General features: G+C 66.8%; 198 protein-coding genes, 2 tRNA genes and 2 pseudogenes (2 of these 202 cut by a window edge). 91 read left to right on the forward strand and 111 right to left on the reverse strand.

The features are described 5' to 3' along the window. From C7R54_RS05455 to C7R54_RS05485, 7 genes are all read left to right on the forward strand, one after another. A protein-coding gene (locus C7R54_RS05455) for a leucyl aminopeptidase (RefSeq protein ID WP_129149111.1) crosses the window boundary here: on the forward strand, positions 1-593 show its end. The gene continues 925 nt to the left of window position 1, outside the view; only the last 593 of its 1,518 coding nucleotides appear in the window; the start codon falls outside the window, past its left edge; it ends in the stop codon at positions 591-593. 13 nt (positions 594-606) lie between these two features. Then, entirely contained in the window at positions 607-1,071 is a 465-nt protein-coding gene (locus C7R54_RS05460; protein ID WP_129149112.1) for a DNA polymerase III subunit chi, read from the forward strand. Positions 1,072-1,105: 34 nt separating this feature from the next. After that, the gene (locus C7R54_RS05465; protein WP_129149113.1) at positions 1,106-1,393 is read left to right on the forward strand and encodes a hypothetical protein; all 288 of its coding nucleotides are present in this window, start codon (positions 1,106-1,108) and stop codon (positions 1,391-1,393) included. Between the two features lie 215 nt (positions 1,394-1,608). Continuing rightward, entirely contained in the window at positions 1,609-2,325 is a 717-nt protein-coding gene (locus tag C7R54_RS05470; protein WP_129149114.1) for a Bax inhibitor-1/YccA family protein, read from the forward strand. Positions 2,326-2,604: 279 nt separating this feature from the next. After that, positions 2,605-3,531 (forward strand): aldo/keto reductase, encoded by a 927-nt coding sequence (locus tag C7R54_RS05475; RefSeq protein WP_158021155.1) that lies wholly within the window; start codon positions 2,605-2,607, stop codon positions 3,529-3,531. A 4-nt stretch (positions 3,532-3,535) separates the two neighbouring features. After that, positions 3,536-4,879 carry an NTP/NDP exchange transporter gene (locus C7R54_RS05480; protein WP_129149116.1) on the forward strand — a complete coding sequence of 448 codons (1,344 nt, stop codon included), beginning with the start codon at positions 3,536-3,538 and terminating at the stop codon, positions 4,877-4,879. Between the two features lie 30 nt (positions 4,880-4,909). Beyond that, positions 4,910-6,190: an NTP/NDP exchange transporter gene (locus C7R54_RS05485; protein ID WP_158021156.1), complete on the forward strand. Its 1,281-nt coding sequence runs from the start codon at positions 4,910-4,912 to the stop codon at positions 6,188-6,190. Here the strand turns inward: C7R54_RS05485 and C7R54_RS05490 are convergent. The 19 genes from C7R54_RS05490 to C7R54_RS05580 all read right to left on the reverse strand — a co-directional run bounded on the left by C7R54_RS05490 (position 6,173) and on the right by C7R54_RS05580 (position 23,000). Next, complete coding sequence (locus tag C7R54_RS05490; protein WP_204524286.1) at positions 6,173-6,892, reverse strand: NADPH-dependent F420 reductase; 720 nt, start codon at positions 6,890-6,892, stop codon at positions 6,173-6,175. The two genes, C7R54_RS05485 and C7R54_RS05490, sit on opposite strands and share 18 nt — an antisense overlap. A gap of 100 nt (positions 6,893-6,992) precedes the next feature. Then, positions 6,993-7,583, reverse strand: a complete 591-nt coding sequence (gene recO, locus C7R54_RS05495; RefSeq protein WP_129149118.1) for a DNA repair protein RecO — start codon at positions 7,581-7,583, stop codon at positions 6,993-6,995. Between the two features lie 12 nt (positions 7,584-7,595). Then, the gene (era, locus tag C7R54_RS05500; RefSeq protein WP_129149119.1) at positions 7,596-8,486 is read right to left on the reverse strand and encodes a GTPase Era; all 891 of its coding nucleotides are present in this window, start codon (positions 8,484-8,486) and stop codon (positions 7,596-7,598) included. After that, the gene (rnc, locus tag C7R54_RS05505) at positions 8,483-9,241 is read right to left on the reverse strand and encodes a ribonuclease III (RefSeq protein WP_129149120.1); all 759 of its coding nucleotides are present in this window, start codon (positions 9,239-9,241) and stop codon (positions 8,483-8,485) included. The genes era and rnc overlap by 4 nt, the downstream gene beginning before the upstream one ends. A gap of 1 nt (position 9,242) precedes the next feature. Then, positions 9,243-10,127, reverse strand: a complete 885-nt coding sequence (lepB, locus tag C7R54_RS05510) for a signal peptidase I (RefSeq protein ID WP_129149121.1) — start codon at positions 10,125-10,127, stop codon at positions 9,243-9,245. A gap of 20 nt (positions 10,128-10,147) precedes the next feature. Further along, entirely contained in the window at positions 10,148-11,941 is a 1,794-nt protein-coding gene (gene lepA / locus C7R54_RS05515; RefSeq protein WP_129149122.1) for a translation elongation factor 4, read from the reverse strand. A gap of 96 nt (positions 11,942-12,037) precedes the next feature. Beyond that, positions 12,038-13,546 (reverse strand): DegQ family serine endoprotease, encoded by a 1,509-nt coding sequence (locus tag C7R54_RS05520; RefSeq protein ID WP_129149123.1) that lies wholly within the window; start codon positions 13,544-13,546, stop codon positions 12,038-12,040. Positions 13,547-13,654: 108 nt separating this feature from the next. After that, complete coding sequence (locus C7R54_RS05525; protein ID WP_129149124.1) at positions 13,655-14,713, reverse strand: MucB/RseB C-terminal domain-containing protein; 1,059 nt, start codon at positions 14,711-14,713, stop codon at positions 13,655-13,657. After that, positions 14,713-15,240: a sigma-E factor negative regulatory protein gene (locus C7R54_RS05530; RefSeq protein WP_240039378.1), complete on the reverse strand. Its 528-nt coding sequence runs from the start codon at positions 15,238-15,240 to the stop codon at positions 14,713-14,715. The genes C7R54_RS05525 and C7R54_RS05530 overlap by 1 nt, the downstream gene beginning before the upstream one ends. Positions 15,241-15,253: 13 nt before the next feature. Next, positions 15,254-15,853, reverse strand: coding sequence for an RNA polymerase sigma factor RpoE (gene rpoE, locus C7R54_RS05535; protein ID WP_129149125.1), 600 nt, complete (start codon positions 15,851-15,853; stop codon positions 15,254-15,256). Beyond that, entirely contained in the window at positions 15,850-16,380 is a 531-nt protein-coding gene (locus C7R54_RS05540; RefSeq protein ID WP_129149126.1) for a hypothetical protein, read from the reverse strand. The genes rpoE and C7R54_RS05540 overlap by 4 nt, the downstream gene beginning before the upstream one ends. Position 16,381: 1 nt before the next feature. Beyond that, positions 16,382-17,611 carry a beta-ketoacyl-ACP synthase II gene (fabF, locus tag C7R54_RS05545; RefSeq protein WP_129149127.1) on the reverse strand — a complete coding sequence of 410 codons (1,230 nt, stop codon included), beginning with the start codon at positions 17,609-17,611 and terminating at the stop codon, positions 16,382-16,384. Between the two features lie 218 nt (positions 17,612-17,829). Beyond that, positions 17,830-18,069, reverse strand: coding sequence for an acyl carrier protein (gene acpP, locus C7R54_RS05550; protein ID WP_003813816.1), 240 nt, complete (start codon positions 18,067-18,069; stop codon positions 17,830-17,832). A gap of 210 nt (positions 18,070-18,279) precedes the next feature. After that, positions 18,280-19,023, reverse strand: coding sequence for a 3-oxoacyl-ACP reductase FabG (gene fabG / locus C7R54_RS05555; RefSeq protein WP_129149128.1), 744 nt, complete (start codon positions 19,021-19,023; stop codon positions 18,280-18,282). 1 nt (position 19,024) lies between these two features. Further along, complete coding sequence (gene fabD / locus C7R54_RS05560; protein ID WP_129149129.1) at positions 19,025-19,960, reverse strand: ACP S-malonyltransferase; 936 nt, start codon at positions 19,958-19,960, stop codon at positions 19,025-19,027. 13 nt (positions 19,961-19,973) lie between these two features. Further along, positions 19,974-20,963, reverse strand: a complete 990-nt coding sequence (locus tag C7R54_RS05565) for a beta-ketoacyl-ACP synthase III (protein WP_377813620.1) — start codon at positions 20,961-20,963, stop codon at positions 19,974-19,976. Between the two features lie 11 nt (positions 20,964-20,974). Continuing rightward, on the reverse strand, positions 20,975-22,039 hold the full coding sequence (plsX, locus tag C7R54_RS05570; RefSeq protein ID WP_129149131.1) for a phosphate acyltransferase PlsX: 1,065 nt from the start codon (positions 22,037-22,039) through the stop codon (positions 20,975-20,977). A 62-nt stretch (positions 22,040-22,101) separates the two neighbouring features. Next, positions 22,102-22,284 (reverse strand): 50S ribosomal protein L32, encoded by a 183-nt coding sequence (gene rpmF, locus C7R54_RS05575; RefSeq protein ID WP_088598458.1) that lies wholly within the window; start codon positions 22,282-22,284, stop codon positions 22,102-22,104. A 53-nt stretch (positions 22,285-22,337) separates the two neighbouring features. Next, positions 22,338-23,000: a YceD family protein gene (locus C7R54_RS05580; RefSeq protein ID WP_129149132.1), complete on the reverse strand. Its 663-nt coding sequence runs from the start codon at positions 22,998-23,000 to the stop codon at positions 22,338-22,340. A 395-nt stretch (positions 23,001-23,395) separates the two neighbouring features. Here C7R54_RS05580 and C7R54_RS05585 point away from each other — a divergent pair, with 395 nt between their 5' ends. The 3 genes from C7R54_RS05585 to C7R54_RS05595 are packed head-to-tail and all read left to right on the forward strand — an operon-like array spanning position 23,396 to position 25,841. Then, on the forward strand, positions 23,396-24,007 hold the full coding sequence (locus tag C7R54_RS05585; RefSeq protein WP_129149133.1) for a Maf family nucleotide pyrophosphatase: 612 nt from the start codon (positions 23,396-23,398) through the stop codon (positions 24,005-24,007). A gap of 20 nt (positions 24,008-24,027) precedes the next feature. After that, positions 24,028-24,825: an SAM-dependent methyltransferase gene (locus C7R54_RS05590; RefSeq protein WP_129149469.1), complete on the forward strand. Its 798-nt coding sequence runs from the start codon at positions 24,028-24,030 to the stop codon at positions 24,823-24,825. Next, positions 24,822-25,841: an N-acetylmuramoyl-L-alanine amidase gene (locus tag C7R54_RS05595; RefSeq protein ID WP_158021157.1), complete on the forward strand. Its 1,020-nt coding sequence runs from the start codon at positions 24,822-24,824 to the stop codon at positions 25,839-25,841. Before C7R54_RS05590 ends, C7R54_RS05595 begins: the two co-directional genes overlap by 4 nt. 193 nt (positions 25,842-26,034) lie before the next feature. Here C7R54_RS05595 and msrQ read toward each other — a convergent pair whose 3' ends face one another. The 4 genes from msrQ to C7R54_RS05615 all read right to left on the reverse strand — a co-directional run bounded on the left by msrQ (position 26,035) and on the right by C7R54_RS05615 (position 29,537). Beyond that, positions 26,035-26,685, reverse strand: coding sequence for a protein-methionine-sulfoxide reductase heme-binding subunit MsrQ (msrQ, locus tag C7R54_RS05600; RefSeq protein ID WP_129149135.1), 651 nt, complete (start codon positions 26,683-26,685; stop codon positions 26,035-26,037). Between the two features lie 79 nt (positions 26,686-26,764). Next, positions 26,765-27,724, reverse strand: coding sequence for a protein-methionine-sulfoxide reductase catalytic subunit MsrP (gene msrP, locus C7R54_RS05605; protein WP_129149136.1), 960 nt, complete (start codon positions 27,722-27,724; stop codon positions 26,765-26,767). Between the two features lie 185 nt (positions 27,725-27,909). Then, positions 27,910-28,560, reverse strand: a complete 651-nt coding sequence (locus C7R54_RS05610; RefSeq protein WP_129149137.1) for an HAD-IA family hydrolase — start codon at positions 28,558-28,560, stop codon at positions 27,910-27,912. A 2-nt stretch (positions 28,561-28,562) separates the two neighbouring features. Further along, positions 28,563-29,537 (reverse strand): RluA family pseudouridine synthase, encoded by a 975-nt coding sequence (locus tag C7R54_RS05615; RefSeq protein WP_129149138.1) that lies wholly within the window; start codon positions 29,535-29,537, stop codon positions 28,563-28,565. Positions 29,538-30,084: 547 nt separating this feature from the next. Here C7R54_RS05615 and C7R54_RS05620 point away from each other — a divergent pair. Further along, positions 30,085-33,330, forward strand: a complete 3,246-nt coding sequence (locus tag C7R54_RS05620; RefSeq protein ID WP_129149139.1) for an Rne/Rng family ribonuclease — start codon at positions 30,085-30,087, stop codon at positions 33,328-33,330. 195 nt (positions 33,331-33,525) lie between these two features. Here C7R54_RS05620 and C7R54_RS05625 read toward each other — a convergent pair whose 3' ends face one another. From C7R54_RS05625 to C7R54_RS05650, 6 genes are all read right to left on the reverse strand, one after another. Next, the gene (locus tag C7R54_RS05625) at positions 33,526-34,065 is read right to left on the reverse strand and encodes an acyloxyacyl hydrolase (RefSeq protein WP_129149140.1); all 540 of its coding nucleotides are present in this window, start codon (positions 34,063-34,065) and stop codon (positions 33,526-33,528) included. A 246-nt stretch (positions 34,066-34,311) separates the two neighbouring features. Beyond that, a complete protein-coding gene (gene accD, locus C7R54_RS05630) occupies positions 34,312-35,187 on the reverse strand; it encodes an acetyl-CoA carboxylase, carboxyltransferase subunit beta (protein ID WP_129149141.1) in 876 nt (291 codons plus the stop codon). A 34-nt stretch (positions 35,188-35,221) separates the two neighbouring features. Then, positions 35,222-36,079, reverse strand: coding sequence for a tryptophan synthase subunit alpha (gene trpA, locus C7R54_RS05635; RefSeq protein ID WP_129149142.1), 858 nt, complete (start codon positions 36,077-36,079; stop codon positions 35,222-35,224). Between the two features lie 21 nt (positions 36,080-36,100). Further along, the gene (trpB, locus tag C7R54_RS05640; RefSeq protein WP_129149143.1) at positions 36,101-37,300 is read right to left on the reverse strand and encodes a tryptophan synthase subunit beta; all 1,200 of its coding nucleotides are present in this window, start codon (positions 37,298-37,300) and stop codon (positions 36,101-36,103) included. A gap of 121 nt (positions 37,301-37,421) precedes the next feature. Beyond that, complete coding sequence (gene argE, locus C7R54_RS05645; RefSeq protein WP_129149144.1) at positions 37,422-38,609, reverse strand: acetylornithine deacetylase; 1,188 nt, start codon at positions 38,607-38,609, stop codon at positions 37,422-37,424. A gap of 120 nt (positions 38,610-38,729) precedes the next feature. Further along, positions 38,730-41,087, reverse strand: coding sequence for a RelA/SpoT family protein (locus tag C7R54_RS05650; RefSeq protein WP_129149145.1), 2,358 nt, complete (start codon positions 41,085-41,087; stop codon positions 38,730-38,732). Between the two features lie 142 nt (positions 41,088-41,229). Here C7R54_RS05650 and C7R54_RS05655 point away from each other — a divergent pair, with 142 nt between their 5' ends. Together C7R54_RS05655 and C7R54_RS05660 are read left to right on the forward strand one after the other, a co-directional pair. Next, the gene (locus tag C7R54_RS05655) at positions 41,230-42,087 is read left to right on the forward strand and encodes a M90 family metallopeptidase (RefSeq protein ID WP_129149146.1); all 858 of its coding nucleotides are present in this window, start codon (positions 41,230-41,232) and stop codon (positions 42,085-42,087) included. Positions 42,088-42,239: 152 nt separating this feature from the next. Further along, on the forward strand, positions 42,240-42,737 hold the full coding sequence (locus C7R54_RS05660; RefSeq protein ID WP_240039415.1) for an NAD(P)H-dependent oxidoreductase: 498 nt from the start codon (positions 42,240-42,242) through the stop codon (positions 42,735-42,737). Between the two features lie 131 nt (positions 42,738-42,868). On the opposite strand, the gene C7R54_RS05665 is transcribed toward C7R54_RS05660, so the two are convergent. Beyond that, positions 42,869-43,222 carry a RidA family protein gene (locus C7R54_RS05665; protein WP_129149148.1) on the reverse strand — a complete coding sequence of 118 codons (354 nt, stop codon included), beginning with the start codon at positions 43,220-43,222 and terminating at the stop codon, positions 42,869-42,871. Positions 43,223-43,355: 133 nt separating this feature from the next. Next, positions 43,356-44,543, reverse strand: coding sequence for a nicotinate phosphoribosyltransferase (gene pncB / locus C7R54_RS05670; RefSeq protein WP_129149149.1), 1,188 nt, complete (start codon positions 44,541-44,543; stop codon positions 43,356-43,358). 184 nt (positions 44,544-44,727) lie between these two features. Between pncB and fdxA the strand changes: the two genes are divergently transcribed. From fdxA to C7R54_RS05735, 12 genes and pseudogenes are all read left to right on the forward strand, one after another. Then, complete coding sequence (gene fdxA / locus C7R54_RS05675; protein WP_057652818.1) at positions 44,728-45,051, forward strand: ferredoxin FdxA; 324 nt, start codon at positions 44,728-44,730, stop codon at positions 45,049-45,051. Between the two features lie 27 nt (positions 45,052-45,078). After that, entirely contained in the window at positions 45,079-45,972 is an 894-nt protein-coding gene (locus C7R54_RS05680) for a ferredoxin--NADP reductase (RefSeq protein WP_129149150.1), read from the forward strand. A 329-nt stretch (positions 45,973-46,301) separates the two neighbouring features. Beyond that, a complete protein-coding gene (locus tag C7R54_RS05685; RefSeq protein WP_129149151.1) occupies positions 46,302-47,531 on the forward strand; it encodes a polyhydroxyalkanoate depolymerase in 1,230 nt (409 codons plus the stop codon). Positions 47,532-47,604: 73 nt separating this feature from the next. Next, a pseudogene (rsxB, locus tag C7R54_RS29380) lies at positions 47,605-48,399 on the forward strand (electron transport complex subunit RsxB); the annotation flags it as partial. 299 nt (positions 48,400-48,698) lie between these two features. Then, positions 48,699-49,334, forward strand: coding sequence for an endonuclease III (gene nth, locus C7R54_RS05700; protein WP_129149154.1), 636 nt, complete (start codon positions 48,699-48,701; stop codon positions 49,332-49,334). A 356-nt stretch (positions 49,335-49,690) separates the two neighbouring features. After that, positions 49,691-50,464: an ABC transporter ATP-binding protein gene (locus C7R54_RS05705; protein WP_129149155.1), complete on the forward strand. Its 774-nt coding sequence runs from the start codon at positions 49,691-49,693 to the stop codon at positions 50,462-50,464. Beyond that, positions 50,461-51,174, forward strand: coding sequence for an ABC transporter ATP-binding protein (locus tag C7R54_RS05710; protein ID WP_129149156.1), 714 nt, complete (start codon positions 50,461-50,463; stop codon positions 51,172-51,174). Before C7R54_RS05705 ends, C7R54_RS05710 begins: the two co-directional genes overlap by 4 nt. A gap of 71 nt (positions 51,175-51,245) precedes the next feature. After that, positions 51,246-52,460 carry an ABC transporter substrate-binding protein gene (locus C7R54_RS05715; RefSeq protein ID WP_129149157.1) on the forward strand — a complete coding sequence of 405 codons (1,215 nt, stop codon included), beginning with the start codon at positions 51,246-51,248 and terminating at the stop codon, positions 52,458-52,460. Between the two features lie 99 nt (positions 52,461-52,559). After that, a complete protein-coding gene (locus tag C7R54_RS05720) occupies positions 52,560-53,447 on the forward strand; it encodes a branched-chain amino acid ABC transporter permease (protein WP_129149158.1) in 888 nt (295 codons plus the stop codon). After that, complete coding sequence (locus C7R54_RS05725) at positions 53,444-54,445, forward strand: branched-chain amino acid ABC transporter permease (RefSeq protein ID WP_129149159.1); 1,002 nt, start codon at positions 53,444-53,446, stop codon at positions 54,443-54,445. Before C7R54_RS05720 ends, C7R54_RS05725 begins: the two co-directional genes overlap by 4 nt. Positions 54,446-54,842: 397 nt before the next feature. Continuing rightward, a complete protein-coding gene (gene acnA, locus C7R54_RS05730) occupies positions 54,843-57,566 on the forward strand; it encodes an aconitate hydratase AcnA (protein ID WP_129149160.1) in 2,724 nt (907 codons plus the stop codon). Positions 57,567-57,855: 289 nt separating this feature from the next. After that, positions 57,856-60,183, forward strand: coding sequence for a hypothetical protein (locus C7R54_RS05735; RefSeq protein WP_129149161.1), 2,328 nt, complete (start codon positions 57,856-57,858; stop codon positions 60,181-60,183). 89 nt (positions 60,184-60,272) lie between these two features. On the opposite strand, the gene C7R54_RS05740 is transcribed toward C7R54_RS05735, so the two are convergent. Next, positions 60,273-61,247 carry a Bug family tripartite tricarboxylate transporter substrate binding protein gene (locus C7R54_RS05740; RefSeq protein WP_129149162.1) on the reverse strand — a complete coding sequence of 325 codons (975 nt, stop codon included), beginning with the start codon at positions 61,245-61,247 and terminating at the stop codon, positions 60,273-60,275. A 342-nt stretch (positions 61,248-61,589) separates the two neighbouring features. On the opposite strand from C7R54_RS05740, the gene C7R54_RS05745 reads away from it, so the two are divergent. Continuing rightward, entirely contained in the window at positions 61,590-62,138 is a 549-nt protein-coding gene (locus tag C7R54_RS05745; RefSeq protein ID WP_129149163.1) for a GNAT family N-acetyltransferase, read from the forward strand. An 86-nt stretch (positions 62,139-62,224) separates the two neighbouring features. Here C7R54_RS05745 and C7R54_RS05750 read toward each other — a convergent pair whose 3' ends face one another. After that, positions 62,225-63,046, reverse strand: a complete 822-nt coding sequence (locus C7R54_RS05750) for a DODA-type extradiol aromatic ring-opening family dioxygenase (RefSeq protein WP_129149164.1) — start codon at positions 63,044-63,046, stop codon at positions 62,225-62,227. 397 nt (positions 63,047-63,443) lie between these two features. On the opposite strand from C7R54_RS05750, the gene C7R54_RS05755 reads away from it, so the two are divergent. From C7R54_RS05755 to efp, 3 genes are all read left to right on the forward strand, one after another. After that, the gene (locus tag C7R54_RS05755) at positions 63,444-64,643 is read left to right on the forward strand and encodes a DUF2863 family protein (protein WP_129149165.1); all 1,200 of its coding nucleotides are present in this window, start codon (positions 63,444-63,446) and stop codon (positions 64,641-64,643) included. A gap of 19 nt (positions 64,644-64,662) precedes the next feature. Beyond that, the gene (earP, locus tag C7R54_RS05760; RefSeq protein WP_129149166.1) at positions 64,663-65,844 is read left to right on the forward strand and encodes an elongation factor P maturation arginine rhamnosyltransferase EarP; all 1,182 of its coding nucleotides are present in this window, start codon (positions 64,663-64,665) and stop codon (positions 65,842-65,844) included. A 306-nt stretch (positions 65,845-66,150) separates the two neighbouring features. Continuing rightward, positions 66,151-66,708 (forward strand): elongation factor P, encoded by a 558-nt coding sequence (gene efp, locus C7R54_RS05765; protein WP_129149167.1) that lies wholly within the window; start codon positions 66,151-66,153, stop codon positions 66,706-66,708. Positions 66,709-66,870: 162 nt separating this feature from the next. Here efp and C7R54_RS05770 read toward each other — a convergent pair whose 3' ends face one another. From C7R54_RS05770 to C7R54_RS05845, 17 genes are all read right to left on the reverse strand, one after another. Next, positions 66,871-67,347 carry a DUF1178 family protein gene (locus tag C7R54_RS05770; RefSeq protein ID WP_129149168.1) on the reverse strand — a complete coding sequence of 159 codons (477 nt, stop codon included), beginning with the start codon at positions 67,345-67,347 and terminating at the stop codon, positions 66,871-66,873. Positions 67,348-67,349: 2 nt separating this feature from the next. Further along, positions 67,350-68,096, reverse strand: a complete 747-nt coding sequence (locus tag C7R54_RS05775; RefSeq protein WP_192903591.1) for a DUF2968 domain-containing protein — start codon at positions 68,094-68,096, stop codon at positions 67,350-67,352. 194 nt (positions 68,097-68,290) lie between these two features. Continuing rightward, positions 68,291-69,724, reverse strand: a complete 1,434-nt coding sequence (locus tag C7R54_RS05780) for a sigma 54-interacting transcriptional regulator (protein WP_240039379.1) — start codon at positions 69,722-69,724, stop codon at positions 68,291-68,293. Then, entirely contained in the window at positions 69,714-71,885 is a 2,172-nt protein-coding gene (locus C7R54_RS05785) for a pilus assembly protein TadG-related protein (protein ID WP_129149169.1), read from the reverse strand. The genes C7R54_RS05780 and C7R54_RS05785 overlap by 11 nt, the downstream gene beginning before the upstream one ends. A gap of 13 nt (positions 71,886-71,898) precedes the next feature. Then, positions 71,899-72,510, reverse strand: a complete 612-nt coding sequence (locus C7R54_RS05790; protein WP_240039380.1) for a DUF3613 domain-containing protein — start codon at positions 72,508-72,510, stop codon at positions 71,899-71,901. Between the two features lie 13 nt (positions 72,511-72,523). Next, positions 72,524-73,717, reverse strand: a complete 1,194-nt coding sequence (locus tag C7R54_RS28830) for a tetratricopeptide repeat protein (RefSeq protein ID WP_158021158.1) — start codon at positions 73,715-73,717, stop codon at positions 72,524-72,526. A gap of 4 nt (positions 73,718-73,721) precedes the next feature. Then, a complete protein-coding gene (locus tag C7R54_RS05795; protein WP_129149170.1) occupies positions 73,722-74,723 on the reverse strand; it encodes a type II secretion system F family protein in 1,002 nt (333 codons plus the stop codon). Positions 74,724-74,762: 39 nt separating this feature from the next. After that, positions 74,763-75,704 carry a type II secretion system F family protein gene (locus C7R54_RS05800; RefSeq protein WP_129149171.1) on the reverse strand — a complete coding sequence of 314 codons (942 nt, stop codon included), beginning with the start codon at positions 75,702-75,704 and terminating at the stop codon, positions 74,763-74,765. Further along, positions 75,704-77,059, reverse strand: a complete 1,356-nt coding sequence (locus tag C7R54_RS05805) for a TadA family conjugal transfer-associated ATPase (protein ID WP_129149172.1) — start codon at positions 77,057-77,059, stop codon at positions 75,704-75,706. The genes C7R54_RS05800 and C7R54_RS05805 overlap by 1 nt, the downstream gene beginning before the upstream one ends. A gap of 33 nt (positions 77,060-77,092) precedes the next feature. Next, positions 77,093-78,436 (reverse strand): P-loop NTPase family protein, encoded by a 1,344-nt coding sequence (locus C7R54_RS05810; protein ID WP_129149173.1) that lies wholly within the window; start codon positions 78,434-78,436, stop codon positions 77,093-77,095. After that, positions 78,433-79,704, reverse strand: a complete 1,272-nt coding sequence (locus C7R54_RS05815) for a type II and III secretion system protein family protein (protein WP_129149473.1) — start codon at positions 79,702-79,704, stop codon at positions 78,433-78,435. The genes C7R54_RS05810 and C7R54_RS05815 overlap by 4 nt, the downstream gene beginning before the upstream one ends. A gap of 215 nt (positions 79,705-79,919) precedes the next feature. Next, positions 79,920-80,867 (reverse strand): Flp pilus assembly protein CpaB, encoded by a 948-nt coding sequence (gene cpaB / locus C7R54_RS05820; protein WP_129149174.1) that lies wholly within the window; start codon positions 80,865-80,867, stop codon positions 79,920-79,922. Beyond that, positions 80,864-81,373, reverse strand: a complete 510-nt coding sequence (locus C7R54_RS05825; protein WP_129149175.1) for a TadE/TadG family type IV pilus assembly protein — start codon at positions 81,371-81,373, stop codon at positions 80,864-80,866. Before C7R54_RS05825 ends, cpaB begins: the two co-directional genes overlap by 4 nt. A gap of 1 nt (position 81,374) precedes the next feature. Beyond that, positions 81,375-81,821, reverse strand: a complete 447-nt coding sequence (locus tag C7R54_RS05830) for a TadE/TadG family type IV pilus assembly protein (RefSeq protein ID WP_192903592.1) — start codon at positions 81,819-81,821, stop codon at positions 81,375-81,377. Continuing rightward, positions 81,782-82,297: an A24 family peptidase gene (locus tag C7R54_RS05835; RefSeq protein WP_192903593.1), complete on the reverse strand. Its 516-nt coding sequence runs from the start codon at positions 82,295-82,297 to the stop codon at positions 81,782-81,784. Before C7R54_RS05835 ends, C7R54_RS05830 begins: the two co-directional genes overlap by 40 nt. A 41-nt stretch (positions 82,298-82,338) precedes the next feature. Further along, a complete protein-coding gene (locus C7R54_RS05840) occupies positions 82,339-82,554 on the reverse strand; it encodes a Flp family type IVb pilin (protein WP_129149177.1) in 216 nt (71 codons plus the stop codon). 120 nt (positions 82,555-82,674) lie between these two features. Continuing rightward, on the reverse strand, positions 82,675-83,496 hold the full coding sequence (locus C7R54_RS05845) for an MHYT domain-containing protein (RefSeq protein ID WP_129149178.1): 822 nt from the start codon (positions 83,494-83,496) through the stop codon (positions 82,675-82,677). A gap of 673 nt (positions 83,497-84,169) precedes the next feature. Here C7R54_RS05845 and C7R54_RS05850 point away from each other — a divergent pair. The 3 genes from C7R54_RS05850 (at position 84,170) to C7R54_RS05860 (ending at position 88,770) form a co-directional block, all read left to right on the forward strand. Further along, positions 84,170-85,885 carry a ShlB/FhaC/HecB family hemolysin secretion/activation protein gene (locus tag C7R54_RS05850; protein ID WP_377813488.1) on the forward strand — a complete coding sequence of 572 codons (1,716 nt, stop codon included), beginning with the start codon at positions 84,170-84,172 and terminating at the stop codon, positions 85,883-85,885. A 368-nt stretch (positions 85,886-86,253) separates the two neighbouring features. Next, complete coding sequence (locus C7R54_RS05855) at positions 86,254-87,978, forward strand: collagen-like triple helix repeat-containing protein (RefSeq protein ID WP_129149179.1); 1,725 nt, start codon at positions 86,254-86,256, stop codon at positions 87,976-87,978. Between the two features lie 288 nt (positions 87,979-88,266). Further along, positions 88,267-88,770, forward strand: coding sequence for a MarR family winged helix-turn-helix transcriptional regulator (locus C7R54_RS05860; protein WP_129149475.1), 504 nt, complete (start codon positions 88,267-88,269; stop codon positions 88,768-88,770). Between the two features lie 221 nt (positions 88,771-88,991). Here the strand turns inward: C7R54_RS05860 and C7R54_RS05865 are convergent, their stop codons facing one another. The 7 genes from C7R54_RS05865 to C7R54_RS05895 all read right to left on the reverse strand — a co-directional run bounded on the left by C7R54_RS05865 (position 88,992) and on the right by C7R54_RS05895 (position 99,816). Continuing rightward, positions 88,992-90,695: an ABC transporter ATP-binding protein gene (locus C7R54_RS05865; RefSeq protein ID WP_240039417.1), complete on the reverse strand. Its 1,704-nt coding sequence runs from the start codon at positions 90,693-90,695 to the stop codon at positions 88,992-88,994. Between the two features lie 124 nt (positions 90,696-90,819). Further along, a complete protein-coding gene (locus tag C7R54_RS05870; protein ID WP_129149181.1) occupies positions 90,820-92,397 on the reverse strand; it encodes an ABC transporter permease in 1,578 nt (525 codons plus the stop codon). A gap of 5 nt (positions 92,398-92,402) precedes the next feature. After that, positions 92,403-93,380, reverse strand: coding sequence for an ABC transporter permease (locus C7R54_RS05875; protein WP_129149182.1), 978 nt, complete (start codon positions 93,378-93,380; stop codon positions 92,403-92,405). Next, complete coding sequence (locus C7R54_RS05880) at positions 93,377-95,674, reverse strand: ABC transporter substrate-binding protein (RefSeq protein WP_129149183.1); 2,298 nt, start codon at positions 95,672-95,674, stop codon at positions 93,377-93,379. The genes C7R54_RS05875 and C7R54_RS05880 overlap by 4 nt, the downstream gene beginning before the upstream one ends. A 183-nt stretch (positions 95,675-95,857) precedes the next feature. Continuing rightward, positions 95,858-97,687, reverse strand: a complete 1,830-nt coding sequence (locus tag C7R54_RS05885; RefSeq protein ID WP_129149184.1) for a hypothetical protein — start codon at positions 97,685-97,687, stop codon at positions 95,858-95,860. 118 nt (positions 97,688-97,805) lie between these two features. Continuing rightward, a complete protein-coding gene (locus C7R54_RS05890) occupies positions 97,806-98,459 on the reverse strand; it encodes a thermonuclease family protein (RefSeq protein ID WP_129149185.1) in 654 nt (217 codons plus the stop codon). A gap of 295 nt (positions 98,460-98,754) precedes the next feature. Then, positions 98,755-99,816: a magnesium and cobalt transport protein CorA gene (locus tag C7R54_RS05895; RefSeq protein ID WP_129149186.1), complete on the reverse strand. Its 1,062-nt coding sequence runs from the start codon at positions 99,814-99,816 to the stop codon at positions 98,755-98,757. Positions 99,817-99,917: 101 nt separating this feature from the next. Between C7R54_RS05895 and C7R54_RS05900 the strand changes: the two genes are divergently transcribed. Then, positions 99,918-100,841 (forward strand): DUF72 domain-containing protein, encoded by a 924-nt coding sequence (locus tag C7R54_RS05900; RefSeq protein ID WP_129149187.1) that lies wholly within the window; start codon positions 99,918-99,920, stop codon positions 100,839-100,841. A gap of 110 nt (positions 100,842-100,951) precedes the next feature. Continuing rightward, positions 100,952-101,197, forward strand: coding sequence for a hypothetical protein (locus C7R54_RS05905; RefSeq protein WP_129149188.1), 246 nt, complete (start codon positions 100,952-100,954; stop codon positions 101,195-101,197). A 114-nt stretch (positions 101,198-101,311) separates the two neighbouring features. Here the strand turns inward: C7R54_RS05905 and C7R54_RS05910 are convergent, their stop codons facing one another. Further along, positions 101,312-103,399 carry an ATP-dependent helicase gene (locus tag C7R54_RS05910; protein WP_129149189.1) on the reverse strand — a complete coding sequence of 696 codons (2,088 nt, stop codon included), beginning with the start codon at positions 103,397-103,399 and terminating at the stop codon, positions 101,312-101,314. Positions 103,400-103,622: 223 nt separating this feature from the next. Here C7R54_RS05910 and C7R54_RS05915 point away from each other — a divergent pair, with 223 nt between their 5' ends. Both C7R54_RS05915 and C7R54_RS05920 read left to right on the forward strand, forming a co-directional pair. Further along, entirely contained in the window at positions 103,623-104,072 is a 450-nt protein-coding gene (locus C7R54_RS05915) for a PA2169 family four-helix-bundle protein (RefSeq protein ID WP_129149190.1), read from the forward strand. Positions 104,073-104,106: 34 nt separating this feature from the next. After that, positions 104,107-105,015 (forward strand): DUF72 domain-containing protein, encoded by a 909-nt coding sequence (locus C7R54_RS05920; RefSeq protein ID WP_129149191.1) that lies wholly within the window; start codon positions 104,107-104,109, stop codon positions 105,013-105,015. 51 nt (positions 105,016-105,066) lie between these two features. On the opposite strand, the gene C7R54_RS05925 is transcribed toward C7R54_RS05920, so the two are convergent. The 3 genes from C7R54_RS05925 to C7R54_RS05935 all read right to left on the reverse strand — a co-directional run bounded on the left by C7R54_RS05925 (position 105,067) and on the right by C7R54_RS05935 (position 109,375). Next, on the reverse strand, positions 105,067-106,239 hold the full coding sequence (locus C7R54_RS05925; protein ID WP_129149192.1) for a glycosyltransferase: 1,173 nt from the start codon (positions 106,237-106,239) through the stop codon (positions 105,067-105,069). Positions 106,240-106,466: 227 nt separating this feature from the next. After that, positions 106,467-108,362 carry a TRAP transporter large permease gene (locus C7R54_RS05930; RefSeq protein WP_192903595.1) on the reverse strand — a complete coding sequence of 632 codons (1,896 nt, stop codon included), beginning with the start codon at positions 108,360-108,362 and terminating at the stop codon, positions 106,467-106,469. Further along, a complete protein-coding gene (locus tag C7R54_RS05935; protein WP_129149193.1) occupies positions 108,359-109,375 on the reverse strand; it encodes a TRAP transporter substrate-binding protein in 1,017 nt (338 codons plus the stop codon). Before C7R54_RS05935 ends, C7R54_RS05930 begins: the two co-directional genes overlap by 4 nt. Positions 109,376-109,744: 369 nt before the next feature. Here C7R54_RS05935 and C7R54_RS05940 point away from each other — a divergent pair, with 369 nt between their 5' ends. The 4 genes from C7R54_RS05940 to C7R54_RS05955 all read left to right on the forward strand — a co-directional run bounded on the left by C7R54_RS05940 (position 109,745) and on the right by C7R54_RS05955 (position 113,589). Beyond that, entirely contained in the window at positions 109,745-110,512 is a 768-nt protein-coding gene (locus tag C7R54_RS05940; RefSeq protein ID WP_129149194.1) for an SDR family NAD(P)-dependent oxidoreductase, read from the forward strand. Between the two features lie 258 nt (positions 110,513-110,770). Next, entirely contained in the window at positions 110,771-111,619 is an 849-nt protein-coding gene (locus C7R54_RS05945) for an inositol monophosphatase family protein (RefSeq protein WP_129149195.1), read from the forward strand. Positions 111,620-111,810: 191 nt separating this feature from the next. Continuing rightward, on the forward strand, positions 111,811-112,761 hold the full coding sequence (gene epsC / locus C7R54_RS05950; protein ID WP_129149196.1) for a serine O-acetyltransferase EpsC: 951 nt from the start codon (positions 111,811-111,813) through the stop codon (positions 112,759-112,761). Positions 112,762-112,764: 3 nt separating this feature from the next. Then, on the forward strand, positions 112,765-113,589 hold the full coding sequence (locus C7R54_RS05955) for an NAD-dependent protein deacetylase (protein WP_129149197.1): 825 nt from the start codon (positions 112,765-112,767) through the stop codon (positions 113,587-113,589). Here the strand turns inward: C7R54_RS05955 and C7R54_RS05960 are convergent. The 5 genes from C7R54_RS05960 to C7R54_RS05980 all read right to left on the reverse strand — a co-directional run bounded on the left by C7R54_RS05960 (position 113,560) and on the right by C7R54_RS05980 (position 118,331). Next, a complete protein-coding gene (locus C7R54_RS05960) occupies positions 113,560-113,985 on the reverse strand; it encodes a PCC domain-containing protein (protein ID WP_129149198.1) in 426 nt (141 codons plus the stop codon). The two genes, C7R54_RS05955 and C7R54_RS05960, sit on opposite strands and share 30 nt — an antisense overlap. After that, the gene (locus tag C7R54_RS05965) at positions 113,972-114,553 is read right to left on the reverse strand and encodes a PPC domain-containing DNA-binding protein (protein ID WP_129149199.1); all 582 of its coding nucleotides are present in this window, start codon (positions 114,551-114,553) and stop codon (positions 113,972-113,974) included. The genes C7R54_RS05960 and C7R54_RS05965 overlap by 14 nt, the downstream gene beginning before the upstream one ends. Then, the gene (locus C7R54_RS05970; RefSeq protein WP_275669684.1) at positions 114,550-116,229 is read right to left on the reverse strand and encodes an acyl-CoA synthetase; all 1,680 of its coding nucleotides are present in this window, start codon (positions 116,227-116,229) and stop codon (positions 114,550-114,552) included. The genes C7R54_RS05965 and C7R54_RS05970 overlap by 4 nt, the downstream gene beginning before the upstream one ends. After that, complete coding sequence (locus C7R54_RS05975) at positions 116,226-117,398, reverse strand: acetyl-CoA acetyltransferase (protein ID WP_129149200.1); 1,173 nt, start codon at positions 117,396-117,398, stop codon at positions 116,226-116,228. The genes C7R54_RS05970 and C7R54_RS05975 overlap by 4 nt, the downstream gene beginning before the upstream one ends. Positions 117,399-117,506: 108 nt before the next feature. After that, on the reverse strand, positions 117,507-118,331 hold the full coding sequence (locus C7R54_RS05980) for an IclR family transcriptional regulator (protein WP_240039381.1): 825 nt from the start codon (positions 118,329-118,331) through the stop codon (positions 117,507-117,509). A 233-nt stretch (positions 118,332-118,564) separates the two neighbouring features. On the opposite strand from C7R54_RS05980, the gene C7R54_RS05985 reads away from it, so the two are divergent. Further along, on the forward strand, positions 118,565-119,578 hold the full coding sequence (locus C7R54_RS05985) for a TRAP transporter substrate-binding protein (RefSeq protein WP_129149202.1): 1,014 nt from the start codon (positions 118,565-118,567) through the stop codon (positions 119,576-119,578). Beyond that, a complete protein-coding gene (locus C7R54_RS05990) occupies positions 119,575-121,473 on the forward strand; it encodes a TRAP transporter large permease (protein WP_129149203.1) in 1,899 nt (632 codons plus the stop codon). Before C7R54_RS05985 ends, C7R54_RS05990 begins: the two co-directional genes overlap by 4 nt. A gap of 37 nt (positions 121,474-121,510) precedes the next feature. On the opposite strand, the gene C7R54_RS05995 is transcribed toward C7R54_RS05990, so the two are convergent. The 5 genes from C7R54_RS05995 to C7R54_RS06015 all read right to left on the reverse strand — a co-directional run bounded on the left by C7R54_RS05995 (position 121,511) and on the right by C7R54_RS06015 (position 129,009). Then, the gene (locus C7R54_RS05995; protein ID WP_129149204.1) at positions 121,511-122,743 is read right to left on the reverse strand and encodes an AI-2E family transporter; all 1,233 of its coding nucleotides are present in this window, start codon (positions 122,741-122,743) and stop codon (positions 121,511-121,513) included. 198 nt (positions 122,744-122,941) lie between these two features. Then, on the reverse strand, positions 122,942-123,997 hold the full coding sequence (gene galE, locus C7R54_RS06000; protein ID WP_129149205.1) for a UDP-glucose 4-epimerase GalE: 1,056 nt from the start codon (positions 123,995-123,997) through the stop codon (positions 122,942-122,944). Between the two features lie 64 nt (positions 123,998-124,061). Next, the gene (locus C7R54_RS06005; RefSeq protein WP_192903596.1) at positions 124,062-125,522 is read right to left on the reverse strand and encodes a phosphomannomutase/phosphoglucomutase; all 1,461 of its coding nucleotides are present in this window, start codon (positions 125,520-125,522) and stop codon (positions 124,062-124,064) included. A gap of 19 nt (positions 125,523-125,541) precedes the next feature. Further along, positions 125,542-127,734, reverse strand: coding sequence for a polysaccharide biosynthesis tyrosine autokinase (locus tag C7R54_RS06010; RefSeq protein WP_240039382.1), 2,193 nt, complete (start codon positions 127,732-127,734; stop codon positions 125,542-125,544). Positions 127,735-127,869: 135 nt separating this feature from the next. Further along, positions 127,870-129,009 (reverse strand): polysaccharide biosynthesis/export family protein, encoded by a 1,140-nt coding sequence (locus C7R54_RS06015; protein WP_129149208.1) that lies wholly within the window; start codon positions 129,007-129,009, stop codon positions 127,870-127,872. A gap of 267 nt (positions 129,010-129,276) precedes the next feature. Between C7R54_RS06015 and C7R54_RS06020 the strand changes: the two genes are divergently transcribed. The 12 genes from C7R54_RS06020 to C7R54_RS06075 all read left to right on the forward strand — a co-directional run bounded on the left by C7R54_RS06020 (position 129,277) and on the right by C7R54_RS06075 (position 142,694). Beyond that, the gene (locus tag C7R54_RS06020; protein WP_129149209.1) at positions 129,277-130,686 is read left to right on the forward strand and encodes an undecaprenyl-phosphate glucose phosphotransferase; all 1,410 of its coding nucleotides are present in this window, start codon (positions 129,277-129,279) and stop codon (positions 130,684-130,686) included. Positions 130,687-130,723: 37 nt separating this feature from the next. Further along, the gene (locus C7R54_RS06025; protein ID WP_129149478.1) at positions 130,724-131,269 is read left to right on the forward strand and encodes a GDP-mannose mannosyl hydrolase; all 546 of its coding nucleotides are present in this window, start codon (positions 130,724-130,726) and stop codon (positions 131,267-131,269) included. Next, positions 131,266-132,705: a mannose-1-phosphate guanylyltransferase/mannose-6-phosphate isomerase gene (locus tag C7R54_RS06030; protein ID WP_129149210.1), complete on the forward strand. Its 1,440-nt coding sequence runs from the start codon at positions 131,266-131,268 to the stop codon at positions 132,703-132,705. The genes C7R54_RS06025 and C7R54_RS06030 overlap by 4 nt, the downstream gene beginning before the upstream one ends. Positions 132,706-132,911: 206 nt before the next feature. Continuing rightward, the gene (gene gmd / locus C7R54_RS06035) at positions 132,912-134,024 is read left to right on the forward strand and encodes a GDP-mannose 4,6-dehydratase (protein ID WP_129149211.1); all 1,113 of its coding nucleotides are present in this window, start codon (positions 132,912-132,914) and stop codon (positions 134,022-134,024) included. A 7-nt stretch (positions 134,025-134,031) separates the two neighbouring features. Then, the gene (gene fcl, locus C7R54_RS06040; RefSeq protein WP_129149212.1) at positions 134,032-134,985 is read left to right on the forward strand and encodes a GDP-L-fucose synthase; all 954 of its coding nucleotides are present in this window, start codon (positions 134,032-134,034) and stop codon (positions 134,983-134,985) included. A 32-nt stretch (positions 134,986-135,017) separates the two neighbouring features. After that, positions 135,018-136,334: a lipopolysaccharide biosynthesis protein gene (locus tag C7R54_RS06045; RefSeq protein WP_129149213.1), complete on the forward strand. Its 1,317-nt coding sequence runs from the start codon at positions 135,018-135,020 to the stop codon at positions 136,332-136,334. Positions 136,335-136,374: 40 nt separating this feature from the next. Then, entirely contained in the window at positions 136,375-137,313 is a 939-nt protein-coding gene (locus C7R54_RS06050; protein WP_240039383.1) for a glycosyltransferase family 2 protein, read from the forward strand. Between the two features lie 43 nt (positions 137,314-137,356). Continuing rightward, positions 137,357-138,748, forward strand: a complete 1,392-nt coding sequence (locus C7R54_RS06055; protein ID WP_129149214.1) for an O-antigen ligase family protein — start codon at positions 137,357-137,359, stop codon at positions 138,746-138,748. Continuing rightward, positions 138,741-139,865, forward strand: coding sequence for a glycosyltransferase (locus C7R54_RS06060; protein WP_129149215.1), 1,125 nt, complete (start codon positions 138,741-138,743; stop codon positions 139,863-139,865). Before C7R54_RS06055 ends, C7R54_RS06060 begins: the two co-directional genes overlap by 8 nt. A gap of 26 nt (positions 139,866-139,891) precedes the next feature. Then, complete coding sequence (locus C7R54_RS06065; RefSeq protein ID WP_129149216.1) at positions 139,892-140,788, forward strand: glycosyltransferase family 2 protein; 897 nt, start codon at positions 139,892-139,894, stop codon at positions 140,786-140,788. A 38-nt stretch (positions 140,789-140,826) separates the two neighbouring features. Continuing rightward, positions 140,827-141,420 carry a putative colanic acid biosynthesis acetyltransferase gene (locus tag C7R54_RS06070; RefSeq protein ID WP_129149217.1) on the forward strand — a complete coding sequence of 198 codons (594 nt, stop codon included), beginning with the start codon at positions 140,827-140,829 and terminating at the stop codon, positions 141,418-141,420. Then, positions 141,417-142,694: a glycosyltransferase WbuB gene (locus tag C7R54_RS06075; RefSeq protein WP_129149218.1), complete on the forward strand. Its 1,278-nt coding sequence runs from the start codon at positions 141,417-141,419 to the stop codon at positions 142,692-142,694. The genes C7R54_RS06070 and C7R54_RS06075 overlap by 4 nt, the downstream gene beginning before the upstream one ends. Before the next feature lie 253 nt (positions 142,695-142,947). Here C7R54_RS06075 and C7R54_RS06080 read toward each other — a convergent pair whose 3' ends face one another. The 5 genes from C7R54_RS06080 to C7R54_RS06100 form a co-directional block, all read right to left on the reverse strand. Beyond that, positions 142,948-143,613, reverse strand: coding sequence for a helix-turn-helix transcriptional regulator (locus C7R54_RS06080; protein WP_129149219.1), 666 nt, complete (start codon positions 143,611-143,613; stop codon positions 142,948-142,950). Positions 143,614-143,897: 284 nt separating this feature from the next. Next, positions 143,898-144,671 (reverse strand): response regulator transcription factor, encoded by a 774-nt coding sequence (locus C7R54_RS06085; RefSeq protein WP_129149220.1) that lies wholly within the window; start codon positions 144,669-144,671, stop codon positions 143,898-143,900. 553 nt (positions 144,672-145,224) lie between these two features. Next, positions 145,225-146,868: a glucosamine inositolphosphorylceramide transferase family protein gene (locus C7R54_RS06090; protein WP_129149221.1), complete on the reverse strand. Its 1,644-nt coding sequence runs from the start codon at positions 146,866-146,868 to the stop codon at positions 145,225-145,227. A gap of 231 nt (positions 146,869-147,099) precedes the next feature. Further along, complete coding sequence (locus tag C7R54_RS06095; RefSeq protein WP_129149222.1) at positions 147,100-148,656, reverse strand: sensor histidine kinase; 1,557 nt, start codon at positions 148,654-148,656, stop codon at positions 147,100-147,102. After that, complete coding sequence (locus C7R54_RS06100) at positions 148,653-149,369, reverse strand: response regulator transcription factor (RefSeq protein ID WP_129149223.1); 717 nt, start codon at positions 149,367-149,369, stop codon at positions 148,653-148,655. Before C7R54_RS06100 ends, C7R54_RS06095 begins: the two co-directional genes overlap by 4 nt. A gap of 151 nt (positions 149,370-149,520) precedes the next feature. On the opposite strand from C7R54_RS06100, the gene msrB reads away from it, so the two are divergent. Both msrB and msrA read left to right on the forward strand, forming a co-directional pair. Further along, on the forward strand, positions 149,521-150,054 hold the full coding sequence (msrB, locus tag C7R54_RS06105; RefSeq protein WP_129149224.1) for a peptide-methionine (R)-S-oxide reductase MsrB: 534 nt from the start codon (positions 149,521-149,523) through the stop codon (positions 150,052-150,054). After that, complete coding sequence (gene msrA, locus C7R54_RS06110; protein ID WP_129149225.1) at positions 150,051-150,788, forward strand: peptide-methionine (S)-S-oxide reductase MsrA; 738 nt, start codon at positions 150,051-150,053, stop codon at positions 150,786-150,788. The genes msrB and msrA overlap by 4 nt, the downstream gene beginning before the upstream one ends. A gap of 4 nt (positions 150,789-150,792) precedes the next feature. Here the strand turns inward: msrA and C7R54_RS06115 are convergent, their stop codons facing one another. Genes C7R54_RS06115 through C7R54_RS06125 form a run of 3 tightly spaced genes read right to left on the reverse strand, consistent with a single transcriptional unit; the run spans position 150,793 to position 154,822 of the window. Continuing rightward, positions 150,793-151,803, reverse strand: coding sequence for a tripartite tricarboxylate transporter substrate binding protein (locus C7R54_RS06115; protein WP_240039384.1), 1,011 nt, complete (start codon positions 151,801-151,803; stop codon positions 150,793-150,795). Between the two features lie 57 nt (positions 151,804-151,860). Continuing rightward, complete coding sequence (tcuA, locus tag C7R54_RS06120) at positions 151,861-153,357, reverse strand: FAD-dependent tricarballylate dehydrogenase TcuA (protein WP_129149226.1); 1,497 nt, start codon at positions 153,355-153,357, stop codon at positions 151,861-151,863. 1 nt (position 153,358) lies between these two features. Further along, positions 153,359-154,822, reverse strand: coding sequence for an MmgE/PrpD family protein (locus C7R54_RS06125; RefSeq protein ID WP_158021159.1), 1,464 nt, complete (start codon positions 154,820-154,822; stop codon positions 153,359-153,361). A gap of 156 nt (positions 154,823-154,978) precedes the next feature. Between C7R54_RS06125 and C7R54_RS06130 the strand changes: the two genes are divergently transcribed. Together C7R54_RS06130 and C7R54_RS06135 are read left to right on the forward strand one after the other, a co-directional pair. Next, on the forward strand, positions 154,979-156,382 hold the full coding sequence (locus C7R54_RS06130; protein WP_129149228.1) for an MmgE/PrpD family protein: 1,404 nt from the start codon (positions 154,979-154,981) through the stop codon (positions 156,380-156,382). Positions 156,383-156,393: 11 nt separating this feature from the next. Beyond that, entirely contained in the window at positions 156,394-157,746 is a 1,353-nt protein-coding gene (locus tag C7R54_RS06135; protein WP_129149229.1) for an MmgE/PrpD family protein, read from the forward strand. A 9-nt stretch (positions 157,747-157,755) separates the two neighbouring features. Here the strand turns inward: C7R54_RS06135 and C7R54_RS06140 are convergent, their stop codons facing one another. Beyond that, complete coding sequence (locus tag C7R54_RS06140) at positions 157,756-158,499, reverse strand: GntR family transcriptional regulator (protein ID WP_129149230.1); 744 nt, start codon at positions 158,497-158,499, stop codon at positions 157,756-157,758. A gap of 144 nt (positions 158,500-158,643) precedes the next feature. After that, positions 158,644-159,537: a LysR substrate-binding domain-containing protein gene (locus C7R54_RS06145; protein WP_129149231.1), complete on the reverse strand. Its 894-nt coding sequence runs from the start codon at positions 159,535-159,537 to the stop codon at positions 158,644-158,646. 179 nt (positions 159,538-159,716) lie between these two features. Here C7R54_RS06145 and C7R54_RS06150 point away from each other — a divergent pair, with 179 nt between their 5' ends. The 10 genes from C7R54_RS06150 to C7R54_RS06195 all read left to right on the forward strand — a co-directional run bounded on the left by C7R54_RS06150 (position 159,717) and on the right by C7R54_RS06195 (position 173,324). Beyond that, positions 159,717-160,304: a cysteine dioxygenase family protein gene (locus C7R54_RS06150; RefSeq protein ID WP_129149232.1), complete on the forward strand. Its 588-nt coding sequence runs from the start codon at positions 159,717-159,719 to the stop codon at positions 160,302-160,304. A 22-nt stretch (positions 160,305-160,326) separates the two neighbouring features. Then, positions 160,327-161,508, forward strand: a complete 1,182-nt coding sequence (metC, locus tag C7R54_RS06155; protein WP_129149233.1) for a cystathionine beta-lyase — start codon at positions 160,327-160,329, stop codon at positions 161,506-161,508. A 240-nt stretch (positions 161,509-161,748) separates the two neighbouring features. Next, positions 161,749-163,398 (forward strand): rhodanese-like domain-containing protein, encoded by a 1,650-nt coding sequence (locus tag C7R54_RS06160; protein WP_129149234.1) that lies wholly within the window; start codon positions 161,749-161,751, stop codon positions 163,396-163,398. Positions 163,399-163,526: 128 nt separating this feature from the next. Then, positions 163,527-164,558 carry a Bug family tripartite tricarboxylate transporter substrate binding protein gene (locus C7R54_RS06165; RefSeq protein ID WP_129149235.1) on the forward strand — a complete coding sequence of 344 codons (1,032 nt, stop codon included), beginning with the start codon at positions 163,527-163,529 and terminating at the stop codon, positions 164,556-164,558. Between the two features lie 31 nt (positions 164,559-164,589). After that, positions 164,590-166,920, forward strand: a complete 2,331-nt coding sequence (locus C7R54_RS06170; RefSeq protein ID WP_129149236.1) for a molybdopterin guanine dinucleotide-containing S/N-oxide reductase — start codon at positions 164,590-164,592, stop codon at positions 166,918-166,920. A 97-nt stretch (positions 166,921-167,017) separates the two neighbouring features. Beyond that, entirely contained in the window at positions 167,018-167,992 is a 975-nt protein-coding gene (locus C7R54_RS06175; protein WP_129149237.1) for a Bug family tripartite tricarboxylate transporter substrate binding protein, read from the forward strand. Between the two features lie 91 nt (positions 167,993-168,083). Next, positions 168,084-169,097 carry a M14 family metallopeptidase gene (locus C7R54_RS06180; protein WP_129149238.1) on the forward strand — a complete coding sequence of 338 codons (1,014 nt, stop codon included), beginning with the start codon at positions 168,084-168,086 and terminating at the stop codon, positions 169,095-169,097. A gap of 171 nt (positions 169,098-169,268) precedes the next feature. Further along, positions 169,269-171,536: a catalase/peroxidase HPI gene (gene katG, locus C7R54_RS06185; RefSeq protein ID WP_129149239.1), complete on the forward strand. Its 2,268-nt coding sequence runs from the start codon at positions 169,269-169,271 to the stop codon at positions 171,534-171,536. A gap of 128 nt (positions 171,537-171,664) precedes the next feature. Further along, the gene (locus C7R54_RS06190; RefSeq protein WP_129149240.1) at positions 171,665-172,156 is read left to right on the forward strand and encodes a hypothetical protein; all 492 of its coding nucleotides are present in this window, start codon (positions 171,665-171,667) and stop codon (positions 172,154-172,156) included. 130 nt (positions 172,157-172,286) lie between these two features. Beyond that, positions 172,287-173,324, forward strand: coding sequence for an acyltransferase family protein (locus tag C7R54_RS06195; RefSeq protein WP_275669685.1), 1,038 nt, complete (start codon positions 172,287-172,289; stop codon positions 173,322-173,324). Positions 173,325-173,397: 73 nt separating this feature from the next. Here the strand turns inward: C7R54_RS06195 and C7R54_RS06200 are convergent, their stop codons facing one another. Continuing rightward, positions 173,398-175,425 (reverse strand): hypothetical protein, encoded by a 2,028-nt coding sequence (locus C7R54_RS06200; RefSeq protein ID WP_129149242.1) that lies wholly within the window; start codon positions 175,423-175,425, stop codon positions 173,398-173,400. A gap of 136 nt (positions 175,426-175,561) precedes the next feature. Here C7R54_RS06200 and C7R54_RS06205 point away from each other — a divergent pair, with 136 nt between their 5' ends. After that, entirely contained in the window at positions 175,562-176,629 is a 1,068-nt protein-coding gene (locus tag C7R54_RS06205; protein ID WP_158021160.1) for an acyltransferase family protein, read from the forward strand. Between the two features lie 208 nt (positions 176,630-176,837). On the opposite strand, the gene C7R54_RS06210 is transcribed toward C7R54_RS06205, so the two are convergent. After that, positions 176,838-176,914 (reverse strand) — tRNA-Arg (locus C7R54_RS06210). A gap of 300 nt (positions 176,915-177,214) precedes the next feature. Between C7R54_RS06210 and C7R54_RS06215 the strand changes: the two genes are divergently transcribed. Then, a complete protein-coding gene (locus C7R54_RS06215) occupies positions 177,215-179,047 on the forward strand; it encodes a DUF4153 domain-containing protein (protein ID WP_129149244.1) in 1,833 nt (610 codons plus the stop codon). Between the two features lie 113 nt (positions 179,048-179,160). Continuing rightward, on the forward strand, positions 179,161-180,789 hold the full coding sequence (locus tag C7R54_RS06220; RefSeq protein ID WP_129149245.1) for a thiamine pyrophosphate-binding protein: 1,629 nt from the start codon (positions 179,161-179,163) through the stop codon (positions 180,787-180,789). Positions 180,790-180,821: 32 nt separating this feature from the next. Here C7R54_RS06220 and aspT (C7R54_RS06225) read toward each other — a convergent pair whose 3' ends face one another. The 3 genes from aspT (C7R54_RS06225) to aspT (C7R54_RS06235) all read right to left on the reverse strand — a co-directional run bounded on the left by aspT (C7R54_RS06225) (position 180,822) and on the right by aspT (C7R54_RS06235) (position 186,390). Beyond that, a complete protein-coding gene (gene aspT, locus C7R54_RS06225; RefSeq protein ID WP_129149246.1) occupies positions 180,822-182,528 on the reverse strand; it encodes an aspartate-alanine antiporter in 1,707 nt (568 codons plus the stop codon). Between the two features lie 74 nt (positions 182,529-182,602). After that, positions 182,603-184,630, reverse strand: coding sequence for a bifunctional aspartate transaminase/aspartate 4-decarboxylase (locus C7R54_RS06230; RefSeq protein WP_129149247.1), 2,028 nt, complete (start codon positions 184,628-184,630; stop codon positions 182,603-182,605). Positions 184,631-184,698: 68 nt separating this feature from the next. Continuing rightward, positions 184,699-186,390, reverse strand: a complete 1,692-nt coding sequence (aspT, locus tag C7R54_RS06235) for an aspartate-alanine antiporter (protein WP_129149248.1) — start codon at positions 186,388-186,390, stop codon at positions 184,699-184,701. A 359-nt stretch (positions 186,391-186,749) separates the two neighbouring features. On the opposite strand from aspT (C7R54_RS06235), the gene C7R54_RS06240 reads away from it, so the two are divergent. Next, a complete protein-coding gene (locus tag C7R54_RS06240; protein WP_129149249.1) occupies positions 186,750-187,121 on the forward strand; it encodes a class I SAM-dependent methyltransferase in 372 nt (123 codons plus the stop codon). 63 nt (positions 187,122-187,184) lie between these two features. Further along, positions 187,185-188,828 (forward strand): Na+/H+ antiporter, encoded by a 1,644-nt coding sequence (locus C7R54_RS06245; protein WP_129149250.1) that lies wholly within the window; start codon positions 187,185-187,187, stop codon positions 188,826-188,828. A 48-nt stretch (positions 188,829-188,876) separates the two neighbouring features. On the opposite strand, the gene C7R54_RS06250 is transcribed toward C7R54_RS06245, so the two are convergent. From C7R54_RS06250 to C7R54_RS06260, 3 genes are all read right to left on the reverse strand, one after another. Further along, positions 188,877-189,851, reverse strand: coding sequence for a Bug family tripartite tricarboxylate transporter substrate binding protein (locus tag C7R54_RS06250; protein ID WP_129149251.1), 975 nt, complete (start codon positions 189,849-189,851; stop codon positions 188,877-188,879). Between the two features lie 170 nt (positions 189,852-190,021). Further along, on the reverse strand, positions 190,022-190,723 hold the full coding sequence (locus C7R54_RS06255; protein WP_129149252.1) for an RraA family protein: 702 nt from the start codon (positions 190,721-190,723) through the stop codon (positions 190,022-190,024). A 64-nt stretch (positions 190,724-190,787) separates the two neighbouring features. After that, on the reverse strand, positions 190,788-191,783 hold the full coding sequence (locus tag C7R54_RS06260; RefSeq protein ID WP_129149253.1) for a hydroxyacid dehydrogenase: 996 nt from the start codon (positions 191,781-191,783) through the stop codon (positions 190,788-190,790). Positions 191,784-192,075: 292 nt separating this feature from the next. Here C7R54_RS06260 and C7R54_RS06265 point away from each other — a divergent pair, with 292 nt between their 5' ends. Continuing rightward, entirely contained in the window at positions 192,076-192,984 is a 909-nt protein-coding gene (locus C7R54_RS06265; protein WP_129149254.1) for a LysR family transcriptional regulator, read from the forward strand. A 32-nt stretch (positions 192,985-193,016) separates the two neighbouring features. Further along, a pseudogene (locus tag C7R54_RS06270) lies at positions 193,017-193,388 on the forward strand (hypothetical protein); the annotation flags it as partial. Between the two features lie 176 nt (positions 193,389-193,564). On the opposite strand, the gene C7R54_RS06275 reads toward C7R54_RS06270, so the two are convergent. Together C7R54_RS06275 and C7R54_RS06280 are read right to left on the reverse strand one after the other, a co-directional pair. Further along, on the reverse strand, positions 193,565-194,029 hold the full coding sequence (locus tag C7R54_RS06275; RefSeq protein WP_129149255.1) for a YaiI/YqxD family protein: 465 nt from the start codon (positions 194,027-194,029) through the stop codon (positions 193,565-193,567). 96 nt (positions 194,030-194,125) lie between these two features. Next, on the reverse strand, positions 194,126-195,244 hold the full coding sequence (locus tag C7R54_RS06280) for an extracellular catalytic domain type 1 short-chain-length polyhydroxyalkanoate depolymerase (protein ID WP_129149256.1): 1,119 nt from the start codon (positions 195,242-195,244) through the stop codon (positions 194,126-194,128). Between the two features lie 249 nt (positions 195,245-195,493). On the opposite strand from C7R54_RS06280, the gene C7R54_RS06285 reads away from it, so the two are divergent. From C7R54_RS06285 to nadE, 3 genes are read left to right on the forward strand one after another with little or no spacing between them, the layout of a single operon-like run. Next, complete coding sequence (locus tag C7R54_RS06285) at positions 195,494-196,423, forward strand: DMT family transporter (RefSeq protein ID WP_204524288.1); 930 nt, start codon at positions 195,494-195,496, stop codon at positions 196,421-196,423. Between the two features lie 16 nt (positions 196,424-196,439). Further along, positions 196,440-196,712, forward strand: a complete 273-nt coding sequence (locus tag C7R54_RS06290; protein WP_129149258.1) for a YunC family protein — start codon at positions 196,440-196,442, stop codon at positions 196,710-196,712. A 49-nt stretch (positions 196,713-196,761) separates the two neighbouring features. After that, the gene (gene nadE / locus C7R54_RS06295) at positions 196,762-197,625 is read left to right on the forward strand and encodes an ammonia-dependent NAD(+) synthetase (RefSeq protein WP_129149259.1); all 864 of its coding nucleotides are present in this window, start codon (positions 196,762-196,764) and stop codon (positions 197,623-197,625) included. Here the strand turns inward: nadE and C7R54_RS06300 are convergent. Further along, entirely contained in the window at positions 197,609-199,060 is a 1,452-nt protein-coding gene (locus tag C7R54_RS06300) for an aminotransferase-like domain-containing protein (RefSeq protein WP_129149260.1), read from the reverse strand. The genes nadE and C7R54_RS06300 overlap by 17 nt on opposite strands. A 128-nt stretch (positions 199,061-199,188) precedes the next feature. On the opposite strand from C7R54_RS06300, the gene C7R54_RS06305 reads away from it, so the two are divergent. The 3 genes from C7R54_RS06305 (at position 199,189) to C7R54_RS06315 (ending at position 202,491) form a co-directional block, all read left to right on the forward strand. Beyond that, positions 199,189-200,478 (forward strand): hydroxymethylglutaryl-CoA reductase, degradative, encoded by a 1,290-nt coding sequence (locus tag C7R54_RS06305; protein WP_129149481.1) that lies wholly within the window; start codon positions 199,189-199,191, stop codon positions 200,476-200,478. 133 nt (positions 200,479-200,611) lie between these two features. Then, positions 200,612-201,106, forward strand: coding sequence for a hypothetical protein (locus tag C7R54_RS06310; RefSeq protein ID WP_192903597.1), 495 nt, complete (start codon positions 200,612-200,614; stop codon positions 201,104-201,106). Then, the gene (locus C7R54_RS06315) at positions 201,103-202,491 is read left to right on the forward strand and encodes a tripartite tricarboxylate transporter permease (RefSeq protein ID WP_129149261.1); all 1,389 of its coding nucleotides are present in this window, start codon (positions 201,103-201,105) and stop codon (positions 202,489-202,491) included. Before C7R54_RS06310 ends, C7R54_RS06315 begins: the two co-directional genes overlap by 4 nt. A 158-nt stretch (positions 202,492-202,649) precedes the next feature. On the opposite strand, the gene C7R54_RS06320 is transcribed toward C7R54_RS06315, so the two are convergent. Next, positions 202,650-203,249, reverse strand: a complete 600-nt coding sequence (locus C7R54_RS06320; protein WP_129149262.1) for an ATP-dependent Clp protease proteolytic subunit — start codon at positions 203,247-203,249, stop codon at positions 202,650-202,652. 59 nt (positions 203,250-203,308) lie between these two features. On the opposite strand from C7R54_RS06320, the gene C7R54_RS06325 reads away from it, so the two are divergent. Further along, on the forward strand, positions 203,309-204,064 hold the full coding sequence (locus C7R54_RS06325) for an RNA polymerase sigma factor (RefSeq protein ID WP_129149263.1): 756 nt from the start codon (positions 203,309-203,311) through the stop codon (positions 204,062-204,064). On the opposite strand, the gene C7R54_RS06330 is transcribed toward C7R54_RS06325, so the two are convergent. Beyond that, complete coding sequence (locus C7R54_RS06330; RefSeq protein ID WP_129149264.1) at positions 204,030-205,430, reverse strand: MFS transporter; 1,401 nt, start codon at positions 205,428-205,430, stop codon at positions 204,030-204,032. The two genes, C7R54_RS06325 and C7R54_RS06330, sit on opposite strands and share 35 nt — an antisense overlap. Before the next feature lie 244 nt (positions 205,431-205,674). Here C7R54_RS06330 and C7R54_RS29185 point away from each other — a divergent pair, with 244 nt between their 5' ends. After that, entirely contained in the window at positions 205,675-205,830 is a 156-nt protein-coding gene (locus C7R54_RS29185; RefSeq protein WP_240039385.1) for a hypothetical protein, read from the forward strand. 76 nt (positions 205,831-205,906) lie between these two features. Here the strand turns inward: C7R54_RS29185 and C7R54_RS06340 are convergent, their stop codons facing one another. Continuing rightward, positions 205,907-206,773, reverse strand: a complete 867-nt coding sequence (locus C7R54_RS06340; protein ID WP_129149265.1) for a GntR family transcriptional regulator — start codon at positions 206,771-206,773, stop codon at positions 205,907-205,909. Positions 206,774-206,996: 223 nt separating this feature from the next. Between C7R54_RS06340 and C7R54_RS06345 the strand changes: the two genes are divergently transcribed. Next, a complete protein-coding gene (locus tag C7R54_RS06345; RefSeq protein ID WP_129149266.1) occupies positions 206,997-207,974 on the forward strand; it encodes a Bug family tripartite tricarboxylate transporter substrate binding protein in 978 nt (325 codons plus the stop codon). A 26-nt stretch (positions 207,975-208,000) separates the two neighbouring features. Here C7R54_RS06345 and C7R54_RS06350 read toward each other — a convergent pair whose 3' ends face one another. From C7R54_RS06350 to C7R54_RS06365, 4 genes are read right to left on the reverse strand one after another with little or no spacing between them, the layout of a single operon-like run. After that, positions 208,001-209,224 (reverse strand): amidase, encoded by a 1,224-nt coding sequence (locus tag C7R54_RS06350; protein WP_192903598.1) that lies wholly within the window; start codon positions 209,222-209,224, stop codon positions 208,001-208,003. An 11-nt stretch (positions 209,225-209,235) separates the two neighbouring features. Then, positions 209,236-210,162, reverse strand: coding sequence for an allantoinase PuuE (locus C7R54_RS06355; RefSeq protein ID WP_129149268.1), 927 nt, complete (start codon positions 210,160-210,162; stop codon positions 209,236-209,238). Continuing rightward, positions 210,155-210,646: an ureidoglycolate lyase gene (locus C7R54_RS06360; RefSeq protein ID WP_158021161.1), complete on the reverse strand. Its 492-nt coding sequence runs from the start codon at positions 210,644-210,646 to the stop codon at positions 210,155-210,157. The genes C7R54_RS06355 and C7R54_RS06360 overlap by 8 nt, the downstream gene beginning before the upstream one ends. Then, on the reverse strand, positions 210,612-211,994 hold the full coding sequence (locus C7R54_RS06365) for an MFS transporter (protein WP_129149270.1): 1,383 nt from the start codon (positions 211,992-211,994) through the stop codon (positions 210,612-210,614). The genes C7R54_RS06360 and C7R54_RS06365 overlap by 35 nt, the downstream gene beginning before the upstream one ends. 151 nt (positions 211,995-212,145) lie before the next feature. On the opposite strand from C7R54_RS06365, the gene C7R54_RS06370 reads away from it, so the two are divergent. Then, positions 212,146-213,057, forward strand: a complete 912-nt coding sequence (locus C7R54_RS06370; RefSeq protein ID WP_129149271.1) for a LysR family transcriptional regulator — start codon at positions 212,146-212,148, stop codon at positions 213,055-213,057. Between the two features lie 66 nt (positions 213,058-213,123). Here the strand turns inward: C7R54_RS06370 and C7R54_RS06375 are convergent. From C7R54_RS06375 to cysS, 6 genes are all read right to left on the reverse strand, one after another. After that, a tRNA-Ser gene (locus C7R54_RS06375) sits at positions 213,124-213,216 on the reverse strand. Positions 213,217-213,320: 104 nt separating this feature from the next. Further along, on the reverse strand, positions 213,321-214,586 hold the full coding sequence (locus tag C7R54_RS06380; protein WP_129149272.1) for an aspartate kinase: 1,266 nt from the start codon (positions 214,584-214,586) through the stop codon (positions 213,321-213,323). A 160-nt stretch (positions 214,587-214,746) separates the two neighbouring features. Next, positions 214,747-215,742 (reverse strand): tRNA lysidine(34) synthetase TilS, encoded by a 996-nt coding sequence (gene tilS / locus C7R54_RS06385; protein ID WP_377813626.1) that lies wholly within the window; start codon positions 215,740-215,742, stop codon positions 214,747-214,749. Positions 215,743-215,990: 248 nt separating this feature from the next. Next, positions 215,991-216,956, reverse strand: a complete 966-nt coding sequence (locus tag C7R54_RS06390; RefSeq protein WP_129149274.1) for an acetyl-CoA carboxylase carboxyltransferase subunit alpha — start codon at positions 216,954-216,956, stop codon at positions 215,991-215,993. A gap of 41 nt (positions 216,957-216,997) precedes the next feature. Beyond that, on the reverse strand, positions 216,998-217,642 hold the full coding sequence (locus C7R54_RS06395; RefSeq protein WP_129149275.1) for a DNA-3-methyladenine glycosylase family protein: 645 nt from the start codon (positions 217,640-217,642) through the stop codon (positions 216,998-217,000). Positions 217,643-217,665: 23 nt separating this feature from the next. After that, positions 217,666-219,120, reverse strand: coding sequence for a cysteine--tRNA ligase (gene cysS, locus C7R54_RS06400; protein WP_129149276.1), 1,455 nt, complete (start codon positions 219,118-219,120; stop codon positions 217,666-217,668). Positions 219,121-219,361: 241 nt separating this feature from the next. Here cysS and C7R54_RS06405 point away from each other — a divergent pair, with 241 nt between their 5' ends. The 3 genes from C7R54_RS06405 to C7R54_RS06415 are packed head-to-tail and all read left to right on the forward strand — an operon-like array spanning position 219,362 to position 221,473. Further along, positions 219,362-220,057 carry a tetratricopeptide repeat protein gene (locus C7R54_RS06405; RefSeq protein ID WP_129149277.1) on the forward strand — a complete coding sequence of 232 codons (696 nt, stop codon included), beginning with the start codon at positions 219,362-219,364 and terminating at the stop codon, positions 220,055-220,057. Further along, positions 220,054-220,704, forward strand: a complete 651-nt coding sequence (locus C7R54_RS06410) for a peptidylprolyl isomerase (protein WP_240039386.1) — start codon at positions 220,054-220,056, stop codon at positions 220,702-220,704. The genes C7R54_RS06405 and C7R54_RS06410 overlap by 4 nt, the downstream gene beginning before the upstream one ends. Beyond that, positions 220,697-221,473 carry a UDP-2,3-diacylglucosamine diphosphatase gene (locus C7R54_RS06415; protein WP_129149278.1) on the forward strand — a complete coding sequence of 259 codons (777 nt, stop codon included), beginning with the start codon at positions 220,697-220,699 and terminating at the stop codon, positions 221,471-221,473. The genes C7R54_RS06410 and C7R54_RS06415 overlap by 8 nt, the downstream gene beginning before the upstream one ends. A 96-nt stretch (positions 221,474-221,569) precedes the next feature. Here the strand turns inward: C7R54_RS06415 and C7R54_RS06420 are convergent, their stop codons facing one another. From C7R54_RS06420 to C7R54_RS06430, 3 genes are all read right to left on the reverse strand, one after another. Beyond that, positions 221,570-222,433 carry an undecaprenyl-diphosphate phosphatase gene (locus C7R54_RS06420; RefSeq protein ID WP_129149279.1) on the reverse strand — a complete coding sequence of 288 codons (864 nt, stop codon included), beginning with the start codon at positions 222,431-222,433 and terminating at the stop codon, positions 221,570-221,572. 21 nt (positions 222,434-222,454) lie between these two features. Further along, a complete protein-coding gene (locus C7R54_RS06425; protein WP_129149280.1) occupies positions 222,455-224,044 on the reverse strand; it encodes a TerC family protein in 1,590 nt (529 codons plus the stop codon). A 480-nt stretch (positions 224,045-224,524) separates the two neighbouring features. Next, the gene (locus tag C7R54_RS06430; protein WP_129149281.1) at positions 224,525-225,313 is read right to left on the reverse strand and encodes an inositol monophosphatase family protein; all 789 of its coding nucleotides are present in this window, start codon (positions 225,311-225,313) and stop codon (positions 224,525-224,527) included. 171 nt (positions 225,314-225,484) lie between these two features. Between C7R54_RS06430 and C7R54_RS06435 the strand changes: the two genes are divergently transcribed. After that, positions 225,485-226,318: an RNA methyltransferase gene (locus tag C7R54_RS06435; RefSeq protein WP_129149282.1), complete on the forward strand. Its 834-nt coding sequence runs from the start codon at positions 225,485-225,487 to the stop codon at positions 226,316-226,318. A gap of 57 nt (positions 226,319-226,375) precedes the next feature. Here the strand turns inward: C7R54_RS06435 and C7R54_RS06440 are convergent, their stop codons facing one another. After that, the gene (locus C7R54_RS06440; protein WP_129149283.1) at positions 226,376-227,365 is read right to left on the reverse strand and encodes a Bug family tripartite tricarboxylate transporter substrate binding protein; all 990 of its coding nucleotides are present in this window, start codon (positions 227,363-227,365) and stop codon (positions 226,376-226,378) included. Between the two features lie 283 nt (positions 227,366-227,648). On the opposite strand from C7R54_RS06440, the gene C7R54_RS06445 reads away from it, so the two are divergent. Continuing rightward, positions 227,649-228,407: an IclR family transcriptional regulator gene (locus tag C7R54_RS06445; RefSeq protein ID WP_129149284.1), complete on the forward strand. Its 759-nt coding sequence runs from the start codon at positions 227,649-227,651 to the stop codon at positions 228,405-228,407. 21 nt (positions 228,408-228,428) lie between these two features. Here C7R54_RS06445 and C7R54_RS06450 read toward each other — a convergent pair whose 3' ends face one another. Both C7R54_RS06450 and C7R54_RS06455 read right to left on the reverse strand, forming a co-directional pair. Continuing rightward, complete coding sequence (locus C7R54_RS06450; protein ID WP_129149285.1) at positions 228,429-229,307, reverse strand: mechanosensitive ion channel family protein; 879 nt, start codon at positions 229,305-229,307, stop codon at positions 228,429-228,431. A 224-nt stretch (positions 229,308-229,531) separates the two neighbouring features. Then, positions 229,532-230,149, reverse strand: a complete 618-nt coding sequence (locus tag C7R54_RS06455; RefSeq protein WP_240039387.1) for an antibiotic biosynthesis monooxygenase — start codon at positions 230,147-230,149, stop codon at positions 229,532-229,534. A 278-nt stretch (positions 230,150-230,427) separates the two neighbouring features. Between C7R54_RS06455 and C7R54_RS06460 the strand changes: the two genes are divergently transcribed. Further along, positions 230,428-230,686 carry the start of an NADPH-dependent FMN reductase gene (locus C7R54_RS06460; protein ID WP_129149286.1) on the forward strand. The gene runs 293 nt beyond the window's last position, so only the first 259 of its 552 coding nucleotides appear in the window; the start codon lies at positions 230,428-230,430; the stop codon falls past the right edge of the window.

Genomic DNA, 230,686 nt, shown 5'->3' on the forward strand with positions numbered 1-230,686 from the left:
TGGGCACCTTCCGCGCCCTGGCCGAGCTGGAGCTGCCCTTCGAGGTCGTCGGGCTGGTCGCCAGCTGCGAGAACATGCCCAGCGGCAAGGCCAACAAGCCGGGCGACGTGGTCACCACGATGTCGGGCCAGACCGTCGAAATCCTCAACACGGACGCCGAAGGCCGCTTGATCCTGTGCGACGCGCTGACCTACGCGGAACGCTTCAAGCCTTCCGCCGTCATCGATATCGCCACGCTCACCGGCGCCTGCGTGGTGGCCCTGGGCAACGTCAACAGCGGCCTGTTCTCCAAGGACGACGCCCTGGCCGACGCCTTGCTGAAGGCCGGCCGCGAGTCGCTCGACACCGCCTGGCGCATGCCCCTGGACGATGCCTACCAGGACCAGTTGAAGTCGAACTTCGCCGACATCGCGAATATCGGCGGTCCGCCGGCCGGCGCGGTGACCGCGGCCTGCTTCCTGTCGCGCTTCACCAAGGCCTACCGCTGGGCCCACCTGGACATCGCCGGCACGGCGTGGCGGGGCGGCAAGGACAAGGGCTCGACCGGCCGTCCGGTTCCCCTGCTCATGCAGTACCTGCTGAACCAGGCCTGACCGGCGCCGTCGCATGCCGCGCATCGACTTTGCCTTCGGCGCCTCCGACCGCGTGCGCACGGCCTGCCAGGTGGCGCGCAAGCAGTACCTGGCAGGCCAGCGGCTGGTGGTGTATTGCACCGACCCCAGCCGCCTGGCCGCCTTCGACCGCATGCTGTGGGCGCTGGACGATATCTCCTTCGTTCCGCATGTCCTGGCCACCGACCCGCTGGCCGGGGTAACGCCCGTATTGTTGACGGCGTCGGACCCGGCGCGCGCGGCCGCGGCCGCCGGCCCCGATGGCACGCCGCCCTGGCTGCTGAATTTGGACGATGACTGCCCGCCCGGCTACGATGGCTATGAGCGGGTCCTGGAAATCGTCTCGCAGGACGACGCCGACCGGCAGGCCGCGCGGCAGCGCTGGCGCGCCTACGTCGCCGCCGGCCATGAACCGCAAAGCCACGCTATCGGCGCGGGCCAGCGCGGCCAGGAAGGCTGAGCCGGCCAGCCAGGAATACAGAGAGGTTTTACGCATGCCTGACGTTCGGGACGAAGATCCCGCCATACCTACCCTCACGATCCCCGCCAGCCCGGAAGCGCCGGTTGCGCCGGCGCAGCTTCCGCCGCTGCTCACCGAGGTCGTGGCGCGCGGCGAGGCGCATCTGCCCCCCGACCCGGTACTGCGCGCCGCCTTGCAGGCGGAGCTGGAACACATGCTGGCGCAGGCGCTGGAGCGAGCGATGACGCATGTGCGCGAAGAAATGGAAGCGGAATTGCCGGCGGCGGTGACTCGCGTGGTATCGCGCTTGCGCCCCGGCTGAGGCGCCGCCGCGACGGACGCAAGAACAGCCCATGGCGCGGGAATGGCCTAATCCTTCGGATGGGTCCCGGGCCAGGCCTTGCGATGCCGGGATTTGCCCCTATGTTCTGCGGTGGTCGCGCTGATAAAATCCACGATGTCAGGGAACTGTCAGATAGACTTTCCGTCAAAGTAGATTGTGGCCGTCCCTAAAAGGCCCTTACAGGAGTCAAACTCATGAACGATTATCGTCCGTCCCCGTTTAACCGCGCAGGCGCGTACGCCGGCGCACCGGGCGAAGTGGTCCGCAACCGGGTCTTGCGCAATACGTACTGGTTGCTGGCCGTGTCGCTCATCCCCACGGTGCTCGGCTCCGCGGTGGGCCTTTACACCGGCATCAACCGCGTGATGGCCGCCAGCCCCGGCATGTCCGCCATCATCTTCCTGCTGGGCGCTTTCGGCCTGATGTTCGGCATCGAACGCAACAAGAACAGCGGACTGGGCGTCGCCCTGCTGCTGGCCTTCACGTTCTTCATGGGCGTCATGCTGTCGCGCCTGCTGGGCTTCGTGCTGGGCCTGCAGAATGGCTCGCAGTTGATCATGATGGCTTTCGGCGGCACCGCCGTGGTGTTCGGCGCCATGGCCACCTTGTCGACGACCATCAAGCGCGACCTCTCGGGCATGCAGAAGTGGCTGTTCGCGGGCGCCATCGTTATCCTGGTGGCGGCGCTGGCCAACATCTTCCTGCAATTGCCGGCGATGATGCTGGCCATCTCGACGTTGGCCGTGGTGATCTTCTCGGCTTTCATGCTGGTGGACTTGCAGCGCGTGGTCAATGGCGGTGAAACCAACTACGTCAGCGCCACGCTGGCCATCTACCTGGACGTCTACAACGTCTTCAGCAACCTGCTGGTGCTGTTGAGCGCCTTCAGCGGCGGCGGCAACCGCAACTGATGGTGGCCCTCGGCCGGCCGTTTGCGCGGCCGGCCGGTTTTCATCCAGCGGCTAGTTCCACGGCGTACGCCGGCAGTGCCCCAGCGATGCGCCAGCCGAAAGAACCGACCTCCGGGTCGGTTTTTCTTTTGGATCAACGGTATTGCAGAGCCGATGCCGGCGCCTCCACGCGGTGACAGCCCTTGGGTGCGGCGCCATGAATGCCGCCGCACGCGGCGTTGTCAGGCGTAACTGGCCATGCTACCTTGGTTCCCGGTCCATCCCCTGTGGAGGGGTGCAATGAGCGGACATCGCCTATCCCGACGCAGCGTCCTCGCCCTGCTCGCAAGCCTGGGAGCCTGCGGAGCGGCAGGCCGGCCTGCCTGGTCACAGAACGCCAGCCCCATGCTGGCCCGGCCTATCCCGCACAATCCAGCCGAAACCCTGCCCGTCGTCGGCGTCGGCACGGCGGCGAATTTCAGCGGGGACCCTGGACGCGCGGGATTGATGGCGGTCATCAAGGCATTGGTGGCTGGCGGCGGCAGCGTCATCGACACCGCGCCTTCCTACGGCGAGGCGGAGAGCGTCATTGGCGATATCCTGACGCAGACCGGCCTGGGGCGACGCGTATTCATTGCCACCAAACTGGAGGACTACCAGCCGGGCCGGCTGGCGCCGGAGGCGCGCGCGCCGCTGCAGCGTCTACGGACCGCGAAACTGGACCTGCTGCAATTGCATAACGTGCACGATCCCGGCCAGCGCCTGGCGGAACTCAACAGCCTGAAAGACCTGGGCATTTGCCGCTATACCGGCATTACAACCACCTACCGCAGCGCTTATGGCGCCGTGGAGTCCATCCTCAAGCGCGAGCAACCCGATTTCCTCGAAATCGACTATGCGATCGACAATCGCGACGTGGAGGCGCGGATCCTGCCCGCCGCGCGAGACGCCGGCACGGCGGTACTGGTAGCGTTGCCGCTGGGCCGCGGCGGCCTGTTCCGCAAAGTGCGCGGCAAACCCCTGCCGGACTTCGCCAGCGAGTTCGACTGCAAGAGCTGGAGCCAGTTCTTCCTCAAATTCCTGCTCGGCAATCCGGCTGTCACGGCCGTGATCCCCGGAACCGACAAGGCCGAACACATGATCGATAACCTGGCCGCCGGACAGGGGCGCCTTCCCGACGCGGCAATGCGGACACGCATGGTTCGGTATCTCGAAACCCTGGGCTGAAGCGATGCCGGGACGCCAATTACTTGCAAAACTGATTGGCGCCACCTCGGGAGCCGAACCGCATGAAACGAAAGCGGCGCTGCTCGCCTTCCTGTGCAATTTCGTGCTCCTGGCCAGCTACTACGTCCTGCGTCCGATGCGGGACACGATGGCCACGGTGTTCGGCGTGGCTGCGCTGCAAAACCTGTTTACCGGCACGTTCGTCCTGACGCTGCTCTGCGCGCCGCTGTTCGCGTGGGCGGCGGCCAGGGTCAGGCTGGAGCGGCTCCTGCCTGGCGTGTTCTGGTTCCTGCTTTCCAACCTGCTGATCTTCTATTTCCTGTTCCGCGCAGCGCCGCAGGACCGCTGGCTGGCGGCGGCCTTCTTCTGGTGGTTCAGCGTCATCAACCTGTTCCTGGTCTCCATTTTCTGGACACTGATGGCCGATGTGTTTTCCTCGGGGCAAGCCACCCGGCTATTCGCCTTCATCGCCGCCGGCGGCTCGGCCGGCGCCATCGCCGGGCCGTTGCTGACGGCCGGTTTCGTGCGCAGCGTCGGCGTGGCCGGCATGCTGCTGGTGGCGGGCGCGGGCTTCCTGCTGGTGATCCTGCTGGTGCATCTTCTGATGCGCGAGAAAGCCAGGCTGCGCGCCGCATCGCCGCGGGCGCAGAAGACCACGCTGGATCATCCCCTGCCCGGCCATCCCTTGCGCGGCTTCGCGCTGCTGTTCAAGTCGCCTTTCCTGCTGAACCAGGCCGCCTTCATGTTGCTGATGACCTGGATCGCGACCCTCTTCTATTTCCTGCAGACCGACATCGTCGCCAAGACTTTTTCCGGCATGGAGAACCGCGCCATCGCCTTCGCCGACGTCGACCTGTTCGTGAACGCCGCGACGGCGGCGATCCTGATCCTGGGCCTGGGACGCAGCCTGCAGCGCTTCGGCGTGACGCCCTGCCTGATGCTGACGCCCCTGTTGATGGGCTTGGCGTGCCTGGGCATCGCGATGGCCCCCAGCTTCCTGCTGATCCAGGCGGCGCGCTCCGCGCAGCGTATTTCCCAGTACGCCATCGCCCGCCCCAGCCGGGAAGTGCTGTTCACGGTGATGGACCAGCAAAGCAAGTACAAGGCGAAGAACGTGATCGACACCGCCGTCTATCGCTTTGGCGACCTCACCGCCGCATGGCTGCAAGCGGGGCTGCGCGGCGCCGGCCTAGGCCTGGTGGGCGTCATGGGCTTCGGCATGGCGGTGTCGGCGGCGTGGGGGGTGGTGGCCTGGGCGCTGGGACACCGCTACGAGACCCTGCGCCGCCATGACCAGACGGCGGCGGCGCAGGCGGAGCCGCCTTGGCCGTTGCGCAGCCGGCCTTGATGCGCCCGGGCGCACAGGATGGAAAACGCCATGAAACGCATCTTGAAGCGCATTGCCGGCGTCGAGCCGGAAGAAACCGGGGCGGTGCTGATCGCCTTCGTCTATTTCTTCTTCCTCATGGCCAGCTACTTCATCCTGCGCCCGCTGCGCGACACGATGGGCACGGTCTACGGCGTGGCGCACCTGCAGCAATTGTTTACCGGCACGTTCATCGTCAGCTTCATCGTGGCGCCGATCTTCGCCGGCCTGGCTTCGCGCATCCGGCTGGCCACCTTCCTGCCCTGGGTCTATGGATTCATCGGGCTGACCATGCTGGCCTTCTATGCGCTCTTCGCCCATGGCGCCGACAATCGCTGGGTGGCCGCCGCGTTCTTCGTGTGGCTGTCCACCTTCAACATCCTTACCATCTCGGTGTTCTGGAGCCTGATGGCCGATATCTTTTCCAGCGGCCAGGCCAAGCGCCTGTTCGGCTTCATCGCGGCGGGCGGCACACTGGGCACCATCGCGGCGCCCGCCTTCATCACCTTTTTCGTCAAGACGATAGGCACCAATACCCTGCTGCTGATCTCGGCCGCGGGCTTCTTCGTCACAGCGGGGCTTGTGCGGCTGCTGGAAGCCGAGAAGCGCAAGCTGGCGGCACGGGCGCCGCAGGCGCAACGCACCAGCCTGGACCGGCACCTGGGCGGCAAGCCCTTCGACGGCTTCACGCTGCTGTTCAAGTCGCGCTACCTGATGATGATCGCGCTGTTCCTGCTGCTGATGACCTGGATCTCCACCGTGATCTATTTCCAGCTGGGCGACCTGATCAGCCGCGAATTCACCAGCAGGGCGGCCCGCACCCAGGCTTACGCCAATATCGACCTGGCGGTCAACAGCGCCGCGGTGCTGATCCAGCTATTCGGCACCGGCCGCTTCCTCAAGCGCTTCGGCGTGACGGCCGGCCTGATGCTGAATCCCGTGATCATGGTGGCAGCGTTTCTGGCGGTGGCGTTCTCCCCCATCCTGCTGGTGCTGGGCGGCATCCAGGTGGCGCGCCGTGTGGCGGAGTATGCCGTCGCCAAGCCCAGCCGCGACATGCTGTTCACGGTGGTCGACCAGCAGGCGAAGTACAAGGCCAAGAATGTGATCGACACGGTGGTCTACCGCTTCGGCGACCTCACCTCGTCCTGGGTGTCGGCGGCGGTGCTGCCCTTCGGCGTGGCGGGACTGGCGATGCTGGGCATCGCGATTTCCGCCATCTGGTTTCCCATCGCCTGGATGCTCGGCAGGCGCTACGAGAGCATCCGCGACGACTCAGGGCGCGAGGCCTAGCTTGCGCTTCAACTCCGTGGCCGTGGCTTGCTGGCCGTAACCGGGGTCCCCCCGCTGCTGGAACCTGCGCGCGGTATCCAGGCCGCCCACCAGCACCGGGTCGAAGCCCGCGTCGCGCACCAGGTCCTGCGCGATCCGTACCGCATTCGCGTCGTCGCCGGCAAGCGGGATGGCCAGGCGCGGCGCAGGCCTGTTGGCTTCGGCCTCCAGCACGTGGTAACCCAGGGTGTTGAACGCGCGCACGACATGGGTGCCGGGCAGATACCCTTGCGTCGCGACACCCACGCCCGTGGCCAATGCCTGCTGCGCCATATCGCCGTCGCGGCCGGCCACCGCATTGCAGGCATCCAGCACGACCTTATCCTTCAAGTCCGCCTTGTTGTCCGCCCCGATCTGCGGCAATGCCTTGTAGGGAACGGCAAGGAAGATCACGTCGGCATAGCGGATCGCCTGCGCGACCGTGCCCGCCCGGGCCAACGGACCGAGCTGCTCCACCAACGGCTTCAGCTCGGCGGGATTGCGCGAGGCGAACATCACCGGATGGCCCGCCTTCACCCATAGCGCGCCCACCGTTCCGCCGATATGGCCGGCGCCGATAACGGCAATGGGCTGCCTGGTTTGCGCGCCTGACGGCAGCGGCGCCATCGATATCGACGATATTGCCAGGATGAAAAGAGCGCGGCGCTTCAACGAGAATGTCATTGCGACTCTCCAGGAACAGGGCGGCCTTGGCCTGCTGGAGACGCTACTCCACCTCGCGGCGAAAGTCACGAAACGGCATATTTCTTCAATGTTGGCGGCATCAACCCAGCCGTTGCAGGTCCAGCAGCACTCGCCGCGTCGCCAGTTCGCGGCCGGCCAGGTTCTGCGCCAGGCGTTCGCGCAAGTCGCGCCGCAAGGCGGGCTCCACCGTCGGGTCCTCGAAATCGGGCATTTCCGCATCCACGCCGTAGCCGGTTTCGCGCAGCAGGGTCCACTCGAAGCGGCGCAGGGCCGCGGCGGCGCGGCTGCCGGCCGCCAGCTGGGCCAGCGCCGTCTGGTACGCATCGAACAGGACGGGATGGGCATCCTCGCGCGGCATCAGGCGCAACAGCAGTTCGTTCATGTACCAGGCCGACATCAAGGCGCCGCCGGCCAGGGGCAATACCCCGGCGATCTCGGCCCGCGTCAGCGTCTTCACCTCGCCCGCCCCGGTCCACGACAGGCTCAAGGGCTGGAACGCCGACAAGACCGGCCGCAAGGCCGAATAGGGCCGCTTGGCGCCCTTGGCCACCATGGCCACGCAGCCGAACTCGCGGGAAAAAGCCTGGATCACCAACGACGTCTCGCGCCACGCCGTGGCGTGCAGCATGTATGCAGGGCTGTCCTGCACCCGGGGGGAACGCCGGCTCATGGCAGACCGGCTCTACTCGTAGCCCAGGTCGCGCAAGGCGCCTTCGCGCTCCGACCAGCCCTTGCGTACCTTGATGTAGACCTCCAGGTGCACGGGCTTGTCCAGCATCTTGGCGATGTCCTGGCGCGCCTCGGAAGCGATGCGCTTCATGTGCATGCCGCCGGTTCCCAGCAGGATGGGCTTGTAGCTGTCGCGCTCGACCAGGATGCACGCGGCCACGCGCGCGCCCTTCTCGCTTTCTTCCCACTGCTCGATGACCACGGTGCAGCCATAAGGCAGCTCGTCGCCGACCAGGCGGAAGATCTTCTCGCGGATGAGTTCGGCGGCGATGAAGCGCATGGGACGATCGGTCAGCGTGTCGGCCTCGAACATGGGCTCGTTTTCGGGCAGGCGCTTGGCGATCTCGTCCAGCAGCACGTCCAGCTGGCGATCCTTGGCGGCGCTGACGGGTATCACCGCGCCATAGTCGTGCAGGGAGGTCAGCTTGGCCACATAGGGAAAGAGCTCGTCACGGCTCTTCAGCGCATCGATCTTGTTGACGGCCAGGATGCAGCGCTCGCCCTTGGGTAGCAGGGGCAGCAGCTTGGCATCCCCCTCGGACCACTTGCCGGCCTCGACCACATGCACCACCACGTCCACGTCGTTCAAGGCCTGCGTCACCACGCGGTTCATCATGCGGTTCATGGCGCCGCCATGGCGGGTCTGGAAGCCGGGCGTGTCGACGAAGACGAATTGCTCGTGGTCGCGCGTCAGCACGCCATGGATGCGATGGCGCGTCGTCTGGGCCTTGCGCGAGACGATGGAAATCTTGCTGCCGATGAGGGCATTGTTCAGGGTGGACTTGCCGACATTCGGCCGACCGACGATGGCGACGAAGCCGCAACGGAAAGATTGTTCGCTCATTTCACTTCTTGGGCGACCGCGACGGGCAAGGACAGCTGCGCGGTCTTGCGCGCGCGAGGCGCGCGCTTGGGGTTCTTGGCGGGGCTGGCGGCCTGCGCCGCCTCCAATGCCGACTTGGCCGCGGCCTGTTCGGCCGCGCGGCGGCTGGCGCCGGCGCCCACCACCTTGATTTCCCACGCGGGGATGGCGCATTCGACCTCGAACTGCTGGCTGTGCGCGGCGCCGTGGGTGGCGATCACCGTATACACGGGCAAGGCCAGCTTGCGGCCCTGCAGGAACTCCTGCAACAAGGTCTTGGCATCCTTGCCCAGCGTCTTGGGGTCGACGGTGGCCAGGATGGGCTGGTACTGGCGGGCGATGACGCGGCGCGCGGCCTCGAATCCGCCGTCCAGGAAGACGGCGCCGAAGATGGCTTCCAGCGTGTCGGCCAGGATGGAGGGCCGCCGGAAGCCGCCGCTTTTCAGTTCCCCCTCGCCCAGGCGCAAATCCTGGGAGAGTTCCAGCTTCTGCGCGATGTCCGCCAGCGACGCCTGCTTCACCAGGTTGGCGCGCAAGCGCGAGAGGTCGCCTTCGTCGATCTTGCCGTACCGGTCGAACAGCATGGACGCGACCACGAAGTTCAGGACGGAATCGCCCAGGAATTCGAGCCTCTCGTTGTGGCGCGCACCATGGCTGCGGTGAGTCAGCGCCTGCTCCAGCAGGGCCTCGTCACCGAAGCGGTGATCCAGACGGGATTGCAGCGCGGCTAGGGACATGTCAATTGAATCGGCCGATCCGGCTCAGATCGGAGAAATTCATCCAGATGAAGAAGGCCTTGCCCACGATATTACCGTCCGGAACGAATCCCCAGTAGCGGCTGTCCGCACTATTGTCCCGGTTATCGCCCATGGCGAAATACTGCCCTTCCGGAACCTTGCAGCGCACGCCGGCTCGGGAGTACTGACAGTTCTGCGAGTACGGGAACTGCCAAATGGCCTCATATTGCTGGTATTTTCCTTCTTCCAGCAAGATATCGTGCTGAACGTCGCCCAATGTCTCTTTATATTTGGAGACATAGGCAACCCGGTCCGGCTCGAAATAATTGCCGTCGCGAGTGTGGGTGACTTCCTTGCCGTTTACATACAGTTTCTTGTCCAGGTAGGCGATCTCATCGCCCGGCAGGCCCACCACGCGCTTGATGTAATCCACGTCCGGGTCCACCGGATAGCGGAAGACGATCACGTCGCCGCGTTGCAGGGTGCCGGTATTGATGATCTTGGTGTCCAGGATAGGCAGGCGTATGCCGCGGCTGAACTTGTTCACCAGGATCAGGTCGCCCGACTGCAAGGTGGGCAGCATCGACCCGGACGGAATGCGGAAGGGTTCGACCACGAAGGACCGCAGCACGAAGACGAACAGGATCACCGGAAAAAAGCTGACGGCATATTCGACCCACCAGGGCGCGCGGGTGGCGGTCTCGACCGCCGCGCGGCGCAGGCGCTCGGTCTCGGCGGGGTCGCCGATGGCCGCCGCGTCGACTTGCGCCCAGGCCGCTTCGCCCTTGCGCTTGCGCGACTTGCGCAACACCGTGATGTCCAGCAACCAGACGATGCCGGTCACTACCAGCAGGATGAACAAGATCAGCGCGAAATTCCAGCTCATGTGTAATGCCTTATCGGAACCTATTTGTCTTCCACTTGGAGGATGGCGAGGAAGGCCTCTTGCGGGATTTCCACGCTACCCACCTGTTTCATCCGCTTCTTGCCCGCCTTCTGCTTTTCCAGCAGTTTCTTCTTGCGGGTGATATCGCCGCCATAGCACTTGGCCAGCACGTTCTTGCGCAAGGCCTTGACGTTCTCGCGTGCGATGACTTCGGCGCCGATCGCGGCCTGGATGGCCACGTCGAACATCTGCCGCGGGATCAGTTCGCGCATCTTGGACACCACCTCCCGCGCGCGGTACCGGGCGTTGCTGCGGTGAACGATCATGGACAGGGCATCGACCTTGTCGCCGTTGATCAGCAAGTCCACCCGCACCACGTCGGCGGCACGGTACTCCAGGAACTCGTAGTCCATGGACGCATAGCCGCGCGATACGGACTTCAGCTTGTCGAAGAAGTCCAGCACGATTTCGCCCAGCGGGATCTCGTACACCAGGTGCACCTGGCGACCGTGGTAGCTCATGTTGATCTGGACGCCGCGCTTGTTGTTGCACAAGGTCATGACCGGACCGACATAGTCCTGCGGCATGAACAGCGTCACCTTGACGATGGGCTCGCGAATCTCGGCGATCTTGCCGATTTCGGGCAGGCGCGACGGGCTCTCGATGGAGATCACCTCGCCATCGCGCTGTTCGACCTCGTACACCACCGACGGCGCGGTGGTGATGATGTCCATATCGAACTCGCGCTCAAGCCGCTCCTGCACGATTTCCATATGCAGCAGGCCCAGGAAGCCGCAGCGAAAGCCGAAGCCCAGCGCCTGCGATACTTCCGGCTCGAACATCAGCGCGGCGTCGTTGAGCTTGAGTTTTTCCAGCGAATCGCGCAACTGGTCATATTCGCTGCTTTCCACCGGATAGAGCCCCGCGAACACCTGCGGCTTCACTTCCTTGAAGCCCGGCAGGGGCGCCGGCGCGGCCTTGCCTGCCACGGTGATGGTATCGCCCACCTTGGCGTTGGCCAGTTCCTTGATGCCCGCGATGACGAAACCCACCTCGCCGGCCGACAACTGGGTGCGCTGCACCGACTTGGGGGTGAACACCCCCACCTGCTCGCACAGGTGCGTGGCGCCGGACGCCATCAGCAGGATCTTGTCCTTGGGCCGCAGCACGCCGTTGACGATGCGCACCAGCATGACCACGCCGACATAGTTGTCGAACCAGGAGTCGATGATCAGGGCCTGCAGCGGCGCATCGACCTGGCCCCGGGGCGGCGGCACGCGCGCGACCACGGTTTCGAGTATCTCGTCGATGCCCATGCCGGTCTTGGCGCTGGCCAGCACGGCGTCCGACGCGTCGATACCGATCACGTCTTCCACCTCCTGGCGCGCCCCGTCCGGATCCGCCTGCGGCAGGTCCATCTTGTTGAGGACCGGCAGCACTTCCACGCCCAGCTCGATCGCCGTATAGCAGTTGGCCACGGTCTGCGCCTCCACGCCTTGCGAGGCGTCGACCACCAGCAGCGCGCCCTCGCAGGCCGACAGCGAGCGGCTGACTTCGTACGAGAAGTCGACGTGCCCCGGGGTGTCGATGAGGTTCAGGTTGTAGACCTGGCCGTCCTGCGCCTTGTATTGCAGGGCCGCGGTCTGGGCCTTGATGGTGATGCCACGTTCGCGCTCGATGTCCATGGAGTCGAGCACCTGGGCCGACATCTCGCGATCCGCCAGGCCGCCGCAGCGCTGGATCAGGCGGTCGGCCAGGGTCGACTTGCCGTGATCGATGTGGGCGATGATGGAAAAGTTGCGGATATGCTGCATAGACAGGCGTAAGAGGAAAAAAGGAACGACCAAAAACAAGGGGGCGCGAGGCGCCCCCTTGTTGCGGCAACCAGCGATTTTAGCCGGTCTTTGCCCCTACTTGGACGGCTGGACCGCGACCCACTGGGTCTGGTCGCCACGGCGCACCAGGACGCCGATTGCCTTGGACTTGTCAACCTTGCCGGCCGCCTTGACGAATTGCTCGGGGTTGGCGATGTCGGTGTCGTTTATTGCCAACACAATATCACCCTCCATGATGCCGGCCCGGCCCGCGGCGCCTTCGGCCTGGCGCACCAGGACGCCGCCGGTGATTTTCATCTTGCGCTGGGTTTCCGCCGGCACCGGCACCACCGTCAGGCCCAGGGCGCTGGAGGACTCCGGCTCCGTCTTGGGGTTGGACTTTTCCTTGGCGGCGGTCTTGGGCGGCTGGATTTCCGCGACCTTGACCGTCAGCGTCAGGGACTTGCCCTTGCGCCAGACCTGGAGGGGCGCCACGGTGCCCGGCTTGGTCTCGCCCACCATGCGCGGCAGGTCGGACCAGCGGGCGATGCCGCGGTCATTGAACTTGAGGATGACGTCGCCCGGCTGGACCCCGGCGGCCTCGGCGGGGCTGTCGCCCTCGACGCTGCTGACCAGGGCGCCTTCCGCCTTGGACAAGCCGATGGCGGTGGCCACGTCGTTGGTCACTTCGCCGATCTGCACGCCGATGCGGCCGCGCGTCACCTTGCCGTTGGCGCGCAACTGCTCGACCACCCGCATCACTTCGTCGATCGGGATGGCCAGGGAGATCCCCATGAAGCCGCCGCTGCGCGAAATGATCTGCGAGTTGATGCCGACCACCTCACCCGCCAGGTTCAGCAGCGGGCCGCCCGAGTTGCCGGGATTGACCGCCACATCGGTCTGGATGAAAGGCAGGTAGTCGCCCGTATCGCGGTTGATGGCGCTGATGATCCCCGCCGTGACGGTGGAATCCAGGCCGAACGGCGACCCGATGGCCAGCACCCACTGCCCCTTCTTGAGCTTGGAATCGTCCCCGATGGGCAGCGGCGTCAGGCCCTTGGCGTCGATCTTGAGCAGGGCGACGTCGGTGCGCTCGTCGGTGCCCACGACCTTGGCCTTGAACTCGCGGCCGTCGGTGGTGGTAACGAAGATGTCGGTGGCGTCGCTGACCACGTGGTTATTGGTCAGCACATAGCCGTCGGCCGAAATGAAGAAGCCGGACCCGACGCCGCGCGGCACCGTACGCTCTTCCGGCTCCTTGTTGTTGTCCTTGGGCGTCTTGTCGCGCGGCGCGCGCTGGCCCGGCATGCCCGGCGGCTGGAAGTCCGGGCCGAAGAAGAAGCGGAACAGGTCATAGGGATCCTGGCCGTCCAGGCCCGGGCGGCGCACCGGCACGGTCGCCGTGGTGCGGATATTGACCACCGCCGGATCGGCCTTTTCCACGATGCCGCTGAAATCGGGAAGCGCGACCGTGGGCATGGGGGTCTGCGCCTGGGTTTGCGCCACCGCGGGTGCGCTGGCGGCCCCGGCCAGCGCCGCCACGGCGCCCACCGTCACCAGGACGCGTCGCAGGAACGCGCTCGTCTTCTCATAGGAAAAGTTCATGTACAGCTCCGCTTGGATATACGGGTCTTTCTACCATGGATTCAAGAAGAAAATCCGAGCCGGCCCGCTGCAACACGGCGCGCCGGGAGCGATTTCTTGAAAATTTGTTTATTTCTGGACCGGCGCCGGCGCCGCGGGCGGCACGAACTCGGTCGACTTCGCCAGCTGCTCCAGCGTCCCGGAGGGCACCTCGCCTAGCGCGGTCAGCCAGTAATCGGCAATACGCGTGCCGTAGACGCTGACGGCGCCCCGGCGATAGGCGCCATGGGGCTGGCGGCTGTTGCGCTTCTTGTCGAAAGGCTCGATGAAAACCGAAATGGCGGCCAGTCCATCGGACAGGACCAATTGGCTTACCGATTCGTTGTGCCCCAGGATGCGCGCGACCTGCGACACCTGGACGAAACCGGGCGGCACGGGAATGCGCCAGCCCTGGGCGGTCAGGTCGATCGGCTGCATGGTGGCTTGCTGGACCTTCCAGTCCTTGTACGGCCAGCGCGACTCCAGCAACCTGCCGTCGACGTCCCTGCCCAGGCGCAAGGTGGTGAAGGTCACCTGCTCGATGACGCTATTGCCGCCGGACAGCGTCTGCGCCTTCAGCAGCAGGTCGTTCTGTTCGTCGGCGCACAGGCGATACCCGTAGCGCGCCTTGTCCAGGGGCTCTATCGTGATCATGCGGCACTCGCGGCCCGCGATACGTCGCGGCGCGGCTTCGCTATAGACCTGGTAGAACCGCGTCACCGCCGCCGGCGAACCCAGCAAGAGCCCTGGGAAGCGGTCGGCGCGCCGCTGCTGCGAGAGCACCATCTTGCGTTCGGGCACCAGGCATTGCACGTCGTCGTTATGGCGCAGATATTCGCGCGGCTGGCCGTCCAGCACTTCGAGGCGCTCGCGCTCGCCGCTGCCGTCGACCATGTGCACCAGGCGCGAGGATTGAATCAACTCGCCCTGCTGGTAGGTAAAGATGCCGGCGTAATCCAGCTTGCGCGCGGCCTCCTGGATACGCGACAGCAAGGCTTGCGCCTCTTCCGCGGCCAGGGGCATGCGCGTGGCCGCGCCGCCTTGGGCTTGTGCCAGGCTGCCGCCCAGGCAGGTCAGCAGGGCCACGACAGACAGGCTCATCGCCCGGGTGGCGCCGCGCAGGCTGGGCATCGCCAAGGTCGCGATCATCAGCGCCCGGCCCCCAGGTCGAAGGAAACCTGGCGGATGGCGCTGGGGCCGGCCATCTGCATGTGCGCTTCCAGATAATCGCGGAGCACCGGCTCGTCGGCGGCCGATGCCGCGGGCGTGGCGTCGGCAATGACCCGGGTCTCCTGCGACGGTGCGCTGCCGCCACCCAGCAGGGGCTGGGCTACCCAGACCACCGACGCCACCGCGGCAGCCATCGCCGCGCCGGAAAGGCTCAAGCGCCACGCCGGACGCGAAAACCGGCCCTTGCGCGGCGCCGCCACGATGGTGAGTTCGTTATCCAGCGCCGCCGCCAGGCGGGCGCGAAAACCGGCCGAAGGCGGAATCGCCAGTTCGGCATTGCGCAGGACATCGCCTATCAGGTGGTAGGTATCCCAGGTTTCCCGGCCCTCGGCGACATCCAGGCCGTCGAGCCACTCCTCGGAACCCTCGCCATCCATCCAGGCCGACACCGACGCTTCCCAGGACAGTTCTTCCTCGGACAGTTCGGACGGATCTGTGTGTTGCATGATGACTTGCTCCTTACCAGCGACGATCGGCATCGTTGCCGAGCATGGGCCGCAAACGGGCGGCGACGGCCTCGCGCGCGCGAAAAATCCGCGAACGCACGGTGCCGATGGGACATCCCATGCTCTGGGCGATGTCTTCGTAACTCATTCCTTCAATTTCCCGCAGGACAATCGCCGTGCGCAGCTCTTCAGGCAAGCTCTCGATCGCCGCGTTCACCGTCTCGGCGATTTCGCGGCTGGCGACCATGGATTCGGGGGTGCTTATATCGCTTAGGTTGTCCGCCTCGTTAAAAGTTTCACCATCTTCGTTCTCCACCGCCGTCGGGGCGCTGGGGCGGCGCCCGCTGGAAGCCAGCCAATTGCGCGCGGTATTGATGGCGATACGGTACAGCCAGGTGTAAAAAGCACTCTCGCCACGGAACTGCGGCAAGGCGCGGTAGGCCTTGATGAAAGCTTCCTGGGCGACATCCTCGATTTCCGAGGGGTCGCGGATCATGCGGGAGAGCAGCCGCATGATCTTGCGCTGATACTTCATGACCAGCAGATCGAAAGCCTTCTTGTCGCCGCGCTGGACACGGGTGACCAGTTCGGCGTCGATTTCACGTTCGCTCATGCTGTCCCCGTCTCCCCCGCTGCCGTCGGCGTGCGCGGGGCCTGCCGGCCGCGCACACGCGCGCGGCGCAGGTTCCGATGGCTCAGCAGGCTCAGCCGCCGCCAGGCGGGAGCCGGCAGCGCATCCTGCCAGACGGTGAAGGAAACCCGGCGCGCACGCCAAGGCCCCACGCGGGGGCTGAGCGGCGCCGGCAGATCGCCTTGCAGGGCAAGGCAGCGCCAGCCCCGCGCCACGGCACGCAAGGCCAGCGGGCGCCACCCCCAGGGCTGGCGCACGTACAAGGCATGATCGGCGGTGTAGCGCAAGGCCCGCACGGCGGGCTTGCGCGCACGCGCGCTGGTCGCGGCGCCCGCTACCGCGGCCAGCGCCAGCAGGCAGGCCGACCCGGCGGGCAGGCCCAGCCAGCACAGGGCGCACGCGGCAGCCGCGCCGCCCAGGCAGCGCATGACGGGTTCGGCCAGCACCACCCAGCGCGGCCGCAACACCGGCACGCGCAAGGTCCAGCCGCTATGCTCCCCGGCGCTCAAATCAGATCCGGCGAACAGCCATCGACCCGTTCGTGCCGCCAAATCCGAAGGAGTTGGACAACGCGACGTTGATCTTCATCTGCCGCGCCTCGTTGGCGCAATAGTCCAGGTCGCACTCGGGATCCTGGTTGAAGATGTTGATGGTGGGCGGGGACACCTGATTGTGCACGGCCAGGGTCGTGAAGACGGCTTCGATGCCGCCCGCCGCGCCGAGCAGGTGGCCGGTCATCGACTTGGTCGAATTGACCACCAGCTTGCGCGCGTGGTCGCCGAAGGCCAGCTTCAGGGCGTCGGTTTCGTTCTTGTCGCCCAGCGGCGTCGACGTGCCGTGCGCGTTGACGTAATCCACGTCCTCGGGATTCAGGCCGCCATTGCGCAAGGCGTTGACCACGCCGCGGCGCGGACCGTCCTTGTCCGGCGCGGTGATGTGGTACGCGTCGGAACTCATGCCGTAGCCGACGAATTCACCGTAGATGCGCGCGCCGCGCTTCTTGGCATGCTCGTACTCTTCCAGCACCACCACGCCGGCGCCCTCGCCCAGCACGAAGCCATCACGGTCGCGGTCCCAGGGACGCGACGCCGTGGTGGGGTCGTCGTTGCGGGTGGACAGCGCGCGCATGGCGGCAAAACCGCCGATGCCCAAGGGCGAGACGGTGGACTCGGCACCTCCGGCCACCATCACGTCGGCGTCGCCGTATTCGATCAGGCGGGCGGAATCGCCTATGCTGTGCAAACCCGTCGTGCAGGCGGAAACGACCGCGTAGCTGGGTCCCTTCATGCCGTACTTGATGGACAGCTGGCCGGAGATCAGGTTGATCAACGAACCCGGCACGAAGAACGGCGAAATACGGCGGGGCCCCCGTTCGAGCAGGTCGGTCTGAGTTTCCTCGATACGGGGCAGGCCGCCGATACCCGAACCGATGATCACGCCGATGCGTTCGGCATTTTCCTCGGTGATTTCCAGGCCGCAATCCTGCCAGGCCTGCACGCCGGCCGCCAGGCCGTAATGGATGAAAGTATCCATCTGCCGCGCTTCTTTCGCGGGCATGTATTGCGTAACGTCGAAGTTCTGGACCTCGCCGGCAATATGCGTGGTCAAGGCGCTGGGATCGAAACGGCTGATATGGCGGATGCCGGAACGTCCGTTCACGATATTGTCCCAGGCAGTGGCAATGTCGTTGCCAACGGGGCAGACAATACCCAGTCCGGTGATGACGACGCGTCGTTTCACGGATGACTCCTCAAACAGACAAAACAAAGGCGGCCCGGAACATGCCGCCCGCGAGCGGCGCGCATGCGCGGGGCCTGCCGGTCGGGCGCAAGCCTGGAAGGCCACGCCCGGGCACGGACCGCATGGCCCGACCCCGCGCTATCGCGCGGCATGTTCCAAAAACCGCCCTGGTTCCCGCCGGAGGACCGAACCTCCAGCGCGGGGAAGGAAAGGCTAGCTTACTGCTTACCGTGCGAATTGATGTAATCGATCGCTTGTTGCACGGTCGTGATCTTTTCGGCCTCTTCGTCGGGGATCTCGGTCTCGAATTCGTCTTCGAGGGCCATGACCAGCTCAACCATGTCGAGCGAATCGGCACCGAGGTCGTCAAGAAAGGAAGACTCGTTCTTGATCTCGGCTTCATTGACGCCAAGTTGTTCAGCGACGATCTTCTTGACGCGCTGTTCGATGCTTTCCATGCAGATCTCCAATTGGGAAAAATCCCGCGAATTATAGCCAAGCGCAGAGGAATGCAAACGCCGGGCCGTGAGAAAAAACTTATCCCTGGCAAGCCTTTACCGGGGATACGCGAGCGCCGGATTGACGCCCTTTGCGACGAACCTCGCCCAACGTCGGTCTATCCCCCGTGATTTGAAGGGTGGACCGCATTATGGCGGAGCCCGCAGAAATTACATATACATCCCGCCGTTCACATGCAAAGTCGTGCCGGTAATGTAACCGGCATGCGGACCAGCCAAAAAGGCGACCGCATGCGCGATATCCGACGGCGACCCCAGGCGGCCCAGCGGAATTTGCTGCAGCAGCGCGGCGGTCTGGGCCTCGCCCAGGACGCGGGTCATGTCGGTATCGACGAAACCCGGCGCCACGCAGTTGACGGTAATGCCACGGCTACCCAGTTCGCGCGCCAGGGCGCGCGACATGCCCGCCACGCCGGCCTTCGCGGCCGCGTAGTTGGCTTGGCCCGGATTGCCGGACGAACCCACCACGGAGGTGACATTGATGATGCGGCCCCAGCGAGCCTTCATCATCGCACGCATGACGCCGCGCGACAGGCGGAAGACGGCAGCCAGGTTGGTGTCGATCACCGCATCCCAGTCCTCGTCCTTCATGCGCATGGCCAGCGTATCGCGGGTGATCCCGGCATTGTTGACCAGGATGTGCGGTCCGCCGTCTTTCGCCAATGTGTCCAGCAGGCTGTCACAGGCAGCGGTGTCGGTGACGTTCAGCACCACGCCACGGCCGCCATGGGGAGCCAGGGCCTCGCTGATCGCCTGGGCGCCGGCTTCCGACGTGGCGGTGCCCACCACGGTGGCGCCGCGTACGGCGAGCTCGTGCGCGATCGCCTTGCCGATGCCACGGGTGGCGCCGGTCACCAGCGCCAGTTTGCCTTGCAGGTCCATTGCATTGTCCATATCAATTGCCTCCGAGCTGCGCCAGCGCGGCGTCCAGGGACGCCGGATCGGTAATGGCCAGGCCGGTCAGCTCACCGTCGATGCGCTTGATCAGGCCCGCCAGCACCTTGCCAGGGCCGCATTCGACGACGTGGGTGACGCCGCGCGCCTTGAAGGCGCGGATGGTTTCCACCCAGCGCACGGGATGCCAAGCCTGGCGTACCAGCGCGTCGCGTATGGCGGCGGGCTCGGTCGGCGCCAGCACGTCGACGTTGTTGACCACGGGAATCGCGGGCGCGTTGACGACGACGTCGTTCAAGGCCTTCGACAATACCGCGGCCGCCGGTTCCAGCAGGCTGGAATGGAACGGCGCCGACACCGGCAGCATGACGGCGCGCTTGGCGCCGGCCGCCTTGGCGGCCTCGCAGGCGCGCTCCACGGCTGCCTTGTGACCAGCGATCACGACCTGCGCGGGTGCGTTGAAATTGACGGCCTCGACGACCTCGCCCTGGGCGCCCTGCGCGCAGGCGGCGCGAACGGCGTCATCGTCCAGGCCAAGAATGGCGGCCATGGCGCCGGTGCCCACGGGCACGGCGGCCTGCATGGCGTCGGCGCGGATGCGCACCAGGCGCACCGCATCCTCGAGTTGCAGCGCGCCGGCCGCGGTCAGCGCCGCGTACTCGCCCAGGCTGTGGCCGGCCAGCACTTCCGGCAGCGGTCCGCCCGCGGCGCGCCAGGCGGCGTAGAACGCCACGCCGGCCGTCAGCATGGCGGGCTGGGTATTGGTGGTGAGGTTGAGCTGTTCGGCGGGCCCTAGTCCGATGAGCGCGGCCAGGTCCTGGCCCAGGGCGGCGCCGGCGCGCGCGACCGTGTCCGCAACCGCCGCATTGCCGGCCCATGCGTCGAGCATACCTACCGATTGCGAACCCTGTCCGGGGAATACAAAAGCGATTTTCATCTTTTTGGAGGGATTACCGTTTTGTGGCTGTCATTCTGGCAAGGACCGAGCCCCAGGTAAAGCCGCCGCCCACGCCTTGCATGAGCACGGTGCCCCCCGGCTGGACACGGCCCTCGCGGCGCGCGGCATCGAGGGCCAGCGGTACGCTGGCGGCCGAGGTGTTCGCATGGCGGTCCACCGTGACGACCAGCTTGTCGGCCGGCAGGTCCAGTTTACGGGCCAGGAAATTGAGAATGCGCAGATTGGCCTGGTGCGGGATGAGCAGGTCGATATCGCCCACCGCGATACCCGCCTCTTCGCAGACATCGCGCGCCGAGCGGTCGAGCACGGTCACGGCCTGCTTGAAGACGGCCTGGCCATCCATGCGCAGGAAGGGGTCGCCCACCACTTCGCCATAGGCGACGTTGCCGGCCGCGCAAAGAATCTTGGTCTGGCTGCCATCGGCGCGCAATTGCGCGGCCAGGATGCCCGGCTCGTCGGACGCGCTCAACACCACGGCGCCGGCGCCATCGCCGAACAACACGCAGGTGGAGCGATCGTTCCAGTCGAGAATACGGGAAAAGACTTCCGCGCCAATCACCAGCGCGTGGCGGGAGCGGCCCGCGCGCACGAAGCTGTCGGCCGTGGTGAGGGCGTAGACGAAGCCGCTGCACACGGCCTGCACGTCGAAGGCCGCGCCGTTCTTGATGCCCAGCTTGTCCTGCACCAGGCAGGCCGTGCTGGGAAAGACGAAGTCGGGCGTGGACGTGGCGACGATGATCAGGTCGATATCGCCGGGCTGCAAGCCGGCATCCTCGATCGCGCGGCGCGCCGCCTCGGCGGCCAGCGTGCTGGTGGTCACGCCGCGCTCAGCCAGGTGGCGCTGCCGTATGCCCGTGCGCTCGGCGATCCACTCGTCCGAAGTGACGATATCGCGCTGGGCCAGTTCCGCCGCCAGCTCGTCGTTGGAAACCACGCGCGGCGGCAGGTAGCTGCCCGTGCCGGTGATCGCGGAGTACTGCAAGGAATTCTGTTTCAAGCGGAGTCTCCCGCTGCGCGCGGCAGTGCCGCCGCCACGTTATTGGTATGCACGCTCTGGTGTATCTGCGCCACGCTTTGCATGATGCGTTCCAGCAGCCTGCTGGCCACCGCCTCGCGCGCGCGCTGCAAGGCGAAGCCGAAGGCGTAGACATCGGCCGAGCCGTGGCTCTTGATGACCACCCCGCGCAGCCCCAGCAAGGCCGCGCCGTTGTAGCGGCGGTTATCGACACGACGGCGCAAACGATTCAGGACGGGCGACGCGATGGCGCCCGCCAGCAGGGTAATAAGGTTGCGCTTGAACTCTTCGCGGATGACGCTGCTCATCATCCTGGCCAGGCCTTCGATGGATTTCAGCACCACGTTGCCGACGAAGCCGTCGCAGACGACCACATCGACCGTGCCCTTGAAGATATCGTTCCCTTCCACGTTGCCGTGGAAGTTCAACGGACTGGCGCGCAGCAATTCGGCGGCTTCCTTGACCACCTCGTTGCCCTTGATCACTTCCTCGCCGATGTTCAGCAGGCCGACCTTGGGCCGCTCGCAATGGTCGAGCGCCTGCGCGAGCGCGGTGCCCATGATGGCGAACTGCAACAGGTGTTCGGCCGTGCAATCGACGTTCGCGCCCAGGTCGAGCACCGTGGTGGCGCGGCCTTCCTGGTTGGGAATGGAAGTGGCGATGGCCGGCCGGTCGATGCCGTCCATCGTCTTCAGCACGTAGCGCGAGATCGCCATCCAGGCGCCGGTATTGCCGGCGGACACGCAGGCGTCGGCGCGGCCGTCCTTGACCGCCTGGGCGGCCAGGCGCATGGACGAATCCTTTTTCCGACGCAAGGCGACCTCGACCGGATCGTCCATCGTGACGACCTCGGAGGCCGGTACGATTTCGATCTGGTCGCGCGGCACGTCCCGCGACGCGGCCAATGCCTTTTCGATGGCATCGGGCACGCCGACCAGCAAGAGCCGGGCGTCGGGGAATTGCCGAGCGAACGCGATGGACGCGGGTATGGTCGTGGGCAGGCCTATATCGCCGCCCATGCAGTCAATAGCGATGCGTATCACGGGTGCCAAGTATCAGCGCCAGCCTAACGAACAGTCCGGTCACGCGTTGCGCGGTGACTGGCTTACTCGTCGTTCTTGGTCTTGATGACCTTGCGGCCACGGTAGAAACCGTTGGGGCTGATGTGGTGACGCAGATGCGTTTCGCCCGTGTTCGGCTCGATCGCGGTCGACGGACCGGTCAGGAAATCGTGCGAGCGGTGCATGCCGCGCTTCGAGGGGGACTTCTTGTTTTGTTGAACAGCCATGATGACTCCTAGAATCGGGCCGCATTGTACGCGATGCAGCCCGAATGTTGATCTCAATCTTTGTGCTTCAGTTTTTCCAGCACCGCGAACGGCGATGGACGCTTGACAGGTTCGGATTTCTCCTCGCCTGCCTGTCCCGCCGCGCCCGGACAGACTTCATGCCTGGGCACGTAGGGGATATTCAAAATCAGTTCATCCTCTACCTGGGACAGCACGTCGAAACGTTGCGATCCCACTACTTTCTCGGGGGCGGGCGCGCCGTAACCCGGCTCGCCATCCTCCTCGTCGTCCTCGTCGTCGCCGCCATCGTAGCCGCTGTCGTCCAGTTCGGACTCGCTGCGCACCAGTTGCAGCGCCACCTCGGCATCGATGGGAAACGCAAAAGGTTCCATGCATCGCTGGCAGATCAGCACCGGACTGGCCTGCACCCGCAGCACCAGCAAAGGCTCGTTCATCGCGCCATGCTTGCCCTGCACCTGCCAATGCACATCGCCGGCCTGCTCGGGCAGCCCCTCCATCGCGCGCACCATGCGCGCCAAGGGCAGGCTGCCTTCGGCGTGCTTGCCCAAGCGGACAAACTCGAACGCGTCGATGATGCCGACCGGCTTTTTCGACGATTCCTTCGACGACTCTTTCGAATCATCCACGGCCACCTTGGCCAACTGCGCCCCCGCGGCCGCCGCACCAGAAGCGGCGCCCTTGCCGGACTTGGCCATGGCTCACCTCTACATAATCGTGAATCAAAGCAGGCACTGGATCGACTTCGCTCAACCCGTTCCTCAGATCGAGGGATCCAGCCGGTGACGGCTTTCCCTGCTCGAAAATCCGCCGCCTCGAATGCATCGCCTGGCGGTTTCCCGATTAACGATTCGGTGTCATCCAGGATTTCCGGGGATTATCCCGAAACCTGGCCCGATCGGCGATCGGCCATGGCTGCCTGCCGCACGGTCATCGCGCTACCGCCACCACCGTGTTGCTGCCACACCATTGCCACAGGGGTGGGGTTACCACAATCACACCCTCGCCACGCTGTTGCCGCACAGAAACCGCAAGGAAAATCCCGCGAAACGTTAGATAATACTGTGACTTACGCCACAACGTCAAACCAAGTATGACTATTTCCCCACGCCGCCTGATTCTCGCCTCGACGTCCAAATACCGCCGGGAACTGCTGTCGCGCCTGCGGCTGCCCTTCGACGTCGTCCCGCCCCAGGTCGATGAAACGCCTGAGCCCGGCGAGACCCCGGCGGACCTGGCGGTGCGCCTGGCCCTGGCCAAGGCCAAGGCAGTGGCCACGGCGCACCCTGGCGCCATCGTCATCGGTTCCGACCAGGTGGCGACGGCCGATGGCACCCCCATCGGCAAGCCGGGGGACTTCGCCCGCGCCCAGCGCCAGCTGCGCAGCCTGTCCGGCCGCGAAGTGGAGTTCCATACGGCGCTGGCCGTGACCGATGGGCAGCGCGTCGCCCATGCCGACATCGTCACCCGCTGCCGCTTCCGCGAGCTTTCGGACGCCGCCATCGAGGCCTACCTGCTCGCCGAGTCCCCTTACGACACCGCCGGCAGCGCCAAGGCGGAAAGCCTGGGGATCGCATTGATGGAAAGCATACAGAGCGACGACCCCACCGCCATCATCGGACTGCCCTTGATCGCCCTGACCAGCATGCTGGCGCTGTTCGGCCTGGACCCGCTGACGGCCGCTGGCAGCGGAGCGGCGCGATGAGCGCGGGCGGCCCCGATCCCATGGCGACGACTGCCGCATCCGCTGCACCTGCCCCGCCTGCCGCTTCCCCTGCGTCCGCCGCGCCCAAGGGCGGGCCGCGCGGCGAAGGCCCCGGCACCCTGCACCTGATCCCCGTCGGCCTGGGCGACGCGCCGCCCGATCGCTGGCTGCCCGCCGAAGCGCGCGGCCTGGCGGCCGGGCTGGACTGCTATATCGCCGAAAACGCCAAGACGGCGCGCGCCTTCCTCAAGCAAATAGGCGCGCTGCGGCCGCTGCAGGAAATCACCATCCACACGCTGGGCGAGAAGACCAGCGCCGCTGAAATCGACGGCTGGCTCAAGCCCTTGCGCCAGGGCGGTGAAATCGGCCTGGTTTCCGAGGCCGGGTGCCCCGCCGTCGCGGATCCCGGCGCTCGCGTCGCCGACGCGGCGCACCGCATGGGGCTGCGCGTGCGCCCCTGGGTCGGCCCATCCTCCATCCTGCTGGGCTTGATGGCCAGCGGGCTGGATGGCCAGCGCTTCGCCTTCCATGGCTATGCGCCGGTGGAACCGGGCGAGCGAGCGCGCCAATTGCGCGCCTGGGAACAGTTGTCGGCGCGCAACAACCAGACCCAGATGCTGATCGAAACGCCGTACCGGAACGCCGCGATGTTCTCCACCCTGCTGGCGAGCCTGCGTGGAGACACCCGGCTGTGCGTGGCGCGGTCGCTTACCACGGACGATGAATGGGTGCGGACGGCGACCATCGCCGACTGGAAGTCCCGTCCGGCGCCGGACCTGGACAAGAAGCCCACCCTGTTCCTCTATCTCGCCCGATGATGAAGGATGACGCGCCAAACCGCGCGGGGAGCGGACGCCGCGCCGCGCTCTCCTTGCTGGGCGCGCTGTCGCTCGCCGGCTGCGCGCGCCGCTGGCCGGCCGGGCTGGACGTCGACACCTCGATCAGCGCCGTCAGCCAGGACAGCCGGGTGCGCTTCATCGTGCTGCACTATACCGACGGCAGCGAGGCGGCCTCCCTGCGCACCCTATCGCGCGGGGATGTCAGCGCCCACTACCTCGTCAGCGACGAGGACACCGGCGCGGGCCGCGTCCGCGTGTACAACCTGGTCCCCGAAGCCCGCAACGCCTGGCATGCGGGGGACAGCAGCTGGTTCGGCCGCACCGCCCTGAACAACGCATCGATCGGCATAGAGATCACCAACGGCGGCCCCATCCCGGGTAGCGGCAGCCTGGCGCCGCCGCGCTCCGCGACCGGGCAAACCACGGGCGGCCAGCCGTCGCTGGAGCAGCCGTCCGTGAGTCGGTCACCCCCGAGGGAGTCGCCCTTCAGGCAGCCGTCGCCAGGGCAGCCAGCGGGGCAGCCGCCATCCATGGAACAGCCCCCGGCGTGGCAGCCGCCCATCTGGCAGCCTTATACGGAAGCCCAGATCCGCGCCGTCATCCTGCTGGTGCGCGATATCGCCCAGCGTCACGGCGTGCGCCCGGAGAACATCGTCGGTCACAGCGACATCGCGCCGCAGCGCAAGACGGACCCCGGCCCTCTCTTCCCCTGGCGTCGGCTGGCCCAGGCCGGCCTGGGCCGCTGGTACGACGAAGCCGCCGCCCAGGCCGCCACCCGGCGCTATGCGATCGACGGCGCCCTGCCGGATGCGTCCTGGTTCCAGGACGAACTGGCGCGCGTCGGCTACGACGTGCCCCGCACGGGCGCCTACGATGCCGCCACCACGCGCGTCATTGCCGCCTTCCAGATGCACTACCGCCCTGCCCGCTACGACGGCGTGGCCGATGCCGAAACGGCGGCCATCCTCAGCGTGCTGCCGGGCGAAACTGAATAGGTGAATAGACGTTCCGGCGGCCACTGGACGACTCCGAAATACCGGTTGCAGTGTCCGCACACAACGGGACATCAAGGGAGTATCCGCAAGATAGGCGCTAGATGACACCACTGTAGCGGGCGGTTCGGGCGTGATATGGGCGTATCGCGGGACGGACGGGGGGGCGCCGGCCTTTGGCAGCATTGACGCCCCTTCAAGCAGGCCGCGCCCGGTTGGCGCGCACCCGCAGGACCACGCGCCAGGCCAACAGCCCCAGCAATACCGCCCCATACCACAGCGGCTGCGTGAAATCATGCTTGCCAGCCTTGTGCCACCACAGGTGCAGGAGCGCCAGCAGCCCGATCAGGTAGACGGCGCGATGCAAGCGCCCCCAATGGCGCCCCAGGCGCCGCATGGCGGCCTGGAACGAGGTCAGGGCCAGGACCAGCAGCAGGACGAAGGCCAGGAAGCCCACCAGGATGAAGGGCCGCTGCCCCACGTCCTCGGCCATGGACGCCGGATCGAAACCGCGATCCCACCCCGCCCACGACAGGAAGTGCAGGAAGCCGTAGAAAAAGGTGTACAGGCCGCACATCCTCCGCACCCGCAGGAGCGCCGGCTGGTTCAACAGGCGGCGCAGCGGCGTGATGGACAAGGTCACCAGCAGGCAGACGAAGGTCCAGGTGCCGGCGGAGCGGGTCAGGAACTCGACCGGGTTGGCGGTCAGGCCGTCGTTCATGCCCAGCCAGACCCAGCGCAGCAGCGGCGCCAGTCCCAGGAGGAACAGCAGGGGCTTGAAACGGCCCACCTGCCGGGCAGTCCACTGCCGCCGCGCGGGGCCGGAAGGAAGGGTAACAGTATCCATGCGCTAAAAATCATCCAGAAGCGGCAAAGGGGCGGCGACCAGCGGGTGGCACCCACGTAGGCGACGCCCTCGGTGGCCTTCAATAATTGGCGCGCAGATCCATGCCCTGGTAAAGCGACGCCACCTGGTCATAGCCGTTGAACATCAAGGTCTTGCGCTTGGGACTGAACAAGCCGTCGCCGATGCGCCGCTCCGTGGCCTGACTCCAGCGCGGATGCGGCACATCGGGATTCACATTGGCGTAGAACCCGTATTCATTGGATGCGGCATCCATCCAGGAACTGACGGGCATTTTCTCGACCAGCCGGATCGCCACCAGCGACTTGGCCGACTTGAACCCGTACTTCCAAGGCACCACCACGCGCACCGGCGCGCCATTCTGGTTGGGCAGCACCTTGCCGTACAGCCCGAAGGTCAGCAAGGCCAACGGATGCATGGCCTCGTCCAGCCGCAGGCCTTCGGTATAAGGCCAGTTCAGCACCCCGCTGCGCAGCCCCGGCATGGTGTCGCGCTGGGCGGCGGTGACGAATTGCACGAACCTGGCATTGCCCGTGGGCTCGACCTGCTTCAGCAGCGCGGAAAGGGAATAGCCGATCCAGGGAATGACCATCGACCAGCCCTCGACGCAGCGCAGGCGGTAGACACGCTCTTCCTGCGGCGCCAGCTTGAGCAGCTCGTCGATATCGAAGGTACGCGGCTTGTTGACCTCGCCCTCGACGCTGACGGTCCAGGGCCGTACCTTCAAGGCCTTGGCGTATTTGGCCGGATCGCCCTTGTCCAGGCCGAACTCATAGTAATTGTTGTAGGACGTGACGTCGCCGTAGGACGTCTGCTTGTCCATGACGGCGTAGTCCGCATTGGCCGTCGACGGCAAGGCCGCCAGGCCGCCATCCTGGGCTCGCGCGGGTGGCATCCAGCCGGCCGCGCCCAGGGCGGCGAGCCCGGCGCCGGCCCGACCCAGCCACGCGCGGCGCGCGTGCCAGACCCGTTCCGGCGTGATTTCCGAGGGAAGAATGTCCGAGGGTTTACGTATGAGCATGATGGCCGGCTCCAGGAAGCACGTCGTCGCGCATTGCGACGCGCATTGCGTATTCCACTGAGACCGGACGCCCATGAGGGATGTTCCCGGGCACGGGCCGCGCGCGCGTATCAGTCGCGGGGATTATTTCACACGCCGTTGACGCCCGGCCCGCGTTCTCCGGCCCGCGTATCTCAGGCCCGTACTCAGCCCCGCCCCGCCAGCCACGCCCCCAGTTCCGCCACGGTCTCGACGATCACCTGGGGCATGCAGGTCTCCAGTTCCTTGCGGGTATGCGCGCCATAGGTCACCCCGACCCCGTGGACGGCGGCATTGGCGGCCATCTGCAAATCATGCGAGGTGTCGCCTATCATCACCACCCGCTCCGGCGGCACGTCCAGCTCCGCCATGATTTCGTGGAGCATGGCCGGATTCGGCTTGCTGAAGGTTTCGTCGGCCGTCCGCGTGGCATGGAACATATCGACCAGGCCACTGGCCGCCAGCGCGCGATTCAACCCGACCCGGCTCTTGCCGGTGGCCACCGCCAGCCGCACATCCCGCTGCGCCAGGTCGGTCAACAGTTCGCGCACCCCCTCGAACAGCTTGAGCTCCGGATCCCGCAACAGGTAGTTCACCCGGTAGCGCTCCAGGAAGCGAGGCATCATGGATTTCGGCAGGTCCGGCACGGCGTGCCGCAGCGCGCTTTCCAGGGACAGGCCGATGACCCAGCTGGCCTGCGAGGCCGTCGGCACGGGCAGGTCCAGGTCCCGGCAGGCGGCCTGGATGGCGGCCACGATATTGTGGGTCGAATCCATCAGCGTGCCGTCCCAATCGAACACCACCAACGAATAAGGCATGGTCAAGCACTCTCCAGCGTTTTTAGCAATTGCAGGCAGGCCCGCGGCAGCGGCGCATGCAGGTCCAGCGTTTCCCCCGTCAGCGGATGCGGGATGGTCAGTTGATGCGCGTGCAGGAACATCCGGTTGAAGCCCTGCCGCGCGAAGGCGGCCCGGGTCTCATCGTCCCCATATTTATCGTCGCCCACGATAGGAAAGCCGCTGGCGGCCAGGTGCACGCGTATCTGGTGGGTGCGCCCGGTGCGCAACTCGGCCTCGACGAGACTGTAACGGCCGAAGCGCTGCTTCAGTGTGACGATGGTGTGGGCGGCCTGCCCTTCACGGTCGACCCGGACGCGCCGTTCGCCCGACGCCGTCGTCCACTTCAGCAAGGGCAGCTTGATGTGCTGGCGGTCGTTGACCCAGTCGCCCTGGACCAGCGCATAGTAGCGCTTGCTGCCCAATCCCTCGCGGAACATGCGATGCAGTCCCAGCAGGGCGTTGCGCTTCTTGGCGATCATCAGCAGGCCGGAGGTCTCGCGGTCCAGCCGATGCGCCAGTTCCAGCATGGGCGCCTGGGGACGGGCGGCGCGCAGGCGCTCGATCACGCCGAAGGCCACGCCGCTGCCGCCGTGCACCGCGATGCCGGCCGGCTTGTCCACGACCAGCATGCCCTCGTCCTCGTAAACCATGGGGAATTCGGCGGGCGGCACCGCGCGCGGCGCGTCGGGCGCCGGCAGGCGAAAAGGCGGCACGCGAACGACGTCCCCTTTTTCCAGCCTATGGTCCGCCTGGATGCGTCCCTTGTTTACCCGGACGTTGCCGTCGCGGATCGCCTTGTACACATGGCTCTTGGGAACGCCCTTGCACAGGCGGAACAGGAAATTGTCGACACGCTGGCCGTCGTGCTCGTCGGTCACTTCGACCATGCGTACGGTCGCGGGCGCGCTGGGGGAAGTCCCAGGGGATGATTCTTTGCGCATTGCGAAAAGCGGCATATAATCGGGACAGCCTTAAGGGGCTGAAATGGGGGGCTTAGACTGAATAGCCGCTTGGCGTAGAGATGCTGTTTGCAACTCCGTCGAGTACGCTTTTTTGGCAACGCCGTCCGGTGCGCAGGACGCCATTGTACCGCCTGCTCGATTTCAGCTCCGGGGTCATTCGGTCGCCGGCGCAACCGAGCCCAGCAGAAAGTGGTGTGGCACATTTTGCCCGCTTTCATGACAGGACCGTTGCAAGCCGCGCGCGGCTCTGAAGCATTCGCAAGCATCGTCGCATTTAAAGCACCAGGCGCGCGCCCTCTCTCTTGTCGCCGCGTCTGAGTTCCCACAGCAATTATTCGTCAACCACATACGTGCTACTGACTCTCCTGCTGACAGAACCCCGTGCCTACCGGCACGCAGTGCCCGCCTGACTGGCGCGGATACGCCTGGGCGCACGCCCGGGTACGGTCCGCAAGCCGCTTGCCCTTGCCGCAGTCCGCAGACCGTGTGATCCGAGGTCACGCGCCGATATCGGCGTGTCATGACTACGGAGAACCTTCTCATGAAGCGAATGTTGTTCAACGCGACGCACCAGGAAGAACTGCGCGTCGCCATTGTCGATGGGCAAAAACTCATCGACCTGGACATTGAGACCGCCGGCCGCGAACAGCGCAAAGGCAATATTTACAAGGGCATCATCACCCGCATCGAACCCGGCCTCGAAGCCTGCTTCGTCAATTACGGCGAAGACCGCCACGGTTTCCTGCCGTTCAAGGAAATCGCGCGCAGCTACTTCAAGGAAGGCGTCGATGTCCGCACCGCCCGTATCCAGGACGCCCTGCGCGAAGGCCAGGAACTGATCGTCCAGGTCGAAAAAGAGGAGCGCGGCAACAAAGGCGCGGCGCTGACCACCTTTATTTCGCTGGCCGGCCGCTACCTGGTGCTGATGCCCAACAACCCGCGCGGCGGCGGCGTATCGCGCCGTGTCGAAGGCGAGGACCGCCAGGAACTGCGCGACACGATGGAGCAGCTGCAACTGCCGCAGGGCATGAGCATCATCGCCCGCACTGCCGGCATCGGCCGCAACGTCGAAGAACTGCAGTGGGACCTGTCCTATCTGCTGCAACTCTGGACCGCCATCGACGGCGCCGCGCGCGACAATTCCGCGCCTATTCTCATCTATCTGGAATCGAGCCTGGTCATCCGGGCCATCCGCGACTACTTCTCGCCTGAAATCGGCGAGATCCTGATCGATACCGACGAGATCGCCGACCAGGCCACCGCTTTCATGAGCGTGGTGATGCCGGACAACGTGCACCGCGTGAAGCGCTACCGCGACGACGTGCCGCTGTTCTCGCGCTTCCAGATCGAACACCAGATTGAAACCGCCTACTCGCGCAACGTCACCCTGCCCTCGGGCGGCTCCATCGTCATCGACCACACCGAAGCGCTGGTGGCCGTGGACGTCAACTCGGCCCGGTCCACGCGCGGCGCCGACATCGAGGAAACCGCCCTGCGCACCAACCAGGAAGCGGCCGATGAAGTGGCCCGCCAGCTGCGCTTGCGCGACCTCGGTGGCCTGATCGTCATCGACTTCATCGACATGGAGGACAGCAAGAACCAGCGTTCCGTCGAACAGCGCCTGCGCGATGCCCTGCATTTCGACCGCGCCCGCGTTCAGATGGGCAAGATTTCGCGCTTCGGGCTGATGGAGCTGTCGCGCCAGCGCCTGCGCCCGGCCCTGAACGAGGGCTCGCACATCACCTGCCCGCGCTGCAACGGCACCGGCGTGATCCGCGACGCGGAATCGAGCGCCCTGCACGTGCTGCGCCTGTTGCAGGAAGAGGCCATGAAGGAAAACACCGCCGCCGTGCACGCGCAAGTGCCGGTCGACGTGGCGACTTTCCTGCTGAACGAAAAGCGCGCCGACATCGCCAAGATGGAAGCCCGCCTGAAGGTCAACCTGGTGCTGATCCCCAACAAGCACCTGGAAACCCCGCATCACCATATCGAGCGCCTGCGCCACGACGATCCGCGCCTGGAAGAGACCAAGACCAGCTTCGAGCTGGCCGAGGCCCCCGCCACGGAAGTCGCCTGGGCGCCCCGCGAACAGGAAGTGAAGACGCGCCCGGAAGCGCTGGTCAAGGGCATCACGCCGTCCCAGCCCGCGCCCGTCGCCCCCGCGCCGGCCCCGGTCGCGCCCGCCGCGCCGGCGCCTGCCGGCATGGGCGGCTTGTTCAAGCGCCTGGTGGGCTGGCTGTCCGGCGGCGGCGAGAAGGCTGCCGCGCCTGCCGCCGCGCCGGCCCCGTCCGACGAAGCCAAGCGCGCCGCCAACCGTCCCAAGTCGCGCACGCATGACGGCCAGGACCGCCGTGGCGAACGCCATGGTTCCGACCGTGGCCGTGGCCGCCGCGGCGAAGGCCGCAACGCCGAAGCCGTGGAAACCGCCGACGCCAACAACCGCCACCATGTGCGCGGCGGCCGTCGCGGCGATACCGAAAGGCCCGCCCGTGGCGAACGCGGCGAGCGTGCGGAACGGGGCGAGCGCACCGAGCGTGGTGATCGTGCCGAGCGCGGCCAGCGTGACGCCGCCGCCCTGGCCGCGAGCCAGGCCACGAACCAGGCAGCCGACCAGGCCGACCGCAACCTGCCGCCGGTGGAGACGCTGGAGGACGGCACGCCCGCCCGCCAAGGCCGCAACCGCCGTGGCCGTGGCGGCCGCAATCGCCGCGAGGAATCCGGTAGCGATGCCGTGATGAGCGAGCAGGAGAGCATGGTCGCGGCCCTGGCCGAGACCGTGGCCGCCGCATTGCCGCCGGACGGCGTCGATGAAGCCGCGACCCGCGACACCGCCGCCGCGGAGGTCGAGACCGACGAGTTCGGCAATCCCGTCGCCACGGAAGGCGCGGGCGCCGATCCCGAACGCAAGCGCCGTCGTCGCCGCAGCCGCCGTGGCCGCCGCAGCCAGGAAGATGGTGTGAGCGCGGATGGCGAAAGCCAGGAAGACGGTCTGGACGCGTCCGAACAGGGCGAGCCCGAAGACCGCCTGGCCGCCGAGGCCCAGGCCGCGCTGTCGGAAGTGGCGACGCCCGTGGATACGCACAAGCCGCTCGAATCGGCTCCGGTGCAAGCCCATGTCGCGGCGCCGATCGCCGAACTGTCGGAGTCGACGCCCGCCGTGGCCGCAACGGCCCCAACGGCTGAATCGGCCAATACCACCACGGCGCCCGTCGCCGTGACGGCACCCGTGCAGGTGGCTACGCCGGCCCGGATCGTGGCGGAAACGCGCACCGAGACGGTCGAAGCCGTGGCGGCGCCTGCGCCGGTTCAAGAAGCTGCGCCGGCGCCCGCCCCCGCTGCCGTCGCGGCGGAGCAAGCCGCCGCGCCGGCCCCGGTCGCCGCGCCGGCCCAAGCCGTGACTCCCGCTGCCGCGCCCGTCCAGGCCGCGACGCCGGCTCCGGTCATCGCGCCGGTCCAGGCTGCCGAGCCGGTCCAGGCCGCGCCGGTCGCTGCCCCGGTCGAGGCCGCACCGGCCGCTGCCCCGGTCCAGGCCGCGCCGGCGCCGGTTGCCGCGCCGGTCCAGGCCACTGCCCCGGCCGCTGGCGCGGACGCCACGCCCAGCAAGCAATCGCTGCATAACGTGGTCAACGCCGCCGGCCTGAAGTGGATCGAAACCGACCCCGAGCGTCTCGCCCAGACCCAGCAACGCATTGCGGCCACCCATGTGCCGCTGCGCCTGGGCCGCGAGCGCAAGCCCGTGGCGCCGGTCTCGAACCAGCCGCTGGTGCAGGTCGAAACCCGCCACTGATCGCGCCTGCCAGGCTGATCGGCCCTGAACCCCGAGGCCCGGACGACCCCGTCCGGCCCTCGGGGTTTTTCATGTGAGCCGGCACAGGGCGGATGGTGAATAAACGCGGGGTGGAAAAAGAAAGGGCGGTCCTTGCGGACCGCCCTTTCCACCAGGCCGCGAAGGCGCTGGCGGGACGCGCCGAGAACGGCGCGGTCAGAACAGGTAGGTGTAGCTCACCTGGGTCACATCCAGGCCCGGATTCGGGCGCTTGATGCTGGCGTTCGAGAAATGGGAGTAACGCAGGCTCACGCGGCTGTGCTGGTCGATCTGGAAACCCAGGCCGATATGGTCGCCGAACTGGAACGCGGTGCTGATGGTCTCGCCCGCGAACTTGGTGTGATTGAACACCGTGGCGCCCACGCCGCCTTCGAAGAAGAAGCGGTCGGTGACCCACCAACGGAACATCGGGATGGCATTCAATTGCCAGGCATTCGACGGATGGCCGCCACCGCTATGCGCCCACCAGTAGGCCGCGCCGAGTTCACCGGTAAGGTCCAGGCGGCCCAGGCTGCCGCTGGTCTGCCACAAGGGCGCCGTTTCATAGTTGATCGCGCCACGGTTGTAGCTGTCGCCAAAACCGCCTTGCACGCTGATACCGCCTTTATCCTGCGCCTGCGCGGCCGGCACGGCGCAAGCCATCGCCAGGGCCGCGATTGCGCCCGCTACCAAGCTCTTTTTATAACCACTTTGCATGGGGAACACTCCAACTAGCAACAATTTCGAGGTATGGACGCGCTGTAACTTATCAGAAAAAAACAACAGAGACCATGAGAGCATGGGCTCGAGTGACCTACCTGGGCAAGAAAGCCACGAAACAGTGTTTTCTAAAATCAGCACCAATCCGTTTCGGCCGGGCCCTGGCGGGATCCCTCGCGCCGCGCGCCCTTAGCACGGGGCGTGCCCAGGCGGGTGCCGGAACCGACACCCGCGCTACCGGACTCAGGCGCTCAGCACTTCCGCGGGCTGGCGCGTCAGCAGGGCCAGCAGCCGGGCGATTTCATCACGCAGCTGGCGACGGTCCACCACCATGTCGATGGCGCCCTTTTGCAGGAGGAACTCGGCGCGCTGGAAGCCCTCGGGCAGTTTCTCGCGCACGGTCTGTTCGATGACGCGCGGTCCGGCAAAGCCGATCAAGGCCTTGGGCTCGGCGATGACGACGTCACCCATGAAGGCGAAACTGGCCGACACGCCGCCCATGGTCGGATCGGTCAGCACGCTGATGAAAGGCAGTTGCGCGGCCGACAGGCGCGTCAGCATGGCGTTGGTCTTGGCCATCTGCATCAGGGACAGCAGGCTTTCCTGCATGCGCGCCCCGCCCGAGGCGGCCACGCAGATGAAGGGCGTCTTCTGGTCCAGCGCGGCCTGGGCGCCACGCGCGAAGCGCTCGCCCACCACCGAACCCATGGAACCGCCCATGAATTCGAACTCGAAGCAGGCCAGCACGGCCGGCACGCCCTTGATCGACCCGCTGACCACCACCATGGCGTCGGTCTCGCCCGTCTGCTTGACCGCTTCCTGCAGGCGTTCCGGATACTTGCGCGAATCCTTGAACTTCAGCGTATCGACCGAGCGTATGGACTGGCCCAGTTCGACCCGGCCTTCCAGGTCCAGCAGCGAGTCGACGCGGGCGCGCGAGCCGATGCGCATATGGTGGTCGCACTTCGGGCAGACGTGCAGGTTGGCGGCGAGGTCCTCGTTATAAAGCACCGATTCGCAGGAAGGGCACTTGACCCAAAGTCCTTCCGGCACGCGACGCGCGGTGGGCTCGGTGGTCTTGTTGATGCGCGGCGGCAGGAGTTTTTCGATCCAGCTCATTGTGAGTTTTATCCTGGTGGGGGAAGACGGCCGCTCAGGCCGCCGTTGAGTCCCGTTTTACGTTGTCCAGCGCCTGGCGGATGGTGCCCAGCCAGTTGCCGACGGCGGCGGCGGCGGCTTCGGTCCGGCCGGCCGCGGGCACGCCTTCGACGGCTTTTTCCATGGTCTCGATCAGCTTGCTGCCGATCACCACGGCGTCGGCCACCCGCGCCACGCGCTGGGCGCTGTCCGCGTCGCGGATGCCGAAGCCCACGCCCACCGGAATGTGGACATGGCGGCGGATGGCCGCCAACCTGGCCGCCACGTCGTCGGTATCGATGTGGCCGGCGCCCGTCACGCCCTTGAGCGAGACATAGTAGGCATAGCCGCGCGCCACCTTGCCGACCGCCTCGATGCGCGCGTCGGTGCTGGTGGGCGCCAGCAGGAAGATGGGGGCCATGCCCTTGGCGCCCATCAGGTCGGCGAACTCGCGCACTTCCTCCGGCGGATAGTCCACGACCAGCACGCCATCGACGCCGGCGGCCGCCGCCGCGTCGGCGAAGGCGGCCTGGCCCATGGCTTCGATGGGATTGGCATATCCCATCAACACCACCGGGGTCGCGTCATCGTCGCGGCGGAAGCTCGCCACGGCGTCCAGCACCTTGCGCAGGGTCATGCCCTGGGCGATGGCGCGCTCGGTGGCGCGCTGGATGACAGGGCCGTCGGCCATGGGGTCGGAGAACGGCACCCCCAGCTCGATGACATCGGCGCCGGCGCGCACCAGCGCATGCATCAGCGGCACGCAGGCGTCGGGCGTCGGATCGCCGGCGGCGATATAGGGAATAAGGGCGGCGCGGCCGGCCGCGCGGGTACGGGCAAAGGCGGCGCCTATGCGGTCTTTTTGTGGGGTCATGCTGTTCGGTTCACCCGTGGATTACAGCTGGAGGCCGGCGCGCTCGGCGACGGTATGCATGTCCTTGTCGCCGCGGCCCGACAGGTTGACCAGGATGATCTTGTCCTTGGGCAGCGTCGGCGCCAGCCGTACCGCGTGGGCGATGGCATGCGAGGACTCCAGCGCGGGCATGATGCCCTCGATGCGGCAACAATCGTGAAACGCGCGCAGGGCCTCGTCATCCGTCACGCCGACGTAGCTGGCACGGCCGCTGTCCTTGAGCCAGGCGTGCTCGGGACCGACGCCCGGATAGTCTAGGCCGGCCGACACGGAATGCGTTTCCTGCACCTGGCCGTTTTCGTCCTGCATCACATAGGTGCGGTTGCCGTGCAGCACGCCGACCTGGCCGGCCGCGATGGAGGCCGCGTGGCGGCCGCTATCCATGCCCTCGCCGGCAGCCTCGACGCCGATCAGTTGCACGTTCTCCTGGGGGATATAGGGATGGAAAATACCCATGGCGTTGGAACCGCCGCCCACCGCCGCGATCACGTAGTCCGGCTGGCGGCCGGTTTCCTGCGGCATCTGCGTCAGGCATTCCTTGCCGATCACGGTCTGGAAATCCCGCACCATGCGCGGGTACGGATCGGGACCGGCCACCGTGCCGATGATGTAGAAGGTATTGGCGATATTGGTGACCCAGTCGCGCATGGCTTCGTTCAGCGCGTCCTTGAGCGTACGCGAGCCCGACTCCACCGGCACCACCTTGGCGCCCAGCAGCTTCATGCGATAGACGTTGGAGGCCTGGCGGCGCACGTCCTCGCTGCCCATGTAGACCACGCACTCCATGCCATAGCGGGCCGCCACGGTGGCGGTGGCCACGCCATGCTGGCCGGCGCCGGTTTCGGCGATCACGCGGGGCTTGCCCATGCGGCGAGCCAGCAGCGCCTGGCCAATGCAGTTGTTGACCTTGTGCGCGCCGGTGTGGTTCAGGTCTTCGCGCTTGAACCAGATCTGCGCGCCGCCGAGCTCCTGCGACCAGCGGCGGGCATGGTAGACCGGCGTGGGCCGGCCCACGAAATGCTTGAGTTCGTAGGCGAACTCTTCCATAAATAGCGGATCAGCGCGGAAATGGTCATAGGCCGCGCGCAATTCATCCAGGGCGTGCATGAGCGTTTCCGCCACGAACACGCCGCCGTAGGGTCCGAAATGCCCTTGGGCATCGGGAAGGTCGTAAGGTTTCACCAGGCTTCTCCCGCCACGATGCGGCGCCATCGGCCGCAACGCCAGCTTGGCGGCCCGCCCCGGTACGGGCGTGCCACCGACTTAGCAACCGGCTATTTTACCCGAGTGGCCCCGCCTGCCCCTAGAGGGACTGCCCGACCCGTCGCAGGAAGCCGACGCAGGAAGCCAATTGGTCCAGGGCGACGTATTCGTCCGCCTTGTGGGCTTGCTCGATATGGCCGGGGCCGCAGACCACGGTCGGTATGCCCAGGCCCTGGAACAGGCCCGCCTCGGTGGCATAGGCCACCTTGCGCGTGGCCGTGTCGCGGGTCAACGCGCGCACCAGCGCGGTGATGGCGGCCTGCTCCGAGGCCTCCAGGCCGGGCGCCGCGGGCCCGGTCTCGATCTCGACGCGGGCGTCGGGAAACTCCGCCCGCATGCGCGGCAGCAACTGCTCGTCGACATAGCGCCGGATATCCGCCTGGATGTCCCGCGGCGACATGCCGGGCAGGTTGCGGAACTCGTAGGTGAACTCGCAGGCGTCGGGAATGGTATTGACCGCGATGCCGCCCTGGATCTGGTTCGTGGTCAGCGTGGTGAAGGGCACGTCGTAGAACGTATCGTAGGGGCCGTTGGTGCGGTAGGCATCGGCCAGGTCGCGGATATGGCAGATCAGGCGCGCCGCATGTTCGATGGCGTTGCAGCCCCGCGGCGTCAGCGAGGAATGCGCGGCCCTGCCATGGACCCGGCATCGGAAGACATTGATGCCCTTGTGCGCGACCACCACCTGCATGCCGGTGGGCTCGCCGACCACGCAGCCCTCCGGCTGGATGCCGCGCTCGCGCAAATCCGCCAGCAGATAGGGCGCGCCGGCGCAGCCCACTTCCTCGTCATAGGAGAATGCCAGGTGCAGCGGCTTCTTGCGCGGCATCGCCAGGAACTCGGGCACCAGCGCCAGGGTCGCGGCGATGTAGCCTTTCATGTCGCAGGTGCCGCGCCCGTAGAGCCGCCCTTCCCTTTCGTCCACCGCGAAGGGATCGGAGGACCAGTCCTGGCCATCCACGGGCACCACGTCGGTATGACCGGACAATACGATGCCCCCCTGCGTGCCGCCGTCCTGGGCGGGCAGCGTGGCGAACAGGTTGGCCTTGTTGCGGGCCGCGTTGTGCACCAGCAGGGCATCGATGCCCTGGCGCTTGAGCGCGTCGCGCACGGTCTCGATAAGCGCCAGGTTGGAATTGCGGCTGGTGGTGTCGAAAGCGACCAGCGTCCGCAGCCAGTCACGGGTTTGCTGGTCGGTTTCCCGGGAGGCTTGCGTGGAGGTATCCATGATGGCGGGCCCTGCGTAGGCGTAACGGTATGCGAAACGGCCAGTTTAGGGTGGCGAAGGCGTAGCCGTCCATTGAAGCTTATTCACGCCGCGCGCCATGCGCCATGGCCCGGCGCCAAGTCACTTGCGCGCCGCGCTGGTCACTCCCGCGACTTCCATCAAGGCCGCCAGCGCCCGGGACAGGGCCTCCCCGTCCGGCACCTCCACGGTGAAGACCATGTGCGCCAGGGAACTGCGGCTCTGCGTATTGACGCCGATGACGTTCAGGCGCAGGCGGGCGAAGACTTCGGACAGGTCCCGCAGCAAGCCCGAACGGTCATGCGCCCGGATGCTCACGTCGACCGGGTAAAGCGTGCCGCCGGTCTTGCCCCAGGTTACCTCGATGACGCGCTCCGGCTCGCGGCTGGCCAGCGCGGCATAGCTATGGCAGTCCGTCCGGTGGATGGACACGCCGCGGCCGCGCGTGACGAAGCCCACGATCTCGTCCGGCGGCGCGGGCCGGCAGCAGCGCGCCAACTGCGTCATCAAGGAGCCCACGCCGACCACCAGCACGCCGCTCTTGCCGCTCTTCTCCGTGCTTTCCGCGCGGCTGGCGTGCGTGACGACTTGCGGCGGTTCCGCGTCGGGGGCCGGTTGCTGGAAAGCGCTGTCGATGTGGCGCAGGCTGAACTCGTCCTTGGCGGCGGCGACATAGAGGTCGTCCGCGCGGGCGAAACCCAGCTGCTGCGCCAGCTGCTCCAGGTTGACCGCCGTCTTGCCGAGCCGCTGCAACTCCTTTTCCACCAGGGCCTGACCCTGCGTGATGCGCTGCTGCAGCTCGATGGCATTGAACCAGGCGCGCACCTTGGCGCGCGCGCGCGGGCTGGCCAGGAAACCCAGCTGGGGATTGAGCCAGTCGCGCGAGGGGCCGCCGGACTTGGCGGCCACGATCTCCACCGTCTGGCCCGTGGCCAGGCGCGTCTGCAGCGGCACCAGCTGGCCGTCGACGCGCGCGCCGCGGCAGCGATGGCCCAGGTCGGTATGCAGGTGATAGGCGAAATCCACCGGCGTCGAGCCGGCCGGCAGTTCGATCACGCGGGCTTGCGGAGTGAGGACGTAGATGTGCTCGCCCGCATCCGCCGCGACGGCGGCCTTGCGCGCCTGGCGCGGGGCGCCCGCCTGTCCGGCGGCGTTGGCCGTGGCCATGCCGGCACCCGCGCCGGCGGGCAAGGGCGCCTCCGCGGCGTCCACGCCGCCCGCGCCGGCCTCGTCCGACGACGCCATCTCGTCGTTCCACGCCAGCAGCTGGCGCATCCAGGACAACTGGCGATCGTAGTCGCTGGACGCCGACACCTGGCCGCCGCGCGGCCCGGCTTCCTTGTAGCGCCAATGGGCGGCCATCCCGTACTCGGCGAACTGGTGCATTTCGCGCGTGCGTATCTGCACCTCGAACGGCCGGCCGTCCTCGTCCGCCACGACGGTGTGCAGCGACCGGTAGCCATTGGGCTTGGGGCGCGAGATATAGTCGTCGAACTCCTGCCCCACCGGCGTCCACATGGCATGGACCAGGGCGAGCGCGGCATAGCAATCGCGCACGTCGCCGACGATGACGCGCAACGCGCGCAAGTCGTACAGGTGCGAGAAGTCCAGTTTCTTGACCCGCATCTTGTTCCAGATGCTGTAGATGTGCTTGGGCCTGCCGCTTACCTCGGCTGCGATGCCGGCCTTGGCCAGGGCTTCCTCCATGCGCGCCACCGCGCCACGGATGAAGGCCTCCCGCTCGACGCGCTTTTCCTCCAGCAGCCGGGCGATCTGCTTGTAGCGGTCGGGGTCGGTGAAGCGGAAGGCCAGGTCTTCCATCTCCCACTTGATCTGCCAGATGCCCAGGCGATTGGCCAGGGGCGCATACAGGTCCAGCGTTTCGTGCGCCAGGCGCGGATCGCAGGCCACCTTGGTGGCCGCGTGCCAGCGCAGGCTTTGCAGGCGCGACGCCAGGCGCATCAGCACGATGCGCAGGTCGGCGGCCATGGCCAGCAGCATCTTGCGCTGCATTTCCTTTTGCGTGCCGCTGCCGGCGGCGCTGTCGCTGGCATGGCGCGCCATCACGCCCAGCCGCAGCAGCGCATAGGCGCCCTGGACCAGGCGCGCCACGTCGTCGCCGAACGCCGCGGCCAGGGGATCGGCGCGCAGGTTCTGGGGCGGCGCCTGCAGGTCCACGGGCAAGGCCGCCAGCACCGCCGCCACGCGGGTCGCGGCATCCGTGTGCAGGCCCGCCAGCACGCGCGCCACGCCGGCGGCGTGGACCACCAAGGGCTCGCCCGTGACGGACTGCTGGCCCGTGTAGCGGTCGGCCACCCATCGCGCCGCGCTTTCCAATTGCGCGCGCCCGGCCGCGTCCAGTCCTGCGGCGGCGGCATCGAGCCAGGCGGCATCGAACCCGACGCCGGAATCGGCGGCGCCGGCGGGCTGCGGGGATTCGGGAACGGGGGGCGCGGACATCTCGACGACGGAAACAACGGGAACCGGTTGGGAGTTTGACACTCTACACTAAGCACACCGCCGGATCCGGTGGCCAGGACGTCATGCCGCGCACGGCGGCGCTACCAGACACGCTAAAGGCATAGGACAGGATCGCCCGTTTATGTTTCGATGGCTCAAAGGACGCGGGGCGCGGGACGCGCAGGTGGACGCGGTGCGCGCGCGCATCCCCGCGGACCTGTGGGAACAGGTGTTGGACGCCTTTCCCTTCCTCTACCCGCTTGGGCGGGAAGAACAGGCGGCGCTGCTCGACCGCGCCGCCTGGGTACTGGCCAGCAAGAGCATGAACGGCGCCCGGGGGCTGGCGTTGACCGACTTCATGCGCCTGTGCATCGCCGCCCAGGCCGCCCTGCCCATCCTCAACCTGCCGCCCGCGCTGTACGAGGGTTGGGACGAGATCATCGTCTATCCGGGCGGCTTCCTCATCCCGCGCCGCCGCGAGGACGAGGATGGCGTAGTCCATGAATACGAGGAAGACGCGGCCGGCGAGGCATGGGAAGGCGGGCCGGTACTGGTTTCCTGGGAGGACGCGCGCCACGCGGCCGGCGGCTACAACGTCGTGATCCACGAATTCGCCCACAAGCTGGACCTGCTCACCGGCGCCGCCGACGGCGTGCCCAGCCTGGCGGGCCGGCGCGACATCGACGGCCGCGCCTGGCGCCGGGTACTGGAGGACAGCCTGGACAGCTTCCGCGCGGCCCTGGACGCGGTGGAAGCCGCCATCCCGCCGGACGTCGATCCGGAGGGTCCGGACGCCGATCACTGGTACGGCCAGCTGCCGTTGGACCCGTATGCGGCGACCGACGAAGCGGAATTCTTCGCGGTCAGCTCGGAAAGCTTCTTCGCCGACCCCGCACCGTTGGCCGACGCCCTGCCGGACTGGTATGCCCTGCTGCAAGCCTATTACCGGCAGGATCCCCTGACGCGGCTGGAGCGCCATGAGCAGGAGCAGTCGCCATGAGCGCGCCGGGCCGTCCCAAGCGCGTATCCTCCCCCGGGGAGGAGGTCGCGCAGCGACAGGAGGGTCGTCCATCCAGAACATCGGATAGTCCAGACCCGGCGCCGCCACGGCTGCTGATCGTCTGGCACAGCCGCACGGGCGCGGCGCTGGGCATGGCGCAAGCCGCGGCCGAGGGCGCGCGCGGCGTGGCGGAGTGGGCAGCGCGGGAGCAGAGCCCGCCGTCACCACCCGGCGACGCACTGCATATCGCCCTGATGCCCGCGGACGACGTGCAGGCCGCCGACCTGCTGCGCAGCGAGGGCTATCTTTTCTGCGCGCCGGAAAACCTCGGCAGCCTGAGCGGCGCGATGAAGGAATGCTTCGACCGCTGCTACTACGGCGTTCTCGACACGGACGGCGCCAGCCCGGTCAGCGGGCGCCCCTACGGCCTGATGGTCAGCGCCGGCACGGACGGCAGCGGCGCGGCCCGGCAGATGGAACGCATCTGCACCGGCTGGCGGTTGCGGCTGGCGGCGCCGCCCTTGATTGCCCGCAACGGCGCGCAAACGCCGGCCGCCATCCTGGCGCCCAAGACCGTGGCGCCCGAAATCCTGCGGGAATGCCGGGAATTGGGGGGATTGCTGGCGGGCTTGCTGCTGATGGCGGGCTAGGGACCGGCGCTGCGGCGGTCCCGGCTCCGGGCGCCGCTGAGCGCGTGCCCGGAGCCCGATGCGGCGAGAAGATCAGCCGGACCCCGGCCTAAACCCAGGCCTAACCCAGGCCTGAACCCAGGCCAAAAAACTCAGGCCACGGCGGCCGTGACGACGATCTCGACCTTGTAGTCGGGATTGGCCAGGCGCGCTTCGACGGTGGCGCGGGGAGGCGCGTTGCCGTCGGCGACCCAGGCGTCCCACGCCTTGTTCATGCCGTCGAATTCCTTCATGTTGGTGATGAAGATCTGGGCCATCAGGATGCGCGACTTGTCGGTGCCGGCCTCGGCCAGCAGCTTGTCGATGGTCGCCAGCACCTGGGCGGTCTGGCCGGTGATGTCCAGCGTGGCGTCGTCCGGCACCTGGCCGGCCAGGTAGGCAACGCCGTTGTAGACGGCCATGTCCGAGAGACGCTTGGCGACGTTGACGCGTTTGATGCTGCTCATGGGGTGATCCCTCCAGTTGTTGGAAACCGATGCGTTGTTGGAAACCGGTGATTATCGCTGCGTTCCGCCGGCGCGGGAAAGCGCGCCCGGACGCGGCCGGCCTTCCCTGGTCGACGCGCCGCCCGTGCGGCCCTCACTGCCCGACGGGCAGGGGCGGCAATTCGAACACCTGGCGCAGGTAGGCGAGGTAGGCCGGATCGTCGCACATGGTCTTTTCCGGCGCATCCGACACCTTGGCCACCGGCTGGCCATTGCAGCGAACCATCTTCATGACGATCTGCAAGGGCTGGTGCCCCAGGTCGTTGGTCAGGTTGGTGCCGATGCCGAAGGACACGCGGCAGCGTCCGGCGAAGCGGCGCGCCAGCTCGATGGCGCGGGGAAAGGTCAGGGAATCGGAAAACACCAGCGTCTTGGTGCGCGGGTCGACCCGGTTGGCGCGATAGTGCTCGATCATGCGTTCGCCCCACACGAAGGGATCGCCCGAATCGTGCCGCGCGCCGTCGAACAGCTTGCAGAAATACATATCGAAATCGCGCAGGAAGGCATTGGTGCCGTACACGTCGGACAACGCGATTCCGAGGTCGCCACGGTATTCCTTGGCCCAGACCTCCAGTGCGAAGACCTGGGAATCGCGCAGGCGCGGGCCCAGCGCCTGGCAGGCCTGCAGGTACTCGTGCCCCATGGTGCCCAGGGGCAGCACGGCGTGCTGGCGCGCCAGGGCGACATTGCTGGTCCCGGCGAACATCTTGCCCATGGTGGACTTCATGGTGGCCACCACTTCCTGGTGCCAGGCCTTGGAAAAGCGCCGCCGCGTCCCGTACTCGGCGACGCGGAAGTCGACCATGGAGGGATCGTCCACCACCAGGCTCATCTTCGATTGCAGCCGCGCGCGGCCTTCCTCCAGGTCCGGATGCCGCTTGGTATTGCGGAAATAGACCTCATTGACGATGGCCAGGACCGGTATCTCGAAAAGTATGGTGTGCAGCCACGGCCCCTTGACCGTAATGGCGATCTCGCCCGCTTCCTTGCCCTCGGCCACGTGGATGCAGCGCTCGGGCAAATGGAAAAGCTCCAGGAAATCGATGAAGTCGCTCTTGATGAACCGCAGGCTGCCGAGATAATCCAGTTCCTCGCGGGTGAAACGCAACTGGCACAAGCCATGGATTTCCGCGCGGATCTCGTCGATATAGGGCCGCAGGTTGATATCGGGCGTCCGGCATTTGTACTGATATTCCACCTGCGCCGCGGGGAAATGATGCAGCACCACTTGCATCATGCTGAACTTGTAGAGGTCGGTGTCGAGCAGCGAAGTAATTATCATGATGTCGCGTGGGGAGGCCGGCCGTACGGCGTCTGGCCGTGTAACCCATCCGGCAACCATAGCACAGCGGCCTGGGGACGGTCCGGGGCGACTATGTCCAAGCCAGGGTTATCCCAGGAGGTTTCGCCCGGGTTTGGGTAAAATCGAGCTTTTCGCGGATAAATAAACCCCGGAGTTCCCCCGCATGACCCACGTCGTCACCGAAAACTGTATCAAATGCAAGTACACCGACTGTGTGGACGTGTGCCCGGTCGATTGTTTCCGCGCGGGTCCCAATTTCCTGGTGATCGACCCGGACGAGTGCATCGACTGCGCCGTGTGCATCCCCGAGTGTCCGGCCAATGCCATCTACGCCGAAGAGGACGTGCCGCAGGACCAATTGCAATTCATCGCGCTGAACGCGGAGCTGTCGCCGGAATTCCAGAGCATCAGCCGCGCGACGAAGCCCCTGCCCGACGCCGATGAATGGAACGGCAAGCCGGACAAGCTGCAGTACCTGGAAAAGTAAAGGGCGCGCGCGCACGCCCGAACCCCGATGACCGACGTATCCAAATACACGCGCCAAACCGTCACTGAAGTCCGCAGCTGGGTCCCCGGCAAGCTGTTCTCGCTACGGGTGACCCGCGATCCCGCCTATCTCTTCAAGGCCGGGCAGTTCGCCCGCGTGGGCTTGCCGGCGGCCGACGATCCCGACGGGCCACCGACGCTGTGGCGCGCCTACTCCATGGTTTCCGGGCCGCTGGAAGACGCGCTGGAGTTTTATTCCATCGTCGTGCCCGAAGGCGAGTTCAGCCCTCGCCTGGCGCAATTGCGCGTGGGCGACAACCTCTATGTCGAAAAGACCCCCTATGGTTTCCTGACCATAGACCGCTTCTTCCCCGCCGCCACGTCGTCGGCGCCGCCGGAGGCAGCCGCCCTGGAAGCGCCAACCGCCGCCCCCGCGGCGGGCGCCACGCTGGCAACCCGGGAAACGAAACCCGACCTCTGGCTGCTCGCCACGGGCACCGGCCTGTCGGCCTACCTGTCCATCCTGCGCGACCCGGCCACCTGGACGTCGTTTCGCCGCATCATCGTGGTCCATGGCGTGCGCCGCGCGGAGGAACTGGCGTACCGCGAGGAAATCGAGAGCTGGTCCCGCCAGCCCGAATTCGCCCCCATATACCGTGCCGACCCGCGCAAGCTCATCTATCTCGCCATCGCCACGCGCGAGGCCTTGCCCGGCATGCCCAGCGAGCGCCTGACGACGCTGATCGCCGACGGGCGGCTGGAGCAGTTGGCTGGCGAGCGCCTGGACCCGAAGAGCGCCAAGGTCATGCTCTGCGGCAACCCCGACATGCTGTCGGCGGCACGGAAACTGCTTGGCGAGATGGGCTTCGCGCCCGGCCGGCGCGGCATACCCGGAAACCTGGCGGTGGAAAACTACTGGTGATTGGCCGGACGCGGGTTACACGTCGGGCGCTGTAGAGCCGCTGCGGAAGCGCTGTAGCGCCGTTGTGGAGCAACATATTGCCCGGTTATGCAATAAACCGTGTGCCTTACGCCGGGCGAATGTCGCCATGGAAGAAATTCCCGTTTTCGCAACAGAAATGACCATCCTACGGACAGGCGCGTCGAAGATTTGGCTATAAAGACCTACCGCAGCGCAATAATGCGGACGTATACACGGTGCGCCGGGGGCCTCCCCATCTGGCGCGCCACCCGCACCCAGGCAAGCCGCCATGACGACTGCCTGGCCTAGAACGAAAGGATTTTCTTCTTATGCTGTATCAATTGCATGAGTTGCAGCGCGCCTTCCTGACGCCTTTCGCCGCTTTCACCGAAGCGGGCTCCCAACTGTTTTCCAACCCCTACAGCCCCTGGGCCTATACGCCTGTTTCGCGCCAGATGGCGGCGGGCTACGAGTTGATGCACCGCATCGGCAAGGAATACCAGAAGCCGGCCTGGGACCTCCCCACCACGGAAATCGATGGCGAAAAGGTCAGGATCATCGAAAAGGTCGCGGTCGACAAACCCTTCTGTCGCCTGATCCACTTCCAGCGCGAAGGCCGCGTGATGGCCAAGCGCAAGGATCCCAAGGTCTTGCTGGTGGCGCCCATGTCCGGCCACCACGCCACCTTGCTGCGCGATACGGTGCGCGCCCTGCTGCCCAACCATGACGTCTATGTGACGGACTGGACGGATGCCCGCATGGTGCCGGCATCGGAAGGCCCCTTCCATCTCGACGACTACGTCTACTACGTGCAGGACTTCCTGCGCTTCCTGGGCGCCGATACGCATGTGATCTCGGTCTGCCAGCCCACCGTGCCGGTACTGGCGGCGATCTCGCTGATGGCCAGCGCCAACGATCCCTGCCAGCCGCGCACCATGGTCATGATGGGCGGCCCGATCGATCCGCGCCGCAGCCCCACCCAGGTCAATAACCTGGCGATGACCAAGCCGTATTCGTGGTTCGAAACCCAGGTGATCCACCGGGTACCGCCGCGTTATCCCGGCGCGGGCCGCCCGGTTTACCCAGGATTCCTGCAACACGCCGGCTTCGTCGCCATGAATCCGGACCGCCACATGAAGTCGCACTACGATTTCTACCTGGACCTGCTGCGTGGCGACGACGAGGACGCGGAAGCACATCGCCGCTTCTACGACGAGTACAACGCGGTGCTGGACATGGCCGCCGAGTTCTACCTGGACACCATCCGCATCGTCTTCCAGGAATTCCAGCTGCCGCGCGGCAAGTGGAAGGTGGGCGGCAAGCTGGTCAAGCCGGCCGATATCAAGAAGACGGCGCTGCTGACCATCGAGGGCGAGCTGGACGATATCTCCGGCCAGGGCCAGACGCGCGCCGCGCAGGACCTGTGCAGCGGGATTCCCGCCGCCGACAAGGCGCACTACACGGCGCAAGGGGCGGGTCACTACGGTATTTTCTCCGGCCGCCGGTGGCGTCAGATGATCTGTCCTAAAATCGCCGAATTCATCCGGCAACACGCCTGAGCGCGGACCGCCGCGCGGGGGTGCAAAAGGGGCCTAGGGCCCCTTTTGCATTTTCCCGGGTGAGCCGGGGCTGATGCGCGGCCGTGGCGTCGCGACCGGTCCGGTCCGGTCTGGTCCGGTCTGGTCCGGTCTGGTCCGGTCTGGTCCGGTCTGGTCCGGTCTGGTCCGGTCTGGTCCGGTCTGGTCTGGTCCTGGTCTGATCCGGTCCGGTCGGGCCCAGTCGGGTCGGGTGGGGCCCAGCTCCAGGTCCGGCTCCACGTCCCGGTCCCGGTCCGGGGCAGGTCCGGCGTCCGGTGATGAGCGCTTGGTGGTTTTGTTGAAGGGTTTCTCCTTTTCATCTTTTATGTCCGATTTATCCCTGGCCGATCGCATCGACGCCCTGCTGCCCCAGACGCAATGCACGAAGTGCGGCTATGACGGTTGCCGGCCCTATGCGGTGGCCATCGCCGACGGCTCCGTGCCCATCAACCGATGTCCGCCGGGCGGCGACGCCGGCATCCAGGCCCTCGCCGGATTGCTGGGCACGCCGCCCCTGCCGCTGGATACCACGCGCGGACAACACGGCCCGCTGCTGCTGGCCGTGATCGACGAAGAGCACTGCATCGGCTGCACGCTGTGCATCAGCGCCTGTCCCGTGGATGCCATCGTCGGCGCCAACAAGCGCATGCATACGGTGCTGGACGATAGCTGCACGGGTTGCGACCTGTGCGTGGCGCCTTGTCCGGTCGATTGCATAAGCATGGTGCCGGCGCAGCGCGAATGGACGCAGGCCGACGCGGATGCGGCGCGCATGCACCATGACCGCCGCCAGGCGCGTCTCGCAGCGCCGCCACGAAATAGGGCGCGCGCCGCGCCCGCTTCGAACGCCGGCACCGGCACCGCCGGTGTTGCCGGTGTCGGTGCCGGTGCCGGTGTCGGTGCCGGTGCCGGTGCCGGTGCCGGTGTCGCTGGCGCTGGTGCTGCCGCTGGTGTCGCTGGTGCCGCTGGCGCCGCTGGCGCCGCCGGTGCTGTCGCTCCCGCCGGCGCTGCTGTCGTTGCCGCTGGTCCCACCGGTGCTGCCGGTCCCGCCGACCCGGACGCGCTCAAGCGCGCGACCATCGCCAGCGCTCTGGAGCGCGCGCGCGCACGGCGCGCGCGCGGTTAACGCCCACCCTTTCCCGCTCCCCGATGAACCCCGCCAAACGCCGCGAGATCTTTGCCCGCCTGCAAGCCGCCAACCCCGCCCCCGAAACGGAACTGGAGTACACGACACCGTTCCAGTTGCTGATCGCCGTGCTGCTGTCGGCGCAGGCCACCGACAAATCGGTGAACATCGCCACGCGCAAGTTCTTTCCGCATCACGGCACGCCGCAAGGGCTGGTGGCCCTGGGCGAGGAGGGCCTGGCGGAGTACATCAAGACCATCGGCCTCTATCGCAACAAGGCCAGGAACGCCGTCGCCACGGCGCGCATCATTCTTGAGCAGTACGGCGGCGAGGTCCCCGACACGCGCGAAGCCCTGGAAGCCCTGCCCGGCGTCGGTCGCAAGACCGCCAACGTCGTGCTGAACACCGCGTTCAGGCAGGTGGCCATGGCGGTCGACACGCATATCTTCCGCGTCGCCAATCGCACGGGACTGGCGCCGGGCAAGGACGTGCTCGCCGTCGAGCTCAAGCTGATGAAGGTGGTCCCCAAGGAATACCTGCTGGACGCGCACCATTGGCTGATCCTGCATGGACGCTACGTCTGCGTGGCGCGCAAACCCAAGTGCCCGCAATGCGGAATCGCCGATCTCTGCGAATTCAAGCAGAAAACGCCGGCATGAACCCTCCCTCGCCCGCTTTATATTGATAGGCAATCAGGTTCCGCCGCCGGGCCATAAGCCCCGCCACAACCTCCGCCATGGCAAGTGCCGTAAGCACTTGTCACGCCCCCCGCCATAAGCACCCCACGCGCCCTGCCGCGGCAGCCCCCGCGAGCCCTGCGCACCGATCGTCCGGTCAGGCCTTGCGCCGCAACAGCACCCGCCCGCCAGCGGCGCGAATAGCCGCATTGCGCCACGGCGCGCCGCACCATGACGGCGCGATTCGGACGGACTTGAACCTATGTAAAACCCCGATAGAATTTTGCTGCGCCCGTCCGCATACTCGCCGGCAACAAATATAAATTTGGTGCTACGACATGGATGACACCATCCTGGAGACACAAGGCCTTACCAAGGAATTTCGTGGCTTCGTTGCGGTCAAAGGCGTGGACCTGCGCGTACGGCGCGGGCACATCCATGCCCTGATCGGCCCCAATGGCGCGGGCAAGACCACGTGCTTCAACCTGTTGACCAAGTTCCTCGCGCCCAGCGCCGGGAAGATATTGTTCAACGGCCAGGACATCAGCAGCGAACGCCCGGCGCAGATCGCGCGCCGAGGCATCATCCGCAGCTTCCAGATTTCGGCGGTGTTCCCGCACCTGAGCGTGCTGGAAAACGTGCGCATCGGCCTGCAACGCAAGACCGGCCTGTCCTATCACTTCTGGCGCAGCGAGAAAAAACTGCATGCGCTCGACGAACCGGCGCGCGCCCTGCTGGAACAGGTCGACCTGTCCGCCTTCGCCGACGAGACCACCGTCAACCTGCCCTACGGCCGCAAGCGCGCGCTGGAAATCGCCACGACGCTGGCGATGGAACCCGAGCTGATGCTGCTGGACGAACCGACGCAAGGCATGGGCCACGAGGACGTGGACCGCGTCACGCGCCTGATCAAGCGCGTCAGCGAGGGGCGCACCATCCTCATGGTCGAACACAATATGAACGTGGTGTCCTCCATCGCCGACCGCATCACGGTCCTGGCGCGCGGGGCCGTGCTGGCCGAGGGCAACTATGCCGAGGTGGCCAGCAACGCGGCCGTCATGGAGGCCTATATGGGCAGCACCGAAGGACAACTGCAAGGAGCGCACGGATGAACGCGCCCGCGCTGGAAATCAGCGATCTGCACGCCTGGTATGGAGAGTCGCACATCCTGCATGGCGTGAACATGAACGTCCGCCAGGGCGAAGTGGTGACGCTGCTGGGCCGCAACGGCGCCGGCCGCACCACCACCCTGCGGGCCATTCTCGGCCTGACCGGCAGCCGCAAGGGCTCGGTGCGCATCAACGGCACCGAATCGGCCGGCATGCCCACTTTCCGCATCGCCCACCTGGGCGTGGGCTACTGCCCCGAGGAACGCGGCATCTTCGCCAGCCTCAGCTGCGAGGAAAACCTGCTGCTGCCCCCGCCGGTGGGCGGCGCGCTGGGCGGCGGCATGTCGCTGGCCGAGATCTACGAGATGTTCCCCAACCTGCAGGAACGCCGCCACTCGCCGGGCACCCGCCTGTCCGGCGGCGAACAGCAGATGCTGGCGGTCGCGCGCATCCTGCGCACGGGCGCCAACCTGCTGCTGCTGGACGAGATTTCCGAGGGCCTGGCGCCCGTCATCGTGCAGGCGCTCGGACGCATGATCACGGCATTGAAGCAACGCGGCTATACCATCGTCATGGTGGAGCAGAACTTCCGCTTCGCCGCGCCGCTGGCCGACCGTTTCTATGTCATGGAGCACGGCCAGATCATCGAGCATTTCGATGCCGCGCAACTCGCTGAAAAACAGGAAACGCTCAACGAACTGTTGGGCGTGTAAGGTCTCCGACCGTAAACCTGCCACCCCGCCGGCACGACCGGCACCCCCTACAAGAGGGAGAGGAGTCAACCATGAAGCTGCACACCCTAACGGCTGCACTGGCCCTGGCCGGCCTCGGCGCTATGAGCCTGCCCGCGCAGGCCGCCGGGATTTCCGATGACGTGATCCGCATCGGGTTCATCTCCGACCTGTCCGGCGTGTATTCCGACATCGACGGCAAAGGCGGCATCGAGGCCATCAAGATGGCCATCGAGGATGCCGGCGGCAGCGTCGACGGCAAGAAGATCGAGCTGGTCACGGCCGATCACCAGAACAAGGCGGACGTCGCGTCGGCGCGCGCCCGCGAGTGGTTCGACCAGCAGAAGGTCGACGTGCTGATCGGCGGCACCAACTCCTCGACCAGCCTGGCCATGGCGCAAGTGGCCGCGGAAAAGAAAAAGCCCTTCATCGCCATCGGCGCGGGCGCATCCGACCTGACCAATGCCCAGTGTTCGCCCTATACCGTCCACTATGCCTATGACACCGTGGCCCTGGCCCGCGGCACCGGCTCGGCGGTGGTGAAGAACGGCGGCAAGACCTGGTTCTTCCTGACCGCCGACTACGCCTTCGGCCACGCCCTGGAACGCGATACCGCCAACGTGGTGAAGGCCGCGGGCGGCGAGGTCAAGGGCAGCGTGCGCGCGCCGCTGGGCGCGTCCGACTTCTCGTCCTTCCTGCTGCAGGCGCAATCGTCCAAGGCGCAGATCCTGGGCCTGGCCAATGCCGGCGGCGATACCATCAACGCGGTGAAGGCGGCCAATGAATTCGGCATCACCCAGACCATGAAGATGGCGGGCCTGCTGGTCTTCATCAACGACATCGACTCGCTGGGCCTGCAAGCCACGCAGAACATGTACCTGACCGACAGCTGGTACTGGGACCAGTCCGATGCCGCCCGCGCCTGGGCCAAGCGCTTCGAGGACAAGATCGGCCGCAAGCCGTCCAGCCTCCAGGCCGCCGACTACTCGGCCGTCTCGAATTACCTGAAGGCGCTCAAGGCGAGCGGCACCGACGACGCCGACACCATCATGAAGTGGTTCAAGTCGAACAAGCTCAACGACATGTACGTGAAGGACGGCTATACCCGCGAGGACGGCCGCATGGTGCACGACATGTATTTGATGCAGGTGAAGACGCCCAAGGAATCGAAGGGCCGCTGGGACTACTACAAGGTGGTCGCCACGCTGCCCGGCGACGAGGTGTACACCAAGTTGTCCGAATCGACCTGCAAGCTGGTCAAGAAATAATCCGGCCCATTGCGCGCCGCCGCGTCCATCCGGCGCGGCGGCGCGTTTACGCTTGTTCAACCGCCCGCCATCCACGCGGGCGCGCAGGAAACGCACACGATGACGGAAATCTTCGGCATCCCCTTGCAGGCCCTGTTGGGCCAATTGCTGCTGGGGTTGGTCAACGGCTCGTTCTACGCCATGCTGTCGCTGGGGCTGGCGGTCATTTTCGGCTTGCTGAACGTGATCAACTTCGCCCACGGCGCGCTCTACATGATGGGCGCCTTCGCCGCCTGGGCCGGCATGAATTACCTGGGCCTGAACTACTGGGTCATGCTCATCCTGGGCCCGGTCGTGGTCGGCATCTTCGGCATCATCATCGAGCGCCTGCTGCTGCGCCACCTTTACCGGCTCGATCATCTCTACGGGCTGCTGCTGACCTTCGGCCTGACCCTGCTGATAGAAGGCCTGTTCCGCAGCGTCTACGGCGTCTCCGGCCAGCCCTACCCGCCGCCTGACGCGCTGCGCGGCGCCACCAACCTGGGATTCATGATCCTGCCCAATTACCGCGCATGGGTGGTGATAGCGTCCCTGGCGGTCTGCCTGGGCACCTGGTTCATCATCGAACGCACGCGGCTGGGCGCCCTGCTGCGCGCCGGCACCGAGAACCCCCGCCTGGTCGAGGCCTTCGGGGTCAACGTGCCGCGCATGATCATGCTGACCTACGGCTTCGGCGTGGCCCTGGCCGGCTTCGCCGGCGTGCTGGCCGCGCCGGTGCTGCAGATTTCCCCCTTGATGGGATCGAACCTGATCATCGTGGTCTTCGCGGTGGTGGTGATCGGCGGCATGGGGTCCATCCTGGGGTCCATCCTGACCGGCCTGGGACTGGGCGTGGTCGAAGGCCTGACCAAGGTCTTCTGGCCCGAAGCCTCCAGTACCGTGGTGTTCATCATCATGGCCATCGTCCTGCTGCTGCGTCCCGCCGGCCTGTTCGGGAAAGAGAAATGAATCGACAAATCGCCGCCTATGTCGTCCTGGCCGTCATCCTGGCCCTGCTGCCTTTCATGGGGGTCTATCCGATCTTCGCCATGAAGGTGATGTGCTATGCGCTGTTCGCCTGCGCCTTCAACCTGCTGCTGGGCTTCACCGGCCTGTTGTCCTTCGGCCATTCGGCCTTCCTGGGCGCCGCCGCCTACGCCACCGGCCACGCGCTGAAGGTGTGGGGCTTTCCCACCGAGGCGGGCCTGCTCTTCGGCGTGGTGGTCGCGGCCCTGCTGGGCCTGGTGGTGGGCGCCCTGGCCATCCGCCGCAGCGGCATCTACTTCGCCATGATCACGCTGGCCATGGCCCAGATGGTGTTCTTCTTTTTCCTGCAGGCGCACTTCACCGGCGGCGAGGACGGCTTGCAGAACGTGCCGCGCGGCCGCCTGTTCGGCTTCATCGACCTGGGCAAGGACATCAACCTGTACTACCTGGTGTTCGGCCTGTTCGTGATCGGTTTCGCCATCATCTGGCGCGCCATCAATTCGCCGTTCGGCCAGGTACTCAAGGCCTTGCGGGAAAACGAGCCGCGCGCGATTTCGCTGGGCTATGACGTCGACCGCTTCAAGCTGCTGGCCTTCGTACTGTCGGCCGCGCTCGCGGGCCTGGCCGGTTCCGCCAAGACCCTGGTATTTGTGTCGGCGACGCTGTCCGATGCCACCTGGCAGATGTCCGGGCTGGTGATCCTGATGACGCTGATCGGCGGCATGGGCACCTTCCTCGGCCCGGTGATCGGCGCCTTCATCGTCGTGCTGCTGGAGAACAAGGTGGGGGACTTCGGCCAGGCCCTGGCCAACTGGACCGGCGTCGACTGGTTCCGCCAGCTGGGCGAGTCGGTCACCATCGTGATCGGCCTGATCTTCGTGATCTGCGTGATGGCCTTCCGCCGCGGCATCGCGGGCGAAGTGCAGGCCCTGCTGCGGAAACGCCGGGGGGCGCCCGCCGGCTCGGCGAAGACGGCGTAGCCGCCGTCCCGCCCACCGCGGGCCCGCCAGCCGCCGAGGGCCCGTCCTGTTCAGCCTGCCGTCATCCGCCGGGCCAAAACCCGGCGCGATGGCATTTGTCATCAAGCCCGGCTACGATCGGACGATTACGCAAACGATTACGCGAACGATTACGCGCGCCAGGCTGCCCGCGCGACGCCAAGGCACGCCAAGGCGCGGGGCTTGCGGGCGGCGACGCTCGCGCAATCGCGAAAATTGGCGCAGAATAGGGTTTCGACCAGTCTTATATAAGACATAAGACCAGGGTTGATCCCCTGGTCGCAGCGCCGCCGGCGGGCCGTCCTCCCAGGCAGATGACAAGCCCGTTGAAACGCCTGAAAATGGCAGTTTTTCGCGGACAACAACCTCGGAGTCCATCATGCCGCACAACACGCTCGACACACTCAAGACATTCAAGATCGGTGGCAAGTCCTGTCAGTACTATTCCCTGCCGGCGCTGGGCAAGGCCCTGGGGGTGGACGTACAGCGCCTGCCAGTCTCGTTGCGCGTGGTGCTGGAATCGGTGCTGCGCAACTGCGACGGCCAGAAAGTGACCGAGGAGCATGTCAAGCAACTGGCGAACTGGCAGCCGACGGCCAGGCGCGAAGAAGAAATCCCGTTCGTGGTGGCGCGCGTGGTGCTGCAGGATTTCACCGGCGTGCCGCTGCTGGCCGATATCGCCGCCATGCGCTCGGTGGCGGCGTCCATGGGCAAGGATCCCAAGGCCATCGAGCCGCTGGTGCCGGTGGACCTGGTGGTCGACCACTCCGTGATGATCGACTACTTCGGCTCGGAAAAGGCGCTGGACCTGAACATGAAACTGGAATTCCAGCGCAACCAGGAGCGCTACCAGTTCATGAAGTGGGGCATGCAGGCTTTCGATACCTTCGGCGTCGTGCCCCCGGGCTTCGGCATCGTCCACCAGGTCAACCTCGAATACCTGGCGCGCGGCGTGCACAAGGCCAATAACGTCTATTACCCCGATTCGCTGGTGGGCACCGACAGCCACACCACCATGATCAACGGCATCGGCGTGGTCGGCTGGGGCGTGGGCGGCATCGAGGCGGAAGCCGGCATGCTGGGCCAACCCGTGTACTTCCTGACCCCCGACGTGGTCGGCGTGGAGCTCAAGGGCAAGCTGCGCGGCGGCGTCACCGCCACCGACCTGGTCCTGACCATCACCGAAATGCTGCGGCGGGAGAAAGTGGTCGGCAAGTTCGTCGAATTCTGCGGCGAAGGCACGGCCAGCCTGTCGGTCACCGACCGCGCGACCATCGGCAACATGGCGCCGGAATACGGCGCGACCATGGGCTTCTTCCCCGTCGACGAGCGCACCATCGAATACTTCAAGGGCACCGGCCGCACGGACGAAGAGATCGCCGCCTTCGAGGCCTATTTCAAGGCGCAGAAGATGTTCGGCGTGCCCAAGGCCAAGGACATCGATTTCACCAAGCTGCTGACGCTGGACCTGTCGACGGTGGCGCCCTCGCTCGCCGGCCCGAAGCGTCCGCAGGACCGCATCGAGATCGGCAACGTCAAGAACACCTTCATCGACCTGTTCTCCAAGCCGGTCGCCGAGAATGGCTTCAACCAGCCGGCCGACAAACTGGAACAGGTGTTCACCACCAGCGCCGGCACCAAGGTCCGGAACGGCGACATCCTGATCGCCGCCATCACGTCCTGCACCAACACGTCCAACCCCAGCGTCATGCTGGCGGCCGGCCTGCTGGCCAAGAAGGCCGTCGAAGCCGGCCTGAAGGTGCCCAAGCACATCAAGACCTCGCTGGCTCCCGGATCGCGCGTGGTCACCGAGTACCTGACCAAGACCGGCTTGCTGCCCTACCTGGAAAAGCTGGGTTTCGACGTCGCCGCCTATGGTTGCACGACCTGCATCGGCAACGCCGGCGACCTGACCCAGGACCTGAACGAAGCCATCATCAACGACAACCTGGTCTGCGCCGCGGTGCTTTCGGGCAACCGCAACTTCGAAGCGCGCATACACCCGAACATCAAGGCCAACTTCCTGGCCTCGCCCCCGCTGGTGGTCGCCTACGCGCTGGCCGGCACCGTCACGCGCGACCTGATGACCGAGCCGGTCGGCAAGGGCAAGAACGGCGACGTGTGGCTGGGCGACATCTGGCCGTCGACCGAAGAGGTCCAGGACCTGCTGAAGTATGCGCTGGACCCGGCGGGATTCCAGGCCAACTACAGCCAGGTCAAGTCCAATCCGGGCCAGCTGTGGCAGAAGATCAAGGGCGTCAGCGGCGACATCTATAACTGGCCCGCGTCGACCTACATCGCCGAACCGCCTTTCTTCGAGGGCTTCGGCATGGAGCCGGGCGCCATGCCCGTTATCAAGGGCGCGCATGCGCTGGGCATCTTCGGCGACTCGGTGACCACCGACCACATCTCGCCGGCCGGCTCCATCAAGGAAACCTCGCCCGCGGGCAAGTGGCTGAAGGAGCACGGCGTCGCGAAGGCCGATTTCAACAGCTATGGCTCGCGTCGCGGCAATCACGAAATCATGATGCGCGGCACGTTCGCCAACGTGCGGATCAAGAACCTGATGATCCCGCCGCTGGCCGACGGCAGCCGCTTCGAGGGAGGCGACACGCTGTACCAGCCCTCCGGCGAGCAGATGTCGATCTATGACGCGGCCATGAAGTATGTCGCGGCGGGCACCCCGACGGTGGTGTTCGGTGGCGAGGAATACGGCACGGGTTCCTCGCGCGACTGGGCCGCCAAGGGCACCCAGCTGCTGGGGGTCAAGGCGGTCGTGGCGCGCAGCTTCGAGCGCATCCACCGCAGCAACCTGGTCGGCATGGGCGTGTTGCCCCTGCAGTTCAAGGGCAACGACAGCGCGCAGTCGCTGGGCCTGACGGGCGAGGAGACCTTCGACATCAGCGGGTTGGAGCATGGCATCCGTCCGCAGCAGGACGTCACCTTGACCATCCACGGCAAGGATGGCTCCAAGCGCGACGTGCAGGTGCTGCTGCGCATCGATACGCCGATCGAGGTCGACTACTACAAGCACGGCGGCATCCTGCCCTTCGTGCTGCGTCAACTGCTGGCAACGGAACCGGCGGCTAGCGCGGCCGCCTGATCGACAGCGGGCGATGGAAAAAGCTGGACGCTTGGGCGTCCAGCTTTTTTTTTGCCGGTACCGTCCGAAGGCAAAAGGCGCCCTTTGGAGGACAGCAAGCGATTTTTTCGCCTGGCTCCAGGGACAAAGGCAGCGCGCAGCGCGGCGCCGTGTTGGAACGGGCCCGCGAGTCACGTCACGAAACGGATTCATGCAGGGACGCAGAAGCATGCCGGCCGGGTTCACGCCCCCCTTTCCGCGCACCTTCCGCGTTCCTCCCGCGTTCGCCCATTCTTACGTGAGTATCGCCATGCCCTCCCTCTCCTCCAGCGCCGCCTCCAGTCTGTCTTCCGTCAGCACCGACTACCTGTCGTTCATTTCATCGAGCGACGCCGGCACGACTTCCCCACACGATGGCGTGAGTCGCGGTTCGGCCGCGCGCATCACGCTGCCGAAGATCGCAGCCGGGCGCAGGGGGACCGCGGCGCGGACATCCCACAGGCGACGCAGCGAAAGGCGCTTCCGCGACGATGTCCGACAAGCCTACGCGCAGCCCGCCACGTCGGCGCACAGCCGGCCGCCCAGGACCAGGCCCTATCCGCCCGGGCACAATCCTTTCCATTCCGATAGCGACGAAGACCTGCCCCAACCCGCGCGGATCGCCGCACCCGCCATCAACGACTTGCGGAAACGCGTAGCGCCGGATGGCAGACTGCCGGAAAGCGGCTTACAGGCAAGCCGCTTTCGGGAAAACGCCGCCGAGCAGGACAGCGGCTACAGCGCACCCTCGACGCCGCGGGTCATGACAGGCTCGAACGCATCGCTCGCCGTCGCCGAAGCCTCCCCTCTCGGCAAGGCCTGGCCAGACAGATACCCGGACGGAATGCCTGCCGCCGAGCCGCTGGACGCCGTCCGCGATAACTGGACCATGCTGCACCGGCTTTTGAATGGGACGATGGTTTCCACCGCGACGGAGGAATGGATAGCGAAAGAAACCCCGTATCGTTGCCGTGCGCTTTACGATTCGTTGATGAGGGGCGCCGAGCACGATTCCCGGTCCTCCGTCACGCCTGTCGCCAAATCCCTGGCTGCGCTGATGGAAACCGCGGGGCCGGTCGATTATTCGACGCTGCGCAAGGCCATGCTGGACGATACGCTGACGCCCTTACTCCACCAGGCCGACCCGGCTTGCCTGCGCGTGCTGGCGCACCTGGAGCAACCCTGGCAAGCGGTGCGCAAGGACATACTCCAGGCGGTCGACAAACGGCTGGGCGCCTCCAGGGTATTCGCAAAAGCCCGCAAGAATGGAGGGGCGGCGAGCGGTGAAGCGGTGGGTGGCCCCCCGGACATCATCGGCGTGGCACGAGGCCTTGCCGGCGAACTGCTCGATGCCATCGGGGCCAAGTGCCGCGAGATCGTCGTCCAGCAGCAATGGAACGGCAACGTCGCGTTGGCGACGGACGCCTTCTTCACGCTGGCATCCGCCGAAACGACCGCCAGCGGAACCGCCGCGGCATCCTCCCAGCGACACATGGCAACGCAACTGATCCGCGCGCTGCGCGAGCTGCAGGTCGTGAGCCAGGCGCTCGATGTCGACAAGTCCGTCAAGGACAGGCTCGATGGGCTGCTCGCGGGACTCCCTCCGCAAAGAAGGTCCCTGCTGGTGGCCGCGCTGGATCGTCACGCGGCAGACTTCGACCGTACCATCGACCGTGAATTGCCCATATACGAATCGGACCTGCGCATGCGCGGGCAAATGCGCGCCTTCATCGGGCAGCTGCGCCAGGCGGTATCGTCCGGGGCGACCGCCATGGACGAAGGGCTGTACCAGTCATATCCGGAAAGCACCCGCCATCGATCATGGGCGCCGGTTCGTCTAGTGTCCAGGCTGTGGCGGCGGCTGTTCGGATACAAGCGAAACGCACCGACGCAGGCCATGCGCGACATCAAGGCGCTGGCATATGGCCTCGCGCATGGGAAGCAGATTTCACCGGAATTGGTGGAACGGCTCGCAATCGAGGATGCCGTCTTCACGCCAGGATCGGCGCAGGGGGTAGCGGCCAGGGGATACCTGCGTCGCACGTTGGGCAAGCTGACGCCGCAAGAGGCGGTGGCATTGCGGGTAGCGTCGGCGAATGGGCAATCGGTCGAAGCGTTGGCACGGATGCCGGCGCTGCGCGCCGAGCTGGATGCCGCTCTCGCCCGCGAATGGCATATCCGCAAGCTGGCGCATCAGGTCCGGGAAATCGGCGCGGCATTGCGCCTGGGCAGGGGCAGCAAGCGCAAACGGCTTGCCCGCGCGCAGGCGCTGGTGGCCGCGCTCGATGTTTTCGCCGACGCCATGGCCGAAGTGCCGAACCACCTGCGCGCCTTCGAACTGCTGCAAACGGCCATGCTGCGCGAAACCGCGGCGGACGGGCGCCAGCGCACCACCTTGGGCAAGGCACGCCGCCTCGCTACCGCCGTCGCCGATATAGAGGAAAAGTCCGGACTCGCGTCCGGCTATTCGAAAGCAGCCCGTATCGCGCAGCTCGATATCGTGGCACAGGCGATAGACCTGATGCAGCAAACGTTCTATACCGAAGGCCGCGGCGGCATCGCGGTCCGGGCCCTGCCGACAGCACAAGCCATGGACTGAGTCCACAAAGAGGGGGCGGCCCGCCAGGACGCCCGACGCGGTCCGCCCCTTCCGCGCGGCAGCGGATCCATCGTCGCGGGCCGATAGGCTCAATCCAGGCGGATATTGCCCTTGCGCACCACTTCCGCCCAGCGCTTGCGCTCCGCCGCCAGGAAGGTATCGAGTTCGGCGGGCGGCATGAGCACGACGTCGGCGCCCTGCTCGTTGAGCTTGGCCTTCACGTCCGGCAGGTTCATGATGCGGGCCATCTCCTTGGCCAACCGCTGCCTGGCGTCCTCGGGCAGGTTGTTCGGCGCCATCAGGCCCTGCCACGTGCCGGACTCGAAGCCCGTGACGCCCTGCTCGGCGATGGTGGGTACGTTCGGGATTTGCGGCATCCGCGCGCGGCTGGACACCGCGATGGCCTTGAGCTTGCCGCTCTGGATATGCGGCAAGGTCGCCAGCATGCCGTTCATGATGATCTGCGTCTGGCCGCCGATGGTGTCGGTGATGGCCTGCGAACCGCCCTTGTAGGGCACATACTCCCATTTGGCGCCGGTGGCCTGCTCCACCGCGACGCCGGCCACATGGGGCGCGCTGCCCATGGCGGTCACCGCGAAATTCAGGCGCTCCTTCTTCGACAGCGCGACCAGTTCCGGCAAGGTATTCACCTGCACCGAAGGGTGGACCGCAAGGATGTGGGGCGAATATGCCAGCATGCTGACGCCGCGCAGGTCCTTGTTGGGATCGAAGGTCAGCTTCGTATAGACCGACGGGCTGATCACCAGCGCGCCGACATCGCATAGCAGCAGCGTGTGCTTGTCGTCGGACTGCACCACCATGGCCGCGCCCAGGTTGCCGTTGGCCCCCGGCCGGTTATCGACGATGACGTTCTGCTTGAGCGCCTCGGCCAGGGGCTGGCTGACGAAGCGCGCAATGATGTCCGACGAACCGCCCGCGGGATAGGGCACCAGCAGGCGGACATTGCGGTTGGGCCAGGCGGCCTCGGCGCGCAAGGCGGGGGCGGCGGCGCCCAGCGCTACCGCGCCGGTGGCCGCCAGGAAATGGCGACGGGTAAAAGACATGGGACTCCTCCGTGCACGGGCTGGACGCGCCGCATGCGTTTGTATCTACTTTGTTTCTTATAGGATGTCGGATGACATAGAGGATTCTGCCTTTCAGCGTTGACAGCGTCAATGGCATTCGGCCTAGGGATTTCCTGGTCGGATAAGTTCGACTTCGTAGGTCTACTCCGCTCCACTTATATGACAAGTAGTCTGGCGTCGGTTCCGTGCGGCGGCGTCTATACGGGGTTTATATTGACGTCGATTTCGTTCCCCTGGAACATTCCGCGCCAGCAGAACCGTCTGGCCCGCGCGGATCGCCCCGGCGACGCCCTCTCTTCTTCCTTGCCCCCTGGAGTTTTCATGTCCGCCCCTGCAACGCCCGGCGACGTACGCCTGATCGACTGCGACGAGGCCGCGCACGGCCCGGCTATCCTGGACATCCTGAACGAAGCCATCGTCAACTCGACGGCGCTGTACGACTATGTGCCGCGGCCGCCGCAAGCCATGGCCGCATGGTTCGCCACCAAGCGGGCGCATGGCTTTCCGGTGGTCGGCGCGGTCGACGCCGACGGCCGGCTGCTGGGCTTTGCCAGCTGGGGCACTTTCCGCGCCTTTCCCGCCTACAAATACACGGTCGAGCACAGTGTCTATGTGCATCACGCGCAGCGCGGGCGCGGCCTGGGGCGGGTCCTGCTGGAGGAATTGATACGGCGCGCCCAGGTCGCGCAACTGCATGTGCTGGTCGGCTGCATCGATGCGTCGAATAGGGCCAGTATCGGCCTGCATGAACGGCTGGGTTTCGTCCACGCCGGCACGTTCAAGCAGGTGGGGTTCAAGTTCGGTGCGTGGCTGGACGCGGCGTTCTACCAATTGAACCTGGCAAGCCCGGATCACCCCCAGGACGGCTGACCGGCGGGCCGACGGGAAGTACCAGGCCGCTTCCTCAGGACGCGTCCTCGGACCGCTCCCTCAGGACGCTTCATCAAGCAGCTCCCTCAGGCCGCGCCGGCGGCCGCCAGGTCGCTCTCCGTGGCGGCTGGTTCCAACGCGCCGAACTGATAGGCATCCATCGCCAGCGCGCCATAGGCAATCTCGTCGACCAGGCGCACGCCCGGTCCCTCGCCGGCGCCCCAGGCGACGTAGAAAGGCATCAGGTGATCGTCGCTGGGATGGGCCTGGGCGGCACCCGGCGCGCGCGCTTCCCAATCCAGCAGCGCCGCCGTGTCGCGGGCGGCGATGTGCTGCGCGAACCAGTCCTGGAAAGCCCGCACATAGGGCAGCGGGGCCGCATCCTGGCCGCGCTGCACGTGGCGCAGGTTGTGCGTGAGCGAACCCGAGCCGATGATCAGGACGTTCTCGTCGCGCAGCGGCCGCAGCAATCGCCCCAGCTGGTACTGCGCGGCGGCGTCGCGGCCGGCATCGAGCGCCAATTGCACGACCGGCACGTCGACATCGGGATACAGGTAGCGCAGGGGCACCCAGGCGCCGTGGTCCAGCGGGCGCTTGGGGTCGTCGTGGACGGTCAACCCCGCATCGCCCAGCAGGCCGGCCACCCTGCGCGCCAGCGTGGGCGATCCGGGGGCGGCGTATTCGAGGCGATAGAGTTCCTGCGGAAAGCCGCCGAAGTCGTGCCAGGCCTGCTGGCGGTCGCGGGTGCTGACGGCCAGGCCGTGGCCCATCCAATGGGGGGAGACCACGAGGATGGCATCCGGCTTGGGGAGGGTGCGCGCCCAGTTGGACAGAGCGGGGCCGGTGCGGCCGGGGTCTATCGCCAGCATCGGCGATCCGTGCGAAATGAAAAGCGTGGGCCAGCGCATGGCGGCCTCCAGGATGAGGATGTGATGCGTATGAGTATGATTGTTTTCGTATTCGCAATAAATATATGGTGGTGCTTTTATAAATTCCTTGATTGGCAACAATGCCGGTGAGCGGCGGCGGGCCCTGCCGGGCCCGCCAGCCCCGGCGTAGGGGAGCCGCGCTTACGCGCGGCCCCTTGTCCTAGGTCTGGCCCTAGGGGCCCGGCTCTGGGCCCGGCTCTGGGCCCGGCTCTGGGCCGCGCGCCTGACCTCGTGCCTAGCCTCGCTGGCTGGCTTCTTGGGTGCCACCAATTTCCGCGGCGCTGGTCGCAGGGCGGCCGGGCCATGGCGTCGGCTGGGGTCACGGCCTTCCCTTACACTATGGGGTTACGCAGTTATCCAGGATGCCCAGACCCTCATGCCCCGCTCCCGCAGCAACACTCCTCCGCGCCTGACTCGCGACGCCACCCGCCTGGTGTCGCTGGCGCTCGCGCTCAACAGCTCCGGCAGCCGCGTCGAAGACGTATTTTGGGAAGAACAGCTCAACCAGGCGATTCCCAAGCTTCTGCGCGCCGGCAACGACGCGCCGCTGGAGGCCGCGCTGGACCACCTGGCCCAGACGCATCCCGGCGCCTACGAAATCCTGGTGGAACAGGCCGAAACGCTGACCGAATCGACGCAGATCGAAAAGAACGGCGTGACATACGACGTGCTGCTGTTCGTCGCCCCCGTGGTCGCCTGGACCCGCTACGCCATTCCCACCGGCCCGGTGCCCGCCCCGGCGCTGCAAGCCCTGACGGCGCAGCTGCACGGCCACGTGCTGGCCGGCGACGTGCGGCTGAGCCTGCTGCCACATCTGGTCAGCATCGACCAGATGCCGCGCACCTTCTCGGAAACCTGGCATTGGCTGCAACGATTGGGGTCGCAGGCCCTGGGCGCCGAAACGCTCAAGCCCGCCCTGAACGCGGAAGCGGAAACGGCCAATATGCTGGCCGACACCCGCTACCTGGTCGGCGCCGCCGCGGTGCCGCGCGGCACGGCCCTGTTCCGCTGGCAGGAGCATCCCGGCGAAGCCGGCGCCACGCGCGAAAGCTGCCTGGCGCAATGGATAGAGCAGGCCCAGCCCACGCTGGCCACCCTGCTCCCCGGCTGCGGCATCGAATGCCTGCTGCCCGATGCCTATTACGTCAATAACCGCGAAGCCGACCGACGCGTGCGCCCGCTGGCCCTGCGCGCCGCCGTCAATTGGCTGGAAGCGTCCGTCAACCTGCAACCCGCGCAATTGCGCGCCGTGATCGCGGGCTGCGGCGAAACCCGCGTCGACGAATACCGTGTGTCCTTCACCGCGCGCAGCAGCAACGACGTGATGTACGGCTGCGTCTGGCCGCTCTATGGCCGCGAGGACGAGGACACCGAGCAGGAAGGCGCCAACCCCGTCGAGGAAATCGCCGCCCTGCTCAAGGACCTGGGCGTGACCGAAGTGCGCCGCATCCCCGGCGTGCTGCCGCTGGACTTCTGTGAAGACTGCGGCGCGCCCTATTTCCCCAATCCACTGGGAGAAATGGTGCACGCCGAACTGCCCGAAGACGCACAGGCCGGCCCCGCCCATTTCCATTGATCGCGGCGCGCGACCTGCCATGATCGCCGACATTTTCTGCAAGCGCGTCGACAACTATGGCGACATCGGCGTCTGCTGGCGCCTGGCGCGCCAGTTGACGGCCGAGCATGGCTGGCGCGTGCGCCTGTGGCTGGACGACCTGCCGGCCTTTTGCCGGCTGGCCCCCCACGCCGACCCCGGCGCCGACCGGCAGACGGTGGACGGCGTCGACCTGGTCGCCTGGCATGACACGATGGCGACGCTTCCCACGCCAGGCGACATCGTCATCGAAGCTTTTGCCTGCGATCCGCCGCCCGCCTTTCGCGCCGCCATGCGCGACCGTCGGCCGTTGTGGCTGAACCTCGAATACCTGAGCGCCGAGGACTGGGTGGCGGCCTGCCACGGCCTGCCCTCCTTGCAGCCCGACGGCCTGTCCAAATACTTTTACTTTCCCGGTTTCACGCCCGCCACGGGCGGCTTGCCGCGGGAAAAAGGCCTGACCGCGGCGCGCCAGGCCTTCCAGCGGGAACGCGGGGCGCAGCGCGATTTCCTGGCGGGCCTGGGACTGGCGGCGCCGGTGCTGGCGCAATGGGAGGCCGGCGCGCTGCTGACCACCCTTTTCTGCTATCCCGACGCGCCCGCCACGGCGCTGCCGGCCGGGCTGGCCGCGCCGGCGCGCTCGCCGCTCACCTCGCTGCCGGACGGCCTGCCGGACGCGCGACGGCCGGCGCTGCTGCTGGCGCCCGAAGGCGTGGCGCCCAGCCTGGACGACTGCGCCATTGCGCCGCACTCCGGCGTCACGCTCGCGCGCATCCCCTTTCTCAGCCAGGACGACTACGACCGCCTGCTCTGGTGCGCCGACCTGAACTTCGTGCGTGGCGAGGACTCCTTCCTGCGCGCCGCCTGGGCTGCCCGGCCGCTGGTCTGGCAGATCTATGTCCAGGAAGAGAACGCGCACCTGGTGAAGCTCCAGGCGTGGCTGGCGCGCTACAACCCGCCCGTGCCGGCGCGCGCCCTGATCGAGGCCTGGAACAGGCCATCCGTACCTGGACAGGAAAGCGACCGCTCCGACGTTGCCCGGGCCCTGGCCGCGGCGCTTGCGCCGGCCGCCTGGGACGCCTGGCGTGCCCGCGCGACCGCCTGGGACGCCGCTTACGCGGACCAGACCGGCCTGGCGGACCGTCTGGTCGCCTTTTGCGCAAAACACCGGGAAAAAGGTTAGAATCATGGGCTTTGCGGCTATTTACCTTCCGAACTTCGCCGCCCCCGCTCATCAGTGAACGGAATCCCTGACGCAGGAATACGAGGCAGCCGCCGTATCGGGCAAATGCCAGCGGGCAAATGCCAGCAGGCAAATGCCAGGCAGGAATGCCAGGCAGCAAACCTTCGTATCCATGCCGCCAGGCGGGCAGCGCGCGGCGCACGGGAAGGTGTGGCCAGGCGGAAGTGGCAATGGTGCCAGCGACGCCAAAGTTTGGCGTCCATCCCGCAGGGCTGGGCCAACCCCAAGATACCCGGAGTTTTATTGATGAAAACCGCTCAGGAATTGCGAGTCGGCAACGTGGTCATGGTCGGCAAGGACCCGCTGGTGGTCCAGAAGGCCGAGTACAACAAGTCGGGCCGCAACGCGGCCGTGGTCAAGCTGAAGTTCAAGAACCTGCTGACCGGCTCGGGCAGCGAATCGGTCTACAAGGCCGATGAAAAGTTCGACATCGTCGTGCTGGAACGCAAGGAGTGCACGTACTCCTACTTCGGCGACCCGATGTACGTCTTCATGGACAGCGAGTACAACCAGTACGAAATCGAAGCCGACAGCATGGGCGACGCGCTGAACTACCTCGAGGAAGCGATGCCCGTGGAAGTGGTCTTCTACGACGGTCGCGCCATCTCGGTCGAACTGCCGACCAGCCTCGTGCGCGAAATCACCTACACCGAGCCGGCCGTCCGCGGCGATACCTCGGGCAAGGTGCTCAAGCCCGCCAAGATCAACACCGGCTTCGACATCAACGTGCCGCTGTTCTGCGAAATCGGCGACAAGATCGAAATCGACACGCGTACCGGCGAATACCGCAGCCGCGTGAACTGATGCGCGGTCCGGCCGCAAGGCCGGACACGCGTCTTGGTCGCGGCAAGCTCAAGGCCCCCAGGCAAATGCCGGGGGCTTTGCGCTTCGCGGCCCATGGAAATAGCGCGGAATAAAAAAGCGAACCTTGTGGTTCGCTTTTTTCGTTCCTTGGCGCCGGCGCGGCTACTGCAAGCGCTCGTCGTCAAAGATATCCGGCAATCCGAGGACATCGATGCCCTCCTCGGCCAGCTCGGCGCGCTCCTCTGGGGTGGAGGTGCCCCGGATGGCGCGATCCTCGGCATCGCCGTAGTGGATGCGGCGCGCCTCTTCCGCGAAGCGGGCGCCGACGTTGTCGGCCCGGCGCACCATTTCGCGTACCTGCTTGAAGATCTCGGCCTGCAGGCGCGCCATCTGCATCGCCTCGCCGGACGGCTCGGCCACCGTGGCGGCCAGCGCTCCAGCGGCGGGCGACGCCGCCGGCTCGCGAAAATGGCCGACGTTCAGGCGCGGCGCGGACAGGCGCTTGACGACCTTGCTCCCGCCGCACACCGGGCAGGAAACGAGGCCACGGGCCTGCTGGCTATCGTAATCGTCATGCGAGGCAAACCAGCCCTCGAAAATGTGGCCGTGTTCCTCGCATTGCAGATCGAATACTTTCATCTTTAACGACCGCTACTGGTCTTGCGTCTCGCATGGGTGGCAGGTTGGCCGACGTCGGCTTGCTGGGCCTGCAAGGCCTTGATCTGGCGCTGCAGTTCACGCAGCTGCTGCCGCACGTCCTGCTGCTGCTCGTTCAGGGCCTGGGTTTCCTGCCGGGCCTGCGCCTGGCGGGCGGCGACCTGGGTCTCCTGGTCCTTGCGCAGCGCGGCGTCCGCCTGCAAGGTGTTCAGTTCGGCATTGCGCTTGGCCAGCAGGCGTTCATTGTACGCATACTCGGCTTGCAGCTTGATCCGCTGCAGGTCCGTCGACGCCAGTTCGGCGGATCGCTGCGAAAACGCCCGGTACGTCGACTCGGCCTGGCTCTCCGACGAGGTTTTCACCACGCGCCAGAAATTCTTCTGCTGGAACAAGGCGGCGTAATACGTCAGGTCCTCGCTCTTGAACAAGAGGCTGGCGCCGTAGCTGCCGTTATAGGTGGTGCGCAACTCGGTCACCTGGCGCGACTGGATCAACTGCTGCAACTCGGCAACCGTGGTGGCCGGCGCCGGCTCGGCGGCGGCGGCCGGCAGCGGCGCGGCCGCCGCGGCCGGGGGCGTCACGGGCGCGGCCGGGTCCTTGTTGTCCTTTTCCACCTGAACCACGGCGGGACGCTGGTCCGGGGCCTGGGCGCCGGCACAAGCCGTCAGGCCCGACAACACGCCAGCCACTACCAGCATCCGGCCCACCATACACAGGGGTTCACGCTTCATGTAATCCTCTTCTTCACCCTAGGCTTTTTTGTAAGACGTCTGTTACGAATAACAAACGACCGGCAATAATAAACGGAAAAAAACATCTCCGACGCACATCTCCAACGCTTTCGTGGAAAAGATGCCTCGAAAATCATCGGCGTTCTCGCCGGTACATACCGCCCGCCGTGCCTGGCCCATGGCATCGAACGCCGTCAAGGCGTTTCGACCGCACCGTCCGCCAGTTCTCCCTGCCCCTCGGCCAGCTGGAACTTGCGCATTTTTTCCCATAGCACCTTGCGGCTGATGCCCAGCATATTGGCCGTGTCCTGCCGCCGCCAGCCATTGGCCGCCAGCGCCGCGACCACGCGCGCGCGCTCGGCCTGCTCGGCCGGCGTGAACGGCGCTCGCGCGGCGGGTTCCCCTTCCCGGGCCGCCGGCAGGGCCACGCCGGGGCCCGGCGCCGCGCCCTGTCCCATGCGATCGAACACGCGCTCGATCCGCTCCTGGTCCCAGTCGCGGAACTGGCGGCGGATGATGCCCACGCGCTCCACCAGGTTGGACAACTCCCGCACATTGCCGGGAAAGCGCGTCCGCGATACCCGCGCTATCAGCCATTCGGGCACGGTGACCGTGTCGCCCGGCAGATAACGCTCCAGCAAGGCCTTGAAGATGGCGGCCTTCTCGGCCGGGCCGCGCGCCTCCAGGTTGGGCACGTGCAATTCGACGACCGCCAGGCGGTAATAGAGGTCGGCCCGGAAGGCGCCTTCGGCCACCAGCGCGCGCAGGTTCTTGTTGGTCGCCGCCACCAGGCGGAAATCGACATTGACCTCGCTTGTCGAGCCCAGGCGCGTCACGGTGTTCTGCTCCAGCACGCGCAGCAGCTTGACCTGCTGGTACAGGGGCAGGTCGCCGATCTCATCGAGGAACAGCGTGCCGCCGTTGGCCTGCTCGAAATACCCCTTGTGGGCGCCGATCGCCCCCGTGAACGCCCCTTTGGCGTGGCCGAAGAAATGCGCTTCGAACAGCCCCTCCGGTATTGCACCGCAATTGACCGCCACGAAAGGCCCCGCGGACCACGACGCATGATCGTGCAGCAGGCGCGCGACGCGCTCCTTGCCCACGCCGGTTTCACCATGGATCAATACGCTGGCGCGGCAATCGGCGAAGGTTTGCGCCTCCGCCAGCAGGGCGCGCATGGCTTCGGACACCGCAACCAGCGGCCGTGGCGCCCGGGCCGCCGCCCGGTCGGCGGCATGGGCGATGCCGGCCAGGCGGAACAGCAGCGCGCGCAAGGCCGCCCCGGTGAAGGACAAGGGCAAGGTGTAGGAGTACGCCGGCGGATAGTAGCGGGGATCGCGATTGCGCTCCTCGGATGCCACCCAGATCACCGGTATTCCCTGCGTCGCCAGCCAGTCATGGCCGGAGAACCGCGCGTCGTTCATGACCGTGACGGATACCAGGGCCACCGCGGGCCGCGCGGCTTCGCGCGGCGGCGGAAAGGCCAGCCCCGCGTCGGCTCGGATCACGCTGACGTCGTAGCCGGAGAGGCAGCGCTCCGCGCGCGCGGCGATATCCGACGTGCCCTCCCATACATAGAGGTCGATCTCTTCGTGGATGGCCAGTTCGTTGACGGACTCAGAAGACAAGCTGCACCCCCTTGCCGTTGCATTGCAGGGACATCAGTTTGACGTCGACGCGGTTGAGGTCCAGGCCGACGGTGTTGTTGATCACGCCCAGGACGGCATCGCCGATCGAATCGAGTACCGGCTGCAGGACGTTGAACAAGGGTCCGAGGACGCCCAGCAGGGCGTTGGACAAGGTCGATCCCGAATTGGGCGTGCCGGTATAGGTCTTGGCGATCTCGTTGACGCAGCCCGATTCCGTTCCGCCATAGAACAGGCCCAGCCCCGTCACGGTAGCGCACTGGTTAGTGGGAAAGAGCAGGCCGACTATGCCCTTGAGCACGTCGCCGAGCGTGCCGACCAGCCCCGCCAGCAGGTTCGACACCCCGGTCAGCAGGCCCGTGTTCGGCTGCTTGTTGATGAAGCCGCCAAGATTGCTGGAGGCATTCTGCGACAGTTGCACGGCCGTCTTCCAAAGCGTATTGCGGCATTGATAGCCAGCGTTCCCGCCGGCGCCGGGGTTGCAGGAATTGCCCTGCTTCGCCTGGTTCCAGAGATCCTGCGCGAGGCTGGCGCCGACCATTGCCGGCTGCGTGCCCGCGCCTTGCTGCGCCACGTCGCCCAGCAAGGCCGCCAGCAGGGCATCGGACACCTGCCGCGTGGCGGTGCCCAGCGGCAGGGACGACAAGGACACCGTGGACGTCTGGCCGGCATAAAGCGTGGCGGGCGTCGGTCCGTTGGAGACCGGGCTGAGCGCAATCTTGTTGTTGACCGTCAAGAGGTTCGCGCCGGCCACGGTCAGGCTGAGCAGCTTCTTGCCCTGCAAGCCGACGCTGCAACGCTGCGCGGATGAAAAGGCGCTGCCGGCGGAGAGATCGCCGATGCAGGTATCGAGCACGGAAGTCGTCACGGCGATCGTGGCCAGGTCATGTCCGGCGCTGTCCTGCGTGGAGCAAAGGTCGGTCAACGTGCCCTGGCCCGCCACCAGGTCGACGACGATGGGCAGGTCCACGTTGAAAGTCAGCAGGCCGTTGAGCAGATTGATGGGCGGCGTGGTGACTTGCAGGAAGACGCGCACCTGCGCCGAGTACGCCGTCGCGCCCACGCCGCCGATGGCGATCTGGGCCGGCTCCACCACGCCCACCTTGGTCGTCACATTGACCCCGGCGAGGTTGACGGTCAGCCCGTTGCGCGCGGCGTTGCCGCCGGTGGCCACGCCTATCGCCGTCGCGATGAGGTCCAGCGCATTGATGCTGGTGTTCAGCGCCGACGCGCCGTCGGGCGCGACGATGCGAGCGAACAGGCTGGTACCGCGCCCGGCCGCGGTCGATCCCAGGGTAACGTTCAGGGCATCCAGGTTCACCTGGCTCTTGATGGCGTTGACCAGCGTCACGTTGGCGGCCGCCAGGCCGCCCTGCCCGGCGACGGTGACCACGGCATCCAGCAAATCGTTCAGCGACACGGTGTTCAGCGCCAGCAGGCTGTTCAATTCGCCGACCGTGATGTCGGTCGCGAACCGGATGCCCAGGGCGTTGAGCAGGCCGGCCGGTGTGATCTGGGCGCTGGCCAGGCCGGCGTCGTAACCCACCAGGGTGGTGCCGTCGATGTCCAGCCCCACGGCCGACAACAGATTGACGAGCGTGCCCGGCCGTGTCGCGGCCAGGGTGGTACCCAGGGAGAACGCCGCCACCGGCTCGCCGGGCCGGGCCGCCACCGACTGCACGCCCATCGTCCTGCTGCCCATGAAGGGCACCAACGCGGGTAGCGTGCGGTTGATGGTCACCATTACCGCGTTGTAACCCTGGCCCGGTCCCGGCGCGGCGAGATGGCGCGGGTCGGCCGTGTTGTTGACCGGATCCCAGCGCCAGCAATTGGCCAGGATGTCCGCCGCCGCCAGCGAACCGACGGCATTTGCCTGCGCCGCCGCCGTGGCCGTCGCCGTGGCGGCGGCGCAGCCCACCGCCCCGCCCTTGCCCAGGGCCTGGGCGCCACTCAGCGCGGCCAGGTCGGCCGCCTTCTGCATATCCCGCTGGACATAGAACAGGTATCCGAGCTGCACGCCGCCCAGCAGGATGACCACGACCAGCAGGCCGAACACCGCCGGCACCAGGATGGATCCTCGCTGGCGCAAGGGATTGCGCGGGGTGCGCGGGTTGTGCGGGCGCGGGGGAGACAGGCGCGACATGAAGGCGCTCAATTCATTGCGACGACGATCCGCCGCTGTTTTCGACGCGTTCCCGGAACCACTGCGGGATGGGTTGGTTGAAGCTGTTCAGGTAGCGCTGCCATGACGCGGTGGCGACCGGACCCAGCATGGGTTGCAAAGGGGCGGCCCGACGGCCGTCGGCTTGGGCCGCCAGCAGCGCCCGGGTGATGCCGCCGGCGGCAACCGGGCCTTCGTCGTCCGGCGCCGACGCGGCGGCCGCGGGACGGGGCGCGGCCGTCGTCGTCGCCGCCGCCGCCGAGGGCGAGGCCGAGCCGACGCCCGCGGTAGGCGCGTTGACCTGGCGCACCACGGGGCGGGCCGGCGCGCCGGTGTCGGCGACCGCCGGCGTGGGCGCGATCGGGACCGCCGAGGTGGGCGCGGCCGGGACCGTCGTGGTGGAGGCGGTCGGGATCGACGTCGTGATCGCGGTCGGGATTGACGTGGTGGTCGAAGCCGACGGCGCGGGCCGAATGGGAGGCGACGTCGCCGTACTGGCGGCGCCAGGGGTAGCCATCGTGCCGGTCAGAGGCACGCTCCCTTGGGCGTGCGCGGCGCCGGCGATCAGCAACAGAGCGGCAGTGGAGGAGGAAAAACGAGGCGTCATGTGTCGCTCCGGTTCAAGGTTGGGCCGTGGGCGCCATCGCGCCGAAGCGGTCCATCAAGGGTTGCAGGCCGAAGAGGGCTGGCGCCGGCGTCGATACTGGCGTCGACACAGGCGTTGGCGCTGATGTTCCCGCGGGCGCCGGCTCGTTGGCCGCGTAGGCGCGCGCGGCAGTGGCGGTCGGCGGAGCGGACGCGCCCCGGCGAGCATCTTTCGGCGCGGCGGCGATCTCGCCGACAGGGACGCCGGCGGCGTCCACGGCCCGTACCACGGGGCGGGCCGGCTGGCTGTCTGCGACGGCGGACGCGCCGGCGAGGGCCATCGCGTTCGACGCGTTCGACGCGCTCGATGCGCTCGATGCGCTCGATGCGTTCGATGCGTTCGATGCGTTCGATGCGTTCGATGCGTTCGATGCGTTCGATGTGTTCGATGTGTTCGATGTGTTCATCCCGTTCGTCCACTCCGACCCATACGTCGCGCCGGCCACCCTGGATGCCGAAGCTCTCACTTCGTCGGCCAATTGCCGCACGCGGGCGCGGGCCTGCGGGCTCAACGCGGCCTGCGTCATCGCGCGGTCCGCGCCCGCGTCATCGCCTTCGCACAGCAGCAGCAAGGCCAGGTTGCCGATCACCTTGGCGTTGGCCGGATCCAGTTCCGCCGCCTGGCCCAGCGGCACGCGGGCCCCGGCCATATCGCCCGCGCGCAGCCTGGCATAACCCAGGTCGCTCAATACGAGGGCATCGGTGGGATAAGCGGCGGCGGCCTTGGCCAGATCGTCGGCCGCCTGCGCGTAATCGCCGCGCGCGCCCGCCAGCAGCCCCAGTCCGCGCCATCCGCTACCGGCCTGGGCCCCTCCCAGCAGGCCGCGATACGCCACTTCCGCCGCCCGCGGCTGATCTGTCAGGCGCAAGGCATCCGCGCGCAACCGCGCCAGTTCCGGCGTTTCGCCGAACTGCTGCCGGTACGCGTCGATATAGGCCAGCGACGCGAACCAGCGCCCCTGGTCCTGCGCCTGCCGGATCATGGACAGCACCAGCGCCGGCTGCGTCGGCCGCTGGGCGCGGTCCATCTCGTCCTGCTTCTGCTGGATCATCGCCTGCTTTTCCTGCTGCTCCCGGTAGACATCCAGGGCCGACGGGTCGCGGCCCGCGCAACCCGCCACCAACAGCAGCGCGCAGGCTCCCAGCGCCATCGCGGTTTTCTTTCCCATCTTCCTATCCTCCTGCCACGCGGGCCAGGCCACGCATCACCGCCAGCAGCCCGGCGCCGCCCGTGACGATCAACAGCGCCGGCAGCAGCGTCACCACCATCACGCCTGTCATCTTCACCGTGATGCGCGCCACTTTCTCGCGCAGGTCCAGCTTGCGGCGTTCGCGCACGCGCTCGCTGAAGCGGGTCAGCGGCTCCTGCACCGCGCCGCCGTGGCGATCGACCTGGATGATCAGGCGGCAAATGGCGTTGAGATCGTCGTTGTCGAAACCGTTCATCAGGCGGCCCAGCGACTGCTCCCGGGTGCGGCCCCGCGCATATTGCTCGTTGGCCACGCGCAGCTCGTGGCCGAGCACCGGCAACACGCGCTGGAACTCGGTGACGATGACATGCAGGCTTTGATCGGTGGACAGGCCCACGCCCTGCAACAGCCTCAGCAGGTCGATAAGCAAGGGCAATTCGGCGACGGCCAGGCGCCGTCGCTCGCCGGCCCGGCGCAGCAAGGCCCACTTGGGCAGCATCCATCCCAACGCCAGGCCGACGAACAGCGCCACCCCCTTGGTCAGCCCGCCGCTCACGAGCAGGACGCGCTCCCCCACCGCCAGCCACGCCGCGATGGGCAGCGCCACGGTAAGTACGGTGCGCGCCAGGACGAAGACCGCGCGCGCCCGGACGATATTGGCAAAGCCGCACAGGTCGACCAGCTTGCGGTCCTCGTCCGGGAGCAGCGCGTCGCCCATCCGTCCCTGCTCCAGGCGGTCGCCCATCGATTGCGCCATGGCCTTGACCGCCTCGATGCGGCCGGCCGCGTCCGGCATGCCGGCGGCCTGTTCCACCCGGCGCCCTTCGCGGGCCGCCAGCGCCCGGTCCACGACGCGGCGATTGCGGTCCTGCCGCGCCGCGCGCAGGGCCAGTCCCACCGCCAGCGACAGCAAGGCCAGCGCCAGGAAGCCCATGGCCCCTGCCAGGGCCAGGTTGCCCTGCATCGCCGCCACCATTCCGTCCATGCCCGTCTCCCAGGAATCCCGCCACGCCGCCGGCCGCCGCTAGAGGCCGCGCGACATGCGATAGAGCCAATAGGAACCGCCGATCTGCAGGCCGACGGCGACCATCAGCATGCGCGTACCCGCGGGGTCGTTCCACAGCATCATGAACAACGCGTTGTTGAAGATGATGATGAACGCGGCCAGGCCGATCGGCAGCAGGGCCAGGATCCAGGCCGACATGCGCACCTCGGCCGACAGGGCCGAGAGCTCGTCGCGCGCCTGCTCGACATCGCGCATGAACGCCGCCATGCGATCGAGGATCTGGTCGCTGCGGCCGCCGAAACGCAAGGCCACGCCGATGACCGACGACAGCAGGAATAGCTGGCGCAGGCCGTATTGCTCGGACACCTGGCGCAAGGCGACGTCCAGTTCCTTGCCGGACCGGGTCAGGCTGTCGGCCCGCGACAGGACCTCGCGCAGCGGTTCGTTGACGTTGCCCGCGGCGGTCTGGAACGCCGCGTTCAGGCTGTTGCCTATCGTCAGCAGGCGCACCATGGACTCCAGGAAGCCCGGCAGTTGCGACAGCATGCGCCGTTGGCGCCGGTCGATCTTCAGCCACATCCTGAACACCGTCAGCGCGGCCACGAGCACCAGGCCCGCCGCCGCCGCGAAAACCCCTGCCGCCATCAGCAGGAAAACGGGAACGGCGAGCAGCGGCCCCAGCAGGCCAAGATGGAAGCCGGCGCTGGGCGTCACGCCCGCGCGCGCCAGGATGCGATGCCAACCGCGCAGGCCGCGCCCCGTGGCGACCAGCGCGCGGGCGCCCCCGTCCGCCTGGGCGCCCGCATGCGCGTCGCGCCGGCGTCCCAGCTGCCGCTCCAGGAACGCCGACGTCGCGGCGCGCTGCTCGCCAGCCCCGGCATGCCGCCACAGCAGCACGGCCAGCGCCAGCAGGACCAGCGCCGCCGCGATGCACGCGAGGACCCATTGCCAAGGCATCATCAGCGCCTCCGGCTCCAGAAGCCGCCGCCGCCATCGTCGGGCGGGACGCCCGGCGGCGTCGCGCGCAGCTCGTCGCGCAGCCTGGCCAGTTTGGGCGTATGCGGATGGATGCCCAGGCCCACCCAGCGATCCTTTTCCTCGCCGTCCGGCGTCACGAACACTTCATGCCGGTACAGCTCCTGCGTGGCGATCACGTTGTCGCTCATGCCCGTGACTTCCGTGACCGAGAGCACGCGCCGCTTGCCGTTGGGCAGGCGGCCGATCTGCACGATGAAATCGATCGCGCTGGCGATCTGCCGGCGCAGGCTGTCCTCGCTGCCCTGATAGCCGGCGAACCCAGCCAGCATCTCGATGCGGTACAGGCACTCCCGCGGGGAGTTGGCGTGGATGGTGCCCATCGAACCTTCGTGTCCGGTGTTCATGGCCTGCATCATGTCCATCACCTCCGCACCGCGTACCTCGCCGACGATGACGCGGTCGGGCCGCATGCGCAGGCTGTTGCGTATCAGGTCGCGGATGGTCACCAGGCCGGAGCCGTCGAAACCGCCCTGGCGCGACTCCAGGCGCACCACGTGCGGATGGTTCAGGGACAACTCCGCGGTGTCCTCCACCGTCACCACGCGCTCGGACTCGGGGACGAAAAAGGCGAGCGCGTTCAGCAGGGACGTCTTGCCGGAACTGGTGCCGCCGGAGACGAGGATATTGCAGCGGTGCCTGACCGCCAGGCTCAGCAGGCGGTGGATCTCTTCATCGAAGGTCCCCAGCGTCATCAGGTCCGCCGGCTTGAGCGGGTCCTGGCGGAACTTGCGGATGGAGACCATCGGGCCGTCCACCGCCAGCGGCTCGATCACCACGTTCAGGCGCCCGCCGTCGGGCAGGCGAGCGTCCACCATGGGGCTGGATTCATCCAGGCGCCGGCCTATCGGCGCCAGGATGCGGCGCACGATGCGCAGCACATGCTGGTTGTCCGAGAAGCGTATCGTCTCGCGCGCCAGCACGCCGCGACGGGAGACGAACACCTTGTCATGGCCATTGATCAGGATGTCCTCGACCGCGGGATCGGCCAGCAGGTCTTCCAGCGGCCCCAGGCCCGCCAGCTCCTTGGTCAGCGCCGCGGCGACCTGGCGCATTTCGCCTTCGTTGATGGCCAGCCGGCGCAGGCGCACGAAGCTGGCCACCTCGATGTCGACGAACTCCTGGATGGCCTGGCGCGTCCAGCGGCCGAATTCCGCCCCCAGCTCCTCGATGCGCGAGAGCAGGTGCTCATAGGCGGAGTTCTTGACCTCCTGGAAGCGCTGCGTGGCGCCGAAGGCCCCGTCTTCCTCGCCAAACTCCACCGTAGGCGTCATGATCATTGCGTTCCCCTCCCGCCAGCGTTGCCACGTCCATCACTCGCCCAGCGGCGACATCCGCCGCTGCACGCCCGGCAACCACGTCGCCAGCCAGCCGCCGCGCGGCCCGGCGGCGACGTACTCGGCCGTCAGCTTGTCCGCCAGTTGCTGCACCGCGCGCACATAGACATCGCGCTCGGCATCCTCGTGCAGCAGATGGCCCTGGTTGGTGCAGACCATCAAGGGCAGGGTGCGGTCGGGCAAGGTGCCCGCCAGCTCCAGGCTGAAGCGCTCCGCGATCTGCGCGGCGGTCATGCCGTAGCGTTCGTCGTAGCGGTTGACCACCAGGCGCAGGTGGCCGCGGTCGACCTGCTGCTGTTCCAGTTCGCGCAACAGGCCGGCCAGGGAAACCAGCGCCCCGACGCTCTGGTCGGTCACCAGCCACGTCTCCTGGGCCGAGCGCGCCAGCCCCGCCACGAATTCGGGATTCGAGAAGCCGCCCGCATCGGCCAGCAGCAGCCCGTAGTGCTGGCGCAGGCGCTCGAAGAGCAGGAAGGAATCGGACAGCGAAATCCCGCGCATCTGCGTTACGTCGCGCGGCATGGACAGCACGCCGATGCCGCTGCGCGTGTGCGCCATGGCGGACCCCAGCAAGGTGGGATCGAGACGGCGCAAATTACGCACCGCCTCGGCGAAATCGAAATCGCTGTCGATGTTCAGGTACAGCAGGCAGTCGCCCACCGGCCAGCCCAGGTCCAGCAGGCCGACGCGCTCCGACAGCGGCAGGTGGCTGCCGTCGCCCTGCCCCTTCGCGGGCTTGGCGGCGCCCGGCCGCGCGGCGCTGGCCTGCGCCATGCGATCCTGCATCAACCCCGCCAGGTGGACGGCCAGGGTGCTGGTGCCGACGCCTGGCCGCGCCCCGAGCAGTGCGACGCTGCGGCGGCTGCCGCGCGCGGCGTTCGGCGCATGGCCGCCGTCCATATTCATCACGCGCTCCACCACCTCGCGCACTTCTTCGGGCGCCACGCTGGGGTCGACGAAATCGCTGACGCCGGCGCGCAGCGCGGCAATCGCGCCTTCGGGATGCGCCACGTAGCCCACCGCCACGCGCGGCACCGCTGGCGCCACGCGCGCCAGCATGCGCGCCAGGTCGGCGGCGTGCAGGTACTTGCCCGGTTCGCTCTCGTTGCGCGTGAAGTCCAGGAAGACCACGCGCGGGTCCAGCTCGGCCAGGCGCCGCGCCATATGCTCCATGCCCGGCATTTCCTGCATCAGCAGGCCCATGTCGCCGATCGCATTGCTCAGTTGGGCGGCCACGTTCGCATCATTCGAGCAGAAGAGAAAGCAGCCGGCCCGCTGGGCTGCCACCCATTCCTTGGAGTGTGTCTTCATGTCGCTCACCTCGAAAATCCCGGCATTTGTTGCCCGCCTGCCGGTCCCAACAAGTAATACCCCCATGCGGTGCCGGCAGTGTTGCCCACTTCCTCCCGCGCGCCGGGCAAGGGCAGGCTCACGCCGCGCGCGATCGGCCGCACCAGGTGCGGCGTCACCACGATGACCAGTTCGCGGTCATCCTGCGAATAGCTCACGCCGCGGAAGAAGGCGCCGATGATGGGCAGGTCGCCCAGGAAGGGCACCTTGCTCACCGCGGCCTTGGTCTGGCGCGAGACCAGCCCGCTGATGATGAAGGTCTCGCCATCGCCCAGTTCGACCGTGGTGTCCGCCTTGCGCGTGCTCAAGGCGGGAATGACGGTGGTCGTGTTGCCGTTGACGATGGGAATGCCGTTGGTCGGGTCCAGCTCGCTGGCCTCCGGCGCCACCTTGAGGGCGATGCGGCTGGGCGAGAGCACGGTGGGCGTCACGCTCAAGCCTATGCCGAACGGTTTGTAGACCACGCTCTGCGTCCCCAGGCCACCGGCCTCCGGCACCGGGATTTCGCCGCCGGCGAGAAAGCTGGCGCTTTGCCCGGACTGGGCCAGCAGGGTAGGCTGGGCCAGCACCCGCGCCAGCCCATTGGACTCCAGCAGGGACAGCGTGGCGCCGAAATGCGCCGAGTCATAGGCGAAGACGAAGCCGTTCGCGGTGCCGCCCAGCGCGGTCGCCAGTCCGCTGGGGATCAGGTTCGAGGACGCGCCCCACGGTCCCTTGCCGAAGTTGGCGTTGATGCCGACATCCTTCAGGGTGGAGCGCGACACCTCCACCATCCGCACGTCGACCTGCACCACCGAGCTGACGTTGACCGTCGAGACATCCACCACCTTGTCCTTGCCCGACGCCGCCTGGGCCGCCTCGACGGCGTTGCGGTGGTCAAGCGAGGAAGTCGACAGCCCGCTGACGACGGCGCCGCCGCCGGCGACATCGACCTGCGCGTTCCCCGCCACGCCGCGCGCGGCCAGCGCCGCCTGCACGTCGCCCATGACGCGCACGTTCCACACCTGGGGCGCGCCGTTGGGGCCGCTCCATACCTGCAATTGCGTAAGGCCGGGCTTCTTGCCCAACACCAGCACCTGGCCGCCACGATTGGGGCCCGGTGGCAGCACCTTGACGTCGGCCACATCCGGGTCGCCGATGGCGATGCGCGACGGCGAGCGCGTCAATGGCAGTGCGTACTGGCCGCGCAGCGGCACCGCCAGTTCCTCGACCGGCGCGGCGGCCAGCCGGTTACCCATGGCGGCCGACGGCTCGGCCTGCCGCTGCGCCGGCGGCTGTTGCGCCTGCGCCGGCGCGACCAGCCCGAACACCGCCAGCGCCACGAACGGCGCCGCGCGGCTGGCCAGCAACGCGATCGCGCAAGGCTGGCCGCTGTTTCTTTCCCCACCGCGTCCGAACCTTGAACGCCGGTTGTCCTCGTCGGTTCTTGTTCTCTGCATGCAACATCCAATCTTCAGTAGGAAACCGTTTCGCGCTGCCCGCCGCGCACCACCTCGATGGAACGTCCCCCACCGCGCGCCGGCCGCGCCGCATGCGCCGGCGCGGGCGTCTCCGCGCGCGGGGCCGGCCCGGACAACTGGGGCAGGCTGTCGCCGGCATAGGCGCGATTCACAGCGTCGGCCGCCAAGGCCTGCTCGTCGACACTCAGGTTGGCCCGCGCGGCAAGCACGGGCTGGCGCGCGGGAAACAGGCCAGGAGCGGGCACGTCGGCGTCGTCGGGCGCCCGCAGCGCCAGTTGCAGGCGCCCCGCGCGCGCCGCCAGCAGCAGCTCGTTGACCTGGGCCACCGGCACCGCGAGCATGGCGTTGCGCGGCGCGGGCGCCGGGCCATTGCGCTGGGCCGCGGCCTTCTCCTCCGCGTCCGGCCCGTCCAGCGAGCGGCTGCCATAGGCCAGCACCCGCACGCGCGATTGCAGCAGGCGCGCCTGGGTGCCTCCCACTTCCTGCCCGCGCTCCAGCGTAATGAACACATCCACCGTATCGCCTGGCCTGATCCGGTTGCCGGCGCCGATGATTTCATCGACGGCGATGGCCACCGCGCGCTCGCCGGGCTTGAGGTAGGTCGCCAGCCCGCGTGCCAACTGGAATTGCGTGACCGGCTCGCCCGGCAGGATGGTCACGCGGCTGACGGCGTTGGCCAGCTTGGCGGGCGCGTCGAAAGCGCCTGCCGGCGCGACCGGCCATTGCGCCACCGCGAGCGAGGCGGGATCGATGGGCGCGCCGGCCTCGATGGCCCGGGCGGCCACCACCACGGGATGGACCGCCGTGGCATTCTGGCTGCGTACCACGACAGGCGCCGCGGGCGGCGGAGGCGGCTGCACGGCGATACGCGTGGCGAGATAGACCAGACCCAGCGCCACCAACAGCAGCAACAGCGCGACGATCTTGGTGACCTTGCTCATAACGCCTCCTGGATCTGCACCACGGCATTCGCGGTCAACGTCCGCGGCACCCACGTCGACACGCCCAGCGCCTGGGACAATGCCCGCACCAAGGACAGCAAGGGCCAATCGGCCGTGCTGTAGGTCAGGGTAACGGCCGCGCACGACGCCGCCGCGCCGCCCGTCCCACCGGGCCACGCGCAAGTCCGTGGCGCGGCGGCGCAACCGACCGCCATCCACGTCGCGGCCTCTCGCGCCACCTTGCAGGCCGCGTCCATGTCGACGGCGCCGTTCAATCCGCTATCCAATACGGCCCGCGCGCCTTCCGTGGCGGCGCCCGTGAGCTTCTGCTGCGCCCACATGACCCCGCCCAGGCCCACGATGCCGCCAAACAGCAGCAGGAACGCCGACAGCACCAGGGCGAATTCCAAGGCGGCCAGGCCGTGCTGGGCGCGGGGGCCATGCCTTGCGACCGCGCGCTGGCGGGCACGTGCCGGACCGGCCGGAACATCGCGGGACGGGCGCATATCAGCTGCTCCCCTGTGCAATGACCTGGCCGTTGCCCAGCCGGGCGGTGGCGCGGGCCGAGAGCAAGGCCGGCACCGCCGTCCCCATGCCGGGCAAGGTGGGAATCAGGGGATGCGCGCCGTAGGCGTAGCTGACCACGACCTCGAACTGATCGGCGGCCAGGGTGCGGCCGCTGCATGCGCCGCCGCCGGCCGCGCTCAAGGCGCCGGCCGGGCCGCACACCGCCACCGCCGGCACGGCCGCGCCCATGGCGCCCAGCCAACTCGCGCGATCGTTGGCAACCGCCAGCGCGGCCGCCGCGCGCGCCTGCATGGCGCCCTGTCCCTGTTGCCAACGCAGCGCCGTCCGGACCGCCTCGTCGGCGGCCAGGTTCAAGGACTGCTGCGCCATGAAGACGAAGCCGTAAGTCACGACCCCGTAAAGCAGCAGGAAGAACACCGAGAACACCAGGGCGAACTCGACGGCATAAGCGCCACGCTGAGCACGGCCAGCGCGATATACGCCGCGTAAGGCACGCCGCGCCGCGGCCGGGCGCGAGGCCCCTGGCGCATCGTCCACACGATCTGGCAAAGCGCATGCAGTCCGCCGGGCACGCCGGCCCAAAGAATGGCGAGGGCCAATGTCCAGGGACCCGTGAACAGGCCCAGGGCGGCCATGTACTTCACGTCGCCGGCGCCCATCAGCCGCAACCGCCACGCCGCCATGAAAAGCAAGCCAAGGAAAAAGCCGCCCAGGGCCTGGCTCCAGCCGCGGGCGCCGGGCAGCGGCCCGGCAACCAGTCCTGTCCGCAGCGCCGCGAGCGCCAGCAGCTGCAAGGCCATCGCGGCAAGCAGCAAGCCGTTGGGCACGCGGCGCCAACGCAGGTCGTGGATCACGACGCACACATTGAATGCGACAAAAACCAGCCACCAGGTCTGCTCCATCTGGGTTTGCGGTTCGGGAAGGGGTCGGTGCGTTGCGTGTCCTACTGCGCCGGCGGCGTGGTGCCGCCCGCCGTCGCCGTCGTATTGGCCGCGCTCACCTTGTCGCTGATGGTGGTGAACAGGTCCTTCAGGTTGGGCCCCAGCACAGCCAGGCCGGCGATGATCACCACCGACACCAGCCCCGCGATCAGTCCGTACTCGATGGCCGTCGCGCCCTCTTCGTCGCGCCAGAAGTGCTTAAGTTGTTGCAGTTGCATGATCAACTCCCCTAGTAAAAAGGGTATCTACGACACAAACACGCCGGCCATCCCGGCCGGGCGACCATCGCGAACGCCGGCTGCCGGTTTACGGCACGGCGCGGCAGCCGCGAATCCGATTCAGGGCGGTCCCGGGCGGCGCGGCAGCGACGCCAGCGAGGAACCGTTGTTATCGATCAAGGCATCGACGCGCGCCGCCAGGTGGGCGCGATACTGCGTCGACGTGCGGTGCAATTGCCAACGGATGGCCAGCAAGGCCAGCGCCGACAGGATGAACACGACATAAGGCAGCGATGCGCCGCCGATGGTCCAGCTCGCGGCCTCGCCCGGCGCAATGCAAATCACCAGGCCGCCGGCCGCGGCGGTGTAGTGCATGCCGCAAACGGCCAACGCCATTACCAGCGCGGCGATCGGACGCTGCCATTCGTTCTGGATGTTGAATGCGAGCCACAGGGCCGCGGTGGCGGCCACGATCGCGACGACCACCGACGCCGCCACCATCCCCGGGACATAGGACACCGTGCCCGGCATGCGCATCGCGGCCATGCCCAGGTAATGCATCCCCGCCACTCCCAGGCCGGCCAGGATGCCGCCCGCGACGCAGCGGCCCAGCGTGAAGGCGGACCGGCCGACATACCAGAAGGCCGCGCCCGAGAACACCACGGCCACCGCCAGGCTGAGCGCGGTCCAGCCAGCCTGGTAGCCCACGATGAAAGGCAGGCGCTGGGCCTGCATGCCGATGAAATGCATGCTCCAGATACCGACGCCGCCCATCGCGAACGCGGCTACCGCCACATAGCCCATGTGGGCGCCCTCGCGGCCGGCGGCGCGGATGCGCGTCGCCGCCAGCAGGGCGACGTAGGAGCCCAACGCGGCCACGACGAAGGAGAGCGCCACGACGCTCTCGTGGAATGCGAGCGGGACGATGTCGCCGGGACTCATGGCGATCTAGTCCAAAAGCCGGATTCGACGGTCACCCCATGAAGGTCGAAAGCCGCACCATGGTTCAGCCCTGCGATGCCGTTCATGCGTGTATGGCCTCATTACAGTCTCCCGATGCCCAGCTGTACTCGAATGAAATCTTATGAAGCAATACGCACACTAGTCTTATCTATTAACAATCTTTTATACAGTGGGGGATAACCCTAGTCATGTTGTATTTGTGGGTGAACTTTTCGACACCATACCCCTAATTGGGGTATTTTTGCGGTGATTTAGGGATAAATTGCGGTAACTTAAGTTTTATTTGCACCGCTTAGTATTCTGTCGACATAATACTGACCAAGACTTCGGTGTTACAAATTTGGATTTTTGCACATATATCTGCCAGACAGATGTTAGTAAGTGATAGCAATGCATTTAGTAAAGACAAACACTTTCAGTGCGGATGCGGCGAAAGCGTGCAAATACAGGTCACGAACCAGTGGAATAGGCGCAGTTTCCTGGCATAGGCGGCGAGATAGCGGATCTAGGCCATGTGCATGAAATCGCCTGCGCGACACGCGACAAACGACGGGCCGGCGCGGGTGGCCGAAGTTGGCGCGGCCCGCGACACGCGGGCCGACGCTCGCGCGGCGCAACACATGAGGGGAAGGACATAGTGAAGAGTTCGTGGATGATGCAAGCCATCCCGGCGCGCCGCGGGCGTTGCGCCACGTCCGCATTGATGATCCTCGCGGGCGCGCTGCTGGCGGCGCCGGATGCCCATGCCGACGGCCCCTTGCGGGGCAACCCGATAGACTCCCTGCCGCCCATGGAAAAGCCGGCGCCGCCCGCGCCGCCGCCCTTGCAGGCGCCCACGCCCGAGCAGCAGGCCATCGCGGCGCGCCTGGCCCTGCACATCGTGCCGCGCCATTTCGACGTGGCGGGCGCGCATGCGATTCCCTTCGAGGAAATCAGCGCCATCCTCGCTCCCCTGGCCAACAAGGACATCACGCTGGGCCAGCTGGTGCAGCAAGTCGACCGCATCACGACGCTGTACCGCGAACGCGGCTACCCCTTGTCCTTCGCCGTGGTGCAGAACCAGACCTTCGCCCAGGGCACGGTAGTCGTGACCATCGTCGAAGGCCATATCGGCGCCATGCGCATCGAGGGCGACATCGGCGGCGCCGAGGATCGCCTGCGCACCCTGGCGCAGCCGATGATCGACGAGAAACCGCTGACGCAGCGCACGCTGGAGCGCCAGTTGAACCTCATGCGCATGGTGCCGGGCGTGACGTTCACGCCCGCGCTGGAGCTGCCCCGCCGCGCCGACGGCGCCAGCGAGCTGGTGCTCAAGGCCAACCGCAAGCCGTTGGCCGTGACGGCCGGGGTGGTGGACCTGGGAACCGGCATGCAGCCGCTGGTGAATACCAGCGCCAACAGCCTCACACCGCTGGGCGAGCAGACCCGGCTCACCGCCGCCGTGCCATTCGGCACCGACGACGTGCGCTACTACGCGGGCGACGTGACCGTGCCGATCGGGTCCAGCGGGCTGGCGGTGAAGGTGGACGGCTACCACTACGAAGCCAAGCCGCAAGACGACACGGTCGAGATGCTGGGCTACAAGCGCACCGTCAAGAACGATCGCATCGGCATCGGCGTGAGCTATCCCTTCCTGTTGAACAACCAGAGTTCGCTGACCGGCACGTTGGGCATGTACGCCGTCAACGCGCAGGACATCTATGACCAGCACGACAGCGATCTGTGGCTGCGCCAGAAGACCCGCGTGCGGGCCGCGACAGCGGAAATGCGCTACATCACCGTCGGGCCCGCGCGCAGCACGGACATCACGCTGGGGGTCTCCAAGGGCATGACGGGCCTGGGCGCGCAGAAGACGATAGATTCGAACTACGGGTACTCGGCGACGCCCGACGTGGACCTGGACTTCACCCGCTTCAACATCAATGCGAAGCAGAGCTTTACGCTGCCGGCGCAGTTCGGGCTGGTGCTGTCCAGCGCGGGACAGTTCAGCGATAACGTGCTGCCAAGTTCGGAACAGGTGTCGTTCGGAAGCTGGCGGTTCGGCATGGGCTATCCGCAAGGCGAGACCAGCGGGGACAAGGGGCTGGGGGCCTCGATCGAACTGAACCGCAAGTTCCCGACCGGGTGGCAGTACCTGTCGGCGGTCCAGCCATACGCCCTGGTGGACTATGCGCGCACCTGGTACAACGCCGCGGCGCTCAAGCCCTATAACAATCGCCACCTGTCGTCGGTCGCGCTAGGCGTGCGTTTCACGGACGACAGGTTCTACCTGTTCGACTTCAATGTCGCCAAGCCGGTGGGATCGTCCACATTGAATGACGACAGCCGCGGATGGCGATTCAACGCGAACTACCAGGTCTTCTATTGAGGGGCTCGCGCGGCGGCGCCGGCCGCCTCGCGCGCCATCGTGCGAGCGACTGTCGCGGACACGCGAAAGTCGCTTTTTTTTGATCGGCGTTACGTTCCGACGTTACGTTACGCGAGGCCTTGTTCCCGTAACGCCGCGAGACCATCCCAGGGTTTGCCCGCGTTATTTGGCATTGAAGAAGGGAGATGCCGGTATCGCGCCCGCGCCACCAAAAGCCGAACAATCCTTTATTTATCAATAACTTATAAAACAATCAACGCACGCAACCAGTTTCCTTCGGCAAGAAGACGCAAAGTTGGCATGGATTTAGCACTAGTCCAGTCATCGGGCCATTTCGAGCCCGTCTTATCGACAGACTGGAGCGTGCCATGCAAGCCATCGGGAAATGCCAAGATATCAAGCGTACGTTGAGCCTCACCCTGTTGACCGCCGCGCTGATGGGTGTGCTCGCGGGCTGCGGCAGCAGCCACCATCACAACGACTCCGTCGCCGACAATAACGGCCTGCCCACCACGCCCGGTGGTGGTGGCGGCGGTGATGGCGGCGGCAACGGCGGCGGCGGCAACAACACCAATCCCACGAACCCGAACAACCCTAACAATCCTAGCAATCCTACCGATCCCACCAATCCGACGAATCCCACCACTTCCGCCGGCCTGCTGCAAACCACGCTGGGGAACACCGGGTCCGCCGTGGACAGCCTGGCGCCGGTCGGCGCGGGTTCGCTGCTGGGCGATGTCGGCAAGGCGCTGGATCCGACCGTGGCGCCCGTCGCCAATACCGTGACCTCCCTCACGCAGAAAGTGGGCGCGACGACCGGCCTGGGCGCTCCCGTCGACAGCCTGCTGGGCCAGGTGGGCGGCACCGTGGGCAACCTGGGCGACTCGGTTTCGTCGACCGCCTTGCCCGGCAACCTGGGCACCGCGGTGGGCGGTTTGGTGAGCGGCCTCGGCACGACGGTGGCCAGCGCGGGCGGATTGCTCAATGCATCGGCCGACAACCCCCAACCGCTGACCACCGTCCTGGGCAACGCCACCAACGCCGTGGGCTCGGCCACCGCCGCCCTCACCGCGGACGGCGGACTGCTGCAACCGGTCAGTGGACTGCTGGGGCAGGTCACGGGCACCGCGCTGTCCGGGCCCCAGCAATCCATCCTGCAGCCGGCGCTGGGCAATACCGGCAAGGCCACCGACAACGTGGTGCCGCTGGGCTTGCAACAGCCGCTGGCCGATGTCGGCGGCGCACTGGACAAGGCCGTATCGCCCGTGGCCGGCAAGGTCACGAGCCTGACGCAGCAGATAGGCGACAACAGCGGCCTGGGCTCGCCCATCAGCGGCCTGCTCACCAACATCGGCGGCACCGTTGCGGGCGCCGGCGGCACGCTGGGCGGCACGCAGTTGGCCGGCGTCAACGGCCTGCTCTCCGGCGTGGGCAACGCGGTCAGCGCGGCCGGCGGACTGGTCAGCAGCAGCAACCCGGCGGCGGCCAATCCGCTGGGCGGCATATTGGGCAACACCACGGCCGGCGTCGCCTCGCTGACCGGGACGGTGGGCGGCGTGACGGGAGGCTTGACCGGCGGTTTGACCGGAGGCCTGGCGGGCGGCTCGGGTGCGCCCGGCGCGGCCGGCGGCCTGCTGCAACCGATCAATGGCCTGCTCGGCGGCCTGGGCGGCGTGCCGTCCGGCAACGGCAACAACGCCGGCCTGCTGGCGCCCGTCACCGGTCTGGTAGCGACGGTCACCGGCCGTCCGGCCGGCACTGGCGCCAACACCGGCGGCCTGCTCAGCGGTCTCATCAATGGTGTGACCACGGTGGCCGGCAACGCCGCCACGAGTGCGGGTGGTGCCACGGGAGCGGCCGCGGGTGGCGCTACCGCGGGTGGCGCCGCCGGGGCTGGCGGCAGCACTGGCGCCAGCGTCACCGCCGGCAAGGGTGGTCTGCTGGGCGGCTTGTTGGGCGGCGCCACCGTGGCGGCCAACACGAGCGGCGGCGCGGGGGCTGCGGGCGGGGCGACCACCACGTCCACTAGCGGCTCCACGAACACCGGCGGCCTGCTTGGCGGGCTCGTCGGGGGGCTGCTCGGCCGCCGCTGAAGGCTTCCGCGGCCCGCGAACGCCGGCGTGCCGGCGCCGGCCCGGGGCAGCCGCACCCCATGGCCGGTCGCGTGGACAAGCGCGTCGACAGCCGGCGCCTGGACAGCCGGGGCCTGGACAAGCGGCCCTGGCGGTCCAGCGGGAAACCTCTACACCCAATACGACATAACGTCCCCTCAATAGAACCAGAAACGAGAACCGGGAGTCCCGATCATGTTTGACATCAATACTGCCAAGCCGATGGACCGCGATATCGAGCGCGCCGCTGAACACGCCGCCGAGATCGTCATGCCGCGCGGCGACGCCGGCGGCATGCAGCAAGGCCTGCTGGACGACATGGCGCTGATGCTGGGCCGCCAATTCAGCGCCTACACCGCCGTCTGCCAGGCCACGCTGGCGCAGGAATTGGGCATGCCGCTCCCGGACTTGCGCGCGCTGGAAATGGTGATCGAATTCGAAGCCTTGCCCACAGGCCAGCTGGCGCAGCTGCTGGGCGTGAGTTCAGGCGGCGCCACCGCGCTGATCAATCGCCTGGAGGAGTCTGGCTATGTGAAGCGTGGCCGCCATCCGCTGGATCGCCGTGTCATCGTGATTCGTCCGGTAGCGGCCCGCTGCGCCGCATTGACGCGGCAGCGCCGCCTGGTCGCCGATGAAGTGGTGTTGCAGGCACGCCGCTACGACCATCAGCAGTTGCAGGCCACGCACGCCTTCCTGGCGCAATGCGTGCGCGCCCTGCGCCAGGAAACGCTGGCCTGGCTGGAAACGGGGCAGAACCCGGCCCTGGACGATTGATGAAACGACCCGATTTCGATCGCCGCGGCAACGCGCGGCGCGCAACGCCCGCGGCCACCCGCCTCCCGCGCGATCGCGGTACGGCACGGCTGGCCGGCAACGCGCCCTCGTAGCGTCGCGGCGATCGATCCGCCTTCCTGGCGGCCACGCGGACCCTGGGCCATCAGGATGCACGCCGCAGTACCTTGGATCCGCGCCGGGGCGGATCCTTTTTTTCGCCCCTACGTGCCGAACGAGAGCCGCGGCACCGCGGACAGCAGCCGCTGCGTCATCTCATGCGCGGGCGCGCGCAACACCTGGCCGGTCTCGCCCTCTTCCACGATGCGGCCGCCGTACATGATGGCGATGCGATCGGCCAGGTACTCGACGACACCGAAGTTGTGGGTGATGAACAGATAGGCGATGCCCAGTTCCGCCTGCAATTCGCGCAGCAGGTCCAGGATCTGGGCCTGCACCGATACGTCCAGCGCCGATGTCGGCTCGTCGCAGATCAGCACCTTTGGCTCGACCGCCAACGCACGCGCGATGGCGATACGCTGGCGCTGGCCGCCGGAAAACTCGTGGGGATAACGCGTAGCGGTATCGGCCGGCAGCCCGACCCGCCGCAGCAGCCGGTCGACCCGCTCCTCGCAGGCGCCGCGCGGCAAGTCCGGGCGTAGCGACAGGATGCCTTCGAGCAGGATATCGCCGATGCGCATGCGCGGATTGAGCGAGGCGAACGGATCCTGGAACACGATCTGGATATCCTGGCGCAGGCGCGCCATTTCGCGGCGGTTGGCGCCGAAGATATCGCGCCCGTCGAGCGCGGCCTGGCCGCTGACGGAAGCGCCGTCGATCAAACGCAGCAAGGCCTTGCCCGTGGTCGTCTTGCCGCAGCCCGACTCACCCAGCAAGGCCAGGGTCTCGCCCGCGCGCAGGGAAAACGTGACGCCGTCCACCGCCTTGACCCACGTGCGGATGCGCTTGAGCGGGCCCTTGCGCACGGGATAATGCACCTTCAGTTCACGGACCTCCAGCACCGGCGCCCCCGCTGGCTGGCGCTCCGTGCCGGCCGCCATGGACGCCGCGGAGGCCATGGACGCCCCCGACGTCCGGGCCGCCCCGGCGCCGATGGGCGCGCCGACGCCCGGCTCCCGCGGCGCCGCCTCGGCGCTGCCTGCGTCCGGCGCGGCGCCGGACAGCGGCCGCCCGCGCTTCTCGAAGGCGGGAATCGCATCGAACAGCTGGCGGGCATAGGGATGCCGAGGCGACTCGAAGAACTGCCGCGCCGGGGCGCTCTCGACGATCTCCCCCGCGCGCATCAGCGCCACGTGCTGCGCCACATTGCGCACCACGGCCAGGTCATGCGTGATCAACAGGATCGCCATGCCCATGTCGCGCTGGATATCGGCCAGCAGGGCCAGCACCTGGGCCTGTACGGTCACGTCCAGCGCCGTCGTCGGCTCGTCGGCGATCAGCAGCCGCGGTTCGGCGGCCAGCGCGATGGCGATCATGACGCGCTGCTTCTGCCCGCCGGAGAACTGCATCGGATAGTCGTCGATGCGACGCTCCGGCTCGGGAATGCCGACGCGCCGCAGCCAGTCGATGGCGCGGGCGCGCGCCTGGGCGCCGCGCAGCGAGGTATGCGTCCGCAAGGTCTCGATGATCTGGTCGCCCACCCGCATGACCGGATTCAGGCTGGTCGACGGCTCCTGGAAAATGATGCCGATGCGTCCGCCGCGCACCGCGCGCATGGCGCGTTCGGGCAACTGGTTGAGATCGTCGCCGTCCAGGTCGATCTGGCCACCGACCACGCGGGCCGCGTCGGGCAGCAGCCGCAGCAGGGCCAGCGCGGTGATGCTCTTGCCGCATCCCGATTCGCCCACCAGGGCGAAGGTCTCGCCGCGTGAAATGGCCAGGCTCAGGCGCTTGACCGCCTGCACCATCTGGTGCTCGCCCGCGATGTCCACCCGCAGGCCGTCCACCCGCAAGACCGTATCGGCGCCGCCGTGGGCCCCGCCAGCGCTCCCATCCTCCGCCCTGCCCTCGCGCCAGTGCTCACGCGGATGTTCACTCATGGCGACCTCCCTGCTTCGGCGCGGCGGGACCATCGTCGCCCGGCGCCTCGTCCCGGCTGGTTTCACGCGCATCCGCCGCCACGGGCGAAACCGCGAACACGCCCCCCACCAGTCCCGGCGCCGCCAGCGCCGGCCCTGGCCGGGGTCGCCGCGGACGGAAACGCCGGGTGCGAGGATCGAAGGCCGCGCGCACGGCGTCCGCGAACAGGTTGGCGGCCAGCACCAGCGCCAGCATGAACACGAACGCCGTCCCCAGGTTCCAGTAGATCATCGGGTCCATGGACATCTCCAGGCGCGCCCCGTTGATCATGGCGCCGAAGGAGTTCATCGAGGGATCGACGCCTATGCCCAGGTAGGACAGCACCGCTTCGTAAAGCACCAGCCCGGAAAATTCCAGGACCACCGTGATCAGCACGATGTGCATGACATTGGGCAGCAGATGGCGCCGCATGATGGACCAGTCCGACACGCCAAAGGCCCGCGCCGCCTGCACGAATTCGAGCTCGCGCAGCTTCAGCGCCTCCGCCCGCAGCAACCGGCACAGGCCGGCCCAGCCCGTCAGCCCCAGGATCAGGCACAGCATGAAAAGCCGCAGGTCGGCGCGCGCGGCCGACGTATCGAACAGCGCGGGGTTGTTGTCGATGTAGACCTGCATCATCAGCACGCAGGCAGCCACCAGCAGCACGCCGGGTATGGACGTCAATGTGGTGTAGAGATACTGGATGGCGTCGTCTATCTTGCCCTTGAAATACCCCGCCGCGATGCCGAACAGGATGGCCGGGGGCAGCATGGCCAGCGTCGTCAGGCTGCCGATCACCAGGGCCGTGCGTATGCTTTTCAGCGCCTGCCACAGCACGTCGTTTCCGGTGCGGTCGGTACCCAGCGCGTGATAGCCGCTGGCCCATCCGCCCAGCACGCCGGCGACCAGCGCGAGGCCCGCGAAGGTGAACCACATGGCGCGCCAGCGCACGTCCGTATGGCCTTGCAGGACATCGCGCAAGGCCGATCGCCAGCCGCCATGGGACCGCGCCAGCGCCGCCGCCAGCAGCAGGCCGCCGGCCACGGCCACGGCGACGCCCGCCAGCAGGCCCAGCAGGCCGCGCCGCAACACGTCGCCCCCCAGCTCCGTGGCGGGGTCCTTGAGATGGGCGCCCCCCGCGCGCAGGCGCGGGAAATCGCGCATCGGCTTGCCGTCCACCAGCATCGTTTCCTTGGTGAACTGATGGGCGCGCAAGGGCGCGGAATAGGTCTTCTCGGGTTGGGTAAGGACCGTCCCGCGCAGCAGGCTGTCCAGCAGCGACTGGGCCGCGGGCGCGTATGCAGGCGGCGCGTCGGCGGCGGCGTCCGGCAAGGGCGGCAGGCGCGGACGGAAATGGACGGAGTCGAGCAGGCCGATCACCGCGAACACCGCCAGGATGACCGCCGCGCACATGGCCGGTCCGTCATGCGCCACCCGCGCCCAGGTCGCCCGCAGCGTGGGCGTGCGCCGCACGCGCCACGCATAGGCCAGCACCGCAAGCACGATCAGGTAAAGGGCGGCATCGGTCCAGAGCAGTACGAATTTCGGCATGGCGCTTACTCGAATCGAACCCGGGGGTCGGCCAGGGTATAGGAAATATCGGCCAGGATGAGGCCGACGATATACAGCACCGACCCCAGGAACACCATGGCGCGCACGATGGAGAAATCCTGCGCGTTGATGGCGTCGATGGTGTAGCTGCCCAGGCCCGGGATGCCGAAGAAGGATTCGGCGATCAGGCTGCCCATGAACAACAGGGGAATGGCCGATATCGTGCCGGTCAGGATGGGCAGCATGGCGTTGCGCAGCACATGGCGGAACAGCACCACGTTCTCGGTCAGGCCCTTGGCGCGCGCGGTGCGCACATAGTCCTTGCCGATCTCCTCCAGGAACAAGGTCCGGTAGAAGCGCGCCTCCGGTCCCAGCCGCGAGACCACCGCGACCAGCACCGGCAGCGCCAGGAACTTGACCATGTCCAGCCCGCCCGCATAGCCCGAATACGGCACCAGCCGCAATTCCTTGGAAAACACCCACTGACCCGCGATGATGTAGAACAGGCCGGAGATCGACAGCAGGACCACGCAAAGCACCACGCCCCAGAAATCCAGGCGGGTCGCGCGGAAGAACACCAGCATCAGGGCGAACGCGATGCTGGCGTACAGGCCCAGCACGAAGGTCGGCAGCGCCAGCGCCAGGCTGGGCCACATGCGGGTGCGGATTTCGCGGCCGATGTCGCGGCCATTATCGGACAAGCCGAAATCCAGGGTCAGCAGCGGTACCGAACGCTGGTAGAAGATGGTGTCGGTGACCTTTTCCACGCCGGGGGCGGCGGGGTTGTAGAACAGCGGCTTGTCGTAGCCGCGCTCCACCTTCCATTTCTCGATGGCGTCCTGGCTGATGCGCTGGCCGCCGATCGACAGGCGCGCCATGTCGTCGGGCGTGTTGACCGCGAAGAACAGCACGAAGGTGAACAGATTGACGCCGATCAGGATCAGCACCCCGTATAGCAGGCGGCGGATGATATAGGCGATCATGGCGCATTCCCCTCGCGGCTGGCGGTCGCGGCCGGCGCCTGTCCCGCGCGCGCGCCGAATGCGGTTTGTGTTTCACGGCGACGCACGGCCACCCAGGAAGGCCAGACCACCAGGACGGCCAGGCCCAGCAGCAGCCATAACGGCCACCAGCGCGGCTGGTTCCACTCCTCGATCTTGCGTTCGCGCAGGGCCGGGTCCAGCTTCATGTACTGCAAGGTATTGCGAACCATCTGTGTCGGCTTGGCATTGCCCACCCACTGCTGGTACGCCCCGCCCGACTTGGGGAAGTAGCCGAACATCCAGGGCGCGTCGCGCTGGACGATGGCCACCATGCGGTCGATCAGTTGTGCCTTGGGCGGGCCGTCGTCCAGGTATTTCATCTGTTCGAACAGCTTGTCGAATTCGGGGTTTTCGTAGTTCGAGGCGTTCTCCCCGCCCGATGCCGCCTTGGCGTTGGGGCCGTACAGCAGGAAGAGGAAGTTCTCCGCGTCCGGGTAGTCGGCATTCCATCCCCACAAGAACAGCTGGGCCACGCCGCGCCGCATCTTGTCCTGGAAGCGGTTGTAATCGGTAGACCGGACGTCCAGCTGGATGCCCAGCTTGTCGAGCTGGCGGCGCATCCAGTCGAACATGGGGTTGGCGCCCATGCCTGTCATGGCGTCATAGTGCAGCACCAGCGGCGCGCCCGTCCTGGCGTCGCGGCCATCCGGATAGCCGGCCTCTGCCAACAATCGGCGCGCCACGTCCAGGGATTTGCGCACCGGCTTGCCGTCGACCATGTCATAGACCACGGGGTTGATCCCCGCCTGGGTGTCCGGTTCGTGATACCCCAGCACCCCGGGCGGCACGGGACCGTAGGCCACCGCGGCCTGGCTGTTCTCGAAGATCGTGATGTATTCCTCCCAGTCGAAGGCGATGCTGATCGCCTGCCGCAGCTTGCGATTGCGCTCCTGTTGCGCTGGCGTATCGCCCTTGCCCACCACCGGATCGTTCCAGTTGAACCCCATATACCAGTTCTGGGTCTCGACCGCGGTAGGCAGCTGGATGCCATGCTCGCGGTAACGCGCCGCCTTCTCCGCCGAATCGCCGGCGGCCACCAGCATGGCCACGCCGTATTCGCCCCGCTCGACCTGGGGAATATCGTAATAACCCTGGATGAACTTGCCCGACAGGGGTATGGATTCCTTCTCGATGCTGAAGACCACGCGATCGATGAAGGGCGTGGGCTTGCCGCAATCCGCCAGCCTGCCGGCCTCGCGATCGCCGGGTTCGCCCTCGCAGGGATAGGGCTCCCCGTGGAAATTGGGATTGCGCGCCAGCACGTGACGGCGGTTCTGGATGGACTCCACCATCATGTAGGGACCGGTGCCCACGGGCCAGGTATTCAGGGAGAGATTGCGGGTGGCCATGCCCGGCTGGCTGTAGAAGCGTTCCGCCTCCCAGGGCACCGGCGCGGTGAAGGTCATCGCCAGCCAGTACTTGAACTGCGGATACTTGCCCTTGACCCGTATGCGCAAGGTATGGGCGTCCACGGCTTGCACGCCCTCGAAGCCGTCGGCGCGCAGGTCCATCCAGGGCAGTTCCCGCTGCCCCGGCGCGAAGCCGCGCCGCTGGGCCTGGTCGACCTCGCGCAGATGGTCGCCGTACGCCTTCATGCCGACCACGTAATCGGCCATCAGGGAATAAATGGGGGAAACGATGCGGGGATTGGCCAGGCGGCGGAAGGCGTAGACGTAGTCGTCGGCGGTCAGCTCGCGGGTGCCGGTCTTGGGGAAATCCGTGACGCTGGACTTGCCGTCCAGCTCGCCCGGCTTGAGCGGGTAATAGGTGTAAGCGCCATCGGCCTCGCGCGCGAAGGCCGGATGGGGCTGGAAGCGGATGCCGGGACGGATATGAATGTCATACACGCTTTCGGCGATGGCCTCGCCGGGCGCGTCGGCCGGCAGGGGCCGCCCCTGCGCATCCAGGTAGGACGGCGCGTCGATGCTGGCGGCCGCCCGGGGGATCAGCTTGTAGGGCCGCTGCAGGTAGTCATAACCGTACAGGGTTTCATAGATGTTGTACGTATAAGGCGTCTCATCGACCGAGTACGAACTGGCCGGGTCCAGGTACTTGGGAGAGTTGCGGGTAAAGGCGGTGTAGAGCGTGTTCTGGGTTTCCGCGCCGTCCGGATAAGGACTGTTGATGGGGCTTTCACGCCCGCAAGCCGCCAGACCGGCCAGCAGGCCCAGCAAGGCCAGCCGGGCCGCCCAGGCCCACGGGCCGATGCCGGTTGCCCGCGCCCTTGATCGCATACCTGCCATCCGGTTTTCCCACTGTGTATGTTCGTGTGATGCGGGAAGGATAACAAACGGCAATGAATGCACGCAGGGTTGGGCGGACGGTCGCGGAGGCCAGGACGGACCAGCCGTGGATTTTGCCCCGGGGGGCGGGGCGAGGACGTGGCGCGGAAGACGCGCCCGGCCGCCCCGCCTGTGCTATGGCCAGGCCTGGGGGACGCTGTCCTTGTGGCTTGCCAGGTAGGCCAGCCTTGTGAGCTTGAAATGGGCGAATTCGAACACGTTCAGTCGCCGTCCCAGGCGACGGTCGATTTCCGCGTCGGCCGGCCAGTGCTTCAGGACGCCGACGCAATGGTCGGTATAGGTCAGGTCCATGCAAGCCAGCACCAGCTTCAGCGGAGGCAGTACTGTCCGGCCCGGCTGTCGCTTGTAGGCGCCGTAGAGTTCCTGGAGGTCGACGCGCTGCTGCTCGCACTCCCCGACCAGCTTGTCCAGTTGCGCGGGCCATCGATGCTGCAAATAGACGGCGTACGCCGGCAGTTCCAGCCCCAGCCGGTCACGCAGCCGTCGATGGGTCGCCTGGTCGGTATCGGTGATCCATTCGACAGGGATTTCCCGGGCGCAGCGATCCGGTGCCGTCTTGTCGATGACGTGCCGCAGGGCCCCCTGCGGGGGAATGGCGGCCGCCTGCTTCCGCTGCGCCTGGGCCGCGCTCCAGTCACGAAGGTCGGCCAATGTCAAGGGATGGGCATCATGGCGGGCGATATCGGCCCATTCCACGTCATTCGCCCCGTGCGTCCCCCCTTCGACTTTCCAGGCAAGGTCCTCGTAGACAAGCAAATCGAACACCGGTCCGCCGGGCGCTTTCGACCACGTCCCGCGGCGCACGGGGCGGCCCGAGATCAAGCCCAGCGTTTCCATCCGCGCCAGGAGCTCCACAGCGAGCACGGACGCATCGTCCCTGACACGGTATCTGGATTCCTGGAACGCCACGAGTCCGTACACGTTGAGCGCGTCGTCCGCCGGCAAACCCAGGCGCTCGCCGGCCGCCCGGGCGATGTCGGCAAGAAAAGCAGCCAACTCCCCGTCACGCTCGCCCTCCAGGTCAAGGCCGGACTTCCGTACGTCGCCCCGATAGGCCGCAAGGGTTTCATCCGCCATGGCCAGCGCGATCACGCTGGGCTTGAGCGCGGCGAGTATCGACGACCGCCACTTCACTTTCAGGGCAGCAGGAATTTCCTTGTTTATCGGCATGGCCACGCGCAGCGGGTCGTTCCTCGGGGTCAGGCCGAGGCTGTCGGCCATCTCGTCCCACAGCCGATTCACATAATGGATTTCATTGCCCTCATAGAGCTGCCTCAACTTGTCCTCGACCTGGGGGATCAGCGACAAATCGTCCCGCAGCTGGTTCAGCTCTTTCTGGAACCAGCGGCTTGTGCGCTGTTGGAGCATCTCCGCCACTGCCTGCTCCTTGACTCGCCATATCTTTCCGCGCAGGCCACCGGTCTCGTGGGCCAGATCGCGCGCCACGGCCGCCAGGTTGGCGACTACGCCGGACGCGCATACCGTGATCCCGTCCGCCAGCCGCTCGATGGCCCGGATCTTGTCTTCCGGCCGGATGCCGACGTGGTCCCCCTCGACGATGCACGCCGCCTCGTGCAAGGCCTGCGCGCCGCTGCCGTAGATGCCTTCGATCAGCGTGTCGAAAAAAGTGCTGTCGAGATTCTTGAGGAAGGTGTTGAACTGTTTGCGTACATGGTCGGCGCGCGTGGCCGCATGCGTGTCCATGAATGCGCCCAGCGCGTCGAAATCCGCGCATATCCGTGCATTTACCCGCGCATAGTCGTCGGACCGGCGGAAGCGCTCGAACGTACCGTGTTTATCGTGGGAGTAGTAGCAGGTCTCCGCGGCAGAAGCGGCGGAGGCGGCGGATGCTGCGTCGGGCGGAACGGGCGCGGCGGCGGCTGAAAAGAAGACCGGCTGGAAGCCGGCGGCGCCGGCGGGGGGCAACGACGACAAAGGAGGCATGGGAAAGTCCATCAGTCCTGGAAAACAGGCTGAGTGGAAAAATGCCGGGGAATCGTTTCCTGTCCGGGACGACCGGCACCATCAAACAACCGTGAAGCCGGTCCGCGTGCCGTAGGAACTAAGGTGTGGGGGTAGGTGTGGAGGCGGGCGTGGCGTCAGCGGCGGCGCATTTCCCATGGTTCCAGCACTGGTAGCGCCATTCCCAGGGCGCAATGGCGCCGGCCTGCGCCCACAGGCCCTTGCGCTGATCGCGCGCCTTGCGCTCGACCGCCGGCAGGGTTGCGTCGCGCAGATATTCGCCATGCCGCGCCGTGTTGGCCCAGGCATAGCCGGCGTCGACCTGCTGCCAGTTCACCGTATGGCCGCCGTCGCCCGGCAGGTCGCAGACGTCCCGGGCGTACTGGTCCTTTTCGTAGCACTTCGCCGTCAGCGTCCTGCCGGCCACCATGCCTTCCAGGCTCTTGCGCGCGGCCTGGCCGAAGGGCTGGCCCGGCTTGACCTGCCCGTGCCCGACCTCGGGCGCGTCGATGCTGGCGAGGCGCACGCGCCGCTGGCCGCCGTCCGTCTGCAAGGTGACCGTGTCGCCGTCGGCCACGTTCACCACCCGGCCGCGGAGCTCATAAGTGGCGTTGACGCCTTCGTTGCGCTGCGGCGCGTGCGAGCTGGACAGGTAGGCGACGCCGGCGGCCGCCAGCGCGCACGCCAGCGCGCCCACGGGGCGGGCCAGACCCACGCGGCCGAACAAGGTGCGCAGTAGGCCGGACGTAAGCATGGAAGGTGGGCTGGAACGGGCGATGATGCGGTCTCCTGGGCCGATCCGGACGCTGCACTGTCGAAGATCGGGCGTCTCTTGAATGGAGCGAATATTACCCCGGGGCGGCCGCGCATGAACGGGACCGTGATGCTTACGACGCAGCTCGTTGTCACGCAGCCCGCCATGACGCCGCATCTTTTGGAGCAGCCCCTTGCGCCACGGCCTTTCATGACACCGCCTCTTATGACACCGCCTCTTATGACACGGCCCGTTATGACACGACCCCTTGTGCCCCGGCCGACCGGCGATCAGCTCACAGCCAGCCGGCGCGGCGGAAGCGCCAGTAAAGCAGGCCGCACGCAACGGCGATGCCGCCCAGCGTGAACGGATAGCCATAGATCCATTTCAATTCCGGCATGTGCTCGAAATTCATCCCGTAGATGCCGGCCACCGCGGTGGGCACCGCCAGGATGGCGGCCCAGGAAGCCAGCCGGCGGGTGGTGTCGTTCTGCTGGGACTGGCCGATCATGAGGCTGGCCTCGAACGCGAAGGCCAGGGCCTCGCGCAAGGCGGCCACCAATTCGTCGATGCGCACCACGCGGTCGGCCACCTCGCCGAAATAAGGCCGCGCATGTTCATCGATGGCCGTCATTTCCACGCGCGAGAGACGGCGGCAGATTTCCGCCAGCGGGGCAATGGCGTTATGGATGCGCAGCAGGTCGCGCCGCTGGCGATAAAGCTTGCGGATATCGGAATCCTTGGCGCCGCGTATCAGCAGCTTCTGTTCGGCATGCTCGACCACGCTCTCCAGGCGCGTGGCGGCCTGTACGTAGCGGTCGACCAGCAGGTCCAGCAATTCGGACGCGACATAGTCGCTGCCGCGCGCCAACAGGTCGGGCGCCTCCTCCAGCCGCTCGCGGACGGCGCTGTGGCTGGCGGTCGCCCCGCGTCGCACGGTCAGCAGGAAGCCGTCGCCGATGATCAGCTGCGTTTCGCCGAACATGGGACGATCGCCCTCGATCTCCACCGTGATCGCCACCACCAGCACCACGTGGCCGTAATCGATGATCTTGGGCCGCCGGTGCGATTCGCGGATTTCCTCCAGCGCCTTGGGCCCCAGCCGCAACGCATCGCTGACCTCGCCCAGCAGTTCCGGATGCGGGTTCTTCAAGCCGATCCACAGCAGGCTGTTTTCCTTGCCGATATAGCCGGCTATCCCCTCGATGGGCACCCGCTCCGGACGCCTGCCCTTGGTATAGCCGACCGACGCCACCACCTCGCCATGGTGGTCGTCGAAGTCGCGATTGAGCGGCGCCACCACCACGGGCGGCGGCTGGAGTTCGGGGTATGGCGAGGCCAGGTCTTCTTGCGTCATGGTCGAAGATAGTACCGCCCTTCAATCCGCTCGTGGGGCCGTGCCGCGGGAATACAAGTTGCGGCGCACAACGCCTCTCACCCGGACCTGACGGAGAACGCATGCCCGCTCATCGCCCCCCTGCCCTGCGCATCGGCATCTCGGGTTGGCGCTACGCCCCGTGGCGCGGCCACTTCTACCCGCGCGGGCTGCCCCAGACGCAGGAACTGTCCTACGCGGCCCACCAGTTCTGCACCGTGGAAATCAACGGCACGTTCTACTCCCTGCAGCATCCAGCCAGCTTCCTTGCCTGGCGGGACGCCACGCCGCGGGGTTTCATCTTCAGCGTCAAGGGTCCGCGCTACATCACGCATACGCGCCGCCTGCGCGAGATCGAGGAACCGCTGGCCAATTTCTTCGCGTCGGGCGTGCTCGACCTGGCCGACAAGCTGGGACCGATACTCTGGCAATTTCCGCCCACGATGCGGTGGGATCCGGAACGCTTCGAGCGTTTCCTGCGCATGCTGCCGCGCGATACCCAGGCGGCCGCGCGGCTGGCGCGCCGCCATGGCCCCCAGGTCAAGCAGACCGACATTCCGCGCACCCACCCGGGCCAGCCGCTGCGGCATGCCGTGGAAATCCGCCACGAAAGCTTCGCCACGCCCGCGTTCATCGCCCTGCTGCGCGCGCACAACGTGGCGCTGGTGACGGCCGACACCGCCGGCAAGTGGCCATGGCTGGAAGACGCCACCGCCGACTTCGCCTATGTCCGGCTGCACGGCGACAAGGCCTTGTACAGCAGCGGCTACGGCGCCCGCGCCATCGGCGAGTGGGCGCGCCGGCTGCGCGCCTGGGCCGACGGCCGTGCGGCGCCGCATGCGCGGCTGGCCGCGCCGGACGACCTCCCATCCGGGGCGCAGGCGGGCCATCGGGACATTTATTGCTACTTCGACAACGACGTCAAGGTCATGGCGCCGCGCGATGCCCGCGCATTGATGCAGGCGCTGCGGCTGCCCATGGCGCCGGAACCGCCGGCCGACGGCTGATCCGCGGCATGGGATTTGCGTTCCCCTTTCTCGAACGCAACAGGTACCGCACGTATCGCACCTGGTACCGCACCAAGCACCACGCCAAGCGCGCCAGCACAGGAGATGACATGAATACCACGACCCGCAAGAACCAGGAATCCGACGCGGAGAAAAAGCGCCATGAAGGCACCGCCCAACGCCCCGAGGACAAGGTGCCGACCTACCAGGAAGCGCTGGACGACGCCGTCGAACAGTCCTTTCCCGCGAGCGACCCCATCGCCCCCGGCGTGGCGGAGAAAGCGCAGCGCGAGGTGTCGACCCCCAAGGACGACAAGGACTGGAAGCTCAAGCCGGGCAGCCAGCGCAAACCCTGACCCCCGGGTCGGCGCGACCGGCCTCGCCGTGTCCCGCCGTCGCGCGGGCGCGCGCCGGCCCCCGGCCACATCGCGACGGACGCGGCGCGGCGCTCCGCGCGCCGGCGGGCGTCCCTAGAACAGCTTGCGCAGGCGCGCCCCTACGTCGATCCTCGCCACGGGCGCGCTGTCCTTGTTACGCAAGGGCGGCAAGGGCGGCGCCTTGGGCATGGCCTCGAACAAGGACGCCAGCGATTCCGGAATGAAGCGCGTGCGCGAACCGTAGACGTGGCGGTCGCCCATCCCCGTCTGCTGATGCACGTAGAAGCGTTGCGGCACGATCAGCTGCAGGTTTTCCTTGGCGCGCGTCATCGCCACGTACAGCAGCCGGCGCTCTTCCTCGATCTCCTCGGCGCTGCCGGTGCTCATGTCCGAGGGAATGCAGCCGTCCACCACGTTCAGCACATAGACCGACTTCCATTCCTGGCCCTTGGCGGAATGGATGGTGGACAGGATCATGTAGTCCTCGTCGCGCGAGGGCACGCCGGACTCGTCGCTGGTGGCATCGGGAGGATCCAGGGTGAGCTCGGTCAGGAAGCGTTCGCGGCTGCCGTAGCCGGCCGCGATGCGCGCCAGCTGGTCCAGGTCGGCCTTGCGCACGCGCGCGTCCTCGTAGAGCCGTTCCAGCTGCGGCCCATACCAGCGCAACGCGATGTCCAGGTCGGCGGGCCAGCGCAAGCCCGGCGTGCACAGGTCCTTGTAAGCCTGCACCAGCCCGGTCCAGGCCTCGCGCGCCGCGGCGCCCGGCTTGAAGGCCGCCAGCGCCGCGCGGGGGTCCTGCGCCTGGTCCATATCGTCCAGCAAGCGCGCCGCCGTGGCCGGCCCAACCCCGGGCAGCAGTTGCGCGACGCGAAAGCCCGCCAGCCGCCCGCGCGGATTCTCCGCCCAGCGCAGCAAGGCCAGCAGGTCCTTGATATGCGACGCCTCCAGGAAGCGCAAGCCGCCGAACTTGACGAAGGGAATGTTGCGCCGCGTCAGTTCCAGCTCGACGGCCGCGCTGTGACCGGACGCGCGAAACAGGACCGCCTGCGACTTCAGGGTGGTGCCCGCCTCGCGCTGCGCCAGTACCTGGTCGGCCACCCAGCGCGCCTGGCCGGCCTCGTCGCTGACGCTGACCAGTTGCGGCTTGTCGGCCGACGCCCGGTCGGTCCACAGGTTCTTGGCGTAGCGTTCGCGCGCCAGGCCGATGACGGCGTTGGACGCATCCAGGATGGGCTGCGTCGAGCGATAGTTGCGGTCCAGCGTGATGACATCCGCGGGCCGGGCGAACTGCGCAGGGAAGTCCAGGATGTTGCGCACCGTGGCCGCACGGAAGGAATAGATGGCCTGCGCGTCATCGCCCACCACCACCAGGCCCTGGCCGGTCGGCTTCATCGCGAGCAGGATGGCCGATTGCAGCCGGTTGGTGTCCTGGTACTCGTCCACCAGGATGTGGTCGAAACGACCGCCGAGATCGCTGGCGATGGCCTCGTGGCCCAGCATCTCCGCCCAGTACAGCAGCAGGTCGTCGTAGTCCAGCACCTGCTGGTCCTGCTTGGCTTCGACATAGGCGCGGAACAGGCGCTTGAGGGCGTCCTCCCACTGCGCGCACCAGGGGAAGGCCTGGTGCAGCACCTCGCCCAGGGGAGCCTGGCTGTTGACCACTCGCGAATAAATGGACAGGCAGGTCCCTTTCAACGGGAAGCGCGACTCGGTGGCGCTGAAGCCGAGTTCATGGCGCAGGATGCCCATCATGTCCTCGGAGTCGCCGCGGTCGTGGATGGTGAAGCTCTCGGACAGGCCGATGCGGCCGGCGCAATCCCGCAGCAGGCGCGCGCCGATGCCGTGGAAAGTCCCGGCCCAGGGCAGCGCGGGCGGCGTCTGTCCGGCCCGCATGTTCATCACCTTGCGCAGCACGGCGCCCACGCGGCGCTCCATCTCGACGGCGGCGCGGCGCGAGAACGTCAGCAACAGGATCCGCTGCGGATCGGCGCCATGCAGGATGAGATTCGCGACGCGATGCGCCAGCGTGCTGGTCTTGCCCGAACCGGCCCCGGCGATCACCAGCAAGGGCCCGGCGGGTTCCGCGCCGACGCCATGTTCGGCCGCCGCGCGCTGCTGCGGGTTGAGCCCGTCCAGGGGATGGGGCGGCGTGGCGGCGGAGGGCGGGGAGAGCTCGGACATGCGGGGTAGCGGTGGCGATACAGGGATGCAAACAACAGGCATAATACTGGATATCCATCCAGACGACGGAAATCCGCCCGGGAACGGCGCTTGCACTTGAGTAAAAAAACGGCTTGCAAAGACGGCTTGCAAAAACGACTTGCAGCAAGGCCTCTGAACGCCTGCGCCCGCCCAGGCGGTGCCATGTGTCCAGGCCCCTCGCCTATCCCACCAGGAGACTTCCATGGCCGACCGTATCGTGAAACTGCTCAATGATCTTGTCGAGACTGCCAAGGACGGCGAAAAAGGCTTCCTGGCCGCCGCCGAGGACACCCGGGACCAGAACCTGCGCGGCCTTTTCCAGGACCGGGCCACGGATTGCGGCCAAAGCGCCCAGGAGCTGCAGACGCTGGTCACCAGGCTCGGGGGCACCCCTGAAACCGGCGGCCACATGGCTGCCGCCGTGCACCGCGGCTGGGTCCACCTGAAGGCGGCGGTCGCCGCACGCAGCGACGCCGACATCCTGCGCGAATGCGAACGCGGCGAGGATATCGCGAAGCGCCACTACGCCGACGCCCTGCGCGAACCCCTGCCGGAGGACATCCGCGATCTGGTCGAACGCCAGTACACCGGCCTGATGCGCCATCACGACCAGATCCGCGACCTGCACGACCGCTATCGCGAGCGGGCCTGACGGACGGACTGAACGACTGGACGCAGCGGCGACGATGACCATCCGGGTAGGCACCGCATCCTGGACCGACAAGACCCTGCTGGCTTGCGGCCGCTTCTATCCGCCCGCGGTGCGCGACGACGCAGCCGGGCGCCTGCGCTACTACGCCGCCCGCTTTCCGCTGGCCGAGATCGACGCGTCCTACTATGCCCTGCCCGACCCGCGCCAGGCCCAGGCCTGGGCCGAGCGCACGCCCGCGGACTTCGTTTTCAACATCAAGTCCTTTCGCCTGTTCACGGGGCACCAGACGCCGCTGCGCGCGCTCGATCCCGACCTGCGGCGCGAGCTGCCGCCCGCCGATCCCGAGACCGTCGTGTACGCGGACGGACTGCCGGCGGAACTGCGCGAGGAAGCGTGGCGCCGTTTCCTGATCGCACTCGACCCCTTGCGCATGAGCGGCAAGCTGGGCGCCGTGCACTTCCAGTTTCCTCCCTGGATCCAGCCCGACCGGCGCGGCATGATGCGCGTGCGAGATTGCGTCGAGCACCTCGATGAAGACCTGGTCGCCGCCGTGGAGCTGCGGCACGCGAGTTGGTACGATGGCGCCGCCGCGCAAGCATCGACGCTGGATTTCCTGCGCGCGCTGGGCGCGGCGCATACCGTGGCCGACATGCCGCAAGGCTATGACAATACGGTGCCGGCGTTGTGGCAGGCTACTCGCCAGGACCTCGCCGTCGTCCGCCTGCATGGCCGCAACGCCGCGGCATGGAACAGCCGTGGCGCGGCTTCGTCCAGCCGCTTCCAGTATGAATACACGCCCGAGGAGCTGGCCGAACTGGCGCGTCAGGTGCGCGAACTCGCGCGGCGCGTGCGCGAAACCCATGTCGTGCTGAACACGAATTTCGAAGACCAGGGCATGCGCAACGCGCAAGGCCTGATCGCCGCGTTGCAGACGGTCGCCTGAGGCGGGTACGAGGGCCTTCACCCAGCGTGTGACCGCCGCGGCGACAGCCCCTCAGCGCGTGGCCGGCGCGTCGCCGAGTTCGACCGCGGGCGCGGCCGCATCTTCCCGGCCCAGCGCGCGGGCATAGGCCTGCTCCGTCAACTGGACGAAGCGCTCGACGCGGAAGGATTGCTCGCATTTGCGGCGCGCGGCGGCGCCTGCTTCCAGAAGCAGGGCCGGCCGCGTCAGCAGGTGCTCCAGCAGCCGCGAGAGCTGGCCGGCATCGCGCTCCGGCACCACCCATCCGTCGACGTGGGGCGTAATGTTTTCCGGCAGGCCGCCATGCGTGGAGACAACCACGGGCTTGCCCATGGCCATCATTTCGCGGCAGGCGAAGGAAATGGTTTCAACGCTGTAGGAAAGCACGAAGCCCATGTCCAGCGCGCCGATGAAGGCGCGCACATCGTCCAGGCGGCCCGCCCAGGTGACATGCTCGCGCATGCCCAGCGCATCGATGCGGGCGCGCTGGCTGTCTGACAAGGGCGCGCCGGCCAGGGCGATCTGCACCTGCTCCCGCAAGGCCGGCGGCAGGCGCGACACGGCCTCCACCATGTCCAGCCAGCCCTTGTAGTCGTCGGTGCCGGCATTGCTGCCCAGCAGGATGCGGCGTGCGGGATGGCCCAGTAGGCGCGCGCGCAGCGCCCGCGCCTCGTCGCCCGGGGCGTCGGGCGTGAAATGGCGCGTGTCCACCCCATTGCCTATGGTGCTGAGGGGGCAGCGCTGATACGGGCTGTCCGCCAGCATGCGGCGGGCGAAATCGCAGACGCCGATGGCGTGGTCCGTACCCAGGCTGGCGCGCAGCCAGCCGCCCAGGCGGGAAATGGGACGGTCGTTATGCTTGGTGAAGACGATGCGCGGACGCCGTTGGCCCATGCCCAGCGTGGCCAGTATCGCCAGGCGGTGGTCGGCCGACCCGTTCACGTGCACCAGCTCCACGCGCTCGCGCGCGATCACGCCACGCAGCCGCAACGCGGCCTGGAACACACGATAGAAACGGTTCGGAAAGGACTGCGCATACACCCGCACGCCCGGGACCTCGGCGGCGCGCCGATGCAGGGCGCTGCCGCGCGGCGCCGCGACGACAACATCGTGGCGCCGCGCAAGCGCACGCGCCAGGCTCAACACATAGCTGGTGTGCCCCCCGGTCCCCGTACTCGTATGAAAATTTGTGTACAAGACCCTCATCGCCACCCCGCTTCGTTCCGCCGCCCCCCAAACCGGACGGCTCTTGCAATGCGGGCATGATGACAGCCGAGTCCTGCAGCGATATGGCACGGCCGTGACAAAAAACTGCGGAGTGGTTTCCTGTGAAACGAAGCCGCGCGCCATGCACGACGCCGTCCCCCCTGTGAAAAAGAGGGACGGCGCCGTGGGTTTTACCGCTGATTACAAACTATCGACAGTCGCCTGTCCTAGCGCAGGAACCCGATGGACAACCAGGGAACGGCGGCGACGACGATCAATCCCACGGCAATGGACAGCAGGTACCCCACGATGGCGCGCATGCCGCGGTCGGGGGACACCCGGCCGATGGCGCAGGCGGCGTAGTAGCCGACGCCGAAGGGTGGCGCGAACAGGCCTATGCCCATGGCCAGGATCACCACCATGGCGTAATGCACCTCGTGTATGCCCATCTGATGCGCGATCGGGAACAGCAGGGGGCCGAACAGCACGATGGCCGGGATGCCTTCCAGCACGCTGCCCAGGATGATGAAGGCGACGATGGATACCGCCATGAAGGTGGCCGCGCCGCCGGGCAGGCCCGCCATCAGGTGCGCCAGCTGGCCGGAGAAGCCGGATTGCGTCAGGGCCCAGGCCATGCCCGTCGCGGCGCCGATGATCAACAGGATGGACCCCGACAGGCAGGCGGTATCGACCAGCATGGGCCACAGGCGCTTCCAGTCGAAGCGGCGGTAGACCAGCAGGCCGATCAGCGTCGAATATACGATGCCGATGGTGGATACCTCGGTGGCCGTGGCCACGCCCTCCACCACCGCCGCCCGGATGACGAAAGGCAGGGCCAGCGCCGGCAGGGCGATCAGCAGCGTGCGCAGGATCTCGGCGCCGCTCGCCCGGCCTTCCGGCGCGCGCTCCTGGCGCCGGCTGCGCCGCCACACCACCAGGCACAGCATCAAGCCCAGCACCAGCCCCGGCAGCAGGCCGCCCGTGAACAAGGCGGTGATGGACACGCCGGTGACCGAGCCGATGGTGATCAGCACCAGGCTGGGCGGAATGGTCTCGGTCTGCGCGCCGGTGGCCGACAGCAGCGCCACCAGGTCGCCGTCCTTCGCGCCGCGCTTGCGCATCTCCGGAAACAGCACCGGCGCGACCGCCGCCATGTCCGCGGCCTTGGCGCCGGAGATGCCCGACACCAGGTACATCGCGCCGATCAGCACATAGGACAGGCCGCCGCGCACGTGTCCCAGCAGGCTCGCCAGGAACGCCACCATGCGTTGCGCCATGCCGGTCATCTCGATCAGCACGCCGAGGAAGACGAACAAGGGCACGGCCAGCAGGATCAGGTGCGACATGCCTTCGTCCATGCGTCCCACCACCACCATCATGGGCGTGCTGGTGGTCAAGGCCAGGTAGCCGAAGGTGGCCAGGCCAAAACAGAAGGCAATGGGCACGCCGGCGAAGACGCAAGCCGCCACGACGCCGACGAAGAAGATCAGCAGGTTGTAGTTGCCGAGGTTCTGCAGGACGGGTTGCAGCAGGTAGAGCACGCCCACCACCAGCGCCACCACCACGATGGCCTTCAGCGCGCTCTGCCAGTCGGCCCTTTCCAGCAGGCGCAACAGCGCGACGGCGATCATCAGCAGCGTGCCCACGGGCAAGGCCGCCGCGCGCCAGATATTGGGTATCTCCAGCGCGGGCGTGGTGACGTACTGTTCCTCGTAGGCGTATTCGTAGCCGGGCCCGACGATCATCAGCAGGAACGCCAGCGCGGCAGCGACCGCCAGCATGTCGAGGAACGCCCGGCGGGCGGGCGAGGCGCGGCTGACGAAGGCCGTCATGCGCATATGCTCGCCGCGCCGGAAGGCCACCACCGACCCCAGCATGGCCAGCCACAGGAACAGGATGGACGCCAGCTCGTCCGACCACACCAGGGGCGTGTGCAGGACATAGCGCGCGACGATGCCGGCGAACAGGATGACGATCTCGGCCACGACCAGGATCGCGGCCGGGACTTCCACCAGCCAGCCTATGGCCGCGTCCAGCCCCGCCGCCCATGGCCGCCGCGCCACGGCGGGCGCGGCGGTGGCGCCGGCAAGGCCGGCGGCCGGCTGCATGGAAGGACTACTCATGAAAGTTTTCCGACCGACTGTTCGAGCAGGCCCCAGGCGTGATCGCCGTACTTGCCCTTCCACTCGGCGTAGAAGCCCGCCTGGCGCAAGGCATCGCGGATCGGACCCGGCTGGGGCGTATTGAACACCAGCCCCTGCTGCGTGAGCTGCGATTGCAGGTCATTGTTCAGGGCCAGCACGTCGGCCCGTACGCCCATGGCGGCGCCATTGATGTGCCGGGCGACGATCTCGCGCACATCCTTGGGCAGTTTTTCCCAGGCGCGCCGATTGGCCAGGAACCAGAAGCCGTCCCACATGTGGTTGGTGAGGGAGCAGTATTTCTGCACCTCGTACAGCTTGGCGGTCTGGATGATGGCCAGCGGGTTTTCCTGACCGTCCACCACCTTGGTCTGCAGGGCCGAATAGGTCTCGTTGAAGTTGATGCTGGCCGGGGCCGCGCCCAGCGCCTTGAACATGGACGTCCACAACGGGCTCACGGGCACGCGCAGCTTGAGGTCCTTGAAATCGCCGGGGCCGTTGATGGGCCGGTTGCTGGTGGTGACCTGGCGGAAGCCGCTGTCCCAGATCTTGTCCATCACCACCAGGCCCTTGCCTTCGATCTCCTTGCGGATATACGCGCCCAGGTCGCCATCCATGGCCTTCCAGACGGCATCGTAGTTGGGAAAGGCGAAACCGATGCCGCTGATGGACGAGGCCGGGACCAGCGTGGAAAGGATCAGGCCGGACAGCGTGAAGAACTCCACCGCGCCCGAGCGCAACTGGCTCAGGGTATCGGTATCCGAACCCAGCTGGCTGCTCGGGAAGATGGCCAGCTCGAAACGGCCCTTGGTATCGCGCAAGATGTTGGCCGCGGCCTCGCGCGCACGCACGTTCATGGGGTGCGTGGGCGGCAGGTTGTTGGCGTATTTGTAGCGGAACTCGGGGGCCGCGAAGGCGCGGCCCACCGGCGCCAGCGCCAAGGCAGCGCCGCCTCCGGCAACCGCGCTCATCAACTTGCGTCGGGTCAAATCCATGTTGTCTCCTCTCTCTGTGGTTGTCGATCCGTCCGCTTCGTCGAACCGGAAGCGGTACGGGGCCGGCGGACATGGACGCCGGCATTGCGTTTTCTTTCTTATGGACCATCTCGTGGACCGTTCTTGCCCGCGCGCCGCGATTTAATAAAAAAACACGAGACAGCGGGGTCATGACGAGCACGGATGGCTGAATTATTAGATCATATGGATGAGTAAATCCTCCGGCACGGCCAGCACCCGGGACCGGCGGACTTTATCGGCTGACCTTGCATAAACATCATTCAAAGCACTGCATGGCTGGCGTACCGCCCGGGAGGCGGCACGACGAGGTGCCATAGCGTACACAGCGTCATAAGGAGGAGACAAGACATGGATTACACCGATGGAGTGGTCATGGTCACGGGCGGTGCATCGGGCATCGGCCTGGCGGTCGCGCGCGGATTGCTGGACGAAGGCTGGAAGGTATTGATCGCCGATCGCTCCCCCGATGCGCTGGCGGCGGCCGGCGCGGACCTGCCCGGCGAGCGGGCGCGCTGCATCCGCCTGGACGTGACCAGCGACGACGAAGTGGCCGCGGCCCTGGACGACTGCGAGCGCACGTTCGGCCCCCTGGCCGGCCTGGTGAATTCCGCCGGCATCGGCCGCGACATGCCGTTCCTCGATACCGACACCGCGCTGTTGCGCCAGATCCTGGAAGTGAACCTGGTGGGGACCTTCGTCGCCGGCCGCCATGCCGCGCTGCGCATGCGCGAACGTCATCATGGAGCCATCGTCAATATCTCCTCGGTGTCGGGCCTGCGCGGCAACCTTGGACGGGCCGCGTACGGCGCGTCCAAGGGCGGCGTGGTGACGCTGACCCAGGTCATGGCGGTCGAGCTGGCCGAACTGGGCATACGCGTGAACGCGGTGGCGCCCGGTCCCATCGAGACGCCGCTGGTAAGCCGCATGCATACCGACGCGGCGCGCGCCCGCTGGATCGCCGCGGTCCCGCAGAAACGCTACGCCGCGCCGGAAGAGCTGTGCGGCACGGTGGCCTGGCTGCTGGACAGCGAGCGCTCGGGTTTCGTCACGGGGCAGACCATCAGCGTCGACGGCGGTTTCATGGCGGGCGGCCTGATCCGGCCGGATAGCCCCTGATTTCCACGGCGGGTGGGGGGGCCGGGCGGCGGGGGCGTGGCCCGGCCCCTGTCCGCGAGGCCGACTTATCCCCAGTTTTTGTGGACAACCCTTGGGATAGCCGTCGAGCAAGGCAATCAAATCCCTTTCAGGTCAATGACTTGCGGTTAACGAGCAGGCGAGGCACAGGTTACGTCCACGCCCTGCCCGCTGCAACAAGCGACATACTGGAAGCGGGATGTTCATGCTAGATTTCGGTTCGCCCAAGCCGAGAGACCCATGATACGAACGTTCAGCCGCGACGAGATCCGCCGCGTGGCCGCCATCCTGGCCGAAGCGGCCGATGCGGAAATCCTGCCTCGTTTCCGCCACTTGGCCGCCGATGCGGTACGCACCAAGAGCTCCCCCCAGGACCTCGTTACCGACGCCGATGAAGCCGCCGAACGCTATATCGGCGAGCGCCTGAGCCGCCTGTACCCCGGCGCGGTGATCCTCGGCGAGGAAGCCTGCTCGCGCAATCCCACGCTGTTGAATGTCTGGATAGATGCCGAACTGGCGTTCGTCATCGACCCGATAGACGGGACCCGCAACTACGTCGCCGGCCTGCCGCTGTTCGGCGTCATGGTCGGCGTGGTCAGCCGCGGCGAAATCGTGGCCGGCGTCATCTACGACCCGATGGGCCGCGACTGGGCCATCGCCGTGCGTGGCGAAGGCGCCTGGCTGGAGACGCCGCAAGGACAGCAGACGCCGCTGGCCGTGGCCGCGCCGGTGCCCGTCGAGGACATGATCGGGCTGATCTCCACCCAGCACCTGGAGCCGCCGCTCAAGGGCATCGTCCACCGCAACATGGCGCGCCTGGCGCTGGCCAACACGCTGCATTGCTCGGCGCATGAATACCGCATGATCGCCGGCGGCCATGCGCACATCCTGCTGTACGGCCAGCTCATGCCGTGGGACCACGTGGCGGGCTGGCTGCTGCACCACGAGGCCGGCGGCTACTGCGCCCATTTCGACGGTTCGCCCTACAAGCCTACCCACCGCTCCGGCGGCCTGCTCTACGCGCCCGACGCCGGCAGCTGGAAAGTGGCGCGCCAGGCCTTGCTGGAAGAAACGGCGCCCGAGGCCTGAGCCTGGACGACGGCGCCTTTCCGCTTTCCCTTTTTTCCGGGCCAACGGCGTTGCGCGACGGCCACGCCGCCCTCCCGCGGCTCAGGACCCGCGTCCCTGTCACCCTTGGCACCGCGCGGTCATTGCCTGCAAAGCGCGTAGGAACGGGTTACAACAACGGGAATATCCTTATCAAGTTTCAAGCGACTGCCATGAATGCCCCCATGAACCCCAAGGCCATTACCTGGAACCTGGGCGACATCGTCGCCGAGCTGCGCACCGTGCGCACCGAATGGCGCGAACCGCTGGGCCGCCTGCGCCGCGACCATGGCGGCGGGCGCGAGTTTCCCTCGCAGGAGAGCCTGCGCCAGATCATCAAGGACCTGTGCGGCGCCCTCTTTCCCATGCGCCTGGGTCCCATAGACCTGCGCGAGGAAACCGAGGACTTCTATGTCGGCCACACCATAGGCGCGGCGCTTGACGCACTGATGCACCAGGTGCGGCTGGAACTGAACTACACGGAGCGCAATCATCACCCCGACGCGGGGGAGATCGAACAACGCGCCACCGATATCGTGCGCGCCTTCGGCGCCGCCCTGCCCTCCGTTCGCCGCATGCTGGATGCCGACGTCATCGCCGCCTACCAGGGCGACCCGGCCGCTCGCAGCGTCGACGAAGTGCTGCTGTGCTATCCGGGCGTGATCGCCATGATCCACCACCGCCTGGCCCACGTGCTGAACAAGCTGGGCGTGCCGCTGCTGGCGCGCATCGTCGCCGAGATCGCCCATGCCGACACCGGCATCGACATCCATCCCGCCGCGACCATTGGCCGCAGCTTCTTCATCGACCACGGCACCGGCGTGGTGATCGGTGAAACGGCCATCATCGGCGATCGCGTACGGCTGTACCAGATGGTCACGCTGGGCGCCAAGCGCTTCCCGCCCGGCGAGAACGGCGAGCTGAAGAAGGGCCTGCCCCGCCACCCCGTCCTGGAAGACGACGTCGTGGTCTATGCCGGCGCCACCATCCTGGGGCGCACCACCATCGGCCGCGGCTCGGTCATCGGCGGCAACGTCTGGATCACGCGCGACGTGCCGCCGGGCAGCAATGTCACCCAGGCGGGTACGCTGAACACCGCGCCCGACGCCGGCTGCGGCGGCTGAACGATGCCGGGCGACGTGCAGGCCCTGCGCGATTTCGTGACGGCGCATCCCCGCCTGTTCGTGCTTACGGGCGCGGGTTGCAGCACCGGCTCGGGCATTCCGGACTACCGCGACGACGAGGGCGCGTGGAAACGGCGCCCGCCCATCCAGTACCGCACCTTCATGGATGACACGGTGGCGCGCCGGCGCTACTGGGCGCGCGGCATGATAGGTTGGCGCATGTTCGGCCATGTGGCGCCCAATGCGGCGCACCGGGCGCTGGCGACGCTGGAAGGGCAAGGGCGTTATTCCCTGCTGGTCACGCAGAACGTCGATGGCCTGCACGAGGCCGCGGGAACGCGCGACGTCGTCGACCTGCACGGTCGCATGGACCGGGTGGTCTGCACGCAATGCGGCCATCTGCTGCCGCGCCAGCAAATGCAGGAATGGCTGGAGAGCGCCAATCCGGGCTGGCTGCACCTGCATGCCGAGGATGCGCCGGACGGCGACGCCGATCTCGAAGGCGAGGACTTCTCCCGCTTCGAGGTGCCGCCCTGTCCGGTGTGCGGGGGCATTTTGAAACCCGACGTGGTGTTCTTCGGCGAGACCGTGCCGCCCGATCGCGTGGAACGGGCGTATGCCGCGCTGGCGCAGTCCGGCGCGGTGCTGGTGGTCGGCTCGTCGCTGATGGTCTATTCGGGCTACCGCTTCGTCGCGGCGGCTTCGCGCGCCGGCCTGCCCATCGCGGCGGTCAACCTGGGCAGGACGCGGGCCGACGCCATGCTCACGCTGAAAGTCGAGCAATCCTGCGCCGACGCACTATCCGCCCTGGTCGCCACGCTGGACTGAAGCAGGCGCCGGCGCCCCGTCCTTTAGCCATTCTTCCAGCACGGTCTCGAAGGTCATGCAGATCGGGTTGCGACCGGAGACGAAGCGGCCCGCGTGCACGCCGCCGGCGGGATCGACGACGGTCCCGCTCAGGCGCGCCACGGCCGCGCCGCCCGCATCCAGGGCGACCTCCCCGCACAGGGTGAGCACCTCGACCGCCGGCCCTGGAAGCTCCTCCACGGCGGCGGCCGCCCCTTCCAGGCTGGCCTGCGTCAGGCTTCCCAGGCTGCCGCGCACCATCGCGCGCGCGAAGCCATGCGCCAGGCATAGTTTCTCGATGCTTTGCACCAGGTCTTCATTCGGCCGCAGGCGCGCATAGACGATGCGCCCGGTGTGGCCATGCTCAATGGTCGGCATGGATATCTCCCTTGGTTTCCGGTTGGAATACCGCGAGCTGGATGTGTGGGTCGTAGCGGCGGGTAAGCCGCGTGGCCCTCAGGGCGTGAACGTAGGCGACACAACCGCCTTCGTCGATCACGCATCGTTCGGTCAGCAGATGGCCGCCGATCAGGCGGCCCTCCGCGTCGACCAGCAAACCGTGGCAATGCAGCAGCGGCGCGCCGTGCTCGTCCTCGCCCAGCGTGGCGCCCGCGCCTATCAGGCGCAAGGCGCGGTCCACCATGATGGGCGCGGTATAGGCGATGACCTGCGCGATGTCCGGCTCGGGCCGTGCCAGGCAGTACGCGCCCCGGGTGAAGTGCCCGTCCAGCAGGTTGATGGCGCAGGCGACCACCCCGCGCGCGCGCAACGGCAGGACCAGCGCGTCGTACAGCGTTTCGCCCGCCGGCAGCTCCAGCCGCAAGGACGGCCCGCCGGGATTCTCCACGCTGGTCCAGCGCGTGGCCGGCAGGGGGCCGGGATGGCGCAACATGCGGACGGGGGCGTGGCTGTTCAGGGCATGGTTGTTCAGGGCATGGCCAGTCATGGCATGATCCCCCGCTCATGCAGCGCATCGCGCACCAGCTTCTTGGTGATCTTGCCGTAGCCGGAGCGTGGCAAGGCATCCCAGAAGTAGACGCGGCGCGGCAGTTTGTAGCGGGCCAGCCGTCCCTCCAGCCAGGCCATCATGGCGGCCTCGTCGATCGCCTGCCCGGGACGCGGTACGCACACCATGATGCCGACCTCCCCCCAGGTCGCATCGGGCACGCCCACCACCGCCACCTCGGCCACGGCGGGGTGCTCCAGCACCTTCTCCTCGATCTCGCGCGGGTAGACATTGGAGCCGCCCGAAATGTACATGTCGGACGCCCGTCCCGTGATGTAGAGGAAGCCCTCCGCGTCCATGTGGCCAAGATCGCCCGTACGGAACCAGCCATTCCGAAATGCCTTCGCGTTGGCCTCGGGGTTGTTGTAATAGCCGGCGAATACCGCGGGACCGCAGACGCAGATTTCGCCCTGCACGCCGGGCTCGACCGCCTGGCCTTGTTCGTCCTGGATGCAGACCTGCATCCCCGTGCGCGCGTAACCGCAGGTGCCGACGCGGGCGGCGGCATCGTCCTCGATACGGTGCAGCGCGGGCGGCAGCACGGTGATGTTGCCCGTGACCTCGCCCAGGCCGAAGTACTGCACCAGCACCGGTCCCAGCTTGTCGAGCGCGCGCTTCTGGTCCTCGCGATACATGGGTGCGCCGGCATAGATGACGTAACGCAGCGAACCGTGGTCGTGCGCATCCACGCTCGGATGTTCCACCAGCAGCTTGACGATGGTCGGCACCGTGAACATGTTGGTGACGCGGTGCTCGCTCACCAGCCGCCATATCCTGTCGGCGTCGAAACGCCCGTCCGGCGGCAGCACGGTGGCCGCCGCGCGCGCCACCTGGGTCAACAGATGGATGCCGGCGCCATGCGACAGCGGCGCCACGGCCATGCTGACATCTTGCTCCGTGGTCCCCGGCATCAGATCGCACAGGTGGTTGGTAACGACGAAACCCATCTGTCCATGGGTCAGCACGGCGGCCTTGGGACGACCCGTGGTGCCCGACGTGAAGAAGAACCAGCAGGGGTCGTCGTATTCGACGTCCGCGTCGGGCAGCCGGTCGGCGCTCGTGGCCGCATCATCGGCGTATTCCTGCTCGCCCAGGCCGAAATCGCCGGCGCCGATGCGCAATAGCACGCCGAGCCCTGGCAGCGCGCCGGCCATGGCGCGCGCATGATCGGGAAACTCCGCGTGGCAGATCACCGCGCGCGCGCCCGAGGCCTGTGCCAGGTAGGCCGCCTCGTCGGGCGCGATGCGGAAGTTCGTCGGCACCCAGACCGCGCCCAGCCGGAATGCCGCGAACATGGTTTCGACGAAGGCCACGCAATTCTTCGAGTGAACCAGCACACGGTCGCCCTTGCCCACGCCCTGGCTTGCCAGGTACGCGGCAAGCGCATGGACACGCGCGTCGAGCGTGCGCCACGTGACGGCCTGCCGCTCCAGGATCAAGGCGGGACGGTCCGGAAACCGGCGCGCCGCCTGGGTCAACCAATAGGCCAGGTTCATGACGCGGCGCGAGACCGGCGTCACGCCGCCTTTTGGATCCCCGCCTGCGTGCGTCGAAGCCGCCACGGCGTTTGCCGCTTCCGAGCCTGCGCTGGACATCGCCGTCCGCGCGCCGCTCATCGCTGCCGCTCCAGGATGCTGACGTAATTGGCGACGGCCGCGCCGCCCATGTTGAAGACGCCCGCCAGCCGCGCATCCGGGATCTGCATGTCGCCGGCTTCGTGCATCAGCTGCATGCAGGCCATGACATGCATGGACACGCCCGTGGCGCCGACAGGATGTCCCTTGGCCTTGAGCCCGCCGGAAGGATTCACCGGCAACCTGCCGCCCTTCTCGGTCCACCCCTCGCGCACGGCCCGGTACCCTTCGCCCGGCGCGGTCAGGCCCATGGCCTCGTACTCGATGAGTTCGGCAATGGTGAAGCAGTCATGGGTCTCCACCAGGTCGAGGTCGTCCAGCGCCAGGCCCGCGTCGGCGAGAGCGCCCCGCCATGCCCGCGCCGCACCCTCGAAGGCAATGGGATCGCGGCGGCTGAGGGGCAGGATGTCGTTGACCTGTCTGCGCGCGCGAAACGCCACGGCGCGCGCCAGGCCGGCCGCGACGTCGCTGGACGCCAGCACCAGCGCGGCCGCGCCGTCGGACACCAGCGAACAATCGGTGCGCCGCAAGGGCGGCGCGACGTAGGGGTTCTTTTCGGAGACCGTATTGCAGAACGCCACGCCCAGGTCCTTGCGAATCTGCGCATAGGGATTGGCCACGCCATTGCGATGATTCTTGGCCGCGATGCGCGCGAGTTCCTCCGAGCGGTCGCCATGGCGATCGAAATAGGCCTGCGCGATGCGTCCGAATACGCCCGCGAAGCCGCCTTCGATATCGGCCTCCTCGCGACGGTAGCTGGCGTTGAGCAGGATGTCGCCGATTTCCCGCCCCGGCCGGGACGTCATTTTCTCGGCGCCCACCACCAGCGCGACACGGCCGCGGCCGGCTTCGATGAAGTCCATGGCGGCGTAAAGCGCCGCCGATCCGGTGGCGCAGGCGTTTTCCAGGCGATTGGCCGGTACGTAAGCCAGCCGGGGGTCCGCCAGGGCCACCAGCGCGCCCTGGAAGTCCTGTTTCTGGAAACCGCTGTTCATGACGCCCACATAGATACCGTCGACGGCGTCGGCGGTGACGCCAGCGTGTTCCAGGGCTTGCAGCGACACGCGGGCCATCAGGCTCTCGGTGTCGGGGTCGTCCAGTTTGCCGAACGGAATGTGGGACCACCCCACGATGACGGCACGGTCAGGCATGGTTCATCTCCTCTCAGGTTCTTCTACGGGTTCCGGTTCCAGATGTTCTTCCGGTGCTTCATCACGCATTCAGGCCACGTATTCATGACATGCATCCATGGCATGTATTCATGGCGAACGCGGGCGCGCGGGCACGTCCCGGCGCGGCACGCCCGCGCCCTCGGCCAGCGCTTCCAGCTTTTTCGCTTCCCTGGACAATTGCTTGGCTAGCTGGAATTGACGCTCCTCATCCAGCCGGCTTTCGATGGCCGCGATGCTGAGCGCGCCCGCTACCTGGCCATCGGGACCGCGCACGGGAACCCCTATACCCCAGGAGCCAGGCACGATCAGGCCGCGGTTGGCCGCGTAACCCTGCGCACGCGCCTCCTTCACCTGAGACCATAACAAGGCCGGCGAATAATTGGGATAGCGCTGTTCGATCAGGGCGGCGTTGGCGTCCAGGCATTGCTGCACGTCCTCGTCGGGCAAGGCCGCCAGCATCGCCAGGCTGCCGGCGCCCACGCCCAGGGGATGGCGGTCGCCGGGCAGCAAGGCATGGGTCTTGAGCGGATAGTCGCCGTCCACGCGCAGCACGCAGACGGCGAAGACATGGCGGCGTATCGAAAAGAAGGCGGAATCGCCGCAGTCATGCGCGAGACCGGCGACGGTATCGGCGGCCAGCCGGCTCAAGCCGTGGCGTTGCGCCGCGATATTGCCCATCACATGGCATTCGGGACCGAGAAAGTAGCGGCGGGTGCTCGCGTCCTGTTCCAGCATGCCCTCGGCGACCAGGGCCGAAAGCATGCGGTGCACGGTGGGCTTGTTCAAGCCGGTTTCCCGCGTCAAGGCCAGCAGGCCAGCGCCTTCCTGCGCCGTGCGCGCCACGGCCCGCAGCACGCGCATGGCGCGCGCGATTGCCTGCGCGCCATCCACCCGGGTTGCGGTATTTGCCACACTGTCTCCCGTTTCTTTATCCATCCAGGTCCATTATGTGAACCCAGTGATTTAATGAAAATTTATCGGTGGATGAATTCTACTGCTTTCGCTCGGAATATCAATGTGATTTAATAAACCATCACGTTTGTTCTTTGGTCCATATTATGGACCTATATAAATTGCCGGCACCACGACCAGGCCGGCGTCCACGCCGGCGGCGTCACGCCAGCCGGACATAACCAGGAGACAGCATGAACGTGAATCGACGCAAGTTCGTGGCGGCCGCCGGTGGCGCGGCCCTCATCGGCGCAGCCCCCCTGCGACTGGCCCTGGCGGCGCCCCAGTATCGGTACAAATACGCCAACAACCTGCCGCCCACGCACCCCATGAATGTGCGAGCCAATGAGGCGGCCAAGGCAATTGCCAAGGACACGAACGGCCGTTTCGAGCTGGCCATCTTCCCGAGCAGCCAGCTGGGTTCGGATACCGATACCCTGAGCCAGTTGCGCTCGGGCGCGGTGGAGTTCTTCACGCTGTCCGGCCTGATCCTTTCCACGCTGGTCCCGGCCTCGTCCATCAGCGGCATCGGCTTCGCCTTCCCCGACTACGACACCGTCTGGAAGGCCATGGACGGTCCGCTCGGCGCGCACATCCGCAAGGAAATCGAAGGCAAGGGCCTGGTGGTGATGGACAAGATCTGGGACAGCGGCTTCCGCCAGGTCACCACCAGCAACCGGCCCATCAACGGCCCCGGCGATTTCAAGGACCTGAAGATCCGCGTGCCCGTGAGTCCGCTGTGGACCTCCATGTTCCAGGCGCTGGGCGCGGCCCCGGCCAGCATCAACTTCAACGAGACCTACTCGGCCCTGCAAACGAAGGTGGTGGACGGGCAGGAAAACCCGCTGGCCATCATCCAGACCGCCAAGCTGTACGAGGTGCAGAAATACTGCTCCCTCACCAACCACATGTGGGACGGCTTCTGGTTCCTGGCCAACCGGCGCGCCTGGGAAAAACTGCCTGCCGACGTCCGCGACATCGTGGCCAAGCACGTGAATGCCGCCGCCATGGGCGTGCGCGCCGACGTGCTGGCCTTGAACAACCAATTGCAGGGCCAGTTGGCGCAGCAAGGCATGGCCTTCAATTCCCCCGCGCCCGGCCCCATCCGCGACGCCCTGCGCAGCGCCGGTTTCTACAAGGAATGGCAAGGCAAGTACGGAGAGAAGGCCTGGAGCTTGCTGGAGCAATCCGTCGGGAAGCTGTCATGACGCCCGACGTCACGCCCAACCTGGCATCCCAGGCGCCTGGCCGCTCCGCCGCCGTACCGGGGGCGCGGCCTTCCTGGGCGGCACAGGCCGAGGCGGCCATCGGCCGCCTCGCCGAAATCCCGGCCGCCATCCTGGTCGTGGCCGAGATAGTCATCCTGTTCGCCGGCATCGCGGCGCGCTACGTATTCCACGCGCCTTTGGTCTGGTCCGATGAACTGGCGTCCATCCTGTTCCTGTGGCTGGCCATGCTGGGGTCGGTGGTGGCCTTCCGGCGCGGCGAGCACATGCGCATGACGGCCTTCGTCAACCGCGCCTCGCCCGCCCGGCGGGCATTCCTGGACATGCTGGCGGTCTCGGCGGCCCTGGCTTTCCTGCTGCTGATCCTGGCGCCAGGCTGGGAATACGCGGTGGAGGAACAGTACGTCACCACGCCCGCGCTGGAGATACCCAATATCTGGCGCGCGGCGGCCCTGCCCGTGGGCACGGTGCTGATGATCGGGCTGGCGCTGCTGCGCCTGCTCGAACGCGCCGGCTGGCTGACCACGCTCAAGGCCCTGGGGCTGGTGGCCGCGGGCGTGGCGCTGCTGGTGGCGGCGCAACCCCTGCTGGCCACCCTCGGCAACGCCAACCTGCTGATCTTCTTCGTCGGCATCGTGGCGTTGTGCGTGTTCACCGGCGTGCCCATCGCCTTCTCCTTCGGGCTGGCGACCTATGGCTATCTTGCGCTCACCACGTCCACGCCGATGATGGTGGTGGTGGGACGCCTGGACGAAGGCATGTCGCACCTGATCCTGCTGGCCGTGCCGCTGTTCATTTTCCTCGGCCTGCTGATCGAGATGACCGGCATGGCGCAGCGCATGGTGGCCTTCCTGGCGAGCCTGCTGGGACATGTGCGCGGCGGCCTGTCCTATGTTCTGATCGGCGCGATGTACCTGGTGTCGGGCATCTCCGGCGCCAAGGCCGCGGACATGGCGGCGGTCGCGCCGGTGCTGTTTCCGGAGATGCGCAAGCGCGGCGCGAAGGACGGCGACCTGGTGGCGCTGCTGTCGGCCACCGGCGCGCAGACCGAGACCATTCCGCCCAGCCTGGTGCTGATCACCATCGGCTCGGTCACCGGCGTGTCCATCACCGCCCTGTTCACCGGCGGCCTGCTGCCGGGGCTGGTGCTGGCCTTGATGCTGTGCCTGGTGGTGTGGCGGCGCTATCGCGGCGAGCGCCTGGACGGCGTGCGGCGAGCGCCACGCGCGGAAATCCTGCGCGCCCTGGTGATCGCGCTGCCGGCGCTGGCCCTCCCGGTCGTCATCCGCGCGGCGGTCGTGGAAGGCGTGGCCACGGCCACCGAGGTGTCCACCATCGGCATCGTGTATTCGACGCTGATCGGCCTGCTGGTCTATCGCCGCTTCGACTGGAAGCGCCTGTGGCCCATGCTGGTCGACACCGCCTGCCTGTCGGGATCCATCCTGTTGATCATCGGCGCCGCGACCGCCATGGCCTGGGCCTTGACGCAGTCCGGCTTCTCGACGCAACTGGCGCACCTCATGGCATCCGTGCCCGGCGGCGCGATCACCTTCATGGCGGTATCCATCGTCGTGTTCGTGGTGCTGGGCAGCGTGCTGGAAGGCATCCCGGCCATCGTGCTGTTCGGCCCCCTGCTGTTCCCGATCGCGCATCAGATGGGCATACACGAGGTGCATTACGCCATGGTGGTGATCCTGGCCATGGGCATAGGCCTGTTCGCGCCGCCCTTCGGCGTCGGCTACTACGCCGCCTGCGCCATCGGCCGCGTGCAACCGGACAAGGGCATAGGGCCCATCATGGGCTACCTGGCGTCCATCGCGGTCGGCCTGGTGATCGTGGCCGCCATCCCCTGGCTGTCCACGGGCTTCCTGCACTGACCTGTCCGCCTGCCCGCGCCAGGCGGGCAGGCGTCCCTCACTCCCCCAGGAACTCGGCGACCGCGTGCAGGTCATCCACGTGGTCCGCCACCACCTTCACGATCACGGCAATGGGGACGGACAGCAGCGTACCCCACAATCCCCACACCCACGTAAACAGCAGCAGCATCACGAACACCGCGACCGGGTTCATCCGCGCGATGCGTCCGGTCATCCACGTCTGCACCACGAAGCCGATCAGCGACGCGATCAGCAGCGACACGCCGGCCACCAGCAGGGCGGGACCCAGCTCCCCAAACTGCACCACCGCCGCCACTCCGGTGAACACGGCGACCAGCAGCGGCCCGAAATACGGCACCACGTGCAGCGCGCCCGCCACCACCGCCCAGGTACCGGCGTTGTCCAGGCCAAGCAATCGAAACGCCGCCCAGCTGCACAGCGCAAGCAGGATGTTGGTGATCACCATCATCGCCATATACAGGCGGATGGAACGGTTGATCTGGTCCAGCATGTGCACGTTGATCTTTTTCTCCGAGATCGTGTGCCCGCAGACCTTGATGAATTTGCGCTTGAAGATGTCGCCCGAGCACAGCAGGAAGAACACCAGGAAGAGCACCATCACGCCCTGCCCCATCCCCGAGGCCACGCCCATGGAACCTGCCAGCAGCATGCCCTCCAGCTTTTCGGATGGGCGCGCCGCCACCGCCGCGCCCTGCGCGCGCGGCTTCTCGCCCTTGTCCAGGGCGGCGCCGGCCGCGCGCAGCTTGTCCAGGAAGGAACCCTTGCCGGCGGCGAAGCCTTGCACGGTGCGCGTAACCTTCTGCACGGTCTGGGGCAGGCTGTCGACGATGGTCCCGACCTGGTTCTGCAAGGAGGTGACGCCAAAAACCAGCGCCCCCACCAGGGCGGCCATCACCACCGCCGCGCTGATGGGACGCGGAATGCGGACGCGGCGAACCAGCGTGTACACCAGCGGCTCCAGCGCGTAGGAGAGCAGGATGGCAAGCACCAGCGGAATCAGGAATTCGCGCGCCTCGCGCATGGCGAACAAGACCGCCAGCACCGCGATGACGATTACCGCGGCGTACCGGCGATCGGCCACGCGCCGCGGCGCGGAAGGCGTCGTCGGGCCGGAAGGCGTCGTCGGCGCGGAAGGATCGGCAGGCGTGGCCGGGGCGGCCCGCGGCTCGCCGCCCCCAGCCGTCAATGCACTGGCGGATACGGCGTGTGCATGGGCGGCCGGCGTGCGCGGCGGCCGGCGCGTCCTCATGCGCCCCTCCGCCGGACGGTCCGCCCAGGTGCGGAGGGTTGTAGAAAGGCGAAAAAAACGAAGCGCATGGGCGTGTCCCGAAGCGCGGACGAATTGCCGCGTCGCGGCATCGCAATCCACGTGCCCGCCTGGCCCGTCCCCCTGCCCCCCGCGGCCCTATGTCCATTATGCCCATGCACGGGCGCGCTCCCCCGGACCTTACGAGGCCGGGGCGGGAGCCGTTACGCCATAACCTTGGGGATTGCGCTGTTGCCAGCGCCAGCCATCCTGGCACATGCTCTCCACGCCCAGCGTGGTGCGCCAGCGCAGCACCTCCCGCGCAAGACTGGCATCGGCCCATACCTTGTCGACGTCGCCGGGGCGGCGCGGTTCTATGCGCACCGGTATCGCCTGGCCGCTGACCCGTTCGAAGGTCTGCACCAATTCCATCACGCTGGTCCCTTTCCCGGTACCCAGGTTGATGGCGATGAAGCCCGTGTGCGAGCTCGCATAATCCACCGCCCGCACATGGCCGACCGCCAGGTCCATCACGTGCAGGTAGTCGCGGACACCGGTTCCGTCCTCGGTCGGATAGTCCACGCCGAAAACCTTGAGGAAAGGCTGCTGCCCCACCGCCACTTGCGTGATGTAGGGAAAGAGATTGTTCGGCGTATCGCGCGGGTTCTCGCCTATCATGCCGCTCGGATGCGCGCCGATGGGATTGAAATAGCGCAGCGTCACCACGCTGAAGCTGGCGTCGGCGGCGCAGACGTCCTGCAAGATCTGCTCGACGAAGAGCTTGGTGCGGCCGTAGGGATTCGTCGGCGCCAGCGGGTGCTGCTCCGTGAACGGCAGGAAGCGCGGCACGCCATAGACCGTGGCGGACGAACTGAACACCAGGCGCTGCACGCCGCCGGCGCGCATGGCCATCAGCAAGGCCACGGTGCCCGCCACGTTGTTGTCGAAGTACTTCAACGGATCGCTCACCGACTCGCCCACGGCTTTCACGCCGGCCAGGTGCAGCACGCACTCGATCGGCCGCTTGTCACGCCGGTATATGGCCAGCACGGTCTCCACCAGGCCCGGCGTGCGGATATCGCCCTGGATCAGCGGAATCGAGGTTCCGGTGAGTTCCTCCACCCGCCGCAGCGCGTCGCGGCTGCCGTTGCTCAGGTTGTCCAGCACCACCGGCTGGTAGCCGGCGGCGATCAGTTCCACCAGGGTATGGCTGCCGATATAGCCGGCGCCGCCCGTCACCAGAAGATATGACGACATTACCGCTCCCGCTGCGAAGCACGGCCGCCGTGGCCGCGCCTCGCGACTGTTGAACACCGCGCGCCTAGAACGGCAGGCGCAAGTCCGGCGCCACGCTCAGCAGCTGGCGCCTGAAGTCTTCCTGGATACGCGACAGCGCCGTCCCGCTGTCCGCCTCGAAACGCAGCAGCACGGCATTGCCGCCACATGCCACACGCGCCAGGCCGAACCCATCCTCGTATTCGACGCGCAGGCCATCCAGCTCGATGACCTCGCGCGCGCCCATGAAGCGGCCGCGCGCCCGCAAGGCGTCAACCAGCCAGGGCGCCTCGATGCCGGCCAGGTCCAGCTTCAGCGCCGGGGTCACGCATTCCAGCGGCAAGGCATCGAGCAGGGCCGAGGGCGACTCGTGCGCGGCCACGATCTCCAGCAGGCGCGCGGCGGCGTACAAGGCATCGTCATGGCCGTGCCAACGGTCCCGGAAACGGAACTGGCCGTCCATCTCGCCGGCCAGCATGGCCCCGCATTCCCGCATCTTGCCGGCGATGTGGGCCGCCCCGCCCCGCCACATCACCGGGCGGCCGCCCAGCCTGCGCACCTCGCGCGCAAGATTGCGCGAGCCCTCGACGTCGTAGACCACGTGCGCGCCGGCATGGCGCGCCAGCACGTCGCGCGCGAAGAGCATCAGCAGGCGATCCGCCGAAATCGCCGCGCCCGACCGCGTCACCACGGCCAGCCGATCGCCGTCGCCGTCCACCAGCAGTCCCAGTTCGTTGTCCGAATAACGCAGATTCGCGGCCAGTCCCGCCAGGCGGCGGGGGTCGGACGGGGCCATGCGCGGCCGCGTATAGGCTTCCGCGCTATCGCTGGACAACTCGGTCACCTCGCAGCCCAGCGCCTCCAGCAACGACGGCGCCAATGCCGCCGTCGCGTCGTAATTGCAATCCAGCGCCACCTTCACGCCACGCGCCAGCCGCACATCGCTGGTTACCCGCGCCACGTAGCAGGGCGACGCCGCGATATGCATGCGCGCGCCCGCCGCCTCCACCGCGCGCACGCGGGCATCGGCCTGCCGTTGCGCGCGCACCTCGTCCTGCAAGCCGCGCAGGTCGTCGCCGACCAGCGGCTCCCCGGACATCATGATCTTGAAACCATTCTGGTTCTCTTCATCATGTCCGCCCGTCACCATCACGCCCGCGCCGGTCTCGGTCAGGCGCGTGGCGAAATACATCAAGGGCGTGGCCGCCATGCCGATATCGATGACGTGCGTACCGCTCGCCCGGATGCCCGCTTGCAGGGCCGCGGCCAGCTCGACGCTGGCAAGGCGCGCATCCTTGCCCACCACGATGGCCCGCACGCCGCGCCGCCGCGCCCGCGTGCCCAGCACCACGCCCAGGCCGTGTGCGTAGGCGGCGTCGATGTCCCGCGGCACCTGCCCGCGAATGGCATCCGGCTCGCAGGGCGCGGGCGGCAGCTCGGGCATGCGCGCCGTGGCGGCCCCGGCGGGCGCCAGCCCGGCCTGACCGGGATTCCATATCGATTGCATAGATCCCTCGCCGCGCGCGTCAGGGCTGCTTTTCACCGTAGTAGGCCGCCCGCGCATAGCGGTAGCGGCCGTACTTCGACCGATAGCCCAGCCCCTCGGACTCCAGCTTCAGGCCGTTGAGCACCACTCCCGCCACCGGCGCCCCGGCGGCGACCAGGCGCTTGGCGGTCTCGCGGATCTCGCCCACCGTGTTCATGCCGGCGCGAACCACCAGCATGACCGCCGCCGCATGCGCTCCCACCACGGCCGCGTCGGACGACGACAGCACCGGCGCGGTATCCACGATCACGATGTCGTAGTCGGTGGCGAGCGCCCGCAGGCATTCGCCGAAGGCTTCGGACGCCAGCAGTTCGGAGGGATCGAAGGTCACCTTGCCGGTGGAGATGAAATCCACCCCGTTCATGATGTTCCGCTTGGTCACGGCCTCCAGCGGCACCGTGCCCGCCAGGACATCGAACAGGCCATTGTCCGACGACGTCGCGAAGTAACGGTTGAGATGGCCGCGCCGGAAATCGGCGTCGATCAGCAGGATGCGCTTGCCCACTGCCGCCTGGATGAACGCGAAGTTGGCCGACAGGAAGGACTTGCCCACGCCGGCGATCGGCCCGGTGAAGACAACCACGTTGTTGTCCGTGTCGCGCATCGCCACCTGTAGCACCGTGCGGAAGCTGCGCAGGCTCTCGATGGACGGCGTACTGCCGTTACTCTGGGCCAGCAAGGCCGGCAGGCGCGAGTTCTTGCGCCTGCTGCGCCGCCACAGGCGGTCCTGCAATTCGCTGTACGGAATGGTGGCGAGCACCGGCAGGCCGGTATAGCGCTCGATCTCCTCGGGATCGCTCAAGCCGCCGAACAGCGCGTTGCGCACGAAGGCCACGATCAGGCTAAGTACCAGGCCGATGGCGGCCGCCGCGCCGATGACGATGGGCGCCTTCGGACGCAGGGGCTTCTCCGCCGCCACGGCGGTATCCACCACCCGCACGGTACCGACCTTGCCGGCACGGACCAGGCGCAACTGCTGGGCGTTGTTCAAAAGCGCGGTGTAGAGCTCCGTGTTCACCTTGACGTCGCGCACCAGGCGAACCACGTCCTGTTCCAGGTCCGGCAGTTCCTTGATCTTGGTATTGAGCCGATTGACATCGCCGCCCAGCGAGGCGATCTGGCGGTCGATGGCCTCGATGCTGGGATGCGACGGCGCGAACCGCGTCATCAGTTCCTGCCGCTTGGTCTGCAGTTCGAAGATCTTGTTCTGCGCCGCGACCGATTGCCCCAGCACCAGCTTGGCTTCCTCGCCCAGGTCTATGGTGCCGCGGGCGTTGCGCAAGGCGTTGTAGCGGGTTTCCGACGCATCAAGTTCCTTCTTCAGCACCGGTAGCTGCTGGTCGAGGAAAGCCAGTGACTTTTCCGCCTGCGCGGTCTTGCGGTTGACGTTCTGCCGCACGTACTCCTGGCCGATCTCGTTGAGCACCGCGGCGGTCAGCACGGGGTCGCTGCCCTGCAGCGTGACGCCGATCACGCCGGATTGCCGGCCGCGCTCGAAGATGCCCAGGCGCGACTGCACGGCCTCGGTCGCTTCCAGCCGTGAGTTACGGATGATCGTGAAGTGCGTCTCGGGCGCGCCCTCCAGCGCGTCGATCTGCACGTCTATCGTCCCCCCGGGCACCTGGAAGCGTTCGAGCTGGCCCACGTGCCCCTCGAAGCGCCGGCCATTCACCGGTTCGATCAGTTCGTACGCGCCGGCGCCCAGCGCGATCACATCCAGCTTCTTGCCGATCAGGTCGTTCGGCACGTCGATGCGGTTGACCCGTATGCGCTCGCCGCCCCACGCATATCCGCCGGGAATGGCCTGCGTAATGGACGACGGCAGCGAGAAGCTTTCACGATGCTCGGCCAGCCACCGGCCCACCAGCGGAAAGTACCTGGGCTCGGCTTTCAGGTAGAGCTGGTAGTAGTCGACGGCATGCCCCACCACCAGGCGCGAACGGAGTATCTCCATTTCGCCCGACGTCGCCTGCTTCACGTCGAAGATGGAAGACACGTCTCCCAGCATGCTCTTGGCGGCGGTCGGCGTTTCCTCCTCGACCTGGACGGCGATATCGGATTGGTAGACCGGCGTGGCGAGCATGAAGTAGGCCAGGCCCAGCAGGGTCGCCAGCAAAGTCACCAGGATGATCATGCCGCGGTTTGCCAGCAGCACGTCCATGTAGGAGGTCATGGGCGTTTCAGGCTGTCGGGCGGACGCGTACTCTAGCTGAAGAGGGGGCTGCATGGTGTCGACTCGCTAAAAAGTAAAGGACTGACACGAAGGGCCGGCACCCGCCGGCCCGGTACTGCCCGTCACGCCGCCGTTTTATTGATGCTGGACGGCGGTGACGGTCTGCACGGTCTGGGCGCTGGGGAACAACAGCGAAATGAAGCGGTTCCAACGCACCAGGTTGCCGGCGTCGACGAACACGATGTCCTTCGCCTGCAACGGGAACTTGCCTGCCACTGCCAAGGCTTGCGGCGAACTGCTATCCAGGTGATAGACCTCCGGCGTCGCGTTCGGCAAGGAACGCACCACGAAGATTTGCGACGGGTCGCTGCTCGTCTGGCTGGGACCACCGACCTCGCCCAGGGCTTCGGCCAGCGACATCTCGCCGTCGTGCATCAAGAGGCCCGAGGGCAAGGTGACCTCGCCCATCATGTAGATCTTGTTGTCGCCCCGCGCCACCACCCGCACGATGTCCCCCGACTGCAGCATGATGGACGTCGGATCGATGTTGGCGGCCGTCAACTTGTTCATGTCGACGCGTACCGTCTGCCCGTGGCGCGTCACGTAGACGCGGCTACGATCGGCCGTGGGCAACACGCCGCCGGAACGATTGATCGCCTCCGGCAACGTCATCGGAACATCGGTAATGGGCATGGGTCCGGGCGTCTTCACTTCGCCTTCCACATAGACACGTTTGCTTCGATAACCTAGCACGCGCACCGTGATTTGAGGATCCTGAATATAGTTACGCGATCCCCGGATGAGGGAGTTGCGAACCTGGGCCTCCGTCATCCCGGCTACCTTCACAAGGCCTACGTAGGGGAACTGAACGTAGCCATCCGAGGACACGGGATAGCCCGGAATGCCAGCCCCCGTATCCCCAAAGGTAAGTTCGGTTGGCCCCGTACCAATGCTGTAGGTCTGGGTAGGAAGGACTAGTTCCGGATGGTCCCAGACCACGATAGAAAGGATGTCCCCGGGTCCGATCACATAGGGGGTGGGCTTGCCGATAAGATTTCGAACGTTTTCCGGAACGGGCGCGCTGGCTGCCTCGGTCATCTCACGCGCGAGCGATGGCGTGATTTCCTTGACGGTCACGACACTGTTGGGATCGTTGGGATCGACCTGGAAATCGGACTTGTAGCGCATGCCCGGCGCGAACGCGCACGCGGCCAGGGACGAGATAAGCACGGCCATGGCGGCTGCGCGAGAGAACGTACGAAGAAGTGTGTTCATGGCGTTCCACTGAAAAAAGAGTCGCGTGCTGCGGGAAATGCGCCCCATCGGGCGTATCGAGGCAAGTGTGTCGCGGTACTACCGTTGGGTAACGGGTTGCGACATTCCACGCGATTTCGCGGTTGGCGCACATTGGGCTGATGGCCTAATACTTCACTTACGCCCTTTGGACGTTTCGACGCCGGCGGCCCATGCCTATGATTTTTCGCAGACATAAAGCATGACGCGCCGCCGCAAACAGGCGGCGCGCCACCTTGGAGCGCTCCCATGGAAACGTCCTCGTTCGACGTGTCGGGCAAGCTGCCTGGCACGAGCTCCCTGTTTCGTGCCGCGGATGCCGCGCTGGTGGCCATCGCCGGCATGGCGGCGATCGAATGGCAGGCCGCACGCACGGGCGTCGAGGTGTCTCCCATACACGGCCTGCTCGTGTACTTCTGCGGGCTGGCCACGCTGGTGGTCTTCCCGGCCTTCCAGCTTTACGGGTCGTGGCGCGGCCGTCCCATACATGAACTGGCGATACGCAGCATCGCGGCGTGGACCGTGGTGTTCGCGATGGGACTGCTGGTCGGCTTCCTGACCCACCAGATCGCCTATGTGTCGCGCTTGTGGGCTGCCCTCTGGTTTGTCACGGGCGCCGCGGGCCTGACCGGCCTGCGCCTGGGCGTCTACACCGCCTTGCGCAAGGCGCGCGACCGCGGGTTGAACCACAAGCGGGTGCTGCTGATCGGCTTCGGCACGCTGGGCCACGATATGTGGGCGCGCGTGGCGGCGACCCGCACGGCGGGCTACGAGGTCATGGGCATCTACTGCGAAGGCAAGGAGCAGCTGCCGCCCGGCGTGCGGCGCCTTGACGACCTGCGCGCCATTTCGGCCTTCGTGCGCCAACACGAAATCCGCGAGGTCTGGCTGGCGCTGCCGATGGAGGCCGGCCAGGCCGTTCGTGAAGTCATGTACTTCCTGCGCCACGATCTCATCGACATCCGCTGGATTCCCGACGTGCTGTCCGTGCGCCTGCTGGGCCATCGGGTCGAGGAGTTCCTGGGCGTGCCCGCGATCGAACTGAACAGCCTGCCGGCCGCCGGCATACGCGGCGTGTCCAAGGCCGTCTTCGACCGCGTCTTCAGCGCGCTGGTGCTGCTGGGACTCTCTCCGGTGATGCTGGTGATCGCCGCATGGATCAAGCTGGACTCGCGCGGTCCCGTGTTCTTCACGCAGCCGCGCCTGGGCGTCGATGGCCAGGTCTTTCGCGTCTACAAGTTCCGCAGCATGACCGTGCACGAGGAAAAGAACGGCGTGGTGACCCAGGCGACCCGCGACGACCGCCGCGTGACGCGCATCGGCGCCTTCCTGCGCAGGACCAGCCTGGACGAACTGCCGCAGTTCATCAATGTGCTGCGCGGCGAAATGTCGGTGGTGGGGCCGCGCCCGCACGCGCTGGAGCACAACGAGCAATACAAGGACCTGGTGGCGCGCTACATGATGCGCCATCGCGTCAAGCCGGGCATTACCGGCTGGGCGCAGATCAACGGCCTGCGGGGGCAGACGGAGACCGTGCACAAGATGCGCGACCGCGTGGAGTTCGACCTGTACTACATCCAGAACTGGTCCTTCCTGATGGACCTGCGCATCATCGCCCGGACGGCGATTTCAGGATGGACCGGGAAAAATGTCTACTGACCAGACGGTCGCCACGCGGATGTCAGGTGCACCGGCCATGCCGGCGCCGCGCCTGAGCCCGGCCGAATTCCGCCATGGCGTCGCGCTGCTGCCGCTGGTCTCCATCGACCTGCTGCTGCGCGACGCCGGCGGACGCTACCTGATCGGCCTGCGCGGCAACCCGCCCGCGCGCGGCAGCTGGTTCGTGCCGGGCGGGCGCATCCGCAAGAACGAGTCCCTGCACGCGGCGCTGCGGCGCATCTGCGAGGACGAACTGGCGCTGTCGCTGCCGAGCGACTGCTGGCGCCTGCACGGCGTGTACGAGCATTTCTACGAGGACAACTTCGCGGGCGAGACGGACCGCGGCACAACACCCCACGACACCACGGGCCGCGGCACCACGGACTGCAGCACTCATTACGTGGTGCTGGCCTATCTCGCCCAGTTGCCGGCGCACCTGGGCAGCCTGCAGGCCGAGGACCGGCTGGGCCGGCTGCCCACCGACCAGCACAGCGACTACCGCTGGGCGCACCCGCGCGCCATGGCGCAGGACGACACCGTCCATCCCTACACCAGGGCCTACTTCACGGAGCAGATGCGATGACCTCTCCCCATCCCGAATTCCGACCCGTCATTCTGTGCGGCGGTTCCGGGTCACGTTTGTGGCCTCTTTCGCGCGAACTGCTGCCGAAGCAGTTCATCCGCCTTACCGGCGAACGCAGCCTGCTGCAAAACACGGTGCTGCGCACGCTGCGCCATGCGGGGGCCGCGCGTCCCATGCTGGTTTGCAATGCGGCGCACCGCTACATCGCCATGGAACAAATGCAGGAACTGGATGGCGCCGCGCCCGGCGGGTCCGACGTGGAACTGTTGCTGGAGCCTTGCCCGCGCAATACGGCCCCCGCCATCGCGGCGGCCGCGCTACGCGCGACGCGCGACGGCGACGACCCTGTCATGCTGGTGATGCCGTCGGACCATGTGATCGAGGAAGGCCCGGCCCTGGACGAGGCCTTCGAGCTGGCCCACCAGGCCGCCAGCGAAGGCGCCCTGGCCCTGTTCGGTGTGCGCCCCACCGCGCCCCTGACAGGCTACGGCTACCTGCGCACCGCCGCCGGCGCACGCCCCTGGCAGACGGTCGAGGCCTTCATCGAAAAGCCCGACGCCGAACGCGCCGCCGCATTCCTGCGCGAGGGCGGGTACTACTGGAACAGCGGCATGTTCGCCTTCCGGGCTTCGATCTTCCTGCACGAACTGGGCCGTCTGGCGCCGGACATGATGGCCAGCGTGCGCGAAGCCGTGCTCAAGGGCAGCGGCGACGACGCCATCTTCACCCTCGACCCGCGCGCGTTCGGCGCGTGCCGTTCGGATTCCATCGACTATGCCGTGATGGAGCGCACCGACAGCGCCGTGTCCGTGCCCCTGGACGCCGGGTGGAGCGACGTGGGCGCCTGGGACGCGGTCTGGGACATCGCCGCCAAGTGCCCGCAGGGCAATTCCAGCAGCGGCGACGTGATGATCGACGACTCGCGCAACTGCCTGGTCCACTCGACCCATCGCCTGGTGGCCACGCTGGGACTGGACGACATCGTCGTCATCGAGACCGCCGACGCCGTGCTTGTCGCGCACAAGAGCCGCACCCAGGACGTCAAGCGCATCGTCGAGACCTTCCGCAGCCAGCATCGCGAGGAGATGTCCCATCACCGCGAGGTACGCCGTCCGTGGGGGTCCTACGACTCCGTCGGACAGGGGCCGCGCTACCAGATCAAGCGCATCACGGTGAAACCGGGCGCCCGCTTGTCGTCGCAAATGCACCACCACCGCGCCGAGCACTGGGTGGTGGTCTCGGGCACGGCCCGCATCCACAACGGCGACAAGGACTTTCTTTTGACGGAGAACCAATCGACCTACATCCCCCTGGGCGAGGTCCACTGCCTGGAGAACCCCGGCAAGATCCCGCTCGAACTGATCGAGGTGCAGTCGGGCGCCTACCTGGGCGAGGACGACATCGTGCGCTTCGAGGACATGTACGGCCGCGTCTAGGCGCGGGCGTGCCGGCGTGGCGCCGCCGGCACGCGATGGCGGCGGCAGCGGGGCGGCCATGAGCGTGATGGTCGCCATGACCGCAATAACCGCAATAACCACCATACGGACTAGATCGACACGGGCGCCCTAGGACCTCCGGCCGATACCCCGGCCGGCATTGCATCTGTAGTCTTCATCGGACACTCAGCCTAAAGGATACAACCATGCCAAAACGGGCATTGATCACTGGCATTACCGGACAGGACGGCGCCTATCTGGCGGAATTCCTGCTTGGCAAGGGTTACGAAGTGCACGGCATCAAGCGCCGCGCATCGATGTTCAATACCGCGCGCATCGACCATCTTTACCAGGATCCGCACGAAAAGCAGCGCAACTTCTTCCTGCACCATGGCGATATGACCGATGCGTGCAGCCTGATCCGCATCGTGCAGGCCGTGCAGCCGGACGAGATCTATAACCTGGCCGCGCAGAGCCACGTCGGCGTGTCCTTCGAGGAGCCGGAATACACGGCCAACGCCGACGGCCTGGGCACCCTGCGCCTGCTGGAGGCCATGCGCATCCTCAAGATGGAGGACCGCACGCGCTTCTACCAGGCCTCGACGTCGGAACTGTATGGGCTGGTGCGCGAGGTCCCGCAGCGGGAAAGCACGCCCTTCTATCCGCGCAGCCCCTATGCCGTGGCCAAGCTGTATGCCTATTGGATCTGCGTCAACTACCGCGAAGCCTATGGCATGTATGCCTGCAACGGCATCCTCTTCAACCACGAATCGCCCCGTCGCGGCGAAACGTTCGTCACGCGCAAGATCACCCGGGCCCTGGCCCGCATCGCGCTGGGCCTGGAGAAATGCCTGTATCTGGGCAACCTGTCGGCCCTGCGCGACTGGGGCCACGCGCGCGACTACGTCGAAATGCAATGGCTGATGCTGCAACAGCAGCAGGCCAGCGACTTCGTCATCGCCACCGGCATGCAGTACAGCGTGCGCGACTTCATCAATATCGCCGCGCGCGAGCTGGGCATCCTGCTGCAATGGGAAGGCGAGGGCCTGACCGAAACCGCCACCGTGCTGATGAGCCCCGCCTACGAGCGGGTCAGGCCCGGCCAGGTCATCGTGCGCGTGGATCCGCGCTACTTCCGCCCCACGGAGGTCGAGACGCTGCTGGGCGACCCGACCAAGGCGCGCGACAAGCTGGGCTGGACGCCGCGCACGACCTTCGAGGAGCTGGTGCGCGAGATGATCGCCAGCGACCTGAAGGAGGCCCAGCGCGATGCGCTGGTCGAGGAAAACGGCTACGAAGTCTACGCCTACAAGGAGTGAGCACGTCATGGCCGATCTGGAACAACGGGTATATGTGGCCGGCCATCGCGGGATGGTCGGATCGGCCATCGTGCGCGAACTGCGCCGCCAGGGCTATCGCCACATCGTCACGCGGGGGCGCGACGAACTGGATCTGGAGAACCAGAACCAGGTCAACCGCTTCTTCTGCACGGAGAAGGTCGACGTGGTGTACCTGGCGGCGGCCAAGGTGGGCGGCATCCTGGCCAACGACACCTATCCCGTCGATTTCCTCTATCGCAACCTGATGATCCAGAACAACGTCATCCGCGCCGCCCATGCGGCGGGCGTGCGGCGGCTGCTGTTTCTCGGATCGTCCTGCATCTATCCCAAGCTGGCGCCCCAGCCCATCCGCGAGGATGCGCTGCTGACGGGGCCGCTGGAACCGACCAACGAAGCCTACGCGATCGCCAAGATCGCGGGGCTCAAGCTGTGCGAAGCCTATAACCGCCAGTACGGGACGCAGTACGTGTGCGCGATGCCGACCAACCTGTACGGGGAGAACGACAACTACGATCTGCGCAACAGCCATGTGCTGCCCGCGCTGATCCGCAAGTTCCATGAAGCCCGCGAGAGCGGCGCATCCTGCGTCACGCTGTGGGGCAGCGGCACGCCGCGCCGCGAATTCCTCTACGTCGACGACCTGGCGCGCGCCTGCGCCCTGCTGATGCAAGTCGACGGCGCCCAGGGGCTCTACAACGTCGGCGTGGGCGAGGACCTTACCATCGCCGAATTGGCGGCGCTGGTGGCGCAGGTGGTCGGCTACCAGGGCGACGTGGCCTACGACCGCACCAAGCCGGATGGCACGCCGCGCAAGCTGCTCGACGTCGGGCGCATCCAGGCGCTGGGCTGGCGCGCCGAAATCGGCTTGCGGCAAGGCATCCAGATGACCTATCACCATTACCTGCGGCAGGCTGCCAGCCAGCCGCTGCCGCTGGCCTGACGACGGGCCTGGAAACCGGGGGAGTCGCGCGCATGCGTGGGCTGATCAAGAAGTACATCGGCTCCAATGCCTCTTTCTGGGGGCTCATGGAGTATGGTCTGGGACCATTGGTGGCGCTCGCCGCGACGCCGGTGTTGCTGCGCCAGCTGGGAACGGTGGGCTTCGGCCAGTTCGCCATGATCATGGCGCTGGCCGGGTTCGGCAACGTCGCCAACCTGGGCGCCGCGGTGACCGGCACCAAGCTGGTCTCCGAGCGCCTGCACGAGCCCGACGGCGCCCATCGGGGCGCCGCGGTGGCCTTCGCCCTGGTGGCCTGCGCGCTGGCGGGCGTGACCGCGATCGGCCTGGCGGGATGGGGGCTGGTGGCCTGGATCTGGCCGCATGCCACCTTCGGCGGCATCGCCATCACCACGCTGGCCCTGCCCGCCCTGCTCGTGTATCTCAGCCAGCAGTTCGATCAATTGTTCACGGGCTGCCTGAAGGGCCGCGAAGCCTTCGCCGGCACCGCCATCTGCGAAGTCAGCGGACGGCTCACCGCCTACACCGTGACGTGCCTGGTGGCCATGCTGACGGGGTCCCCCACCATCGCCGCCCTGACCCAGGCCGCCGGCCTGCTGGCCACCGGCCTGGCCAAGATGCACCTGTTCGCCCGCGCCAGCCGGCGCTGGGTCGTGCGTCCGTTGCTGGACCGGGCCGCCATGGGCGCCGCCTTCCGGTTCTCGCGGTGGTCCTGGCTGAACAGCCTGAGCGCGGTGGCCTTCGGCTCGGTCGACCGCATCCTGGTGGGCTCGCTGCTGGGACCGGCGACGCTGGCCATCTACACCATCGGTGCGCAGGTCGGCCAGATCATCCACACCGCGTCGGTCGCCGTTTTCCAGAAAACCATGCCCTTGATCAGCCGCCTGGCGGCGGCGCCCGACGGCGGGGTCGCGGTGGCGCGCGAGGTGCGGCGGCTTATGACCATCAATGTCAGCCTGTCGGTGCTGGGCAGCGTCGTCGCGCTGGCCGCCAGCGCCCCGCTGCTGGGGCTGATGCTGGGGCACCACGGCTATACCGACGGCCACCTGGCCACCTTCCGCCTGCTGATCGTCGCCGCCGCCCTGCTCTCCCTGAACGTGGTCGCCCACTTCTCCCTGCTGGGCATGGGCAACGGCCGGGCGGTGGCGGTGCTCAACGGCGCCGCCGGCGCCGTCATGGTCTGCCTGCTTTTCCTGCTGGTCGGCCCTTTGGGCGAGGCAGCCGCCGGCTGGGCGCGTATCGGCTATTCGCTGACGACGCTCGCCGGCATCTACCTGGCGCTGCGGCAGTCGCATGCCCAGCGCTACATGCCCGTCGCGGCGGCCCGATAACGGGACGGACGCGACCGGCTCCATGCATCACGCTACACACATGTTGAGGTTATTCATGCGCAAGCGCTACCAGAAAGCCACCCAAGAGCTGAAGGACTTCGTCTCCGGCCTGCATGTCTCGCCACCCCAGGTCCTTCCAGCACTGGGCGCGGACGAGGCCGCCAACCTGCCGAAGATCACCATCGTCACGCCCTCGTACAACCAGGCGCGCTTCCTGGAGCGGACCATGCTGTCCGTGCTCAACCAGGGCTACCCCAAGCTGGAGTACATCGTCATCGACGGTGGCTCCACCGACGGCAGCGTGGACATCATCCGCAAGTACGAAAAATACCTGACGTACTGGGAAAGCGAGCCCGATCGCGGGCAGTCGCACGCGATCAACAAGGGCTTCGCCCTGGCCACCGGCGACTACATCGGCTGGCAGAACTCCGACGACCTGTACTTCCCGGGCGCGCTGATCCGGCTGGGCCGCGCCGCGGCGCGGCGGCGGCCGCCGCTGATCAACGGCCATCTTTTCATCGCCAACGCCGACAACCAGATTTTCCGCCAGGTCTACTACACGCCCATGGACCGGCGCAAGCTGACGGTGGTGAAGGCATCCATTCCCAACCAGGTCGCCCTGTTCCGCCGCGACGTGCTGCAGCGGCACGGCTTCCTGAAGGAAGAGATGCGCTACTGCATGGACCTGGAACTCTGGAGTCGCCTGCTGCACGACGGGCCCAACCTCATCGTCCCGTCGGCGCTGGGCGTCTACACGGCCCATGACGAAACCAAGACGGCGCTGATGCACGACGTCCATGTCAGCGAGCGGGCGCAGATCGTCGACCATATCCGGGCCGAGAGCCATATCGGCCCCTTGTTCGGCCTGTCCTGCCGGGCGGCCAAGGTGGCGGCCCATGCGCGCCAGGGCGACATCGATTACCTGGTGGAGAAAATCCTCCACAAGATGGCCGGTCGCGACAACTGGCAAGCCCATTGACCGGCAAGCCCATCCACCGGTATGCCCCCAGGAAGACGCCATCATGTTTCGCCTAACAAGTGCCCGGACAACGCAGCGCTTTTCCACCCTGCCCCTGCTATGCGGCATCCTGTTCACGTCGCTGGCGATGAACAACGACATCTTCTTCATCGGCGCGGGCGGCTTCAAGCTCTCGCCCTTCGATTTCATGTTCGTGGGCATGGTGCTGTTCAAGGTGCTGCGCCTGGCCGACCCGCGCGCTTATACCTTGCCGCCGCCGCGCATCACGATGCTGCTGTTCATCAATGCCCTGGTGGTCGTGTATCTCTTCCTGGTCTCCGGCAACCGGCCGGGGATCGACAGCGGGGACGTGGCCCGCGACATCCGCATCGTGCTCTATTTCGTCGTCACACCCTACCTTTGCTACAAGGACATCGATAGCGCCGATGCCTATCGCAAGCTGCAGTGGGCGTTGGTCATCACCGGATTGGCGGTATCGACCATCATGCTGGGGCAGCAGGTGGTGGGCTTCAACACGGCCGAGCCGCTGCGCGACGTCAGCCTGGGCATCTGGGTGCTGCCTCTCTCCATCGTCTCGCTGCTCTATTTCCGCCAGCACCTGGGGCTGAAGCCGCGCACGGCCTACCTGATGACGCTCTACATGCTGATGGCGCTGGTGTTCTCGCTGAACCGCAGCCAGTACCTGCAGCTGGGCGCGTCGGTGGGCATCGCCGTCCTGCTGGGAAGCCGGGTGGGCGCCTTCCGCAACGCGGTCAAGATCTTCGTTCCCGCCGCCGTCGCCGGCATCCTGCTGTTCGCCTCCATCGGCTACCTGGAAGTGCTGGAGTCGCGCGTGCTGACCGTCGAGGCGCTGGACGAGGACTCCAGCTACGGCGCCCGCGTGGAAGAATACGAAGGCCAGATGGACCTGTTCCGCGAATCGCCCTGGTTCGGGCACGGCGCCGGCTACCGCAGCTGGGTGATGGGCGAGCAAGGCTTCGAACTGAGCACCTTCGCGCACAATTCCTGGGCCTTCTACCTGATGAAGTTCGGCATCATCGGTACCGTCGTCATCATGGCGCCCTGCCTGCTGCTGATGCTGCTGTCCCTGGGGCGGCGCTACGCCGACCCGGAGCTGGAGCTGCACCGACGCTACCTGATCGCCACCGCGCCGGTCTATATCTTCATCGACTCCTTGTCCGGGGGGCTGGCCTATGCGCCGAAGACCGCATTTACCGGCTTCCTGCTGACCTACTGCCTGTCACTGCTGCGCAACGACGTGCGGGCGCCCGCCGCCGCGTCCCAGGCGTCGACACCGGTGGTCGTCTACCCCATTCGTCCTCCGGTATCGGTGCCGCCCATGCGGGCGGCCTGGCCGGCCCGCTCCGATCCGCGTTCCATCGCGCCGGCCCGGCCGGCTTCCTCCACCCCTCCCCGGTTGCCGCATCATGGTTGATATTCTTTTCGTCGTACCCGATTTGCATCGCGGCGGCGTTGGCCGCTGCGTCTACTCGATGGTAGAGGAGTTGCCCGGACACAATGTCACCACATCGCTGTTCTGCCTGCGCGAGATCGAGCACGAGTTCTCGCCCAGCCGCGCCACCGTCACGCGGGCCTACCACCGCAAGCTGAGCAATCGCGCGATGCAGCTGCTGGCGCCCCTGGCCTGGTTCAAGCTGCTGGCGGCCATCCGCCGTGAACGCCCCGCCGTGGTCTGCTCGCACGGGTTGCTGTGCAACCTGATGGTGGCGGCGGCGCGCCGGATCATGCCCGGCTCCTTCCGCAGCGTGGCCTTCGAGCACAACAGCCCGTCGGCGCACTACCGCAGCACCGAAAAAGGCCTGCTCAAGCGCATGCTGCTGCGCCTGAGCTATGGCGCGCACGACACCGTGGTGGGCGTATCGCAAGGCGTGGTGCGCGACCTGGTCGCGATGGTGCCCGCGCTACGCAAGAAATGCCGGCACGTCTACAACGGCGTGCCGCTGGACCATGTGCGGGAACAGGCCCGCGCGGGCGCCGCGCCCCTGCCGGACGAGGGTACGCTGCGTGTGGTGTCGATAGGACGGCTGGTGCATACCAAGGGCTACCAGACCCTCCTCGATGCCGCCGTCCTGCTGGACGATCCGACGATATCGTTCACGATCATCGGCGAGGGACCGCAGCGCGCCGAACTCGAACAGCAGATACGAGGCCTGAGAACGCGCAGCCGCATCCACCTGTGGGGCCATGTGGACAATCCTTTCCCCGCGCTCGCGGCCGCCGACATCTTCCTGTCGGTCTCCGAGCGCGAGAGCTTCGGCCTGTCCCTGGTGGAGGCCCTGTGCCTGGGCGTTCCGATCATCGCGACCGACTGCCCGTCCGGCCCGGCCGAGATCCTGGACGACGGACGCTTCGGCGAACTGGTGCCGGTGGGCGACGCCAACGCCGTGGCGCGCGCCATCCGCCAGCTGGCCCACGACCGCGCGCGGCGCCAGCACCTGGCCGACCTGGGTCCGAGCCGCGCGCAGGACTTTTCCCTGGAACAGCACTGCCACAACGTGGTGGACCTGTTCCAACCCTTGATGCAACGGTAAACGCGATTCCGCGTGGGAGTTTGTAGATGAGCCGTATTCCCGTCTCTGTCGTCGTCATGACGAAGAACGAAGAACGCAATATCGAGAAATGCCTGCGCGCCCTGGCGGATTTCGACGAGGTCTTCGTCATCGATTCGGACAGCACCGACCGCACCGTCGAACTGGCGCGCGAGTTGGGCGCCATCGTCGTCCCTTTCCAATGGAACCGGAAGTATCCGAAGAAAAAGCAATGGTGCCTGGACAACCTGCCCTTCTCCCACGACATCGTGCTCTACGTCGATGCGGACGAGGAAATGACGCCGCCACTGGCGCGCGAGATCGCCGCCAGCCTGCCCCGCTTCGATGAAGGGCTGGGTGGCGCGTTCATCGGCTTCGACTATTCCTTCTGCGGCAAGCGGCTGCGGCACGGCCATCGCGTCTACAAGCTGGCGCTGCTGCACCGCCGCCGCGCGCGCTTCCTGGACTACAACGACCTGGATGTGGCGCACATGTGGGAAGTCGAAGGCCATTACCAGCCCGAAGTGCTGGGCGGCACGTTCGTCATGAAGGGGCGCATGGGGCACAACGACCATGACACCCTTTACCACTATTTCGACAAGCACAACCGCTACTCCGACTGGGAGGCGAATCTCCGCGAGAAAGGCCTGATGAACGATCCGCGCGAGGCCAACATGGGCATGCGCTCCACGCTCAAGCGGATATTCCAGGCCTTGCCCTTCAAGGCGCCCGCGGTCTTCCTCCATACCTACGTATTCCACCTGGGCTTTCTCGACGGCAAGGCAGGGCTGGACTATGCCGTGGCCCGGGCCATGTATTACTGGCAGATCGGCCTGAAATCGAATGAGGTGCGCGCCGCGCGGCTTGCGGCCGCCAAGGCCGCGCAATCCGATCCTGTCTCATCGGTTTCCCAATCCGCGCGCTGAGGCGCGAGCCTTGCCCAACCGAGTACTAGGAGCCCGTCATGGACACCCTTCCATCCTCCCCGCCGGCCCTGGAGACCTTCCAGCGGCTCAATCTCTTCCGGCTGCCCGCCGGCTTCCGGGGGCGCAATGCCGTCTATGTGCAATTGTGGTGGATGGTGCACTCCACGCTATTCCGCTATTCGCCGCAGTTCGCCTATGGCTTCCGGCGCTGGCTGCTACGCCTGTTCGGCGCCGATATCGGCGACAAGGTGCTGGTCCGCGCCAGCGCCCGCATCACCTACCCGTGGAAGGTGCGGATCGGCGACTACTCGTGGATAGGCGACGACGTGGTGCTGTACAGCCTGGGCCGCATCGATATCGGCAGCCACGCGGTGGTATCGCAGCGTAGCTACCTCTGCGCGGGCGACCACGATGCGGCCATGCCGGACTTTCCCATCCGCGGCCTGCCCGTCATCATCGAGGACGGCGCGTGGGTCGCCACGGACGTCTTCGTGGGGCCAGGCGTGACGGTGCGCAAGGACGCCGTCGTGGGTGCGCGCAGCTCGGTCTTCAAGGACGTTCCCGCCGGCATGATCTGCCACGGCACGCCGTGCCGTCCCATCCGCCCCCGCACCTCGACGATCCGCTCATGAAAATACTGATCCTCGGTATCAACTTCGCGCCGGAGCTGACCGGCACCGGAAAGTACACCGGCGAGCTGGCCGCGTGGCTGGCCGCGCGCGGCCACGACGTCACCGCGATCACGGCGCCGCCCTACTACCCGCAATGGCAGGTGCATGACGGCTACCGCGCGGGCCGCTACGCCAGCGAAACCTGGCGTGGCGTGCGGGTGTGGCGCGCGCCGCTGTGGGTGCCCCGGACGCCCGGCGGCCTGAAGCGCCTGCTGCACCTGGCGTCCTTCGCGCTGAGCAGCCTGCCGCTGCTGCTGCGTGGCATGGCGCGGCGTCCCGACGTCGTGCTGGTGGTCGAGCCGCCGCTGTTCTGCGCGCCGGCCGCGCTGGCGGCGGCGCGGCTTTGCGGGGCGCGCGCCTGGCTGCACATCCAGGACTACGAGGTCGACGCGGCCTTCGAGCTGGGCCTGCTCAAGGGCAAGCGCCTGCGCCAAGCCGTCGGCGCCGTGGAGCGCTGGATGATGCGCCGCTTCGACCGGGTATCGACCATCTCGCAACGCATGCTGGCACTGGCGCGCGACAAGGGCGTGGACGATGCGCGGCTGATGCTGGTCCCCAACTGGATAGACGTCGGCGCCGCGCGCGCCAGCGCCGAAGCGGCCGCCCGCGCCGGCCACGGCGCCGCCGGCTATCGGCGGCAGCTGGGCATTCCGGACGATGCGGTGGTGGCGATGTACTCGGGGAATATGGGTGGCAAGCAAGGGCTGGAAACGCTGGCGCAAGTCGGCCGCGTGCTGCGCCGCGAGTCGCGCCTGCATTTCGTCTTCGGGGGCGCCGGGCCGCAGCGCGCCCCCTTGCAGCAGGCCTGCGACGGCTTGCCGCGCGTGCATTTCCTGCCGCTGCAGCCGGCCGAACAGTTGCCCGCCTTGCTGGCCTGCGCCGATATCCATCTGCTGCCGCAACGCGCCGGCGCCGCCGACCTGGTCATGCCGTCCAAGCTGACCGGCATGTTGGCCAGCGGGCGCCCCGTGATCTGCGGGGCGGCGCCCGGAACGGAGTTGGCCAAGGTCGTGGCCGGCTGCGGACTGGTGGTGCCGCCGGAGAACCCGCGTGCCATGGCGCGGGCGCTATTGACCCTCTCGCGGGACGCGGACTTGCGCCGGCGCCTGGGCGCGGCCGCGGCGCGGCACGCGCATATCCATTTCCATACGGATACCGTGCTGGGACGGCTGGAAGATGCACTGGTCCAGTTCGACAGCCGTCGGCCATCCGTCCACGAACCGGCAAAAAGATAAGCCGGAGGGACGGCCATCCCGGCGGGGAGGCCCACCCCCTACCCGCTGCGCGGGCCCCTGGAAAGCCCACCCCTACCCGCTGCGCGGGCCCCCTCAAGGGGGCGGCGTTAGCGGACCGGCGAAGCCGGATCCGCTACGCCCTGGATGGGCAGCGAAGCTTGCCATCGGTCGCGGCCTGACGGGCATCGAGGCTTGCCGCGGGCTTTTTCTTTGGCGGCAGCAAGCGGCGCGGCGGCGCGGCGCGGGGCGCTATTTATTTCGGCGAGTCCGTGTCCTCGTCCTTGTCCCCCAGCAATCCCTGCTGGACCGCGATGAAGGCCGCTTCGGCCTGGTTGCGCGCGTTCAGCTTCCAGTACAGGGTGCGCGCATGGCTCTTGACCGTCGCGACCGATATGCCGATTTCCTTGCTGATTTCACGCATGGTGCAACCCTTGGCCAACAGCCGCAGGATCTCCTCCTGCCGTGGCGTCAGCATGCGCATCGGGCCATAGGCTCGCTGCGCCGCGTGCTGCGAGCCCTGCACGGCCTCGACGATGAGACGGGGGAAACACTGTCCGCCCGCCAGCACCAGATGCACGGCCGCGGTGATGGCCTCGGGCGTGGAGTTCTTGGCAATGAAGCCGCACACGCCCTGGCGCGCCGCCTCGGCCATCACGCGCGTATCGAGCGTGTCGTACAGGATCAGGGCATAGCGAGGCGCCAGCTGCGCCTGCACGCTCGCCAGCATGTGCAGGTCGACATCGGCGACACCTGTGATGCCCAGCACCACAAGCTCCACCGGCCGCACCAGCGACAGCGACAGTTCATTGAGTTTTTGCGGCGCCATGGACATGACGCTTTCGGGACTGCGCGCCGACTCCAGGATATGCTGGATGGCGATGCGCAGGATGGCGTATTCCTCGATCAGTACGGTAGTCATCGGCGGGGAACCTCGTCACGTCGTGCGGGGCGTCCCACCGGGAATCGCGAATCACGGATCCATCTCATTCGCGAGCGGGAACAGCCACGACCATGCTATCAGTGACACGTCCCCTTGCCTCTCCGTCTTGCGGATGACGGCAACGGCACCATACCGCGTGCCGTGAACCGCCGTCCCGAAAGCAACATCCGCCATGCGTGTGGCGGCTGCAGTCATGCCGCTCATGCATTAGGATGCGCTCGCTCGCCTCCCGACCGGCGAACGACCACGGGACAGCGGGGATCTTATTGTGGCCTGCCCCTTTCGTATGCAACGCCGTTCTGGTTTCCCGCGTCCCAATCGAGCGTCGCCCCACGCTGCAAGGCGGTATATACGGCTTCGCCCTTGTTCTTCACCTGCAGCCTTTGGTAAAGCGTGCATGCATGGGTCTTGGCCGTCGCCACGGAAATATTCAGCATGCGGCTGACGGTCTTGATTGGATAGCCTCGCGAAAGCAGGACCAGCACTTCATACTGGCGCGGCGTGATCTTCAACAGCTGGGCGCCGGCCGTCACGGGCATGGCCATCTTGGCCACGCTGACGCCGTCCATATCGTTCAAGGGTACGGACAACGACGTGTGGGTCATACTCCCCAGCGTCACGGGCGGAGCGTCATGCGCCACCTGGCCCATCTGACCACTCGGGAAACATTGGCCACCGGCCATCACCAGCCGGATGGCGGCCTCCAGAACTTCGATGGAAGCCGTCTTCATAAGGCAGCCGTGGATGCTGCCTTCAGGCAGGCGCGAGAGCGCTTGCATGGGCATGCTGTCCACCAGCAGGAGGATACGTTTGGGAGCCAGCACGCGGCGCACTTCAGCCAGCGCCTGCCAGCCTGCCTCGGTTTCGATCGGCATGCCAAAAATCAGCAGTTCGGCCGATCGGTTCTGCTCGGCGGCCTCGCCCAGGTTGGCGAGATCCAGACCGACTATTTCCCAAACACCTTCAACCTTGCCAAGAATTTGACGCAATCCCAGCCTCAACAGCGGATGGGCTTCAACCAAGACCATTTTCGACATAGCTTTCCCCAGAGGACAACGTTCGTTGCAACAAGAAGAAATGCAGAAGTGATAAGCGTGCAGCGCGGACACACGTATATAGTTTTCTTGTTTGTATTGCTTGCCAGCCGCGTGGACGAGCACTAGGCGGGCCGACCGACACTTTGGGTAGCCATCTGTTAGGATGACGCGACCCATGTTATGGGTTGAATTCATCAAAAGCAAGCTTTGGCGAACGACATAAACGGATATGAATCGCAGTCAACCGTTAGCGTCATTCAAAATAACTAATCTACCTGCGTCGTTTTTTTCGCCCTACAAAGCCACGGTAAAAATATGAAGAAATAATCCGGAAAAGATGTATAAAAACAATTCTACGTGCAAGTCAATGCAAGTATCCCGGCGCGTAGAAACCCTCCTCATCAGCTCGAAAGCCTTTATCCATGCGGCTTTCCGGAGATCCGGAAATACCGCCCTCAACGCCGCCTTACAGCCGTACAGATACCAACGACATTCAGGACATAATTTCGAAGAGTTATTCCGTACGCTATATTTTTCGATATTCGCGCACTTGTTATTCCATAAATGCAAAGTCGAATACCGTATGACCACCGTGATGATGCCAGTGGTGCATGGAGGCAAATGGCTTGCGCAGGAAACTGGGGTAATGCACCTGCCCTTCCGCTTCGCTATACGTCGAAGGTGACAACTCTTCGATGCGGTTCAGGGAGACCCCCTTGCCGTAGTGCAGGAAACCCTGTGTCTGCGCGCAGCGGATGACGTCGCCGTTCCCGTCCACCACCATTCCGGCGTTGCGGGCCTTGACCGGCGACCGGATGATGGGATTCAGGGCATGGGGCGTCCAGGTGGTGGCGTCCGGGCGGTCGGCATAAAACGCGAACAGCTCGTCGCAGTGGCTGGTGCCATCGGCCCGGTCGATATTGGTGAATAGCCACCAGTATTTTCCGTGGAAAAACACGATCGTATCCACGGCCGACACATTGCTCATCAACACTTCGTGAATTTCCCATTTCAATGGAAACTCGGTGCATCGCCATAACTCTATAGTCCGGTTTCCACACGTTTCGGGGACCATATATGTCGCACCGTTGTAGTGAAATATGAAGGGGAACGACAAGTGATAAGGCAGGTCCAGCACCGTCCCCAGGAACCGGAAGGCCCCGTCGGCGTAACTCGCGACCGAGATCTTTCCCTTGCGCTCGCGGAAGTCGTAATCCTCAAAAAAAACATAAGGCCGGCCTTCGTGCGTGTAGACGAAGGGGTCGGCGAAGAAACGCCCCTTGGGGGGCTCGAGGACGGAAGCCGCCAATGCCGCCATCGGCTCGTGCGCGCTCGGGCACATTGCAATGCGCCAGGTAACGTTGCGCTTCATGGCCTTGCGCAGGACGAGACCGGAAATCATCCACGCCTGGCGCGCCAGATAGGCAGCGCCATCCCACTGCGCCGGCCGCCGGCGCGCGTCGATGCCTTGTATCCCCGCGTCTTTCGCGATAGGCGCGGGATGCGCCGTCGGGCTGGACGTCTTCGGCGCGGCGCGCAGCGTATCGAACAGCATGAAATTGCCGAGGCTCAATGCCCGTGCCCGGTTTTTCAGCCAGAAAGGCTCCGTATTGAAACTGCGGGCATCGAGCAGCACGTCGCCCTGCTCCACGGCGCCCACGCGCCAAAGCTTCACCGTCGTATGATCCGCCCGCTGGTAGACCTCCCAGAAACCGGCGTGGGTCACATCGGCCTGCCCCTCCAGCTCGGAATGGGCGAGCAGCCAGGCCCCACGCCGGGCCACGTCCGTGAACGCCCCCCGCACCGCCGGCAGCCCCAGGATCAGGATAAGATCCAGCCCCAATCCACGCATGGCCGCAAACGCCTCGTCCTCGCAAGCCACCAGGTCACCGCGCTCGTCGCGCCGCAATGTCAGCCGCAACAGCGGAATGCCCGCGGGCACGGATTCCGCCAGCGCCCGCGGCGCCAACTGCGCGCGGTGGCGGGTATTCAGTATCCGGTTTTCCAGCCTTGCCACCGGCCCCAGTCCGACGCTGGACCACGGCTGCGCGCGGCCGCGCGGCCCGTCGTCCGCTTCGGCGACAAGCAGGGCCGACACTTCATACAGGTCGTCACGCCTCAACCAGTCGGCGACTTCATGGATCCAACCGGGTTGGTTCGGCGCGCTCACGAGCAACGCAACCTTCGCTTTGTCCATTCTTGTATCCAAAGTTGAGTGGGTAAAAACGCACCTGCCACAGATATTGCGCGCTGTAATGCGAGCGCTCCAGAATGCGTTCACCCTAGGCCGGACGAGCGACGCAGCCGGGCTGGGCCCTAAGACGTAAGGGGGAGTACGGCAACATGCGGACGCAAAGGAGCTAGCGTCCCTCAACCATGGGAACTAGGACGGCCGTCCCTGCATGGGCCAGCCGGTGGGGGCGAGCCCTCATCCGACCAGGCGGCCGGGGGTCACCCTCATACTTGTCGTGTCCACCGTAGGAAGGTCCACGGGCAAGCCAAAAACGAAGGTGGCGCCGGCGCCTTGTTGCTGCGCCAAGACAATATCGTCGCCATGTAGTTGCAGAATGCGACGTACGGTCAATAGTCCCAGGCCGCCTCGCTCGGGCCCGGCATGGCTCCACACCGAGGCCCGGGTAAAGAGCGTTTCCCGCAGGGCCTCGGCCACGCCCGGCCCCTGGTCCGCCACCCGCACCTCCACGCGCGCGCCGCTGCGTCGCACGGCCACCTCCACGCCGCCGCCGGCAGGACTGTGGCGCAGCGCGTTATCCAGGAGGTTGGTAAGCACCCGTTCGATCATGCCCAGGTCGGCGCGCACCATCGGCAGGTCCTGGTCCAGGCGCGCGGTCAGGCGCACGCGTCGCGCCTCGGCCTGCAGCTCGAATTTCTGGAAGACGTCCTGTATGAGCTCAGGCAGGGAAAAGGCCTCGGTGTCGGGCTGGATCAGGCCGGACTCCAGTCGCGCCAGCTCGAACAAGGCCTGCGCCAGGCGTCCCACCTTGCGGCTTTGGTCCAGCGCCACCTCCAGGTAGCGGCGACGCTCCTCCGGGCTCAGCGCCTGCTCCTTCAGCAGCAGCGTTTCCAGATAGCCGTGCAGCGACGTCAGCGGCGTGCGCAGGTCGTGGGAAATGTTCGCGACCAGTTCGCGGCGCTGCTGATCCTGGCGTGTCAGTTCGCGCCATTGTTCCGCCATGCGTGCCGCCATCTGGTGGAAAGTCTGTTCCAGGATGGCGATTTCATCGCGGCTGCCCGCGGCCGCCTGTCCCGCCGGACTCGCCAGGGCGGAGGCCACCGCGGCATCGTCGCCATCGAAATCGCGCAGCGTGGCCGTCAGGCGGCGCAGCGGGCGCGTGATCAGGTTGAAGGCGGCCAGGCCGGCCAGCAGGCACAAAAGCGCCACCAGGGCAATGGCCCATAGTGTCGTGCCCAGCACCGAGCTGACGGCGACGTCGGCCGCCAGCATGTCGCGCGCCTCGCTCTGCAGGACCACGTAGACATAGCCATGGGGTTGGCCGTCGACGCGCAGGGGCGCGGCATTGAACACCTTGCGGCCGGCCAGGCTGCGGGGATCGTCGCCGTAGATCGGCAAGGGATCGCCCGCCAGCAGGCGCCGCACCGGCTCGATGTCGATCCGATCGCGCAGCATGTGGCCGCGCGGGGTCGCATCGCCGACGATGCGCCCGTCCGGGGCCACCAGGTAGACCTCGACATTGGGGTTGACCGCCATCAGCTTGTCGAACAGTTCGCGCACCGCCTCGCGACGCAGGCCGGCAGCATCCATCAACTGCGAGGTATCGGCGATATGCTGCGCCAGCCCCATGGACAGGCGCTGGGCGGTTTGCGCGTCGTGCATCGCATTGGCGCGCACTTGCAGCCACGCCGATGCGCCGCTGCACGCCAGGAGCAGCACGGCGAACACCGCCGCCAGCCGCTGGGTGAGCGTCAGGCGGCGCCAAGGCGAAGGACGGCCGGCGGCAGGACTCAACGCTCGTCTCCCGGCGTCATGAACTTGTAGCCCTTGCCCCAGACGGTGACGATGCGGCGCGGCTCGGCCGGATCGTGCTCGACTTTCAGGCGCAGTCGGTTGATATGGGTGTTCACGGTGTGCTCGTAGCCGTCGTGCTGGTAGCCCCATACCTGGTTGAGCAGGTCCAGGCGGGAGAACACCTGCCCCGGATGGCGGGCGAAGAAATACAGCAGGTCGAATTCGCGCGGCGTGAGTTCCACCGGCTGGCCGTCCACCGACACTTCGCGCGCCAGGGCATCGATGCGTACCCCGCCCGCCTCCAGGCCGCCGCCTTCCAGCCGCGCGCTGCGGGCCATGGCGTCGCTGCGACGCAGGAGCGCCTTGACCCGCGCCACCAGTTCCAGCATGGAGAACGGCTTGGCGAGGTAGTCGTCGGCGCCCAGTTCCAGGCCCAGGATGCGATGCAGTTCGCTGGAGCGCGCGCTGGTGATGATAATCGGCGTATAACGGGTCATGGCGCGCGCGCGGCGACAGATTTCCAGGCCGTCGACGCCGGGCAGCATCAGGTCCAGCACCAGGGCGTCCCAGCCGCCCGCCTCCAGCAGGCGCAAGCCCGTGTCGCCGTCCGCGGCATGCTCCACCGCATAGCCTTCGTCACGCAGGTGCAGGCGCAGCAGGTCGGCGATATGGACGTCGTCCTCGACGATGAGTACACGTTTTGAGGTAGTCATGGGTGCGATGTCATTCGAGACAGGGGGCATTGTCGCCCCGACGGGCGCGGGCAAGTATCACATTTAATTTAAGTTTGCGTGAGGACTTGGGGAGCACGCCGGAAGAACAATGCGTTCATCGAACAGGAGCAAGACCGACAGGAGCAAGACCATGAGCACTCAACGTCGACATTTCCTGCGCAAGGCCGGTCTCGGCGTGCTGGCTGGCGGACTGGCCGGCTGGCAGCTGTGGCGCCCGGCGCCGGCGGCGTCCGCGGGCAGCGCGGCGGCGGACGCCGCCGGCCCATATGCCGTAACGCACACGGACGCCGAATGGCGGGCGCTGCTGACCGGCCCGCAATACGCGGTGTTGCGCCAGGAGGGCACCGAACGACCGTATAGCAGTCCGCTGAACGGCGAGCACCGGCCGGGCATTTTCTCCTGCGCCGGCTGCCAGCTGGCCCTGTTCTCGTCGAAGACCAAGTTCGACAGCGGGACGGGTTGGCCGAGTTTCTGGCAGCCCTTGGAGAACGCCGTGCGCACGCACGAAGACCGTTCGTTCGGAATGGTCCGGTCGGCCGTCTCCTGCCGCAGTTGCGGCGGCCACCTGGGGCATGTGTTCGACGACGGTCCCAGGCCGACCGGCTTGCGGTATTGCATGAATGGGGTGGCAATGACGTTCAACTCACACGAGAGGCAATCATGACGAATCATCCCGAGTCTTCCAGCGTCTCCACCCGCCGCCTGCCTGCCCTGGCCGCCGGCGCCGCGCTGGGCCTGGCTGCCGTGCTGCTGGCGCCCCAGCTGAGCGCGCGCGCCGCCGAGCAGGCGGTCGCCATCGCCGCCCCGGCGATGGACGAACCGGCGTCCGGCGCGAGCAGCGAAACAGCGGTGTTCGCGGGCGGCTGCTTCTGGGGCGTGCAGGGCGTGTTCCAGCACGTCAAGGGCGTGACGCGCGCGGTATCGGGCTACGCGGGCGGACAGGCCGCGACCGCGCATTACGAGATCGTCAGCGAGGGACGCAGCGGTCATGCCGAGTCGGTGCAGGTGACCTACGATCCGCGCCAGATCAGCTACGGCAAGCTGCTGCAGATCTATTTCTCGGTGGCGCACGACCCGACGCAGCTGAACCGCCAGGGTCCGGACACCGGGACGCAATACCGGTCGGCGCTATTCCCGTCGTCGCCGATGCAGCACAAGGTGGCCGAGGCGTACATCGCGCAGCTCAATCGATCGGGCGTTTATCGGAAGGCCATCGTGACGACGCTGGAGGACGGCAAGACCTTCTATCCCGCCGAGGCCTACCACCAGGACTTCATGGAACACAACCCCGACTACCCCTACATCGTCTACAACGACCTGCCCAAGGTAAAGAACCTGCAGGCGATGTTCGGCGACCTGTATCGGGACAAACCGGTGCTGGTCGCGCAAACGCGGTGATGCGTTACTCCATCTGCAAGCCCGATTGCCGGATGGCGGTGCCCAGGCGTTCCATTTCCCGCTTGATGTGGGCGGCGAACTGCTCCGGCGTGCCGCCGACCGGTTCGGCGCCGTCGCTGGCCAGGCTCGTGCGGATCGAAGGATCCTGGAGGGCCTGGTTCAGGCCGGCGTTCAGCTTCATGACGATGTCGCGTGGCGTGCCCGCCGGCGCCAGGATCCCGTACCAGGAGCTGGTTTCATAACCCGGCAATCCCTGCGACGCGATGGTGGGAACGCCCGGCAGCGACGCAAGCTCATGCGCGCCGGTCACGCCCAGGGGGACCAGGCTGCCATCCTTGATATGCGGCAGGATGGCCACGACGCTGCTGAACATCAGGGGCACCTGTCCGCTCAGCAGGTCGGTCAACGCGGGACTCAAGCCCTTGTAGGGCACATGCGTCAGCGTGACGTGGGCCTCGGTGGCGAACATCACGGCCGCCAGGTGCGAGGAAGAGCCGTTGCCGTTGGACGCATAATCCAGCTTGCCGGGTTCCCTGCGCGCCAGCGCGATCAATTCCGCCACATTGCGTACGTGCAGGCTCGGCTGCGCCACCAGCACCATGGGCGCCTGCGCCAGCAGGGTGATGGGGGCGAAGTCCTTGATGGGATCGTAGGGCAGGTTCTTGCGCAGGTTCGGATTGATGGCATGGCTGCCCACGCCGCCCAGGAACAAGGTATAGCCGTCGGACGGCGCGCGCGCGACGGTCTCGGCGCCCACGGTGCCCCCGGCGCCCGCGCGGTTCTCCACGACGATGGCCTGGCCCAGGATCTCGCCCAGCCGCCGGCCCACCGTCCGCGCCACGTTGTCATTGCCGCCGCCGGGCGAAAACGGGACGATCAGGCGTACAGGATGATCGGGAAAGCGGGCGGCCGCCTGCCCGCCCGCCGCCTGGGCGCGCGCCGCCCCCATGCCGCCCGCCATGACGGTGCACGCCGCCGACAACAGACCCACCAGCCACGCCCTACGCTTCATCATGTTCTTCCTCGCGCCCATCCGGGCTCACGCTCACGTCCAGGTTGTTCAATGCCGGGCTCATCCCAGCGCGGCCCGCGCGGCGCCGGCGCCGGCGATGCGGCCAAAGACGGCGCCGGACACCAGGCCGGTGCCGCTGGGATAGTTGAAATAGAAGAGACCGCCGACCATCTCGCCCGCGCAGTACAGCCCAGGCATGGCATTCAGATGCACGTCCAGGACCTGGCCGTTCTCCGGGCGGATCCGCAAGCCGCCGAAAGTGAAGGTGATGCCGCACGTGGTGGCGTACGCATGGTACGGCGGGGTATCCAGCTTCTGCGCCCAATTCGACTTGGGCGGCGAGATGCCGCGGGTGGACAGGCCGTCCTTGATGGTGGGGTCGAAGGCCGCGTCCGGCACCACGGCGTCGTTGTACGCGCGCACGGTTTCCAGGAAAGCCGGGGCGTCCACGCCTTCCAGCTTTTCGGCCAGGGCCTCCAGGGTGTCGGCCGTCACCTTGGTCATCATCTTGATGCGGTACTCGGATCGCAGCAGGTCGTTGACCTTGGCGTCGAAGACCTGCCAGGCGAATTGGCCGGGCTGCTTGAGCAACTCGCCGCCATACTTCGCGTAGGTGAAGGAATGGAAATCCAGGCCTTCGTCGACGAAGCGGCGCCCATGGGCGTTGATCAGCAAGCCAAAAATATAGCTGTGCTTCTGGTATTGATCGCCGATGTTCACGTCGCCGAACTCGGGCGCGTTCAACTCCCAGCCCGTGGCGTGGCAACCCGACCAGTTGCCGTACGGCGCCGCGCCAATGTCGAGGGCCATGCGCAAGCCGTCGCCCTGGTTGTAGCGGGTCCCCCGCACTTTCGCCAGCTCCCAGCCCGGTCCCAGATAACGCGTGCGCATTTCGGGATTGGCCTCGAAGCCGCCGCAAGCCAGCACCACCGCGCCCGCGTGGAAGTCGACCGGCTCGCCTTCCCGCGCGGCATGCACGCCGCGAATGCGCTCATGCTCGTCCAGCAGCAGGCGCTTGGCCCGGGTCGCGTAGTGCACGTCGATGCCTGCCTCCCGCGCGGCCTTGTCCAGGAATTGCACCAACCCGGCGCCGCCGCCCGACACTTCGATGGGCAGGCGGCCGAAGAACTTGCGGCGGCCCTCCACCAGGCGGGACTGGCGGCCGAAGTTGGGCACGAAACGCACGCCCTTGGACCGCAGCCACACCATGGTGTCCAGGCTTTGGGTGACCAGGATCTCCGACAACTCGGGATCGGTGCGGTAGCTGGTCAGGCGAAACAGGTCGTCGAAGTACTCATCGGTGGTGTTGGTAAAGAAATCGCTGGTGGCGATCTCTTCCTCGGTCAGGTCGGTCACGCGCTTGAGGTCTTCCACCGAGTCGTAGGCGAAGCGCATCACGCCGCCGGCAAACCGGCTGTTGCCGCCGGACTCTTCCTGCGGCGCCGCCTCCAGGATGGCGACGCGCGCGCCCTCGTCGCGCGCGGCCAGGGCCGCGCACAGCGCGGCATTGCCCTTGCCCACCACGATCACGTCATAGTTCTGCTTGGCGTCTTGCACGTCAGTCTCCTCCTCGAACGGCTTGCTCTATCCGCAGGGTCAGCGCCGCCACGCGCGGCAGCGCATCGATGTCGTCAATGATGTCGGCGATGCCTTCCACCGCGTCCTCGCGCAAGGCCGTGCCCGCGCACAACAGGAACTTGTGCCGCAACAACGCGGGCGGCAGCGGATGGGCGGATGTGCGGCCCAGGGCTTGGTCGACGCTGGCGCGCAGCACCCGGCCGTCGCGCAGGGCGAGCACGACGTGGGCGGCAAAATGGTTGCTGGCATCCACCTGCCCGCGGGACGCAGTGGCGATCTCGGCGATCCGCGCCCCCGCCGCCTCGTCATAGGCGGCGACCCGCACGCGCGGCAGCAGCGCCGCGATGCGGGGATCGCGCCAGGCATCATCGCCGAAATCGACCTCCGCCACCCGGCCGTCCGCCAGGGCGCGCGCCACCACGTATTGCAGGCTGAACTTGGCATCCAGCGCCCCGCGCGGCCGGGGCCGGTTGGTATGGGCCAGCCGGCGGCTGTGTATGGCCACGTCGATGGCCGCGACGTCCTCCAGCCGGGGACGATGTTCGCGCACCAGGGCCAGCATGGCATCGATGGCGGGATGGGTGCTGCCGCAACAAGGGTATTGCTTGAAGGCGATACCGGGCGCGACCAGGTCGTAGGGGTCGGCCCACGCGGCCATCGCCTTGCCCGCATCATGGGCGCCGGGGCCGTTGAAGACGTCGAGGAACCCCTGGCGGTGTTCGAAAACGTCGGCGGCGTTGGCGGTGAAGCCGCGCTGCGCCAGGCGCGCGGCATACAGGCCGTTGCGGGCGCAATGGCCGACGTGCAGGGGCTTGGTCATGGTGCCGAAGTTGGCCTTGATCCCGGACGCGAACGAGGCCGCCAGCGCCAGCGCGGTGGCGGTGGCCGTGCCATCAAGGCCCATCAGGCGGGCGCAGGCGGCCGCCGCGCCGAAGCACCCCAGCGTGGCGGTCGGATGCCAGCCCTTGCGATAGTGATGCAGGTTGACGGCCATGCCCAGCTTGGTCTCGGTCTCGAAACCGGCGGCATAGGCCGTGATGAGATCGCGGCCGGCGCTGTCCAACTGCTCGGCCAGCGGCAGCAGGGCCGACACCAGGGGCGCCGACGGGTGGCCTCCCATGGTGTTGCTGCTGTCGTCGAAGTCCAGCGCGTGCGCGGCGGTGCCGTTGACCAGTGCCGCGTCCAGCACGCCCAGGCGCTGCCGCGTCCCCAGCCGCAGCGCGGGACCGGCGCCACCGTCCAGGGCCTGCTCGGCCATTCGGGCGGCGGGCTCGCCGCTGCCCGCCAGCGTCACGCCGACGGTATCGAGGATGCCCATCCGCGCACCATGCAGGGCCGGCGATGGCAGGTCCTCGTAACGCAGCGCGGCCACGCGCGCGCCCAGCCATTGCGCAAGGCCCGGCGTCGCGGTGGCCGCTGCGTCCTGCGCGGTGTCTGCCTCCATCTCCATCGCTCCTCGTTCCCGCGGCGCGGCAGGAACATCGATGTCCATGCGACGTGTCGACATGTCGTTGCGACACTTCTTTTAAAAATAGAGTACCACGGTATACTATTTTTCAGACAGTACGGATTTCCCCTTCCCCCATCCCCTAGGCTCCCCATGTCGACGACCGCCCTCTCGGACAATCGCTATACCCGCGGCATCGCCCGCTTCGTTTCCGGATTGCGCTATGAAGCGATTCCGCGCGAAGTACTGGCTCGCATCAAGCTATTGATGCTGGACTCGCTGGGTTGCGCGATCTACGGCGCGGACCTGGAATGGTGCCGCATCCTGCAAAAGACGCTGACAGGGCTCGACACGACGCAAGGCTGCGCCATCTGGGGCACGCGGCACAAGCTGTCGGCGCCCCACGCCGCGCTGGTCAACGGCACCCAGGTACAAGGCTTCGAACTGGACGACGTGCACCGCCAGGGCGTGCTGCACGTCGGCGCGGTAGTACTGCCGGCCTTGGTGTCCATCGCGGAAACGCGTGGCGGCATGAGCGGCCGCGATTTCCTCACCGCCGCGGTGGCGGGCTATGAAATCGGTCCTCGCGTGGGCATCTGCATGGGACCCGAGCATATCGCGCAAGGCTGGCACTCGGGCGCCACGCTGGGTGTGTTCTCGGCGGCGGCGGGCGCCGCGCGCGGCCTGGGCCTGGACGTGGATCGCACGGTCCACGCCCTGGGCATCGCCGGCACCCAGTCGGCGGGCCTGATGGCAGCCCAGTACGGCGCCATGGTCAAGCGCATGCACGCGGGCCGCGCGTCGCAAAGCGGCCTGTATGGCGCGCTGTTCGCCGAACAGGGCTTTACCGGCATCATCAACGTGCTGGAAAGCGAATACGGCGGTTTCTGCAGCACCTTCTCCCGTTCACAGGATCGCTTCCAGCTCGACGCGCTCACGTCCGACCTGGGCCAGGCCTGGCAGACCATGGGCGTGGCCCTCAAGTTCTATTCCTGCGTCGGCAGCAACCACAGCACGCTGGACGCCATCCGCGCCATGCAGGCCGACCGCCCCTTCGGCGCCGAGGAGGTCGATAGAATCCTCGTGCACGGCTCGCAGGTCACCATGGACCACGTCGGCTGGAAATACGAACCGCAAGGCCTGACGTCGGCCCAGCTCAACCTGCCCTATTGCGTGGCGACCTGGCTGCTCGATGGCGATTGCTTCGTCGACCAGTTCACCGAGGACAAGGTGGCCGATCCCGACCGCATGCGCATCGCGGAAAAGGTGCACGTGGCGCACGATCCCGACATCACCGCGAAGGGATCCAAGTTCCGTCACATGGTCCGGGTGGAGGTCACGCTGCGCGACGGCACGCATATGGAACGCACGGTGGAGGCCGGCCGCGGCAACGAAAAGAACTTCGCCAGCGAAAGCGACATCGTCGAGAAATTCGAGAAGCTGGCCACCCACGTGCTGCCGCGCGATCACGTCGAGGAAATCCGCGACTGCGTGCTGGGGCTGGACACGCTGCAGGACAGCGCCGCCCTGCCGCGCCTGCTGGCCGCCCGCGGCTGAGGTTCGGGCCCATGGCCACCGGCCGCCAGCCCAGCGCCAGCCGGCAGCTTGCCGAATTCGCCGCCGGCCTGCGCTATGACGCGATTCCGGCGGACGTGCGCGAACGCGCGCGGGCCTGCATCATCGATACGCTGGCCTGCTGCGTGCACGGCGCCAGCCTGCCGTGGAGCGCCGCCACCGCCGCCTATGCCCGCCGCTACGGCAGCGGCGGCCCGTGCACGCTGTTCGGCGCGTCCTCGCCCGGCCTCACCGCGCCGGCCGCGGCGTTGGCCAACGGGGCGGCGGCGCATGCCTTCGAGCAGGACAGCCTGCGCTTTCCCGGCGCCGGCGTGCATCCGGGCGCCACGCTGGTGCCCGCGCTGGCGGCGGCCTGCCAGGAAACCGGCGCGCATGGGCGCCAGGCCCTGACCGCGTTCGTGGCCGCCTGCGAAGTGCTCTTTCGCATCGGCGCCGCGACCCATCACGGCTGCGAGAAACTGGGCTTCCATGCGCCCGGGCTGACCGGCCCGTACGGCGCGGCCATCGCCGCCGGCCTGGTCCACGGCCTGGACGCCGACGGCCTCGCGCGGGCACTGGGCATTGCCGGCTCGCTCTCCGCCGGCCTGCTGGCCTTCACCAAGGCGGGCAATGGCGCGATGGTCAAGCGCCTGCATCTCGGACGCGCCGCCGAGGCCGGCGTCATGGCGGCCGCGCTGGCGCAGGAGGGCTACGAAGGCCCGGACACCATACTGGAAGGCCGCTACGGCTTTCTCGATGCGTATTGCCGCGACGCCGAGCCGGCCCTGCTCACGCGCGGCCTGGGCGACAGCTGGGAGACATTGAAGATCTGCTTCAAGCGCTATCCCTGCCATGTCACGGCGCAGGCGCCGATACAGGCGTTGCGCGGCCTGATGGCCCGACATGGGTTGAGCGGCGCGGACATCGTATCCATGGCCTTGGGTTGCAGCGAAAAAGTGGTCAGCCACCATGACATCCGCGCGCCGGCCGACATCATGGCGGCGCAATACAGCGTGCCCTTCTGCCTGGCGCTGGCGCAGTTCCGCGATCCGGAGGATCCCGGCGCGTACACCGCGGACGCCTTGCACGACCCCGCCATCCGGCGGGCCTGCGATCGCATCGTGCTGGTTACGCAAGCCGACCTGCCTTCGGCGTGGAGCGCGCGCCTGACGCTGGGGCTGCGCGATGGCCGCAGGCTGGAGGCCATGGCCGACGGCTTTCTCGGCCTGCCCTCGCTGCCCATGACGGAAGACGACCTGCGCCGCCGCTTCATGCTGCGCGCGCAAGGTCTCGGCGCGGACGCGGCAGCCGGCTGGTACGGCCGCCTGGCCGACCTGGAAAACCAGCCGGAATTCCCGGCGGGCTAGGGCCCACGCTCAGCCCTTCGGGCCGTCCCCGCCGCCGCGCTTGATGTGGCTGGACAGCAGGCCCGGCCCGCCACGCTGACGGATCTCGTTGAGCAGCTCGCTGTGTTGCAGCTGCACGCGCACCTTCAGCGCGTTGCGCACATGGCGTCCCATGACGGCGCGCGCGCCCTCGGCATCGCGCCGGGAGATGGCCTCGCAGATTTCCGCGTGCTCCTCCAGCACCTGCCGGCGCCTTTCCTCGATGACCAGCGTGGACACATTGCGGTAAGCGGACAGCGTGTCCGACGTGATCAGCAGGAACTTGAGCAGGAATTTGTTGTGCGCGGCCCGATAGATGGCTTCATGGAACACGCGGTTGTGTTCGTTCATGCGGCCGGGCTGGTCCATGATCTCCTTTTCCGCCTGCACCAGGTGACGCAGGGTGGCGATCTCGGCCTCGGTGGCATGCTCGGCCGCCGACGCGGCGGCGGCGGTTTCCAGCAATTCGCGCACCGCGTAAAGCTGCTGCAGGGCGGCATCGTCGATGGAAGCGACGACCAGCCCGCGACGCGGATGCGGCGTCAGCAGGCCCTCGTTCTCCAGGCGGCGCAAGCCTTCCCGCACGGGCGTGCGGCTGATGCCCAGCCATTCGGCGACCTTGTACTCCGAGACGCGATCGCCGGGCTTGATGTCGTTGGCCAGGATGGCGTCGCGCACGGCGTCGTAGGCGAGATCCCCCAGCAGGGCCTGGGAATCGGCAATTGTCTTCTTCATCAGGAAATTCTCGGTTCCCACGTTTACCAGGCCGCAGCATAACGCAGCATAGCCATCCTTGCCTGGGCGGAAAGGCCTGCGTTGCGGGTTCCCGCCTCGCCCTTGCCGGCGACGCCATTCCGGGCCGCGCGACCGCCGGCGGCGCTATTCCGAGGCCGGACTGCCCGCCTGGGCGGCAGCCGGTTCGTTCAGGCCCATCTGCGCGATGAGCATATCGTAGACATGCCGTATCAAGGGGTTGATGAGGTCGTCCCGTATCCACAGGAAATAGGTCACGTCGGGCAAGGCCGGCATGCCGTCCTTCTCGCCCAGCACGCGCATGTCGGGGCTCAGGAACTCGACGCTGCGCGCGGTGATGCCCAGGCCCGCGCGCACCGCGGCCCGGATGCCGACCAGGTTGGGCGCGACATAGTTGGTGTGCCACGGCAGGCGCGCCTGCTCCAGCGCGTTGAGCGCGATGCGGCGAAAGATGCTGGGCTCGTCCGCCAGCACCAGGGGCAAGGGCGCGGAGACGTCGTGCAGGTAACTGGCCGACCCGATCCAGGCCGTGGGGGACGTGCGCAGCACGACACCTTCCAGTCGCTGGTCGAAGCGGGTGGAAATCGTCAGGTCCAGGTCACCCGCGCGCAGCGCCGTCATCAGGGTAGGGCTGCGGTCGACGCGGATCTCCAGCCGCACGCGCGGCGACCAGCGGGCGATCTGCGTGAGCACGGCCGGCAGGATGGTGTCGGCCACGTCATGCGGCGAGCCAAGACGCAGCTCGCCTTCCAGCTGCCCGTCCTGCATCGCCCGCACGGCTTCGTCGTTGATGGCCAACATGTGGCGCGCATAAGCCACCAGCTTGCGGCCGTGCGTGGTCAGCAGCTTGTTGCGGCCCTGCTTCTCGAACAGGGGCAGGTCCACCAAGTCTTCAAGGCGCTGCATTTGCTGCGTGACCGCCGACTGGGTCTTGTGCAGGCCCAACGCGGCGCCCGAGAAGGTCTGCTCCTGCGCCACGGCGACGAGGGTACGCAGGAGGTCGATGTCCAGGTTCTTCATGTGCGCTGGCTCATCTCCACGGAACCGGCATGCGCCCGGCGCCGCAACCGGTCAACTGCATCCGGCCAACTGAATCCATAAGCAATCCTAATATATTTTTAAATCAAATTAATTTGTCGAGATGGCTTTCGGCTCGTAGAGTAGCGGAAATAACAGGATTTACAAGGGAGTTTACGCAGATGACTTCGCAACACCCGCAGCAGGCGCAGATCGCCCAGGCTATCGAAAATATAAAAAATACTTTAGGAAAGCAGGGATTGAACCGCCAGAGCCTGTCCGGCGTCCTGGATAGCCTGGTCGGCCTGGCCGGCCATCGCGACTGGTGGGGGGCGGACCGCTACGCGGCGCCGGAAGGCGACGAGCGCCAGGCGCGCTACCTCATCAGCGAAACACCGGATCACGAATATGCGCTGTACCTGAACGTCATGCGGCCGGGGAAGAAGATCGTGCCGCACAACCACACCACCTGGGCCTGTATCGCCGCCGTCGAAGGGGTGGAATTCAACTACGTCTACGACCGCCTGGACGACGGCGCCCAGCCCGGCGTGGGGCGCCTGGCGAAGAATCGCACGGTGGTGGTGGAGCCCGGCGCCGGCATCGCGCTCATGCCCGACGACATCCACGCGGTGGAAATCCAGGGCGACAGCGTGATCCGCCACCTGCACATGTACGGCCGCGCGCTGGAGACGCTGACCGAGCGCCTGGCCTTCGACCTGGACACGGGCACCTGCAAGATCATGCCCATCGGCGTGCAGACCCGCCGCTGAGCCGCTGCCCCGATATCCGACCATGAACGAACACGACAAGCCCGGCCACAAGGCCACGACCCGGCTGCTGCGCGCCGGCCGGCCGCACCGCGGATGGGTCAACACGCCCGTCACGCGCGCCAGCACCTATATATTCGACAGCGTCCAACAGTGGCGCGACACACGCTCGCGCCGCGACCAGGAACGCCTGGTCTCCTACGGCGCCCGCGGCACGGACAGTACCCATGCCCTGGAAGACGCCCTGGTCGAACTGGAAGGCGGCTACCGCGCCAAGGCCTATCCTACCGGGCAGGCTGCCATCGCCACGGTATTGCTCGCCTACCTGAAGAGCGGCGACCATGTGCTGATCACCGACGCCGTCTATGAACCGGTGCGGCGGTTCTGCAGCGAGCACCTGGCCCGGCTCGGCATCGAGTACTCGTACTACCTGCCCGACGGCAGCGACCTGGCCGCGCGGCTGCGTCCCAACACGCGCATGATCTACGCCGAGTGCCCGGGTTCGCTGGCCTACGAAATGATGGACCTGCCGGCCGTCGCCGGGCTGGCGCGGGCGCACGACTGCTGGCTGGCCGTGGACAACACCTGGGGCTCCGGCCTGCTGTACCGCCCGCTGGCGCTGGGCGCGGACATCTCCATCATCGCCGCCACCAAGTATCTCGGCGGCCATGCCGACGTCATGATGGGCGTGGCCGTCACGAATGAACGCGCCTGGGCGCCGCTGGAGCGGGCGACCGTGGACTTCGGCCAGACGGTCGGCGCCGACGACGCCTACCTGGTCCTGCGCGGCATGCGATCCATGCCGGCGCGCATGGCGGTGCATGGCCGCAGCGCCATGCGCGTCGCCGACTGGCTGCAGTCGCGGCCGGAGGTGGCGCGCGTGCTGTGTCCCGCCCTGCCCGGCGATCCCAGCCATGCCCTCTGGCGGCGCGACTGCCACGGCACCAACGGCCTGCTGTCGATCGAGTTCGCGCCGGGCATCGAGGACGCCGATGTGGAACGCGTGATCGACGCCTTCAAGCTTTTCGGCCTGGGTGCATCCTGGGGCGGCTTCGAAAGCCTCGCCGTTCCCGCCTACATGCTGCGTGCCCGCAGCGTGGCCGACTGGACCGGCCGTGGCGCGGTGCTGCGGCTGCATATCGGCCTGGAGGACCCCGAAGACTTGATCGCGGACCTGGAGCAGGCGCTGGCCGCGCTGCGAAGGTGAAGGCCACGCCTGCGCCCCGCGGATTCGGTGGCGATAGTCGATAGTCGATAACCGGCTGCCGCCGGTGGCCTGTAGCCTGTCGCGTCCGAGGCCCCCGCCACCCGCGGCGGATTGCCTGCCGAAGCCGGCGGGCGCCCCGCGTCGCGCAGGCTTTTTCCCCGCTTTTCTTTCCGGCGTTTCTTTTCGGTTTTTCCCTTCAGCTTTTCCATCCTTATACGCAGCATTTTTTCCCCGGATCCGATGACTACCCAGCAACATGCCCCGCAGCCCCTCGCCCCCGTGGATGCGCCGACGCTCAAGCGGTGGCTGCACGATGGCGGCGAGATCGCCCTCCTGGACGTGCGCGAGCATGGCCAGTACGGCGAGGCCCACCCGTTCTACGCCACCACGCTTCCGTACAGCCGCCTGGAGCTCGATATCGGGCGCCTGGTGCCGCGCCCCTCCACCCGCATCGTGCTGCTGGACGAAGGCGACGGCATCTCCGAACGCGCGGCGCAAGCCCTGGCCGGCCTGGGCTATACCGATGTCCGCCCGCTGGCGGGCGGCATGGCGGCATGGCGCGCGGCCGGTTTCGGCGTCTTCGCCGGCGTCAACCTGCCCAGCAAGACCTTCGGCGAACTGGCCGAGCACCTGCTGCACACGCCGCGCATCAGCGCCACCGACCTGGCCCAGCGGCTGGCACGCGGCGACGACCTGATCGTGCTGGATGGGCGGCCCTATTCCGAGTACGGCAAGATGAATATCCCGGGCGCCATCTGCTGCCCGAACGGAGAACTGGCCCTGCGCGCGCAGCAGCTGGCGCCCAGCCCCTCGACCACCATCGTCGTCAACTGCGCCGGCCGCACGCGCAGCATCATCGGCGCGCAGACCCTGATCGACCTGGGCCTGCCCAATCCCGTGCTGGCGCTGGAGAACGGCACCCAAGGCTGGTATCTGGCCGACTTGCAGCTGGAGCATGGCTCGCGCCGCAAGTATCCGGATGCCATCGACGCCGCGCGGCTGCCGGTCCTGCGCGAGCAGGCGCGGCGGCTGGCCCGGGAACTGTCGGTGTCCATCGTCGACGCTGCCCAGGCGCGGGCCTGGCTCGCCGAGGGGGACCGCAACACCTTCCTGTGCGATGTTCGCACGCCGGAGGAATATGCCGCGGGCACCTTGCCCGGCGCGCAGCATACGCCCGGCGGCCAGCTGATCCAGGCCACGGATCAATACGTCGGCGTGCGCGGCGCGCGCATCGTACTGTTCGACAATGACGGCGTGCGCGCGCCGGTGGTGGCGGGCTGGCTGGTGCGCATGGGCTGGGATGTCCATGTCCTGGCCGAGGGACTGGACGCACGGGTAGCGGCGTCCGCCGGGGGCCTGTCCACGGCCGCGGCGCCTGTCGCCGCCCGCGTTGACGCCACCATCGCCGCCCCCACCGCCGCCATCGCCACCGCCGACCTCGCCGCCGCCGTGCAGGCGGGCGCCACGCTGGTCGACGTCCGTCCCAGCATGGCCTACCGCAAGGCCCACGTGCAAGGCGCGCGCTGGTCCATCCGCCCGCGGCTGCGATCCCTGAGGCTCGATCCGCAAGCCGACGTGGTGCTGCTGGCCGACGATGCCGGCGTGGGCGCCCTGGCCGCGCGCGAGCTGGCGGACCTGGGCGTTCGGCGCGTGCGCGTCAACGTCGATACGCCCGCGGCCTGGCGCGTTGCGGGCCTGCCCGTAGCGGCCAGTCCCGCCCTGCCGGCCGATGCCGACTGCATCGACTACCTGTTCTTCGTTCACGACCGCCACGACGGCAACAAGGCGGCGGCCCGCCAGTACATCGCCTGGGAGACCAACCTTATCCACCAGATCGATGCGCAGGAACGCGCCGGCTTCCGTTTGCCGGCGCACACGCAACCGGGCTGACCACCGCCGGGCCTGGCGTGCCGCGCGGGGCATCCGCCCGCATCGCGCGCCAGGGCCGGCCCCTCAGTCCACCCGACGAGCCGGACACCACGATCCAGGCCGTTAATCCAAGGTTCAAGGGGAACCGTATGAAACTCGCTTCTGCTTACCAGCCGGCAGTACTTGCATCGACATTGGCCCGCCTCGCGCCCCGCCGCGCGCGGCGCGGCCTGGCCGCCCTGGCGGTCGCTCTGGGCGCGTGCGCGGCGACACTGCCCGCCCACGCCGCCTATCCCGAAGCCGGGACGCCGATACGCCTGGTGGTCGGCTTTCCGCCCGGCGGCGGCGCCGACGTGCTGGCGCGCGCCGCGGCGGTGGGCATGTCCAAGGCGCTGAACACCAACGTCATCGTCGAGAACCGGCCCGGCGCCAGCGGCATCATCGCCACCGACTATGTCGCCCGCGCCGCTCCCGACGGCTATACGCTGTATCTCGGCACGCCAGGCTCGTTGACCATCCTGCCCTTCCTGCAAAAAGTGCCCTACGATCCCGCGACCGCCCTGGCGCCGGTATCCGTACTGGTGACCATGCCCAACATACTGGTCACCAATCCCGCATCGGGCATCAACAGCGTCGCCGACCTGATCGCGCGCGCGAAATCCGGCAAGGACGTCACGTATGCGTCGGGCGGCAACGGCACCATCGGTCAGATGGCGGCCGAGCAGTTCAACATGCTGGCCGGCATCAAGATGCGCCACATCCCCTACAAGGGCACCACGCCGGCCTTGACCGATGTCGTCAGCGGCCTGGTCGACGTGACCTTCTCCGACCCGTCCGTAAGGACCTTGACCGAGGGCGGCAAGCTGAAGGCGCTGGCCGTCACCACCGCCGGTCCGTCCGGCGAGTTCCCCGGCGTGCCACCCATCGGCGCGACCGTGCCCGGCTATGAGCTGGCCAACTGGTATGGCGTGCTGGCGCCGGGCGCCACGCCGAAGGCCGTCATCGATACGCTGAACCACGCCTTCGCCGGCGTCATGAAGGAACCGGACGTCATCAAGGTCCTGGCATCCTCCGGCATGACGGCCACTTCCAGCACTCCGGCCCAGTTCGGCGAGCTGATGGCCAGGGAGCGCATCAAATGGTCGGACCTGATCAAGAAGGCCCACATCTCGCTGGATTGAACCAGCCCTCTTACATCGGACAGGCACCGAGATGACTCGTATCCAACCCGAGTCGCGCGGCCACGCGGTGGCCGCCGGCGAACAACGCTATCCGCAACTGGCGCACTGGGGCGCCTACACGGCGGTGGTCCGCGACGGACGCCTGGTCGACTGCGAGCCTTTCGACCAGGACCCCCATCCGTCCCGCCTGCTGGAGACCATCGCGCCCATGGTGTACTCGGCGCACCGCGTCGCGCGGCCCGCCGTGCGCAAGGCATGGCTGGCGTCGCGCGGCGAAAGCGGGCGCGAACTGCGCGGCCGCGACGAGTTCGTCGAAGTCGATTGGGATGTCGCGCTGGACCTGGTCGCCGAGGAGATCGCCACCACCCGCGCGGAACACGGCGCCCAGGGCATATTCTCCGGTTCGTACGGCTGGTCCTCGGCCGGCCGCCTGCACCACGCCCGCTCGCTGATCCGCCGCTTCTACTTCGCCGGCGGCGGCGGCGTGGACCAGGTCGGGAACTACAGCTGGGGCACCGCCCAGTTCCTGCTGCCCTATGTCATCGGCACCTACAACCCACTCACCGGCCGCGTCACTTCCTGGCCCAGCATCGTCGAGCATACCGAGGTCTTCGTCGCGTTCGGCGGCCTGGCGCTGAAGAACGGCCAGGTGTCGTCGGGCGGCGCGGCCGAGCATACGCTCGAATCCTGGCTGCGCAAACTGGCGGCGAGCGGCGCGCGCATCATCAATATCAGCCCCACCCGCGGCGATTGCCCGGACTTCGTGCATGCGGAGTGGATACCGATCAGGCCCAACACCGATGTGGCGCTGATGCTGGCGCTGGCCCATGAAATCCGGTGCGCGAACGGCCACGATGCCGCCTTCCTCGCCAGCCACTGCGTCGGTTATGAAGCCTTGGAAGCCTATTTCCAGGGCCGCGACGACGGCGTCGCGAAAACGCCGGAATGGGCCGAGCGCATCACCGGCGTTCCCGCCGCGCGCATCCGTTCCCTCGCCATGCAGCTGTGCGGCAAGCGCAGCTACCTGACCTGCGCCTTTGCCGTGCAACGGGCGCAGCATGGCGAACAACCCTATTGGATGGCGATCGCGCTGGCCGCCATGCTGGGGCAGATAGGCCTGCCCGGCGGCGGCTTCGGCTTCGGCCACGGGTCCATGAACGGCGTGGGCAATCCGCGCATCGCGACGCCCGGCCCCGAAATGCCGGTGGGACGCAATCCGTCGGAACTCGCCATCCCGGTTGCCCGGCTGACCGAGATGCTGGAGCAGCCCGGCGCGCCCTACCCCTTCCAGGGTCGGACGCAGCACTATCCGGACATCCACTTCATCCACTGGGCCGGCGGCAATCCCTTTCATCACCACCAGCAACTGGACCGGCTGCTGCGGGCGTGGCGCGCCAAGCCACGCACCGTCGTCGTCAATGAAATCTGGTGGACGCCGGCGGCGCGCAACGCCGACATCGTCCTGCCCATCACCACGTCGCTGGAGCGCAACGATATCGGCGGTTCGTCGCGCGACCGCTACGCGCTCGCCATGCATCGCGCGATCGATCCGGTGGGCCAGGCGCGCAACGACTACGACGTCTTCGCGGACCTTGCCGAGCGCCTCGGTTACCGCGACCGCTACACCGAGGGACGCGACGAGATGGACTGGATACGCCATATCTATGCCCAGTTCGCGCACGCGCAGCAACAGGCGGGCGTCACCGTCCCGGCCTTCGACGAATTCTGGCAAGGGGGATACGTGAAACTGCCGCCGCCCGTCGCCGACTTCGTCCTGTTCGAGGAGTTTCGCCGCGATCCGGGCGCCCATCCCCTGCGCACCCCCAGCGGCCGCATCGAGCTTTATAGCAGCACGCTCGCCAGCTACGACCTGCCGGATTGCGGCGGCCATCCGCGCTGGATCGCGCCGCGCGAGTGGCTGGGCGCCGACGCCGCGCGCACCTATCCCCTGCACCTGCTGACCATACAGCCGGCCGACCGGCTGCACAGCCAGATGGATGCCGCGCCGCTGGCGCAATCGAACAAGGTCGCGGCGCGCGAAGCCTTGCGCATGCATCCCGACGATGCGCGCGAGCGCGGCCTGCGCGACGGCGACACCGTGCGCCTGTACAACGCGCGCGGCGCCTGCCTGGCGGGCGCGGTCCTGGACGATGGCGTGCTGCGCGGCACCGTGGTCATGGCCACCGGCGCCTGGTACCAGCCGGACAGCGTGCACGGCGCCCCCGAACGCGCGGGCACCGCCAATGTCCTCACGCTCGATATCGGCACGTCGTCGCTGACGCAGGGGCCCAACGCCATGAGCTGCCTGGTCCAGGCCGAGCGCTGGACCGAGGACGCCGGCGTGGAGCCGCGGCGCCCCTAGTCCTAGCCCTAGTCCCTAGTCCCTAGTCCCTGCTGCGCACACCCGCCAGGCTCGTCCCTTTCCGTTTTCTTCCTAGTCCAGTCCGAGGTCCGACACGATGTACCTGTTCAAGAAACTCGCCGCCGCCTGCGTCGCCGGCGTGTCCCTGGCCTGCGCCGCGCCCGCGTGGTCCGCCTATCCGGCGGCCCCCATCACCTTCACCGTCCCCTTCCCGGCGGGCGGCGGCGTGGACCTGGTGGCCCGGCTCTACGCCCAGCGCATCGGCCAGGCCACCGGCGCCAATATCGTGGTGGAAAACCGCGGCGGCGCGGGCGGCACCATAGGCGTGAACATGACCGCGCACGCGCCGGCGGACGGCTACCATTTCGTCCTGGGCAGCCCCGGCAATATCAGCATCGCCCCCAGCGCCTATCGCAGCCTGCCCTACCAGCCCTTGAAGGACCTCAAGCCGGTGGGCATGGCGGTGCAAATGCCCCTCCTGCTGTTGACCCGTCCGGATGCGCCTTATACGAACGTCGCGGACCTGATCCGGTATGGCAAGGACCATCCCGGCAAGCTCAGCTACGGCTCGGGGGGCACCGGCACGTCACAGCACCTGTCGGGCGCCCTGTTCGCGCAGAAGGCGGGAATCGACGCCGTGCACGTCCCTTACAAGGGCACGGCCCCGGTGCTCACCGACCTGATAGGCGGCCGGCTGGACTACACCTTCGGCGACACCTCGATGATCCCGACCGTGAAGGCCGGAAAGCTGAAGCTGCTGGGCGTCGCCAGCCCGCAACGGTCGGCCTTGCTGCCCGATACGCCCACCATCGCGCAGGCCGGCCTGCCCGGCTACGCCGCCACCAACTGGTACGGTTTCTTCGCGCCCGCCGGCACGCCGGATACCGCCGTGGCCTGGCTGGCCGGCCAGGTCCGTGCCGCGCTGGCCGATCCGGCCTTCGCGCAGCAACTCAAGGCGCAGTTGCTGGAGGCGCCGCCCGCGATGGACAGCGCCGCCTTCGGCAAATTCGTCGCCCAGGATATCGACCAGTGGTCCACGCTGATCAAGTCCATGGACCTGCACCTCGATTGAGGACGCGAAGCCATCTCTTCATCTGATCGCGCGTCGCGCCCGGCGCCGGCGCGCCCCTGAACGCATATCGAACCACGACAGGAGACCCGCCATGGGCATCATCGGAAATTTTCTCGCGGAAAATACAGGCCCGGCCCGGCAAACCGGCACGCTGGCCGTCGGCAGCATGTCCTCGGGCATGGAAGTCGGCCTGCCTTATGTCGCCGTCCGTGGCGCGCGGCCGGGCAAGACGCTGTGGCTGCACGGCCAGGTGCACGGCGACGAAATCAACGGCATGGTGGCGGCATTGCGCTTCGTCAACGGGCTCGATCCCGCGACCATGCAGGGCAACGTGGTCGTTACGCCTACCGGCAATCCACACGCCCTGGACAGTCGGCGCAAGCGCAATCCCTACGACGACCTGGACCTCGACCAATGCTATCCCGGCAATGCGGGCGGCCTGATTTCCGAACGACTGGCGCACGCCTTGTTCTCGGAGATACGCGGCACGGCCAGCTTCGTCCTCAACCTGCACACGATGAACCCCCTGTTCAACTCCAAGGCCTACGCCGTGTACAAGCTGCATCCGGGCAGCGGCGTGGACGAGCGTGAGCTGCTGCGCGCCATCGCGCTGTTCGAACCCAACGTGGCTTGCCGCATGGACGTGGGCGGCAAGGGAGAATTGCCCGGCAACATCGCCGGCGCGCTGGACTACCAGTGCCTGGCCGCGGGCATCCCCGCCTTCATGGTCGAGCTGGGCGGCGGCAGCCGCTATGAAGCCCACAACGTCGCACTGGCGGAGCGCGGCTTCGCCCGGCTGGCGGGCCATCTGGGCATCCTGCCAGGCGGCGCCGGCTACCGCGCCGAGACGGTGCGCAGGGTCACGCGCCGGGGCTGGATCACCTTCACGCAGGGCGGGCTGTTCGTCCCCGAAGTCGAGGCCGGCGCCACCTTGCCGGCCGGCAGCGTACTGGGCGCGTCGATGAACCTGCACGGCGCCCCGCTGGAAACCATACGCCTGGCCAAGGACGGCATCGTCATCGGCCTGCGAGGGGATCCGGTGATCCATACCGGGGAGCGCGCCGCCTTCGTCGCGCATGAATGGGACGAATATCCCCTGGCGTGATCAGAACATTCTCCTGGGAAGCCGCGGCTTCGTTGGATAGTCTTGGCCTATAGGACCCATTAAAACGATGAAATTCCATATTTCATCGCCTGGCGCGTATAGTCCTTTGCACCCCATGCTCATCGGGGTGGAACCGATCCTGCGCCGCGTCCATCCCCATACGGAGACCCCATGACCAACGAAGCGAAGTGCCCATTCAATCACGCCGCCGGCAGCGGCACGACCAACCGCGATTGGTGGCCCAAGCAGCTGCGGCTGGATTTGCTGAGCCAGCACTCCAGCAAATCCAATCCGTTGGACCGGGAGTTCAATTACGCCAAGGCGTTCAAGAGCCTGGACCTGGCCGCGGTGAAGAAGGACCTGGCGGCCCTGATGACCGACTCGCAGGACTGGTGGCCGGCCGACTTCGGCCACTATGGCGGTCTTTTCATCCGCATGGCCTGGCACAGCGCCGGCACGTACCGCATCGGCGACGGCCGGGGCGGCGCGGGACGCGGCCAGCAGCGCTTTGCGCCCTTGAACAGTTGGCCGGACAACGTCAGCCTGGACAAGGCCCGCCGCCTGCTGTGGCCGATCAAGCAGAAATACGGCCAGAAGATCTCGTGGGCCGACCTGCTGATCCTCACGGGCAACGTGGCGCTGGAGACCATGGGCTTCAAGACCTTCGGCTACGGCGGCGGCCGCGAAGACACCTGGGAGCCGGACCTGGATGTCTATTGGGGCGATGAAAAAACCTGGCTGGGCGGCGATGTCCGCTACGGCAAGGGCGCGGCGGGCCGCGATGCCGACGACGAAGGCGTGCTGGTCGCCGACGCGCAGATCCACGGCCAGGAAGAAAGCCGCAACGACGACCGACGGCTGGAAAACCCGCTGGCCGCCGTGCAGATGGGCCTGATCTACGTCAACCCCGAAGGCCCGGAAGGCAATCCCGATCCGGTCGCGGCGGCGCACGACATACGCGAAACCTTCGGCCGCATGGCGATGAACGACGAAGAGACCGTGGCGCTTATCGCCGGCGGCCATACCTTCGGCAAGACGCACGGCGCGGGTCCGGCCGACAACGTAGGCGCGGAACCGGAGGCGGCCGGCCTGGAACAGCAGGGCCTGGGCTGGCACAACAAATTCGGCACCGGCAAGGGCGCCGACACCATCACCAGCGGCCTGGAAGTCACCTGGACGTCCACGCCCACCCAATGGGGCATGGGCTTTTTCGCCAACCTGTTCGGCCACGAATGGGAGTTGACGAAGAGCCCGGCCGGCGCGCATCAATGGGTGGCCAAGAACGCCAAGGCGGACATTCCTCATGCGCACGATCCGTCGAAGAAGCTCCTGCCGACGATGCTCACCACCGACCTTGCGCTGCGCTTCGACCCGGCCTACGAGAAGATATCGCGCCGGTACATGGCGCATCCGGACGAGTTCGCCGACGCCTTCGCCCGTGCCTGGTTCAAGTTGACCCACCGCGACATGGGCCCACGTGCGCGCTACCTGGGTCCGGAGGTGCCGGCCGAGGAATTGGTGTGGCAGGACCCCGTCCCGGCTGTCGACCATCCGCTGGTCGATGACAAGGATGTCGCGGCCTTGAAACAAAAGATCGCGGCCAGCGGACTGTCCGTGGCGGAACTGGTCTCCACTGCCTGGGCTTCGGCGTCCACGTTCCGCGGATCGGACAAGCGGGGCGGCGCCAATGGCGCGCGCATTCGCCTGGCGCCGCAGAAGGATTGGGAAGTGAACCAGCCGGCGCGGCTGGCCAGGGTCCTGGCGGCATTGGAAGGCGTGCAGAAGGCGTTCAACGACGCCGCCTCCGCGCAGGGGGGCAGGAAGATCTCCCTGGCCGACCTGATCGTGCTGGCCGGCGGCGTCGGCATCGAGCAGGCGGCCGGGCAAGCCGGCCATCGCATCGCCGTGCCGTTCGCGCCCGGCCGCACCGACGCCTCGCAGGCGCAGACCGATGTCGAGTCGTTCAGCGCGATGCAGCCGGCGGCCGATGGCTTTCGCAACTATGTCGACGCCCGCGTGCGGATTCCGGCGGAGCACCTGCTGGTCGACCGTGCGCAATTGCTGACGCTGACGGCGCCCGAGCTGACCGTCCTCATCGGCGGCCTGCGCGTGCTCGACGTCAACACCGGCGCTGAAAAGCATGGCGTCTTCACCGACCGCCCCGGCGCGCTGACCAACGACTTCTTCCGCAACCTGCTGGACATGGGCACCGCATGGACGCCCAGGTCGGCCGCCAACGATATCTTCGACGGCCGCGACCGCAAGACGGGCAAGACCCGGTGGACCGGCACGCGCGTGGACCTGGTCTTCGGCGCCGATGCCCGCTTGCGCGCGCTGAGCGAGGTCTATGCCAGCTCGGATGCGGAGCGCAAGTTCGTCGATGACTTCGTCAAGGCCTGGGTCAAGGTGATGAACCTGGACAGGTTCGATCTGGGTTGACAGGCGTTCAAGTATAAAATCCGGCCGGTGAAAAAACCGGCCGGATTTTTTGTTCGCGCGCCTTCAGTTCGCGCTTTCCGTTCGCGCTTTCATCCACCTCGCCCCCTACTCATGGGAGTATCCATTCCATGCGCTCGACCATGCAGGCCTACACGATGCTGACGCTGCTAGCCGCGGCCAGCCTGTCACCCGTCCTTACCGACGCTGCCCCGGCCGCGGGGCTGGCGCAACTGGAGGGCAAATGGAGCTATGCCAGCGACTGCAATTTCGGCCACTATGCGGAGATGGAAGTGAAGCCGGACGGCTCGGGCAAGTCGGCGACCGGTACGTGGTCGGATGGCACCCGTACCGGCGGCGAGGCGGGCGACCTGAGCGGCCGGCTCGAAGGCGACAAGCTTTATGTCCTCCTCTGCACCGAGGACGATATGCATGACGGCGGCAAATGCGCCATCGGCGACCGGAAGAATGTCGGCGGCTACCTGAGGCGGGAAGGCAAGAAACTGGCCTGGTACCGGCTCATCGGCCAAGGCGCCGATGCCAAATACGAGAAATACCTGGAGTTGCAGCGCGGCAAGATGAAGCCGGCGCCCGAGGAAAGCTGTCCCCCGGATGGCGACTGAACCCACGCCGTGCCATTGATTCTCCGAAATCGATACGGGAGATCGCGAGGAGGCAATTACGCGCAAAGGCAGTAAGATACTTCGCTTGCTCGCCGGCCGGCGATAGCGCGACTTCTCACCAGGCCTCGAATTGAGCCCCACGCCGAACAACATCCCCGTCCTCAATGGCCTCAGGGCCCTGGCCGTCATAATCGTCTTCATGACGCACGCATCCAACAGTTACTTCGGGGGCTTGTTCGGAGGAGCAGGCGCAGGCCAGACAGGCGTCATGCTGTTTTTCGTCCTCAGTGGCTTGCTTATGGGGCATTTATACCTGAACGTCCCTGCAACAAGAACGGCGCTACTGGATTTCGCCGTGAAGCGAATCGCGAGAATCTATCCCCTGTTCTTCTGCGTCGTCATGGTCTGCTACGGGCTGGCGCGTTCAGGATGGATACTTGACGATTATCGCTTGGGCATGGAGTTGCTGCCGACGCTGGCGTTCGTAAAAGGCGCGAGCATACTATGGACGATCGGTCCCGAAGTCATTTTCTACGCCGTTTTCCTGCTGCTGTGGCCGCTATGGCAGGCACGGCGCGGCGTGTTCTGGGCTGCGCTATTGGCGATGCTTACCCTGTCACTGCTGCCTCTGGACCTGCCCCTCTCGAATTCCCTTTTCGCGCTTCATTACCGCCTGCCCTACTTTCTCGCAGGCATGTTTATCGGTCTGGATCTGAGTCGTGCTTCCGCCTTGTTCGGGAAGTCCTTCCACTGGATGCTGGCGGTATTCATCCTGGCCGCTCCGCAAGTATTGGGCCATTTCATCGCCCTGCCCGAAGTCTTCTACAGCGGCACATGGGGGCTACCCTTGTATCTCGCGCTGACGGTGGCATTCGTACTGAGCTGCCTGGCGGCAAGGCCATGGCTGCTGACGAACCCGTTCACCGAATACCTTGGCAAGATTTCCTTTTCGTTCTATCTGATCCACATGGTGGTGCTGAAGAATTTCACGTGGCTTCCCTCGGTTGCGGCAGTCACCGCTTCGTTCCTAGTGACGGTGATTCTGTCTCACGCCACCTACCGCTGGATAGAGCTGCCCAGCCGGAATCTCGGACGTCGTATTCTCCGGAAGGCGCGGGAGACATCTGAGCCGATAGCGACAATATCTCTTTCCGAGACAGCGAGATAACACCGGCCGTCCGGGCGGAGCGACCGTGACGATCCCGGCCGGCACAGCCGGAACGGAAGGCAACATCCAACGGTCATTTCGCCGCCGGCGGGACCAGAAATTCAAGTGTCCCCAAACGATTCGTCGCCTTGACCGTGTAACCCTTCAGCGCCGCGGCCAATGGGCCGACCGGGGCTATCGTGCTCGGTCCAATACCGAAAAACACGCAGCCGGGACTGGTTTCCTTCAGTTGCTGAAGCAGCCTGTCCTGATCGGACTGAAGGACGGTTTCGACATAGCCCGGCCCCGATAGCGGAGAAACAAGGCGAGTCTCGGCATAGTAAATGCCTTGGCGCACGCTCAAGATCGCGCACGACTCGCCGGGTTTAGCATGTTCCCGGATAAAGTGGAGCTCATCATCGACAACCTCGCTGACGGGCGTATGCCGGGTTTCCGCCAGAATGACGGCGTCACGAACGAGCGCGGGAAAATTCCAGACTAGCGGCCACGCGCAGAACGCCAGGATTCCGAGTGCCGCGGCAGGCATCGCCAGGGCGCTGGCGTCCTCCGCGCCAGCCCGAACCAGCCTTATAGTCTGATCCGCGAGCATGGCTCCGACCAGGACCGCCGGCCATGCGACCGTGATCAGGTTGAGGATATGTGACCGTCCTTGATAATAAAGGAACAAGCCCACGCCCAATAAGCTCAAATAAAAGATGATGTCCTGCCGCCAGGATGCCTTGCCTCGAACGATCGCGGAAATCCCGACGATGACACCCATCAGGTAAACCCCCATGACGGCCATCCATGGGGTCGGCAAGACCGGCATGGGTAGCATGGTGAAGCCAAGCTTATAGAACGTGATCTGGTATTCGTACAACCAGGAGAGATGCAGCGGACCGGCGGCTTTGAAATACAGGAACCCGATAAACAACCCTGCCGTCAGCACCACCGTCAGGACATGAATGGCGGCCGCCTTCCAAAGCCTGACCCGCAACGCGCTTGTATCCGCGCGATGCAAGTATGCGCCGGTCAGCTTGAATCCGAGAAAGGCCAGAAACGCCAAAATGATCATGGAGCCGGAATCGGCATTCCACAGCGCGCCCACGGCAGCCACCACCGCGAAGAGCACCACAGACGAATCCGTCAGCGTTCGGCTATATCGATAAAAAGCGACGACCGAAATGGCAGGCCAGAAAAACCTCACGGGCCAATACTGGAAATAGCGCTCCGGAATGCCTATCAAGAACATGGCGCTCTCGAATGTAAGCATCACAAGGGCCAAGGATCCAACGATGCGCAAGGCTCGGTCCAGCACAGTGCGATGCAATACCCACCATAAGGCCGTCATCGAAAGCAACTGCATTGCCGCGCACGCCAACGTAAACGATTTTACGGATAGCCTCCCGACTTTGAACAAGGGCGCCATCATCTCCGGAAAAAGCCCATACTGTGAAGGCAGGTCGGCGAGCAGCGTCTTGCCTCCCACGACTTGGCTGAGAGGATAGATCACCGCGTCGAAGTGCACGCTCCACGTGCCGGATTCGAATACGGCATTTATCCCCGCCACGCGCCACGCCGCCATCTGGAAGAAGCAGGCCACGAAAAAAAGGCTGAATGCTATCGCGGAGTACGTACTGGTATTCGCGGTGCGCTGGCGCAGTCCCACCGTGCGGTACCACAGCACGCCAAGCAGAAAGCAGGCAAGCAGCAATCCGGTTTGCCAGTAAGCCGTACGTATATCAGTGGTCAACCATTTACTAAACTCAAAATTCCAAAAGGTCCCTAGGAACAAAATGGCCGTCACCCAAGCGGCAATTTTCCTGAGCGGCTCCAGCCGACCCACTGCCGAATCCTGCAAGGCGCGCAGCCTTGTCGCGCCGGCCAAGCATAAAAGCGGCAGGGTGAAAGCCAGCGTGATGAAAACGAATCGTTCGCCCGGCTCGGGACGAAGCAAACGCCGATAAGTTTCGATGATGAGGGCGGAGTCCGCCGCCTTCGGCGTCGCAAACGCCCCGTAGAGAATGCCCAGGCCCCACGCGCCCGTCACAGTGACCGCCACGGCGATTAGAAAAACCGATGTCACCCGTGCGCTTTCTCGTCGTAGCGTCAGCTTCATCATGTCGTCCGGGAAATGAGTGGCGAGTGTACTTGATCGACAGCTGGCCATCGCCGCCATGGATCCGCGACGGCGCATCCTGTGAACGCACTTCATGCGCCGGAATTCATCTAGAATCACTGGCTTTGAGAGTCGCGGCATGGAAAGTGGGCGTATCAAATCCCTAGATGGCCTGCGGGGCATATTCGCCGTCTGTGTCCTGAGTGGGCATTTCTTCCTGGTGGAGCGCCGGCCCGACCCCACCTACTTTCAGAACCTGGCGCTCGCGGTACAGTTCTTCTTCATACTCTCTGGCGTCGCTTTGTGCCACGGGATGAGCCGACACATCGTTTCCGGACAGTTTTCGCTAAGGGCCTTTGCCAGGCAACGCCTGGCCCGCCTCTATCCCATGCACCTACTCTCGATGGGGATAGCCGGAATATTCCTCCCTCCTATTTTTTTTGGCGCCATACCTACCAGCGGAAATCTCTTGAAGGAGGCCTTGGCAAACTTCCTCCTACTCCAGGCCATGGGGCCGATCGAGGGCAGGAGCTGGAACGTCGTCAGTTGGTCCATTTCCACGGAATTCTGGGTTGGACTTATCGTGCTGCCCTTGGCGATGAAGCGCTTGCGAGGGCCGCTGGCGCTCGCATTGGCCGTAGCCTGCTATGCCTTGATTTTCATGGTGAATCACACCGTGTCCCTGCCCTTTGAACGGACCGCTCCCGGCGTGACGCTCGCCGCGCTCAGCACCGGCGCGGGATTGCTGGCCGGGGTAGGAACTTTCCAGCTTCTCGCCGCGGCAAGAGGATGCCCTGGGCGCTGGGCTCCGGTCATCGAGCCGGTCCTGCTCGGCCTGATCCTGGTCATCATCTGGCGCGGAGCCAGAGGGTATCAGGAAGCGATCGCGCTCGCGTGCATGCCTGTCCTAATCTACCTCAACGCTTCATCGGCAACGTGGCTGACACGCGTCCTGGGGTCACGCACCTTCACCTGGCTCGGCCAGATCAGCTTTTCGGTCTACCTGGTTCATATGTCCGTACACGGTGCCTTGAGGATGGCGGGCCTGGATGGCGCGTTGCCCATGGCGGCGACGTACCTGATATATCTCATCTCGTCCCTTGGGCTTGCGTCCATCCTTTTCAGGTATGTCGAGGCCCCCCTGTACGCAAAACTGCGTGGCCCGGTCCTCATTCCGAGGGACTCCAGAGTGCCGGTCGCACAGTAAGCCAAACGGTAAGCTTCCTGCGGTTGTATCCCACCTTTTTCATGGCAAGGATCTTGAATCGCTGCCGCGGATATCCTGCTTTTGGACTGGCCATGGAAAGCGCCCTGGACAGAGTCTCTCTTCGCGAAATACGAACGGCAATAAAAAAGCGGCCTGAAGACATAATCTTCAGACCGCCTCTACTGCTTGACGGATCAAGCAGCGATATTGGCGCGCCCGGCAGGATTCGAACCCACGACCCCTTGGTTCGTAGCCAAGTACTCTATCCAACTGAGCTACGGGCGCTTTGGTAAAGAAGAAAGATTTTAGCACAACTTTTTTGCTTGTTGCACGTGTATTTCACACCTGCTGCAAATCGCTGCGCGGCTTCTTTCTCTCACCGCCTTGCCTGAACTCGTTCGCGTACCCGGCGTTGTTTCCGTGTCCGCGTTCAAGCAAGAACGCGACTATAGCAGAGTTTTAAAAGAGCGCGCAAGTCGTCCCGGCCATTCCCTGGCGGAAGGAAAATACCGCTGGAAACATCCTCCCGACCCAGCCTGCTCATCCGTCCCCTATCATGGGCTCCCCTCCACGACCGGGATCGCCATGCACGCCACTTCCCCGAGCACGCCCCCGCCCGCCGATGACCGGCGGCGGATATTGCTTGTCCGCCTGCTCACCGCCGCCTTCCAGGCGGCGTTGCTCTATTCGCTGTTGCATACCGGCGCCGGCGAGGACGCCGTCAAGCAGGCCTGGCAGGCCGCCAATCCGCGGATCTACATCCCCCTGCTGCTGGCGACGGTCTACGCCCCCATCGCCATCCTGCTCGGCGCCGGGCACATGCGCCCGCGGCCATTGATGTTGTGGACACTGGTGGTGGCCGTCGGCGCCGCCGGCCTGGGCTATCACGACGCCTTGCGCGGCGGCCTGGATGCCCACGAGCATGCGAATGGCCTGCCGCTGCCCTGGTTCCCCCTGTGGTTGGCGCTGAGCGCCGCCGGCTTTGTCGGCCAGGTCCTGATGACCGACCGGTATGGCGAGGCCGCGGAAGACGCCGCCCCTCCCTACGTCCGCCATTTCAACACAGCGTGGCGCATCGGTTTGCAAGTCGTCCTGGCGCACGTCTTCCTTGGCGTCTTCTGGCTGGTGCTCTATCTGGGCGCCACGCTCTTCGAGACCATAGGCCTGCCTGCGCCCGCACAGCTCATCGCGCGGGCCGGCTTCGCGCTGCCCGCCAGCACGCTGGCCATCGCCATCGCCATCCATGTCACGTCCATCCAGTCTTCGCTGATCCGCGGCATCCGCCTGCTGGTGCTGACCCTGTTCTCGTGGCTGTTGCCGCTCATGAGCGCCATCGTCGCCGCCTTCCTGGCCAGCCTGTTGTTGCGATCCCTCGAACCGCTCTGGAATACGCGCTACGCGGCTTCGCTTCTGTTGGGTTCGGCCGCCCTGATGGTTTTCCTGATCAATGCCTGCTACCAGGACGGCTCGCCCGGCCAGGAAAGCCACCGCCTGCGCCGCTGGGCCGCGATGCTGGGCGCCGTCGAGTTGCTGCCGCTGGTGGGCCTGGCCATCTGGGCCCTGCAATTACGCGTGCGCCAGTACGGCTGGAGCGTGGACCGTATCGTGGCCGCCGCCGTCTGCCTGATGGGCGCCTGGTATGCCGTCGGCTACGCCGCTTCGCTGATCCGCGCGCGCGCCTGGATGAAGCGGCTGGAGGCCACCAATACCAGCGCCGCCTATCTGTTCCTCGCCCTGGTGGCGGCGCTGTTCTCGCCCGTGGCCGATCCCGCGCGCCTGATGGTCTCCAACCAGATCGCGCGCCTGCAGGATGGCTCGGTCCGCCCGGACCAGTTCGATTACAGCGCGCTCTATCTCGAAGGCGGACACTGGGGGACAACCGCCCTGAGTGACCTGGCGGACCATGCGTCCGGCCCCGCCGCGGACACGATCAAGCAGCGGGCGCGGCAGGCGCTGGACGCTTACACCCGCAACCGCGACTACGTTTATCACGAGCCCGACGCCGCGCTGCTGGCCAGGACGGTCGACGTGCTTCCCGCCGGCCGCGCCTTGCCGGACGCCCTGCTGAAACCGGAGATATGGCGGCAGCGCGCCTGGGGCCTGCCCACTTGCGCCTACGACGACCGCGCTCGCTGCACGGCGCGCTATATCGAGCTTGCGCCGGGCACGCCGGAGGCCCTGCTCTTCATCGACAATGCGTCGCGGTACCTGTTCCAACCGGACGCCCAGGGCCGCTGGAACCTCGTCGGCTCCCTGGAAGGAGACGCCGGCTGCGACACCGCCGCGGCTCCCATCGAGAGCGCCGATATCCACGCCGTGCCGGCCGTCCTGCCCGATCTCATGATCGGCAGGCAGCGCATGCGCATCATCCCGCGTGCATCTTCCTGCGCCAGCACCGCGACACGCGACGCGCGATGAAGCGCGAGGCGCGCTGACGGATGCGGACGCGACAGGCACAATAGGGGCAGTGTTACCGGCTTGCCGGCCCCCTTCAATGCCCCTGACTGCCCCGAACAACAGGAGACCGCTACATGTCCGTCCCTCGCAATGGCGCCGCGGCGCTGGCTGCCACCCTCGCCGCCGCCGGCGTCAAGCGCCTGTTCACGCTGTCCGGCAATCACATCATGCCGGTCTTCGATGCCTGCCTGGATGCCGGCATCGAGCTGATGCACACCCGGCATGAAGCCGCCGCCGTCCATATGGCCGACGCCTGGGCGCGGCTGACCGGCGAGCCGGGCGTGGCCTTGGTGACCGGCGGCCCGGGACACGCCAATGCGGTGTCGGCCCTGTATACCGCCAGCATGGCCGAATCGCCCGTGGTGCTGCTGTCCGGTCACGCGCCGCATGCGCAGCTGGGCATGGGCGCCTTCCAGGAAATGCGCCAGACCGATATCGCCGCGCCCCTGACCAAGGCCGCCACGCTGGCCGCCAGCGCCGACAGCCTGTCGCGGGACATGCAGCAGGCGCTCCAGCTGGCGCGCGCCGGCCGCCCCGGCCCGGTTCACCTGAGCCTGCCGACGGACGCGCTGGAGGCCCCTTGCACGCAGGCCCTGGTCGACCCCGTCGACATCGCGCCCATGGCCCAGCCGCTGTCCACCGCATCGGCACGCGCCATCCTGGATGCCCTGGCGCAATCGCAACGGCCCTTGATCCTGACCGGCCCCGCCGCCATGCGCGGCGCGGACCTGCAAGCAGCCACCGCGCTGGAAGCGGCCTGCGGCATCCCCGTGATCGGCATGCAGAGCCCGCGCGGCGTCGCCGATCCCGCCCTGGGCGCCTTCGCCGAGATCCTGGCGCAGGCCGATTGCATCCTGCTGCTGGGCAAGCGCCTGGACTTCACCCTGAAGTTCGGCGCGGCGCCCGCGATCGCGGACGCCTGCGCGTTCTTGCAGATCGACGCCGAGATCCTCGAATTCGAACGCAGCCGCCGCGCGGTGGGCGCGCGCCTGGCGCTGACCGCGCAGGCGGACCATGCCACCGCCCTGGCGGCGCTGCGCGACGCCTGCGCCGGCTACACGCCACGCCATGCGGCGTGGACCGCCGACGTCCGCGCCGCCCTCGCCTATCGCCCCGCGGCGTGGGCCACGGCGACGGCCGGGCAGCACGGGCGCCTGCATCCCTATCAGGCGCTGGCGCCGGTGCAGGCCCTGCTGGACCGCCATCCGAACGCCGTGCTGGTGGCCGACGGCGGCGAGATCGGGCAGTGGGCGCAAGCCATCCTGCACGCGCCCGACCGGGTGCTCAATGGCGTGGCCGGGTCCATAGGCGCGGCGCTGCCGTTCGCGGTCGCAGCCAGCCTGGCGCGGCCCGGCGCGCCGGTGGTCGCGGTGATGGGCGACGGCACCTTCGGTTTCCATGCCGCGGAAATCGATACCGCCGTGCGCTATCGCCTGCCCTTCATCGCGGTGGTCGGCAACGATGCGCGCTGGAACGCGGAGTACCAGATCCAGCTGCGCGAATACGGGCCGGAACGCACGGTCGGCTGCGAACTGCTGCCCACGCGCTACGACCTCGTCACGCAGGCCTTCGGCGGCCATGGCAGCCTGGTGACCATGGCAGAGGCGGTCACGCCGGCCCTGGCGCAGGCGCGCGGCTGTGGCCTGCCGGCCTGCGTGAACATCATGATCGAAGGCCTGCCGGCGCCCGTGGTGCGACGCTAGCCGCCACTCGCCCTAGGGGCGGCGCGGCTGTCTCATGCCCCCACCTGATGGGCGAGCGCCACGATGATGGGACCCAGCACCGGCAGCAGGACATTCGCCACGGCGTAGGTCACCGTATATCCCAGCAAGGGCACGGCGCTGCCGCTGGTCGCCATGATCGCGCTGATGGAAGGGGTGCTGACATGCTGCCCGGCAATCGCGCCCACCAGCAAGGGTCCGGGTATCTTCAGCAGCTTGTGGCCCACCCACAGGGACAGGCAGGCCGGTCCCAGCGACACCAGCAAGCCGATCAGCGGCAGGGCCAGGCCATGCTCGCGCACCAGGGCCACCGCTTGCGGGCCCGCCGACAAGCCGACGCAGGCCACGAAAATCGCCAGCCCCAGTTCCTTGAGCAAGCTCACCGCCGCGCCGGGCAGATGGCCGATATTGGGCCGCCGCGCATTCAACCAGCCGCACACCAGGCCGCTGACCAGCGCGCCGCCGCCACTCCCCAGGGACACGGGAATCCCGCCGATGCGCGCGCCCAGGCTGCCTATCACCAGGCCGGCCAGGATGCCGAAGCACAGGAAGACCAGGTCGGTACCCTGCGTCGTGCGCAGTTCGCTACCCATCCGGGCCACGGCAGCCGCCACGCGCGCCTCGGGACCGACCAGCGTCACGACGTCGCCATATTGCAGCATCGTCGACGGGCCCACCGGCAAGGCATGGCCGGACCGCACGATGGACTGCACGAACACGCCATGCGCCGCTTTCGCGGATGCCTGCTGCGCCAGCTGGCGCAGCGTACGGCCGTTGATGCGCTTGCGACCCACCACCACGGTCCTGGTGGCCAGGCGCAAGTCATCGGCCTGGGCGTGTTCCTCCGGCAACTGCATCTCCGGCCCGATCAACGACGACGCGCGCACCGCATGATCGCGCACCGCCAGCACCACCACCACGTCCCCCGTGCGCAGCACTTCATCCGGCGCCAGCGAGACGGCGGCGCCATCGCGCAGCAGCTTGCTGATGGCGGAGCGCCCGCCCAGGGCATGCTCCACCTGGGCGATGGTCTGCCCCACGGCGTCGCGTACCAGGTGCGCGCGGCCAACCAGGCGCGGCATGATGGGCTGGTCGAGCTGGTCCGGCGCGGCGGTCACGTCCAGCTCTTCCTCCAGCTTGCTCGCGGCCGTGCGCAAATCGATACCCAGCAGCACCGGCGCCACCGCGCTGGTGAAGAACACGATGCTGATCAAGCCGATCAGGTAGGTAAGCGTATAGGCCGTCGCGATATTCGATTGCAGGCGCAATTGTTCCGCGTCGGACAGGTTCAGGTGCTTGAGCGCTTCGGCGGCCGTTCCCACCACCGCCGACTCCGTGGCGGCGCCCGCGGCCAGCCCGGCCGCCGTGCCCGCGTCCAGGTGCAGCAGGCGCGTCGCCACCAGGACGATGGTCAATACCAGGACGGCCTCGATCAGCGGCAGGGCGATATAACGCAGGCTGGAGCGATTCAGGTTGGCGAAGAACTGCGGGCCGCCCGAATAGCCCATGGCGAAGATGAACAGGGCGAAGGCGATATCCTTCGTATCGCCCCCCAGGCTGCAGCCCGTCTGGCCGAGCAGCAAGGCGGCGATCAACGTGCCGCACACGCCGCCCAGCTGTATGGGCCCGGCCCGCAATCGGCCGGCCAGGAAGCCCAGCCCAACGGTGACGAACAACAAAGCGATCGGAATATCGCTGAAAAAACCGACCGAACACGTCATAGGGTCCCCTACCGCGCCATGCGCGTCCCTGCGCCCATCCTGCTACTCGTCACCCGGCCCCGCTGCCCCGGACGCTAGCGGCCGGTCTTGCTGGCCGCTTTCTTGGCTGCTGTCTTGACTGCTTTCTTGGCCGCTGTCTTGCCGGCCGCCTTGCTTGCCTTCTTGGCTGCCGGGGCTTCCTTGGCGGCTTCCTTGACAGCTTTCTTGGCGGCCTTCTTGCCCGCCTTCTTTGCCGCCTTCCTCGCCGACGGGGACGCCGTCTCGGCCGACCACACCTGCACGGCCCTCGCCATCCTCTTGCCCTTTTTCCCCGCCGGCGCCGCGACGGGCTCAGGCGCCGGGAGGTTGGACGCCTGCTTGCGATCGGCCGGCGCCGGTTGCGCGCCCACGCCAAGTTGTGGGACCACGCCGCGCGGTCCGGAATGCACCTTCTCGCCGGCCTGCCACGCGGTGACGTATTCCTTGGCCGCTTCCACCATGGCTTGCCCGATATTGGCGTAGTCGGCCTCGTTCAGGTTCGCCAGCGACACGCGGATGGACCAGGGAGGACCGCCGAAGCCGCCGCCATCCATCAAGACCACGCCGGACTTCTCGGCAAGGCGGAACAGGAAGTCCACCGGTTCGTAGTTCTTGCGCATGTACTCGCAGAACTTGTCCCCATAGGCGCTCTGCGCCCACACCATGAAGTCCAGTTCGACGTAGTACCACGCGCGCTGCTTGTCCTCGGGCGGCAGCGGAATGCCCAGGCCGCGCCAGAGGGCATCGCGACGGTCCTGCACGACCTTCATGGTCAGGTGCTTGTAGCTGTCCTTCAAGTCCAGCAAATGGGACAAGGCGAACAACGCCATCTGCACCTGCTGCGGCAGCGACAGGCCAGCGGTGTGATTCAAGGCCACGTCGCGGCTGTCGGCCACCATGCGATCGATCAGCTTGAGCTTTTCCGGCTCCAGCGTCAGGGCACCATAGCGCTGGTGCAGGCGCTTGCGCTCCTTGCCCGGCAGCTTGGCGATGCGCTCGTCCATGCGGTTTTGCTCGTGGATGGCGATCACGCCCAGGCGCCAGCCCGTGCAGCCGAAATTCTTCGAGAACGAATAGACGCAGATCGTGTTGGCCGGCACTTCGGCCATCAGCGAGCGGAAATTCGGCACGAACGTGCCGTAGACATCGTCGGTGACCAGGATCAGGTCGGGGTTCTTCTTGATGATGTCGACGATCTGCCGCATCTCCATCGGATTGAAGGCCACCGACGGCGGATTGCTGGGATTGACCGTCACCGCCAGCTTGATCTTGGGATCCGCCAGCTTGGCGATTTCCTCGGGCGGATAATGCCAGTCATGCGTGCCGTCCGCGCGCACGCTGCTGGCGTTGATCGGCACGATCTTGAACTGGAAGCGCTCCAGGTGGGAGATCTCGATATACGGCGTGAACGTGGGCAGGAACAGGGCCACCTTGTCACCCTGCTTCAACAGCCCGTTCTGCTGCAGGCTGTCGAAGATGTAGCACATGGCCGCGGTGCCGCCCTCGACGGCGAACAGATCGAACTTGCCCTTGGGAGGACGGCCGTCGCACATCTCCTTCATCAGGTAATCGTGCACGATCTGCTCGGTGTGCACCAGCATGCGGTCCGGCACCGGATAGTTGTCGCCGATGATGGAATCGACCAGTTCGTGTATCCAGGCGTCGGGGTCGAATCCTTTTTTCTTGACGCCATACTGATAGACGCCGCCGAGGAAATCGGCGCCCGGGGCATTCTTGTTCCGTTGCAGGAAGTCGCGCAGCCGCTGGGCGATGCCCGGCTTTTCCGGCATGCCGGCCATGATGCCGTGGTCGTACACGCGGCGCGCCTCGTCCATGGCGAAGCGTCCCAGCAGGAAGAAGGCTTCACGGGGCTCGGTGGCGATCCAGTTGGGATTGCCGCGGCCCGCATTGAGCATGATGGCGGTGGACGTCTTCTGGCGATCGCGCGCCAGGTTGATGAGGAAGTCCTTGAGCTCGAAGGGAGACAGCTGCTCCATCTCCTTCTGGCGGGAACGCGTGGTTTCGAGGGCCGACGCCAAAGTGGCGCGGACAGGCTTCAGGACGGATTTCGCATGCGCGGTCATGACGTCTCCAAAAAAACCATACGTGAGTAAGGCGGCGACGGTACGTCGCCGGTACCTGTGGGCAGGCGCTAGACCATCAACAGAACGATGACGATGCCCCAGATGATCAGCAGGGTATTGCCGATCGCGTAGGGTATGGTGTAGCCCAGGGCGGGCACCTGGCTCTTCGCGTTTTCCGTGATCTGGCCGATGGCCGCGGTGGTGGTGCGCGAACCGGCGCACACGCCCAGGGCGATGGCCGGATGGAACTTGAAGACATAGCGCGCCAGCAGCACCCCGACCACCATGGGCACCGACGTGGCGACGATGCCCGCCAGGAAAAGCTTGAATCCCAATTGCCGGAAACCTTCGACGAAGCCCGGTCCGGACGAGATGCCCACGACGGCGACGAAGGTCGTCAGGCCCACCGATGTGAGGAACCAGTGCACCGGCTCCGGCACCCGCCCGAAGGTGGGATGCAGGGACCGCAGATAACCGAACACCAGGCCCGCGATCAAGGACCCGCCGGAAGTCGACAGCGTGACGGGAATGCCGGCCACCGTCAGCACCAGCGAACCCAGCAGGCCGCCGATGACGATGCCGAAGCCGACGAACACCATGTCGGTCTGCGCGGTCTGGCGGTCGGCATAGCCCAGCTTGTCGACGACGCGTTCGACATCGCGCTTGGCGCCGACGATGAAAAGGTGGTCGCCGCGGTCCAGCTTCAACCCCCAGTTGACCGGCATCTCATGGCCGCCGCGCACCACTTTGCGCAGGAATACGCCACGACCCAGCGAGGCGTTGGGCAAGGCCGCGATTTCGCGCAGGGTCTTGCCCGCGAGATTCTTGTTGGTGAGGACGACCTCGAGCAATTCGGCCGGCTGGTTGATGAGCTCGTGATCCTCGACTTCAGGACCTATCCTGCTGGCCCCCTGCTCCACCAGCACATCGTGCCGGCCCGCGACGCCCAGGATGTCGCCGGCCTGCAGGACAGTGGCGGGGTCCGCATCGATGATGCCATCGCTACGGCGGATCCGTTCGACGAACACGCGGGCATCGGGAAAGCGCGCCTCCAGGTCGGCCACGGTCTTGCCGACCAGGTCGGCCTGGTCCAGGCGGTAGACCCGGGCGATGAACTTGCGGTAGCCCGACAGCTCCAGCGAGTCCTGGCCGCCCGACATCTGGGCCTCGTATTCCTGGCAGACCTTCACCAGGTCCACGCGCATCAGCTTGGGACCGACCGTGGCCAGCAGCCAGGCGCTGCCGATGGTGCCGAAGATATAGCAGACGGCATAGGCAACGGGAATGCTGTCTATCCAATGCTTGCGCGTCGCCTCATCGACACTGGTCAAGCCGTTGATCGTGTCCGTGGCCACGCCCATCACGGCGGAAATCGTCTGCGCCCCCGACAGCAGGCCGGCGCCCGTGCCGGGATCGAAGCCGAAAGCCACGGCCGTGCCCCAGCTCGCCAGCAGGCAGATCACGCACAGCACCACCGCGAACAGGACTTGGGGCAAGCCGTCGCTTTTCATGCCCCGGAAGAATTGCGGCCCGACGCCATAGCCCAGGCCGAAGAGGAAAAGCAGGAAAAAGACCTGCTTGACGACAGGCGCGATCTGGATATTGAGCTGGCCGACCAGCACGCCCACCAGCAGGGTGCCGGTGACGGCGCCCAGGCTGAATCCCTTGAATTTCTTGGCGCCTATCCAGTAGCCCACGCCCAACGTGAGAAAAATCGCGAGTTCCGGATACTTGCGTAACGTGTCGAAAAGCCATTCCATTGCATATCTCCTTGGGGGGACAACTGGAAAAGCAATCGGATGACGTCGCGCGATCGTGATGCGCAAAGCACCCGCGGCACTGACTGGCGAATAAACACATCGCCCAAAGCAAGATATGTGTGAATCCAGCGCAAACCGGAGCCACGGCAGGGATGCAACGCAAAGTACAAAAACAGCGGCAATCTTGACATAATCGGTAATTAGCGGGGACGGGGTCGGCGTCCTTTTTTTCGTAACTTTATATGTCAAAAGTGGACACCGTCTGTTGCTTGCCAACCGACGACAATGCAGGCGGCCCGTCAGCGAACGACAACGCCGCGGCGCGATTTTTTCGACCATCATTCAATCAGGAGAACTCCATGCGAATTTCCCGTGTCATTCCGTCGATCGTGCTCGCGCTGGCCTGCGGACAGGCCGCCCAGGCCGCGGGCGTGGCCTTCATGAACAACACCATCGTCGCCCGCATCCCCAAGCAGGAGTGGCCAGCCTTCGAGCAAACCGTGGCGCAGGCGCTGGACAACGCCGCTGACGGATCGACCACCACCTGGACCAGCCAGACCAAGCGACTGCGCGGCGGACCGGTGAGCGTGACGCTGACGCCCAGCAACACGACGCGGGAAGGCCAGTGCCGCCTGATGTCGGCCAATGTCTCGCAACAATCTGCCAAGGAGCACTGGCAATTCCTGTTCTGCAAGAATGCGGAAGGCGCCTGGCGCGCCAGCAGCAACTGATCGTCGACGTGAGAAGATAGCGCCCGGAAATGTTCCTCCGGGCCAGCAGAAGGGAAGACAGTCATGGAAGCAATCGGGATCACCCTGGCGATGTTCGCCGCCGTGTTGGTCAGCGGCATGGTGGTCCGGGTGCTACCGGTGCCCGTGCCCCTGCCGCTGGTGCAGATCGCCCTGGGCGCGCTGATCTCCATCTTCTCCAATCACGGCGTGCGGCTCGATCCGGAAGTCTTCTTCCTGCTGTTCCTGCCGCCCTTGCTGTTTCTCGACGGATGGCGCATTCCGAAGGAAGGCGTCCTGCGCGACAAGTACTCCATCCTTGAACTGGCGTTCGGGCTGGTATTCATCACGGTGCTGGGCGTCGGCTATTTCATCCACTGGATGATCCCGGCCATGCCCTTGCCCGTGGCCTTCGCGCTGGCGGCCATCGTATCGCCCACCGATCCCGTGGCGGTATCGGCCATCACGCAGCGCGTCACCATCCCCAAGCGCATCCTGCACGTACTGGAAGGCGAGTCCCTGCTGAACGACGCCAGCGGCCTGGTCGCCTTCCGCTTCGCCGTCATGGCGGCCGTATCGGGCAGCTTCTCGCTGGGATCGGCGGCGCTGTCCTTCCTGTGGGTGGCCATCGGCGGCCTGGCCACCGGCGCCATCTTCACGATACTGGTCACCGCGGCCAAGAACCTGTTCACCCGCAACTTCGGCGAAGAGCCCGGCTCCGAAATCCTGCTGAGCCTGATCATTCCCTTCGGCGCCTACGAGCTGGCCGAACACATCGGCGCCTCGGGCATTCTTGCGGCGGTCGCCGCCGGCGTGGCCATGAGCTATGTGGAATTGTCCGGCAGGGCCATGGCCATCACGCGCATTCAGCGCAACGCCGTCTGGAACATGCTGCAGTTCACGCTCAACGGCATCATGTTCGTGCTGCTGGGCGAACAGCTGCCGGCCATTTTCAATGGCGCGGTAAGCGTGGTGATGGACACGGGGCATATGAATCCCTGGTGGTTGCTGGTCTACGCGGTGGCCATCAACGTGGCGCTGGCGGCATTGCGCTTCGGCTGGGTATGGCTGTCGCTGGCCATCGGCCGCCGGATCGCCGCGCGCCGGGGCGCCCAGGCGCCGCAGCCCAGCATACGGCTGCTGCTGGCGGTATCGCTGGCCGGCGTGCGCGGCGCCATCACGCTGGCGGGCGTGCTGACGCTGCCCTTCGTCGTGGACAGCGGCGAACCGTTTCCGGCACGCGACCTTGCCATTTTCCTGGCAGCCACCGTGATCATCGTTTCCCTGATCACCGCCAGCATCGGCCTGCCGCGCCTCTTGCAGGGATTGGAGGTGCCCGAGGAGGCGGAGCATCATCGCCAGGAGGACCTGGCCAATGCGGCGGCGCGCGAGGCCGCGCTGAAAAGCATAGAGGCCACGGCGCACGCGCTGGCGGTCAAGAACCCGCAGGCCGACCCCACCGTCTATACGGAGATCGCCACCCGCCTCATGAACACCCTCCGGCAACGCACCGCCGGGGGCCTGGACCAGGACGTCGAGCCGGAAATCGTCAAGCAGCACCAGGCAATAGAACGGCAGATGCGGCTCGCCGCGCTGGCGGCATCGCGCAACGAGATCTATCGCCTGGCACGCCATGGGACGCTGTCGGACGAAATGGCGCGCGACATGGTCAAGGGGATAGACTTGCAGGAAGCGCGCCTGCGGACCTGACGGCCTGGCCGCTCGGCGGCCTGGCGGTCCAACCCCGGTCCAGGCGATTTACTCGACCTTGATCCCGGCGTCGCGTATCAGCTTGCCCCACTTGGCATGTTCGCCCTGGATCACTTGCGCGTATGCCTGCGGCGTCCCGCCGATCGGTTCGTTGCCTTCGGCCAGCAGGCGATCCTGGACATCCTTGCGCGCCACCACGGCATTGACGGCGGCATTCACCGCCGCCACCACGTCGGCCGGCAGGCCCGCCGGTCCGACCAGGCCCAGCCACGTCGTCGCCTCGAAGCCGGGATAGCCCTGCTCGGCGACCGTCGGCACGTCGGGCAAGCCGGCCAGGCGGCGCGTTGACGTCACCGCCAGCGCGCGTATTTTCCTGGCCAGCAATTGCGGCATCACCGAGGCCGCGCTGCCGAAGTAGGTATCCACCTGGCCGCCCAGCAGGTCGGTCATGGCCGGCCCCGCTCCCTTGTAGGGCACCTGCATCATGTCGATGCCCGCCGCGCGCACCAGCATTTCGCCGGCCAGGTGGCCGACCGTGCCCAGGCCGGCCTGGGCGACGGTGTACTTGCCCGGCTGGCGCTTGGCGGCCTGGACGAGGTCGGCCAATCCCTTGAAGGGGGATTCGTTGCGCACCACCAGCACCACGGGTTGCGCGCAGACCTCGACGATGGGCGTCAGGTCCTTCAGCGGGTCGAAGGGCATGCTGGCGTACAGCGCCGGATTGATCGCCATGTTCGAGGTTTGCGCCATGGCCAGCGTATAACCGTCGGGACGGGCCTTGGAGACCTGGTCCAGCCCGATATTGCCCGCCGCGCCGGGCCGGTTGTCGACGATCACCTGCCACTTGTCCAGCACGGCCAGCTTCTCGGCCACCAGGCGCGACACCGTATCGGTGCCGCCGCCCGGCGGAAAAGGCACGACCAGCTTGATGGGCGACCGGGGCCAGTCCGCGGCCAGCGCCCGGGTCCATGCGGGCATGAGCGCGGCAGCCGCGGCGGCCTGCAGAAAATAACGTCGGTCCATGGGGTTCTCCTCTCCTGTTGTTATCGTGATGGCGCGCCGGGGACTGTTGCCCCGACGGCAGGGCAATACCTGGTCTTCTACCTGGCGTCGTGCCTGGCGTTGTACCCGGGTCTTGTACCTGGTCCTGTACCTGGTCCTGTACGTGGTCCTGCACGCGCCCGGCTAGCTGATCAAACCGGCAAACCCTTGGCGCGCAGCACGGCATCGAAGCGCTCCGGGTCGGCGGTCCCCGTGCGATTCGTCTCCCGTATCCTGGCCTCCTTCTCCAGATGGGCGCGCGTGCGGGCCAGGATTTCGGCGGCCTCTTCCGCGCGCACGGCGATCACGCCGTCGGCATCGGCGACGATGAGATCGCCCGGCAGCACCGCCATGCCCGCGCAACTGATAGGCACATTGATCTCGCCCGGCCCATCCTTGGTCGGGCCCCGATGCGTATGGCCGCGCGCCCAGATGGGCATGCCGTCCTCGGCCCACTCCACCAGGTCGCGCACCGCGCCGTCGATCACCAGGCCTGCCAGCTTGCGCGCCACGCAGGTGGTCCGCATCAGGCCGCCAACCAGGGCCTGGGTCAGGTCGCCGCCACCGTCGATGACCAGCACGTCGCCAGGCTGCACCATCATCAGGGCCTTGTGGATCATCAGATTGTCGCCAGGACGCACGCGCACCGTGAAGGCGGGGCCGCAGATGGTCGTATCCAGGCGGGCATGGTATTGCCGCAATCCCAAAGTGCCGGCGTTGCGGCTCATGGAGTCGCCGATGGCCGCGGCCGGCAGGCCCTGGAAGCCCTGCACGACATCGGCCGCCGGGCCGGCGGCGCGCGGGTTGATGCGGTAGCCGGCTGGCCAGGCGGATTGAGCGGATGTATTCGTCATGAGTCGCTCCTGCGAGTTCGAGGACAAGAAGGGAAACAGCTAGGAAATGGCTTCAGGGCGGACTTCAAGGTGCGGGCGCCGGCCCGCGCGACAGGACCGCCGCGTTCACGCACGCCGCGGCGTCGGCGGGCGTTCCGCGCAGCCATCCGAGCGCGTTGCGCGCGGCGCCGGACGCCATCGCCGCCAGCGCGGCCGGCGTCGACCCGCCCACATGCGGCGTCAGCACGACATTGTGCAACTGGGCCAGGGCATTGCCGGCGGGTAGCGGTTCGACGGCCATGGTGTCGAGCCCGGCGGCGTGGAGGTGTCCATCCCGCAGCGCGCGCACCAGCGCGGCCTCATCCACCACCTCGCCCCGCGCGGTGTTCAGCAATATCGCGCCCTTGGGCAGGCGCGCCAGGCGTGCGCCGTCCAGCAGATGGCGCGTGTGGGCGTTCAAGGGCACGTGCAAGCTCAGCACGTCGCAATGCGGCAGCATGTCATCCAGCGCGTCCCACAACCGTACCTCCGGTACCGGGCTGGACTGGTCGCGCAAGGCGGGATCGTGGGCATGCACGCGCATCCCCAGGGCCAGGCACACGCGCGCCACCCGCTGCCCGACCTGGCCGAAGCCGACCAGACCCAGGGCGCGGCCGTGCAGTTCCACGCCATCCTGCGCGCGCGACCAGCGGCCGCCGCGCAATTCGCCGTCCATCCAGGGGATGCGCCGCGCCGCCGCGAGCAGGAGGCCCAGGGTCATTTCGGCGACGGACTGCGCATTGGCGCCGGGGGTCATGTACACCGGGATGCCCCGTTCGGTGCAAGCCGCCACGTCGATATTGCTGACGCCGACGCCGTGCTTGGACACCACCTTCAGCGTCGGGCAGGCGGCGATGGCCTGCGCGTCCAGGGCCACGGTGCGGGAAATGACGGCGTCCACGGGCTCGCTCGCCATGATGGCGCGCACGGCCCGGGCATCGTCGGCGTCGGGAAGGTAGATCACGCGCGCACCGGCGGCCTGCAGCAGGTCCACGCCGGCTTGCGCGAGCTTGGGCGCGGTGACGAAAACGGTATGGGTCATCGGGATTCCAGGGTAGGGACGGCCGAGGGCGGGACGTCCTGTCCCAGGATGGGGGGCGTTGCGGGCAATGTCGTCTCCGTCTCGTTGTCGTTATGCCGCCGTGGCGATCTCGTCGGCATGCCGGGCCGAGCTCGGACCCGTCGCGGCATCGAATGATTGTCGACGGCGGGAATTGATCCGGTCTACTGTAAAATTTTTATCATTTGAATTCTTTTAGCGATCAAATTCCGGTCTCAAGGCGGCGCGGCCCCAGCGGGGTCCAGTCGCCGCGCAGGCCGCCGCGCTCATTTCCATGGACCTGCGTGATCTCAAATACTTCGTCGCCCTGGCCCAGGCCGGGAATACGCGACGGGCGGCGGAGGTCGTGCACCGCTCCCAGCCCGCGCTGATCAAGGCCATCACTCGTTTAGAAGCCTCGCTGGGCGCGCGCCTGTTCGAGCGCGTGGGCCGGGGCCAGCGCTTGAGCGCGGCGGGCACGGCCCTGCTGGCGCGCGCCACCCCGCTGCTCAATGCCGCGGACGCGGTCCGCGATGAAGTGGCCGCCCTGGGCCAGGGCACGGCCGGCATCGTGCGGCTGGGCTGCGGGCCGCTGGGCGCCGAATACCTGCTGCCGACCATCTCACGGCTGCTGTTGCAGGAAGCGCCCGACGTGCAGCTCAAGCTGTTGATCCGCATGAACTACGAATCGCGCATCGAACTGCGCGAAGGCAACCTGGACCTGGTGCTGGGTTTCGTGCCCGACGAGGACGACGCCGAATTCGTCTACGACACGCTGCTGGAGGACATCGTCGTGGTGGCCGCGGGCGCCGGGCATCCCATGCTGCAGGCACGCGGGCCGGTCACTCTGGAGCGGATGGCGCGCTATCGCTGGGCCCTGCCCAACGTCAGCGTGGCCAGCCGCGTCTGGCTGGACCAGGTCTTCCAGTCGCGCGGGCTGGCGTCGCCGCTGACGCAGATCGAGACCAATTCCATTCCGCTGATTCCCCGCGTCATCGCGGACACGCACCTGCTCAGCTTCGTATCGCGCCGCACCATCCAGGCCAGCCACGGCCGCCTGCGTGAAATCCCCCTTGCGGCGACGACGCTGGTGCGCAATTTCGGCCTGACCTACCCGAAGGATGTCAGCCTTTCGCCAGCGGCGGAAAAAATGGTCGGGCTGCTGCGCGAGCATGGGCAGGCGCTGTTCCATAAAATGGATTGACGCGCCGCGTTCGGCGCGGGGAAAAAGCCCACATGCCACCGGCCTCCAATTCGCTCGCCTGGGTCTTCGACGTCTTCGACGGCGAGGAAACCTACCTGCCCAAGTCCATGTTCGGCGCCCTGGCCGCCTATCTCGATGGGTTGCTGTGCCTGGTCGCCAGCGACCGCGACGAACCCTGGAACGGCCTGCTGGTCTGCACCTCGCAAGATCATCATGCGTCGCTCATGGCGGACCTGCCGGCCCTGCGCCAGCACCCGGTGCTGGGAAAATGGCTATACATCCCGGAAAATGACCCGGACTTCGAGCACACCGCCCGCCAGGCGGCGTCGCTGGCACTCGCGCGCGACGAACGGATAGGCGTCGAACCCAGGCCGAAGCGGCGCGGCGGACGCTCGGTGCTTCCCAAGGCGCCAAGCGGCAAGGGCGCGGCCGCCACGCGGGGCGCGCGCACAGCGGACCGACTGCCGAAAGATCCCGATGACGATCGGAGCCAGGCATTGGACCCCTTTACCGGCAAGCGCGGAAAAGGAGCCAGGCCGCGCGGACGGCGATGAGCGCGCGACGCAGCCTGCCGCGCTTCTCAACCAGCGCCGGACGGCTTGGCATGCCGGGCGAGGAACCGGTCCAGCTGCCCGGCGAACGCCCGGCTGTCCTGCTGCGAGTATGAGGAAGGACCGCCTGTCTCGACGCCCGCGCTGCGCAGTTGATCCATCACATCCCGCATCGTCAGGCGTTCCTGGATGTTTTCACGGGTGAACCAGTTGCCGCGCGGGTCCAGCACGTGGGCGTTCTTCTCGATGGCGGCGGCGGCCAGTGGAATATCGGCGGTGATGACGAGGTCCCCCGGCGCCGCCATCTCGATGATGCGGGCGTCCGCGACGTCGAATCCGGCCGGCACCTGCACCGCCTTGATATAAGGCGACGGCGGCGTGCGCAAGTACTGGTTCGCCACCAGCGTGACGCATATCTCGACGCGGCGCGCGGCGCGAAACAGCATTTCCTTGACGACGCCCGGACAGGCGTCCGCGTCCACCAGCACCTGCATGGCGTGCATTCCAACAGAAGAAGAGAACCCGGATATTACCGCCCACATGCCTGTCGACGCCTAATACACGCCATCTCCGGCGGGTTCCTCCGGCGGCTACCCTGCGCGCCTGCGTCCCTTGAAGAACCGCCACATGAGCAAGGACGCATTGGGCCCCTGCCGCGCATGGAAGCGCACGCGGCCATCGCCCCCGCTCCAGGCATGGCCCAGCCCAGGCACGGTGCACACGCTGACGACGGGTCCGCGCCGCGTGGGCGCATCCGTGCGCCTGTGGTGGCGCGCATTGCCGGCGGATTTTTCCTGGGCCACGGCGCTGTCGTCGACGTCCATGCCGTTGGCCCACGCCAGTTGCTCGAACAGCTGCCACCCGTTGCGCTTGTCGACCACCGTATCGTCCTCGCCCTGCACGATGATGGCGGGCATGCCGGGGAACCCCGCCCGCTCGGCCACCAGGGCCGCCATGGCCTGCTCCGGGGCCGCGTCCACGCCATGACGCATCACTCGCAAGCCTTGCCCGGCGTTGCGCGCGCTTCCCAAGGCGGCGCCCGAATGCATGCCCAGGGCGGCGAACAGGTCCGGATGCCGCAAGGCCACCAGCGCCGCCATGCTGGCGCCGGCGGACAGGCCGGCAATGTAGATGCGGGAAGGGTCCGCCTGGCTATCCGTCGCCGCCGCGGCCGCGATGCCCGCGATGGCGTCCGCTTCGGCGTAGCCATGCGCCGCATCCGGTTGGTACCAATGCCAGCAGCGGTTCTGCTGTCCACGTCGAGATTGCTGCGGATAGACCAGCAACACGCCCTCGCGGTCCGCGATGCGATGCATGCGCGTACCCACCGCGAAATCCCTGGCGGTCTGCTCGCATCCGTGCAGCATGACCAACACGGGGCAACCCTTGCGCAGCCCCGGCGGCGCATAGACGAAATAGGACAGGCGCACCGGCCATGCGCCCGGCGTGGGAGGCGTCCGGTACACGCGCGCCTTCCACGTCCCCGCGAAGGGAGCGGCATCGGCCTCATCCGGCCCGGCATCCCGCGGCGGCCTGCCCGCCGGCGGGCGCTTGCGCGCGACCTTGCCGGCTGCCGCCGGGCGTTCCGATGATGGCGTCATCAGGTCCTTGAACAGCGCGTGCGGCGCCAGGCGCCATGCCGTGCGCTGCCAGCGCGCCATCTTGCGAACGGCGGAGAAGAAGAGCACGGAGGATTTGTTTCGCGTCACGATCGACCTGCCGGCAGCATATTGGACCAGCCCATTAAATCGAATTTGCTGCAATGCAGCAACCGCGACTCACAAGATGTCACTCTTCCCGCGGATTGCCCCGACGGGGACGGGTGGTAGCGCGCGAGGACCGCTCGCAAGACAGGGTTCGAAGGGCACGCTGCGGGGCGAAGCGCGCCCGGGCGACAATAGCGGATTCCCCCCTTCCCGACCGCCATGCCAAAACCCGAGACATCCCTGACCGCGCGCATGCTCCCATGGGCCGCCCTGCTCCTGCCGTCGTTGTTCTGGGCGGGTAATTTCATCGCGGGCCGGGCGATGCGCGACGCCATCACGCCGATGACGCTCGCCCTCGGCCGGTGGCTGATCGCGCTGGCGTGCCTGCTGCCTTTCGCCTGGCGCGGCCTGCGCCGGGATGCGCGGTGCTACCTGGCGCACCGCTGGCTGATCCTGGGCACCGCCGTGACGGGCGTGGCGGCGTTCAGCTCGCTGGTGTACGTCGGCCTGCATACCACCACCGCCAGCAATGGGCTGCTGCTCAATTCCCTGATTCCCCTGCTCATCGTGCTGGCGGGTGCGTTGTTCTACCGGCAAGGCCTGTCCGCCGGCCAGGCCGTGGGCCTGGCATTGTCCTTCGCGGGCGTGCTGACGCTGGTGCTGCAGGGCCAGTGGACGCACTGGCGGCAGGTGTCGCTGGTGCCCGGCGACGGCATCCTGCTGGTGGCGATGGTCTGCTTCGCGTTCTACACGCTATGGTTGCGGCAGTTGCCGGCGGAACTGGATCGCCTGGGCCTGACGGCCGCGCAGATCGCCATCGCCATCATCGTGCTGCTGCCCTTCTGGCTGGCCGAGCATGCGGCAGGCGCGCGCAGCACATGGACCCTCGCCAGCGGCGTGGCCCTGGTCTATGTGGGCCTGTTCCCGTCGGTGGGCGCCTACCTGCTCTACATGCGGGCCGTGCAACACTTCGGTCCCGCGCGCGCCGGCCTGAGCATCCACCTGATTCCCGTATTCGGCGTCGTGTTATCGGCCCTGGTGCTGCACGAACAGCTGCATACTTGGCATGCCGTCGGCATCGCCGCCATCGCGGCCGGCCTGGTCTGCTCGAACGTGGGGGTCGCCCCCCGCGCAGCGGCGCCGGCACGCCGCCAAACCCGGTCTCAACCCCATACCCGCTAATCCCCGAAGGACAACCATGGCATCCACACCCTCGCACGACAACGACGCCCTGCATTTTCAATTGACCCGGCCCTTGCTCATCATGCGGGCGCCCAAGGGTTTCATCAGCTGCGGCTACATCAGCATGGAAGCGTGCAACCGGATCGGCGACGCCTGCGCCATCATGGCGAAGGTCGACACGCTGGACGACCTGCTGACCGCCAAGGTCCAGGCCGTGTCGGACAAGGCCGCACAGCTGGGCATCGTGATCGGCGAAACGGGCGAATCGGCGTTGAATAAGCTACGCTGAACAACACACGTCCCCACTCCCTTCCCTGCCAGGCATGAAAGGACCCTCGATGACGACACCCCCCACCTCCGGCCCTTCCGACCGCCAGACCGCCATTTCCCGCGCCTTGGGCGTCGCCGCGGCGTTCGACGCCGACCGCGAGATCGCGCACCGGGTCGCCTTCCTCGCCAACTACCTGCGCGCCGCCAACAAGACCAGCTATGTGCTGGGCATCAGCGGCGGCGTGGACTCGCTGGTGGCGGGACGCCTGACCCAGTTGGCGGTGGAACGCTTGCGGTCCGAGGGATATGCATGCGCCTTCATCGCGGTGCGGCTGCCTTATGGCAGCCAGAAGGACGAACAGGACGCCAGCCGCGCCATGGACTTCGTCGCCGCGGACCAGCGCATGACGGTCGACATCAAGCCGGCTGTCGATGCGCAACACGCCGCGCTGGTCGCCGCCGGACTCGCCTATGCCGATGCGGCGGCCGAGGATTTCGTCACCGGCAACATCAAGGCTCGCCAACGCATGATCGCCCAGTACGCCATCGCCGGCGCGCGCAACGGCCTGGTCGTCGGCACCGACCATGCGGCCGAGGCGCTGATGGGCTTTTTCACCAAGCATGGCGACGGCGCCGCCGACGTGGTGCCCTTGAACGGGCTGACCAAGCGCCGGGTACGCGCCCTGGGCGACGCCTTGGGCGCTCCCCAGGACCTCGTCATGAAGGTCCCCACGGCCGACCTGGAAACCCTGCGCCCGCTGCGCCCCGACGAGGACGCCTTCGGCGTCACCTATACGCAGATCGATGCTTTCCTGGAAGGTCTATCCGTACCGGACCAGGTGGCGGAGGTCCTGCTGCGCCAATACGACGCCACCCAGCACAAACGCAACCCCGCCGCCGCGCCCGCGCCGACGCCTATGCAGACGACCTGACACCGCCACCACCGCCACCGCTGCCCGGCAGCCGGGCACGCAGGGCCCGGCCGAAGCGCTCATCCACCAGCGCACCGACATTGCAACGCGACCAGCGCGACACCTTGTCGACGTCGACGCTGAATACCCGGCCGGGAGCGAGCAGGATTTTTTCCGGCATCAACGCGTGCGCCAAGGCGACCGTATCCTCGATGCCCGGAAACGCCGGCCACAGATAGAGCGAACTCGCCGGCCGCGCGAAGACTTCCGCCCCCAGATCGTCCAGCACCTGCAAGGCCTGCGCGGTTGCCGCTTCCAGCCGCCGGCGCAAACGGAACAGGTGGCGCTCATAGTGGCCTTCCCGCAGCATCACGTCGACCATGCGCTCGCAATACTCGGAGCTGCTCACATGCACGAGCGACTTCAGGTCGGCCAGGTCGCTCGCCAACGCGGTATCGCAGGCGATGAATCCCACCCGAAGCGCGGCCGAGAACGACTTGGAAAAACTGCCGATATAGATGGTGCCCGCCAATTGATCCAGGGCCGCCAGGCGCACTGCCGAGGTCGGCTTGAAGTCAGCGAGCGGATCGTTCTCCACGACCATCACGCCATGGGCCTGGCATAACTGCAGCACGCGATAGGCCTTGGCGGCCGAGATATCCGACCCCGTGGGGTTGTGCGCCAGCGATTGCGTGAAGAAGAGCCTGGGCTTGTCACGAATCAACGCGTGTTCCAGCACCGCGAGGTCCGGCCCGTCGGGCAGGCGGGGGATGCCCAGCATGCGCGCGCCGGCCAGCTTGAGCTTGCCGAACAGCGGGTAGTAGCCCGGATCGTCCACCAGCACGGCCGCGCCGGGCGGAACGAAGTAGCGGATCACCACGTCCATGGCTTCGTTCGCGCCGTGGGTCAGTACCAGCTGGGATGCCGATGCGTTCACGCCGATGTCGCCCAGCTTGCGAACCAGGCTTTCGCGCAGGGGCGCATAGCCGAAGCGGCTGCCATAACGGAACAGGCTGCCCAAGCCCGTGCGCACGACCTTCTGGTGATAGCGGTCCATGCGCATATCGGCCAGCCATTCCACCGGCGGAAAGCCGTCGCCGACCGCCACCGCGTCGGGCTGCGTCTTCAACTGCTCGCGCATCAGCCACACGATATCCATGGCACGGCTCAACTGCCCCGGCTCTTCGTCCGCCGCCTTGCGCGCGTAGTGACGATCCACCACGTAGAAGCCCGAACCGCGTCGCGGCTCGACCAGGCCCTGCGCCACCAGCATTTCGAAGGCCACCACCACGGTGTTCTTGGCATAGCGGTGCAACTGCGCCACCTCGCGCAGCGACGGCAACTTGTCGCCCGCGCGGTAGACGCCGTCGGCGATCTGCTGCCCGATCAGCCGGGCCAGGCCCTCCGCGATGGGCGCCCCGCGCGTCCCGCGCGGCGTTTTCCTGATGTCTTCCATACCCGCTGTCCGCGATGGCGCCCTTCAAAATTGGTGCAGTGCGATGGTACTGTTCGTCCAAACTGTACCTGTCAATGGCGGTACAGTTTACCTAGGATCGACCCGTTGATTCTCATATGGAGCATTTCATCGTGGTCGATTCGCGCCTTTCCAATTTCCGCGCCCTGCCCCCGTCCGAACGGCTGGAGGCCATCGTGCGCGCCGTCGAGCTGAACGACGACGAAAGGCAGGCCCTGGCCCGCCCGGGCGCACTGGCCCTGGACCGCGCCGACGGCATGATCGAGAACGTCATCGGCACCTTCGAGTTGCCGATGGGCGTCGCGGCGAATTTCCAGGTGAACGGCCGCGATGTGCTGGTGCCCATGGCCGTCGAAGAACCGTCGGTCGTCGCCGCCGCATCCTATATGGCCAAGCTGGCGCGCGACTGCGGCGGCTTCGAGACATCCAGCACCGAGCCCGTCATGCGCGCCCAGATACAGATCCTGGGCTTGACCGATCCGCAGGGCGCGCGCCTGGCCCTGTTGCGGCAAAAGGACCGCATCCGCACGCTGGCCAATAGCCGCGACAAGATCCTGGTCGAACTGGGCGGCGGCTGCCGCGATATCGAGGTGCATATCTTCGCGGAGACGCCGCGCGGCCCGATGGCGGTGGTGCACCTGATCGTGGACGTGCGCGACGCCATGGGCGCCAACACGGTCAACACCATGGCGGAGGCCGTGGCGCCATTGATCGAGGAAATCACCGGTGGGTCGGTACGCCTGCGCATCCTGTCCAACCTGGCGGACCTGCGGCTGGCCCGCGCACGGGTACGGCTTACGCCGGAAGCGCTCGCCACGCGCGAACGCAGCGGCGCGGAGATCATCGAAGGCATCCTCGACGCCTGGGCCTTCGCCGCCGTCGATCCCTACCGTGCCGCCACGCACAACAAGGGCATCATGAACGGCATCGATCCGGTCGTCGTCGCCACCGGCAACGACTGGCGCGCGATCGAGGCCGGGGCCCACGCCTATGCGGCACGCGGCGGGCGCTACACCTCGCTCACCGCCTGGGAAAAAGACGCGTCCGGCGCGCTGGTAGGGTCCATTGAAATGCCCATGGCGATGGGCCTGGTCGGGGGCGCCACCAAGACCCATCCCCTGGCGCGCGTGGCCTTGAAGATCATGGGCGTGCGCTCCGCGCAGGAACTGGGAGAGATCGCGGTGGCCGTCGGCCTGGCCCAGAACCTGGGCGCTTTGCGCGCGCTGGCGACGGAAGGCATACAGCGCGGGCACATGGCGCTGCATGCGCGCAACATCGCGCTGACGGCGGGCGCCACCGGCGCGGAAGTGGACGCCATCGCGCGGCGCATGGCTGAAGAAAAGGACGTGCGGACCGATCGCGCGCTGGCCCTGTTGAAGGCGCTGCGCGAGCAGGCGTAGGATGCGCGGCGGGTGAGGGTCAGGCGAAGTCCGCGCTGAGCATGACAGTAAAACAACGACGGCCGGTGCGTGGATCTGCCCAGTATGTGGATCGATCCATTAACCGGCCGCAACTGGAGGAGGAAAGAAGACCATGAGCATAGCCCCCACCCCAACCGGACACCGCGCCGTGCCGGACCGCGAGCCCGCACGGCGGCTCGCGGAAGTTTGGAGCGACACCGTCGACCTGCGCCACCTGGCCTGGGCCATCGCCATCGGCATCATCGTCAGCGTCGCCGCCTTCTTCGCGGCGGGGCGTTGGCTGCGCGATGTGGCGTCCTCCGCGGAACTGGCCCACGCCTACGCCATGCTGGCCGGCCTGGCGGGCAGCGTCATCGCGGGCGTGATCTGCGCGCGCATGTTCCCGCCCAAGCGCGAAGTCGTCGAGGACACGTCTCTCGCCGATCCTGTGTGGCGGGAAGAAGTCCTGGCCGAGCTGGCGAACGAAGCCGGCGGGCTCGGCACGCTGGCCGACCTGCCCCCGGCCGCTCGGCAAGAGCTTCGCGAACTTGGCCTGTATGAGCTGTTCGACGAGCAACCCGTTGCGGATGGCCCGCGTCTCGCCCAGGCACGGGAGGCGTTGGCATGAGCGACCCAGTGTTGTTGAACCAGATCCTGGTCGCCGCCGCGATGGGGCTCATTGGCGCGGTCGTCTTCGCCGCCATCGGGTTGATCTCCGGCACCGACGAGACGACTACCATCGCGCCGCTGACCCTGCTCGTGGCCTTGTTGGGCGTGCCGCCTGCCGGCGTGTTCACTTTCTTCCTGGCGGGCGCGGTCGCCAAGCACATGACCCACTCGGTGCCCACGGCGCTATTGGGCATTCCCGGCGACACCATGGCCATGCCGCTGCTGCAGGACGCCAATCTGCTGCGCAAGCTGGGCGTGCCGCACATCGCACTGCGCAAGATGATTTCCGGGGCCATCATCGCCGCCTTTGTCGCCGTTCCCCTGGCTGTCCTTTTCGCCGTGCTGCTCGCCCCCTTCGGTCCGGCGATCACGCGATCCGCGCCGTGGATATTCCTGGCGGCGGCCGTATTGATCGCCTATTTCTCCGCCGGACGCTGGGCGTCCGTCGCCTTGCTGGTTCCCTTCGTCGTGGTGATCGTCGCGCTCCAGAGCCTGACCGCGCGCTACGGCGTCAAGCTGAGCGTCAGCTACTTTCTCGGCATCGCCATCGGTCCGCTCGTCGCCGACCTGTTCGCCGTCCTGTCGCCCCAAGGCCGTACGAAGATGGCGCGCGACAAGGTCCGCACCCTCTCCCTGGCGCCCGATGTGAAGGGCTGGTCGGGCTACTTTCCCAATCCCTTCAAGGTCCTGGACCGCACCCAGGCCCGCTGGACCTTGGCGACCGCGGCGATCTCCAGCGCGACCTTCGTGTTCAGCCCGGTGGCAATGACGGTGGTGATGGGAGAAATGGTGGGCGCGCGCGTGCGGCATGCCTATCACCGCCTGACGACCGTGCTGAGCGCGCGTAACGGCGTCACGGAAGCCACGTATATCGCCGAAGCGCTGATTCCCCTGATCGCTTTCGGCTTGCCCCTGAGCCCGGTCGCGGCCGGGCCGGCGGCGCCGCTCTTCAATGCGCCGCCGCGCTTCACCGTGGACAGCGCATCGGGGCAGACGCATAACCTGCACAACCTGATGAACCATTGGGAATTCCTGGGCTACGGCATGCTGGCCGTCATCATCGCCGCCCTGGTCTCCTATCCCTTCGCCATGAACTACGCACGCCGCGCGGCGCTGTTCGTATCCCGCAAAGTCAGCCACGAGGCCATCATCGCCACCTTCGTCGGCCTGATCGTGGTGATCAGCGTGTGGGAAGGACAGCTGCTGGGCCTGCTGGTGATCCTGACCATGGGCCTGATGGGCGGGCTGCTGTCGCGGGTCTTCGCGTTCAACACGGGCGTGCAGTTCATGGGGTACTACACCGCCGTGCTGACGGTGCCGGCGCTGGTCAAGCTGATTGCTTGACGGCCTTTATCCGATGAACAGCGCCGATGAACAACGACGATGAACAGCGCCGATGAACAGCGCCGCGCCTGCCCATGCCGGTACCGATACCGATCCCGCCTTGTTACGGCAAGCAAGCCGCGACGGCGTGGTACTGCGACGGGCCGGCGCGGGCTGGGTCAGCCTTCATCCAGTTCGGCGCGCCGCTCTATGATGCGCGACACCAGGCCATAGGCAACGGCATCCTCGGCCGGCATCCAATGATCGCGCTCGATGTCCGCCAGCACCCGGTCCAACGGCTGCCCGCTTTCGCGCGCGATGACACGGGCGATGCGCTCGCGCGCCTTGACGATCTCGCGCGCCTGGATGGCGATGTCGCTGGCCGGGCCGCCGGCGCCGCCGCTGGGCTGGTGGATCAGGAAACGGGTTTGCGGCAGGCAGAAGCGGCGTTCGCGGGCCGCGCCCAGGTAGAGATGCGTGGCCGCGCTGCCGACCCAGCCCGTGCCTATCATGTTGACCGGCGCGGAGATGAAGCGGACCACATCGTGTATGGCGTCGCCCGACTCCAGGTGGCCGCCGGGCGACGACACGATCAGGTTGATGGCGGCGCTGGAGGCCGCGTCCAGGGTCAGCAGGCGGCGTACCGTTTCGGACGCCGAGGCATCGGTGATGGGACCGAACAACAGCACGGTCCGGGTGCGGAAGGATTTCTCCTCCAGAAAATCGTTGTTTTGCCCCGGCGTGGCGGGGGAAGAATGGTCCTGTTCGTCGGCATGCATGGGAGGCGGCTCCTGTTCGTGTTAAGTTCCCCCAGCTAGACGAACGAGCCCGTAGAAACGTGACAGCCCCCTCTCCCCTCCATCCCCTGGCCGAAGATGCCGCCCTGCGGCGACGCCTGATCGCATTGGCGCGGCGATGGCTGCCCCAGGCCGACGAGGCGGAAGACCTGGTCCACGACGTCTACCTGCGCACGGCCGCGGGCGGGCTTCCCGCGACCGCATCAGGTCGCGAAGCCTGGCTGGTGACGGTGCTGCGCCATCTTTGCATCGACTACCGCCGGCGCCAGGAACGGTACCTGGCCATCCTTGCGCAGGCCGGTGACGACGCCGTGCACACGCTGCAAGACGACCAGCCGCCGCAGCAGGCCGACCAGGCGGAACGCGTCGACGCGGCCCTGGCGCATTTGAGCCGCACCCTGGCGCCCGGCGATGCGGCCGCGCTGCTGCTCTACGAAATGTTCGAGTTCAGCCACGCCGAGCTGGCCGCCTTGGCGGGGCGCAGCGAGGAAGCCTCGCGCCAGCATCTGCACCGGCTGCTGCGGCGCCTGCGGGCGGCGCCGCCCCTCCATCGCCGGCGCGATCCCGATGCCGCCGCCGCGGACCCGGACGAAGACGCGGTATACCTTTACGCCCTCTGCCGCCAGGCGCTGGCCCAGCGCGATCCCGGCGGCCTCATCGCCGTGCTGCGCGCCAGTACGCCGCAAGCCATGGCCGCGCTGGCCAATGCGCTTCCCGCCGCTCGCGCGGACGCCGGCGAGCCGACGCCCGGCCTGTCACGCGTCACGCCGCCTTGGATGCCGTGCGTGCCTGCTTGATCACCTGGTCCAGGCGATTGTTGTCCAGGCGCCGCCACACCAGCGCCGAGATCCAGGTAATCAGGCCCACGCACACGAAGGACCAGGTGAAGGCCGGCACCAGGTGCCGCGCCGGCCCGGCGATCAACGTCACCAGCGCACCGCCCACCGTCACCCCCAGGCCCATCGCCACCATCTGGAACATCGAGAAAAGGCTGTTGCCGGGCCCCGCCTGCTGCGGACTCAGCGAGGTCAAGGTGACGCTGTTCATTGCCGAATATTGCATGGAATTGCCCAGGCCGAACGCAGCCAGCTGGATGATCTGCAGCCACAGTGGCCATTCCGGGGAAAACAGGGCGAAGGATATGATCCAGAACCCTACGAAAAGCGTATTGGCGATCAGGAAGCGCTCGTAGCCGAAACGCATGATCAGGGGCGACACCCAGGATTTCGAGACGGCGCCCGCGATGGCGACGGGAACCAGCATCAAGCCGGAGTGCAGCGGCGAATAGCCCATGCCCAGTTGCATCATCAACGGCAGCAGGAAAGGCACCGCCGCCGCGCCGATGCGGCAGACCAGGTTGCCGGCGATGCCCACCGTGTAGTTCGTTTCGCGGAACAGGCTAAGGGGAAACAAGGGATGGGCGCGACGGCGCGCGTGCAGGTAGTACCCCAAGGCCGAGAGGCCGCTCAGGACGAGCAAGCCCATGGCCCAGGCAGCCTGGTGGTCGGCCGCCGGCACGTCCAGGGCGAGCGAGAACGCCACCAGGCAGGCGGCCAACAGCATGCAGCCGATGAAGTCGAAGCGCGGCGTGCCTTCCTGCTTTTGCGACGGCATGTACCGAAGGACGGCGCACATGCCGATCAACCCGACCGGCACGTTGATGAGGAAGATCCAGTGCCAGCTGAGCGTCTGGACAAAGACGCCGCCCAGGACCGGCCCGAATACCGGACCGATCTGCCCGCCTATGGCCATGAACGCCGCCGCCGAAATGAACTCCTTGGGGGACACGCTGCGCAGCACGGTCAGGCGTCCGATGGGCAGCAGCATGGATGCCCCCGCGCCTTGCAGCACGCGCGCCATGACCAGCTGGGTGGGCGTATGGGAAAAAGCGCACAGCAGGGAACCGAGGACGAAGGCCAGGACGGTGGTGAAGTACACATTGCGGCTGCCGTAGCGGTCGGCCAGCCAGCCCGACGCCGGCATGATCATCGCCATGGTGATCATGTAGGCCACGACCACGGGCTTGAGCGCGAGGGCCGTGACGCCCAGGTCCGCGGCCATGGCCGGCAGCGCGGTATTCACGATCGTCGTGTCCAGCGTCTGCATGAAGAAACCGCCGGCGACTATCCATAACAGGGGGGTCTGCGCGCTTTTCCTGGTCATTGTCTTTTTGGGCTGAGATTAGATGCGCCGGCTGGCGGGTGCTTGCCGATAGTTACTCCTTATCATGGGTCGGCGTCAAATCCAAAAGGATCGAAGAACCGGATTTGATAGCGCGCAATCCGGCGACCCTACGTTCGCCAAGGCCTTGCTGGATGAAGCCGCGACGTTGTTTCTCAATGGAGAACCCGAAACCGCGCGTTTGATCCTGTGAGACCTGGTCAACGCGACAGTCGGTTTCGAGCAGTTGGCCCAGGAGACGGAACGTCCCAGCAAGAGCCTGCACCGGATGCTGTCCCGGGATGGCAACCCCAGCATGGATAACCTGGCCGCCATTTTCGGCGCGATCACCAAGCGCCTGGGCGTGAGCCTGCAAGTCCAGGACGTGCAGGCTCACGCCTAGGGCGGAACAGCGCCCAAGCCTAGCAAGCGACGCACTCACGATAGGGGCCAAGTTCTCTAGGAGAACCGTGCGTCCATCAGGACTGCTTCTCGCGCGAGGCGGACTTGAGATGCTTCTCCATCATTTCGGATGCGCGCGCCAGCTTGTTGGCCAGCAGCAAGTCGATCAACACCAGGTGCTCTTCGCAGCGGCGCAGGGCCTGCTTGCGGTCCACCGCCTTGCGGTACTCCATCAGGCGCCGCACGCGATTGATCCGGCGCAGCGAGTCCAGGATGAAGGCATTGCCGGAGCAGCTTGCTATGGTCTCGTGCAGGCGCGTGTTGGCGTCGAAGATCTGGGCCGGCGATACGGTGTCGATCTCCCCCTTGATCAAGGCTTCCTGCTCCAGGCGGCACTGGCGCAGGCGGACAGCGTCGACCTTGAAGCCGGGTTCCAGAATGCAGGCGGGCTCGACCAGCACCCGGTAGCGATATGCCTGCGCGTAGGCGGCGGGCGACGTCATGGCCTCGCTGAATTCCCACCCATGGCCGGGCAGGCGCTCGATCCAGCCTTCATTCGATATCCGCCTCAGGATGTCGCCCAATTGGCCGCGCGTCACGCCGTAGCGCCGCATCAACTCGTTTTCCGACACCCGGCTGGGCAACAGGCCATCCAGCCGCTCTTGCGCGATCCGTAGATAAACCGCTTCGTCGGGCGCCCCACCCATCACTTCGGCGGGCTTGATCTTCAGCGCCGCCTTGCCGACGACGTAGCCCCCTTCCGGATGCGGATCGATCAAGGCGCGGTCGGCGAGCTGGCGCAGCGCCGTGCGCACCGGCGATCGCGAGACACGCAAGGCCTCGGCAAGGCTGCGCTCCGACAAGCGGGCGCCAACAGGCAGCGCCTGCGCATTGATGCGCAGGAGGATATCCGCCGCGAGCTGGGATTGAAGCGTCTGGGACATGCGCCGGGAAAAAATGTGATGGCATCCGCATGGTATCGCAGCCCGTCACGCGCGGTCTCGGGGTATTTCCCGGGCTTGCGCCGCCATCCTGCCGAATGGTACTTTGTAAAACTGAAATACCACACCTCCAGCACAGCATCATGGATGCCGACTGAAAACGCCAACTGATACGCGGCGGCAAGGCAGGCTGCAGACCCGCCAGCGCCGGCACGAGGAGACAACGATGCGTTCCCTGTTCTTGGGGGCGGTCCTGGCCGCCGCGCTGGGTATTGCAGCACCCGCGCAAGCCGGCGACGGTCCCGCCGGCTATCCCGCGCGCCCCGTCACGCTGGTCGTGCCCTTTGCGCCGGGCGGCGGCAGCGACAACATCGCCCGCTACATCGCTACACGCCTGAACGCCCGCACGGGGGCGAACGTCATCGTCGACAACCGTCCCGGCGCCGGCACCAACATCGGCAACGAGTACGTGGCGCGCGCGCCCGCCGATGGCTACACACTGCTGTTCGGCCAGGTGACGCTGTCCATCAACCCCTACATCTACCCCGCGCTGCGCTACAACGTGGCCAAGGACTTCGCGCCTATCGGGCAAATCGCCACATCGCCCACCGTACTGCTCGTCAGCGCGGCCAGCGGGATGAAGAGCGTCAAGGACTTTGTCGACTACGCGAAGGCCCATGCCGGCCAGGTCAACTATGGCTCCGGCGGGACCGGCACTTCGGTTCATCTCGCCGGCCAGTTGTTCTCGACCGTGGCCGGGCTGCGGATGACGCACGTGCCCTACAAAGGCAGCGGCCCCGCCATGGTGGACCTGATGGGCGGCCAGATCCAAGCCATCTTCGACACCGCGCCATCGGCATTGCCGCAGGCCGCCGGCGGCAAGGTGCGCGCCCTGGCGGTGACTGGACCGCAGCGGCTGTCAGGCCTGCCCGACGTGCCGACCTTCGCGCAGGCCGGCTATCCCGCCTTCGACGCACCGGTCTGGTATGGCCTGATGGCCCCCGCCGGCGTCCCGGCGCCCATCGTCGCCTACCTGAACGGACAGCTGAACCAGATCCTGGACGAACCGGCGACGCGCGAACGCCTGGCGCAACTGGGTTCCGTGCCGGCCCAGGGCAGCCCGCGGGATTTCGCGGCGTTCATCGCGAAAGAATCGGAGCGCTGGCAGGCGGTGGTGCGCAGCGCCAAGGTGACTGTCGATTGAAGGGGGGAATGCCCCCTGCCGGGAACTCAACCGCCGCGATGGAGCAAATCGGCCCAGTGCAGCAGCGTCGCATCGGTATCAGGTTTCCCTATCCACTGTACGCCCACGGGCAGCCCATGTTCGCCGGTGCCTGTAGGCAAATGCACGCAAGGCCAACCCAGCAGGGACCACAAGCGGTTGAAGATGGACGATCCCGTGCTCGCCAGGCCCTTCGGCGCCTCGCCGGGCGCACTGGGCGCGACGATGAAGTCGACATCGGCAAAGCGGTCCAGCCATCGCGCGGAGATTTCGGCGCGCTGGCGTTGCGCGTTCACGTACCGCCCATGATCGATGGCCAGCCCTTGGCCCATGGCGTCACGCGCCGCCTGGCCGACTTTGGCCTGCGCCGACGCGAGAATGGGCAACAGGCCTCGGGACAGCTCATAGCGCATGATGATGGCGTGCAGCGCCGTGAGCTGGTCGATCTCGGTATCGAGAGCGGGCGTGCAAAGGTGCGCACCCAGGTCACGCAGATGCTGCACGCATAGACGCAGGGCATCCTGGGCCGGGACGCTGAGGGCGCCAAGAGACGCGCATTCCAACAAGGCGAATCGAGGAGACGCGCCCTTGCCCGCCAGCGCAGGGGAAGGCGTCAACACCGCCGCGATGGCCCGCGATTGCGCGATAGTGCGGGTAAACCAGCCGATGGTATCCAGGGAGTCGCACAGAACCTGCATGCCGCCGCGATGCACGCGGCCGAATGTCGGCTTGAATCCGACAACGCCACAGAATGCGGCCGGGCGGATGATGGAACCGCCTGTCTGCGTTCCGAGCGCCATGTCCACGATGCCCGCCGCGACGGCGGCGGCCGATCCGCTCGATGACCCTCCAGGCGTGTGCTCGCGTCCATGGGGATTGCGTGTGGGACCCGGCGTGGTGAACGCGAACTCCGCCGTAACGGTCTTGCCGATGGGAAAGGCGCCTGCCCGGCGCAACTGCGCGACGCAGGCCGCGTCGAATGGCTTGGGCGCATCCGGCAGCGCGAGACTGCCCGCGCGCGTCGGCATGCCCGCGACATCGATGACATCCTTTACGCCGAAGGCCAGGCCGGCGAGCGGGCCTTCCGGACCGATATCCTCCGGGATAACCGAAACACGGGGAAGCCGCCAGGCAAACGACCGCAGATCGTGGTCGCGGTCATGCATCGCCTGGATGGCGTCCGAGATGCGGCGGCCGGCGTCAGTGCGCTGTGGATAAAAAGCGTTCGTCATCGGAAGGGGGCTCAACGCGGCGCGGGGAAATGCTTCTTCCAGTGATCGACGATGTCCGCCCGGCGGCAGATCCATACTTCCCGCTTCGTTGCGACGTAGTCAAGAAATCGCGCCAACCCGATCGCGCGCCCGGGATGGCCGACCAGCCGCAGATGCAAGCCCACCGACATCATCTTGGGCGTCGTCCTGCCCTCTTCGTACAGCATGTCGAAACTGTCCTTGAGGTAAGTCATGAAGTCGTCAGCGGTGGCCATGGCGCCCCGGCTGAACTTGCCGTCATTGTTCGCAAGACTATAGGGAACCACCAGATGGCTCTTGCCCTGTACCGTCGTCCAATAGGGAAGCTCGTCGTTATAGGCGTCCGAGTCGTACGCGAACCCGCCATGCTCGACCAGCAGGCGTCGCGTGTTGACCGTCGGCGCATAGCGGCAGTACCACCCTGTCGGCGGCGTGCCCATGCTGCGGGTGATGGACTCGTAAGCGGCCGCGATCTCCTCCCTTTCCTTCTCTTCCGTGAAGTCCTGGGCGCGCACCCAGCGGCGGCCATGGCTGCACACGTCATAGCCCGCTTCCCGGATCGCCTGGGCGACGGCGGGATTGCGTTCCAGCGCCAACGCCGTGGCGAAGACCGTCGCGGTCATGCCTCGTTCGCGCAAGATCCGCAGCACGCGCCAGATGCCGACGCGACTGCCGTATTCGTACATCGATTCGGATGCCAGGTCGCGCCCGTCGAACCCGCCCGCGCCGCCCTCCGTCAAGCCGGTCTCGGTCTTGCCGTCACCGTCTTCGAAGGACAGCTCCGACCCTTCTTCGTAATTGACGACGATGTTCAACGCCACGCGGGCCTTGCCGGGCCATTGAGGGTCCGGCGGCGTGGCGCCATAGCCGACGAAGTCGCGTCGCAGGTGCGCGCAGGAGGGGTTATTCAAATCAGTCATCGTCCTTGCTCCCCGGCCAGGAAACGCGGACAGGCTCGCTCACCGTCCGCAACACCGTATCAGTCTGCTGGCCTGAATGTCCCATGATCACCACGACCTCGTTGGGTCCGTCGATGGAGGTGAAACTGTAGTGCCATACATTGGGACGATACGTCACCCCCTGCGCCCCATCGGTGATGAAGGCGCGTACGGACGCTCCGTCCAGGTTGCCACGCTCGTCCGACATGGCCACGACGACCAGGCAGCGCCCCGCGCGCATGGGAACGAAGGTTTGCGCGGAGTTCGGATGACGCTCCATTTCCCCGACCAATACACCATCCGGGGAACAGGCGTCGATCCGGTTGACCCATAACCGCGGATTATTGGCGCAGGCGAACTGCAAGGAGAAATCGCGCCGGCGGGTTTCGCCCCTGTTCTCCAGCACTTCGCCAAACTGCGCGAACCCGCTGCTAGTAAGTGCTTCCGCGGCCAACTGCTTGTACATCCTCGTCTCCGTGTTGTTGCGTGGCTCCATGTTGCTGGACCACCGAGTTAGACCTGAAGAGCGGCGTCAGCCGGAAGAAGAGCATGAGCACCACGCCCAGGCACATGAAGCCGGCGAAGATGAAGCCGATCTGGGCGAATCCGCCGGTGACCTGGCGGCTCCATCCCAGCAAGGTCGGCGCGACCACGCCGGACAGGTTCGCGAGCGAATTGATGAACGCGACCGCGGCGGCGGCGGTTGCCCCCGTCAGCAGCGACGTCGGCAAGCTCCACAGGACGACATTGGAGGCATAGACCCCCATCGCGGCCACGATCAGGGCCAGCAGCGCCAGCATGTGAATATCCAGCGTGAATGCCAGCGCAACGAAACCCAGCGCGGCGAAAGCCAGCGAACCCATCAGGTGCACGGCGCGCTCGCGCTTGATGTCCGAGCGACGTCCCCATAGCACCATTGCGGCCGCGCCGAAAAGATAGGGTATGGCGCTGAGCCAGCCCACCACCGAATCGCTGTAGCCGAAACTCTTGATGATCTGCGGCAGGAAAAAGGCGATGCCCGTCGTGCCGAAGACGATGCAGAACAAGGTGCCCGCCATGAGCAGGATGCCAGGATTGGTGAACGCATCCGCAAGGCGGTAGTGATTGTGTCCCGTGATGGCCTTCTCTTCCTGCTCGGCCATGCGTTCCAGCACGCGCTTTTCCCCGGCGGTCAACCAGTTCACTTGCGCGGGCGAGTCGGCGAGCAGGCGCAGGCATGCGAGGCCCAGCACGATGGCGGGCAAGGCTTCGATGATGAACATCCACTGCCAGCCGCGCATACCCCCGACACCGTTCATCCCTTCCAGGATGACGCCGGAGATGGGGCTGCCGATAAGGCCGGATAGCGGTATGGCTACCATGAAGATGCCCGTGACGCGGCCCCGGTATCGCGCGGGGAACCAGCGGCTGATGTAGACCATGATGCCTGGAAAGAAGCCCGCCTCGGAGGCGCCCAGCAGAAAGCGCAGGACGTAGAAGCTGCGCTCGCCGGTGACGAAGGCCATGCCCAGGGAAATGATGCCCCAGGTAATCATGATGCGGGCAATCCACAAGCGGGCGCCCACCTTGGCCAGGATCAGGTTGCTGGGCACTTCGAAGAAGAAATAGCCGACGAAGAATACGCTGGCCCCGATCCCGTAGGCGATGCTGGAAATGCCCAGGTCCGCATTCATCTGCAGCGAGGCAAACGAAATGTTGACGCGGTCGAGAAAGGCCACGAAGTACAGCACCATCAGGAAGGGAATGACCCTCCACATCAATTTACGCAGCAACACGGCGTCCACGCCGTCCGGGGCGGTGGCGGAGGTGTCCATAGCGTTCCCCTTGTATTTTTGAACGCGATTAGATGGCCGGCTCGTGTAGCTGCCGGTTGAGATCACGGCAATGTGATGGGGAAATTCTAAAGACGCGCATACAATAGTCAATTATTAAAATTTACCCATCGTCTATTCAATTTGGCTATACATGAACTTGCGACTCTTCGGAATCTTCCGCGCGGTAATGAATGCGCAGAGCACCATCGGGGCCGCCCGCCACCTCAACATCTCGCAGCCGACGGTAAGCAACGCCATACGCCAGCTGGAGGACGAGCTGGGCTTCGAGCTGTTCGATCGTATGGGGAACCGTCTGGTCGCCCGGGAAGAGGCGCGCATGCTGTTCAAGGAATCGGAGTCGATGTTCTTGTTCGCCGACAGGCTAGCCGGGGTGGCGGAAGACCTGAAGGAGAATCGCGCGGGCCGCGTACGGGTGGTCGCCACGCCGCAGCTGGGGCATACCATCCTGCCGGCCGCGATCGCGAGATTCGTCGCCGCGCGGCCGAAGGTGAAGGTGGTGTGCGATGTCGTCGATTCCCATCACGTCATCGAGAGCACCGAAGCCATGGCGGCGGACTTCGGGATGGCGGTGGCATTGGAGCCCGCGCTTAGCGGAAACCTGGAGATGGTATTGATGGACGAGGCCGAGGTGGTGTGCGTGTTGCCGGCCGGGCACCCGCTGGCCGAGAGAAAGTCACTGTCGCCCAAGGACATCAGCCCCTTCCCCTTCATCGCCCTGGAGAACTCGGCCCGTCTTAGCGCGCCGATACGGACGGCGTTCGACAGCGCCGGCGCCCGCTACGCCCCCAGCATCGAAGTCCGCTACTCCGAGACGGCCTGCCTGCTGGCGAAGGCAGGCGCCGGCGTGACGCTGGTGGACTCGTATTCCGCGGCCACGCTCGCGCAGGCGCGCGCCGTCAAGGTCGTTCCGTTTCGCCCGCGCATACCCGTGAATGTCTGGGCGATATTTCCCAAGGACCGTCCTCGATCGCGCCTGACCCGGGCGCTGATCGAGGAGATCAAGGCGGGCATGGCTGGATCCGGCAAGGCGAAAGGTCGGTGAGCTGTCTTGTCGGCGCCGCGGCAAAAAAAAATCAACCACCCGAAGGTGGTTGATTTTCACAGCATCTGGCGGAGACGCAGGGATTCGAACCCTGGATGCAGTTTTTAGCCACATACTCCCTTAGCAGGGGAGCCCCTTCAGCCTCTCGGGCACGTCTCCAGAAGAGTTTGCGATTCTAGCACGGATTTCAGGCCCGCTGCGTCATTTGCATGAATCGCGGCGCGGGCGCCCCGCCGGGCCTGGATCGCCGTACTTACTTTGGATCACACCTTCGCGGCGGGCGCCTGGTCCAGGCCGAAGGCCTTGTGCAGGGCGCGCACGGCCAGTTCCATGTACTTGTCCTCGATGATCACCGAGGTCTTGATCTCGCTGGTGCTGATCATCTGGATATTGATGTTTTCCTGCGAAAGCGTCTGGAACATCAGGCTGGCGACGCCCACGTGCGAACGCATGCCGATGCCGACGATGGAAACCTTGGCGACCTTCTCGTCGGTGACCAGTTCCTTGGCCTTCACAGCGGGAACCACGTCGCGCTTGAGCGTTTCCACAGCGCGGGCGAATTCATTGCGGTTGACCGTGAACGAGAAGTCGGTGGTGCCCGCCACGGACTGGTTCTGCACGATCATGTCGACGTCGATGTTGGCGGCGGCGACAGGGCCCAGGATGGAGAAGGCGACGCCGGGGGTATCCGGCACGCCCAACAGGGTGATCTTGGCTTCGTCGCGGCTGAAGGCGATGCCGGAGACAACGGCGGCTTCCATTTTTTCGTCTTCCTCAAAAGTAATCAGCGTGCCCGAGCGCATTTCCTCGTCGAGCGGAATCAGGGGGTCGGTCAGCGAGGACAGCACACGGGTCGGCACACGGTACTTGCCGGCGAATTCGACCGAGCGAATCTGCAGGACCTTGGAGCCCAGCGAGGCCATCTCCAGCATTTCCTCGAAGGAAACGACCGGCATGCGGCGCGCTTCGGGCACCACGCGCGGATCGGTGGTGTAGACGCCGTCCACGTCGGTGTAGATCAGGCACTCGTCGGCCTTGATGGCGGCCGCCACGGCCACCGCCGAAGTGTCCGACCCGCCACGACCCAGGGTGGTGATATGGCCGTCGTCATCGACGCCCTGGAAACCCGTCACGATGACCACGCGGCCCGCATCCAGGTCGGCGCGGATGCGAGTGTCATCGATGGAGGAAATGCGCGCCTTGGTATAGGCGCTGTCGGTGCGCACCGGAACCTGCCAGCCGGCATAGCTGCGCGCCTGCACGCCTTCGGCCTGCAGCGCGATGGCCAGCAGGCCGCTGGACGCCTGCTCGCCAGTCGCGGCGATCATGTCCAGTTCGCGGCCGTCGGGCTGCGGCGTAATCTCGCGCGCGAGGCCCAGCAGGCGATTGGTTTCGCCGGCCATGGCCGAAGGCACGACGACAACTTTGTGGCCGGCGGCGTGCCACTTCGCGACGCGGCGCGCCACGTTCTTGATGCGCTCGACCGAGCCCATCGAGGTACCGCCATATTTGTGAACGATCAGGGACATCTCGTACTCTGGCTGGAAAATGCCGGAACTAGCTGGCAGGCAAAGCCTGATATTCTAACGTGTTGGCGAAAAAGTGCTGGAAATCGCTCGAAAAAGCGAAATCCAGCCGTCAAATTGCCGCGGAACGCCACAATGCGGCCACCGCTGGGCCACGCCCGGCTCACGACGACAAAGCGCCCGGCGCGCGCGCTTCGATCGACACCCTTCCCCGCACGCAGCGCACGCAATGCGCCGCGTGCTCCCACAGCAACTGCCTGTCATGGCCCATGGCGTGCAGCTGGCGCAATTGCCGCAGCAACTCCGCCAGGCGGGCATCGCTGGGCATGCGAGCGCCATGCAGGCGCAGCCAGTGCCGCAGGACATGCGCCTGCCTGGCCGGCGACAACGCCCGCCAGGCGGCGAGGGAGAAATCCCGCGCGCCTGCTGACGGGTCCAGCCCGGCCAGGTCGGCGGCGGCCACCTCGGCCAGGATTTCGGCGCTTTCGGCGGCCTGGCGGGCATGGCGGGCGACGATGGCCTGCCAGCCGGGCCAGCGGGTGTCGAGCACGGGCGTCAGCAGGGTGCGCACGGCGGCGCGGGTATAGCGTTCATCAGCATTGGAAGGATCCTGCACGGCCGTCCAACCGCTGGCTTGGGCGTACGCGGCGGCGGCCGCCAGGATGCGGGCGCGCGGCACGCCCAGCCAGGGACGCAAGTAGGTGATGCCGTCCCGGTCGGCGGCCGGCGCCATGGCGACCAGCCCTTCCGGACCGGCGCCCCGCAGCAGGCGCAACAGCACCGTTTCGGCCTGGTCGTCCTGATGATGAGCCAGCAGCACGTGCCGCACGCCGTCCGCGCGCGCGGCGTCGGCCAGGGCGGCATAGCGGGCTACGCGCGCCGCGCCCTCGATGCCGGCGCCGCTGTCGGCCGCGACCCGCACGCGCAGCTCGCGCACGGGCAGGCCCAGCGCGACGCCGAGCGCGCGCACGCGGTCCGCCCAGGCATCCGCCTCGACGAACAATCCGTGATGAACGTGATAGATGAAGAACGTGAGCCCCAGCGGCGCGGCCAGGGCCGTGGCATATACCGCCAGCATGGCCGAATCGGCGCCCCCGCTGACCGCCAGGCCGGCGCGCTCGTGGCCGGCTGCTCGCAAGGCCGACAGCGCGCGCCGCAGGGGCGGCGTCAATACAGGATCATCCGGATCCGCACCAGGCACGGCGCCCGCTGCGGCAAGCGCCGCGCCAGGACTATGGGCCTTGTCGGCCCCGGCAGCCTTGGCGGGCCCAGCAGCCTTGTCGGCCCCAGCAGCCTTGTCGGCCTGGCCGACGCCCGCCCCTGCCGCCGGGCGGCCGGCGCCGCCCTCGCGCGCCCTGCCGTCACCGCCGCCGGTCATGGACTGGGCTCCGGCCGGCGCGCGCCTGATCAGGCGCGCACTTCCTGCACGCGGCCATAGCCGGCCACGCGCTGCAAACGCTGCTCGACCAGTTCGTCGGCCGACAGCGTGGACAATTGGCGCAGGGTGTCGCCCAGCGCGCGGCGCAGCAGGCGCGCCATGACGCGCGGGTCGCGATGCGCGCCGCCGACCGGTTCATTGACCACCCGATCGATCAGGCCCAGTTCCTTCAGGCGCGGCGCGGTGATGCCCAGCGCCTCGGCGGCCTCGGGCGCCTTGTCGGCGCTGCGCCACAGGATGGACGCGCAACCCTCGGGAGAAATCACCGAATAGGTGGCGTATTGCAGCATCAGCACCGCGTTGGCGACGGCGATGGCCAGCGCGCCGCCCGACCCGCCCTCGCCGATCACGGTGGCGATGATGGGCACCCGCAGTTCGGCCATGGCATACAGGTTGTGCCCGATGGCCTCGGACTGGCCGCGCTCTTCCGCGCCGATGCCGGGATAGGCGCCCGGGGTGTCGACGAAGGTAAAGACGGGGATATCGAATTTTTCGGCCAGGCGCATCAGCCGCAGGGCCTTGCGGTAGCCCTCGGGACGCGGCATGCCGAAGTTGCGCATGGCGCGCTCCTTGGTGTCGCGTCCTTTCTGGTGGCCGATGACCATGCAGGCGGTGCCGTTGAAACGGGCCAGCCCGCCGACGATGGACTGGTCGTCCGCGAACATGCGGTCGCCGTGCAGCTCGTGGAAATCGGTGAAGATTTCCCGCACGTAGTCCATCGTGTAGGGACGCTGCGGATGACGCGCCACGAGGGCGGTCTGCCAGGGCGTCAGCTTGCCGTAGATTTCCTTGGCCAGCGTCTGGCTCTTTTGTTGCAGCCGATTGATTTCGTCGGAGATGTCCACCGCCGAATCAGCCTGCACAAAGCGGAGTTGCTCGATCTTGTTGTCAAGCTCAGCCAGCGGCTGTTCAAAGTCCAGGAAGGTATTGCGCATGAAGATGGGGATCCTGTTGGTGAGCCCTGGGATGCCTGCGGTCAGTATTGAACCGGAACCGGTTCAAGGCTGTGCCACAAGTACCAGGTTGCCACGGTACGCCAGGGTTGCCAGGCCAGCGAAACCTCGCGCGCTTCGAAACGCGAGACGGGTTCGCCGCTGAAGTAGTGTAGCGAGATTGCCTTGAGCAACCCCGGGTCGTCCAGCGGCAGGACGTCCGGACGCTGGAGATTGAAAATGAGGAACATCTCGGCGGTCCAGCGGCTGATGCCCCGGATGCCGACGAGCTCGTTGACGACGGCCTCGTCGTCCATCTTGGACCACCGGTCGGGATGCACCTTGCGATCGCTGAAGTGCGTGGCGAGGTCGTGCAGGTAATCCGCCTTGCGCTGCGCGATGCCGGCGGCGCGCAGCCCGTCCGCGCCCAGGCGCAGCACCGCCGCCGGCGAAGGCCGCGCGCCCGCCGCTTCCAGCAGGCGCTGCCAGGCCGTGTCGGCCGCCCGCGCCGACACCTGCTGGCCGATGATGGCGCGCGCCAGCGTCACGAAGGGCGTGCTGCGCGAGGTCAGCCAGACCTCCGGGTGCTGCGGGATCAGCTTCTTGAGGATGCGGTCGCGCCGCAGCAAGTGGCTGACGGCGTCTTCCCAATAATGGGGCTTGGCGACGGGAGTTTCGGCGGGAGACATGGCGCGGTTTCCTTGGACACGCCTCAAACGCGGCGCCAGTTGGTCTGGCCGCCCGGTTTGTCTTCCAGTTCGATGCCGTGTTCGCGCAATTCGGCGCGGATGCGGTCGGCCTCGCCGAAATTCCTGTCGCGCTTGGCGGCGGCGCGCGCTTCGATGCGCGCCTCGATGGCCGCATCGTCCAGGGCATCGTCCCGCGCGGCGTCGACGGCGCCGGCCTTGTAGCGCGTCGGCGCACGCAGATAGCTTTGCGGGTCCTGCTGCAAGAGGCCCAGCAAACCGCCCAGCGCCTTCAATTGCCCGGCCGTGCGGGCGCTGCCGCTGCGATTGGCGTCGCCGGCCAGCTGGAACAGCGCGGCCATCGCGCCCGACGTATTGAAATCGTCATCCATCGCGGCCTTGAAGGCCTGCGCCTGGGCTTCGCTCCAGTCCACGCCCTGGTCGTCGGCGGGCACATTGGCCAGCGTCTGGTACAGGCGGTCGAGCGCGTTCTGCGCGTCCAGCAGGTTGTCCGGCGCGTAGTTCTGCGGGCTGCGATAGTGGTTGCGCACGATGAAAAAGCGCAGCATCTCCGCCTCGCGCGGATTGACCGCATAGTCCGCCGCGGCCGCGTCCGGCTCGCCGCTGGCTATGGTCTGGCGGATGGTGCGGAAGTTGCCGAGCGACTTCGACATCTTGTCGGCATCGACCATCAACGGGCCGCAATGCATCCACACATTGGCCAGCACGCCGCCGAAAGCGCCTTCGGTCTGGGCGATTTCGTTCTCGTGGTGCGGAAATTTCAGGTCCGGGCCGCCGCCATGGATGTCCAGGGGCAGGCCCAGCAGGCTCTTGCTCATGGCCGAGCACTCGATATGCCAACCCGGCCGGCCCAGGCCATAGGCCGATTCCCACTTGGTCTCCGGCGGCTCCTCGGCCTTGGCCGATTTCCACAGCACGAAGTCCAGGGGATCGCGCTTGGCCGTATCCACCGCCACGCGCTCGCCGGCGCGCAGGTCGTCGAGCGACTTGCCGGACAGCTTGCCGTAGCCCTCGAAACCGCGCACCGCGTAGTTCACGTCGCCGTCGTCGGCCTGGTAGGCCAGGCCTTTTTCTTCCAGGCGGCCGATGATGTCCAGCATTTCCGCCACGTACTGCGTGGCGCGCGGCTCGTGGTCGGGCGTCTGCACGCCCAGCGCGCGTTCGTCGGCGTGCATGGCGTCGATGTAGAACTCGGTGACCTCGCCGATGCGGCGGCCGCTCTCGACCGCGCGGCGAATGATCTTGTCGTCGATGTCGGTGATGTTACGGACGTAGTCGACCGTGTAGCCGCTGGCGCGCAGCCAGCGCTGCACCACGTCGAAACCGACCAGCATGCGGGCGTGTCCCAGGTGGCAATAGTCGTACACCGTCATGCCGCAGACGTACATGCGCACCCGACCCGGCTCGGCCGGCTTGAAGGGCGCTTTCGTACGCGATAACGTGTTGTAGATCTGCAGCATAGGTTCAGGAGTTAACGTCCGAGGATCATGACCGCGGCGGGTTACGCATCCGCCGGCAGGGGCAGGACGGATCCGCGACAGCGCCAGGCAGCCGGGGCGGCGGACGGTCCAGGGCACTCGGAAACGGGGCCCGGGGGACTCGAAACGCAACCGAGGCTAAAATGGCGGTCGTCAAGTATAGCAAGCGGCCCGGTCCGCGCGCCTGCCTCGCGCCAACCGGGCCCTTTCTTTCGGAATCAATGTGACCAACACGCCGCGCTTCATCCCCGTCCTGCTGGCCGCGCTGCTCCTGTCGGCGCCGCTGCAAGCCGTGCACGCCCAGGCCATGCCGGGCGGCTCCCAGCAGCAATCGCAGAACGCCAATATGACCACCCTGGACACGCCGCCGCCCGAGGGCGGGTGGCAGGCCCTCGCCAATCTGCTGGACAAGGCCAAGCCGTCGACCGACACCCGTCTGACGCCGACGCCGTCCCAGATTACAGACCGTATCGAGCTGTTGCTCAACCAGGGCAAGAACGACGCCGCCCTGAAGATGATCGAGGACCGCATTGCCGCGACCGGCAACCGCGGCCCCAATGACGGCACCGACGTCCAGCTGGAGTTCCAGCACGCCCGCGCCCTGGCCGCGCTAGGCCGCATCGACGAGGCAATGGATGTTTACACTCAGATGACCCAGCGGTATCCGGAACTGCCGGAGCCCTGGAATAACATGGCGGTTCTGTACGTCGGACGCGGCGACATCGACCGCGCCCAGGAGGCGTTGCGCAACGCCCTGCTGGCGTGGCCCGACTACCCCGCCGCGAAAGCCAATATGGCGGACGTACAGCTGATGCTGGCGCGCCGTTCCTACTCCGAGGCGTCCAAACTGGGCGTGACGGGAACGCAGAGCAAGGCGCGCGCCGTCGACAACCTGCTGAATCAAAAGAAGCCTCAATGATTTTGCCTCACCCTTTTTTGCGCCTGCTGCGCCACGCGGCCTGCGGCCTGGCGATCGCCGCGCTGGCGCCGGCCGTGGCCGGCGCCCAGCCCTCCTCCAACCTCTCCGAATCAACTCCTTCTGAAGGTACGACATCCATGAGCTCGAATCCCCGCGTCAAAGTGCAAACCAACATGGGCGATTTCGTCATCACCCTGGACGCCGACAAGGCGCCCAAGACGGTGGCGAACTTCCTTGAGTACACCAAGGAAGGCTTCTACAACGGCACGATTTTCCATCGCGTCATCGACGGCTTCATGATCCAGGGCGGCGGCTTCGAAGCCGGCATGAAGCAGAAGCCCACCAAGGCCCCCATCGAGAACGAAGCCAACAACGGCCTGAAGAACGACAAGTACACCCTGGCCATGGCGCGCACCAATGACCCGCAGTCGGCCACGGCGCAGTTCTTCATCAATGTCGCCAACAACGATTTCCTGAACTTCACCGCCCCCACCGCCAATGGCTGGGGTTATGCCGTGTTCGGCAAGGTCACCGAAGGCACCGAAGTCATCGACAAGATCAAGGCCGTGAAGACCGGCAACAGCGGCTTCCACCAGAACGTGCCGACCGAGGACGTGGTGATCGAAAAGGCCGAAGTCCTTGAATAAGGTCGCCCTGCCGGGCAGCATCTGGATCGCCTCGGACATCCACCTGGGGCCGGCCACGCCGGCCACGGCGGATGCATTCCTGGGCTTCCTGGAAGCCGCGTCGCAAGACGCGTCGGCCCTGCTGCTGCCGGGCGATATCTTCGACGCCTGGATCGGCGACGATGTCATACGCCAGCCGCCGCCCTGGCTGGCCACGGCCCTGGAGGGCCTGCGGGCCACGGCGTCGGCCATCCCGCTGTGGCTGGGTCGCGGCAACCGGGACTTCCTGATGGGCCAGGAACTGGCGGCCGCCCTCGGCGCGCACCTGCTGCCGGAACCGGCGCTGCTGCGCACCGACTACGGCGATATCCTGCTGACGCATGGCGACGAGCTGTGCACCGACGACCAGGCCTACCAGCAGTTCCGCGCCATGGTGCGCAATCCGGCCTGGCAGGCCGATTTCCTCGGCCGCACCATTCCGGAACGGCTGTCGCTGGCGCAACAGGCGCGCGGGGAAAGCATGGCCGCCAACCAGGCCAAGACCGCCGACATCATGGACGTGAACAGCGATGCCGTGCAGGCGCTGTTTCGCCAGACCGGCGTGGCCACGCTGGTGCATGGGCACACGCATCGGCCGCAACGCCACGTGCTGCAGATCGACGGCCGCAAGCGCGAACGCTGGGTGCTGCCCGACTGGGACTGCGATCATGCCCAACCGCCCCGCGGGGGATGGCTGGTCATCGATGGCGACGGGCTGCAGTTCTTCGACCTGACCGAAGCCGAAGAGTAGGTTCGAAGACCAGGCACTTGCCAGGGAAAAAAGGCCGGCTGATTCATCCGCCGGCCTTTCCTTTTGGTCCTTGCAAGGGCACGCGCCGCACGGCGTTCAACGCAGGTACAGCACCAATCCCACCACGATGCCCAGCGCAATGCGGTACCAGGCGAACACGCGGTACGTATGGTTGGCGACGAAGCGCAGCACCGCCCGCACCACCACCAGGGCGCTGAGAAAAGCCGCGATGAAGCCCACAACGATGCCCGTGACATCGTGCTGGGTCAGAACGGCCATGTTCTTGTAGGAGTCGTAGACCGTCGCGCCCAGCATGGTCGGCATGGCCAGGAAGAAGGAGAACTCCGTGGCCGTCTTGCGCTGCATGCCGGCGATCATGCCGCCGATGATGGTCGCCCCGGACCGGGACACCCCCGGCACCATGGCCAGGCACTGCGCGCACCCTACTCCCAGTGCCTGCTTCCAGGTGATTTCCTCCAGGCGATGGGCGCTGGCATGCACCTCCGAGGCAGCGTCGAGGGCGGCCGAATGCGGCCCCGGCGTCCCGGACCGCGTGCGGCGCTCGACGTAAAGCATCACCAGCCCGCCCAGCACCAGCGTGGTCGCCACCACGCCCGGGTGGTAGAACAGCGACTTGATGGCGTGGATGAAGATCGCCCCTATCACCGCCGCCGGCAGGAAGGCCAGCAGCAGGTTGCGCGTGAACAGCATTTCGCTGCGCACGCCGGTCAACGTGCCGCGGATCAACTGCCACAACCGCGCGCGGAAAATCCACATGACGGCCAGGATGGACCCGAACTGGATCACGACCTCGAACACCTTGGCGGTGTTCGATTGGAAGCTGATCCAGTCGCCCACCAGGATCAGGTGCCCGGTACTGGACACCGGAATGAATTCGGTGAGCCCTTCGATGATGCCCAGGAAAATCGCTTTGACCAGATAGAGGGTGTTTTCAGTCACGGCAAGGAGTCGGTATCAGGATCAGGAATCGGCATTGTCGTCCGCCTGCGCCACGTCCAGCGACAGACGCTGGACACGGACCGAGGCAATGCGGCGGCCGTCGAGCGCCAGCACCTCGAACGTGAAACGCGCATGCGGCGACACGAACTCGCAGGTATCTCCCGGCTGCGGCAAGTGGCCGAAGCGAGACAGCAGATAACCCGCCAGCGTCGAGTATTCCTGGGCTTCGTCGACCAGGCCATCGGTCTCCAGTACCTGCTCCACATGGTGGAGGTCGGCCGCGCCGTCTATCTTCCAGTGGCCGTCCTCTCCCGGGACGATGTCGGGCATTTCATCCTCGTCGGGGAACTCGCCGGCGATGGCCTCGAAGACGTCGATGGGCGTGACCAGGCCCTCGATGGCGCCGAATTCGTCCGCCACCAGCACCAGCTGGCCGCGCGCGCGCTTGAGGATGTCCATCAGGCGCAGGATGCCGATCGATTCGTGCACGATGATGGGCTCGCGCAGGCGCTCCCGCCGCACGCGGCCTTCCGTGATCAGGTCGCCCACCAGGTCCTTGGCGCGCGCGATGCCCAGCACCTCGTCCAGCGTGCCGCGGCAAACCGGGAAGAAACTGTGCGGAGCGGCGGTGATCTGCGCGCGGATGGTGTCGGCGTCGTCATCGATGTCGATCCACGTCAGGTCGGTGCGCGGCGTCATGATGGAACGAATGGACCGCTCCGCCAGCGTCAGCACGCCGCTGACCATGTTGCGCTCCTCGACGCCGAAGGCCGGCGCCTGCTCGGCCTGGTCGGCGCCGCCGGCCTCGGCCTCTTCGTCGGCCGGCACGGGCGGACGCTTGCCCAGCATGCGCAGCACGCCCTCGGCCGTGCGTTCGCGCATGGGACGGCGAGCGTCCAGCTTGAGCAGGTTGCGGCGCGCCAGCTGGTTCAGGGCCTCGATCAGCACCGAGAAACCGATGGCCGCATACAGGTAGCCCTTCGGCACCTTGAAGCCGAAGCTCTCCGCAACCAGCGAAAAGCCGATCATCAGCAGGAAGCCCAGGCACAGCACCACCACGGTGGGGTGCGCGTTGACGAAGCGGGTCAGCGGCTTGGAGGCCAGCAGCATGATGCCGATGGCGATCGCCACCGCGATCATCATGATGGCCAGGTGATCGACCATGCCGACGGCGGTAATCACGGAGTCCAGCGAAAACACCGCGTCCAGGACCACGATCTGCGTCACGATGACCCAGAAGCTGGCATAGACGCGCGGACCGTGGCTGGCATGCTGCACCCCTTCCAGGCGCTCATGCAGTTCCATGGTCCCCTTGAACAGCAGGAAGAAGCCCCCCGCCATGAGGATGAGGTCGCGGCCGGACGGACTGAACGGCCCGATGGAAAACAAGGGCGTGGTGAGCGTCACCAGCCAGGACATGACCGACAACAGCACCAGGCGCATGAGCAGCGCCAGCGACAGACCCAATATGCGCGCGCGGTCGCGCTGCTTGGGCGGCAGCTTGTCGGCGAGGATAGCGATGAAGATGAGGTTGTCTATCCCGAGAACGATTTCGAGGATGACGAGGGTAAGCAGGCCGACCCAGGCAGCGGGGTCCAGCAGCCACTCCATGTGCAACTCCAGCAATTGAGGAACCGGTAATCGTACCCGAAAAGCCGGTCGGGGCCGGTCACATCGGCCATGCCCGCGCGGATGGGCAGAAGTATGAATGGTGCTTAGGCTTTGTGGCGGATGGCGCGCGATCCCTCGCGGGAGTGAAATATCCCTACAGACCCGATCGGCCCCCTGCCTCGTTCGCCGCGTTCCCCCTCTCCCCCCGGCCTACCCACAGCAGGCCCCGCGCGCGAACTAGGCAGGACCGACGGGTCTGACCATTTGTGGCACAGCCATGTGCTTCCAAGGGGTATCGCAAGGCCGGGCCCGCTGGACAGCCGAAACGGCTAAAACTCGCCAAGACGGCGATTTACCGGCCCGGCTCGGCCCGCCCCACCGGTCTCGCCCCTGCCGTCCGGGGGAGCGCGGGGTCGGATTCATCCCCGGTCCGGGTACCGATTCCAGCCCGGCCGGGGCTTTCCTGCTCCAGCAGCGGGATCAAGCCTGCGCGGCGCCGCCCTGCAAGGTGCCCAGCACCTGGGTAAAGATCTTGGGCGTGGCGGCGAGCACGTTGCCCGAATCCAGCCATCCCTGCTCGCCCGTGAAGTCCGCCACCAGGCCGCCGGCTTCCAGCACCAGCAGGCTGCCGGCCGCCAGGTCCCAGGCCTTCAGCCCGACGCCGCAGAAGCCGTCCAGGCGGCCGCAGGCCACATAGGCGAGGTCCAGCACGGTCGAACCCATGCGGCGCACGCCGATGACGTTCTCCGCCACCTGGCGGAACTTGCCGTTGCCCTGGTCGGGGCCGGCCGACCCCGCCCAATGCGCCCCCAGCAAGGCCTCGTGGTAGCGCGTGCGGCCCGAGACGCGCACGCGGCGGTCGTTCAGGAACGCGCCGCTGCCCCGGCTGGCGGTGAAAAGCTCGTTGCGCGAGGGATCGAAGATCACGGCCTGGGTCGGCACGCCCTTTTGCAGCAGGGCGATGGAAATCGCGTAGTTGGGGAAGCCGTGTATGAAGTTGGTGGTACCGTCCAGCGGATCGATCACCCACTGGAACTCGGCCTGGTCCGACCCCTGGTGCCCGAATTCCTCGCCCAGCACGGCATGGTCGGGATACGCCGCGCGCAAGGTCTCCACGATGGCGGTTTCCGAAGCCTGGTCGACTTCCGTGACATAATCCCGCGGCCCTTTCTTGGCTACGTTGAGTCTTTCCAGGTCGAGGCTGGCACGATTGATGATGGTGCCGGCACGCCGGGCCGCCTTGATGGCGATGTTGAGCATCGGGTGCATAGATTTCCGTATATTCGCACTAAACGCGCAAGCGGCCGCCGGGCCCGTCGATGGATCGCCATCGATACCGCGGCCTCGGACGGGCCTCTTACCTGCCCGCGACGCCCCTGGAATCGGGGCGCCGCGGACCGGAACCAGGCCGGCCGGCTTGCGCCAAACGTGGCATTTTAAATGACTCAGGCATTTTCACGCGTTCGTTTCGTCATGGTGCAGCCCAGCCACCCCGGCAATGTCGGTTCGGCGGCCCGCGCCATCAAGACGATGGGCTTTTCCGGCCTGTCCCTGGTCGAGCCCAAATTCAGCGATATGACAGCCCAGCCGGAGGCCGTGGCGCTGGCCAGCGGGGCGGGCGACGTACTGGCCGCGGCCAGCACCCATGACACCCTGGAAGCGGCGTTGGCCCCTGTTACGCTGGCCTTCGCCATGACGGCGCGGGTGCGCGATCTCGGCCCCCCGCCTTGCGACATCCGCCAGGCGGCCGAACTGGCGCGGGCGCACCTGGACGAGCACGCCCAGGGCGAGGTCGCCATCGTGCTCGGCACCGAGCGGGCCGGACTGACCAACGCCCATATCGCGGCCTGCCACCGGATCTGCCATATTCCCGCCAATCCGGAATACAGCTCGCTGAACGTGGCGCAGGCGCTGCAACTGGCGGCCTGGGAGCTGCGCTACGCCCTGCTGGCACATACCGGCGCGCCCCTGTTGCCGCCCACGCCCGCCGCCACGCCGGACCCGGGCGCCGCCCCGGCCTCCAGCGCCGCGGTGCAGGCCTTCCTGGCCCATTGGGAGGAAGCGCTGGTCGCCGTCCAGTTCCTCGACCCGCAACACCCCAAGAAGCTGTTGCCGCGCATGCGCCACCTGTTCAGCCGCAGCGCCTTGACGCGCGATGAGGTGGACATGTTGCGCGGCGTCTGCACGGCCATGCTGGCCACGGCGCGGAACAAGGCTGGAAACACAAAGGCGGAAAGCACGAAGGCCGACATCGAGGCTGGCGGCAAGGAATAAAAAAGGCGGCCATCACGGCCGCCTTTTTTCCTTGCGGATGCGAATGCACCGCGGCGATCAGTCCACCGTGGCGCCGGAGGCCTTGACCACCACCGCCCACTGGGCCACTTCCGACTTGATGAACTGGCCGAATTCGGCCGGCGTCGTCTTCGCCGCGACCGCGCCCAGCTGTTCATAGCTGCGCTTGACCTCGGGCTTGTCCAGCGCCTTCTCCATGATGCCGTTCAGCTTGTTCACCACGTCCGGCGGCGTATTGGCCGGCGCGATCAGGCCGAACCAGGACGAGACGTCGAAGTTGGGGAAACCCGATTCCGCCATGGTGGGCAGGTCCGGCGCGCTGGGCGAACGTTCCTTGGTGGTCACCGCCAGCGCGCGCAGCTTGCCGCTCTGCGCATGCGGCCAAGACGACGGCATGTTGTCGAACATGAACTGCACCTGGCCGCCGATCAGGTCGGTAATGGCCGGGCCGCTGCCCTTGTAGGGCACGTGCTGCACCTCGATGCCGGCCTGCTGCTTGAACAGCTCGCCCGCCATGTGGATGGAGGTGCCGCTGCCCGAGGACGCGAAATTCAGCTTGCCCGGGTGGGCCTTGGCATAGTCGACCAGTTCCTTGACCGACTTCACCGGCACCTGGGGATTCACCACCAGCACATTGGGCACCTTGGCGGCCAGCGCGATAGGCGTGAAGTCCTTGACCAGGTCGAACTTGATCTTGGGATACAGGGTCTGGTTGATGGCGCTGGTGACCGCCACGAAATACAGGGTATAGCCGTCGGCCGGGGCGCGCGCCACGTACTCGGCGCCGATATTGCTGCCGGCGCCCGGCTTGTTCTCGACCACGAAGGACTGGCCGGTGGCCTCGGTCAACTCCTTGGCCATGATGCGTGCGATCACGTCGGTCGTGCCGCCCGCCGAAAAACCCACGATGATACGTACCGGCTTGTCCGGATACGCGGCCTGGGCCGTCGTCGCGCCGAAGGTCATCACAGCGCATGCGCCGGCCACGGTCGCGACCGCCTTGCGCAAAAGGGCAAGCTTTTGGCTCATCTGCCTCTCTCCAAATTTGTCCAGATGGTGGACGTTTAAAATAATTGCTGCCTGATTGTCCGAGATCAGGCAACATACGGCAACAAGATGTCCATGGCTTGGACGCCAAATCCGGCAGCGTCGCCCCCCGCCGCGCCGGACGGGACACCCGAATCAACGAGACACCGCGCCTGCCGAAGCCCCGCGCGCGACTGTCGCGGACCGGCACCGGCGGATGCACTTCACCGCCTGGCGCCGTTGGCCACGGCAGCGCGGCCCCGGCCCTCTGGCGCCCCTGGATTCAATGGAAGAAAGTCGCTCCACCTCCACCGGCCCCCGCACGCTGCGGCGCGGGCTGCAAGTGCTGGCCGCCTTGCGCGACCACGGCAACGATGGACTCAGCGTGACCGACCTGGCGCGCCACACGCAGATCCAGCGCCCGACCATTTATCGCCTGCTGGCAGCCCTGCTGGAAGCGGGCCTGGCCCAGCCGGTGCCGGGCACCAAGAAATATCGTGCGATGCTGGCGCCGAACGCCGCCGTCAGCGAACCCGACCCACGTCTGCGCCAGACCCTGCCCATCCTGCGCCGTCTGGCCGAGCGCACCGGCGACGCGGTGTTCCTGGTGGTGCGCGAAGGCGACGAATCCGTCTCCCTGCATCGGGAAATCGGCGGTTATCCGGTGCAGATCCTGGCCACCTATGCCGGCAAGCGGCAGCCGCTGGGCGTCGGCTCCGGCGGCATGGCCTTGCTGGCCGCGCTGCCCGACGACGTCGCCCACGGCATCGTGGCGCGCAATGCCAGCCAACTGGACGAATACGGCGGCATGACCACCCACGAAATGCTGCGCCTGATCGATACCACCCGTGCGCGCGGCTACTCGGTGGTGGGCAACCACGCGGTGCGCGGCGCGCTGGGCGTGGGGTGCGCCCTGCTGGACGCTTCCGGCGCGCCGCTGCTGGCGATCAGCGTGACGGCCATCATCGACCGCATGCCCGCCCAGCGGCAGCGCGAAATCGCGGGCTGGATCAAGGCGGAACTGGCGCGCCTGAAAACGACCTAGTGACGGCAGGCAGCGTCAGGGTCAGGGAAGGCGCGGATCCCCGTCCTTGGCACTGTCCTTGGCATTGTCCTTGTCCGCGGCGCCGCCCGGCGCGGACACCACGCGCAGCGGCACCGGCGGCTGGAATCCATTCTGGTCCAGCAGCAGCCGCGCCTGGCGCAGGAGATCCCAGCGGTACTCCCAGTAGCGCGACGACTCCACCCACGATCGCACGTTCACGGTGACCACGTTGTCGAGGTATTCGAACACCCGGACCTCGGGCGCCGGATCCTTCAGCGCCAGCGGGTGTTCCTGGACCAGCTTGGTCAGCACAGCGATGGCCTGCTCCAGGTCGTCGCCATAGCGTATGCCCACCGGCAAATCGAAGCGGCGGGTGGGATTGCGGCTGAAGTTGGTGATGGTGGCGTTCCACACCGTGCTGTTCGGCAAGGTGATGTGTATCCCGTCCGGCTGCACCAGGCGGGTCAGGAACATGCCGACCTCTTCCACCGTGCCATTGCTGCCGGAACTGAGGGACACGAACTCGCCGGCACGCACCGGCCGCAAGAGCAGCAGCATGATGCCCGCGGCGATATTCTGCAGCGTCCCCTGCAAGGCCAGCCCGACAGCCAGGCCGGCCGCGCCCAGCACGGCGATGATGCTGGCGGTCTGCACCCCGAAGCGCGCCAGCACGGCGACCACGGTAAAGATGCGGATCGACCAGACCACGGTCGAATGGAAGATGGGGATGATGGTGGGATCGATGCGGCTGGAGCGCCCGGCGATGCGCCGGACCCATTTGCCCAGCAGGGCCGAACCCCACCAGCCGACGACCAGGATCAGCAGCGCGGTCAACAGGCTCAGGCCCAGGTCGAACAGCCGTGGAATCAGGGTGGCAATGTCGGCGGCGGCGAAATTCATGCGTCTGCGTTCCAGTAAAAAGGCCTCCCGCGGCGCGGCGGGCCCCATGAAATGCAGCGCACTTTAGCAGATGGGCAGGCGGCCGCGCCGCCAGCTGCGCGCGGGAACGCACGCGCGGCGTCCGGGGGCGGTCGGGGGTGGCAGGGGCGGCCTTGCAGGAAACGGAAGCGCCGTTCCCGTGGGCCGCTCCCCCGGGAAAACGAACGCCCCAGCTGGGACGGCGATCAGCCCGTGCGCACCGCGCTGCCGCGCAGCCGCAGCAGGTTTCCCAGGGCACGCAGCGGCGCCGGCGCCGGCGGCAGCGGTACGCCCGGGTGCAGCCAGTGATGCAGGACGCGCGTCACCAGCGGAATCAGCACATAGGACAGCACGGGCGTCATCAGGGAGCAGGTCAGCAGCACGCGCCAGAACACGGGCATGGCGGAAAGCGGCTCCTTGAAGACCAGGCTGAAGGTCAGCAAGGCCGGAAAGTACACCACCCAGATGCTGAAGGCCTGCTTCCAACGCGGCGGCGCGCTCTTCTGCGGGCCAAACCAGCTGTCCATGCCGGTGGCGCGGTGGACCTTGCTCGCGCGCACCAGCTGCGCGCCGCGCTCCAGCCACATCCGGCGCGGCAGCGACCGCTCGTAGCGGTCCAGGCTGGCGGCATCGTGGAAACGCAGCACGATCTGGTACTGGTCTCCGCCCTCCGGCGGCTGCAACACGCCCGAACCTAGAAAGCCGGGAAAGCCCGCGGCCAGGATCTCGCCCTGGCGCAGCCAGGCGAGGAAATCGCTATAGCGCTCCGGGGATATCTGGCGGGTGACCAGCATGGTCACGGGCGGATTGGCGGGGATGGACATGACGGCTCCTGCGACGACTGAATCCAGGGGATTACCCTGAACACACGTAAAGCAAAGGCCATGCCAACGCTGCGCCGCACAAGCCCTCCGAGGCAGAGATGGAAATTGGAAGGCGGACGGAATTTTTACTGCACCGCAGCATGCCCCGCCCTAGTGATTACCCTGGGTGCCCGCACCATCATGGTGCGCCCCGGTACACGTAGGCCGCGATCGTCATTGCCCGGCAACGCGCACGTCTCTAAACTGGTCCTTCGTCTTTCCACGGTGAGGAGCGCTTCATGAAATACGACATCGCGGTTCTGGTAGGCAGCCTGCGCAAGGGGTCTATCAATCTTCAACTGGCCCGGGCGCTCGAAAAGCTGATGCCGGACAATGTCACCTTCAAGTACGCCAGCCTGGCCGATATTCCGCTCTTCAACCAGGACGATGAAAACAATATGCCGGCCTCGGCCGCCGCGCTGAAGGCCTTGATCGCGGGCGCGCATGGCGCCTTGTTCGTCACGCCGGAACACAATCGCTCGGTGCCGGCCGCGTTGA

This window comes from Achromobacter aloeverae, from assembly GCF_004121055.1.
In the GTDB taxonomy this organism is placed as follows: domain Bacteria; phylum Pseudomonadota; class Gammaproteobacteria; order Burkholderiales; family Burkholderiaceae_B; genus Bordetella_C; species Bordetella_C aloeverae.

Coding starts and splice junctions, on each gene's coding strand:
- C7R54_RS06065 (WP_129149216.1), top strand. CDS start 139,892: ATGAGCCGTATTCCCGTCTCTGTCGTCGTCATGACGAAGAACGAAGAA.
- C7R54_RS05970 (WP_275669684.1), bottom strand. CDS start 116,229: ATGAGCGGCGCGCGGACGGCGATGTCCAGCGCAGGCTCGGAAGCGGCA.
- C7R54_RS05885 (WP_129149184.1), bottom strand. CDS start 97,687: ATGCCTCCTTTGTCGTCGTTGCCCCCCGCCGGCGCCGCCGGCTTCCAG.
- C7R54_RS06285 (WP_204524288.1), top strand. CDS start 195,494: ATGCTCCCATGGGCCGCCCTGCTCCTGCCGTCGTTGTTCTGGGCGGGT.
- galE (WP_129149205.1), bottom strand. CDS start 123,997: ATGTCGTCATATCTTCTGGTGACGGGCGGCGCCGGCTATATCGGCAGC.
- trpA (WP_129149142.1), bottom strand. CDS start 36,079: ATGACCCCACAAAAAGACCGCATAGGCGCCGCCTTTGCCCGTACCCGC.
- C7R54_RS05855 (WP_129149179.1), top strand. CDS start 86,254: ATGCAAGCCATCGGGAAATGCCAAGATATCAAGCGTACGTTGAGCCTC.
- C7R54_RS05725 (WP_129149159.1), top strand. CDS start 53,444: ATGAATCGACAAATCGCCGCCTATGTCGTCCTGGCCGTCATCCTGGCC.
- C7R54_RS05620 (WP_129149139.1), top strand. CDS start 30,085: ATGAAGCGAATGTTGTTCAACGCGACGCACCAGGAAGAACTGCGCGTC.
- msrQ (WP_129149135.1), bottom strand. CDS start 26,685: ATGGATACTGTTACCCTTCCTTCCGGCCCCGCGCGGCGGCAGTGGACT.
- C7R54_RS06350 (WP_192903598.1), bottom strand. CDS start 209,224: ATGACGAACGCTTTTTATCCACAGCGCACTGACGCCGGCCGCCGCATC.
- C7R54_RS06255 (WP_129149252.1), bottom strand. CDS start 190,723: ATGACGAATACATCCGCTCAATCCGCCTGGCCAGCCGGCTACCGCATC.
- C7R54_RS06340 (WP_129149265.1), bottom strand. CDS start 206,773: ATGTCCCAGACGCTTCAATCCCAGCTCGCGGCGGATATCCTCCTGCGC.
- fabD (WP_129149129.1), bottom strand. CDS start 19,960: ATGAAAATCGCTTTTGTATTCCCCGGACAGGGTTCGCAATCGGTAGGT.
- acnA (WP_129149160.1), top strand. CDS start 54,843: ATGCCGCACAACACGCTCGACACACTCAAGACATTCAAGATCGGTGGC.
- C7R54_RS05735 (WP_129149161.1), top strand. CDS start 57,856: ATGCCCTCCCTCTCCTCCAGCGCCGCCTCCAGTCTGTCTTCCGTCAGC.
- argE (WP_129149144.1), bottom strand. CDS start 38,609: ATGGATACCTCCACGCAAGCCTCCCGGGAAACCGACCAGCAAACCCGT.
- msrA (WP_129149225.1), top strand. CDS start 150,051: ATGACGAATCATCCCGAGTCTTCCAGCGTCTCCACCCGCCGCCTGCCT.
- C7R54_RS06145 (WP_129149231.1), bottom strand. CDS start 159,537: ATGAAGAACCTGGACATCGACCTCCTGCGTACCCTCGTCGCCGTGGCG.
- C7R54_RS06160 (WP_129149234.1), top strand. CDS start 161,749: ATGACTACCCAGCAACATGCCCCGCAGCCCCTCGCCCCCGTGGATGCG.
- C7R54_RS06170 (WP_129149236.1), top strand. CDS start 164,590: ATGACTCGTATCCAACCCGAGTCGCGCGGCCACGCGGTGGCCGCCGGC.
- C7R54_RS06450 (WP_129149285.1), bottom strand. CDS start 229,307: ATGAATTTCGCCGCCGCCGACATTGCCACCCTGATTCCACGGCTGTTC.
- C7R54_RS06070 (WP_129149217.1), top strand. CDS start 140,827: ATGGACACCCTTCCATCCTCCCCGCCGGCCCTGGAGACCTTCCAGCGG.
- C7R54_RS06395 (WP_129149275.1), bottom strand. CDS start 217,642: ATGTCTCCCGCCGAAACTCCCGTCGCCAAGCCCCATTATTGGGAAGAC.
- C7R54_RS05720 (WP_129149158.1), top strand. CDS start 52,560: ATGACGGAAATCTTCGGCATCCCCTTGCAGGCCCTGTTGGGCCAATTG.
- C7R54_RS06370 (WP_129149271.1), top strand. CDS start 212,146: ATGAACTTGCGACTCTTCGGAATCTTCCGCGCGGTAATGAATGCGCAG.
- C7R54_RS06445 (WP_129149284.1), top strand. CDS start 227,649: ATGGAAGAAAGTCGCTCCACCTCCACCGGCCCCCGCACGCTGCGGCGC.
- C7R54_RS05995 (WP_129149204.1), bottom strand. CDS start 122,743: ATGAGGACGCGCCGGCCGCCGCGCACGCCGGCCGCCCATGCACACGCC.
- C7R54_RS05890 (WP_129149185.1), bottom strand. CDS start 98,459: ATGCTTACGTCCGGCCTACTGCGCACCTTGTTCGGCCGCGTGGGTCTG.
- C7R54_RS05865 (WP_240039417.1), bottom strand. CDS start 90,695: ATGGTGCAGGCGGTCAAGCGCCTGAGCCTGGCCATTTCACGCGGCGAG.
- C7R54_RS06100 (WP_129149223.1), bottom strand. CDS start 149,369: ATGACTACCTCAAAACGTGTACTCATCGTCGAGGACGACGTCCATATC.
- C7R54_RS05800 (WP_129149171.1), bottom strand. CDS start 75,704: ATGATGCCTTGGCAATGGGTCCTCGCGTGCATCGCGGCGGCGCTGGTC.
- C7R54_RS06090 (WP_129149221.1), bottom strand. CDS start 146,868: ATGGACAAAGCGAAGGTTGCGTTGCTCGTGAGCGCGCCGAACCAACCC.
- C7R54_RS06435 (WP_129149282.1), top strand. CDS start 225,485: ATGACTCAGGCATTTTCACGCGTTCGTTTCGTCATGGTGCAGCCCAGC.
- gmd (WP_129149211.1), top strand. CDS start 132,912: ATGCCAAAACGGGCATTGATCACTGGCATTACCGGACAGGACGGCGCC.
- C7R54_RS05590 (WP_129149469.1), top strand. CDS start 24,028: ATGGCGACGACTGCCGCATCCGCTGCACCTGCCCCGCCTGCCGCTTCC.
- C7R54_RS06390 (WP_129149274.1), bottom strand. CDS start 216,956: ATGCGCAATACCTTCCTGGACTTTGAACAGCCGCTGGCTGAGCTTGAC.
- lepB (WP_129149121.1), bottom strand. CDS start 10,127: ATGAGCTGGAATTTCGCGCTGATCTTGTTCATCCTGCTGGTAGTGACC.
- C7R54_RS06175 (WP_129149237.1), top strand. CDS start 167,018: ATGTACCTGTTCAAGAAACTCGCCGCCGCCTGCGTCGCCGGCGTGTCC.
- C7R54_RS06190 (WP_129149240.1), top strand. CDS start 171,665: ATGCGCTCGACCATGCAGGCCTACACGATGCTGACGCTGCTAGCCGCG.
- rpmF (WP_088598458.1), bottom strand. CDS start 22,284: ATGGCTGTTCAACAAAACAAGAAGTCCCCCTCGAAGCGCGGCATGCAC.
- C7R54_RS05595 (WP_158021157.1), top strand. CDS start 24,822: ATGATGAAGGATGACGCGCCAAACCGCGCGGGGAGCGGACGCCGCGCC.
- C7R54_RS05985 (WP_129149202.1), top strand. CDS start 118,565: ATGAACGTGAATCGACGCAAGTTCGTGGCGGCCGCCGGTGGCGCGGCC.
- C7R54_RS05850 (WP_377813488.1), top strand. CDS start 84,170: ATGATGCAAGCCATCCCGGCGCGCCGCGGGCGTTGCGCCACGTCCGCA.
- C7R54_RS05530 (WP_240039378.1), bottom strand. CDS start 15,240: ATGCAACACACAGATCCGTCCGAACTGTCCGAGGAAGAACTGTCCTGG.
- C7R54_RS05965 (WP_129149199.1), bottom strand. CDS start 114,553: ATGACTGGCCATGCCCTGAACAACCATGCCCTGAACAGCCACGCCCCC.
- C7R54_RS05895 (WP_129149186.1), bottom strand. CDS start 99,816: ATGACGCAAGAAGACCTGGCCTCGCCATACCCCGAACTCCAGCCGCCG.
- C7R54_RS06250 (WP_129149251.1), bottom strand. CDS start 189,851: ATGGACCGACGTTATTTTCTGCAGGCCGCCGCGGCTGCCGCGCTCATG.
- fcl (WP_129149212.1), top strand. CDS start 134,032: ATGGCCGATCTGGAACAACGGGTATATGTGGCCGGCCATCGCGGGATG.
- C7R54_RS05525 (WP_129149124.1), bottom strand. CDS start 14,713: ATGATCGCGACCTTGGCGATGCCCAGCCTGCGCGGCGCCACCCGGGCG.
- C7R54_RS06215 (WP_129149244.1), top strand. CDS start 177,215: ATGCACGCCACTTCCCCGAGCACGCCCCCGCCCGCCGATGACCGGCGG.
- C7R54_RS06045 (WP_129149213.1), top strand. CDS start 135,018: ATGCGTGGGCTGATCAAGAAGTACATCGGCTCCAATGCCTCTTTCTGG.
- C7R54_RS06005 (WP_192903596.1), bottom strand. CDS start 125,522: ATGCAATCGATATGGAATCCCGGTCAGGCCGGGCTGGCGCCCGCCGGG.
- C7R54_RS05475 (WP_158021155.1), top strand. CDS start 2,605: ATGAGCGGACATCGCCTATCCCGACGCAGCGTCCTCGCCCTGCTCGCA.
- C7R54_RS06010 (WP_240039382.1), bottom strand. CDS start 127,734: ATGACCTCCTACATGGACGTGCTGCTGGCAAACCGCGGCATGATCATC.
- C7R54_RS06310 (WP_192903597.1), top strand. CDS start 200,612: ATGAGCATAGCCCCCACCCCAACCGGACACCGCGCCGTGCCGGACCGC.
- C7R54_RS05480 (WP_129149116.1), top strand. CDS start 3,536: ATGCCGGGACGCCAATTACTTGCAAAACTGATTGGCGCCACCTCGGGA.
- C7R54_RS06140 (WP_129149230.1), bottom strand. CDS start 158,499: ATGAAGAAGACAATTGCCGATTCCCAGGCCCTGCTGGGGGATCTCGCC.
- C7R54_RS05470 (WP_129149114.1), top strand. CDS start 1,609: ATGAACGATTATCGTCCGTCCCCGTTTAACCGCGCAGGCGCGTACGCC.
- lepA (WP_129149122.1), bottom strand. CDS start 11,941: ATGCAGCATATCCGCAACTTTTCCATCATCGCCCACATCGATCACGGC.
- C7R54_RS05825 (WP_129149175.1), bottom strand. CDS start 81,373: ATGCGCCCGTCCCGCGATGTTCCGGCCGGTCCGGCACGTGCCCGCCAG.
- accD (WP_129149141.1), bottom strand. CDS start 35,187: ATGAGCTGGATCGAAAAACTCCTGCCGCCGCGCATCAACAAGACCACC.
- C7R54_RS06355 (WP_129149268.1), bottom strand. CDS start 210,162: ATGACTGATTTGAATAACCCCTCCTGCGCGCACCTGCGACGCGACTTC.
- C7R54_RS05795 (WP_129149170.1), bottom strand. CDS start 74,723: ATGGACGGAATGGTGGCGGCGATGCAGGGCAACCTGGCCCTGGCAGGG.
- C7R54_RS05770 (WP_129149168.1), bottom strand. CDS start 67,347: ATGAAAGTATTCGATCTGCAATGCGAGGAACACGGCCACATTTTCGAG.
- C7R54_RS05925 (WP_129149192.1), bottom strand. CDS start 106,239: ATGAGGGTCTTGTACACAAATTTTCATACGAGTACGGGGACCGGGGGG.
- fdxA (WP_057652818.1), top strand. CDS start 44,728: ATGACCCACGTCGTCACCGAAAACTGTATCAAATGCAAGTACACCGAC.
- C7R54_RS05650 (WP_129149145.1), bottom strand. CDS start 41,087: ATGTCCGCGCCCCCCGTTCCCGAATCCCCGCAGCCCGCCGGCGCCGCC.
- C7R54_RS06455 (WP_240039387.1), bottom strand. CDS start 230,149: ATGTCCATCCCCGCCAATCCGCCCGTGACCATGCTGGTCACCCGCCAG.
- nth (WP_129149154.1), top strand. CDS start 48,699: ATGAACCCCGCCAAACGCCGCGAGATCTTTGCCCGCCTGCAAGCCGCC.
- rpoE (WP_129149125.1), bottom strand. CDS start 15,853: ATGAGCGAACGTGAAATCGACGCCGAACTGGTCACCCGTGTCCAGCGC.
- C7R54_RS06440 (WP_129149283.1), bottom strand. CDS start 227,365: ATGAGCCAAAAGCTTGCCCTTTTGCGCAAGGCGGTCGCGACCGTGGCC.
- C7R54_RS05960 (WP_129149198.1), bottom strand. CDS start 113,985: ATGCCGACCATTGAGCATGGCCACACCGGGCGCATCGTCTATGCGCGC.
- epsC (WP_129149196.1), top strand. CDS start 111,811: ATGAATGCCCCCATGAACCCCAAGGCCATTACCTGGAACCTGGGCGAC.
- C7R54_RS06345 (WP_129149266.1), top strand. CDS start 206,997: ATGCGTTCCCTGTTCTTGGGGGCGGTCCTGGCCGCCGCGCTGGGTATT.
- C7R54_RS05860 (WP_129149475.1), top strand. CDS start 88,267: ATGCCGCGCGGCGACGCCGGCGGCATGCAGCAAGGCCTGCTGGACGAC.
- C7R54_RS05835 (WP_192903593.1), bottom strand. CDS start 82,297: ATGGAGCAGACCTGGTGGCTGGTTTTTGTCGCATTCAATGTGTGCGTC.
- cpaB (WP_129149174.1), bottom strand. CDS start 80,867: ATGAGCAAGGTCACCAAGATCGTCGCGCTGTTGCTGCTGTTGGTGGCG.
- earP (WP_129149166.1), top strand. CDS start 64,663: ATGATCGCCGACATTTTCTGCAAGCGCGTCGACAACTATGGCGACATC.
- C7R54_RS05580 (WP_129149132.1), bottom strand. CDS start 23,000: ATGGCCAAGTCCGGCAAGGGCGCCGCTTCTGGTGCGGCGGCCGCGGGG.
- C7R54_RS06135 (WP_129149229.1), top strand. CDS start 156,394: ATGGCCACCGGCCGCCAGCCCAGCGCCAGCCGGCAGCTTGCCGAATTC.
- cysS (WP_129149276.1), bottom strand. CDS start 219,120: ATGCTGCAGATCTACAACACGTTATCGCGTACGAAAGCGCCCTTCAAG.
- C7R54_RS06205 (WP_158021160.1), top strand. CDS start 175,562: ATGGAAAGTGGGCGTATCAAATCCCTAGATGGCCTGCGGGGCATATTC.
- recO (WP_129149118.1), bottom strand. CDS start 7,583: ATGAGCCGGCGTTCCCCCCGGGTGCAGGACAGCCCTGCATACATGCTG.
- C7R54_RS06125 (WP_158021159.1), bottom strand. CDS start 154,822: ATGGAGGCAGACACCGCGCAGGACGCAGCGGCCACCGCGACGCCGGGC.
- C7R54_RS05785 (WP_129149169.1), bottom strand. CDS start 71,885: ATGTCGCGCCTGTCTCCCCCGCGCCCGCACAACCCGCGCACCCCGCGC.
- C7R54_RS06290 (WP_129149258.1), top strand. CDS start 196,440: ATGGCATCCACACCCTCGCACGACAACGACGCCCTGCATTTTCAATTG.
- C7R54_RS06180 (WP_129149238.1), top strand. CDS start 168,084: ATGGGCATCATCGGAAATTTTCTCGCGGAAAATACAGGCCCGGCCCGG.
- C7R54_RS06430 (WP_129149281.1), bottom strand. CDS start 225,313: ATGCACCCGATGCTCAACATCGCCATCAAGGCGGCCCGGCGTGCCGGC.
- C7R54_RS06380 (WP_129149272.1), bottom strand. CDS start 214,586: ATGTCCCTGATCGTTCACAAATATGGCGGTACCTCGATGGGCTCGGTC.
- pncB (WP_129149149.1), bottom strand. CDS start 44,543: ATGATAATTACTTCGCTGCTCGACACCGACCTCTACAAGTTCAGCATG.
- C7R54_RS06085 (WP_129149220.1), bottom strand. CDS start 144,671: ATGTCGAAAATGGTCTTGGTTGAAGCCCATCCGCTGTTGAGGCTGGGA.
- C7R54_RS06020 (WP_129149209.1), top strand. CDS start 129,277: ATGGAAACGTCCTCGTTCGACGTGTCGGGCAAGCTGCCTGGCACGAGC.
- C7R54_RS05655 (WP_129149146.1), top strand. CDS start 41,230: ATGTTTCGATGGCTCAAAGGACGCGGGGCGCGGGACGCGCAGGTGGAC.
- fabG (WP_129149128.1), bottom strand. CDS start 19,023: ATGGACAATGCAATGGACCTGCAAGGCAAACTGGCGCTGGTGACCGGC.
- C7R54_RS05610 (WP_129149137.1), bottom strand. CDS start 28,560: ATGCCTTATTCGTTGGTGGTGTTCGATTGGGACGGCACGCTGATGGAT.
- metC (WP_129149233.1), top strand. CDS start 160,327: ATGAACGAACACGACAAGCCCGGCCACAAGGCCACGACCCGGCTGCTG.
- C7R54_RS05665 (WP_129149148.1), bottom strand. CDS start 43,222: ATGAGCAGCATCAAACGCGTCAACGTCGCCAAGCGTCTCTCGGACATG.
- C7R54_RS06365 (WP_129149270.1), bottom strand. CDS start 211,994: ATGGACACCTCCGCCACCGCCCCGGACGGCGTGGACGCCGTGTTGCTG.
- C7R54_RS05875 (WP_129149182.1), bottom strand. CDS start 93,380: ATGATCGCCTATATCATCCGCCGCCTGCTATACGGGGTGCTGATCCTG.
- C7R54_RS05990 (WP_129149203.1), top strand. CDS start 119,575: ATGACGCCCGACGTCACGCCCAACCTGGCATCCCAGGCGCCTGGCCGC.
- C7R54_RS06300 (WP_129149260.1), bottom strand. CDS start 199,060: ATGGAAGACATCAGGAAAACGCCGCGCGGGACGCGCGGGGCGCCCATC.
- C7R54_RS05465 (WP_129149113.1), top strand. CDS start 1,106: ATGCCTGACGTTCGGGACGAAGATCCCGCCATACCTACCCTCACGATC.
- C7R54_RS05905 (WP_129149188.1), top strand. CDS start 100,952: ATGAATACCACGACCCGCAAGAACCAGGAATCCGACGCGGAGAAAAAG.
- C7R54_RS05715 (WP_129149157.1), top strand. CDS start 51,246: ATGAAGCTGCACACCCTAACGGCTGCACTGGCCCTGGCCGGCCTCGGC.
- C7R54_RS05930 (WP_192903595.1), bottom strand. CDS start 108,362: ATGAGTAGTCCTTCCATGCAGCCGGCCGCCGGCCTTGCCGGCGCCACC.
- C7R54_RS06080 (WP_129149219.1), bottom strand. CDS start 143,613: ATGACTACCGTACTGATCGAGGAATACGCCATCCTGCGCATCGCCATC.
- C7R54_RS05710 (WP_129149156.1), top strand. CDS start 50,461: ATGAACGCGCCCGCGCTGGAAATCAGCGATCTGCACGCCTGGTATGGA.
- C7R54_RS06130 (WP_129149228.1), top strand. CDS start 154,979: ATGTCGACGACCGCCCTCTCGGACAATCGCTATACCCGCGGCATCGCC.
- msrP (WP_129149136.1), bottom strand. CDS start 27,724: ATGCTCATACGTAAACCCTCGGACATTCTTCCCTCGGAAATCACGCCG.
- C7R54_RS05920 (WP_129149191.1), top strand. CDS start 104,107: ATGACCATCCGGGTAGGCACCGCATCCTGGACCGACAAGACCCTGCTG.
- C7R54_RS06425 (WP_129149280.1), bottom strand. CDS start 224,044: ATGGAGTGGCTGCTGGACCCCGCTGCCTGGGTCGGCCTGCTTACCCTC.
- C7R54_RS05755 (WP_129149165.1), top strand. CDS start 63,444: ATGCCCCGCTCCCGCAGCAACACTCCTCCGCGCCTGACTCGCGACGCC.
- C7R54_RS05840 (WP_129149177.1), bottom strand. CDS start 82,554: ATGCAACTGCAACAACTTAAGCACTTCTGGCGCGACGAAGAGGGCGCG.
- rnc (WP_129149120.1), bottom strand. CDS start 9,241: ATGTCCCTAGCCGCGCTGCAATCCCGTCTGGATCACCGCTTCGGTGAC.
- C7R54_RS06410 (WP_240039386.1), top strand. CDS start 220,054: ATGATTTTGCCTCACCCTTTTTTGCGCCTGCTGCGCCACGCGGCCTGC.
- C7R54_RS06275 (WP_129149255.1), bottom strand. CDS start 194,029: ATGCAGGTGCTGGTGGACGCGGACGCCTGTCCGGGCGTCGTCAAGGAA.
- C7R54_RS05750 (WP_129149164.1), bottom strand. CDS start 63,046: ATGCGCTGGCCCACGCTTTTCATTTCGCACGGATCGCCGATGCTGGCG.
- msrB (WP_129149224.1), top strand. CDS start 149,521: ATGAGCACTCAACGTCGACATTTCCTGCGCAAGGCCGGTCTCGGCGTG.
- C7R54_RS06030 (WP_129149210.1), top strand. CDS start 131,266: ATGACCTCTCCCCATCCCGAATTCCGACCCGTCATTCTGTGCGGCGGT.
- C7R54_RS06240 (WP_129149249.1), top strand. CDS start 186,750: ATGCGAATTTCCCGTGTCATTCCGTCGATCGTGCTCGCGCTGGCCTGC.
- C7R54_RS05845 (WP_129149178.1), bottom strand. CDS start 83,496: ATGAGTCCCGGCGACATCGTCCCGCTCGCATTCCACGAGAGCGTCGTG.
- C7R54_RS06320 (WP_129149262.1), bottom strand. CDS start 203,249: ATGCATGCCGACGAACAGGACCATTCTTCCCCCGCCACGCCGGGGCAA.
- C7R54_RS06150 (WP_129149232.1), top strand. CDS start 159,717: ATGACTTCGCAACACCCGCAGCAGGCGCAGATCGCCCAGGCTATCGAA.
- C7R54_RS05585 (WP_129149133.1), top strand. CDS start 23,396: ATGACTATTTCCCCACGCCGCCTGATTCTCGCCTCGACGTCCAAATAC.
- C7R54_RS06115 (WP_240039384.1), bottom strand. CDS start 151,803: ATGATGAAGCGTAGGGCGTGGCTGGTGGGTCTGTTGTCGGCGGCGTGC.
- C7R54_RS05490 (WP_204524286.1), bottom strand. CDS start 6,892: ATGACATTCTCGTTGAAGCGCCGCGCTCTTTTCATCCTGGCAATATCG.
- C7R54_RS05705 (WP_129149155.1), top strand. CDS start 49,691: ATGGATGACACCATCCTGGAGACACAAGGCCTTACCAAGGAATTTCGT.
- C7R54_RS05485 (WP_158021156.1), top strand. CDS start 4,910: ATGAAACGCATCTTGAAGCGCATTGCCGGCGTCGAGCCGGAAGAAACC.
- C7R54_RS06220 (WP_129149245.1), top strand. CDS start 179,161: ATGTCCGTCCCTCGCAATGGCGCCGCGGCGCTGGCTGCCACCCTCGCC.
- C7R54_RS05940 (WP_129149194.1), top strand. CDS start 109,745: ATGGATTACACCGATGGAGTGGTCATGGTCACGGGCGGTGCATCGGGC.
- C7R54_RS06055 (WP_129149214.1), top strand. CDS start 137,357: ATGTTTCGCCTAACAAGTGCCCGGACAACGCAGCGCTTTTCCACCCTG.
- C7R54_RS06330 (WP_129149264.1), bottom strand. CDS start 205,430: ATGACCAGGAAAAGCGCGCAGACCCCCCTGTTATGGATAGTCGCCGGC.
- C7R54_RS05460 (WP_129149112.1), top strand. CDS start 607: ATGCCGCGCATCGACTTTGCCTTCGGCGCCTCCGACCGCGTGCGCACG.
- C7R54_RS05520 (WP_129149123.1), bottom strand. CDS start 13,546: ATGAACTTTTCCTATGAGAAGACGAGCGCGTTCCTGCGACGCGTCCTG.
- aspT (WP_129149246.1), bottom strand. CDS start 182,528: ATGACGTGTTCGGTCGGTTTTTTCAGCGATATTCCGATCGCTTTGTTG.
- C7R54_RS05815 (WP_129149473.1), bottom strand. CDS start 79,704: ATGGGTAACCGGCTGGCCGCCGCGCCGGTCGAGGAACTGGCGGTGCCG.
- C7R54_RS05935 (WP_129149193.1), bottom strand. CDS start 109,375: ATGGATTTGACCCGACGCAAGTTGATGAGCGCGGTTGCCGGAGGCGGC.
- C7R54_RS06200 (WP_129149242.1), bottom strand. CDS start 175,425: ATGATGAAGCTGACGCTACGACGAGAAAGCGCACGGGTGACATCGGTT.
- C7R54_RS05740 (WP_129149162.1), bottom strand. CDS start 61,247: ATGTCTTTTACCCGTCGCCATTTCCTGGCGGCCACCGGCGCGGTAGCG.
- C7R54_RS05870 (WP_129149181.1), bottom strand. CDS start 92,397: ATGCCGAAATTCGTACTGCTCTGGACCGATGCCGCCCTTTACCTGATC.
- C7R54_RS06075 (WP_129149218.1), top strand. CDS start 141,417: ATGAAAATACTGATCCTCGGTATCAACTTCGCGCCGGAGCTGACCGGC.
- acpP (WP_003813816.1), bottom strand. CDS start 18,069: ATGGAAAGCATCGAACAGCGCGTCAAGAAGATCGTCGCTGAACAACTT.
- C7R54_RS06360 (WP_158021161.1), bottom strand. CDS start 210,646: ATGTACAAGCAGTTGGCCGCGGAAGCACTTACTAGCAGCGGGTTCGCG.
- C7R54_RS06060 (WP_129149215.1), top strand. CDS start 138,741: ATGGTTGATATTCTTTTCGTCGTACCCGATTTGCATCGCGGCGGCGTT.
- C7R54_RS06230 (WP_129149247.1), bottom strand. CDS start 184,630: ATGACCGCGCATGCGAAATCCGTCCTGAAGCCTGTCCGCGCCACTTTG.
- C7R54_RS06265 (WP_129149254.1), top strand. CDS start 192,076: ATGGACCTGCGTGATCTCAAATACTTCGTCGCCCTGGCCCAGGCCGGG.
- aspT (WP_129149248.1), bottom strand. CDS start 186,390: ATGGAATGGCTTTTCGACACGTTACGCAAGTATCCGGAACTCGCGATT.
- C7R54_RS05625 (WP_129149140.1), bottom strand. CDS start 34,065: ATGCAAAGTGGTTATAAAAAGAGCTTGGTAGCGGGCGCAATCGCGGCC.
- C7R54_RS05910 (WP_129149189.1), bottom strand. CDS start 103,399: ATGTCCGAGCTCTCCCCGCCCTCCGCCGCCACGCCGCCCCATCCCCTG.
- C7R54_RS05900 (WP_129149187.1), top strand. CDS start 99,918: ATGCCCGCTCATCGCCCCCCTGCCCTGCGCATCGGCATCTCGGGTTGG.
- nadE (WP_129149259.1), top strand. CDS start 196,762: ATGACGACACCCCCCACCTCCGGCCCTTCCGACCGCCAGACCGCCATT.
- C7R54_RS06260 (WP_129149253.1), bottom strand. CDS start 191,783: ATGACCCATACCGTTTTCGTCACCGCGCCCAAGCTCGCGCAAGCCGGC.
- katG (WP_129149239.1), top strand. CDS start 169,269: ATGACCAACGAAGCGAAGTGCCCATTCAATCACGCCGCCGGCAGCGGC.
- C7R54_RS05660 (WP_240039415.1), top strand. CDS start 42,240: ATGGCGCAAGCCGCGGCCGAGGGCGCGCGCGGCGTGGCGGAGTGGGCA.
- efp (WP_129149167.1), top strand. CDS start 66,151: ATGAAAACCGCTCAGGAATTGCGAGTCGGCAACGTGGTCATGGTCGGC.
- C7R54_RS28830 (WP_158021158.1), bottom strand. CDS start 73,717: ATGGGAAAGAAAACCGCGATGGCGCTGGGAGCCTGCGCGCTGCTGTTG.
- era (WP_129149119.1), bottom strand. CDS start 8,486: ATGAGCGAACAATCTTTCCGTTGCGGCTTCGTCGCCATCGTCGGTCGG.
- C7R54_RS06315 (WP_129149261.1), top strand. CDS start 201,103: ATGAGCGACCCAGTGTTGTTGAACCAGATCCTGGTCGCCGCCGCGATG.
- C7R54_RS05745 (WP_129149163.1), top strand. CDS start 61,590: ATGTCCGCCCCTGCAACGCCCGGCGACGTACGCCTGATCGACTGCGAC.
- C7R54_RS05975 (WP_129149200.1), bottom strand. CDS start 117,398: ATGCCTGACCGTGCCGTCATCGTGGGGTGGTCCCACATTCCGTTCGGC.
- C7R54_RS05615 (WP_129149138.1), bottom strand. CDS start 29,537: ATGCCGCTTTTCGCAATGCGCAAAGAATCATCCCCTGGGACTTCCCCC.
- C7R54_RS05945 (WP_129149195.1), top strand. CDS start 110,771: ATGATACGAACGTTCAGCCGCGACGAGATCCGCCGCGTGGCCGCCATC.
- C7R54_RS05805 (WP_129149172.1), bottom strand. CDS start 77,059: ATGATCATGACGCCTACGGTGGAGTTTGGCGAGGAAGACGGGGCCTTC.
- C7R54_RS05915 (WP_129149190.1), top strand. CDS start 103,623: ATGGCCGACCGTATCGTGAAACTGCTCAATGATCTTGTCGAGACTGCC.
- C7R54_RS05880 (WP_129149183.1), bottom strand. CDS start 95,674: ATGCGATCAAGGGCGCGGGCAACCGGCATCGGCCCGTGGGCCTGGGCG.
- C7R54_RS05775 (WP_192903591.1), bottom strand. CDS start 68,096: ATGAAGCGTGAACCCCTGTGTATGGTGGGCCGGATGCTGGTAGTGGCT.
- C7R54_RS05685 (WP_129149151.1), top strand. CDS start 46,302: ATGCTGTATCAATTGCATGAGTTGCAGCGCGCCTTCCTGACGCCTTTC.
- C7R54_RS05680 (WP_129149150.1), top strand. CDS start 45,079: ATGACCGACGTATCCAAATACACGCGCCAAACCGTCACTGAAGTCCGC.
- C7R54_RS05955 (WP_129149197.1), top strand. CDS start 112,765: ATGCCGGGCGACGTGCAGGCCCTGCGCGATTTCGTGACGGCGCATCCC.
- C7R54_RS06245 (WP_129149250.1), top strand. CDS start 187,185: ATGGAAGCAATCGGGATCACCCTGGCGATGTTCGCCGCCGTGTTGGTC.
- C7R54_RS06015 (WP_129149208.1), bottom strand. CDS start 129,009: ATGAACACACTTCTTCGTACGTTCTCTCGCGCAGCCGCCATGGCCGTG.
- C7R54_RS05790 (WP_240039380.1), bottom strand. CDS start 72,510: ATGACGCCTCGTTTTTCCTCCTCCACTGCCGCTCTGTTGCTGATCGCC.
- C7R54_RS06025 (WP_129149478.1), top strand. CDS start 130,724: ATGCCGGCGCCGCGCCTGAGCCCGGCCGAATTCCGCCATGGCGTCGCG.
- C7R54_RS06050 (WP_240039383.1), top strand. CDS start 136,375: ATGTTGAGGTTATTCATGCGCAAGCGCTACCAGAAAGCCACCCAAGAG.
- C7R54_RS06165 (WP_129149235.1), top strand. CDS start 163,527: ATGAAACTCGCTTCTGCTTACCAGCCGGCAGTACTTGCATCGACATTG.